Raw genomic sequence first — 197,523 nt, forward strand, 5'->3', positions numbered from 1 at the left:
ACCTGGGTGGTGGAGAGGCCGTAGCCCATGTGCGAGGAGGTCAGGATGACCGTGGTGGCGGCGGTCTCGGCGGCGAAGCCCTGCGGCGCCTGGATGTCGGTCAGGCCCTTGCCCATCGAGCGGATGATCCGCCAGCCGCCCATGTAGGTGCCGATCGCGATGGCCGCACCGGCCGAGACGATGACCCAGGTGGGGGGCAGCGCGCCCTTGGGCAGCGCGCCGGCGGAGACCAGGGTCAGGGTGATGATGCCCATGGTCTTCTGCGCGTCGTTGGTGCCGTGGGCCAGCGAGACCAGCGAGGCGGAGGCGATCTGGCCGGCCTTGAAGCCCTTCTCGGTGCTCTTGGCCTTGCCGTTGCGGGTGATCCGGTACGCCAGCTTGGTGGCGCCCCAGGCGGCCAGGCCGGCCACGATCGGGGAGGCCACGGCCGGGATCAGGATCTTGGAGACCACGGTGCCGAAGTTGACGCCGTTCAGGCCGACCCCGACCACGGTGGCGCCGATCAGGCCGCCGTACAGCGCGTGCGAGGAGCTGGACGGCAGGCCCTTGAGCCAGGTCAGCAGGTTCCACAGGATCGCGCCCACCAGGGCGGCGAAGATGATCGAAGGCTGGATGCCGGCCTTCTCGTTGACGATGCCGCCCGAGATGGTGGTGGCGACCTTCACCGAGAGGAACGCCCCGGCGAAGTTCAGGACGGCCGCGATGGTGACGGCGACCTTCGGGCGGAGGGCTCCCGTGGCGATGGAGGTGGCCATCGCGTTGGCGGTGTCGTGGAAGCCGTTGGTGAAGTCGAAGGCGAGCGCCGTGATGATCACAACGGCCACCAGGAACGTGATGTGTTCCATAACCCAAACAATCGTCGTAGTTGTCGTACTGACGCTGGTGTCACGGGCGACCGTAGGGACGGATGGTGAACGGAAGGTGAACTGAGCACGGAGTCGTGGTTCCGAAGGTGGCCGGTGGGTTGCGGTCGCGCCGTGGAAGGGTGGAGATCAGGTCGCTGAGCAGTGATTCTGTCCCGGTTGGTCCGGTTCGGTCAGGGTTTGTTGAGAGGTGTCTCACATCCCGCGTGAGATCACGCTGAGAATTCACCGAACCGACCGGTAACCCTCTGTCTCGCGCAGGGGGGCGCGTGGCAGGATCGGGGGCGAATTGCCAGGGCTGAGCGGCCCGGCCGGGCGGCCGGGACCACGGGGGAGGGCGGGCAGATGCACGCTGGGGTGCGGACCACGGACAACGGCGTGCGGCCGTGGGTGCGCGCCGCCCTGCGCTGCGGAGCGCTGCTGGCGGTCGCCGCCCTCGCGCTGACCCCGGCCGGAGCGGCCTTCGCGGCTCCCGCCCCCACGCCCTCCGCCTCCGCCCCCGCCGGCTCCCCCGAGCAGCAGCTGGACGCCGCCAAGGCGGCGCTCGGTCCGATGCTGGACCGACTGCACGAGCTCTACCGGGAGGCCGAGGCCGCCACCGAGCAGTACAACGGCGCGGTCGCCAGGCTGGCCGACCAGCAGGCCGCGGTGGCCGACCTGAAGACCCGTCAGGACGCCCAGCAGGCGGCCGTGGAGGCCGGTGGCGACCTGGCCTCGCTGCTCGCCGCCGCCCAGTACCGCAACGGCAACGCCTCCGAGTTCGCCGAGCTGATGCTCGCCAAGGACCCGCACGAGGCCGTGGTGCTGGCCGAGCTGCTCGCCGCGGCCGGCCGCTCGCAGAGCGAGTTCCTGGACAAGCTGAAGGCCGACCGGGCCTCGCTGACCGTGCTCCAGCAGCTGGCCGAGGCTTCGCTGGCCCAGGCCCAGTCGCTGCTGGCCCAGCAGGAGACCGCCAAGGCCGACGTGGCCCGGCGGCTCGCCGAGGTCGAGCAGACGGTCAGCTCCCTGACGGGTGCCCAGCGCGCCGAGCTGGAGCAGCTGGAGAAGACCAGGGCGGACGAGGCGCAGCTGACCTTCCTGGCCTCCGGCGTACTCGGCAAGGGCGAGCGCACCCCCTCCCAGGCCGGGCGCAAGGCGGTCGCCTTCGCGCTGGCCCAGCTGGGCAAGGACTACCTCTGGGGCGGCACCGGCCCGGACAAGTTCGACTGCTCCGGCCTGACCTCGCAGGCCTGGCTGGCCGCCGGCGTGCGGATCCCCCGGGTCAGCCAGGACCAGTGGTCCCAGCTGGCCAAGGTGCCGCTCGACCAGATGCGCCCCGGCGACCTGGTGGTCTACTACGCCGGTGCGACCCACATCGGGATGTACATCGGCGGCGGTCTGATCGTGCAGGCCCCGCGCACCGGTGCGGTGATCAAGGTCTCGCCGGTCGGTGCGATGCCGGTGCTGGGGGCCGTCCGGCCCGACCCGGAGTCCGTCTCGGACGAGCAGGGCGGCGCCTGGAAGGTGCCCGACCTCCCCAAGGGCGCGGACGCGGTGACCCCGATCCAGCCCACCAAGCAGGAGAACCTCCCGCCGCTGCCGCCCGTCCCGCAGCCCGGTACCGGTACCGGCAGCACCCCGCAGCCCGGCACCGGTACGCCGTCGGGCTCCGGCACCCCGTCGGGCGGCGGCACGCCGTCCGGCTCGGGTACCCCGTCCGGTGGCGGCACCCCGTCGGAGGGCGGCACCCCCTCGGGCACGCCGTCCGGCTCGGGCTCGCCCTCGGCCACGCCGTCCGACTCGCCCACGGGGACGCCGTCGGGGAGCGGCACGCCGTCCGGCTCGGGCACCCCGTCCGGCAGCGGCTCGGCCAGCCCCTCGGCGGACGGCTCGGCCTCCGCCTCGGCCGGTGCCTCGGAGTCGGCGAGCCGGTCCGCCTCGGCCTCGGCCTCCGGTTCGGGAGCCTCCGCTACGCCGTGACCGGCTCCGACGCGTCTTCCGGGAGCTGCATCTCGGGGCGGCCGGTGACGATCAGCCAGGCCGGCAGGGCGGCCACGCAGAGCATCGGCAGCAGGGTGGTGTCCGGCACCAGCACCGCTGCCGTGAACAGGCTCATCCAGCCCTGCCGGGTGATCGCCATCAGCACCCCGAGGACCGCGCAGGTCACCGAGAGCGCGGGCGGCACCGAGTCGAAGAGCGCGCTGAAGGCGAAGCCGAGCGCCACGGCGGCGAACACGGCCGGGAAGATCCGGCCGCCCCGGAAGCCGCAGGAGGCGGCGATCACCAGCGCGACCAGCTTGACCACGGCCATCCCCAGCAGCGCGCCGAAGCCGTAGTCGGCGTACTCCAGGGCCAGCTCCTTGGCCTCGTCCAGGCCCTTGAAGAGGGTGAGGTGGCCGCCGAGCGCGCCCAGTGCACCGAGCACCAGGCCACCCACCGTCAGCATGGCCACCGGGTGCGGGATCTGACGGAAGGTCCGGTGCACCAGCGGGAAGGCGTAGACGGCGGCCAGCCCGAAGGCCGCGCCGAGCGCGCCCAGCACCAGGGACCAGCCGACGTCGGCCAGCCGGGCGCCGGGGTAGCCGGGGATCTTGACCGAGAACTCCTGGCCGACGATCAGCAGGGTGGTCATCGAGCCGGTGACGGCGGCGATCAGCGGGGCGAACAGCCGGTCCCAGAGCGCGCCCGGGCCGGGCAGCTCGGAGAGGATCAGGGCCGCCGCCAGCGGGGTGCCGAACAGCGCGCCGATGGTCCCGGCGGCGGCCAGGGCGACCCAGAGCGCGGCGCCGGTGGCGGGCAGGAAGCGGCGGCCGATCCAGTAGGCGAGCGCGATGTTGATCATCGTGATCGGGTTCTCCGGCCCGAGGCTCACCCCGCCCGCCAGGGCCAGGATGGTGGCCACCGTCAGGCCGGGCAGGATCAGCGGGGAGACCGGCGGGTCGACCAGGCCGGTGGTGGCCGGGTCGGGCCCGGCGTGGCCCGGAGCCTTCCAGACCACCAGGCCGACCGCGAGGCCGGTGACGGTGAGCACCACGATCACCCACCACGGGGTGAAGTCGCCGATCCCGAGACCACCGGGGATGACGTCCCAGAGCAGGGTGTCCAGCCGTTCGGCCACCGCGCTGATGGCCAGCAGGGTGAGCGAGGAGCCGATGCCGGTGAGGATCGCCGGGACGATCAGCGGGATCAGCTTGGCGGCCGGGGTGGCCGGCCGCTCGGTCAGCTCCCGGCCGACCGGCTCGACCGGCTCGGACTGGGGGGCGGTGTCGGACACGGCGGACCTCCGGATCAGGTGACCTGGTGTCAGATTAGGTGCGAATCCGACAAATCGGCCCACCTGGCCGGAGGTGTCGCCCCGTCAGGTCCGGACGGCTCAGGGTCCGGACGGCTCAGGGTCCGGGCGGCTCAGGCTCCGTGGGCCCGGAGCCCGGACCGCTCGGCGCCCGTCGGCTCAGAGTCCGCTGTCCGGCTCGAAGCGGATCACCACGGCCTTGGAGGTCGGCGTGTTGCTGATCTCGGCGGTGGAGTCCAGCGGCACCAGCACGTTGGTCTCCGGGTAGTACGCCGCCGCACCGCCCCGGGCCACCGGGTAGTGCACCACCTGGAAGTGCGGGGCTCGCCGCTCGGAGCCGTCCCGCCACTCGCTCACCAGGTCGGTGTACGCGCCCTCGGCCAGGCCCAGCTCGGCCGCGTCCGCCGGGTTCACCAGGACCACCCGGCGGCCGCCGGAGATCCCCCGGTAGCGGTCGTCCAGGCCGTAGATCGTGGTGTTGTACTGGTCGTGCGAGCGCAGGGTCTGGAGCAGCAGCCGGCCCTCGGGGACCTCGGGGGCGGTCAGCGGGTTGACCGTGAAGTTGGCCTTGCCGGTGTGGGTGGGGAAGGTGCGGCTGTCCCGGGGGCCGTGCGGCAGGGCGAAGCCGCCGGGGCGGCGGACCTTGGCGTTGTAGTCGTCGAAGCCGGGGACGACCCGGGAGATCCGGTCCCGGACGGTGTCGTAGTCCTCGGCGAAGTCCTCCCAGGGCAGCTCGTCCCCGTCGCCGAACACCGCCCGGGCCAGCCGGGCGACGATGGCCGGCTCCGAGAGCAGGGTGTCGGACGGCGGGCGCAGGCCGCCGCGCGAGGAGTGCACCATGCCCATCGAGTCCTCGACGCTGACGAACTGGGCACCGGCCGTCGTCCAGTCCCGGTCGGTGCGGCCCAGGGTGGGCAGGATCAGGGCCCGGGAGCCGGTCACCACGTGCGAGCGGTTGAGCTTGGTGGAGACGTGCACGGTGAGCGCGCAGCGGCGCATCGCGGCCTCGGTGACCTCGGTGTCGGGGGTGGCCGCGACGAAGTTGCCGCCCATCGCGAAGAAGACCTTCACCTTCCCGTCCCGCATGCCCCGGATGGTGTCCACCGAGTCCAGGCCGTGCTCGCGCGGCGGGGCGAAGCCGAACTCCTTCTCCAGCGCGTCCAGGAAGGCCGGGGCGGGGCGCTCGAAGATGCCCATGGTGCGGTCGCCCTGCACGTTGCTGTGCCCGCGCACCGGGCAGACGCCGGCCCCGGGGCGGCCGACGTTGCCGCGCAGCAGCAGGTAGTTGACGACCTCTCGGATGGTCGGCACCGCGTGCCGGTGCTGGGTCAGGCCCATCGCCCAGCAGACGATCACCTTCCGGGAGGACAGCGTCAGCTCGGCCAGCTGCTCGATCTGCTCCCAGGGCAGCCCGGTGGCGGCCAGCACCTCCTCCCGGGTGGTCGCGGCGGCCTCGGCGGCGAACTCCTCGAAGCCGTGGCAGTGCTCCTCGACGAAGGCGCGGTCCACGCCGTCCGGGGCGGCCAGGAGCAGCTGGTTCAGCGCCCGGAAGAGTGCCAGGTCGCCACCGAGCCGGATCTGCAGGAAGAGGTCGGTCAGCTTGGTGCCGCTGCCCGCCAGGCCGCGCGCGTTCTGCGGGTTCTTGAACCGCTCCAGGCCCGCCTCGGGCAGCGGGTTGACGCTGACGATCTTCGCGCCGGCCCGCTTGGCCCGCTCCAGGGCGGAGAGCATCCGGGGGTGGTTGGTGCCCGGGTTCTGCCCGGCCACGATGATCAGGTCGGCCTGGTACAGGTCCTTCAGGCTGACGCTGCCCTTGCCGACCCCGAGGGTCTCCACCAAGGCCGAGCCGGAGGACTCGTGGCACATGTTGGAGCAGTCGGGCAGGTTGTTGGTGCCGAGCCGGCGGGCGAACAGCTGGTAGAGGAAGGCGGCCTCGTTGCTGGTCCGGCCGGAGGTGTAGAACGCGGCCTCGTCCGGGGAGGCGAGCTGCTCCAACTCCTCGGCGACGATGGCGAAGGCGCGCTCCCAGGAGACCGGGGTGTAGTGGGTGGCACCGGCCTCCAGCAGCATCGGCTCGGTCAGCCGGCCCTGTTGGCCGAGCCAGTAGCCGGAGCGCTCGGCCAGCTCGGTGACGGAGTGCCCGGCGAAGAACGCGGCGGTGATCCGGCGTTCGGTGGCCTCCTCGGCCACCGCCTTCGCGCCGTTCTCGCAGAACTCGGCGGTGTGGGTCTTGCCGGGCTCGGGCCAGGCGCAGCCGGGACAGTCGAAGCCGTCGGGCTGGTTCACCTTGGTGAGGGTGGCCAGGACGCGGCGGGGGCTCATCTGCTCGGCCGCCATCCGCAGGCTGTGGCCGACCGCGGGCAGACCGGCGGCGGCGTGCTGGGGAGCGGTGATCTCCGCCCGGTCCTGCGCGGGGTCGACCTGCGGCGGCTGCTTCGCCATGACGTCCTACTTCCTCGTACGGACCAGTGCTTCCATCGTAGGTGGGGGCATCGGCACGGGGTGAGGCCAGGGGCGCGACGGTCGCAGGGGGACGGAGGGGGACGGAGGGGCACTGCCCGGGGGCGCGGCGAACGTGCGACGCCCGGCCCGGCAGGCGCTCAGGGGCGCGGGGAACCGCGCGCGTCGGAAGGCGGCTCACCGGCAACCGGCTCACCGTCAGCCAGTTGCACGTGCTGCCGTCCCCCCGCGCGCAGTTCCCCGCGCCCCTGGCGCGCTGCCACGGAACGTCGCGTGCGGAGGTGCTGCCTCGCTCGGGTCAGAGCCGCACCCCCAGGTCGGCTGCCCTTAGGGCGGTCAGCAGGCCCCGCACGACCGCGTCGTTCTGGCGGAAGCCCGGGGCGTTGGTGCGGGGCCGGGCGAAGGCGGTGTGGGTGCGGGAGGTGGTGTAGGGGCCGAGGGCGGTGCGGCGCGGGTGCGGTGCGCCGTCGGGGGAGAGGACCCGGCCGTCGGCCGGGTCGACCAGCAGCAGGCCGGTGGCGGGTTGGGCGAGGGCGGCTCCGGTGTCGAAGAGGGCGCGCAGGACCGGGTCGGTGGAGCGTTCCAGGGTGTGTTCGGGGAGGTAGCACTCGACCAGGGCGGTGCCGTGCACCAGGTGGCCGGGCACCTGGGGGCTGGCGGCGGTGAAGGTGCCGCGCCGCTCGTCGGTGCCGATCCGCAGCTCGCCGCCGAGGAAGCGGACCACCCCGGCCTCGGCCAGCGCGATCAGCTCCCGCAGCCGGAAGCCGGGCGGGCCGGAGGCCAGGAAGCTGAAGAAGCCGAACCACCAGCCGTCCAGCTCCTCGGCCACCGAACGGTCCGTCAGCTTCCCGGCCGCGCCCAGCCGGGGCAGCTGGCCGAAGAGCGAGAGCAGGGCCAGGAAGGCGCCGAGGTCGGCGCTGTGCGCCGGGTCGGCCCGGCGGTCGGCGTCCGCCTCGACGTACCCCAGCAGGTGGGCCTGGAACTCCTCGGGGGTGAACTCCCGCCCGGCCAGCGGCCGGTCCAGCCGCTCGAAGTCCAGCCGGTCGGCCGGGTCCGGCACGGCCTTCGCCACCAGCTCCGTCAACTCCTCGTCGTACCAGCCCAGTCGGTCGTACCCGGCGAGGAACTCCGGCCACCCCAGGGCCACCCGCCCGGGGTGGGCGTGGAACAGCTCGTGGTAGTGCCCGAAGCCGATCTCCTTGGCCATCAGGGGCCAGACGTCCCGGCGGAGTTCGAGCTCCCCGGGGAGGGCGAGCAGGCCGTCCACCGCCACCTGGTCGAAGTACCGGGGGAGCGGGGCGGGCGGGCCCTGGAGCCGGTAGCCGGTCTTGGAGTGGTACGGCACGCCCCGGCGCGAGCCGACGTGCAGCACCGGCTCGGCGCCGGACGGCAGGTAGCGCAGCCGGCCGTCCGGGCCCTCCTCGTACCGGCCGCCCCGGCCCTCGGTGAGCAGTACCAGCAGGTCGACGAAGGCCAGGCCGAAGCCCCGGACCAGGACCTGCTCGCCGGGGGCCAGGCCGCTGAGGTCGGCGTCGGCGGTGAAGGCGGGCGGTAGGTGGCGCAGGCCGTGGCGCTCGGCGAAGGCGGCGAAGCGGTCGTGCCGGGCGTCGGGTGCGGCGGCCAGGTGGCCGAGGGTGAGCACCACCTGGTCGGCGGTCAGCACCCGGTCGGAGAGCTCGACCAGCTGCGGGCCGTCGGCCGGGCCGCTGACGGAGAGCACGGTGTCCCGGTGCACGGTGACGGTGACCTGCGGCGGCAGCTCGGCCAGCGCCCGGCGGAACACCCAGTCCAGGTAGGCGCTCTGGGCCCGCCGGGTGGGGAAGTCGGTCGGGGCCAGGGTGCGCAGCTCGGCCGCCACGGCCGCCGAGCCCACCGGGGCGTACGGGGCGAACTCCTCCGGCCGGGCGGCCCATTCGGCCAGCGAGGGGCCGGGGCGGACCGGGCCGTCGATCACCGAGCGCTCGTCGGTGAACATCGTGACGTCCTCGGCCATCGAGTTCATCCGCAGCAGCGCGGACTGCTCGTGCCGCCAGATCCGGCCGGGTCCGGCCGGGTGCGGGTCGATCAGGTGGATCTCCAACGGGTGGTCCGCGGGCAGGAGTTCGGTTGCGTTGGCGGCGATCCGCTCCAGCAGGCCGGTGGCCCGGGGGCCGGCTCCGACGATCACCAGGGTGCTCATGCCCGGGCCCCCGTCCCGGCCGAGGTCCCGGCCGAGGTGCCGGCCGACGAGGCGCGGGCGGCCAGCGCCCGGAGCCGCTGCCAGGGAGTGGGTGGCAGCCCGCCCCGGGTGGAGCCGCGCGCGTAGTACCGCTCCAGGTAGTACTGGCCGATCGAGAGCACGCTGGTCACCGCGACGTACCAGAGGGTGGCGACCAGCAGCAGCGGGATCACCTGGTAGGTCTGGTTGTAGATCAACTGGGCCGAGTAGAGCAGGTCCTGGACCGCCAGGACGGAGACGATGCTGGTGCCCTTGAGGGTGCCGATCAGCATGTTGCCCGCCGTCGGCACGATCGAGCGCATGGCCTGCGGGACGACGATCCGGCGCAGCACTCGGGTCCGGCGCAGGCCGAGCGCCTGGGCGGCCTCCAACTGGCCGTGGTCGACCGAGAGGATGCCGCCGCGCACCACCTCGGCGGCGTAGGCGGCCTCGTGCAGGGTCAGGCCGATCACGGCGGTCAGGGTCGGGCCGAACAGGTTCACCGTCTTCACGGTGAACAGCTCCGGGCCGAACGGGATGCCCAGGCCGAGCGTCGGGTAGAGCGCGCCGATGTTGAACCAGAACAGCAGCTGGACCAGCAGCGGGGTGGACCGGAAGATCCAGACGAAGCCCCAACTCAGGCTCCGCAGGAGTGGGTTGTCGGTCAGCCGGAGCACCGCCAGCAGGGTGCCGAGGGCGAAGCCGAGCACCATCACGGCGGCGGTCAGCCAGAGCGTGAGCAGCAGGCCCCGGACGATCGCGGTGGTGGAGAAGTACTGCGCCACCACGTCCCACTGGAAGGCGGGGTTGCGCAGCACCGAGTTCAGCACCAGGGCGAGCACCAGCAGGGCGAGGGCCGAGGCGGCCCAGCGGCCCGGGCGGCGCCGGGGCACGATCGGCGGGTCGTCGGGCAGCGGGGTGGCGGTATCGGGCGGAGGGGAGAGGACAACGGCCATGGGGCGGCTCCGGATCGGCGGGCCACCGCGCCCGGGCGCGCCCCTCAACGCGGCCGGTTCCCGATCGTAGGCAGCCGACCCGCGCCGCTGTCAAGGCCGCCCCGGGCGGCCCGACGTTGCCTGCTGTGACCCGACTGATAACAGAACATGAAGGAATCCCAGGGCAGTTGACGCCCCGTGAGGCCCGCTGTTCCACTCGAATCACCGGAGCCGCCCGGAGCGGCCCGAAGCCTCCACCTCCCGCCGCCGCGCGCACCCCCTCCCCTCGCACCGCCATGTCCGCACGTCCGAAAGGCCCGCCATGCCCGTCGAGTTCCTCGGTATCGCCGCCACCAACGACGGCTCGGAGACCACCTCCCGCAGCGGCGGCGCCTTCGACCGCGACTACACCCTGCGGCTGGCCCGGGCCCACGAGGACCACGGCTGGGACCGGGTGCTGTTCGCCTACGGCTCCGGCTCGCCGGACCCGGCCCCGGCGGCGGCGTACATCGCCTCGAAGCTGGACACCCTGCAGATCCTGCTGGCGCACCGGCCGAACGTGTCCTACCCGACCTACGCCGCCAAGACCTTCGCCACCCTGGACCGGATCAGCGACGGCCGGCTGACGGTGCACTTCATCACCGGCGGCTCCACCCAGGACCAGCAGCGCGAGGGCGACTACGTCACCAAGGACCAGCGGTACGACCGCACCCGGGAGTACATCGCCCTGGTGAAGAAGATCTGGACCACCACCGAGCGCTTCGACCACCACGGCGAGTACTACCGCTTCGAGGACTTCGTCGCCGACGTCTTCCCGGTGCAGCAGCCGCGCCCGCAGGTCTCGTTCGGCGGCTCCTCGGATGCCGCCTACGCGGCCGGCGGGGCCGAGGCGGACATCTACTGCCTCTGGGGCGAGCCGCTGGCCCGGACCGCCGAGCAGATCGAGCGGGTGAAGCAGGCGGCCAAGGAGGCCGGGCGCACCGACACCCCGAGGATCCAGGTCGCGTTCCGCCCGATCATCGCGCCGACCGAGGAGCTGGCCTGGGAGAAGGCGCACCGCACGGTGGACCGGATCCGGGCCAGGGCCGGGGAGGGCAGCCTGGTGGCCCGCCCCAAGGGCGCCGGCGGCGAGTGGGCCCCGGAGAACGCCGGCTCCCAGCGGCTGCTGGAGATCGCGGCCGGCGGCGAGCGCTACGACCGCGCGCTGTGGACCCCGACCGCCGCCGCGACCGGCGGCGCGGGCAACTCCAACGCTCTGGTCGGCACCCCGGAGACGGTCGCCCAGGCGCTGCTGGACTACTACGACCTGGGCGTGGACATCCTGTCCGCCCGGGGCTACGACCTGCTCGGCGACGCGATCGACTTCGGCCGCCACGTGATCCCGATCGTCCGCGAGGAGGTCGCCAAGCGCGACGCGGCCAAGGCGGCGCGGGCCGCCGCCGAGCCCGTGACGGTGTGACCGGCCTGCTGGAGGTCCGCCGGGTCCGCCTGGACGACCCGCTGACCGAACCGCTGGTGCGCGAGCTCACCCACGAGTACGTCACCCGCTACGGCCCGTCGGGCGCGGACGAGATGACCCGCTTCCCGGCCGCCGAGTTCGCCCCGCCGGACGGCACCCTGCTGCTCCTGCTGACGGACGGGCAGCCGCTGGCCGGCGGTGCCTACCGCCGGCACGGGCCCGGCACCGCCGAGGTCAAGCGGATGTGGACGCACTCGGCGCACCGCCGCCGGGGCCTGGCCCGCCGGGTGCTGGCCGAGCTGGAGGCCGAGGCGGCCCGCACCGGCTACCGGCGGATGTACCTGACCACCGGCCCTCGCCAGCCCGAGGCCGCCGCGCTCTACCTGGCGTCCGGCTGGACCCCGCTGTTCGACCCCGCGGCCGTGCCCACGGCCGGCCCGCTCCCGTTCGAGAAGCACCTGCCCGCGCCGGACCACCTGCCCGCCCCCGACCACCCGCTCGCCCCCGACCACCCGCTCGCACTCGACCACTCGCCCGCATCGGACCACCACCTGCCCGGAAAGGCCCACACCCCGTGAGACGCACCGCCGCCCTGACCGTCGCCGCCCTGCTGCCGCTGGCGCTGGCCACCGCCTGCGGCTCCGGCCCGGCCAACACGCCTTCGGCGGCAGGGAGTTCGGCCCTAGCGGCGGCGGCCCAGGACGTGGTCTCGGCGGTCCCCAAGTCGGACGCGGTGGCGGCCCTGCTGCCCGAGGAGGTCCGCAAGGCCGGCACGCTCCGGCTGGGCGGCTCCTCCGGCACCCCGCCGAGCGCGTTCTACCCGGACCCGGCGGTGAAGAAGGCGGCCGGCCTCGACGTGGACTTCACCGACGCGGTGGCCAAGGTGCTGGGCATCCGGATCGAGCGCGAGGAGGCGGCCTTCGAGACCATCCTGCCCGCCCTCGACAGCGGCAAGTACGACCTGGGCACCGGCAACTTCGGGGTCACCACCGCCCGGCTGAAGACCATCGACTTCGTCACCTACATCAACGATGGCCAGGGCTTCGCGGTGAAGAAGGACGACACCGCCCGGCAGCCGGTCAAGGAGATCGCCGACCTCTGCGGCCTGACCATCGGCACCGGGGTCGGCACCACCTTCGAGACCACCCTGAACGCCAAGAAGAACGTCTGCACCGACGCCGGGAAGAAGGCGTACGAGGTGCGCGCCTACTCCGACTCGGGCGCCACCCTGACCAGCCTCCAGCAGGGCAAGGTCGACCTGGTGATGTCCACCATCAACGGGCTGCGCCACCAGGCGGCCAACCCGGCCTCCGGCACCCGCTTCCTCAGCGAGTTCCGCCGCCTCGACGTCGGCTTCGCCTTCAAGAAGGGCTCCCCGCTCACCCCGGCCTTCCAGGGCGCGGTCAACCAGCTGATCCAGGACGGCACCTACGCCAAGATCCTGGCCAAGTGGGGCACCACCGAGTCGGCCGTGCCGAAGTCCGAGATCAGCCCGCCCGAGAGGCCGTGACCATGACCGCGACCGTCACCGAGCGGCCTGCCGCGGCCGAGGACGACCTGTCCGCCCTGCCGGTGGTGCCGGCCCGGCACCCCTGGCGGGTGGCCGCCGGGGTGGTGGCCCTGGTGCTGGTGGCCCAGTTCCTGCACGGGCTGGTCACCAACCCGGGCTGGGACTGGCCCACCTTCCGGTCCTTCGTCACCGCCGAGACCATCCTGCGGTCCGTCGGGGTGACCCTCCAACTCACGCTCTACGGCACGGTGCTGGGCTTCGCGCTGGGCGCGGTGGTGGCGCTGCTGCGGCTCTCCCCGAGCCGCATCCTGCAGACCATCGCCTGGGCCTACGTCTGGGCCTTCCGGTCCATTCCGCTGATCGTCCAGCTGGTCTTCTGGTTCAACCTCTCGTACCTGTACCAGGAGTTCGGCGTCGGCATCCCGTTCGGCCCGACCTTCGCCAGCTTCCGGACCATGGACCTGCTCGGCGCGCTCGGCGCCGCCGTGCTCGGCCTGGCGCTCCACCAGGCCGCCTACGCCGCCGAGATCATCCGGGCCGGGGTGATCTCGGTGGAGGCGGGGCAGCTGGAGGCGGCTGCCGCGCTGGGCATCCCGAGGCTGCGCCAGCTGCGCCGGATCGTCCTGCCGCAGGCCATGCGGGCCATCCTGCCGAACGCCGGCAACGAGGTGATCTCGCTCTTCAAGGGCTCCTCGATCGTCTACGTGATGGCGATCGGCGAACTCTTCTACCAGGTGCAGGTGGTCTACGGCCGGACCGGCCGGGTGGTGCCGCTGCTGATGGTGGCCACCGTCTGGTACGTGGTGCTGACCACCCTGCTGTCGATCGGCCAGTACTACCTGGAACGCCACTACGCCCGGGGCGCCGACCGCACCCCGCCGCCCACCCCGTGGCAGCGGCTGCGCTCGAAGCTCCGTCAGATCCCCGTCGCCGCAGGAGGCCGGACATGACCAGTACCGCGATGGTGGACGTCCGGGGCGTCCGCAAGTCCTTCGGCCGGCTGGAGGTGCTGCGCGGCGTCGACCTCCAGGTGGCGGCCGGCTCGGTGACGGTGGTGCTGGGGCCGTCCGGCTCCGGCAAGTCCACCCTGCTGCGGGCCATCAACCACCTGGAGAAGCTCGACCGCGGCCACGTCACCATCGACGGCGAGCTGATCGGCTACCGGCGCTCGGGCGGCAAGCTGTACGAGCTGAAGGAGCGTGAGGTGCTGCGCCAGCGCACCCACATCGGCTTCGTCTTCCAGAACTTCAACCTCTTCCCGCACCTCACCGTGCTGGAGAACGTCACCGAGGCCCCGGTCGGCGCGCTCGGCCGCCCCAAGGCGCAGGCCCGCGAGCAGGCGCTCGCCCTGCTGACCCGGGTCGGTCTGGCCGACAAGGCGGACGCCTACCCGCGCCAGCTCTCCGGCGGCCAGCAGCAGCGGGTGGCGATCGCCCGGGCGCTGGCCCTGGACCCCAAGGTGCTGCTCTTCGACGAGCCCACCTCGGCGCTCGACCCCGAGCTGGTCGGCGAGGTGCTCGACGTGATCAAGGACCTGGCCGCCACCGGCACCACGATGATCGTCGTCACCCACGAGATCGGCTTCGCCCGCGAGGTCGCCGACACGGTGGTCTTCATGGACGGCGGCGTGGTGGTCGAACAGGGCCCGCCCGCCGAGGTGCTGGACCGTCCGCAGCACACCAGAACCCGCAGTTTCCTCGCCAAGGTCCTCTGACCTCCCGATCCTGGAGCACAGACACATGCCCGCGCCCCGCCGCTCGCTGCTCGCCCTGCCCGCCGTCGCCCTGCTGCTCGCCGCCTGCGGCGGCCCCGCTCCGGCGGAGACCAAGGGCAACACCGCACCGGACGGCACCAAGGTCAATCTGACGGCCGACCAGAAGCGCGTCACCACCGCCAAGGTGGACGCCATCGCGGCCCTGGTGCCGGAGGAGATCCGCAAGCGCGGCACGCTCAAGGTGGTCGACTCGCTGGGCACCGTCCCGCCGCTGGACTTCTACGCGGACGACAACAAGACCATCATCGGCGTGGAGCCGGACATCGCCTCGCTGCTCGCCGACGTGCTGGGCCTCAAGGTCGAGTTCAACCCGGTCTCCTGGGAGAACATCTTCGTCGGCCTGGACTCCGGCAAGTACGACGTGGGCCTGTCCAACATCACGGTGACCGAGGCCCGCAAGGAGAAGTACGACTTCGCCACCTACCGGCTCGACATCCTCGGCTTCGAGGCCAAGAAGGGCTCCGGCTGGAAGGTGGCCGGCCCCAAGGACGTGGCGGGCAGGACCATCTCGGTCGCCTCCGGCACCAACCAGGAGAAGCTGCTGGTCGCCTGGAACGAGGAGAACGTCAAGGCGGGCCTGAAGCCCGTCGACATCAAGTACTTCCAGAACTCCTCGGACTACTACCTGGCGCTCTCCTCCGGCCGGATCGACGCCCACCTCGGCCCCAACCCGGTGGCCGCCTTCCACGGCGCCCAGACCGGCGAGACCGAGATCGTCGGCACCTACTCGGGCGCCGGCGCCCAGGTGCTCGGCAAGATCGGTGCCACCACCAAGAAGGACAACGGGCTGGTGAACGCGCTGCACCAGGCGCTGGACACCGTGATCAAGAACGGCACCTACGGCCAGGTGCTCAAGCGCTGGGGTCTGGAGAACGAGGCGGTGCAGTCCTCCGAGCTCAACCCGCCCGGCCTGCCGAAGACCAACCAGTAGCCGGGAGTTCGCCCACCCGTCGCCCTCGTGTGGTGGACTCGCCTCCACACGAGGGCGACGGGGGAGCAGAGGATGCAGGCCGGGGACGTACTGGACGGCAAGTACCGCCTGGTGGCCGAGCTGGGCCGGGGCGGCTTCGGGGTGGTCTGGCGGGCCGAGGACACCCGGCTGGGCCGGGAGATCGCGATCAAGGTGATCTCCGAGGCGGCCTACCGGAGCCCGGCCGACCTGGAGCGGTTCACCGACGAGGCCCGCGCGGTCGCCTCGCTGAACCACCCGTACATCGTCACCCTGCACGACATCGGGGAGAGCGAGGGGCTCAGCTACCTGGTGATGGAGCTGGTCCGGGGCCGCCCGCTGTCCGCGCTCGCCCGTCAGGTGAAGCTCGAACTCCCGCAGGTGCTGGGCTGGTTGGGCCAGGTCTGCGAGGCGCTGGCGGCGGCCCACCGGGCCGGGGTGGTGCACCGCGACATCAAGCCCGAGAACATCATGATCGCCGACTCCGGCACCGCCAAGGTGTTGGACTTCGGCATCGCCCGGCTGGCCGGCCGGCCCGGCGGCGGCCTGACCACCGTCGGCACGGTGATCGGCAGCCCGCCCTACATGGCCCCCGAGCGCTGGCGCGGCGATCCGGTGGACGGCCGCACCGACCTCTACTCGGTCGGCTGCCTGCTCTACGAACTCTGCGTGGGCACACCGCCGTTCGGGATCGAGGAGGTCTTCGTGCTGATGCACCGGCACGTCGCCGACCCGCCGCCCAGACCGCGCGAGCGGGTGCCCGGACTGCCGGCCGAGCTGGAGGAGCTGATCCTCGACCTGCTCGCCAAGGACCCGGAGCAGCGGCCGGCGGACGGGCTGACGGTGGCCCGGCGGCTGGCCGCCGTCCCGCTGACCACCCCGGCCGAGCTGCGCCGCCGGGCGGACGAGAGCTGGGCGGTGGCCACCGCCGGGGCCCCGGGTGAGGCGGCCCGCCGGCTCTGGGCGCTGGTCGGCGAGTTCGCCCGGGTCTGCGGTCCGGACGACCCGCGCACCCTGCGGGCCTGCCACGACCTGGCGCTCTGCTTCGCCGCCGACGGCCGGCCGGCCGCCGCGGCCGGTCTGCTGGCCGACGTGCTGGCCACCGGGGTCACCGGCCTGGTGGCCGAGGACGCCGCCCGCGACCTGGCCCGGTTCACCGCCCGGCTGACGCCCGGGGTGGGGTCGGTGGCCGGTCAACTCGCCCTGCTGGTGGGCCGGCCGGCCGGCTGAGCGGCGGGCCGGTCGGCGCGCCGAGCCGTCCGGGGACGCGCTCCAGCACCCCGGCGCCGAACACCTCGTAGAGCGGCAGCGTCTCCAGGTGGACGTACCCGATGTGGCAGTCGCAGACCGGCAGCGGGCAGGGCCGCTCGGCCAGCGCGGCCCGGTAGGAGCCGTCGTACAGGTTGCCCAGCGGGGCCCGGACGAAGTGGCAGCGCTGCACTGAGCCGTCGCCGAGGACCGAGACCACCGAGGAGCCGGTCCGGCAGGGCCGGCCCTCGCTGGGGTGCGGATCGCGGCTGTAGCCGAACAGCGGGTCGAGCTCCTGCCAGCGGGCCGCCTCGGCGTCGGTGTAGCGCAGGCCATCGGCCGCGTTCACCCAGAGGTAGACCCCGTCGGCCAGCGCCGCCCGCAACTCCCGCGCAGGTAGCAGGTGTTCGGGCTGCCCGACGATCCCGACGCTGTACCGGACGCCGAGCGCGTCCAACTCCCGGCACTTGGCCAGGAAGCGGCTCGGGGTGACCTGCCCCGGGTGGTACGTCACCCAGAGGGCGAGGGTGTCGAGGTCGGCCTCGGCCAGCCAGCCGGTGCGGCAGCTCAGGTTGGTCTGGATGGCCACCCGCCGGACGTTCGGCAGCCGGCTGAGCTCCACCATGGCCCGGCGGTACCAGGAGCGCACCAGCCCCTCGCCCCACGGGGTGAAGAGCACCGACAGGCCGGGCTGGGTCGGGGCCCAGGCGAGGAAGCGCTCCAGCGCGGCCCGGTCGGCCCGCAGCGTCCCGGGGCTGTCCCGCCGCTTGGCGAACGGGCAGTACGGGCAGTCGTAGTCGCAGGAGGACAGCGGACCCCGGTAGAGGACCGTCAACTCCTGTGGTGCGGGCGCCGGTTGCCCGGGAGGGCCGGCCGGGCCGGGCAGGCCGAGGAAGGTGGTCATCGCAGCTCGTACTCCGCCATCGCGGCCGCCACGGCGGGGGAGAACAGCGCGGGGCCGACCGCGTCCGAGTACGCCAGCCCCTCGGCGGTCAGCGCCAGTCGGCCGCCGGCCTCCACCAGCCAGCCGCGCTCGGCGAAGCCGGCCAGCTCGGCCGGGAAGTCCTCCCCCGGGGAGGAGCCGAACCGCCGCCGGTAGCCGTCGAGTTCGAGCCCCTCGGCCTGGAGCAGGGACTGCAGCAGGTGGCGGCGGCGGGCTTCGTCGCCGGTCACCGCCCGGCCGACCTCGGCGTGCCCGAAGTCCTCGGTGGCCACGTAGGCGTCGATGATGCTCCGTACCTCCTTCGGGTCCACCGCGTAGTCGAAGGAGTAGTGCAGCCGAGAAGTGTAGGAGCGGGCGCCGCAGCCCAGCCCGACCATGCCGTCGGTCTGGCAGCTGTACTCGCCCGCCACCTCGGCGGGCGCGTCGGCCCGGCGGAACATCCGCATCGAGACCTGCCGGTACCCCTGGGCCAGCAGGTGGTCCCGCCCGGCCCGGTAGAGGTCCAGCCGCTGCCGGTCCCAGTCGGCCGGGGTCTCCCGGCGGGCCAGGCCGGTCAACGGCCGGACGTAGAGCGGGTAGAGGTAGAGCTCCTCCGGCCGCCAGGCCAGCGCGGCGTCCAGCGAGCGCAGCCAGCCGGCCTCGGTCTGGCCGTCGATGCCGTAGATCAGGTCGACGTTCAGCACCGGAATGCCGGCCGCCCGGATCCGCCCGAGCGCCGCCTCCACCTCGGCCCGCTTCTGCGGGCGGACGGCCGCCCTGGCCTCCTGGTCGTCGAAGGACTGCACCCCCAGGCTGAGCCGGGTGGTGCCGCGCTCGGCCAGCACCGCCAGCCGGTCGGCGGTGGCGGTGGCCGGGGAGGCCTCCACCGAGAGCGGCACGGCCCGCAGGTCGACGCCGGTGTGGCGCTCCGTCAGGTCGCAGAGCCGCTCCAGCTCGGCTGCCGTCAGGTAGGTCGGGGTGCCGCCGCCGAAGGCCGCCAGGGCGAAGTGCGCACCCTCGTCCAGGGCGGACCGGACCGCCACCGCCTGCCGCTCCAGGGCGTCCAGGTAGGCGGTGGTCAGGCCGTCGGGGCTGCCGATCCGGGTGAAGAGGTTGCAGAAGCCGCAGCGCACCTCGCAGAACGGCACGTGCACGTAGAGCGAGAGCGCCCGCTGCGGCTCGCCCGCCCAGAGCCCGGCGAGGTCCGGACGCGGGTCGAGCGGGCGGTAGGCGGTCTTGTGCGGGTAGGCGTAGACGTAGGACTGATAGGGCCTCATGGGCGGTGCTCCTCCAGGAAGAAGTGGGCGTACGGCACCGTCCAGACCACCTCGTGGCCGATCCGGTGTCCGGTGTACCCGTCCTCGCCGTAGGCGGTGCCGTGGTCCGAGCAGACGATCGCGAAGCACGGCCGGCGGGCGGTCATCGCGGCGAACAGCCGGCCCAGGTGGGCGTCCACGTACTCCAGCGCGGCGGCGTGGCTGGCCCGGGTGTCGCCGTCGGCCCGGGTGGCACCGGGCAGGTGGAACCAGTTGGGCTGGTGCAGCGCGGAGACGTTCAGCAGCAGGAACAGCGGCTGCTCCGGCGGCTGTTCGGCCGCCACCCGCTCGGCGCGGGCCACCTGGGCCTCGAAGGAGGTGGGGGAGGGCACGCCGAACTCCGGCTCCCAGTGGCTCTCCTGGAACATCCCGGGCAGCACCGAGCCGAGCGGGCCCTGCTTGTTGAAGAAGCCCACCCCGCCGATGCAGACCGTCCGGTACCCGGCCCCCGCCAGCGCGGTGGGCAGGTCGGGGGCGTCGAACACCCAGGTGCGGTCGGCGGTGGTCTCGGAGCCGCCGAACCGGGCGGCGAACAGCCGCGGGTGCGGGCCGTCCGGCGAGGCCGGGGTGGGCAGGAAGCCGGCCAGGATCGCCTGGTGGGAGGCGTAGGTGAAGCTGCCGGGGGAGTGCCTCCGCTCCCAACGGCCGCCCGGGAGCACCTGGGTGAGGTTGGGCAGCCGGCCGGCGGCGGCCAGCTCCTCGGCCACGTCGAAGCGCAGGGTGTCCAGGGTGACCAGCAGCAGGTCGTGGCTGCCCACCACCGCGTTCATGTCGGGCGGGGCGTCGGTGCCCGGGGTGTCGTTCACGTGGTTCCTTCGAGCAGCGCCGCCAGTTGGGCGCCGTAGGTGTCCAGGCCCGGGGCGGGGCCCTCGGGCAGTCCGGGAAGGTTCGGCAGCAGGTCGCCGAAGGCGTTCACCTCGCCGACGTACCAGCGCCGCCAGCCGGCGGCCGGCAGCACGTCCACGCCCACCATCGGCAGGCCGGGGAAGCCGGCCGCGACCCGCTCTCCCAGCTCCGGCAGCTCCGCCCAGCGCGGCCCGGCGGCGGCCCGCAGCTCCGTCAGGTCGCCCCGGCTGCCGCCGAGGTGGAGGTTGGTCAGCGGCCCGGCGGCGGTCCTGGCCACCACGTGGGTGACCCGGCCCCGCACCACGACCACCCGCAGGTCGGCCGAGCGCCCGCCGAGCGCGGCCTTGGGCACCCAGCGCTCGACGTGCAGGGCGTCCGGGGCCAGCCGGTCCACGATCGCGGCGATCTCCGCCTCCTCGGTGTAGCGGCGGACCCGGAGCGAGTTGTGCAGCCCGTCGGGGGCGAGCTCGACCGAGGTGGTGGCCTGCACCCGGCCGCGCGGGCCGAACTCCAGGGCCAGTACCCCGGCCGCCGAGGAGCCGTGCGCGGGCTTCACGAACACCCGCCGCATCCCGGCCGCCGCCAGCCGCCCGCGCAGCCCGTCCCACCCCTCGACCGGGCCGCCGCCGAGCGCGCGGGGCACCGGGACGCCGCGCGCGGCCAGCAGCGCGTGGGTGGCCCGCTTGTCGCAGGCGGTGGCGATCCCGGCCGGATCGGCGAGCAGCCGGGCCCCGGGAGCCCGGCCGACCGCGCCGGCCAGCAGCCCCAGGCCGCGCAGCAGCCCGGCGTACCAGGCCGCCCCGCCCTCCACCCGGGTCGGCGCGTACCCGGGGCCGCGCAGCAGCGCGTCCACCTCCGGGTCCTCGCCGGGGGAGTCCACCCGCACCACCGCCCCCTCGGGGACCCGGGCTTCGCCGCGCAGCACCTCCCGCCAGGGCAGCAGCACCGGTGCGGGCAGCCCGGCCGCCCGCACCGCCGCCGCGAACAGCTCCACCCGGCGGTGCCCCGGGTGGCCGACCACCGCGTGACGGATCGTCATCCGGTCATTCGCCGTTCGCCACGTACCGCCACTTGTCCTCCGGGTCCCCGGCCTCCGAGAGGTCCAGCTCGACCCCGGGCAGCGCGGCGCGCAGGCGCTGCTGCATCTCCTCGGTGAGGAAGTGGTGGCGCAGGTCGAGCCGGCTGAGGTGGGTGAGCCCGAGCAGCGCCTCGGCGCCCCGGTCGCTCAGCGTGCCCAGGGCCAGGCTGAGCCCGTCGAGCCGGGCGGCCAGCGGGGCGGCGGCCACCAGCTCGGCGATCCGGTCCTGGCGCTGGTCGTTCTCCAGGCCCAGGTGGCGCAGGGCGGGGAAGAGCGCGCCGCTCAGCAGCGGGGCGAGGTCCTCGTCGGTGGTGGAGGCCCCGTAGTCGGAGGTGCCGAGCCAGAGCTCCAGCCGCTCCAGTGCGGGCAGTTCGGAGGCCAGCACGGCCCGCACCACCTCGCCCGGCAGGCCGCCGGACTCGAACCGCAGGGCCCGCAGCCGCTCGTGCCGCACCGGGCTCAGGCCCAGCCCGCCGTTGCCGTCCCAGTCCTCGGCGGCCCCCCGGACCACCAGCTCCTCCAACGAGGGGAAGGCCGTCAGCAGCGGGGTGACGTCGTCCATCTGGAGCCAGGAGATCTCGCACTCCTCGAAGGTCACCTCCCCGAGGAAGATCGCCCGCAGCTGGGGGAAGCGCGCCGCGTCGGCGGTCAGCGCGGTGACCACCGGGGTCACCAGCTCGTACTCGTCCTCCCACCACGGCCCGACCACCAGCGCCCGCACCCGGGTGGTGTCCACCGCCCCGGTGAACCGCGCCCAGACGGCCGCGAAGTCCTCGCCGCCCTCGTACTCGACCTGGACCCGCCAGGCCACCGACTCCGGCTCGGGCAGGCCCTCGGTGCCGGTGAACTCGTGGATCGGGAGCCCGTGGAACTCCTCGACATGCTTGCTGATCGCCATGGGGACCTGTCTACCAGTCGGCTCCGACGGCGTACCGGTGGCCCGCTGTCAAGCGTGCTGGGCACTGATTCCGGCCGTCGGTGGCTTGGATGAATTGATAGGAACTCGCCCATTGGACACCTCTGGATCGCAGGCACGGCCCGTTGATATACCTCGGATGCATACGACGGGAGAGGTGTGCGGCCTCCTCCATGGCTTGCGACGAACCAGGTGGTGATGGGCAGTGAAGCTCCTCCGAGTCGGCCCCCAGGGCGCCGAGCGCCCCGTGGTGCTCGGTCAGGGCGGCACCGCGTACGACCTCTCCGGGCTGACCGGTGACATCGACGGGGCCTTCCTGGCCTCACTCGACCCGGCCGAGCTGGCCCGGGCCGTCGCGGCCGGCGAACTGCCGGTCACCGAGGTCGACGGCGAGCGGACGGGCGCCCCGGTCGCCCGGCCGGGCAAGGTGGTCGGGATCGGCCTCAACTACCGCGACCACGCGGCCGAGGCGGGCGCGGCGATACCGGCCGAGCCGGTGGTCTTCCTCAAGCCGTCCAACACGGTGGTCGGGCCCCACGACGAGGTCCTGGTGCCGCGCGGCAGCACCAAGACCGACTACGAGGTCGAGCTGGCCGTGGTGATCGGCCGCACCGCGCGCTACCTGGACGACCACGAGGCCGCCGCCGCCGTGATCGCCGGGTACGCGGCGGTCAACGACGTGACCGAGCGGGCCTTCCAGTTCGACCGGGGCGGCCAGTGGGACAAGGGCAAGTCCGCCGAGACCTTCACCCCGCTCGGGCCCTGGCTGGTCACCCCGGACGAGGTCGGCGACCCGCAGTCCCTGGGCCTGCGGCTCTGGGTCAACGGCGAGCTCCGGCAGGACGGCTCCACCGCCGAGATGATCTTCCCGGTGCTCGAACTGGTCCGCTACCTCAGCCACTTCATGGTCCTGGAGCCCGGCGACGTGATCGTCACCGGCACCCCGGCCGGCGTCACCCTGGGCCGCCCCGGCACCCCCTTCCTCCAGCCCGCCGACGTGGTGGAGCTGGAGGTCGACCGCCTCGGCCGCCAGCGCCAGGTCCTCGGCAAGGCGTAACCGCCTCCGGCGGGGCTTCCCGGCGACGCGAGGTCCAGGTCGGGGCTCGCCGACAGTGCGAGGTCCAGGTGCGCTGGCCCAGGGGCATGATGTCCAGTTGCGCTAACCCAAGGGCGCTAGGTCCGGTTGCGCTGACCCAGGAGCGCGAGGTCCAGTTGCAGCGACCCAGGGGCGCGAGGAACTGCGCGAATCGGAAGGCGGCTCACCGGCAACTGACCTGCCGTCAGCCAGTTGCCGGTGCTGCCGCGCCCCTGGGCCCGCGCCCTGCCGGGGGTTGCGGGGTCCGGCTTCAGTGAGCTTGCGACGCGAGGTCGCGTTGCGTTGACCCAGGGGCGCGAGGTCCAGGTGCGCTAACCCAAGGGCGCTAGGTTCAGTTGCAGCGACCCAGGGGCGCGAGGAACTGCGCGAATCGGAAGGCGGCTCACCGGCAACTGACCCGCCGTCAGCCAGTTGCCGGTGCTGCCTTGCCACCCCGCGCAGTTCCTCGCGCCCCTGGGTCGCTGCAACCCGACGTCGCGCGAGAGCTGCTGCCCATGGGACGTCGCGAGAGAGGTGCTGTCCATTGGGCGTCGCGTGGTAGCTGCTGCCCATGGGACGTCGCGCGAGGGCTGCTGCGCCCCGGCTCAGCTGCCCAGGCGGCGGAGCAGGGCGACCGCCCGGGGGTCCAGCTCCAGGAGGGCGGCCAGCACGCCTGCGGTCTGCGGGTCGTGCGCGGCGGTGGCGGCGGTCATCACCACGAACTGGTCGATCAGCCAGTCCCGCAGCGCGGTCGGCTCGATCTGCCCGCCCTCGTCCAGCCAGCTCAGTGCGGAGGCCTCGACCACCGAGATCCAGGAGCGGACCAGCAGGGTGAGCCGGGGCCCGGCCTCGCCACGGACCCCGAGGTGACGGACCGTCCGCCGCAGCGCGACCCGCCGCACCTCGTCGACGATCGCCCCGGTCCGGGCCGTCTCGACCACCGAACCGCCGCGCAGCAGCGCCCCGTAGCCGGTGTGGTGCTCGGCCACGAAGGCGAAGTAGCTGTCCAGTACCGAGGCGAGCTGCTCGGTCGGCGTCCCGTCCGGCGGCACGGTGAACCGGCCGGCCAGCTCCTCCGCCGCGCTGCGCAGTGCGGCCTCGTAGAGCTGCTGCTTGCCGGCGAAGTAGCGGTAGACCAGCGGGCGGGAGGCGCCGGCCGCCTCGGCCACGTCGTCCAGGCTGACCTCCTCCGGCGGGCGGGAGGCGAACAGCTCCAGCGCCACCGCGATCAGCTGCTCGCGGCGCTGCTGCACCGGGAGCCGGCGGTAACCGGGCCGCCGGGCCGCGCCGGGCGCGTCCGGGGCGGCGGGCTCCGCTGCCGGGGTCGGCCGCTCCGCCGAAGTGGGGGTCGTCGCAGTCATGGCGGCCAGGGTAGCCGCCCGGCCGGGCTCGGCCCTCCCCCGTTCTGCCCCGGTTCCGGCGGGTCCGTCCGGCGAACGGGACATAACGGACCATCATGTGACCGTCAGCCGCTCGTCGGCCATGCGTCGGCCATGCGTCGGCCGCGAGTCGGCCGCCCGCCGGCGGCCCGTCGTCGGCTCGCCGGCCGCACCAGCAGGGAGTCGGGTTGCAGGACAGCGCACAGGACCCACCCGCACGCCGGGGCACTGCCACCCGCGCCTCCTGGGCCTCCCGCGCCGTCCGGGCGGTCGGACGGTACGTCAGGGCCGCCCCGGGGACGTACTGCTGGCTGCTGCTGCTCGCCTGCACCAGCTTCGTGGTGGCCCGGATGGATCCGGCCAACCTGGACTGGTTCCTGGGCAAGCGGTCCACCAACATCGAGCAGCTGCGCAGCCACCCGGTGCATGCCCTGCTGGCCAGCGCGATCTGGACCGAGTCGGCGTCCTTCCCGTTCTACTTCGTGCTCTACAACCTCTTCCACGTCCCCGCCGAGCGCTGGCTCGGCACCCTGCGCTGGCTGACCGTCGCCCTCACCGCGCACGTGCTGGCCACCTTCGTCAGCGAGGGCATCGTGGCCTGGGGCGTGGACGCCGGACGGCTGCCGGAGAACATGTCCACCACCGTCGACGTGGGGGTCTCCTACGCGCTGGCCGGGGTCGAGGGGGTGCTGACCTACCGCTTCGCCGGCCGCTGGCGCTGGGTCTACGGCGGTGCGCTGCTGTTCTTCTACCTGCTGCCGCTGATCACCTCGCACACCTTCACCGACCTCGGCCACTTCTGCTCGGTGCTGATCGGCCTGAGCTTCTACCGGTTCGCCCGGGGCCGCCCGGTCTGGGACCCGGTGGCCGCGGCCCGCGCGCTGCGGCACCGGACGGCCCGTTGACGGGGACCGGCACCGGCAGTTTCTGACCGTGGATCGGCAACCCCCTCCGGGGGGCTTGCAAACCGGCCCGCCTGCGCGAGGATGGCCGGATGGTTGAAGCACTGATCAACTCCGACGGCACCTCCGACGGCGCCGGCACCACCCCGCGCCGGATCGCCGATGCGTACGTCCACGCCCTGGCCGAGCTCGATCCGCTGACCGCGGTCTACCTCGGGATCGGTCCGCAGGACGACGACCGGCTCCCCGACCTCTCCCCGGCCGGCCAGGCCGCCGTCGCCGGGCTGGCCCGTCGCACGCTGGCCGAGTTGGACGCGGCGGAGGCGGCCGGAGCCGCGTCCGCCGAGGCCGAGCGGGGCTGCGCCCGGCTGCTCCGCGAGCGGCTGACGGCGGAGCTCGCCGTGCACGAGGCGGGCGAGGACTTCCGGGCCGTCCGCAACCTCTCCTCCCCGATGCACGGCATCCGCGAGGTCTTCGACCTGCTGCCCACCGAGACCCCGGAGCAGTGGGAGCTGATCGGCCGTCGGCTGGCCCGGGTGCCGGCCGCACTGGCCGGCTACCGGGAGCTGCTGGCCGAGGGCGTCGAGCGCGGCCTGCTCTCCGGCCCGCGCCAGGTGGCCACCGTGATCGGTCAGGTGGGGGAGTGGCTGGAGGGCGGCCCGGGCGGTTGGTTCGGCGATTTCGTCGCCCCCGCCCCGGCCGCTCAGCAGGAGGCCCTGACGGCCGCCGCCGTCGCCGCCGCCGGGGCCTTCGGCGAGCTGCGCGACTGGCTGCGGGACGTCTACGGCCCGGCCGCCGCCGGGCAGCCGGACACCGTCGGCCGCGAGCGGTACGCCCGCTGGGTCCGCTACTGGACCGGTGCCGACCTCGACCTGGACGAGGCGTACGCCTGGGCCTGGGAGCAGTTCCACGAGCTGGACGCCCAGATGCGGGCGGAGGCCGGCAAGGTGCTGCCCGGTGGCACCCCGATGGAGGCGATGGCCTGGCTGGAGCAGGACGGCCCGGCGATCCGCGGCGAGGAGGCCGTCCGGGAGTACCTGCAGGGCCTGATGGACCAGGCGATCAGCGACCTCCAGGGCGTGCACTTCGACCTGGCCGAGCCGCTGCTCAAGGTGGAGTCCCGGATCGCCCCGCCCGGCAGCGCCGCCGCCCCGTACTACACCGGCCCCTCGCTGGACTTCTCCCGCCCGGGCCGGACCTGGCTGCCGCTGCTCGGCCGGGAGAGCTTCCCGGTCTGGGACCTGGTCTCCACCTGGTACCACGAGGGCGTGCCCGGCCACCACCTCCAGCTGGCCCAATGGACCTACTGCGCCGACGAGTTGTCGACCTATCAGGTCACCCTCGGCGGGGTGAGCGCCAACATGGAGGGCTGGGCGCTGTACGCCGAGCGACTGATGGACGAGCTCGGCTACCTGACCGACCCCGGCCACCGGCTCGGCTACCTGAACGCGCAGATGATGCGCGCGCTGCGGGTGATCGTGGACATCGGCATGCACGTCGGCCTGGACTTCCCGGCCGACTCCCCGTTCAAGCCGGGCGAGGCGATGCTGCCGGACGACGCCCGGGAGTTCTTCGGCCGCTACTGCGGGCTGTCCGCCGAGTTCCTGGACAGCGAGCTGATCCGCTACCTGGGCCTGCCCGGCCAGGCGATCGGCTACAAGCTCGGCGAGCGCGCCTGGCTGCGCGGCCGGGAGGCGGCCCGGGCGGCGGCCTCGGCCCGGGGCGAGGAGTTCGACCAGAAGGCGTGGCACATGGCCGCGCTCTCCCAGGGCTCGCTGGGCCTGGACGACCTGGCCGAGGTGCTGGCCGGGCTGTAGCGGGTGCCACGGCGATCCGGCCGTCCGGGCCCGGCCCGGACGGCCGAATTGCCGCTCACCCGTCCGGGGGATCTCCTGGATGGAGCAGCTCGGAGAGAGCGCGCTCTCTCCGGTGTCTCCCGGAAGGCGGCCCCACGGTGTCCCATCTGCACGCTCCCGAAGACCGCACGGCCGCGTCCCGCCGCTGGTGGGCGCTGGCCGTGATCGCCATCGCGCAGCTGATGATCGTGCTGGACGCGACCATCGTGAACATCGCACTGCCATCGGCCCAGAAGGACCTGGGCATCTCGGACGCCAACCGCCAGTGGGTGATCACCGCCTACACGCTGGCCTTCGGCGGCCTGCTGCTGCTCGGCGGGCGGATCGGCGACCTGTTCGGCCGCAAGCGCACCTTCACCATCGGCCTGCTGGGCTTCGCGGTGGCCTCCGCGATCGGCGGGCTGGCCACCGAGGGCTGGATGCTGTTCGCCGCCCGCGCCCTGCAGGGCGCCTTCGGCGCGGTGCTCGCGCCGTCCGCGCTGTCTCTGCTCTCCACCACCTTCACCGACCCGAAGGAACGCTCCACCGCCTTCGGCGTGTTCGGCGCGATCGCGGGCTGCGGCGCCGCCATCGGCCTGATCTCCGGCGGTCTGCTCACCGAGTACCTGGACTGGCGCTGGTGCCTGTTCGTCAACATCCCGATCGCCCTCGGCGCCGCGATCGGCGCCTTCTACCTGCTCGAACGCGACCACGTGGAGAAGCAGCACCGGACCAGGCTCGACCTGCCCGGCGCGCTGCTCGGCTGCGGCGGCCTGCTGGCCATCGTCTACGGCACCTCGGAGGCCACCGGGCGCGGCTGGGGCGACTGGCTGGTGATCGGCTGCCTGGTGCTGGGCGTGCTGCTGCTGGCCGCGCTGGTGATGGTCGAGAAGCGCACCACCCACCCGCTGCTGCCGCTGCACATCATCGGCGACCGGAACCGGGGCGGGGCGGCGCTGGCGGTCGGCATGGCGATGATCGGGATGTTCGGCCTGTTCCTCTTCCTCACCTACTACCTCCAGGTGATCAAGGGCTACTCGCCGGTGATGGCCGGCGTCTCCTTCCTGCCGATGACCGCCGCGATCATCATCGCCTCCACCGGCTTCGCGGCCCGGATGATGACCCGGGTGCCGTCCCGGAACCTGGTGGTGCCCGGCCTGCTGCTGGCGGCGGCCGGCATGGCCTGGCTGATCAACCTCAAGGTGGACAGCTCCTACCTGACCATGGTGCTGCCCAGCGAGCTGCTGCTCGGCTTCGGCATGGGCCTGATCTTCATGCCGACCATGAGCCTGGCCACCCTCGGGGTCGCGCCGAACGAGACCGGTGCCGCCTCCGCCGTCATCAACACCGCGCAGCAGGTGGGCGGTTCGATCGGCACCGCGCTGCTGAACACCATCGCGGCCAGCGTCACCACCACCTACCTGGTCAGCCGGAACGCGGGTGATCCGCTGGTGCAGGCCCAGGGCGCCGTGCACGGCTACTCGGTGGCCACCGTGGTGGCCATGGGCATCCTGCTCGCGGCGGCCGTGATCGCCTTCCTGATGATCGACCACAAGCCGGTCCCGGGGGAGGCGGAGGCCGAGCAGCCCGTCCATGCGGCGATCTGACCGTCCGTCAACTCCCGGCAATCCCTTGCGGAAACATTCCGCAAGGGATTGCCGCCGAGTGGGCGGCCCTGCTTGACTCCGGGCATGACCGAGAACGACCTGCTGGTGGCCGGCGGAGCCGGCGTCGACACCATCGTCCGGGTGGAGCACCTCCGACTGCCGGACGCCGACTCGCAGTCCGTCCCCCCGGTGCGGGACCACGCCGCGCACACCGGTACCGGGGTCGCGCTCGGCACCCACCGGCTGGGGCTGCGCACCACCTTCGTGGACTACCTGGGCGACGACCCGCAGGCCGAGCTGCTGCTGGCCGAATTCCGGCGCCACGGGCTGCCGTTCGACCACCTGGTCTCCCCGGCCGGCACCCCGCGCTCGGTGAACCTGGTGGACCGGGCCGGCCGCCGGTTCTCCTTCTACGACGGCCGCCACCCGGCCGGGCTCCGCCTGCCCCGCGCCTTCTACCTGCCGCACCTGGAGCGCAGCCGGCACGTCCACCTCTCGATCACCGGCGTCAACCGCGACATGATCGAGGACGTCCGGCGGCTCGACCGCACCAGCTCCACCGACCTGCACGACTGGGACGGCGAGAACCCCCACCACCTGCCCTACGCGCTCGGCGCCGACCTGGTCTTCCTCTCCGCGGCCGGCAGCCGGGGCCGGACGGAGCAGCTGATGCACCGGATCCTGGCCGAGGGCCGGGCCCGGCTGGTCTGCGCCACCGACGGCGCGGCCGGCAGCCGGCTGCTGCTCCGGGAGGACCCCGGCGTCCTCCACCACGTCCCCGCCGTCGACCCGGGCCGCCCGGTGGTCGACACCAACGGCGCGGGCGACGCCTACGTCAGCGGCTTCCTGCACGCCTGGCTGGCCGGGCGCCCGCCGCTGGACTGCGCCCGCTCCGGTGCGGTAGCCGGTGCGTACGCCTGCACGGCCGCGGGCACCCACACCGCCCTGATCGACCCCGAGACCCTGGCCGCCGCACTGGCCTGACGGGGTGTCACTCGTGGTGGTCGGGGTGGATGCGGATGTGGTCGGCGGCCAGATCGGTGGCGACCCGGTGCTCCATGCCGAGGGCTGCGAGGAACTTGGCGGGGAGCTGGACGCGACCGGTGCGGTCGAGCATGACGTACTCGCGTTCGGTGGTGGTCTCCTGACCGTCGGCGTCGGTGGTGGTGCGGCGCAGGACCTCGCTGCTGGTGCGGCCGTCGCGGATGGCGACGGTCCGCCGCACCTCGGCGGCGACCATGGGGTCGTGGGTGACGACGACGGTGGTGACGCCGAGTTCGCGGTTGACGGTGCGGAGGGCTTCGAAGACGCCGGCGGCGGTCTCCGAGTCGAGCTCGCCGGTGGGCTCGTCGGCGAGCAGCACGGCAGGGGCGTTGGCCATGCCGACCGCGATGGCGACGCGCTGCTGCTGGCCGCCGGAGAGCTGGGAGGGCAGGCGGTGGGCGAGTTCGCCGATGTCGAGGGCTTCGAGGAGCTCGGTGGCGCGGGCGCCGTGCCGGCGGGTGGTCCGGCCGCCGCGGGCGCTCAGCTGCATGGGCAGGGTGATGTTCTGGGCGGCGGTGAGGAACGGCAGGAGGTTGCGGGCGGTCTGCTGGAAGACGAAGCCGACGGTGTGGCGGCGGTAGTGGAGGAGGTCCTTGCCGGTGAGGGTGAGGAGGTCGGCGCCGTCGACGGCGGCGGTGCCGGCGGTGGGGGTGTCGAGGCCGGCCAGGATGTTGAGCAGGGTGGACTTGCCGCTGCCGGAGGCGCCGACCAGGGCGATCAGGTCGCCGCGCCGGACGGTGAGGTCGAGTCCCTGGAGGGCTTGGACCTCGACCTTGTCGGTGGTGAAGATGCGGACCAGGCGTTCGCAGGTGATCGCGGTGTCGTGGTCGCGGGTGGTGGGCGCGGCGGCGGCGAGGGCCCTGCTGCGCAGGTCGTCGAGGGTGGGCTGGGTCCGGTTGGTCACTGGTCGCCTGCTCTCAGTTCGGTGGTGATCTGGCGTCGGGCGGTGAGGGCGGCTTCGGCGAGGACGGCGGTGGTGGCGAGGGCGGCGAGGCCGAGGGCTTGGGTGAGGACGGGGCCGGGGCGGAGGGTGAGGCCGGGGGTGACGGTGGCGCCGACGAGGGGGGTGAGGTCGATGGCGGGGCCGAGGAGCAGGATGGCGGCGGTGGCGGTGGTGGCGCCGCCGGTGGCGGCGAGGAGGACGGGTGGGAGGGATTCGGCGAGGACGAGGGTGAGTCCCTGACGGGGTTTCAGGCCCATGGTGCGCAGGCGGGCGAGGAGGGCGGCGCGTTCGGGGGTGGCGCGGACGAGGGTGAGCAGGACGGCGAGGACGGCGTAGAGGGCGGTGGCGGTGACGGCGGTCCAGAAGGTCCGCTCGGACGCCGCCTGCAAGGGGTTGTCGCCCAGCGCGCGCTCCGTGCCGGCGCTGGTGCGCAGCCAGTAGCCGGGTGCCCGGGTGCCGGGGTGGTCGGCGGCCTCGACGGTCGGGAAGCTCCGGTCGGCCAGCTCGCGCAGGGCGGCCTCGTCCACCGGGCCGGCGGCCAGCAGGGTGTTCGCCGGGCCGGCCGTCTCCACCGGGGGGATCTGCACGATCGGGACGGCGGAGCCGACCACGGCAGGGCTGCGCCCCACCGTGCCGACGGTGCGGATCCGTACCGTGCCGTTGTTCAGGTAGAGCCGGAACTCGCCCTGCGGCAGGCTCGGGCTGACCAGTGCGGGCACCAGGCCGTCCGGCAGCGGTTGCAGCAGGGCGGGGTCGAAGGTGCCGCGCCCGGCGACCTCGGCCATCCGGGCGTAGGGCTCCGGGTCGGCGGCCACCAGATTGACCTGGAGGTTCTCGCTGCCGTCGGTGACCAGGGTCACGTCGTCCTCGGTGTGCACGGCTGTGGTGAGCCGGACGCCGGGGAGCCGGGAGGCCGCCTCGGCGAAGCCGTCCGGCAGGGGGACGGGCCCCCGGGGGCGGACGGCGGCGTCCCCGCCGACCTGGAAGCGGGCCGCGGCGGCGCGGTCGGTGACCACGCTGGTCAGGGTGGTGGCGCCGAAGGCGGCGCAGCCGACGGCGATCAGCAGGGCGAGCAGGGGGAGGGCGGAGGGGCGTCCGCCGGGGCCGCTGCGGGCGGCTCGGGTGAGGCCGAGGAAGGTGATGGCGCCGGTGCGGCGGGCGGACCAGCGGGCGGGCAGGCCGATCAGCAGGGGTTGCAGGCGGGCGAGCAGGACCGCGCCGGTGAGGGCGATCAGCAGGGGGCCGCCGATCAGCAGCGGGTCGATCTCCTCGCCGAGCGGGGTCACGCCCCGGCGGCGGGCCTGCGTGACGGCGGCCACCGTGAGGGCCAGCAGCAGGAGTTCGGCGATCAGCCGGCGACGGTGGCGGTGCTTGCCGGGTGGCCGCAGGGCGAGCAGGGCGCGGAGCGGGAAGGCGAGCAGGGCGAGCAGGGTGACGGAGGCTCCGGCGGTGAGGGCGGTGGTGTGACGGTACGTCGGGAGGGCCAGCAGGGCTGCGGTGGTGCCGAGGGCGGCGGCTGGCAGGACGGTGACGGCGCTCTCGCCGAGCAGTCGCAGGGCCAGGCCGGTGCGGCCGGCGCCGCGGGCCCGGAGCAGGCGTAGTTCGTCGAGGCGGCGGTCGGTGGTCAGGGCGGCGGCCAGGCAGAGCACCACCACGATTACGCCCGCCGCCCCGACCGGACCGACCGAGGTCAGCGTGGTGGCGGCGTTCTGCTGCTCGGCAGCCGAGTCGATCAGGGCCCGGAGCCCGGTCTCCACCCGGAGCCGGGGGAGGCCGCTCGCGGTGGTCAGGGTGGCTGCGAGCGGGCCGGTGGTGATGCCGGCCATGGTGGCGGCGGTGGCCGGCAGTTGGTCGGCCCGCAGCTTCGCGGTGTCGACGGGGAGCCGCCAGAAGGACGTGCTGTGGCCGTTCCAGGCGGCCACCTCCTCGTACCCGGCGTCCCCGACCAGGGCGGTGGTCGTCCAGTACGGCTGCGGCGGCTGGTCCGTGGTCATGTCCTCGCACGCGTACAGCGCGCAGGTGCTCCCGCTCCAGTACGGGTCCTCCCGGTCGGCGGTGTAGAGGCCGGTGACCCGGACCCGCCCGCCGGACTGGCCGTCGAGGACGTCGCCGAGGCGGATGTTCATGACCTTGGCGGCGGCGTCGGAGAGTGCCACCTGGGTGGTCTCGCCCGGTGCGGAGCGGTCGGCCGGCCACTGACCGGCCGTCAGCTCCAGGTGCGACGGGGCGTCGTGCAGGTACAGCAGGGCGAGCCGGGGCCGGGCCTCCTCGATCACGGTCAGGCCGGGGTTCAGCAGTGGCGTCTCCCGGCCCACGGTGCCGTACACCGCGCCCTTCCCGTGCAGCGGCAGCACGGCGCCGATCCGCTCGTCGAGCATGGCGGCGACCTGGTCGAGCTGCTGCCGACCGGGCACGGCGGCGGCGTCGGCCCGCATGCTGGTGCCGTCGACCCCGGCGGCGGCCAGGTAGCCGCGCAGGGCGCGGTCGGCGCTGCGGTCGGCGTCGAGGGGGAGGGCGGTGGCGAGGAAGGCGGTGGTGAGGGCGAGGAGTGCGGTGAGGAGGGTGGCGAGGGGCATGGCCCGGAGGCGGGTGCGGATCCAGGGGGTGTGGGTGGTGGGTCGGTCGTCGTGCGGGGGGTGGGGTGCGTTTTCGGGGTCCACGGCGATGGTGAGCTGGGCGGTCATGATTCCTCCGGGCGGCGCAGGGCGGCGGCCGGGCCGTTGCGGCGGGCGGTGCCGAGGACGGCGGTGAGCAGGGGGAGGCCGGCGGTGGCGGCGGTGAGGGCGAGGGTGGGCCAGAGCGGGAGGGCGATCAGGACGGCGGGCAGGGGCGGTCGGGCGGTGGGGGTGAGGACCAGGAGGGGGACGGTGAGGTGGACCAGGACGGTGCCGAGGGCGAGGCCGGTGGTGGTGCCGAGGGTGATCAGGACGGCCTGTTCGGCGGTGACGGCGCGGGTGAGCAGTCGGCGGGGGGTGCCGAGGGCGAGCAGGACGGCGGATTCGCCGGCGCGTTCGGTGGCGGCGGCGGAGGCTGCGGCGGCGAAGCCGATGGCGGCGAGCAGGGCGGCGACCACGGCGAGGGCGGTCAGGGCGCCCTGGGGTGCGGCGCTGACCGGGTCGTGGAGCAGCTTGGTGGCCCGTTCGCCGTTCAACTCCAGCTGTTGGAATCCTGGTTGGGAGCGCAGTGCGGCGGCGGCGGTGGCCGGGGTGCGGTCGTCGGGGCCGGCGGCGGGCAGCCACCACTCCGGCACGGTGCTCGTCAGCAGGCCACGGACGGCCAGCCGTCCGCTCAGGGCGGGGAGGTCGAGGGCGATCGCGGTGGCGCCGGCCACCGGCAGGACGGGCACCTCGGAGGTGATCCGCACCGGGAGCTTGCTGCCGCCGACCAGCACCTGGACGGTGTCGCCGGTCTTCGCGCCGATCGCGGCCAGGTAGTCCCGGGTGGCCACGGCGGGCAGCGGCCCGTCGTCCGGACGGCCGTCGATCCGGGGGCCGGCCGGGATCAGGGTGGCGGAGGTCATGCCGCCGGTCCGGGGCGACTCGTAGCTCAGCCGCTGGCCGCCCTCGGGTGCGGGCAGCAGCTTGAGCCAGGTCTTCGGCGTCTTCGAGAACATCCCGGGCTGCGCGTCCTGGACGACCGACCAGGCGCCGGGGGAGGGCAGCGGCACGGGGGTGGCCGGGCCGCCGGCCGTGTCCGCCACCGCGAGCCGGTGCACCGTCAGCTCGGCGCCGGGCTGCCCGGTGTCCTTGGAGTAGTTGACCACCACGGCGGCCAGGGTCAGCGGGGCGGCGACCGAGCCGACCGGGGGCCCGGCCAGGGCGGTCAGGTCGACGGACACCGTCCGCCGGCCGCCCTCTCCCAGCGGCGGGACGACCGCGCGGTGGACCAGCCCGTAGCGGTCCCGGAGCATCAGCCAGAGCGTGGGGCTCTGGTAGGCCACCGGGAAGGCGTCCTCCGCCGGGACGCCCGGCCGCAGTTCGATGCCGAGGTCGATCCGGGCGGGGCGGCCGGGCAGCGGCAGGCCGCCGAGCGCGCCCGGGGTCAGCGGGCCGAGCACGTCGCCGATCGGCCGGCCGGCGAACAGGTCCGGGCGGACCGGGAGCCGGGCGACGGACCCGGTGGTGTCGAGCATCAGGAGCCGGCCGGTGCGGTCCCCGGGCAGGCTCTGGTCCACCAGTGCGGCCGGGATCAGCCGCTCGCCGCCGGGGAGCGCACCGTACTGGCCGCCCTGGCCGAGGGCGTTGGTGGTGGAGCCCGAGATCCGCAGGCCGCCGGCCGTGGTGAAGTCGGCCTGGTCCCGCTGGGACCGGTCCCAGGCGGTGTGCTGACCGAGCGCCAGCACACCGGTGGCCATCGCCAGCACCAGCAGCAGCACGGGTCCGTTCGCCCGGCCCGGACGGCGGGCCAGCTGCCAGCCGGCCAGCGCCGGCCCGAGCGCCCGGCCACGCGCCGCGGTACGCGCACCCCAACGGGCGGCGAACGGCAGCAGCCGCAGCACCAGCAACGTCCCCGCGCACAGCGCCACGGTCGGCGCCGCCACCAGCACCGGATCGATCCCCTGCGTCCCGTCCGCCGCCGTGGACAACCCACCGCTCTGCCGGGTGAGTTGACGGTACGCCAGCGCCGCCAGCGCCAGCAGCGCCAGATCCGCACCCGAGCGGGCAGCCGTACTCACCACCGCCTGCCGCCGCGAACGCACCCGCCGCGCACCAGGACGCGGCAGCGACGTCAACACCACCCCCACCACCGCACACACCAACGCCACCGGCCAGCGCTGCGCCCAGCCCGTGGTGTCCAGCGGCAGCCCGGCCAGCGCCTCCTGACGGCCCAGCAGGCGCAGCACCGGCCCGGCCAGCACGGGAGCGAGCAGCGCGGCGGGCAGGGCGAGCAGCACCGACTCGATCGCGGTGCAGGCCGCGAGCCGGGCCCGGCTCGCGCCGCGCGCGGTGAGCAGCGCGTTCTCGCCCGCCCGGCGGTCGGTCACCAGGTGCACCACCAGCAGCAGCGCCGCCACCGCCAGCGCCACCAGCTGCAGGCCCCCGATCAGTAGCGTCGAACGGGCCATCAGCGCGGCCGACCGCAACTCCTCGACCAACTCGGCCAGCCCCGTGTCGACCTGGAGTCCGTTGCCCCGCAGGAACTCGACGCGCAGCTCGGGCAGCCGCTGCCCGAGGTCCGCCATCCGCTCGGCCGTGGTGGTGGAGAAGTCGGCGGTCACCAGCCAGCTGCGTCCGCCCTGGGTGACCCGGCCCGAGCTGAGGGCGGCATCGTCCACCAGCATCGGCCCGTAGGTGGTGAAGCCCTTGACCTGCGTCTCCCGGCCGCCCAGCGGGTCCAGCCGCCAGTACTCCGCAGCCCGGTCGGCGGCCCGGTAGACCCCGGTGACCGACACCTCCATCGGCACGTCGGTGAACCGGTCGACGATGGTCACCGTGGCGGGCAGCGCCCCGGCGGTCAGGCCCAGGCGGTCCAGGGTGCTCGACGGGGCCGCCACCTCGACCGGACCGCCGGCCTGCGGCGCCTGCGGCAGCCGGCCGGCCAGCACCTCGACCCGGTCCGGCGCCAGTGCGGCCAGCACCGTCAGGTCCGGCTGCGCGTCGGCCGCTCGGCCGCCGTCCGGTCGGGCCGGGAGACCGTACGACTTGCTCCGGGCGACGCTGAGGGTGGTGGTCGGCAGCTCGCCGTACACCTCCCGGGCGAAGCCGGCCACCGCCGCGTCGTCCTTCGCCCTCGGCGTCTCCCGGTCGGTGCCCAGCAGCAGCGAGCCACGCGGCTCGCCGGTCAGCGCGTGCCGCAGGCCGGCCTCACCGACGGTGCGGTCGAAGGCGGCCAGCGCCGTCAGCACGGTGGTCGTGGTGAGCACCGTCAACAGCACCGCGGCGGCCAGCGGCAGCCGTCCACGCAGGCGCCGCAGTACGAATCCGAACATTTCCCGTGTACCCCCGTCCCGGACAGCGGCCGACTCTGTCAGAGAAAGTTCGTCGCGGGAAGGGTCTTGCGCGCATCATCGGGTTGATGGGCAGAATTCATTCGGCACACTGCCCGAGGGGGATGCGAATATGACGGAGAACCAGAAGGAACCGATGGTCCAGGTCACTGACCTGCGGCGAAGCTTCGGAAACGGGCCCAATGAGGTCCATGCCCTAAGAGGCGTTTCGTTTATGGCCGGAAGGGGGGAGCTCACTGCCCTAAAGGGCAGGTCCGGCTCCGGTAAGACCACTCTGCTCAATCTCGTCGGCGGTCTCGACCAGGCCTCCGGCGGAAGCATCGTGATCGACGGCACCGATCTCGCCTCGCTCGACGAGAACGGCCGGCTCGCCCTGCGTCGCGACCGGATCGGCTTCGTCTTCCAGTCCTTCGGCCTGCTGCCCGTGCTCACCGCGGCCGAGAACGTCGGCGTCCCGATGCGGCTGCGGCGGATGGCCGCCGCCGAGCGCGAGGAGCGCGTGCACACCCTGCTCGCCCTGGTCGGCCTGGCCGGCCACGCCGACCAGCTCCCGTCCGAGCTCTCCGGCGGCCAGCAGCAGCGGGTCGCCATCGCGCGCGCCCTCGCCAACGACCCCGCCCTGATCATCGCCGACGAGCCCACCGGCCAACTCGACTCCGAGACCGGCCTCGCCGTCATGGACCTGCTCCGCGCGGTGGTCCGCTCCCAGGGCGTCACCGCCCTGGTCGCCACCCACGACCCCGCCCTGATGTCGCAGGCCGACCGCATCCTCGAACTCCACGACGGCCGCATCGTCGAACCGGCGGCGGTCGCCGACTGAACGACCGGCGCTCCCAGGAAGCGTCCGGGGGATTCCCAGGGACTTCCCGGTGGTGGATCATCCGATCCTCAGAACCACCGGCCAGGCTGGGGACCCCCGGACCCCTCTGCGCAGGAGCACCGCCTTGACGATCTGGCACCGCCTCGGCCTGGCCGCCCTGTTGAGCCTGCTGTTCGCGGTCACGCCGGCCGCTGCCCGCAACGCGACCCCGGTGGAGACCGCCCAGGCGGCGGCCGCCGCGCCGGCCGAGCTGCCGGCCGCCGTCCCGGCCGCGGCGCCTGTCGAGGCCCCGGCGGCGGACCCGGACGCGGTGGCGCAGCCGGAGCCGTCGCCTGCCGCCTCGCCCGCGCCCGCCCCCTCGCCGTCGCCTGCCGCCTCGCCCTCCGCCGTGCCCGCCGAGGTGTCGCTCGGCACCACCGGCACGGCCCCGCCCGGCCCCGAGGCCGACCGGGTCGGCGTGCTCGGCTCCGGCGGTCAGCACTTCTGCACCGCCTCCGTCATCGACAGCCCGGGTGGCAGTCTGGCCGTCACCGCCGCCCACTGCGTCTCCTCGGCGGACGGCCTCACCTTCACCCCGGCCTACCGCAACGGCGAAGCCCCGTACGGCACTTGGCGGGTCACCGCGATCCACGCCACCGACGGCTGGCAGGACTCCGGCGACCCCGACCAGGACTACGCCCTGCTCGACATCGCCCCCGACCCGGCCACCGGCCGCACCATCCAGTCCGTCCTCGGTGGCACCCCCGTCGACTTCGCGGCCCCCCTCGCCACCACCGCCCGCCTCTACGGCTACCCCGCCCGTACCGACACCCCGCTGCTCTGCACCAACGCCACCACCGCTCAGTCCCCGACCCAGCGCCGCATCGACTGCCCCGGCTACCCGGGCGGCACCAGCGGCGGCCCCTTCGTCGACACCGCCACCGGCCACCTGATCGGCGTCATCGGCGGCCACCAGGAGGGCGGCGACACCGAGGACACCTCCTACGGCGCCGTGTTCGGCCCGGCCTTCCGGGCCCTCTACCAGGACGCCACCGGCTGACCACCCGGCGTGCACCAGCCGTAAATCAGGCCGCCCGTGCGGCAGTTGTGGTGCAGAGTGCCGCTGTGGCGCCGACCCCCGGCGCCCTCGCGGAAGGCCGGAGCAGATGCCCGACGACTGGACCGAGCTGCCCATGGAGCACTACTCGGCATGGCGCGCCGTCCTCAACGGCATGGCCGAGGCGCATGAGCTCACCCGCCCCGCCGCCTGCCCGCTCTGCGGCACCGGCACCCTCCACCTGGCCTTCGGCCTCTGGGGCCCGGGCACCCCGCGCACCGTCGGCGGCGAGCCCTACCTGGGCGCCGGCCGGCACTGGGAGTGGTGCGACAACTGCCTTGCCCACGACTACTCCTGCAACGACCTCGTACCGGCCTGGGCGGGCCCGTCCCTGATCCCGCCCACCGTCGGCACCCGTGACCCGTCCGAAGTGATCCCGCACCTTGCCGCACCCGGAGCATGACGAAGGCCCAGACTGACCGATGGTCAATCTGGGCCTCTGCAGCACTTCTTGCGAAGTGCCCCCGGCAGGATTCGAACCTGCGCACCCGCCTCCGGAGGGCGGTGCTCTATCCCCTGAGCTACGGGGGCCTGCTTGGTGTCTCCTTGCGGCGACGGAGAGAACGTTACCAGGTCGCGAGCGTGCTCCGTGCACGGGTTTCCGACCGGGTGGCGGAAGGTGTGACGGAGTGTGGGAAAGGGCGGACGGGCAGGTGGGTGCGCGGCTACCCTCGGTGAGGTGTCGGGAGCCTCCGGGCGGGTCCTCGTGGTGGACGACAGCGAGGTGATCCGCCAGCTGATCAGAGTCAACCTGGAGCTTGAGGGCTTCGAGGTGGTGACGGCCGCCGATGGCGCGGAGTGCCTGGAGGTGGTCCGGCGGGTGGCACCGGACGTGGTGACGCTGGACGTGATGATGCCGAGGTTGGACGGCCTGCGGACGGCGGCCCGGCTGCGGGCGGCGCCGGCCACCGCGCGGTTGCCGATCGCGATCGTCAGCGCCTGCGCCCCGGCGGAGCTGCGACAGGGCCGGTCGGTCGGCGTGGACGGTTACCTCGGCAAGCCCTTCGACCCGGCGGACCTGGTGGCGCTGGTGCGCCGGCTGATGGCGATGAAGGTGAGCGACCCGGAGCGGCGACAGCGGTTCGCCCCCGGCCCCGGGCAGTAGGGCCGGGGCCCCGGAGCGGATGTCGATGCTGTTCGCCGAGAGCGAACGGCATCGCGGCGCGAACGTCTCGACGGGCAAACCGGGTACGGCCCAGGGCCGGGCCTCGCCTAGGCTGGGGCCCGTGACACCCGCAGATCTCTCCCAGGCAGTCCAGGCCGCAGTGAGCGCCGCCATCGAGGCGGGCGAGCTGACCGTCGCCGTGCCCGAGCACGTGACGATCGAACGGCCCAAGAACAGGGACCACGGCGACTACGCCACCAACGTGGCCCTCCAGCTCGCGAAGCCGGCCGGCAAGCCGCCGCGAGCCGTCGCCGAGGTGCTGGCCGGACGCCTCCGAGGGATCGCCGGTGTGTCGAAGGTGGACATCGCCGGCCCGGGCTTCCTGAACATCACGCTGGACGCCGCGACCCAGGGCGACCTGGCCCGCGCCATCGTCGAGGCCGGTCCGGAGTACGGCCGGAACGAGGCGCTCAAGGGCCTCAAGATCAACCTGGAGTTCGTCTCCGCCAACCCGACCGGCCCGATCCACATCGGCGGCGTCCGGTGGGCGGCCGTCGGCGACTCGCTGGCCCGGGTGCTCAAGGCGACCGGCGCCGAGGTGACCACCGAGTACTACCTCAACGACGCCGGCGTGCAGATCGGCAAGTTCGCCGCCTCGCTGCAGGCCGCCGCGAACGGCCGGCCCGCTCCCGAGGACGGCTACGTCGGCGAGTACATCGTCGACATCGCCAAGACCCTGGTGGCGAACGTCCCCGGCGTGCTCGACCTCCCCGAGGACGAGCAGGTGCAGGTGTTCCGCACCGAGGGCCTCAAGCTGATGGTCGCCGAGATCAAGCGCTCGATGGACGAGTTCGGCACCCACTTCGACGTCTGGTTCTCCGAGAAGAGCCTGCACGACTCGGGTGCGGTGGAGAAGGCGATGGAGCGGCTGCGCGAGCAGGGCCACGTCTTCGACCAGGAGGGTGCGATCTGGCTGCGCACCACCGACTTCGGCGACGACAAGGACCGCGTCCTGATCAAGGCCGACGGCGAGACCACCTACTTCGCCGCCGACGCCGCCTACTACCTGAGCAAGCGGGACCGGGGCAGCGAGGTCTCGGTCTACATGCTCGGCGCCGACCACCACGGCTACGTCAACCGCCTCAAGGCCATCGCGGCCTGTGCGGGCGACGACATGGACAAGAACATCGAGGTGATGATCGGTCAGTTCGTGAAGATGGTCCGGGACGGCCAGGAAGTCCGGATGTCCAAGCGGGCGGGCAACATCATCACGATCGACGACGTGATCGAGTGGATCGGCGTGGACGCCGCCCGCTACTCGCTGGTGCGCTACCCCACCGACTCCACCATCACGCTCGACATCAACGTGCTGACCAGCCAGACCAACGAGAACCCGGTCTTCTACGTCCAGTACGCGCACGCCCGGATGTGCTCGGTGCAGCGCAACGCGGAGCAGAAGGGCATCTCCAAGGGCTCGGCCGAGGACTTCAGGCCGGAGCTGCTCAGCACGGAGTGGGAGTCCACCCTGCTCGGCCAGCTCGGCGAGTTCCCGCGCGTGCTGGCCAAGGCCGGCGAGCACCGTGAGCCGCACCACGTCGCGCGCTACCTCGAAGAGGTGGCCCGGGACTACCACCGGTTCTACGACAACTGCCAGATCCTGCCCAAGGGCGACGAGGAGGTCACCGACCTCACGCACGCCCGGCTCTGGCTGGCCGACGCCACGCGCACGGTCATCGCCAACGGCCTCACGCTGCTGGGCGTCTCGACGCCCGAGCGGATGTAGTCGCACCAACCCCCGCGATTCCAGGGGGCGGTGACGGTCCGTCAGGACGCGTCACCGCCCCTCCTCGTAAGGTCGCAAGACTCGCTAAGGAAGACGCAGATGAGCCGCTCCGCCCACCCCGCCGGTCCCCGTCACGGCGACGTGCTGCCCGAGGGCCACTACCTGGCGCCCCCGGCCGATCTGAACGCGCTCGACCCGAAGGTCTGGTCGGCCACCGTCACCCGCGACGCCGAGGGCGTCGCCACCGTCGGCGGGCTGGACGTGAAGGCGATCGCGGAGGAGCACGGCACCCCGGCCTACGTGATGGACGAGGCCGACTTCCGGGCCCGGGCCCGGGCCTGGCGGGACGCCTTCGGGGCCGACGCGGACGTCTACTACGCGGGCAAGGCGTTCCTCTCCAAGGCGGTGGTGCGCTGGCTGCACGAGGAGGGGCTGAACCTCGACGTGTGCAGCCCGGGCGAGCTGGCGGTGGCGCTGGCCGCCGGGATGCCGGGGGAGCGGATCGCGCTGCACGGCAACAACAAGACCACCGAGGAGCTGGAGCAGGCGCTCAAGGCCGGGATCGGCCACGTGGTGCTGGACTCCTTCCAGGAGATCGAGCGGCTCGCCGCGGTGGCCGAGCGGCAGGGCGTCCGCCAGCCGGTGCTGATCCGGGTCACCGTCGGCGTGGAGGCGCACACCCACGAGTTCATCGCCACCGCGCACGAGGACCAGAAGTTCGGCCTCTCGCTGAGCGGCGGCCGGGCGGCCGAGGCGGTCCGCCGCACGCTGGCCCACCCGAGCCTGGAGCTGCGCGGCATCCACTCGCACATCGGCTCGCAGATCTTCGACACGGCCGGCTTCGAGGTGGCCGCCCGCCGGGTGGTCGGCCTGCTGGCCGAGGTCCGGGACGAGCACGGGGTGGAGCTGCCGGAGATCGACCTCGGCGGCGGCCTCGGGATCGCCTACACCAGCGAGGACGACCCGCGTACGCCGGCCGAGATCGCCGCCGCGCTGGCCGACATCGTCCGCCGGGAGTGCGCGGCGGCCGGGCTGACCGCGCCGCGCCTGAGCGTGGAGCCGGGCCGGGCGATCGTCGGGCCGACCGCGTTCACGCTGTACCGGGTCGGTACCATCAAGCCCCTCGACGGCCTGCGCACCTACGTCAGCGTCGACGGCGGCATGTCGGACAACATCCGCACCGCCCTGTACGACGCCGAGTACTCGGTCGCCCTGGTCTCGCGCACCAGCGAGGCGGCGCCGATGCTGGTGCGGGTGGTCGGCAAGCACTGCGAATCCGGCGACATCGTGGTCCGGGACGCCTTCCTGCCCGCCGACCTGACGGAGGGTGACCTGATCGCGGTGCCCGCGACCGGGGCCTACTGCCGCTCGATGGCGAGCAACTACAACCACGCCCTCAAGCCTCCGGTGCTGGCCGTCAGGGACGGCGCGGCCCGGGTGATCGTCCGGCGCGAGACGGAGGAGGATCTCCTGCGTCTCGATATCGGATAGAGAAATCCTCGTCTCAGATCTTGGAACGGCCGTAGATTCGTACGGCCGGTCCCGGAGACTGGTACGGACCGAATACCCTGCGGGCAACGGCTACCGCCGACCATGGAGCCCGCCGGAATCCCCGAGAAAGCAGAGCGGAGTCGGATGATGCGTACGCGCCCGCTGAAGGTGGCGTTGCTGGGCTGTGGTGTGGTGGGCTCCGAGGTGGCGCGCATCATGACGACGCACAGCGCCGACCTCGCCGCGCGGATCGGCGCTCCGGTCGAGCTCGCCGGGATCGCCGTCCGCCGGGCCGGCCGGGCCCGGGCCGGGGTGCCCGAGGAACTGCTCACCACCGACGCCGAGGCCCTCGTCGGCCGCGGCGACATCGACGTGGTGATCGAGGTGGTCGGCGGGATCGAGCCGTCCAAGAGCCTGATCCTGAAGGCGTTCGAGAACGGTGCCTCGGTGGTCTCGGCCAACAAGGCGCTGCTCGCCAAGGACGGCTCCGAGCTGCACGCCGCCGCCGCCAAGGCCGGCGTGGACCTCTACTACGAGGCCGCCGTGGCCGGTGCCATCCCGCTGATCCGCCCGCTGCGCGAGTCGCTGGCCGGCGACAAGGTGAACCGGGTGCTCGGCATCGTCAACGGCACCACCAACTTCATCATGGACAAGATGGACTCCACCGGCGCCGGGTACTCCGAGGCGCTGGAGGAGGCCACCGCGCTCGGCTACGCCGAGGCCGACCCGACCGCCGACGTGGAGGGCTTCGACGCCGCTGCCAAGGCCGCGATCCTGGCCGGCATCGCCTTCCACACCAAGGTCACCGCCGCGGACGTCTACCGCGAGGGCATCACCGAGGTGACCGCCGCCGACATCGCCTCCGCCAAGGAGATGGGCTGCGTGGTCAAGCTGCTGGCGATCTGCGAGCGGGCCGCCGACGGCGAGTCGGTCACCGCCCGGGTGCACCCGGCGATGATCCCGCTCAGCCACCCGCTGGCCTCCGTCCGCGAGGCGTACAACGCGGTCTTCGTGGAGGCCGAGGCGGCCGGTCGGCTGATGTTCTACGGCCCCGGGGCCGGCGGCGCGCCGACCGCCTCGGCGGTGCTCGGCGACCTGGTCGCGGTCTGCCGCAACAAGCTCAACGGCGCCACCGGTCCGGGCGACTCGGTCTACAGCCAACTGCCGGCCAAGCCGATGGACCAGGTGATCACCCGGTACCACGTCAGCCTGGACGTGGACGACCGGGCGGGCGTGCTGGCCCAGGTCGCCACCGTCTTCGCCGACCACGGGGTCTCGATCGACACCGTCCGCCAGCAGGGCCGCGAGGGCGACGCGTCGCTCGTCGTGGTCACCCACCGCGCCACCGACGCCGCGCTGTCGGCGACGGTCGACAAGCTCCGCGCACTCGACAGCGTGCGCGGCGTGGCCAGCATCATGCGGGTTGAAGGGGAGTAGGAAGCACCATGAACGCCGTAGTCCAGAGCGGTCACACCCACCAGTGGCGCGGGCTCATCGAGGAGTACCGCGACCGTCTGCCGGTCACCGCCGACACCCCCGTCGTCACCCTGCTGGAGGGCGGCACGCCGCTCGTCCCGGCCCAGGTGCTCTCCGAGCGCACCGGCTGCGAGGTCTACCTCAAGGTCGAGGGCGCCAACCCGACCGGCTCCTTCAAGGACCGCGGGATGACCATGGCCATCTCCAAGGCCAAGGAGGACGGCGCCCAGGCCGTCATCTGCGCCTCCACCGGCAACACCTCGGCCTCCGCCGCCGCGTACGCGGTGCGGGCCGGCATGGTCTCCGCCGTGCTGGTGCCGCAGGGCAAGATCGCGCTCGGCAAGATGGGCCAGGCCCTGGTGCACGGCGCGAAGATCCTCCAGGTGGACGGCAACTTCGACGACTGCCTCACCCTGGCGCGTGAACTCTCCGAGAAGTACCCGGTCGCCCTGGTCAACTCGGTGAACCCGGTGCGCATCGAGGGCCAGAAGACCGCCGCCTTCGAGATCGTCGACATGCTCGGCGACGCCCCCGACATCCACGTCCTGCCGGTCGGCAACGCGGGCAACATCACCGCCTACTGGAAGGGCTACACCGAGTACGCCAAGGACGGCCTGGCCGCCCGCACCCCGCGGATGTGGGGCTTCCAGGCGTCCGGCTCGGCCCCGATCGTGGACGGCGCCCCGGTGCTCAAGCCGCAGACCATCGCCACCGCGATCCGGATCGGCAACCCGGCCTCCTGGGACTACGCGCTGGCCGCCCGGGACGACTCCGGCGGTCTGATCGACAAGGTGACGGACCGTCAGATCCTGTCCGCCTACCGCCTGTTGGCCTCCCAGGAGGGCGTCTTCGTGGAGCCCGCCTCGGCCGCCTCGGTGGCCGGCCTGCTGGCCAAGGCGGAGGCCGGTCTGGTCGACCCGGGCCAGCGGATCGTCTGCACCGTGACCGGCAACGGCCTCAAGGACCCGGACTGGGCGGTGGCCGGCGCCCCGCAGCCGCAGGTCGTCCCGATCGACCCGGAGGCCGCCGCCCGCCGCCTGGGGCTGCTGGACTGACGACGCGTCAACGGACGGGCCGACCCTTTCGGGGGGCGGCCCGTCCGTGCCGCCGCCCGGCCGGGTGACCTGATCGAGTGCAGTCGATCACGGCACGCTTTCCGGCCAGATCCGGCAACACGGCAGATCGGAGGGGTGCGGGGTGTACCGCTGTGGAACCTCTCTTCGATAGTCTGGATCCAGCGGGCCGTGCCGCGCGCGGACGGGCCGTCCGCCGGGGGCGCCGATCGCAGGCCCCGCACACGTACCACCGCAGGCCCGCCCCCCAACCGGGCCGTCATTCCTCAGGAGAGTCCCACCACCATGGCTGGTCCCGCGTTCCGTGCTGCCGCCGTCCGGGTCCGGGTCCCCGCGACCAGTGCCAACCTCGGCCCCGGTTTCGACGCCTTCGGACTCGCCCTCGGCCTGTACGACGACGTGGTGGTCCGGGTCGCCGACAGCGGCCTCTCGGTGGACATCGCCGGTGAGGGTGCGGACTCCCTGCCGCGCGACGAACGGCATCTGATGGTCCGTTCGATGCGCGCCGCCTTCGACCGCCTCGGCGGCCAGCCGCGCGGCATCGAGGTGGTCTGCGCCAACCGGATACCGCACGGCCGGGGCCTCGGCTCCTCCTCCGCCGCCATCTGCGCCGGCATCGTCGCCGCCCGCGCCGTCACCATCGGCGGCCCGACCGCGCTGGACGACGACGCCCTGCTGGCCCTCGCCTCCGAGCTGGAGGGCCACCCCGACAACGTCGCGGCCTGCCTGCGCGGCGGCTTCACCATCGCCTGGACGGACGAGGAGTCCGCCAAGGCGGTCCGGCTGGAGCCCTCCGCCGAGGTGGTGCCGGTGGTCTTCATCCCCTCCACCGAGGTGCTCACCGAGACCGCCCGCGGCCTGCTGCCCCGGACCGTCCCGCTCGGCGACGCCGCGGTCAACGCGGGCCGCGCGGCCCTGCTGGTCGAGGCCCTGACGAACCGTCCGGAGCTCCTGCTGGCCGCCACCGAGGACCGCCTGCACCAGGACTACCGGGCCGCCGCGATGCCCGGCAGCGCCGCCCTGGTCGGCGCCCTGCGCGCCGAGGGCGTGCCGGCCGTGATCTCCGGCGCCGGCCCCACCGTGCTCGCCCTGGCCGACGAGGCCGGGGCCGAGAAGCTGCTCTCCTTCGCCGGGCCGGACTTCGCCGCGCACCGGCTCGGCCTGGACGCCCGGGGGGCCCAGGTACTGCCGCTGGACGGCTGAGCCATTCGGGTGGGCGGGCACGATTGACGGGAACGGGGCCGGGGAATGTGTCAGGGGGTCGGTAGTGTTAACCTCATTGCTGCACCAGATGCCCTCCGGGGTGCGGTGCGCCGCGTCCCGATCCCGCCCTCCCACAGTTGCGGCCAGTCCGCACGAGTGGGGCCTTGGCCGAACGGGACCACGATCCTCCGGGAGTCCTCCGCAGCGCGTACGCAGCCTGCCTGCGCGGATGCGGCCACATCCCGAAGCCGTGACGGCACCTGACTCCCTCCCACGGCCTCCCACGTAGCGCCGCGCCCGGATGGGGCCCGGTCGCCGGACCGCGACGGGGGCCCGGGAACCGCGGGCAGTGGGGTCGGCAGGTGCCCACCCGCGCCACTTCGCACCACGTGCACATCACAGCTCTTCCCCGACTGGCAGTAGCGCCATTCGGGGGATCACCGCCTCGGACCGGCGCATTCGCGCGTTGGTCAGGACAGCACAACCGGTCGCCGAGCCAGACAGGCCGACGTCCGCTCCAGGGAAGGACCCTTAGTGAGCGACTCCACCGATCTGATGGGCGCGCGCCCGGACGCCGAAGCGTCGGACGCCGCCACCGCCCCCGCGGCTCCGGCGCGGCGCCGCCGCACCGCCGCCGCGGGCCTGGACGGCCTGGTCCTGGCCGAGCTGCAGAAGCTCGCCTCGACCCTCGGGATCAGCGGTACCGGACGCCTTCGCAAGAGCCAGCTGATCGAGGCCATCAAGGAGAAGAGCGGCGGTGACCCGCTGCTCGCCGGTGCCGCCGCGCCGGCCGCAGCCCCGGCCGCCAAGCGTGCCACCAAGGCCGCTGCCGCCGCCGAGGCGCCCGCCGCCGAGGCCGCTCCGGCCGCCGATCAGGGGCAGGAGGCGGCTCCGCCGCGGGCTGCCCGCCGCACGGCCAAGGCCGCCGCTGCCGCTCCGGCCGCCGAGCCGCAGATCGACATCCCGGTGCAGGCCGCCGCCGAGGCCGCCCCGGCCCGGACCGAGCGCACCCGCCGCCGGGCCACCTCGGCCGCCGGCGCCCCGGTCGCCGAGGCTCCCGAGGCCGGCACCGTGGTCGCCGAGGCGCGCGAGACCCGCGCCGCCGAGGCCCGCCCCGCCGACGCCGAGGCCCGGACCGAGACCCGCCGGGACCGCCGGGACCGGCGCGACCGTCGCGAGGGCGGCGAGCGCACCGAGGCCGCCGAGGGCCAGGCCCAGGACGGCGACGGCCGCGAGTCCCGCCGCGAGCGTCGCAACCGCCGGGACCGCGCGGACCGCCCCGAGCGGACCGAGCGCGGTGACCGCCAGCAGGGCGGCCAAGGCCAGCAGCAGGACGGCGGCCAGCAGAGCCGTCAGCCGGCCGTCCAGCAGCAGCCGCAGGCTGCCCAGGGCGGTTACGACGACGACGAGTTCGGCGACGGCCGCCGTGGCCGCCGCGGCCGCTACCGCGACCGCCGGGGCCGCAGCGGCAGCCGCCGCGACGGCTTCGAGGCCGGTCCGGCCGAGCCGCAGGTCAACGACGACGACGTGCTGATCCCGGTCGCGGGCATCCTCGACATCCTCGACAACTACGCCTTCGTCCGGACCTCCGGCTACCTGCCGGGCTCCAACGACGTCTACGTCTCGCTCGCTCAGGTCCGCAAGAACGGCCTGCGCAAGGGTGACGCCATCACCGGTGCGGTGCGCCAGCCCAAGGACGGCGAGCGCCGCGAGAAGTTCAACGCCATGGTGCGGCTGGACTCCGTCAACGGCACCGACCCGGACCAGGCGCGCAACCGCCCGGAGTTCGGCAAGCTCACCCCGCTGTACCCGCAGGAGCGCCTGCGCCTGGAGACCGACCCGGGCATCCTGACCACCCGGATCATCGACCTGGTCTCGCCCATCGGCAAGGGTCAGCGCGGTCTGATCGTCGCCCCGCCGAAGACCGGCAAGACGATGATCATGCAGGCGATCGCCAACGCGATCACCACCAACAACCCCGAGTGCCACCTGATGGTCGTCCTGGTCGACGAGCGTCCGGAAGAGGTCACCGACATGCAGCGGTCGGTCAAGGGCGAGGTCATCTCCTCGACCTTCGACCGCCCGGCCGAGGACCACACGGTCGTCGCCGAGCTGGCCATCGAGCGCGCCAAGCGCCTGGTCGAGCTGGGCCACGACGTGGTCATCCTGCTGGACTCGATCACCCGCCTGGGCCGCGCCTACAACCTGGCGGCGCCGGCCTCCGGCCGCATCCTGTCCGGTGGTGTCGACTCGACCGCGCTCTACCCGCCGAAGAAGTTCTTCGGCGCCGCGCGCAACATCGAGAACGGCGGCTCGCTGACCATCCTCGCCACCGCCCTGGTGGAGACCGGCTCGCGCGCCGACGAGGTGGTCTTCGAGGAGTTCAAGGGCACCGGCAACATGGAGCTCCGGCTCGACCGCAAGCTCTCGGACAAGCGCATCTTCCCGGCCGTGGACGTGGACGCCTCCAGCACCCGCAAGGACGAGATCCTGCTGGGCAGCGAGGAGCTGGCCATCACCTGGAAGCTCCGCCGGGTGCTGCACGCGCTCGACTCGCAGCAGGCCATGGAGCTGCTGCTGGACAAGCTCAAGCAGACCAAGAGCAACGCCGAGTTCCTGATGCAGATCGCGAAGAGCACTCCGGGCTCCGACTGATCATCCGTACACCGAGAACCCCGGACCGCAACCGCGGCCCGGGGTTCTCGCGTCTTCCGGGGCGGTTCCGCATACGGGACTTATGGGTATCGGGTTCGCTTATGCTCGGAATGAGGTCATACCGACCAGGGCCCCCGGAGAGTGAGGACACGAGGCGTATGGCCGAGCACCGACGCAGGGTCGTCACCCGCAAGGTCCGACTACGGCGGACCGTGGTGTGCTCCGTCGCGGGGCTGCTGGTGCTGGGCGGCGGCGCCGCCGGGTACGCGTACTGGAAGCTGAACGGGAACATCAAGGGCGTCGACATCAACGCCCAGCTGGGCACCGCCCGGCCGCCCGCCGCGACCGACGGCTCGTTCAACGTCCTGGTGCTGGGCTCCGACTCCCGGGGCGGCGCCAACGGGAACCTGGCGGGCGGGAACACCGACGGCACCGCCCGGTCCGACACCGCCATGGTGGTGCACGTCAACCAGGACCACAGCCGGGGCGAGGTGGTCTCGATACCCCGGGACACCCTGGTCGCCCGCCCGGCCTGCACCTCCACGGCCGGCAAGCCGGTGGCCGCCGCGAAGAACGCGATGTTCAACTCGGCCTTCGAGGCCGGCGGCCCGGCCTGCGCGGTGAAGACCACCGAGCAGCTCACCGGGCTGCGGATGGACCACTACGTGGAGATCGACTTCGCCGGGTTCGCCGGGCTGATCGACGCCATCGGCGGGGTCGACGTGACCACCACGGTGCCGATCTCCGACAAGGACAGCGGGCTGCAGCTGGCGGCCGGCGCGCACCACCTGGGCGGCGAGCAGGCGCTGGCCTTCGTCCGCACCCGGCACGGGGTCGGCGACGGCAGCGACCTGGGCCGGATCGAGCTGCAGAAGCAGATGGTCAAGGCGGTCATGGCGCAGACCAAGAGCCTGGGGCTGACCAGCAACCCGGCCAAGCTGTTCTCGGTCGCCGACAAGCTGACCAGGTCGGTCACCACCGACTCCGACCTGGCCTCGGTGAACGCCCTGATGGGCCTGGCCGAGAGCCTCAAGGGCATCGGCCCGGACGAGCTCGGCATGGTCACCCTGCCGGTCGTCACGGCCCCCAGCGACCCGAACCGGGTGGTCCCGGCCGAGCCCCGGGCGAGCCAGCTCTGGTCGGCGCTGAAGGCCGACCAGCCGGTGCCCGCCTCGGTGCTGGCCGAGCAGCCCGCCAACCCGGCCCAGGCCACCCCCTCGGCCAGTCCGAAGGCGTCCCGGGCCAAGCGCTGAGCCGACCGGTACCGGATCGGAATATCCGGGGGCGGCACCCGGTTTGGGAAGATGCGCCCAGTCCTGGCAGACTGGTCCGTCGGTCCCGGTTCACGTGCGGCTGTCAGCCGCCGACCCGGTGCCCTCCCGAACTCTAGGAGATCCCCTTGAAGCCCAACGTTCACCCCGAGTACGTGGTCACCCACGTCACCTGCACCTGCGGCAACGAGTTCACCACTCGTTCCACCGAGACCACCGGCGTCATTCGCGCCGAGGTCTGCTCCGCCTGCCACCCGTTCTACACCGGCAAGCAGAAGATCCTGGACACCGGTGGCCGCGTCGCCCGCTTCGAGGCCCGCTTCGGCAAGAAGCTCTCGGTCAAGCAGGACGACTAGCGTCCGTACGGCGCCGGTCCCGGTCGTGCCCCCGCGTGGGGTGCGACCGGACCGGCGCCGTTCGCGTCCCTCCACCCCCGTCCCGCACACCCCACACCCCGGAAGTAGGCCCACCCGATGTTCGAGGCAGTCGAAGAGCTCCTCATCGAGCACGCCGGCCTCGAGGCGAGGCTGGCCGACCCGTCCGTCCACGCCGACCAGGCCAACGCCCGCAAGCTGGCGAAGCGGTACGCCGAGCTGACCCCGATCACCCGGACCTACCTGGCCTGGCGGCAGGCCGGCGAGGACATCGTGGCGGCCCGTGAACTGGCCGCCGAGGACTCGGACTTCATCGCCGAGGTGCGGGACTCCGAGGCCCGGCAGGCGGAGCTGACCGAGGAGCTGCGGCTGCTGCTGGTGCCGCGCGACCCCAATGACGACAAGGACGTCATCCTGGAGGTCAAGGCCGGCGAGGGCGGCGAGGAGTCCGCGCTGTTCGCCGGGGACCTGCTCCGGATGTACCTGCGGTTCGCCGAGCGGGTGGGCTGGAAGACCGAGATCATCGACGCCAACGAGTCCGACCTCGGCGGCTACAAGGACGTCTCGGTCGCCGTGAAGACCAAGGGGAACGCGGAGCCCGGCCAGGGCGTCTGGGCCCGGCTCAAGTACGAGGGCGGCGTGCACCGGGTGCAGCGCGTCCCGGCCACCGAGTCGCAGGGCCGGATCCACACCTCGGCGGCCGGCGTGCTGGTCACCCCGGAGGCCGAGGAGGTCGAGGTGGAGGTCCACGCCAACGACCTGCGGATCGACGTCTACCGGTCCTCCGGCCCGGGCGGGCAGTCCGTCAACACCACCGACTCGGCGGTCCGGATCACCCACCTGCCGACCGGTATCGTGGCGTCCTGCCAGAACGAGAAGAGCCAGCTGCAGAACAAGGAGCAGGCCATGCGCATCCTGCGGTCGCGGCTGCTCGCCGCCGCGCAGGAGGCGGCCGACCAGGAGGCCTCGGACGCCCGGCGCAGCCAGGTCCGCACGGTGGACCGCTCGGAGCGGATCCGGACGTACAACTTCCCGGAGAACCGCATCTCGGACCACCGCACCGGCTTCAAGTCGTACAACCTGGACCAGGTGCTGGACGGCGAGCTCAACGCACTGATCCAGTCCTGCGTGGACGCCGACGCGGCGGCCAAGCTGGCCGCCGCCCAGGAGAACTGACCCGGACAAGGGGTGTAGACGGATGAACCTGCTGCTCGCCGAGGTGGCCCAGGCCACCCAGCGGTTGGCCGCGGCCGGGGTGCCGTCGCCGCGCTTCGACGCGGAGGAACTCGCCGCCCACGTCCACAACGTCAAGCGCAGCCAGCTGCACACGGTGAAGGACGGCGACTTCGACGCCCGCTACTGGGAGGCGATCTCCCGCCGCGAGGCGCGCGAGCCGCTCCAGCACATCACCGGGCGGGCGTTCTTCCGCTACCTGGAGCTGGAGGTCGGCCCCGGGGTCTTCGTGCCCCGGCCGGAGACCGAGACCGTGGTCGAGTGGGCCATAGACGCCGTCCGCGAGATGGACGTGGCCGAGCCGCTGGTGGTCGACCTGTGCACCGGCTCCGGCGCGATCGCGCTGGCCCTGGCCCAGGAGCTGCCGCGCTCCACCGTGCACGCCTTCGAGCTGGACGAGGGCGCGCTCGCCTACACCCGGCGCAACGTCGAGGCCAGCTCCGACCGGGCCCGGGTGGTGCTGCACTCCGGTGACGCCACCCGCGCCTTCGAGGACGACCGCTCCTGGGACGGCCGCTTCGACCTGGTGATCTCCAACCCGCCGTACATCCCGCTCACCGAGTGGGAGTACGTCGCGCCCGAGGCCCGCGACCACGACCCGCAGATGGCGCTGTTCTCCGGCGAGGACGGCCTGGACACCATCCGGGGCATCGAGCGGGTCGCCGCGCGGCTGCTGCGGCCCGGGGGAGTGGTGGTCATCGAGCACGCCGACACCCAGGGCGGCCAGGTGCCGTGGGTGTTCCGCGAGGAGAGCGGCTGGACCGACGCCGCCGACCACCGGGACCTGAACAACCGACCGCGCTTCACCACGGCCCGCAGGGCCTCGCTGTGAAGCGCCACGTGACGACCTGTCAGCTTTCCGAGAGGGGACCGCACCGATGAGCCGCCGCTACGACTGCGCCGACGCAGCCGACCGCGAGACCGGGCTGCGCGAGGCCGCTTCGGCGATCCGCCGGGGCGAGCTGGTGGTGCTGCCGACCGACACGCTCTACGGCATCGGCGCGGACGCCTTCAGCCCGGAGGCCGTCTCGCACCTGCTGGACGCCAAGGGACGCGGCCGGAACATGCCCTCCCCGGTGCTGGTCGGCTCGCCGACCACCCTGCACGGGCTGGTCACCGACTTCTCCGAGCAGGCCTGGGAGCTGGTCGACGCGTTCTGGCCGGGCGGGCTCACCCTGGTCGCCAAGCACCAGCCCTCGCTGCGCTGGGACCTGGGCGACACCCGGGGCACCGTGGCGGTCCGGATGCCGCTGCACCCCGTCGCCCTGGAGCTGCTGAACGAGGTCGGCCCGATGGCCGTCTCCAGCGCCAACAAGACCGGCGGGCCGAACCCGTCCACCTGCGACGACGCCTTCAACCAGCTCGGTGACTCGGTCGCGGTCTACCTGGACGGCGGCAACGCCGACTTCGGCAAGCCGTCCAGCATCGTCGACGTCACGGGCAAGGTCCCGGTCCTGCTGCGGGCCGGCGCGATCAGCGCCGAGCAGCTGAGGGAGGTCGTCCCGGACCTGGAGGCCGGCAGTTGACAGCGGCCTCGCTGTACGGGGTCGACGCCGCCATACCCGGCGGTGCGCTGCCCGGGCCCGGGTACGTCACGGTGGCGCCCCGGCCGCTGGACAGCTTCCGCATCCTGTTCGTCTGCACCGGCAACGTCTGCCGCTCGCCGATAGCCGAGCGGCTCACCCGGCACGAGCTGGACGCCCGGCTGGCCGGGGTGGCCGCCGGGCGGTTCGTGGTGGAGAGCGCCGGGACCTGGGGCCACGAGGGCGCCCCGATGGAGGCGCACGCCGCCACCGTGCTCGGTGAGTACGGCGTCGCGGCGGACAACTTCGCCGGGCGCGAGCTGCTCGACGAGCACGTGATCGACGCCGACCTGGTGCTCACCGCGACCCTGGACCACCGGGCCCAGGTGATCTCGATGGGCCACGCGGCGGGCCTGCGCACTTTCACCATCAAGGAGTTCACCCGGCTGGTGCGGCGGATCGACCCGTCCACCCTGCCGGACCCGCGCGGCGGGGCCCAGGCCACCGACCGGGCCCGGGCGCTGGTGCGCACGGCCGCCGCGCTGCGCGGCTGGCTGCTGGCCTCCACCCCGGAGTCGGACGAGGTGGACGACCCGTACGGCGCGCCGATCGGGATGTTCCGCAACTGCGGCGAGGAGATATTCGACGCGCTCGACCCGGTGGTGACCGCGCTCACCGGCGTCTCCCGCTGACGGCGGGCCGGCGCACCGCGCCGCCCGGTCGGGTGCGTTGACGGGCCGTCGGGTACCGGCCGTCCTACGCTGGGGGTGCCGCCCCATCGCGCCGCCGCCCGGGAGCACGCCATGACCGTCACCTCCGATGTGCAGCTCTCCTGGGAGGCCCCCGCCGCCCTGCGGACGGCCGACCCCGAACTGGCCGACCTGCTCGCCGCCGAGGCCGGCCGCCGGGCCGAGGGCCTCCAGCTGCTGGCGGGGGAGAACCTGACCGACCCGGCCGTGCTGGCGGCCCTGGCCGGGCCGCTGGTGGACAAGTACGCCGAGGGCTACCCGGGCCGCCGGCACCACGCCGGCTGCACCCTGGCGGACGCCGCCGAGCTGCTGGCGGTGGACCGGGCCAAGCGGCTGTTCGCCGCCGAGCACGCCAACGTCCAGCCCCGATCCGGGACTTCGGCCATGCTGGCGGCGTACGCGGCACTGCTGCGGCCGGGTGACGTGGTGCTGGCGATGTCCCTGGAGCACGGCGGGCACCTGAGCTGCGGCTCCCGGGCCAACTTCTCCGGCCGCTGGTTCGACTTCGTCGGCTACGGCGTCCAGGAGCGGAGCGGGCTGGTGGACCACCGGCAGGTCCGCGAGCTGGCCCGGCTGCACCGGCCGAAGGCGATCATCGCGGGCGGCATCTCCTACCCCAGGCACCTGGACTGGCGGGTGTTCCGGGAGATCGCCGACGAGGTGGACGCCTACCTGATCGCCAACGTCTCCCAGGTGACCGGGCTGGTGGCGGCCGGGCTGGCGCCCTCGCCGGTGCCGTACGCGGACGTCACGGTGGCGGCCACCCACAAGCTGCTGCGCGGGCCGCGCGGCGGGCTGCTGCTGTGCGGGGCGGAGCTGGCCGAGCGGGTGGACCGGGCGGTCTTCCCGTTCAGCCAGGGCGGGGCGGCGATGAACGAGGTGGCCGGCAAGGCGGTGGCCTTCGCCCGGGCGGGCACGCCGGAGTTCGGCGCGTACCTGCGGCGCGCGGTGGACGGCGCACGCTCCCTGGCCGAGGAGCTCGGCCGGGCCGGGGCCGCTCCGCTGACCGGTGGCACCGACACCCACCTGGTGACCGCCGACGTCGGCGGCCTCGGCCTGACCGGCCTGGAGGCCGAGCGCCGCTGTGCGAGCGCCGGACTGGTGCTCGGCAAGTGCGCACTCCCGTACGACCCGGAGCCGGCCGCCGTCGGCTCCGGCATCCGGCTCGGCACCGGCGCGGTGGCCGCCCGGGGGATGGCCGTGGACACCATGGCCGAGCTGGGCGGACTCATCGGGCGGGTGCTGGCCTCCGGGCCCGATCCGGCGATCGGCGCCCGGGTCCGGGCCATCGCCGGGGCGCTGGAGCGGAGCTGACGGAGCGGAGAATCCGCGATCCGGCACCCGGTAAGGCGAACCGCGGTGCACGCGCGGCGCGTCCGACTCAATAAGGTGTGCTCCGTGACGACGACGCACCTCGAATCCCGGGCAGCCACGGGGGTACCTTCGGTATCCGACCGTCAGACCGTCACACCGGAGGCCAGTGGTGCGTGAGTATCTGCTGGTGCTGTTCGTCACCGCGGCCGTCACCTACCTGCTGACCGGCCCGGTGCGGAAGTTCGCCATCCTGGCCGGCGCCATGCCGCCGGTCCGGGCCCGCGACGTGCACCGCGAACCGACCCCCCGCCTCGGCGGCATCGCGATGTTCGGCGGGCTCTGCGCGGGCCTGCTGGTGGCCTCCCAACTCACCAAGCTGAGTGGGCTGTTCATCCAGGCGGCGGACATCCGGGCACTGCTCGCCGGGGCCGGCATCATGTGGCTGCTCGGCGTGCTGGACGACAAGTGGGGCGTGGACGCGCTGGTGAAGCTCGGCGGTCAGATGATCGCCGCCGGCGTCATGGTCTGGCAGGGCGTCACGGTGATCTCGATCCCGGTGCCGGGCGTCGGCCCGGTCGCGGTCACCCCCACCATGGGCATGATCATCTCGGTCACCCTGGTGGTGGTCATGGTGAACGCGGTGAACTTCATCGACGGCCTGGACGGCCTGGCCGGCGGGATGGTCTGCATCGCCGCGATGGCGTTCTTCCTCTACTCGTACCGGCTCTGGTACGGCTACGGGATCAACGACGCGGCCCCCGCCGTGCTGTTCAGCGCGCTGCTGATCGGGATGTGCCTGGGCTTCCTGCCGCACAACCTGCACCCGGCCCGGATCTTCATGGGCGACTCCGGCTCGATGATGCTCGGCCTGATGCTGGCGGTCGCCGCCATCTCCATCACCGGCCGCGTCGACCCCGACCTGATCACCGCGCAGACCGGCTCGCAGACCGCCACCGTGCACGAGCTGGTGCCGATCTACATCCCGCTGCTGCTGCCGCTGACGGTGATCGCGCTGCCGCTGGCCGACCTGCTGCTCGCGGTGGTGCGCCGCACCTGGGCGGGCAAGTCGCCGTTCGCGGCGGACAAGCAGCACCTGCACCACCGGCTGCTCCAGGTCGGGCACTCGCACAGCCGGGCGGTGCTGATCATGTACTTCTGGGCCGCGCTGATCGCCTTCGGCACCGTGGCCTTCTCGGTCCCCGGCCGGGGCCGCGCCCTGGTGCTCGGGATGGCCGGGCTCTGCCTGCTCGGCATCGTGGTGCTGCTGATGCCGCGGTTCCGCCCGCGCGCCCCGCACGCGGTCCAGGCCTTCGTGCCGCCCCGGTACCGCAAGGCGGCTCCGCCGCAGGTCGCCGAGGTTTCGGTCGAGGCCGAGCTGTCCGTGGAGGACGAGGAGCTGCTCGGCCGGCTCGGCACCGGTGCCACAGCGGTCGGCGGGGCCCAGCGGGGCCCGCGGGGCTGACCGGGCGTCGCCTGACGGGCCGTCAACTGCCGTCACCCGTACGGCGGCACGATTGCTCCCTTGGTGTGACAGGTGCCACACCTGCATGGTAAAGCTCTAATCAAATAGTTTGTGATACCGTTCACGAGTACCGAGTACACGCCGAAAGACCTGACAGGTGGAGGACTTCCGTCCCTGGTCAGGCTTCCTCGACGGGCTCGCCGTCGGGCGGCCGGGTCAGCGGCAGGGGTCCTCGGTGCGGTCCCACATCGCGTCCCAAGCGCCGTCCCCCGTTCTCGACATGCCGCCGGAGTTGCCGACATGCCGTCCCACGACGCCCGGATCCCCCTCCGCGGCGCCGCAATCTCCACTGCGGTCGCCGGGGCCGTCGCCACTGCCGTCTCCACCGTGGTGGTGGGCAGCAAGGGGTTGATCGGTGCCCTCTTCGCGACCCTGCTGGTGCTGGCGTTCTTCGCCTTCGGCCAGGTCGCGCTGGAGCGACTGACCAGGAACAACCCGCAGATGATGATGGCCGCCGCGCTGCTGGTGTACACCACGCAGGTCCTGCTGGTCGGCATCGTGCTCGCGGTGTTCAGGGACACGACGCTCTTCGACACCAAGGTGTTCGCCTTCACGTTGCTCGGCTGCGTTCTGATCTGGACCGGTTTCCAGGTCCGCGCCGGCATGAAGGCCAAGCTCTACTACGTCGAGACCGCTTCCTCACCGAAGAAGGACAGCAAGCCGTGAGCCGGCCTGCCTGTCCCTCGGTCGAGGGGGGCGGTGTTTATGCCGTCCTGACGGACTGCTATCGTCCGTCGCGACGAACGAGTACGGGAAGCGGCCAGGTCCCTCCGCCCAGCGGACGGATCGCCCCCCGGACTCAGACAGTCTTCAACGATCCCGCGGTTCCGTGCGAGTCCGCGCTGGGTTGGCGAGAGACCCACCAAGTTCCAGTGCCGCACCGTGGCCCCAGGCCGCGCCGACACACCGAGGTTGCCGTAACCATGCGTCATGACGAAGGAGTCCGTGGTGAGTGCTGAACTCACGTTGCTCGCCTCTGGGGGCAGCTGCCACTTTGATGACCTTGGCTGCGGATTCCCCGCTCCGGGCCTGAACGAGTTCCAGTTCAAGCCGATCTTCACGATCGGGAGCATCGAGTTCAACAAGCCGATGCTGCTGGCCTTCTTCTGCGCCTTCCTGGTCATCGCCTTCTTCTGGGCAGCCTTCGCCAAGCCGAAGCTCCTCCCGGGCAAGATGCAGCTGGTCGGCGAGATCGGCTACGACTTCGTCAAGCGGTCCATCGTGCTGGAGACGATCGGCAAGAAGGGCGAGAAGTTCGTCCCGATGCTGGTCTCGATGTTCTTCTTCATCTGGATCATGAACATCATGTCGATCATCCCCTTCGCACAGTTCCCTGTGATGGCGGCGATTGCGTTCCCGGCCGGCCTTGCCGCCGTGGTCTGGTTCACCTACATGTTCCTGACCTTCAAGCAGCACGGCTTCGTCGGTGGCATGAAGAACCTCTGCTGGCCGTCGGGCATCCCGGGCTGGGTCATGTTCATCCTGGTGCCGATCGAGTTCTTCTCGAACATCTTCGTGCGCCCCTTCACGCTCGCGGTCCGAGCCTTCGCGAACATGTTCGCGGGCCACCTGCTGATCGTGATGTTCTCCATCGCTTCCTGGTACCTGCTCAGCCCGAGCCTCGGCGCGCTGTACGGGTCGGTCTCCTTCGTGGTGACCATCGCCCTGACCGCCTTCGAGCTGCTGGTCCAGTTCCTGCAGGCGTACATCTTCGTGATGCTCGCCAGCAGCTACATCGCCGGTGCGCTCGAAGAGGCGCACTGAGTCCGCTGTAGCACCCAGCCCGACCCCCCCAGTACTGCCGGTGGCCAACCACCGCCGGTTCACACCCCGAAAAGGACAGCTGAAATGGCACAGCTCGCTGAGCTCACCGGTTCCATCGCCTCCGTCGGTTACGGCCTCGCCGCGATCGGCCCCGGCATCGGCGTTGGTCTGATCTTCGGCAACGGTGTCCAGGCCATGGCCCGTCAGCCCGAGGCTGCCGGCCTGATCCGTTCCAACATGTTCATCGGCTTCGCGCTGACCGAGGCGCTCGCCCTCATCGGCATCGTCATGCCGTTCGTCTTCGGCACCGGCAGCTAATTCCTCGCGGATACTGTCTAGCCCTTTTCGACGAAAGGTTCAGATATGAGCGCCTCCGTGGCACTCCTCCTCGCGGAGGAGGGGGAGAAGATGAACCCCCTGCTTCCCGCGTGGCCCGAGGTCGTCATCGGCCTGCTCTGCTTCTTCATCGTCTTCGGCATCCTCGGCAAGAAGCTCCTCCCCAGCATCGAGAAGGTGCTGGCGGACCGCCGGGACGCGATCGAGGGCGGCATGGAGCGCGCGGACGCTGCTCAGGCCGAGGCCCAGGCCCTGCTTGAGCAGTACCGTGCCGAGCTCTCCGAGGCGCGTCACGAGGCGGCTCGCATCACCGAGCAGGCTCGTGAGCAGGGCGCTGCCCTGATCGCCGAGATGCGCGAGGAGGGCCAGCGTCAGCGCGAGGCCATCGTCGCCGCCGGTCACGCGCAGATCGACGCCGACAAGAAGCAGGCCACCGCGGTCCTGCGGCAGGACGTCGGCTCGCTCGCCGCGCAGCTCGCCTCCCGCATCGTCGGCGAGTCCCTCGAGGACTCCGCCCGGCAGAGCGGCGTGATCGACCGCTTCCTGGACGACCTGGAGGCCAAGGCCTCTGCGGCCCAGGGTGCGTCCAAGTGATCGGCGCCAGCCGTGAGGCCCTGGCCGCCGGCCGGAAGAACCTCGAGAGCCTGACCGACGCCACCTCGGTGGACGCCGGCAAGCTCGCCGAGGAGCTCACCGCCGTGACGGCGCTGCTGGACCGCGAGGTCTCGCTGCGCCGGGTGCTGACCGACCCCGCGCGGGACGGTCAGGACAAGGCCCAGTTCGTCACCACGCTGCTCGGCGGCCAGGTCTCCGGCGAGACCGTGGACCTGCTGTCCGGCCTGGTCCGGTCCCGCTGGTCCGGTGGCCGTGACCTGGTGGACGCGGTCGAGGAGCTCGGCGCCTACGCCGAGGTCATCGCCGCCGACAAGGCCGGTCAGCTGGACGACGTCGAGGACGAGCTGTTCCGCTTCGGCCGGATCGTCAGCGGCTCGCACGAGCTGCGCGGCGCCCTGACCGAGCCGAAGGCCGGCACCGCCGCCAAGGCGGAGCTGATCAAGAAGCTGCTCGGCGGCCGGGCCAACGCGGGCACCGCCCGTCTGGTCACCGCCCTGGTCACCAACCCGCGTGGACGTAGCCTGGAGCAGGGCCTGGAGTCCTACTCCAAGCTCGCCGCCGCCCGGCGGGACCGCGTGGTGGCCCTGGTCACCACCGCCGTTCCGCTGTCGGACGGTCAGAAGGACCGCCTGGCGACTTCGCTGGGCCGGCTCTACGGCCGCCAGGTGCACCTGAACATCGACGTGGACCCCACGGTCCAGGGCGGTGTCCGGGTGCAGATCGGTGACGAGATCATCGACGGCACCGTGTCGAGCCGCCTCGAAGGCGCTCGCCAGGCCCTCGAAGGCTGACGCACCAGCACCATCCGACCCTCGGTCGGGAACCGGTTCCGCAGGAGCCGGCAAAACGTACGGCCGGTTCGCACGACCCGGCCGAGAGTCGAATACTTGCGGCCCTCAATGGCGGGCCGAGGATCGCAAACTAGGAGAGCAGGGAAGCCTGATGGCGGAGCTTACGATCCGTCCGGAGGAGATCCGGGACGCGCTGGCCGGCTTTGTCCAGTCGTACCAGCCGGACGCGGCCTCGCGTGAAGAGGTCGGCACGGTCACCGAGGCCATGGACGGTATTGCCAAGGTCGAGGGTCTGCCCTCGGTCATGGCCAACGAGCTGCTGAAGTTCGAGGACGGCACCCTCGGCCTCGCGCTGAACCTCGAGGCGCGCGAGATCGGTGTCGTCGTCCTCGGCGAGTTCAGCGGCATCGAGGAGGGCCAGACGGTGCACCGCACCGGCGAGGTCCTCTCCGTCCCGGTCGGCGACGGTTACCTCGGTCGCGTCGTGGACCCGCTGGGCAACCCGATCGACGGTCTGGGCGACGTCGCCTCCACCGGCCGTCGTGCCCTGGAGCTGCAGGCCCCCGGCGTCATGGTCCGCAAGTCGGTGCACGAGCCGATGCAGACCGGCATCAAGGCCATCGACGCGATGACCCCGATCGGCCGCGGCCAGCGCCAGCTGATCATCGGCGACCGCCAGACCGGCAAGACCGCGGTGGCGATCGACACGATCATCAACCAGCGCGACAACTGGAAGTCGGGCGACCCGAAGAAGCAGGTCCGCTGCATCTACGTCGCCGTCGGCCAGAAGGGCTCGACCATCGCGTCGGTCCGCGGCGCCCTGGAGGAGGCCGGCGCGCTGGAGTACACCACCATCGTGGCTGCTCCCGCCTCCGACCCGGCCGGCTTCAAGTACCTCGCCCCGTACACCGGTTCGGCCATCGGCCAGGAGTGGATGTACGACGGCAAGCACGTCCTCATCATCTTCGACGACCTGTCGAAGCAGGCCGAGGCGTACCGCTCGGTGTCGCTGCTGCTCCGTCGTCCGCCGGGCCGCGAGGCCTACCCGGGTGACGTCTTCTACCTGCACTCCCGCCTGCTGGAGCGCTGCGCCAAGCTCTCCGACGAGCTGGGCGCCGGCTCGATGACCGGTCTGCCGATCATCGAGACCAAGGCCAACGACGTCTCGGCGTACATCCCGACCAACGTCATCTCCATCACCGACGGCCAGTGCTTCCTGGAGTCCGACCTGTTCAATGCCGGCATCCGCCCGGCCGTGAACGTCGGCATCTCGGTCTCCCGCGTCGGTGGCTCCGCCCAGATCAAGGCCATGAAGTCGGTCGCCGGCCGCCTCCGCCTGGACCTGGCCCAGTACCGCGAGCTGGAGGCGTTCGCCGCCTTCGGTTCCGACCTGGACCCGGCCTCCAAGGCGCAGCTGGAGCGCGGTGCCCGCATGGTCGAGCTGCTGAAGCAGGGTCAGTACCAGCCGTTCCCGGTGGAGGAGCAGGTCGTCTCGATCTGGGCCGGCACCACGGGCAAGCTGGACGACGTCCCGGTCGCCGACATCCGCCGCTTCGAGCGCGAGTTCCTCGACTTCCTGCGCACCTCCAAGAAGGAGCTGCTGGCGGGCATCGTCGAGACCTCGAAGCTCGAGGACGGCACCATCGACGCGCTGACCGAGTCGATCGCCTCCTTCAAGCAGGGCTTCACCACCGCCGACGGCAAGCTGCTCGGCGAGCAGGCCTGAGTCCGGTAGCGAGGGAAAGGACGTAACGACCCATGGGAGCACAGCTTCGGGTCTACAAGCGCCGGATCCGCTCTGTCACCGCGACGAAGAAGATCACCAAGGCGATGGAGATGATCTCCGCGTCGCGCATCGTCAAGGCGCAGCGCGCGGTGGCCGCCTCCACTCCGTACGCCGACGAGCTCACCCGGGCGGTGACGGCGGTGGCCACCCGGTCCAACGCCAAGCACCCGCTGACCACCGAGAAGGCCGGCGCCACCCGCGCCGCCGTCCTGGTGATCACCGCGGACCGCGGTCTGGCCGGTGGCTACTCGACCAACGCCATCAAGGCGGCGGTCGCGCTCACCGCGCGGCTGAAGGCCGAGGGCAAGGACGTCGCGACGTACATCGTCGGCCGCAAGGGCGTCTCGTACTACAACTTCCGCAGCCTCGAGGTCGCGGGATCGTGGACGGGATTCTCCGACAAGCCGACCTACGGTGACGCCAAGGCGGTCTCCAGCGACCTGATCGAGGCCTTCACGGCCGAGACCGGTGGCGTGGACGAGCTGCACCTGGTGTCGACCAAGTTCGAGTCGATGCTGACGCAGACCGCGCAGGACGCGCGTCTGCTGCCGCTGAAGCTCGACGAGGTCAAGCTCAGCACGGAGAAGTCGGCCAAGGCCGAGATCTTCCCGCTGTACGACTTCGAGCCGTCGGCCGAGGGCGTCCTCGACGCCCTGCTGCCGCGGTACGTCGAGAGCCGGATCTACAACGCGCTGCTGCAGTCGGCCGCTTCGGAGCACGCCGCCCGCCGGCGCGCGATGAAGTCCGCGACCGACAACGCGGGAGAGCTCATCAAGTCGCTCACGCGGCTTGCCAACTCGGCCCGTCAGGCCGAGATCACCCAGGAAATCAGCGAGATCGTCGGCGGTGCCAACGCCCTCGCCGACGCTAGCCGCGGGAGCGAATGAGAATGACCACCACTGTTGAGCCGACCACGGCGACGGGCCGCGTCGCGCGGGTCATCGGCCCGGTCGTCGACGTGGAGTTCCCCGTCGACGCGATTCCGGACATGTACAACGCCCTCAAGGTCGAGGTGGACAACCCCGACGGCTCGGGCAAGAAGGTGCTGACCCTCGAGGTCGCGCAGCACCTCGGCGACGGCCTGATCCGCGGCATCTCGATGCAGCCGACCGACGGTCTGGTCCGTGGCGCGCAGGTCTCCGACACCGGTTCGGCGATCTCCGTCCCGGTCGGCCAGATCACCAAGGGCAAGGTCTTCAACGCCCTCGGCGAGGTGCTGAACGTCGACGCGGCCGAGTTCGAGGCCCAGGTCGAGGTCAAGTGGCCGATCCACCGCAAGGCGCCGAACTTCGCGGACCTCGAGTCGAAGACCGAGATGTTCGAGACCGGCATCAAGGTCATCGACCTGCTCACCCCGTACGTCCAGGGTGGCAAGATCGGTCTGTTCGGTGGTGCCGGTGTCGGCAAGACCGTTCTGATCCAGGAGATGATCTACCGCGTCGCCGAGAACTTCGGTGGTGTGTCGGTGTTCGCCGGTGTCGGCGAGCGCACCCGTGAGGGCAACGACCTCATCCACGAGATGGTCGACTCGGGCGTTCTGGACAAGACCGCGCTGGTCTTCGGCCAGATGGACGAGCCGCCGGGCACCCGTCTGCGGGTCGCGCTCTCCGCGCTGACCATGGCGGAGTACTTCCGTGACGTCGAGCAGCAGGACGTGCTCCTGTTCATCGACAACATCTTCCGGTTCACCCAGGCCGGTTCCGAGGTGTCGACCCTGCTCGGCCGCATGCCCTCCGCGGTGGGCTACCAGCCGAACCTGGCCGACGAGATGGGCCTCCTGCAGGAGCGCATCACCTCGACCCGCGGTCACTCGATCACCTCGATGCAGGCGATCTACGTCCCCGCGGACGACCTGACCGACCCGGCCCCGGCCACCACCTTCGCCCACCTCGACGCGACGACGGTTCTGTCCCGTCCGATCTCGGAGAAGGGCATCTACCCCGCCGTCGACCCGCTGGACTCCACGTCTCGCATCCTGGACCCGCGCTACATCGCGCAGGACCACTACGACACGGCGATCCGCATCAAGGGGATCCTGCAGAAGTACAAGGACCTCCAGGACATCATCGCGATCCTCGGCATCGACGAGCTGTCCGAGGACGACAAGATCACCGTGCACCGCGCACGTCGGATCGAGCGCTTCCTCTCGCAGAACACCTACGTGGCGAAGCAGTTCACCGGTGTCGAGGGTTCGACCGTCCCGCTGGCCGAGACCATCGAGGCGTTCAACCGCATCGCGGACGGCAAGTACGACTCCGTCCCGGAGCAGGCCTTCTTCATGTGCGGTGGCATCGAGGACCTCGAGCGCAACGCCGCCGAGCTGGCCAAGAAGTAGCCGGCCCGGCCTGATGGCTGACTGACCGTGAGGGGTGGTCCCCGTCCCTGGGGGCCACCCCTCACGGCTCAGAGCGGCCGTGCGACCGGACGTCCGCTGTGATCCCGGTCATCTCCGTGTCCTTGGTTTCCTGCCGGGGCCGCGGGCCCGTTATTCTTACCGCAATCACCGGGTCATCCGGTGGTTGCAAGAGCCTAGGAGCCCACGTTGGCTGAGCTGCACGTCGAGCTGGTCGCAGCCGACCGCAAGGTGTGGTCCGGTGCGGCCACCATCGTCGTCGCCCGTACGGCCTCCGGTGACACCGGCATCATGCCGGGGCACACCCCGGTGCTGAGCGTGCTGGAGAGTGGCCCGGTCACCATCCGCACCACCGATGGCGGCACCGTGATCGCGGCCGTGCACGGCGGCTTCATCTCCTTCGCCGACAACAAGCTGTCGCTGTTGGCGGAGATCGCCGAGCTGGCGGACGAGATCGATGTCGCCCGCGCCGAGCGCGCGCTGGAGACCGCGAAGAGCGAGCTCGACGCGCACGCCGAGCGTCGCGCCGAGGTCCGCCTGGTGGCGGCCGGCCGCCGCAAGGCCGCCTGAGTTTCAGCAGTACGCACGACCGACGGTCCCGGGGACGCGAGAGCGTGACCCCGGGACTGTCGTATCAGTTGGTAGGTCAGTGCCGGGTCGTTGATACGACCGGCAAACGGGGATGTGGGTAGCGAGGAGGTCGGTGAGCATGGTCCTCGCCCTTCTGGTGTGCGCCGCGGTGGTGGCGCTCTCTGTACTCGGCCTGGTCGCCTTCGCGGTCCGCCGCCGGGTGATCCAGCGAGTAGGCGGAACGTTCGACTGCAGTTACCGCCTCAAAATGCCCGCCGACGCCTCGACGCAGCCGGATCTCGACGAGAACGGCCAACCCACCTCAGCCCCGGTCCCGGTGACCGACGGCAAGGGGTGGGTTTTTGGTATCGGCCGCTACAGCGGTGACTCGATCGAGTGGTTCCGGGTGTTCTCCTACGCGCCGCGCCCGCGCCGGGTGCTGCCGCGCCGGGAGATCGAGGTGCTGGGCCGGCGCTACCCGGAGGGCCAGGAGGAGCTCGCCCTGCTCTCCGGCTCGGTGGTGCTGCGCTGCCTGCACAACGGCGCCCCGCTGGAGCTGGCGATGAGCGACGACGCGCTCACCGGCTTCCTGGCCTGGCTGGAGGCGGCCCCGCCCGGCCAGCGCGTCAACGTCGCCTGAGCGGCCCACACTGGGTGGAGGGGAGCTCTTCGGGAAGGGAGCCGACCATGTTGACCCAGGGGAACGTCTCCACCACCCTCCCGGTGGTGGACCTGGACCGCGCCAAGGGCTGGTACCGGGAGAAGCTGGGGATGACCCCGGCGAAGGAGATGGAGGGCGGTGCCCTCTACGAGGTGGCCGGGAGCACCATCCTGCTGTTCCCGACCTCGATCGCCGACCGGGGCGGGCACACCCAGGTCGCCTTCGAGGTGCCGGACCTGCGCGCCGAGATGGCCGAACTCCGCGCCCGGGGCGTGGTGTTCGAGGAGTATGACCTGCCGGACTACACGTCCGTGGACGGCGTGATCGAGTGGCCCGGCGGTGCCTCGGCGTACTGCAAGGACAGCGAGGGCAACCTGATCTGCGTCAACGAGATGCGGGGCTGATCTCCGCCCCCGTGGGCGTTAGAGTGCGGCGCATGGTCAACCTCACGCGCATCTACACCCGGACCGGTGACGACGGCACCACCGCGCTCGGCGACATGAGCCGCACCACCAAGACCGACCCCCGGCTGGTCGCCTACGCGGACGCCAACGAGGCCAACGCCACCATCGGGGTGGCGCTGGCCGTCGGGCAGCTGCCGGAGGACGTGGCGGCCGTCCTGACCCGGGTCCAGAACGACCTCTTCGACGTCGGTGCGGACCTGGCCACCCCGGTGGTGGAGGACCCGAAGTACCCGCCGCTGCGGGTGCTCCAGTCCTACATCGACCGGCTGGAGGGGGACTGCGACCACTACCTGGAGCAGCTGGAGAAGCTGCGCAGCTTCATCCTCCCCGGCGGCACCGTCGGCGCCGCCCACCTGCACCTGGCCTGCACCGTGGTCCGCCGGGCCGAGCGGGCCACCTGGGCGGCGATCGAGGAGCACGGCGGCTCGGTGAACCCGCTCACCGCCAAGTACCTGAACCGGCTCTCCGACCTGCTCTTCATCCTGGCCCGGGTGGCCAACCAGGAGCGCGGCGACGTGCTCTGGGTGCCGGGCGAGAACCGCTGACGGCGGGTCAGAGCAGGCTCTCCGACTTCCGCTTCTCCTGCTTGGGCCAGATCGTGTAGCTGCCGGCGATCACCAGGTTGATCGCGGTGATCGTGCCCATCCGCTGGTACCAGGCGTTCAGCGCCGCGGTCCGCTCCGGGTCGCCGACGAACCAGGTGACCCCGGCGATCAGGCCGACGGTGATGACGGCGGCGAGCGCGGTGCGGGCGAAGATCCTCCACTCGTACGCGGCCCGGGCCGCGCCGTACTTCGGCGCCTTCGGGGGCCTCGGGCCGCCGGCGAAGCGGTGCTGGAAGTGGCCGTCGGCCCAGGTCACCAGCGAGTGGCCGAAGGCGACCGAGAAGCCGACGTAGCTCGCGGCCAGCCCGTGCGTCCAGCTCGCCGTGGTGCCGCCGCGCAGGTCGAGGACGGTGAGCACCAGGATCACCAGGTCGATCAGCGGTAGGCCGAGCAGCAGCGCGGTGCTGACGGTCCGCCACCTCAGCAGGTAGCGGACGGCCAGGGCGAGGGCGAGCAGGACCCAGAACCCGACCTCGCCGGCGACGATCAGTGTGACGATCACGGTGTACCTCCCTGGCTCCCAGCATCCCGGGGGAGCGGGGCACCGGTCATCGTCGCCGGTGGCGAGAGGGCCGTGCGCCTTTCGATGTACACCGCTCCTCCGTACGGCGGGTCGGGGCGGGCCGGAGCGGGATGGTGAGATGGGGGCGTGCTCAACCTCGACCTCACCCCGCGGCAGGAGGACCGGGCGATCGCGCTCGGCGGTCTGCTCGGCGGCCTGGTGCTGATCGCCTTCGGCGCGTACGACCGCTCGGCCACCGTGCCGCTCTGGGCGGTGCTGGTGCCGATGGCGGCGCTGGCGGTGCTGGAGCTGTTCCGCCGGAGCCACCCGATCTGGACGGTCACCCTGGGCGGGCTGCTGATCGGCCCGGTGGTCTGGGCCGGCTCGCTGGCCGCCTCGCTGGTGATGTACACCGACCTGCTGTACGCGGCGGTGCTGTACGGCTCGCCGCGGATGTCCAAGGTGCTGCACCTGACCGGGATGGGCACCACGGTGGTGCTGGGCTCCTGGGCCGGGCTGTACACCACCTCGGTGGCGCAGGCGCTGCTCGCGGTGGTGGTCTGCGTGCTGGTCTTCCTCGGGCCGGTGTGGACCGCCGACCTGGTGCGCAAGCACCGGGACCGGGCCGAGACCGAGCGGCTGCGGGCCGAGCAGACGGCGCTGCTGGCCGAGCTGGACCGGCGCGAGGCGGTGGTCTCGGAGCGCGCCAGGATGGCCCGGGAGCTGCACGACGTGGTGGCCAACCACCTCTCCGCCATCGCGATCCACGCCACCGGCGCGCAGGCCCTGGCACGCCGTCAGGGGCGGGACGCGGCGGACCCGTTGCTGGCCTCGATGGCGGTGATCCGGGAGAGCAGCGTGCAGGGCCTGACCGAGATGCGGCGGATGATCGGCCTGCTGCGGGCCGGGGACGCCGAGGAGGAGCACGCGGCGCCCCGGCTGGAGGCGCTGGACAGCCTGGTCGGCAAGGCCGCCGAGAGCGGCCGGGCGGCCGGGCTGGGCTTCCGGCTGACCGAGCTGGGCGAGCGCGGCGAGCTGCCCGCGCCGGTGGAGCTGGCCGCCTACCGGATCGTCCAGGAGGCGCTGACCAACGCGCTCAAGCACGCCGCCCCGGGCGCGGTGGAGGTCCGGTTGTCGTACCGGGACGAGGAGTTGGAGATCCTGGTGGAGAGCCCGCACCGGGCCGGGGCCGGCCGTGAGCTGCCCGGGGCCGGGGCGGGGCTGGTCGGGATGGGCGAGCGGGCCGGGCTGCTGGGCGGTGGCTTCACCGCCGGGCCGGTGGCGGAGTGCTGGGTGGTGCGTGCGGTGCTGCCGCGCGAGCCGAAGAGCGAGGGACGGGCGTGACGGACGTGATCCGGGTGCTGGTGGCCGAGGACCAGGCGGCGGTGCGGGCCGCGCTGGTGCTGATCCTGGGGGCCGAGCCGGGGATCGAGGTGGTCGGCGAGGCGGCGGACGGCGAGGCGGCCGTCCGGATGGCGCTGGAGCTGCGGCCGGACGTGGTGCTGATGGACGTGCAGATGCCGCGGCTGGACGGCGTGGCGGCCACCCGGCAGGTGGTGGCGGCGGACGCCGGGCGGGTGCTGGTGCTCACCACCTTCGACCTGGACGAGTACGTCTACGGCGCGCTGCGGGCCGGGGCGGCGGGCTTCCTGCTGAAGGACCTGGAGGCGGACGCGCTGATCGAGGGCGTCCGGACGGTGGCCGCCGGGGACGGCATGCTGGCCCCCTCGGTGACGCGCCGTCTGATCGCCACCTTCGCCCGGCCGGAGCGGCCGGACCAGCCGAAGGCCCGGGAGGCGGTGGCGGCGCTCACCCCGCGCGAGCGGGAGGTGCTGGCCTGTCTCGGTGCCGGGCTGTCCAACGGTGAGATCGCGCAGCGGCTGGCGATGGCCGAGGCGACCACCAAGACGCACGTCAGCCGGATCCTGGCCAAGCTGGAGCTGCGCAGCCGGGTGCAGGCCGCCATCCTGGCGCAGGACTTGGGGCTGGTCCCGGAGTAGCGCGGACCAGCGTGGGCACGTCAGCAGCATCACACGGCGCAATCGCACCATCCTGGCCCCGTGGGCACTAGAGTCCGGCGCGTGAGCGGCGCGGCTCCGGTGGGTGATCCCTGCGACGAGCCGCCTTCAGGAGCTTAGGGGTAGCCATGGGCAACGTAGCGGACCAGCGGATCGCCGTCATCGGCGCGGGTCTGATGGGCGCGGGCATCGCGCAGGTCTCGGCGCAGGCCGGCCACGCGGTGGTGCTGCGCGACGTCACCGCCGCCGCGCTCCAGCGCGGACTGGACGGCATCCGGGCCTCGTACGAGAAGTTCGTCTCCAAGGGCAAGCTGACCGCCGACGAGGCGGAGGCCGCGCTCGGCCGGATCACCACCACCACCGACCTCGGCGCGGTCGCCGAGGCGGACATCGTGGTCGAGGCGGTGTTCGAGCAACTGGACGTCAAGGAGGGCGTGTTCCGCGAGCTGGACAAGCTCGCCAAGGACGGCGCCGTGCTGGCCTCCAACACCTCCGCCATCCCGATCACCCGGATCGCCGCCGCCACCTCGCGGCCGGAGTCCGTGGTCGGGGTGCACTTCTTCTCGCCGGTGCCGCTGATGAAGCTGGTCGAGCTGGTGCGCGGCTACAAGACCAGCGACGAGACGCTGGCCCGGGCCCGGGCCTTCGCGGAGGGCGTCGGCAAGGAGGTCGTGGTGGTCAACCGCGACGTGGCCGGCTTCGTGACGACCCGTCTGATCACCGCCCTGGTGGTCGAGGCGGCCAAGCTGTACGAGTCGGGCGTGGCCAGCGCCGAGGACATCGACACCGCCTGCCGGCTCGGCTTCGGCCACCCGATGGGCCCGCTGCAGACCGCCGACCTGACCGGCGTGGACATCCTGCTGCACGCGGCGCGCAACATCTACGCCGAGACCCAGGACGAGAAGTTCGCCGCGCCGGAGATCATGGCCCGGATGGTCACCGCCGGGGACCTCGGCCGCAAGAGCGGTCAGGGCTTCTACGGCTACCAGAAGTGAGCCCGCGGCGGCGGGGCGTGGGTGAGCTTGCTCACGACCCCGCCGCACACGGGTGATTTGGGCGGGAATCGAGCGTGGGTGTGGGCCTCGACTGCGTATATTCCCTCTATTCCATCGCACGGGTGAACTTGGTCCGCAACCGGCGCGGACCAGCAACCTGAGCGGCTGATCCGCCGTCAGATGGGTGAGGGGGAGACGGCATTCCGACTGTCCTGGCCGTTCCGGCCGTGGTGACCCGGACCCGTGCGGGCCGCCACCACGGGGGCCACCACGACCACCAGCAGGCGCGACCGATCGCGGAGGAGGAGAGCGTGCACATCACCGGTGACCACCGGCGCCTGGCGATCCACGGCCGCCTCGACGTCCGCAGCGCCGCCGACGCGCGCGCCCGGCTGCACCAGGCGGTGGACGCCGGCCAGGGCGATCTGGTGCTCGATCTCACCGGGCTGGAGTTCTGGGACGCCACCGGGCTGGGCGTCATCATGGGCACCCACCGCCGGGCCGGCCGGATCGGCCGCCGCCTGGTGCTGCGCGCCGTCCCGGCCCAGTTGCAGCGTCTGCTGGTGGCCACCCGGCTGCACCGCATCCTCGCCGTCGAGGGCGCCGTCCCCGACGCCTACGGCAGCACGCTGCCGGTCGTCCTCTGAGGACCCGGCCGGCGGCGCCCCGGGTGCCCGGCTGAGCTGCCCCGATCCACCTCCGCCGTCCCGGGCCGCAGGTCCGCGCCACGCAGCGGCGCACTGGCCGGGCCCCGCGCCCCCGGCGCGCTTCGGGCGCCAGCCGCGGCCCCGGGTAGTGTCCCCGGACACAGGTGTGCGAGAGTCACCGGTCAGACAGACGGCCTAGACGGGGCGGAGCGAGATCGTGAACCAGCCATCCGGTGACGTCCGGCAGGAGACGCCCCGCCAGCGGAGTGGTGAGTTGGTCACCGGGGACTGGCTGCTGGTGGTGGGCGGGGCCGACGGCTCCGAGTTCCGCCCGTGCCCGCCCGAGTGGCGTCCGCAGCCGCGCCGGGTGGTGGCGGACAGCGCCCGTCCGACCGCAGCCGCCGTCGGGCCGCTGGCGCTGGGCGGGGCCGCCGCCGATCAGCCGCTGCTGGACCGCGAGGCCGATGTCGCCCAGCTGCTGGGCCTGTTGGCGGAGGGCCGCTCGGTGCGGCTGGTGGGGCAGGGCGGCTCCGGCCGGACCGCACTGCTCGGCGCGGTGGCGGACGCGGCCGGCGAGCTGGCACCGGACGGGGTGGTGCGGCTGACCGGGCACCGGCGGACCTCGGCCGATCTGCTCCAGGACCTCTACGCGGCCACCCACCGGTCCGCTCCGTTCCGCCCCGATCGGGACCAACTGCGGGATCTGCTCGCCCCGTTGGGCGCCGTGGTGGTGATCGACGACGTCGAGCCGAGCGGCCCCGAGCTGGAGGAGCTGGTGTCCGCCGCTCCGGACTGCGCGTTCCTGATCTCGGTCGCCCCCGGCAGTCCCCAACTTCCGCCCGGCTCCCGGCTGCTGGATCACCTGGTGGGTGGTCTGTCCCGGCCGGCCTGCCTCGGGCTGATCGCCCGGCTGGCCGGCCGTCCGCTGGACGAGCACGAGCGGGCCTGGGCGATCGACCTCTGGTTCGAGTCCGAGGGCCTGCCGCTGCGCTTCGTGCAGGCCGCCGCGCTGCTGCGGCAGCGGGACGCCGAGGTGGACACCCTGGTGGCCGAACACGAGGACCGGGGGCGGGTGTTCGGCCTGGTCAAGGAGATCCCCGCGCCGGAGGACCCGGCCGAGCTGGAGGGTGAGCTGCGCCGCGCGGTGCCGCTGCCCTCGGTGGCCGAGTCGGCCGCGCCCACGCTGCGGCTGGCGGCCGGGCTGAGCGAGGCCGCCCGGTCGGTGCTGCTGCTGGCGGTGGCGCTCGGCGGGGAGTGCCCGACCGCCCCGCACCTGCCGGCCCTGATCGACGTGGGCCTGGGGGAGAGCGCGCTGCAGGAGCTCACCGAGTGCGGGCTGGCGGTCTCGATCGGCGGTCACCACCGGCTCACCGACGGGGTGTTGGAGACCCTGGCGGAGGCCTGGGAGCCCGGCGAGGTGGCCTTCGGTGCGGCCCGCCACTTCTCCTGGTGGGTCGGCCACAGCTCGGTCAGCCCGGCCCAACTCGCCGCCGAGGCCGAGGTGGTGATCGGCGCGCTGCTCGCCGACCAGGAGGCCGGCCGGCCGCAGGAGGTGCTGGCCCTGGCCCGGGCCGCCGCCCCGGCCTTCGCGCTGTCGCTGCGCTGGGGCGCCTGGGAGCAGGTGCTGGAGATCGGCCTGGAGGCGGCCCGCGCTCTCGGCTCCACCGGTGAAGAGGCTTGGTTCCACCAGGAGTTGGGCGTGCTGGCGGCCTGCACCGGGGTGACCGGCCCGGCCGTCGGCGAGCTGGAGGCGGCGCTCTCGCTGCGGGCCGCGATGGCGGAGACCCGGGGCACCGCCGCCGGGCGCCGGATGCTGGCGCTGCTGCGGGCCGGGAGCGGCCGGGCGGTCGAGGGCCCGGACCGGCCGGGTGGCGGCCGACGGCCCGTCATACGGGCGATCGCCGCCCAGGTGCCGCTGCGCTTCCGCAGCATCCCCAAGGGCGGCCGCCGCCGGACGGCCGTGCTGGCCGGGGCGGCGGTGCTCGCGGTCGGGGTGCTCGGCACGGCGGTCGGGCTGAGCCTGGCCCGGACGGACGAGCCCGGCCGCGGCGGCGGCAACGGGGTGGTGGACGAGGGCGTCTACACCGGTGACGTCAAGATCGCCCCGAGCGGGAGCCCGTCGGCCCCGGCGAGCCCGGGCCCGACCCCGAGTGCCTCGGAGCCCGAGCCCTCGCCGAGCCCGTCGGCGAGCACGTCCACATCCCCGAGCCCGTCCAAGAGCGGTACCCGCAAGCCGAGTTCGACCCCGAGCGCGAGCAGGTCCACCAGCGCGCCGACCAGCCAGCAGCCCAACCCGCCGCAGCCGTCCTCCTCGCGCCCCACGGCGCCGAGCACGCCGCCGCCGTCCAACCCGGGCCCGTCGAGCACACCGACACCGACCCCGAGTGCGACCCCGACCCCGACCCCGACGCCGCCCAGCCCGACGCCGACCGACACCGGCACGGCGCCGGGATCACCGCCCGCCGGCTAGAACAGCTTGAGCTTGTCGTCGTCGATGCCGCGCAGCTCGTCGTAGTCCAGCACCACGCAGCCGATGCCCCGGTCGGTGGCGAGCACCCGGGCCTGCGGCTTGATCTCCTGCGCGGCGAAGACGCCCCTGACCGGGGCCAGCAGCGGGTCGCGGTTGAGCAGCTCCAGGTAGCGGGTGAGCTGCTCGACGCCGTCGATCTCGCCGCGCCGCTTGATCTCGATCGCGACGGTGGCGCCGTCGGCGTCCCGGCCGAGCAGGTCCACCGGGCCGATCGCGGTGGGGTACTCGCGGCGGACCAGGGTCCAGCCGGCGCCGAGCACCTCCATCCGGTCGGCCAGCAGCTCCTGGAGGTGCGCCTCGACACCGTCCTTCACCAGACCGGGGTCGACCCCGAGCTCGTGCGAGGAGTCGTGCTGCACCTCCTCCAGCGTGATGATCAGCTTCTCGCCGGCCTTGTTGGTCACCGTCCAGACGTCACCGTCCTGCTTCAGCGAGCACGGGGGCGACATCCAGTTGAGGGGCTTGTAGGCCCGGTCGTCGGCGTGGATGCTGACACTCCCGTCCGCCTTGACCAGGATCAGGCGGGTCGCGGAGGGCAGGTGGGCGGAGAGCCGACCGGCATAGTCGACGGAGCAGCGGGCAATGACGAGACGCATGGTTGACCACGCTAGCCCAGCGGGGCCAGTTGAAGCGAAACCGCGACGGACGGGTGATGAACCCGCGTGAACGGCGAACCATGGAGTCCTGCACCCCGCCCCGCGCCCTGGCTCCACGGGTTGTCCGGCGGGTGTGGGTCACTCAACGGGGACGGAGCACTTCCATGAACAGTCCGACGGGATTCGGCCAATCTGACGGGGCACCAGGCGATCGGGGCTCGAATCGGGGGATTCACCGGCCGTACTGACGACCGGATGTCACTCTGTGGTGAGCAGTCGTCGCTCCCCACTGCGGCACAACGGCACCGACGTACGACCACCCCGGCGGTCCGCCCGGGGTGGACCGCGAGAGGAGAACCCATGTCGCTCGACGTCTCACCGGCCCTGCTGGAGAAGGCCGAGAGAGGAGAGGTCGACGAGAGGGAGTTCGTCGACTGCGTCCGAACCTCCCTGCCGTACGCCTGGGACCTGATCAGCTCACTGGTCGCCCAGGTGCAGGTGGACGGCACCGATTTCGCCGACAACCAGGTACCGCCGCCCAGCGAGCAGGCCCGCGGCCAGCTGCTGCGGGCGATGGCCAGCGACGCCATCCGGGGTGCCCTGCAGCGGCACTTCGGGGTCCGGCTGGCGTTCCAGAACTGCCACCGGGTGGCGGTCTTCGCACCCTCCGGCGAGAGCGACGAGCGGTACCACCGCTTCACCTCGGTCCGGGCCCAACTGCTCAACCAGTCCGACGAGTTGCGGGACTGCTGAGCTCCGCGCGGGACACCTCCGGGAGGCCGGGCCGTCTGCACCTCGGCCCGGCCTCCCGGCGTTCGCGGCCGGATCAGTCCAGCTGCGGCAGCACCTCGGTGCCCAGCCGGGCGATGTTCTCCATCGTCGCGGCGTGCTCGCCGGAGCCCTCGGCCAGCAGGGCGAAGCGGCGGATGCCGGTGCGCTCGGCGGTGGCCAGCAGCCGGTCGGCGGCCTGCCGGGGCGTGCCCACCGCGTGCAGGTCGCAGAGCAGTTCGGTGTACTCGCGCGGATCGCGCATCCGGCGCTCCCGGCCGTCCACCGTGCGGTGCGCGCCGAGCCCGTGCTCGAACCAGCCGGGCATCGCGGCCAGCAGCCGGGCCCGGGCGGTGACCCGCCGGTCCTCGATCTGCACCACCCCGGCCGCCATGTGCTCGCGCTCCACCCGGGCCAGCTGCTCCTCGCCCCGGCCGCAGGCCCGCCAGGCGGTCCGGTAGGCCTCCAGCATCAGCGACTTGTCCTCGTCGCCGGAGTGCATCCCGAGCAGCATCGGCAGCCCGCGCTCGGCGGCGGCCCGGACCCCGGCCGGCGAGGTGCAGGCGGCGATCACCGGCGGCCCGCCGGCCGCCGGGTCGGCACCCGGCAGCGGGGCGCCGCCGGGCCGCTGCCGGGGGAAGCGGGTCAGCGGGCCCGAGCGGCCCTCCAGCCAGCCCGCCAGGTCGGCGGCCGGCCCGGCGGGGCGCGCCGCGCCGGCCCGGGGCACCACGTCCACCTCCGGGAAGCTGAACTGCGGCCCGTCCGCGCCCACCCGGGAGCCGCGCAGCCAGCGCAGCAGCAGGTCCAGCCGCTCGCCGAACCCGTCCTCGTAGGCGGCGGCGCCGGTGCCGAAGACCGCCAGGTCGATCCACGGGCCGCCCCGGCCGACGCCCAGGGTGAAGCGGCCCTCCGAGGTCAGGTGCAGCATCGCGGCCCGCTCGCCGAGCGCCACCGGGTGGGTGGTGGAGAGCACGCTGACCGCCGTGCCGACGCCGATCCGGCGGGTCCGGCCGAGCAGCAGCGCGGCCAGCGCGGCGGCGTCCGGGCAGACGCCGTAGGGCACGAAGTGGTGCTCGGCCAGCCAGACCGAGTCCAGGCCGGACCGCTCGGCGGTCTCGGCGGCGGCCACGGTGCGGCGCAGCACCTCGCCGTGGCCCTGGCCCGGGAACTGGGCCGACAGCAGGAACGCGCCGACCCGGATCGAGTCGGTGCCCGCCGCGCCGCCCAGCACCGGGGCCGGGGGCAGGTCGAGCTGAGGGGTGGTCAGTTGGTCGGTGTCGGTCATCCGGTCGCCTCCTCGGGTGCCGCCGGGTCTGCGAGCCCCGTCGTGTCACTGTCGTTGAGTAACCGATGTCATGTGCCAATGGCACTCGGAACGCCCCAATTCGCGGAAGATCGGGTGTCTTTCGCCGGAAAGGCCGAGCCGCTCCCGGTCCGCGTGGTAGGGCTGCGGAGCGGGGCGGTGCGCCCCGTACCCTGGAACCGGAGAGCCCGTCCGCCCGCCCCGTCCGAGAGGTGCCAGCCGTGTCCCCCCGCCGCAAGCCGCCCCGCAGCAGCCAGGCAGCCCCCGACGAGCCGTCAGGCGTGCCGTTCGGTGGCACGCTGCGGAGAGTGGAGGAGTACGACGGCGAGGACTGGGTGGTGCAGACGATCCCCGGCACCTCCGGCCGGTACTACCGCTGCCCCGGCTGCGACCAGGAGATCCCGCCCGGCGTCGGCCACGTGGTCGCCTGGCCCGCGTACGGGGCCGGGGTGGACGACCGCCGGCACTGGCACCGGGCCTGCTGGGGCGCCCGGGAGCGCCGCACCACCAACGTCCAGCGCGGCCGGAACGCCCCCCGCCACTGAGGGCGGAGGGCGTTCCGTGGAGCGCGCGGTGAGGGGCCGTCAGGCGTCGCGCTTCTTCAGCACCAGGATGCCGCCGGCGATGGCGGCCACCGTCCAGGCCAGGCAGATGAAGAACCCCGCCCACGGGCCGTAGGGCTGGCCGGACTGCTCGTAGACGGTGAGCATCCGGGAGCCGGCGTAGTCGGGGAAGTACCGCGCCACGTTCTTGGCGTACGGCACCGCCGAGAGGATCGGCGAGAGCAGGAAGAAGAACGGCACCAGCACGCCGAGCGCCAGCGTCTGGTTGTGCAGCATGGCCGTCACGCCCGCCGCGAACAGGCAGAGCATGGTCAGGTAGAGCGCGGCCCCGATCACCGCCCGGAGCACGTTGTCCGAGCCGATGGTGGTGGAGTGGCTGCCGAGGATCGCCTGCCCGGTGAAGAAGGTGATGAAGGCGGTGGCCAGCGACACGGCCAGGGCCAGCGCGCCGAGCACGGCGGCCTTGCCGAGCAGCAGCGTCGCGCGCTGCGGGACCGCGGCCAGGCTGACCCGGATCATGCCGCTGCTGTACTCGTTGCCCACCGCCAGGACGCCGAACACGATGATGGCCAACTCGCCCAGCAGGATGCCGGAGAAGGCCGTCCCGGTGGCGTCGAACGGGGTGCTGGAGCCCTCGGTGAACTCCTCGAAGTTCAGCTTGGTGACCAGCGAGAGCAGCCCGCCGACCACCAGGGTGATCAGGAAGGTCAGGGCCAGCGTCCAGATGGTGGAGCGGACGCTGCGGATCTTGGTCCACTCGGACTGCAGGACGGCGGGGAACGACGCCATCAGCTCTTCTCCTTCCAGCCGGCGCCCCAGGCGGCGGGCTGCGCGGGCGCCGGTCCGGGGGTCTGTCCGTGGGCCTGCCCGGGAGCGGTGCGGCCGGGGGCCGCGCCGCCGGCCTGGTACTGCACCGAATCGGCGGTCATCTGCATGAACGCCTCCTCCAGGGAGGCCTGCTGCGGGCTCAGTTCGTGCAGGGTGACGCCGTGCGAGGCGGCCAGTTCGCCGATGTGGGTGAGGTCGCCGTCCTCGACCTCGTACGAGCCGGCCGGGCCGGGCACGGCGTTCAGCCCCGCGCCGTGCAGGACGGCGAGCAGCTGCTCGACGTGCGGGGTGCGGACCCGGACCGCCGAGCGGGAGTTCTGCTTGATGAACTCGGCCATCGAGAGGTTGGCCAGCAGCCGGCCCCGCCCGATCACCACCAGGTGGTCGGCGGTCAGTGCCATCTCGCTCATCAGGTGCGAGGAGACGAACACCGTGCGGCCCTCGGCGGCCAGACCCTTCATCAGGTTCCGGATCCACAGGATGCCCTCCGGGTCCAGCCCGTTCACCGGCTCGTCGAACATCACGATCTCCGGGTCGCCGAGCAGCGCCGAGGCGATGCCGAGCCGCTGGCCCATGCCGAGCGAGAAGCCGCGCGAGCGCCGCTTGGCGACCGCGGTCAGCCCGACCAGGTCGAGCACCTCGGCCACCCGGGAGGTGGGGATGCGGTTGCTCTGGGCCAGCCAGAGGAGGTGGTCGTAGGCGGTCCGGCCCGGGTGCACGGCCTTCGCCTCCAGCAGCGCCCCGATGTACTTGAGCGGCTCGCTGAGCTGTCCGTACCGCCGTCCGTCGATGGTGACCTGACCGCTCGTCGGACGGTCCAGGTCGAGGATCATCCGCATCGTGGTGGACTTGCCCGCGCCGTTCGGCCCGAGGAATCCGGTGACCACGCCCTGCGGGACCTGGAAGCTCAACCGGTCCACGGCGACGGTGTCGCCGTAACGTTTCGTCAGCTCGTGCAATTCGATCATGTGCGCTCCCTCACTCTCCGTCAGGCTATGACAAATCGGACAGTGGAGCGCGCTGCTGCGGCCGGTCGGTGCGCCGCCATACGGTGGGCACCATGACTCTCCCCGCCCACGGCACCCACGGCGTCGGCACGCCACTGGTGCTGCTGCACGCCTTCCCGCTCTCCGCCCGGATGTGGCACGCCCAGCTCGCCCCGCTCGCCGACGTCGCCACCCTGATCACGCCCGACCAGCGGGGCTTCGGCGCCACCCCGCTCGGCGACGCCCCGCCCTCGCTCGACACCGTGGCCGACGACCTGGTGGAACTGCTGGACGAACTGGGCCTGGAACAGGCGGTGTTCGGCGGCCTCTCGATGGGCGGCTACGTCGCCATGGCGCTCGCCCGGCGCCACCCCGAACGGATCGCCGGCCTGCTGCTGGCCGACACCAAGGCCACCGTGGACACCCCGGCCGCCAAGGCCAACCGGGAGCGGATCGCGGCGGCGGTGCTCTCCCGCGACAGCGTCGCACTGCTCGCCGAGGAGAAGATCGAGGACGGGCTGCTCGGGCCCGGGACGGACCCCGAACTCACCGCCCAGGTCCGGGAGATGATCGCGGAGGCGACACCGGGCGGAGTGGCCTGGGCGCAGCGTGCGATGGCCGGCCGGCCGGAGTCGCTGGCGGCGCTGCGGGTCCTGGACGTGCCGGCGGCGGTGGTGGTGGGCGAGCACGACGCCCTCACTCCGCTGGGGGAGGCGCGGCTGATCGCGGAGGCGCTCGCCGACGCCGAGCTCACCGTCATCCCCGGCGTGGGCCACCTGAGCTCCCTGGAGGCCCCGGAGAGCTTCAACGCCGCCGCCCGGGCCCTCCTCCGCCGCGTCTGACCCGACGGGCCGTCAGGGGGCCTTCTGCGGCCCCGTGGCTGACGCCCGGCCCCGGACGTGCCGTCGGCCTGCGCACGGCAGGGCAGGGCAGGTGCTCCGGGGTGCGGGGAGCTGCGCCGTAGGTGGCCGGCCGACGTGGGTCCGCCTCCGCTGCGTGCCTGGGCGGCGGGGGCGGGCTTCGGCGTGATCCGGTGGCGCGTGCGGCTGCTCGCCTGCCCCGATCTGGCCGTGGTGGTCTTCCGCACTCGCGCAGTTCCTCGCGCCCCTGGGGCCTTCGTCGGCCTGCGCACGGCAGGGCGGGGCAGGTGCTCCGGGGTGCGGGGAGCTGCGCCGTAGGTGGTCGGCCGACGTGGGTCCGCCTTCGTTGCGTGCCTGGGCGGCGGGGGCGGGCTTCGGCACGATCCGGTGGCGCGTGCAGCTGCTCGCCTGCCCCGATCTGGCCGGTGGTGGTCTTCCGCACTCGCGCAGTTCCTCGCGCCCCTGGGGCCTTCGGCCCCGGCGGGTGCTCGCGGTGCTCCTGGGGCCTCCGGCCCCGGCGTGCGGGGTGCTGCGCCGTAGGTGGCCGGCCGACGTGGGTCCGCCTCCGCTGCGTGCCCGGGCGGCGGGGGCGGGCTTCGGCACGATCCGGTGGCGCGTGCAGCTGCTCGTCTGCCCCGATCTGGCCGTGGTGGTCTTCCGCACTCGCGCAGTTCCTCGCGCCCCTGGGGCCTTCGGCCCCGGCGGGTGCTCGCGGTGCTCCTGGGGCCTTCGGCCCCGGCGTGCGTGCGGGGGGCTTCGGCGGCTGCGGGCGTTCGCGGTGCTCTTGGTCCGGGGTGGGAATGCCTCAGGGCCCGTGCTCCGCCCCGGAGGGGGAGGGGCACGGGCCCTGAGGGTGGGTCAGCGGGACTGCTGGGCCGGGACGCCGAGGGCGTCGTCGGTCGGCAGGGACGCCGCGGCGACGGCCGCACCGGTGAGGGTGGCGAGCATCTCGCGGACGTTGGTGAGCTGGGCGTTGATCGAGTCGCGGCGGTTGGTGAGGGCCGCGAGCTCGCGCTCGGATTCGCTGCGGATCCGGTCGGCCTTGGCGTTGGCGTCCGCGACGATGTCCTCGGACTGGCGCTGGGCCGTCTCGACCGTCTGGCGGGCACGGCGCTCGGCGTCGGTGCGGAGCTTCTCGGCCTCCAGGCGGAGCTGCTCGGCCCGGTGCTCGATCTCGGCCAGGCGCTTCTCGGCCTTGGCCTGACGGGCCGCCAGGTCGCGCTCGGACTGCTCGCGGCGCTTGGCCAGGTTGGTCTCGAACTCCAGCGCGGCCTGGGCGGCCTTGGTGCGGGTCTCCTCGAAGAGGGCGTCCGCCTCCTCGCGCTTGTTCTGCGCGTCCTTGTTGGCCTCGGCCCGCAGCTGGGCGCTGTCGCTCTTGGCCTTGTCGACGATCCGCAGACCCTCGTCCTCGGCCTTGGCCTTGCGGTCCTTGGCGTAGTTCTCCGCCTCGGTGCGGACCTGCTGCGCGGCGGCCTCGGCCAGCTCACGGTGCTGCTCGGCGGCGCGGTGCGCCTCGTCGCGCAGGTCCTTGGCCTCCTCCTCGGCGAGCCGGAGGATCTTCTCGACCCGGGCACCCAGGCCGGCGTACGAGGGCTCCTGCTCGGAGACCGCGGCCTGCGCGCTCTGGGTCTCCAGGTGGAGCTCCTCGATGCGCTTCTCCAGCGCGCCGATCCTGGTCAGGGCGGAGTCGCGGTCGGCCACCAGCTTGGTGATCCGCTCGTCGACCTGGGCACGCTCGTACCCACGGCGCACCAGGTCGAAGCCGTGAGGGGAGTGACTGTCGCTCATGGGGTTCTGGGCTTCCTGTCGTTAACCGCTGAGGTGGTTGAGGGAATCCTGACACGTTATCGGAGTGTCTACGGCGAAACGCCGTCGCTCCACGGACAATGTCCGCTCAATCGGGTGGTGCGCTGCCGGTGCGATTGCCCCCCGAACGGGGAGAGCCGACACCGGCACCGGCCTTCGCCGCCCCGTCCTTCTTGCCACTGCTTCCCCCGTTGGCCTGGGCGACCGGTGACGGCGCCTCGAAAGCCTCCAACGCGGACAGGACATCCTGGACCCGAGAGATCTCGGTGTTGATGTCCTTGCGCCGGCGGACCAGTTCGTCCAACTCCCGGCGGCCCTCGTCGGTCACGCGCTTGGCCTCGGCCTTCGCCTCGGCCAGCAGCCGCTCGGCCTCCTCGGTGGCCAGCGCGAGCTGCTCGTCGGCCGCGTCGGCGGCCCGCTTGAGCCGCTTCTCGGCCTGGTCGGAAGCGGCCTCCAGCTGCTGCTCGGCCTCCTCCTGAGCGGCCGTCAGCTGCTGCTCCGCCTCCTGCTCGGCGGCGGCCAGCGCGGCCTCCGCCTCGGCGCGCAGCGTGTCGGCCCGCTCGGTGGAGGCGGCGAGCTTCTGCTCGGCCTCCTTGAGCAGGCCCTCCGCCTTGCGGACGGCGGAGATCCGCACCTTGCCGGCCTCGGCGGAGGCCTCCGAGGTGAGCTCGGCGGCCTTCTCCTCGGCGTCCGCGACCAGCTTCGCCGCCTTCTCCTCGGCCTCGGCGACGGCCGTGACGGCCTGCTCCTCGGCCTCGGTGAGCTGCTCCTGAGCCGCCGTCACCAGCGCGTCCACCCGCTCGCCGGCCGACTTCATGGCCTGCGCGTTCTCCTTGCGGGCCCGCTCGTGCAGGGCCTCGATCTCGGAGTCGGTGCGCTCGCGCAGCTCCTCGGCGCGCTCGCGGATCGCGGTGGCGTCCCGGCGGGCCTCGGAGAGCAGCGCGTCCGCGTCGGCGCGGGAGCGCTCGACCTCGGCCTGCCCGGCGGCCTCGCCCGCGGCGGTCAGCCGCTCGGCCTCCTTGCGGGCGGCGGCGACCATCGCGTCGGCCTGCTCCTCGGCGGCGGCGGTGGTCGCCAGCGCGGTGGCCTGGGCGTCCTCGCCGAGCGCCTCGGCGTCCGCGAAGGCCTTCTCCAGCACCGACTTGGCCTGCTCCCGGGTGGCCCGGTCGAACTGCTCGGCCGCCTCCCGGGTCTCGGCGTCGTAGGCGTCGGCCCGGCTGCGGGTGGCGGCCTCGTAGTCCTCCGCCAGGGTGCGGGTGGCGAGCGCGTACTCCTCGGCCTCGGCGCGCAGCGCGGCGCCGAAGTCCTCGGCCTCGGCGGCCGTCCGGGCGGCCTGCTCCTCGGCCTCCGCCACGGTGCGGCGGGCGACCTCCTCGGAGTCCGCCCGGGTCTGCCCGGCGTATTCCAGTGCGTCCTGCCGTTCGGTGACGGCCTCGGCCCGCAGTTGCTCGTCGTAGGCCTTGGCCTCGGCCCGGTCCCGGGCGATCACGGTGGCGGCCCGCTCGCGGTCCTCGGCCAGCTCGGCGGCGATCCGCTCGCGCAGCGCGGAGGTCTCCTGCTCGGCGTCGGCCCGCAGCCCGGCCACTTCGGCGTCCACGGCGGCGCGCAGCGCCTCCGTCTCGGCGGCGGCCAGCTCGCGCAGCTCGGTGGTCTCCAGCTCGGCGAGCTCGCGGGTCTCGGCGGCCTCCCGCTCGGCGGTGGCGCGGAGTTCGGCGATCTGGGTGGAGGCGGCCTCGTGCAGCCCGGCCACCGACTGGCGGATCTCGGCGGCCTCGTCCTCGGCGGTGGAGACCAGTGCGGCGGCCTCCTTCTCGGCACCGGCCCGGAGCTCGGCCAGCTCGGTGGTGGCCAGGGCCCGCAGCACGCCGACCTCGGTGACGGCGGCGGCGGCCTCCTCCTGAGCCTGCGTCAGCTCCCGGGCACCCTCGGCCCGCAGCCGCTCGGCCTCCCGCTCCGCGTCGGCCAGCTGCTCGGCCACCTCGGCGGCGGTGCGCTCGCGCAGCTCGGTGGTCTCCGCCTCGGCGGTGGCGCGCAGCTCCTGGGCCTCGGCGGCCGTCCGGGCGGTCAGCTCCTCGGCCTCGGTGGCGGTCAGCTCGCGCAGCGCGGCCGTCTCGGTCGCGGTGGTGGCGCGGAGTTCGGCCGTCTCGGTCTCGGCGGCGGTCCGCAGGGCGGTGGTCTCCGCCTCGGCGGTGGCACGGAGTTCGGCGGCCTCGGTCTCGGCGGCGGCGCGCAGGGCGTCGGTCTCCGCCGTGGTGCGGGCGGTCAGCTCGGCGGCCTCCCGGGCGGTGCGCTCGCGCAGCTCGGTGGTCTCCGCCTCGGTGGTGGCGCGGAGTTCGGCCGTCTCGGTCTCGGCGGCGGTCCGCAGGGCGGTGGTCTCCGCCTCGGCGGCGGCGCGGAGTTCGGCGGCCTCGGTCTCGGCGGCGGCGCGCAGGGCGTCGGTCTCCGCCGTGGTGCGGGCGGTCAGCTCGTCCGCCTCGGCGGCGGCGACCTCGCGGTCGGCCCGGGCGGCGGCCAGCAGCTCGGCGGTCTCGGCCTGCTCGTGGTCCAGCGAGGTCTGCGCGGCGGCCCGCTCCCGGCGGCTCTCCTCGCGCAGGGCCTCGGCCTCGGCCTCCGCCTCGGCCCGGCGGCGGGCGGCGAAGCCCTCCGCCTCGGCCCGGTGGCCGTCGGCCCACTCGGCCGCCTCGGTGCGGGCGGCCTCGGCGGCGGCCCGGCTCTCGGCGGCCAGCGCCTCCGCCCCGGCCTGTGCCTCGGCGCGCACCCGCTGCTCGAACTCGACGGCCTCGCGCCGGAGTTCGGCCGTCTCCCGCTCGGCGGCGGAGCGGTTCTCGGCGGCAGCCGCCTTGGCGGCGGCCAGCGCGTCCTGGCCGCGCTGCTCGGCGGCGGCGGTGACCTTGCGGGCCTCCTCGCGGGCCCGGGTGAGGGTCTGCTCGGCCCGGCCCTGGGTCTCGGCGGCCCGCTCCTCGGCCTCGGCGCGCAGCCGCTCCGTCTCGGCGGCGGCGCCGGCCCGGAGCTCGTCCGCGTCGGCCTTGGCCTTGGTGAGCAGCTCCTCGGCGGTCTTCGCCGCCTCCTCGATCCGCAGCACCGCCTGGCGCCGGGCCTCGCTCTCCACCCGCTCGGCCTCGGTGGTGGTCCGGGCGTGCAGCTCCTCGGCCTCGGCGCGCAGCCGCTCGGCCTCCTGGTGGGCCTGGGTGAGCTGCTCGCGCAGCGCGGTGGCGTCCTCGTGGGCGGCCTGCTGCACCTGCTCGACGGTGGTCTGAGCCTCCGTCAGCAGCCGGTCGGCCTCCTCGACCGCCTCGGCGCGCAGCCGCTCCGCCTCGGCGGTGCCGGCCGCGACGGTCTCGCCGGCCTCCCGGGTGGCCCGGGCGACGGCCTCCTCGGCCTGCTTGGCGGCCTTGGCCAGGTGGAGGGCCGCGTCCTTGGCGCCCTCGGCCCGGCCGGCCTCCCGGGCCTCCTCGTGCAGCCGGGCGACGGCCGACTCGGCCTCGGCGCGCAGCTCGGCGACGGCCCGTTCGGCCTCCGCCCGCTGCTCGGCGATGGCCGCTTCGGCCTCCGCGCGGAGCTCGTTCGCGACCGACTCGGCGGAGCCGCGCAGCCGCTCGCTCTCCTCGGTGGCGGCGGCCTTGGCAGCCTCGGCCTCGGCCTTGGCGGTGGCGGCCTCGGCCTTGATCCGGTCGGTCTCCTTGGTGGCGGTGGCCACCATCCGGGCGATCTCGGCCTTGGCGGTCTGCGAGCGCTGGTCGGAGGCGGCCTCGCCGTCGGCGACCAGCCGCTGTACGGCGGCCTCGGCCTCGGCGAGCTGCTGCTCGGCGGCGGCCTCGGCCCGGGCCCGCAGCTCGGCGGCCTCCTGGCGGGCCCGCTCGGCCTCGGCCAGCGCCTCGGCCCGCAGCCGCTCTATCTCGGCCTGGGCGGCGCCGAGCGCCTCGGTGGCGCGCTGCTGGTCCTCGGCGGCCTGGAGCTTGAGCTGGCTGATCTCGGCCTGCGCCTCGGCCAGCCCGCGCTCGGCGGCGGCCTGCGCCTCGGTGATCCGCTGCTCGGCCTCGGCCCGGGCCTCGGCGAGTCCGCGCTCGGCGGCGGCCTGGGCGCCGGCCAGCTGCTGCTGGGCCTCGCCGGTCACCGCCTCGGCCTGGGCGTTGGCCTGCTGGGCCTGCTCGGAGGCGGCCCGGAGCAGCCGCTCAGCGTCGTTCTGGGCGCGCAGCAGGGCGGCCTCGGCGGCGGCCTGGGCCTCGCCCCGGGCGGCGTCCACGTCGGCGGCGGTCTGCGCGCGGGCCTGGTCGGCCAGTGCCTCGGCCTCGGCCCGGGCGGCGGCGACCAGCCGGTCGCACTCGGCGCGGGCCTCCTGGAGCAGGCGCTGGGCCTCCTGCTCGGTGCCGGAGCGGGTCTGCTCGGCCCAGGCGACGTTCTCGTTGACGTGCCGTTCGGCGCTGTGCCGGAGCTCGCTGAGCTCCTCCTCCAGCTGCCGGCGACGGGCCGCGTACTCGGCCTCGATCCGGGCGGTGCGCTCGGCGGCCTCGGCCATCAGCCGCTGGGTGGCCTGCTGGGACTCGTGCAGCTGGCGCTCGGCCTCGGCCCGGAGCTGCTGGGCCTGCATCTCGGCGGTCCGGAGCATCTGCTCGGCCTGGCCGGAGACGGAGTCGAAGGCGCGCGGCTGGGCGAGCTGCCGACGGGATTCGTGCAGCTTGGCCCGGAGCACCTCGACCTGGTAGGCGAGGTCCTCGGCATGCTGGACGGTCTTGTCCCGCTCCTTCCGAGCCCGGTCCAACTCGGCCTCGAACTGGGAGAGGTGATCGTCAGCCTCGTAGCGGTCGTAGCCCCGCACTCCGCGGTCCCATCCATCTCCTGGTCGCGTCCTCGACCCGGCCCTCACGTCCCCCTGGCGGGGCCGGTCCGGCTGGTCCTTGCAGCCGTGGCGGGTGCCACGGTCGGAGCCCGGGGGGCGTTCGGCGCACGGTCGTCCCGCGCTCCGCCGTCCGGGTGGACTCCTGAGCGAACTCTTGCCTGTGGAGAATGGTGACAGATCCGAACTGCGACCGTGTCGTCGCGCCCGGTTGGTGGACTCCCCTTGAGCCGGAGTCAGCGCCTGCTGCCCCCGTCATCGGCCGTGCCCGCCGGCCCGGTCCTCCCCGGAGCATTGCGCACCCGGTGCATTGTAGTGGGACGGCTTGCGGAGGGAATGGCCCCGGTGGGCTTTTCCGAGGTTACTGACGGGTCGCCAGGTGTGGAGCGGGCGGGGCCGACCGGGCGCGGCCCCGCCGGAGCGTCAGTGCGCGTCGCCCTGGGCGGAGGTGACCAGCTCGGTCAGCACGCCACCGCAGTCCTTGGGGTGCAGGAAGGTGATCCGCGAGCCCATCGAGCCGATCCGGGGCTCCTCGTAGAGCACCCGGACGCCCTTGGCCTTGATGTCGGCCGCGTCGCCGTCCACGTCGGCGGTGCCGAAGGCGATGTGGTGCACGCCCTCGCCGTTCTTCGCCAGCCACTTGGCGACCGTGGAGTCCTCCCGGGTGGGCTCCAGCAGCTGGAGGTAGGAGGCGCCGCCGTCCGAGGTCTCGTTGATCCTGAGCATGGCCTCGCGGACGCCCTGCTCCTCGTTCACCTCGCTGTGGAAGACCTCGAAGCCGTAGGTGGCGCGGTAGAACTCGACCGTCTTGTCCAGGTCGAAGCAGGCGATCCCGATGTGGTCGATGCGGGTCAGCACGGCTGGCCTCCGGAAGGGAGTGGCGGGTTTGGAAGGTGGGTACCAGTGCAGCGCACCGAGTTGACGCAGCGCCAGCACGTCACGTGCGAGCCTGCTCACAATTCACCGGGACGTGCTGACACGCTGTTGACCGGCGGGTGACACGTGCCGCTGATCACACCTCGGCTCCGGTGACGCACGGGTTACGGCTCAGTACATTGAGGCCGCATCCCCCACCCTCATGCCTGACGCGCGAAGGGGCTCGTCTCATGCCTACCACCTCAGTGATCGTCGCCGGAGCCCGCACCCCCATGGGGCGTCTGCTCGGCTCGCTCAAGGGATTCTCCGGCGCCGAGCTCGGCGGCTTCGCGATCAAGGCCGCGGTCGAGCGGGCCGGCCTGACGCCCGACCAGGTGCAGTACGTGATCATGGGTCAGGTGCTCCAGGCCGGCGCCGGCCAGATCCCGGCCCGGCAGGCCGCCGTCAAGGCCGGCATCCCGATGAACGTCCCGGCGCTGACCATCAACAAGGTCTGCCTCTCCGGCCTGGACGCCATCGCGCTGGCCGACCAGCTGATCCGCGCGGGCGAGTTCGACGTGGTGGTGGCGGGCGGCCAGGAGTCGATGACCAACGCCCCGCACCTGCTGCCGAAGTCCCGCGAGGGCTTCAAGTACGGCGCGATCGAGATGCTCGACTCGATGGCCCACGACGGCCTCACCGACGCCTACGAGTCCATCCCGATGGGCGAGTCCACCGAGAAGCACAACACCCGCCTGGGCATCGGCCGCGAGGTGCAGGACCGGCTCTCCGCGCAGTCCCACCAGCGTGCCGCCGCCGCCCAGAAGAACGGCGTCTTCGAGGCCGAGATCGTCCCGGTGGCGATCCCGCAGCGCAAGGGCGAGCCGGTGCTCTTCTCGCAGGACGAGGGCATCCGGGCGGACACCACCGCCGAGGGCCTGGCCAAGCTCCGCCCGGCCTTCACCAAGGACGGCACCATCACGGCCGGCTCCGCCTCGCAGATCTCCGACGGCGCCGCCGCGGTGATCGTGATGAGCCGGGCCAAGGCCGAGGAGCTCGGCCTGAGCTGGATCGCCGAGATCGGCGCCCACGGCAACGTCGCGGGCCCGGACAACTCGCTGCAGTCCCAGCCGTCCAACGCGATCAAGCACGCGCTGGCGAAGGAGGGCATCGGCGTCGAGGACCTCGACCTGATCGAGATCAACGAGGCGTTCGCCGCCGTCTCCCACCAGTCGATGCTGGACCTCGGCGTCTCCGAGGAGAAGGTCAACGTCAACGGCGGGGCCATCGCGCTCGGTCACCCGATCGGGATGTCCGGCGCCCGCCTGGTGCTGCACCTGGCGCTGGAGCTCCAGCGGCGCGGCGGCGGCACCGGTGCGGCGGCGCTCTGCGGCGGCGGCGGCCAGGGCGACGCCCTGATCGTCCGGGTGCCGCGCGGCTAGGGTCCCGACGGGAATCGGTCATGCCGGGGGCGCGGGGACCTGCGCGCGGTGGGAAGGCGGCACGTGCAACCGGCTGAGGGCGGGTCGGTTGCGGGTGGGCAGCCCTCCGGAGCGCGCAGTTCCCCGCGCCCCCGAGGCGTAGCCACTATCGAGGAGCACGAATGATCGACGTCCCGGCACTGGTCGAGCAGGCCCGGGAGGGCAGGCCCCGGGCGGTGGCGCGGCTGATCTCCCTGGTGGAGAACGCCGCGCCGCAGCTGCGCGAGGCGATGGCCGCGCTGGCCCCGTACACCGGGCAGGCGTACACCGTCGGGCTGACCGGCTCGCCCGGGGTCGGGAAGTCGACCTCCACCTCGGCGCTGGTGTCGGCGTACCGGCGGCTCGGCAAGCGGGTCGGGGTGCTGGCGGTGGACCCGTCCTCGCCGTTCTCCGGCGGGGCGCTGCTGGGGGACCGGGTGCGGATGCAGGACCACGCCACCGACCCGGACGTGTTCATCCGGTCGATGGCCACCCGGGGCCACCTGGGCGGGCTCTCCTGGGCCGCTCCGCAGGCGCTGCGGGTGCTGGACGGGGCGGGCTGCGAGGTGATCCTGGTGGAGACCGTCGGGGTCGGGCAGTCCGAGGTGGAGATCGCCGCGCAGGCGGACACCTCGGTGGTGCTGCTGGCGCCCGGCATGGGCGACGGCATCCAGGCGGCCAAGGCCGGGATCCTGGAGATCGGCGACGTGTTCGTGGTGAACAAGGCGGACCGGGACGGCGCGGACGCCACCGCCCGGGAGCTGAACCACATGCTGGGCCTCGGCGAGGCCCGGGGGGCGGGTGCCTGGCGACCGCCGATCGTGAAGACCGTGGCGGCCCGGGGCGAGGGCATCGACGAGGTGGTCGAGGCGCTGGAGAAGCACCGGGCCTGGCTGGCCGAGACCGGGGAGCTGACGGTCCGTCGGCGCCGCCGGGCGTCGGACGAGGTGGAGGCGATCGCGCTCTCCGCGCTGCGGGCCAGGATCGGGGACCTGCGCGGGGACCGGCGGCTCTCCGCGCTGGCGGAGCGGGTGGCGGCCGGCGAGCTGGACCCGTACGGGGCGGCCGACGAGCTGGTGGCCGGGCTCACCGAGGGCTGAGGCGCGGCGGCCGGACTCGTCCACGAGTCCGGCCGACGGTGCGTCAGGCGCCGGTCAGCTGCGGCCCTTGAGGCCGCGCAGGTGCTCCGCGACGGGGGCCAGGGCCGCGTACAGCGCGTCGATCTGCTCCGGGGTGAAGCGGTCGATGAAGTGGTGCCGGACCGAGCGGACGTGGTCCGGGGCGACCTTGCGCAGGATGTCCCAGCCGTGGTCGGTGAGGTGGGCGAACAGTCCGCGCCGGTCGCCCGGGCACTCCTGACGGAGCACCAGGCCGGCCGACTCCATCCGGGTGATCTGGTGGGAGAGCCGGCTCTTGGACTGGAGGGTGGCGGTGGCCAGGTCGGTCATCCGCATCCGCCGGTCGGGCGACTCGGAGAGCACGACCAGGATCTCGTAGTCGTTGTTGGCCAGGCCGTGCGGCTGGAGCTCCCGCCCGAGCTGGTACTCGAGCAGCTGGCTGACCTCCAGGTGGGCGCGCCAGAACTGCTGCTCCTTGGCGGTGAGCCACGGGGTCTCCTCCTCCGCCACCGGCGGGGAGGAGACCTCTGCGGGGGTGTCGGAAGAGGTGTCCATACACCACAGCATAGCGAGATTGTTCAAAGTTCTACAATCATACGGCGGGCCCTAGAGTCCGAAACGCCGTCCCAGGTCGCCCAGGTTCCCCAGCCCCGGCACGTTCACGTTGGGCAGCTGCTGCCCGCCGTGACCCTGGCCCGGCACACCGTACCCGCCGCCGGGCACGCCCGCCTCCGCGTGCACCACGCCGACCGAGCGCTCGGCCATCAGCACCTCGCTGGACTGGATCAGCACCGTGCCGGCCCCGATGAACTCGAACTGGTGCTCCTCGCCGGAGGCGCCGCCGATGCCGGTCAGCTGGCGCAGCCCGCCGAGCAGGCCGCTCATGTAGCCGTGGTCGTAGTGGTGACACGGAGCCGGGCAGTCGGCCCAGCCGACCAGTGCCTGCGGGTCGACCTTGATCGGCGGCTCGACGAAGTGCACCGGGCCGTTGGAGGCGGCGACGAACTTGCCGGTGCCGATCAGGGTGAGGAAGCCCGGGATGATCGACTGCTTGAGCTGGAGGGTCGGCTCGAAGGCCAGCAGGTTCCCCGAACGGACCGTCAGGTTCCCGTCCTCCAGGTCGTAGGAGTTGAGGTCGAAGGCGCGGTCGGCGAGCAGCAGCTTGCCCCGGCCCTCGGCCACCACCCAGTCGGAGGCGTGCAGCGGGGAGTTGAAGTTCCGGCCGAGCGCGCGGTCGATCGAGCCGTGGCCGATGCCCGAGAAGCGGACGTCGCCGTAGTAGGCGATCATCTTCCCCTTCTGCAGGTAGTACGGGCCGTTCAGCTCGACCGAGAAGCAGTACGGGTTGACGTTGTCGTTCACCGGCAGGCTGTGCACGTCGTGCACCGGCGGCGGCTCCGGCATGCCCTGGCCGGGCGCCGGCATGTGCTGGGTGGGCGCCTGGGCCGGGTAGCCCTGCGGGGGCGGCGGCGGGTAGCCGGGCTGCTGCTGGGGGTACCCGGGCTGCTGGCCGTACGGCTGCTGCTGCGGGTAGCCCGGCTGCTGGCCGTAGGGCTGCTGCGGGGGGTACGGCTGCTGCGGCGGGTAGGACATCAGAGCTTCTCCTCGCTCGCCTGGACGTACACCACGCCGTGGCCGGACAGCTCCAGCTGGAACGCCTCGCCGGAGCCCCGGCCCACCATGTCGCGCCACCCCAGCGAGGTGGACAGCTTGTTCTGCACCTGGCCCCGGTGCGCGACGTAGGCCTGCGGGTCCACGTGCACCGGCTGGCCCGGCTGGATCGGCAGCTCGACGAAGCCGCCGTGCGCCATCACCGCGACCGAACCCTGGCCGCTGAGCTGGGTGGTGAACAGGCCCTGGCCGGACACCTGGCCGCGCACCATGCCCATCACGCCGCCCTGCGAGCCGAGGAAGACGGTGGACTGCTGGAGCGAGCCGTCGAAGGCGAGCAGCCGGTCGGCCTCCACCAGCAGGGTGTCACCAGTGAGTTCGATGATCTGGATGTGGTGCCCGCCGTGGCCGAAGAGCACGCTGCCCTGGCCCTCGACGTTCATCAGCGGGGTGTCCTCGTTGGCCACCCGGCGCCCGATCATGCCCATCACGCCGCCCTGACCGCCCATCACGTTGGGCGTGAAGGAGACCTCGCCGGTGTAGGCGATCATCGAGCCGCGCTGGCTCAGGATGCGCTGGCCGGGGAGGAGCTTGGCCTCGATCAGCTTGGAGTTGACCTTGGTGAACGGCATCAGACGTCGCCCCCCACGGTGAGCCGCTCGGAGGGCTGGACGTAGACCAGGCCCTCGCCGTTGAACTCGACCTGCACGGCCTCGCCGCCGCCCTCGCCGATCAGGTTGGCGGTCCAGCCGCCACCGGACTTGAGCGCCCGGTTGAGGTTCCCGGTGTGCGCGACGTACGCGCCCGGGTCGACCCGCAGCGGCAGGCCCTGGGAGACCCGCAGGATGACGGCCGGTCCCTTGGAGGTGAGCGCCGCCCAGCCGTGGCCCTCCACCTTGGTGGTGAACAGGCCGGTCCCGGAGGCCATCCCGTTCAGCCCGGTGAAGCTGGTGCCGGTGCTCAGCGAGGCCTCGGTGCAGAGCAGGTTGTCGGCCTCCACGTAGAGGGTCTCGCCGTTCAGCCGGACGAGGTTCACCTCGGTGGCCCGGTCGGCGAAGTAGCAGGTGCCCTGCCCCTTCACCTCCATGACCTGCATCTGCTCGCCCGTCAGCCGGCGGGTGACCATGCCGCGCAGGCCGTCCCCACCACCACTGAGCTTCTTGAAGTTCATCTGCCCGGTGTACGCGACCATGCAACCGTTGCGGGCCTTGACCGAATCGCCCGCCAGGTCGACGGCGAGCACCTTGGAGCCCTGAAGTCGAAACTGTGCCACGCGCTGAAGATAGCGGTCCGGTTCGCGCCGGGGGAGGGCCGTCACCCCACTGGTACGAATCCGGTACACGGGGACCCCGCCGTCCGGCCCCGGGCAAAGGGCGGGTAATAATGTCAGAGCCCCCGCTTGTGCTCCGCTTCACAAGCGTGCCGACTCCCCGTTGTGAGGTACCCACCGTGAAGAGCAGCGCCGTCCACCGCCTGCGCCTGGTCTCGGCCCCCGAGGGGCTGTCCTTCATCCTGCTGCTGATCTGCTCGGTGCTGAAGCGCACCACCGACTTCAACGCGGTGCCCTTCATGGGCGCGGTGCACGGCGCGCTGTTCGTGCTCTACGTGGTCTTCCTGGCGTTGGCCTGGCAGAAGCAGCGCTGGGACGCCAAGCGCGGCATCGTGCTCTTCGTGCTCTCGGTGCTGCCCTTCGGCGGCTTCGCGGCCGAGCGGATGCTGGCCAAGGAGGAGCGCGGCGAGTACCCGGCCGGCGGGCAGCCCGCCGCCGCCTGACGGCCGTCCGCAGCGCCGCGAAGGCCCGGTCCTCCCCTCCGGAGGGACCGGGCCTTCGCGCGTCGGCGGGATTCAGCCGTGGTGACGGGACGTCAGTTGACGTTCACCCCGGACCAGGCGGCGGCCACGGCCTTGTACTCGGCGCTGGTCGCGCCGTACAGGTCCTTGGCCGCGTTCAGGGTGCCGGTGCGGGCGCCCTTGTAGTTGGTGGTGGAGGTCCAGTACACGGTCAGCGCGCGGTACCAGATGGCCGCCGCCTTGTCCCGGCCGATGCCGGTCAGGGTGGAGCCGTTGGAGGTCGGGCTGTTGTAGCTGACGCCGTTGACGGTCTTGGCGCCGCTGCCCTCGGCCAGCAGGTAGAAGAAGTGGTTGGCCGGGCCCGAGGAGTAGTGCACGTCCACGTTGCCGATGGTCGAGGACCAGTAGTCCTTGGAGGCGCCGTCCTTGGAGGGCTTGTCCATGTAGCGGAGCGGCGTGCCGTTCCCGTTGATGTTGATCAGCTCGCCGATCAGGTAGTCGCCCTTGTCGGACGCCAGGTTGGCGGAGAACTCGACCATGGTGCCGAAGATGTCCGAAGTGGCCTCGTTCAGACCGCCGGACTCGCCCTCGTAGTTGAGGCCCGCGGTGTTGGAGGTGACGCCGTGGGTCATCTCGTGGCCGGCCACGTCCAGCTCGGTGAGCGGGTGGGTGTTGGAGGCGCCGTCGCCGTACGTCATGCAGAAGCAGTCGTCGCTCCAGAACGCGTTGACGTAGTTCTTGCCGTAGTGCACCCGGCTGTACGCGCCGACGCCGTCGTTGCGGATGCCGCTGCGACCGAAGGCGTTCTTGTAGTAGTCCCAGGTGGCCGCGGCGCCGTACTGGGCGTCCACGGCGGCGGACTGCGCGTTGGAGGCCAGGCCGGTGCCCCAGGCGTTGTCCGCGTCGGTCAGCAGGGTGCCGTTGCCCGAGGTCTTGCCCGCGAGCGTGGTGGTGTACATGTTGCCCCGGCTCGGGTCCTTCAACTGGTAGGTCGAGCCGGAGGAGTTGGTGGTCAGCTTGACCGAGCCGACGAAGACGCCCTTGCCGGTGCCGCTGGCGGCGGCGGCCAGGTACTGCTCGTGGGTCGAGAGCACCTCGCCGGTGGCGGCGTCGGTGACCAGCTTCTGGGCGGACGGGATGTCGCCCTCGCGGACGCCCTGCACCACGGTCTCGTAGGCCAGCCGCGGGGTGCCCGAGGTCGCCCAGACCACCAGCTTCGGCGCGGAGGAGCCGGTGACCTCCTTGATCGGGGCCTCGTCCTTGTCCACGGTCAGGCCGACGGTGGACTGCACCGCACCCTTGGCCTGCCGGGCGGCGCTGTCGGCCGGCACGGACGGGGTGGTGCTGGGCAGCGCGATGGCGGCGTCGGTGGCCTTGTCGACCGAGACGACCCTGCCCCGGGCGTCGAGGTGGGCGACCAGGTCGCCACCGAGCACGGCGAGGCCGGCGAAGGTGCGCTCGAAGCGCAGGTGCCGGGCGCCGCCGGCGTCCACCACGGCGTCCTTGGCGACCAGGGCCTCGTCCTTGCCCAGGCCGAGCGCGGCGGCCACGGCCGGGGCGGACGCCTGGGCGAGGGACTTGAGCTCGGCGCGCTGGAGCGCGGCGGAGCCCTTGCTGCTCGCCGGGACGGGGGCGGCCTGCGCGACGGCGCTGACCTGGATGGCACTGGCGAGGATCACCGTGGCCGAGAGGGCTGCTCCGACAGTCAGCGTGCGCTTCATGTGCGGGTTCCTTCCGAAGTTCCAACCGCGTGTGCGCGGTCGCACCTCGCTCCGGGGCGCCGGGGTTGGCGGCCTGTGGGGCGGAGTGGGTGCTGACGTGCTGCTCCGTGCGGTCACGCGGCACGGCCGGTGTTGGTGGGGCGGCCGTGCCGTACGGGGCTGGCGAGAAGCATGACTAATGCAGGTGGTGAAATGACAGGTCTCGGTCGAGAGTTGGCCAGCTCCCGCCATCTCCGTACGCTCCGTGACGGCCGGATCGACGCCCCGATATGACGGACATGTCGGTCAATTCGGGTCAGTGGAGCGGAGTTTCGATCCGAACGGCGGCTGAACGGCAGTGGAAAACCGTCAACTGTCCAGACCAATCGGCCTGTTGCCGGAGTGTTGCGGGTAGTCGGAGCGCTGGTCCGTACCAGGATTTCCGGTGGCGGGACTCCGCCAGCCCGGCGCCTTGTCGCTTGTCCGTGTACCTGCTAAAAGTCGGAAGGCCGGCTCCCCGAGGGGGAGCCGGCCTTCCGCTGAGGGGGTGTCAGTTGACGCCCACCGCCGACCAGGCGGCGGCGACGGTCTTGTACTCGGTGCTGGCGGTGCCGCCGTAGAGCGAGGAGGCCGCGTTCAGCGTCGCGGTCCGGGCGGCCTTGTAGTTGGTGGTGGAGGTCATGTAGGCGGTCAGCGCCTTGTACCAGATCGCGGCGGCCTTGGTCCGGCCGATGCCGACGATGGTGGAGCCGTTGGAGGTCGGGCTGTTGTAGCTGACGCCGTTGATCACCTTGGCGCCGCTGCCCTCGGCCAGCAGGAAGAAGAAGTGGTTGGCGACGCCGGAGGAGTAGTGGACGTCGACGTTGCCGACGCCCGAGTACCAGGTGTCCTTGGAGGCGCCGTCCTTGGAGGGCTTGTCCATGTAGCGGAGCGGCGTGCCGTTCCCGTTGATGTTGATCTTCTCGCCGATCAGGTAGTCACCCGGGTCGGCGGGGAGGTTGGCGCTCCACTCGACCATGGTGCCGAAGATGTCCGAGGTGGCCTCGTTGAGGCCGCCGGACTCGCCGGAGTAGATCAGGCCGGCCGTGTTGGCGGTGACGCCGTGGGTCATCTCGTGGCCGGAGACGTCGATCGCGGTCAGCGGCTTGTTGTTGCCCTGGCCGTCGCCGTAGGTCATGCAGAAGCAGCTGTCGCTCCAGAACGCGTTGACGTAGTTGGCGCCGTAGTGCACCCGGCTGACCGCGCCGACGTTGTCGTTGCGGATGCCGAGGCGGTTGAAGGAGTTCTTGTAGTAGTCCCAGGTGGCCACCGCGCCGTACTGGGCGTCCACGCCGGCGGACTGGACGTTGGAGGCCAGGCCGTTGCCCCAGACGTTGTCCGCGTCGGTCATCAGGGTGCCGTTGCCCGAGGTGCCGCCGGCCAGGGTCACGGTCCGGGTGTTGCCCCGGGTGGTGTCCCGCAGCTCGTACAGCGAGCCGGTGTAGTTGGTGGTCAGGGTGACGCTGCCGACGTGCACGCCCTTGCCCGAGCCGGTGGCGACCGAGGCCTGGTACTGCTCGTGGGTGGAGAGCACCTCGCCGCTGGCGGCGTCGGTGACCAGCAGCTGGGCGGACGGGACGCCGCCCTCGCGGACGCCCTCGACCACGGTCTCGTAGGCCAGCCGCGGGGTGCCGGAGACGGCCCAGACGACCAGCTTCGCGGCGGAGGCACCGGTGATCTGCTGGAGCGGGGCCTCGTCCTTGTCGATGGTCTGGCCGACGGTGGCCTGGACGGCGCCCTTGGCCTGCTTGGCGGCGCTGTCGGCGGCCACGGCCGGGGTCAGGCTGGGCAGGGTGATGGCGGCCTCGGCCGCCTTGTCCACCGAGACGACCTTGCCCCGGGCGTCCAGGTGGGCGACCAGGTCGCCGCCGTGCACCTTGAGGCCGCCGTAGGTCCGGTCGAACCGCAGGTGCTTGGAGCCGTCGCGCTCCAGCACCGCGTCCTTGGCGACCAGTGCCTCGGAGGAACCGAGGCCGAGTGCCTTGGCCACGACGGGGGCGTACGACTGGGCCACCGCCTTGAGCTCGGCGGACTGGAGGGTGCCCGCCTTGCTGCTCACCGCGGCCGGCGCGGCCTGGGCGACGGCACTGACCTGGATGGCGCTGGCGAGGATCGCGGTGGCGGAGAGAGCGGCGCCGACCGTCAGCATTCGCTTCACGTACGGGTTCCTTCCGTGGGGGCCGACCGCGGGTCGCGGTCGCAGGTGGCGCCGGCCGAGAGGGTGGGGTGGCCGGGCCGAGCGGGATGGCCAGAAGCATGACAATCCATCAGGTGAAATGACAGGTCTTCGCCGAGGGTTGGCCGGGTCCCGCCAAGTGGCTCCCGCGGTCCGGTGGCCTGATCCCGGCGCGGGACGGAGCGGACATCGGCGGACGGATCGGTCGCACTGCCGGGCAGAGCCGCGACGTGATCCGTCGGCGAACCATCGGAATCGGCAACTCCCTTACCGTATGGGGCAGTTGCACAGCGTGCCGGATCAGTCCACGCTCGGTGGCGGCTCCGGCTCGCCGCTGGCGGGGTCCCGCCAGGGCGGCCCCCTTGTCCACCATCGTGGACACCCGCTACCCGTGAAAGGACGCCCGGGTACGGTGGTGCGGTGCCCAAGCCGCTAGCTCTCGACTTCGATCCGATCGCCCGCGCCGACGCGCACTGGACCGACCGCTGGGGCAGTGCGCCCGCGATGCCGGCCATCACCTCGGTGATGCGCGCCCACCAGATCCTGCTCGGCCGGGTGGACGCGGTGGTCAAGCCGTACGGGCTGACCTTCGCCCGCTACGAGGCGCTGGTGCTGCTCACCTTCAGCCGGACCGGCGAGCTCTCGCTCTCCAAGATCGGTGAGCGGCTGATGGTCCACCCGACCAGCGTGACCAACACCGTGGACCGGCTGGAGCGGGCCGGGCTGGTGGCCCGCCGTCCCAATCCGCTGGACGGGCGCGGTGTGCTGGCCTCGATCACCGACCGGGGCCGCGAGGTGGTCGAGCAGGCCACCCGGGAGCTGATGGCGATGGACTTCGGCCTGGAGGGCTACAGCGAGGAGCAGTGCCGGCGGATCTTCGAGGTGCTGCTGCCGCTGCGGGTGGCGGCCGGCGACTTCCACGAGTAGGGGCCGCCGCCGGACCTCGGGCCGGGCGGGTCCGTAAGGGCGGTTACCCTCGTTGCCATGAAGCAGAGTGTGCTGACCCGCTACCGGGCGCTGGCCTACGTCACCGGTGTCCTCCTGATCCTGCTGACCTTCGGCATGATCGGGAAGTACGCGCTGGACATCGACGGCGCGGCCTCGTTCACCAAGGTGGTCAGCCTCGCCCACGGGTGGCTCTACGTGGTCTACCTGGTGTTCGCCTTCGACCTGGGCTCCAAGGCCAAGTGGCCGATGGGCAAGCTGGCCTGGGTGCTGGTGGCCGGCACCATCCCCACCGCGGCGTTCTTCGTCGAGCGCAAGGTCTCCCGCGAGCTCGCCCCGCTGGTCGCGGACGCCGAGCCCGCCCGCGCCTGACGCCCCGTCGGGGCGACCCGACACACCCCGACCCCGCTCACCGGCACCCATCGACATTTACTAGGACGTCCGAGTAAATTGACGGGACAAGCCGAAGCTGTGCCGTGCCCCACAAAGGCGGCGGCCGTGAGTTGAGTGGAGTCCGGACGTGGACGCCGAGGACATCGAGGCAGGCCGGCAGCGCTGGCAGCAGCGCTACGACAAGGCCCGCAAGCGGGACGCGGACTTCACCACCCTGAGCGGTGACCAGGTCGAGCCGGTCTACGGCCCGGCCCCCGGCCAGCCCGTCGAGGGCTTCGAGCGGATCGGCTGGCCGGGCGAGTACCCCTACACCCGGGGCCTGCACGCCACCGGCTACCGGGGCCGGACCTGGACGATCCGTCAGTTCGCCGGCTTCGGGAACGCGCAGCAGACCAACGAGCGCTACCGGATGATCCTGGACTCCGGCGGCGGCGGCCTCTCGGTCGCCTTCGACATGCCGACCCTGATGGGCTACGACTCCGACGACGCCAAGTCGCTCGGCGAGGTCGGCCACTGCGGCGTGGCGATCGACTCGGCGGCCGACATGGAGGTGCTGTTCGACTCCATCCCGCTCGGTGACGTCACCACCTCGATGACCATCAGCGGCCCGGCCGTCCCGGTCTTCTGCATGTACCTGGTGGCCGCCGAGCGGCAGGGCGTCGACCCCTCGGTGCTCAACGGCACCCTGCAGACCGACATCTTCAAGGAGTACATCGCCCAGAAGGAGTGGCTCTTCGCCCCCGAGCCGCACCTGCGCCTGATCGGCGACCTGATGGAGTACTGCGCGGCCGGGATCCCCGCGTACAAGCCGCTCTCGGTCTCCGGGTACCACATCCGCGAGGCCGGGGCGACGGCCGCCCAGGAGCTCGCCTACACCCTGGCCGACGGCTTCGGCTACGTCGAGCTCGGCCTCTCCCGGGGCCTGGACGTGGACGTCTTCGCCCCCGGCCTGTCGTTCTTCTTCGACGCGCACCTGGACTTCTTCGAGGAGATCGCCAAGTTCCGCGCCGCGCGCCGGATCTGGGCCCGCTGGATGCGCGAGCGCTACGGCGCCAGGACCGAGAAGGCGCAGTGGCTGCGCTTCCACACCCAGACCGCGGGCGTCTCGCTGACCGCCCAGCAGCCCTACAACAACGTGGTGCGCACCGCCGTCGAGGCGCTCTCCGCCGTGCTCGGCGGCACCCAGTCGCTGCACACCAACGCGCTGGACGAGACGCTGGCGCTGCCCAGCGAGCAGGCCGCCGAGATCGCGCTGCGCACCCAGCAGGTGCTGATGGAGGAGACCGGCGTCGCCAACGTGGCGGACCCGCTGGGCGGTTCCTGGTACGTGGAGGCGCTGACCGACCGGATCGAGGCGCAGGCGGAGGAGATCTTCCAGCGCATCCTGGACAAGGGCCGGGAGGACCACCCGATCGGGCCGATCACCTCCGGCATCCTGCGCGGCATCGAGGACGGCTGGTTCACCGGCGAGATCGCCGAGGCCGCCTTCCAGTACCAGCAGTCGCTGGAGAAGGGCGACAAGCGCGTGGTGGGCGTCAACTGCCACCCGCGCAGCGTCACCCCCGAGCTGGAGATCCTCCGGGTCAGCCACGAGGTCGAGCGCGAGCAGGTCCGGGTGCTCGGCGCCCGGAAGGCCGCCCGCGACGAGGCCGCCGTCCGGGCCGGGCTGGACGCCATGCTGGCCGCCGCCCGCTCCGGCGAGAACATGATCCCGCCGATGCTCGACGCCGTCCGGGCCGAGGCCACCCTCGGCGAGATCTGCAACGCGCTGCGCGGCGAGTGGGGCGTCTACCAGGAGACCGCCCGCTTCTGACGGATCGTCGGACGGGCCCCCGGAGCACCTCCGGGGGCCCGTCCGTGCTGTCCGTCCTGTTCGTGCTGTCCGTCCTGTTCGTGCCGTCCGTGCCGTCCGTGCCGCCCGGTCACGGCAGGTCGCTGTCGCCGCCGAGGTTGTCGATGATCCGGCGCAGCACGTTCAGCGCCGCGGCGTACTCGGCCGGTTCGATGCCGGCGTGCATCCGCCGGGTGGTGGCGGCCATCCGTTCCCGGGTGCGCAGCCGCTGCGCCTCACCCGCCCCGGTCAGGCCGAGGGCGCCGTCCGGCTCGGTCAGCCACCCCCGGGCGGCGAGGTCGTCGAAGACCGGTCCGAAGTCGGTGCCGGGGTCCGCGAAGCGGGCCAGCCGCTCCGCGACGCCCGTCCTGGTCCACTGACCGGGCGCGGCGGCCAGCTGGTTGAGCACCCACCAGTGCGGCTGGGTGAGCCGGTCCTCCGCCAGCGTGGCGCGGAGCGCCGCCAGCAACCAGCCGGCTGGTCTCGGTGCTCCACCAGCCGATCGGCTGCGCGGCCAACGCCTGCTCGTCGTACTCCTTGACGCCCACGGGGCCTCTCCCTCCGGGGAACTGATCACCTGTCAGGAAGGCTAGGAGTTGAAGCCGACTTGAGGTCAAGGGTCGGATCCCCCGTCATCCGGGGCCCCGCGCGCGGCACCCGGCCCGCCCCGCTCGCCGTCGCCCGAGCCTCCCGCCCTGCCCGGCTACGCGGTGCCGAGGGCGGCCGACAGGCCCGGGAGGGGGTTGAGCAGCAGGGTGGTGAAGCGGTGGATCCAGTCCGGGGTGACGGGCTCGCCGCTGACCAGCATGCGGTGCTCGACGGTGCCCGCGATGGTGTCGAAGATGATGGCGATCTCCTCGCAGGCGGTGGCCTCGTCCAGGTCCGGGCCGAGCTCGCCGCGGCGCTGGGCGTTGAGCCGGCCCTGCTGGACGAGGTGCTTCTGCGGGTCGACGATCCGCTCGCGGATCCGCCGCCGCAGCAGCGGGTCCCGGGTGCCCTCGGCGAACAGGGCGAGCAGGGCGGCCTGGGTCTCCGGGCGGGCGAGCAGCTCGGCGAAGCGGAACACCACGGCCTCGATGTCGGCCCGCAGGCTGCCGAGGTCGGCCACCTCCAGGTCGTCGAAGAGGCTGGCGACGGCGTCGACCACCAGTTCGTTCTTGGACGGCCAGCGGCGGTAGAGGGTGGTCTTGGCGACGCCGGCCCGGGCCGCGACGTGGCCCATGGTGAGCCCGCCCCAGCCGAGCTCGGCCAGGGCGGCCCGGGTCGCGTCCAGGATGGCGGTGTCGGCGGCGGCGCTGCGTGGCCGCCCCTTGCCGCGCGGGTGGGCGGCGTCCGGCTCGGGGGCGGATTGCCGGGTGGTGGGGGCCACCGAGCCTCCTACGATTTACCTGCAAGTAACTTGGCCTGCACACGGTAGCGACAGACGGCGGGCAGCGGCAGCCGGGGACCACCGGAAAGTGGGGCAGCTCACGTCCCCACCGGCCCGGTGGGGCTTGCGGCACCGGCCCTCGGAGCAGATACGCTACGACTCGTAGCGAATAGGGCGACAACCACGCGTCCGGCCCAGGGATCGGGCGGACGCGGGGCGCGGGTGGGGATCCGCGCCGGCCTCCTTCGACTACGTCGGGAGGCGACTCCCGCCGACGCCGGGGGGACCGCCCGGCCGGAGCCGGGTGACCGGTGGTCGCAGCGGGCTTTTCCCGGCGGTTGGCACACGTCAGGGGTGCGGACGGGGGAGGATGGTGCCATGCAGCCACGGAATTCGCGTCTCAACAGCTCCTCCTTGCGCGGTGCGGTCGACCTCGCCGCAGTGAAGGCGGCCGGTGAGGCCGCGCAGAAGGCCGAGCAGGCCAGGGCCGAGCGGGCCCGTCAGGCGGCCGATGGTGGTGCGGACGCCACCGCCACCGCCGCCTACCCGCTGGTGATCGACGTCAGCGAGGACACCTTCGAGGCCGAGGTGGTGCAGCGCTCCGCCGAGGTCCCGGTCGTGGTGGACTTCTGGGCCGAGTGGTGCGGGCCCTGCAAGCAGCTCAGCCCGATCCTGGAGCGGCTGGCCGAGGAGTACGCCGGCCGGATCGTGCTCGCCAAGATCGACGTCGATGCCAACCAGCTGATCGCCCAGCAGTTCGGCATCCAGGGCATCCCGGCCGTGATGGCCGTGGTGGCCGGCCAGCTCGTCCCGCTCTTCCAGGGCGCGGAGAACGAGGCCAACGTCCGCAAGGTGCTGGACCAGCTGATCGCCGTCGCCGAGCAGCGCTTCGGCATCGTCGGCGGTGCGGTCACCACCGAGGGCGGCGCTCCCGTCGCGCCGGCCCGTCCGGAGGACCCGGCGCTGACCGCCGCGCACGACGCGCTGGACCGGGGCGACCTGGGCGGTGCGATCCAGGCGTACAAGAACGTGCTGACCGACCAGCCGGGGAACACCGAGGCCAAGCTCGGCCTGGCTCAGGCCGAACTCCTGCACCGGGTCGAGAAGTTGGACCCGCAGGCGGTCCGCTCGGCCGCCGCCGCCGGCCCCAAGGACGTGGCGGCCCAGCTGGACGCGGCCGATCTGGACCTGGTCGGCGGACACGTCGAGGACGCCTTCGGCCGACTGGTGGACACCGTGGGCCGCACCTTCGGCGAGGACCGGGACGCCGCCCGGCTCCGGCTGCTGGAGCTGTTCGAGGTGATCGGCGCCGAGGACGAGCGGGTCGTCAAGGCGCGGACCGCGCTGGCCCGGGTGCTCTTCTGAGCACGACCCTGGCACGGCGTGTGACCTGCGGTGCCGTCGGAGATTTGGCGACATTGCGCAGGAATCCGCAGGCGTTTATCAAATCTTGACCACACCCCCCACTCGTCACCCCAGGTGACGGTGGGGGGTGTTTCGTCCGCGTTTCCGCTGTGTATCGACCCGGCTCGCGCGTCCGATGGTGACTCTCGGTGATGGCGCCTTGGATTCCATGATCAACGGGCTCCGATGTTGGATTACCCGTCAGTAACGCACCTCTTGTACTTCGCCGGGGATTCAAGCACGATCGGCGACGCCCGGTCCTCTCTCCAGAGGTCCCCGCCGGGCCGCCGCCGGCCCCACCGGCGGTCGGAGGGCAGGGGGGTATCCGCAGATCCCAACCGCGGTTCCTGTCCTTCTTCGGCCGTACATCCGTGCGGTCGTTGGTTGTCGCCGCTACCGAGGACGCAGTTCTCTCCCATCCCAGGTCGGCACCGGGCCCGCGTGATCCGGTGCGAGGACCAGGAGATGTGCGTCCCAGAAGGAGGACACGCATGTCCCAGACTTTCGGCAAGACCCGCTGGAAGCGCTTCGCGCTCGTGATGGTCCCCAGCATCGCCGCCACCGCCGCGATCGGCGTGGGCATCGCGAACAGCGCCCTGGCCGCCTCTTTCGCGGTCTCCGGCCAGCGCTTCAAGGTCACCGTTGAGCAGCTGACGGGTGAGAAGTTCGCCCAGTTCGGTTCGTTCGACGCCGAGGTCAACGGCCAGATCCACCCGGTCGCCATCTCGGCCTTCGACACGGCCACCCTCAAGGGCATGTGCCAGTCGGTCGTCACCACCCCCAGCCTGCTCGGTCTCAAGCTGCCGGAGGTGACCATGCGTCTGGAGGCGGGCAAGAGCGACGACCCGAAGAAGCAGGTCACCGCCGAGAACCTGCTGATCGACCTGGACAGCCTGCGTGGTGACGCGGAGTTCAAGAGCATCAACATCGGCCAGGACGCCTCGACCCTCGACGGCAAGGCGACCGACGGCTGGAAGAGCGCTCTCGGCACCGGCAAGCCCAGCGGGGCCATCGGCTTCTCGCAGGCGGCCAAGAGCGCGACGCTGACCGACGTCAAGCAGACCGCCTACGCCACCTCGGCGGGCACCTTCAACCTCCGCGGCCTGTCGCTGGACCTGTACCTGGGCAGCAACGGCAAGGGCAAGGAGTGCTTCTACGAGGAGCCGAAGGCCGGTTCCGTGCTCGACCCGAACGCTGCCAAGCAGTAGTCGGACCGGTCGGACCCGCACCGTCGTGGTCCCTCTGGCCGGGGCCGGCCTCGGCCGGCCCCGGCCGCACCATCTCGCTCCGCCCACCTCGTAGATCCCGTCGAGGAGTTGCATCGTGTCCAGCGCAACTGCCCAGTCCTGGCCCGAGGCCGGGAGCCCGTTCAACCGTGCACGGACCGGGTTCCGCAACTGGCGCCGCTCCAGGCCCTTCTGGGGCGGCCTGCTGGCCATGCTCGCCGGTGTGCCGATCCTCTACCTGCCGTACCACAGCCTCAACCTCAGCGGCATGACCGTGCAGATGGCCACCACGGCCGGCGCCGGTTCGATGATCATCGGTCTGCTGATGATCCTGCTCGGCCTCACCGGATGGTTCCAGCCGGTGGTCCGGGTGTTCGCCGGGGTCGCCACCACCATCCTGGCCCTGCTGTCGATCCCGATCTCCAACCTGGGCGGCTTCGGACTCGGCCTGATCACCGGCCTGATCGCCGGTGGCCTGCTCGTCTCCTGGGCGCCGCTGCCGGTCGAACCGCCGCTCGCCGGGGCCGAGTTCACCGAGCAGCAGGCCGCAGCCGGGCAGGCCGCCGCAGGGCAGCCCGTCGCCGAGCAGACGGCCGCGCCGACCGAGGCGCTCCCCGCGCAGCGCACCGCCGAGGAGCAGGCCGCGCCGACCGAGCAGGGGGAGCAGCGGTGACCGACGGAGTCGAGCAGCGGCCCGGCCCGCGACACGCCGCGCCGCGCCGCGCCGGACGGCTGCGCGGGCGGGCGTTCGCGCTGGCCGCCGTGCCGACCGCACTGCTGATGGGGGCGATCCCGACCCTCGCGCAGGCCGAGCCGAAGACCTGTGGCGCGGCCACCGCGCCGGACACCATCCTGGAGGAGATCCCGGTCCCGAAGAGCGAGTTGACCCCGCTCCCCGGTCCGGGCCTGCCCGGCACGGTGCCGTCCGCCACCCCGTCGGCGCCCGCCGGCGAGCCGTCCGCCTCCGCGCCGTCCACGTCCGCGCCGTCCACCCCGTCGGCCTCGCCGACCGCCGCGAGCCTGACCGGCGCCGGACGGACCGTCAGCAATGCGGTGGCGCTCGGCAGCGGACCGGCGAGGGTCTCCCCGGCCGGCCTGATCGACGACCTGGTGGGCGTCTTCGTACCGCCGAAGCCCGGTGCGTCGGCCACGCCGGCGCAGCCGCCGAAGCCCGCCCTGGTGACGCCGACCCCGGCGGCCACCCCGGGCGAGCCGACGCCGGCCGCGCCGAGCAGCCCGGCCGCGCCGAAGCCGCGCACCGCCGAGAGCCCGAGTGCCGCCCCGACGGGCGCCGCTCCGCAGAGCCCGAGCGCGGCGCAGCCGTCCGCGAAGGCCGGGACGGGCGAGGCCGCCAAGCCCTCGGCGAGCCCGTCGGCCAAGGCCGAGCAGGGCAAGCCGAGCGGCAAGCCGACCCCGGTGCCCGGCTCGTCCGGCGACCCGAACTGCCAGCTCGACACCCGCTCGATGAAGGCCGCCGCCGCCGGCCCGGGCCACGTGGTGCCGGAGCAGAACTGGACCCTGCGGTCCACCCTGCTGGCGCTGCACGGCTCGGTCTTCAACGGCGTCTACGACGTCCGGACCCCGACCACCACCAAGCGGGTGCTGAAGTTCACCACCGCGAGCGTGGACATCGAGAACCTCGACATGTCGACGATCCAGGTGCCGGGCTACACCTTCCACGTGAAGGGCGGCCCGGGGACCACCTCGACCATGCGTCAGGGCCCGGTCACCATGTACGTGGAGAGCCTGTCCGGCCACCTCACCGAGGTGATCGGCCTGCCGATCCCGATCGACCTGGGCGAGATCACCCTCACCCCGGACACCCTGCCGCGCTGGCTCTGGGACATGCTGAGCACCGTCCCGATCCCGCTGGACCTCAAGCTGAAGGACGCCAAGGCCGTGCAGGCCGGGCAGTTCGGCGGCACCCTGAAGATCCCCGGCATGCGGCTCTACAACGACCAGACGCCGTACTAGACCGGACGCCGTACCGGGCGCCGCACGCGAGGACGGGCCGTCACCTCCGAGGGAGGTGACGGCCCGTCCGCGTTCCGCGCGAGGGTCAGGCGCGGGTGCCCAGGTGGTGCACCTGGACCATGTTGGTGTTGCCGGGGATGCCGGGCGGGGAGCCGGCGGTGACGATGACGGTGTCGCCCTCGTTCAGTCGGCTGAGGGCCAGCAGCTCCTGGTCGACCTGGGCCACCATCGCGTCGGTGGTCTCCACCTGCTCGGTGACGTACGCCTCGACGCCCCAGCTCAGCGAGAGCTGGGCGCGGGTGGCGGCGTCCGGAGTGAAGGCGATCACCGGGATCGGCGAGCGGTAGCGGGACAGCCGGCGCGCGGTGTCACCGGACTTGGTGAACGCGACCAGCGCCTTGGCGTTCAGGAAGTCGCCGAGCTCGCAGGCGGCGCGGGCGATCGAGCCGCCCTGGGTGCGCGGCTTGCGGCCCGGGTTGAGCGGCTGGAGGCCCTGCGCGAGCAACTCCTCCTCGGCCGTCTCGGCGATCCGGCTCATGGTCTTGACCGTCTCGACCGGGTACTTGCCGACGCTGGACTCGGCGGAGAGCATGATCGCGTCCGCGCCGTCCAGGATGGCGTTGGCGACGTCCGAGACCTCGGCGCGGGTGGGCCGCGAGGCGTGGATCATCGACTCCATCATCTGGGTGGCGACGATGACCGGCTTGGCGTTGCGGCGGGCCAGGGTGATCAGCTGCTTCTGGACCAGCGGCACCTTCTCCAGCGGGTACTCGACCGCCAGGTCGCCGCGGGCCACCATGATGGCGTCGAAGGCGAGGACGATCTCCTCCATCGCCTCGACCGCCTGCGGCTTCTCGATCTTGGCGATGACCGGCACACGAATGCCGACCTCGTCCATGACCTTGTGCACGTCGTCGATGTCGGCCGCGTTCCGCACGAAGGACAGCGCGACCATGTCGACGCCGAGCTCCAAGGCGAAGCGCAGGTCGTCCTTGTCCTTCTCGGACAGGGCCGGCACGTTGACCGCCGCACCGGGGAGGTTGATGCCCTTGTTGTTCGAGAGCACGCCGCCCTCGACGACCACGGTCTTCACGCGGGGGCCGTCGACGCTGACGACCTCCAGGGCGATGACGCCGTCGTTGATCAGGACCGGGTCGCCGGGCTTCACGTCGCCGGGCAGGCCCTTGTAGGTGGTGCCGCAGATGTGCTGGTCGCCCGGCACGTCCTCGGTGGTGATGGTGAACTCGTCACCGTTGTCGACCGTGACCGGGCCGTTGGCGAAGGTCGCCAGACGGATCTTCGGGCCCTGGAGGTCGGCGAGGATGCCGATGGTGCGGCCGGTGTCCTGGGACACCTGGCGGACCTTGCGGTACCGCTCCTCGTGCTCGGCGTGGGAGCCGTGGCTCATGTTCAGTCGGGCGACGTTCATGCCCGCTTCGACGATGGCCTTCAGCTGTTCGTAGGAGTCCGTGGCCGGACCCAGGGTGCAGACAATTTTCGCTCGGCGCATATCGGTCAGTCTATCCGTTCGTGTTATCGGTGCGTTCGGCCCGAAAGCTGAGGAATCGTCAACGAACTGTCCCGAGGGGTGGGACGCTGATGGTCCGTCAGGTTTGGTGTACCAGAGCGAAGGACTGGCGCGCGATCTCCAGCTCCTCGTCGGTCGGCACCACCGCCACCGTGACCCGGGAGTACTCGGGCGAGATCACCCGGGCCTCGCCGGAGCGGACCGCGTTCAGCTCCGGGTCCACCGCGATGCCCAGCTCCTCCAGCCCGGCGCAGGCGGCGGCCCGGACGGGGGCCGCGTTCTCGCCCACCCCGGCGGTGAAGGCCACGGCGTCCACCCGGCCCAGCACCGCGTAGTAGCCGCCCAGGTACTTGCGCAGCCGGTGCACGTAGGCGTCGAAGGCCAGCTTCGCCTCGGCGTCGCCGGCCTCGGCCCGGCGCATCACCTCGCGCATGTCGTTGTCGCCGCACAGGCCGAGCAGGCCGGAGCGGCGGTTGAGCAGCTCGTCGATCTGATCGATGCTCAGGCCGCCGACCCGGTGCAGGTGGAAGACCACGCCGGGGTCGATGTCACCCGAACGAGTGCCCATCACCAGCCCTTCCAGCGGAGTGAGGCCCATCGAGGTGTCCACGCAGACCCCGCCGGCCACGGCCGAGACCGAGCCGCCGTTGCCCAGGTGCAGCACGATCACGTTCACCTCGGCCGGGTCCTTGCCGAGCAGCCGGGCGGTGGCCCGGGAGACGTACTGGTGCGAGGTGCCGTGGAAGCCGTAGCGGCGCACCCGGTGCTCGTCGGCGGTCTTCCGGTCGATCGCGTAGCGGGCCGCGTACTCCGGCATGGTGGCGTGGAAGGCGGTGTCGAAGACCGCGACCTGCGGCAGGTCGGGGCGCAGGGCCCGGGCCACCTCGATGCCGGTGATGTTGGCCGGGTTGTGCAGCGGGGCGACCGGGATCAGCCGGCGGATCTCGGTCAGCACCTCCTCGGTGACCAGGGTCGGCGCGGTGAACCTCAGCCCGCCGTGCACCACCCGGTGGCCGATCGCGGCCAGCTCGGGGGAGTCCAGGCCCAGGCCGTCGGCGGTCAGCTCCTCGGCCACCGCCTTGAGCGCGGCGGCGTGGTCGGCGAACAGCGCGGAGGTCTCGCGCTTCTCCCTGCCCTGCGGGGAGTGCACCAGCCGGCCGCCGCTCTCGCCGATCCGCTCGACCAGGCCGGAGGCCAGCCGGGAGCCGTCCACCATGTCGATCAGCTGGTACTTGACCGAGGAGGACCCGGCGTTGAGGACGAGTACCCGGGTGGCTCCGGTCACGAGGCGGCTCCTTGGCTCTGCGCCTGGATGGCGGTGATGGCGACGGTGTTCACGATGTCCTGGACCAGCGCCCCCCGGGACAGGTCGTTGACGGGCTTGCGCAGGCCCTGGAGCACCGGGCCGACGGCCACGGCGCCGGCCGAGCGCTGCACGGCCTTGTAGGTGTTGTTGCCGGTGTTGAGGTCGGGGAAGACCAGCACGGTGGCCCGGCCGGCCACCTCCGAGCCGGGCAGCTTGGTCGCCGCCACGTTCGGGTCCACCGCCGCGTCGTACTGGATCGGGCCCTCGACCAGGATGTCCGGACGCAGCGCGCGGACCAGCTCGGTGGCCTTGCGGACCTTGTCCACGTCCACGCCGGAGCCGGAGGTGCCGGTGGAGTAGGAGAGCATCGCGACCCGGGGCTCGACGCCGAACTGGGCGGCCGTGGCGGCCGACTGGATGGCGATGTCGGCCAGCTGCTGGGCGTCCGGGTCGGGGTTGACCGCGCAGTCGCCGTAGACCAGCACCTTGTCGGCCAGGCACATGAAGAAGACCGAGGAGACGATCGCGGCGCCGGGCGAGGTCTTGATCACCTCGAAGGCCGGGCGGATGGTGGCGGCGGTGGAGTGCACCGCGCCGGAGACCATGCCGTCGGCGATGCCCTCCTGGACCATCAGGGTGCCGAAGTAGGAGACGTCGGTGACCACGTCCAGGGCCAGCTCGACGGTCATCCCCTTGTGCGCGCGCAGCTTGGCGTACAGCTCGGCGAACTGCTGGCGCAGCGGGGAGGTGGCCGGGTCGACGATCCGCAGCCGGGCGCCGTCCCGGTCCAGGTCGTCGGCGGGCACCACGATGCCGAGCGCGGCGGCCTTGCGGCGCACCTCGTCCGGCGGACCGAGCAGGGTGAGGTCGCAGATGTTGCGGCGCAGCAGCACCTCGGCGGCGCGCAGCACCCGGTCCTCGGTGCCCTCCGGCAGCACCACGTGCCGGCGGTCCGAACGGGCCCGCTCCAGCAGCGCGTGCTCGAACATCATCGGGGTCACCCGCTCGGACTTGCCGAGCTCGATCCGGTTGGTCAACTCGGCGGTGTCCACGTGGAGTTCGAAGAGGCCGAGGGCGATCTCGGCCTTCCTCGGGCTGGCCGGGCCGATCCGGCCCTCCAGGTGGGTGAGGGCGGCGGCGGTCAGCCAGCTGCCCTCCGGGACGACCGCCACCGGGGTGCCCGGGGCCAGCCGGCCGGCCAGCGCCATCACGTTCGGGCCGGGGTGCTGACCGAGCGTCAGCAGCACGCCGGCGATCGGCGGGGCACCGGCCGCGTGGGCGGCCAGCGAGCCGATCACCAGATCGGCCCGGTCCCCGGGCGTGACCACCAGGGCCCCGTCGGTCAGCGCGTCCAGGAAGGTCGGCAGCATCGCACCGCCGAAGACGAAGCCGCGGACGTCCCGGGCCAGCCCGGCGGCGTCGCCGAGCAGCACCTCGGCGCCGGTCGCCTCGACCAGCTGGGCCACCGTCGGGGCGGCCAGCGCGGGCTCCTCGGGGAGCACGTACGAGGGGATGGAGAGCTTCTCCGCCAGTACCCGCTGGATCTGCTGCTTGGCGCCGGGGGCGACCCGGTTGGCGATCATCGCCAGCACCGAGCAGCCCAGGTCGCGGTAGGCCCGGTGGGCGTTGCGCACCTCGGCGATCACGGCCAGCGGGTCCTCGTCGTGGCCGCCGACCACGGGCAGCACCCAGGCGCCGAACTCGTTGGCGAGCCGGGCGTTGAAGGCCAGCTCGTCCGGGATGTTGGTGTCCGCGAAGTCGGTGCCCAGCACCAGGACCGCCTGGCAGCGGCGCTCCAGCGCGTGGAAGCGCTCGACCAGGGTGGAGACCAGCTCGTCCTGCCCCTGGGCGGCCTGCAGCGCGGCGGCCTCCTCGTAGGTCAGGCCGTACATCTCGGCGGTCGGCAGGTCCAGCCGGTACCGGTCGCGCAGCAGCTCGACCACGTGGTCGGCGCCGGGCTCGCCCGGGGCGTTCGGGTGGACCAGCGGGCGGAAGATCCCGACCCGGTCCACCTGACGGGTGAGCAGTTCCATGACCCCGAGTTCGACCGCCTGGCGGCCGTCCCCCCGGTCGATCCCGGTCACGTACACGCTGCGCGCCACCTGGTGGCTCCTGTTCAGGTCGGCTTGGGTCCGGTCATATTGACCATACATTCGCACCACAGACGGGCGTCCGCATGCGCGGACGCCCGTCGGAGGCAAGGGACGAAGGTCATCGGACCGGGGGCCGCACGGCCCTGACGTGCGGTCAGCCGAAGCCGTCGGAGCCTGCCAGCTCCACCAGGACGGTGTCCTCCTTCGGGGTCAGGTGGATCGTGACCGGTCGGTCGTCGATCAGCCAGCCGTTGGGCCGGGTCCAGCCGCCGTGGCCGTCGGAGCGCCAGCCGTCGGCGCGCAGCTCCCGGCCGATCAGCTCGGCGGTCTCGTGGCCCGGCCGGCCGGCCGGGCCACGGACCGTCAGGTCCCGGAGGCAGGCGTGCAGGGCACAGCTCCCGCCGGGGCCGGAGTCCCGGGTGACGTGCACCCCGGCGGGCAGCGGAAGCATCCCGGGGTGGGCGGAGAAGGGCTGCGAGAGCCGGAACGCCACGACTGCGGGGACGGCGAACAGGCCGAACAGCACCAGGTAGCCGCCCAGCGTCGCGCGTGCCGCCCCCGCCCGGCCGAACGCCTCCTTCGGGCGCGCACCGAGCCGCCGCCGCTCGATCCACTCCCCGCCGAACACCAGCAGCGCGCCGACCGGGGCGTACGCGACGTAGACCTCCGCCTCGGCCCGCAGGTGGATCAGGTCCAGCAGCAGCGCACCCGCCACCCCGGCCCAGGCCAGCAGCACCACGGCGACCGGCACCCCGGTCCGCCAGGACCGGGCCAGTGCGGCCCAGGCGGCCAACGGGGCTGCCAGGTACGTCACTTGAAGGGCCGTGAACACGGCGGTCCTCCTCTCTCGTCGGACGGTCGCGGGCGGGTCAGGAGAAGGTGCAGGTCAGGATCCCGGTGCCGCACACCATGTCCTTGGAACGGCCCCAGAACTGGGTCTCCCAGTCGTTGAGGGTGCCGCTCACCTGGGTGCCGAAGCGCCCGTAGTGGTTGTCCGGGCTGACGTTGTCGTAGAACGCCCGGTACGACTCGCTCTTGGCGTCGATGCCCCCGTTGTAGAAGCCGTAGACCAGTTGGTAGGGCGAGTAGTACTGCCGGCTCTCGGCCGGGACCTTCGGCAGCTCCACCGTCTGCAGGTACTTCACGTAGTAGGCGGTGGCCTCCATCGCCAGGTCGGTGTGCGAGGCCAGGTCCCCCCAGCCGTCCGCCCGGAACTTGCCGGGGTACGCCTTGACCAGCACGTCCCAGGTCGAGGGCTTGATGTTGGTGATGCCCAGGCTGCAGGTGCCGTCGCTGCCGTGGCCGGGGCACTGGCCCCGGGCGGAGGCCGAGGCGACCCCGATCTCGTACAGCAGGTAGCCCTCGACCCCGTACGCGGTGACGTACTCCTGCTCCTTGCGGCTCTCCATCAGGGCGATCGAGAGCACCATCCTCGGGTCGACGCCGGCCTTGGCCGCCGCGATCACCGCGGACTGCAGGAACATGGCGGGCTGGCAGGCCACGTTGCCGAAGCCGGCGGTCCGGCAGTCGCCCAACTGCTCCTTGGGGAAGGCCCGGTAGAACGCCTGCACCCAGTCGGCATTGATGCTCACCGTGAAGTCGCAGTTGTACTGCTCCCGGTCCGTGGTGCAGGGGCGCGAGCCGGGGGTGCCGACCCCGGTCCCGGTGTTGGTGGAGTCGGCGCAGACCGTGGTGGAGCCGGTGGCGCACCAGCCCTTGGCCCCGGCCTGCTCGTAGCCGGCCCGGTCGGCGGCAGCCCGGGCGTCGGAGGCCGCCTGCTGGGTCCGCGTCACGGACTGCTCGGCCGAGGTGGCCGAGGCGTCGGCCGCCGCCGCTGCCCGGTCGGCCTCGGTGGCCGCCGCGTCGGCCGTGGCGGCCGCCCGCCGGGCACCGGCCGCGTCGGTCTCCGCCGAGGTCGCGGAGCTGTTCGCCGCCGCCGCGTCCGTCGCGGCGTCCTGGGCCGAGCGGCCTGCGGCGGCCCGGTCGGCCAGAGCCTGCCGGTACAGCTCGTCGCTGTGCGCCGACGCCTGCACCGCAGCTGCCGTGTCGGTGGCCGCCGCAGCGGCCGACGCCATCGCGTCCGCTGCCGAACGGGCGGCCTTGGACGCCGACTTGGCCGCATCGGCGGCCGCCACGGCAGCGAGCTTGGCCTCGCCGGTGGCGCGGTCGGCCGCCGCCTGGGCGGTCTGGGCGGCAGTCGCCGCCTCGGTGGCCCGGGCAGCCGCCACGGCGGCCTGCTGCTGCGCCGTGGTCTTCGCGGCCTGGGAGGCCAGGGTCGCCAGACCGGCGGCCGCGTCCTTCTTGGCGTACGGCGCCGCGAGGTCGATCGCGGCGTCGGCCGGAGCCGCCACGGTGGCGGCGGCGGAAGCGGCCTCCTGGGCCGCCTCGTTGGTGGCCCAGGCCGAGCCGGCCGCGGCCGCGCTCTCGGCGACCGCGCCCTGTGCCTCGGTCCGGGCGGCAGCCGCCCGGTCCTTGGCGGAGGTGGCGGCGGTGGCCGCCTGATCGGCCGTCAGCTGGGCCGTCCGGGCGTCGGTGGCCGCCTGGTCGGAGGCGTCGATCGCGTCCGCCGCCGCCGCGTGGGCGGCCAGAGCCGCCGAGCGGGTGGCGGCAGTGTCGGCGTCCGCCCGGTCGGCTGCGGCCTTGGCCCGGCCCGCCGCCGCGCCGGCCTCGGTGGCGGCCTTGCGGGACTTGCCGGCCGCGACGCCGGCCCGGCCGGCTTCGGTGTCGGCCGCGTCCGAGGCCCGGCCGGCCGCGGCCGCGTCGGCCCGCGCCCGGTCCGCCGCCGCACGTGCCGCTGCCGCGTTGGCGGTACCGACCGCCTTGGCCGCCTCCGCCTCGGCCGCGTCGGCCCGGGCCGAGGCCGCGTCGTGGTCCCGGGCGGCGGCGACCGCCCGGTCGCGTGCCGCCGTGGCGACGCCCTCGGCCTGCAGGGCATCGGAGTTGCGGGCGGCTGCCGTGGACTCCGAGGCCCGGGCACCGTCGCGCAACGACACCGCCGTGGCGGCGAACTGCTGGGCCTTGGCCTCGGCCTGCTCGGCCTTGGCCCGCTCGGCGTCCGCCTTGGCCCGGGCGGTGCCCGCGCGGGCCCGCTCCTGAGCAGCCGTCAGGGCACTCTGGTGAGCTGCCGCTGCCGAGGTGCCGGCGTCCTTCTCGGCCTGCTGCGCACGGCCCTTGGCCGCAGCCGCACGCTGTGCGGCGGCAGCGGCGGAGTCGGCCCGCTGCTGGGCGGAGGCCGCCAGCTCGGCGGCCAGCCGGGCGTCGCCCTGGGCCAGCTCCCGAAGGAACTGGGCGCGCGCCGCGTGGGCCTGGGCCCGGGCGGTCGCGAACAGCGTGGCGCTGTCGGCGGCCGTCGCGTTGGTGGCCGCGACGGCGGTCTGGATCGCGTTGGAGACCGCGACCGCCGCCGAGGCGGTGGCCTTGGTGACCTGGGCCGACTGCAGCGCGTACGTCAGACCCCGGCCCTGCGGGGTGCCGTTCGTCCTGGCCGTCACCGTGGCGGCGTCCTGAGCGGTCTGCACCTGGGCGGCGGCGTCCTGGGCCTGGCCGGCGGCGACCTTGGCCGCCTCGGCGAGCCCGGTGACCCGGGCCTTGATGAGGCCCATGTCGCCGGGGATCCGGGCCACGTCGGCGTTCCAGCCGTTGGCGCGGTACTGCTGCGCCCAGAGCAGCCGGTCGGCGTACCAGGCGTAGCTGAGCACGTCGTTCATCGCCTCCGAACCGGTCTTCAGCGCCTCCAGCGCCCGGGTCTCGGCGGTGAGGATCGCGGCGCGCTGGGGCGCCTGGGAGTTGAGCTCGGTCTGGTACTCGGCCCAGGCGGCTTCCTCGACGTCCAGCCAGATCAGCTGCGGGTCGAACGGGTTGGTCGGATCACCGCCCGCCCAGCGGGCCTTGAGCGCCTCGACCTCGATCCGGAACTCCGGGGTGCCCTTCTCCGGTGCGGTGGTCGGGTAGCCGTTGAACTGGATGAAGCGACGGACGTCGTCCGCCGACCCCCGGTTGGCCTGGTCGGCGTACGTGTCCCAGACCGAACCCCACTGGGGGTCCTTGGCCTTGTGCTCCAGGGCGATCGCGGTGACCCGGTCCTTCTCCGCCTGGGCGGCCCTCGGGACGGAGAAGTCGAACGCGACGGCGTCCACCGCCCGCCAGAAGGTCGAGCCCGAGGACATGTAGCCGATCACCTCGCCGTCGAAGCTCGGCTCGTTCTCGTACATCGAGAAACCGTCGAGGAAGTGCTCCCTGCCCTCCGACCGCTGGCCGCGGGCCTGGTCGGCGATCTTCGCCGCGGCCACGTCCACCGACAGGGCGCTGGTCGGGTCGCTCGACCAGGAGGCACCGTTCCAGACGTTCCAGGTCGCCGTCAGGTCGGCGTCGTTCGAGGCGAGCGCGGCGCCGGCCTCGGTCCGCATCCGGAAGCCGCCCCCGCGCAGGGCGACGGCCATCCGGGCCCGTGCGTCACGCTTGGTCTGCGCGTCCTTCATGGCCTCGGTGCGGCGGAAGAGCTCACCGGTGCCGGCCGGGTAGACCACCGGGGGCGCGACCACCGGGCCGGTGAACGTGCGCCCGGGGTACTTCGGTGCGTTCCAGACCTGGGCCGCGGTGTTGTTGCAGGTCCAGATCTGCAGGATCGCACCGTCGGCGGTCGAGGAGGAGGGGATGTCCAGGCAGCGGCCCGACTCGGGGTTGAGCAGGGTGGTGCGGTTCTCGCCGTCGAGCCGGACCACCCACTGCTGGTTCAGCCCGCCGGTGCACGGCTGGAGGTCGACCTGGCTGCCGCTGCCGGTGCCACCGCCGACGTTGAGGCAGCGCGGCCCGTGCGAGACGCTGCCGTCCTGGTCCAGCTTCCAGACCTGGTCCGGGGAGCCGGTGCAGCGCGAGCTCTGCACCTTGGTGCCGGGGGTGAGGTTGCCGCCCGGATCGTCGACGCACTTGGCGAGCGAGGGGTTGCCGATCGGTCCGGTGGGGACGGGAGGGGCGCCGGGCGGGGCGAACCACTGGGCCCGGCTGCCGTTGCAGGTCCAGACCTGGAGCACCAGGCCGTTGTCGGTGGAGCCGCCGTTGACGTCGACGCAGCGCCAGTAGTCGGCGTTGTAGATCCGGGTGCTGCCGTTACTGGCGTACTGGACGATCCACTGCTGGTTCTTCCGGCCGTTGCAGTCCCAGAGTTCCAGCTTGGTGCCGTTGGTGATGGTCGACCCGTCCTGGGTCGGGTCCGGGATGTCCAGGCACTTGCCGGGTGCGTTGTCCAGCGAGATGGTGCCGTGGAAGCCGAGGTCACCGCTGTAGCCCCAGCGGTCCATCGGGGTGAAGGTCCAGTTCTGGTTGGTCTTCCCGTTGCAGTCGTAGCTGACGACCGGAGCCCCGTTGGCGGTCTGGAAGGCGTAGTCGTCCATGCACTTGCCCAGGCCGGTGTTGCGCACCGGGCCGCTGGACTGGCCGTTCATGTTGTACGCGTTGGCCAGCGCGGTGTTGCCGAGGTTCCAGGCGGGTACGGCTGCCGCCGCCGTACCCGCCGTGCCGAAGGTCAGGAACAGGATGATCAGTGTGGCGAGCACCCGTCTCGGGGACGGATGTCTTCTTGCCGGCTGCACGGAGCCCCCCGACTCGTGGTCACGAGGATCTGACGACCGCCTTGCTGACGGTTCGTCTCAGATCCGGGGGCGCAGTCTACGCAGCAGTGATCGAAGCCGTTCTCGATTTTCGAGAGCGCCTGCTCAGGCCGGGCGGAGCCAGACGGTGGCCAGTGGCGGCAGCACCAGTTCGGCGCTGCGCGGCTGCCCGTTCCACGGCGTGGCCTCGGACTTGACGGGGTGGGAGTTGGCCACGCCGCTGCCGCCGTAGCGCTCGGCGTCGGTGTTGAGGGCCTCCTCCCAGAGCTGCTCGCGGCCGGGGAGCTGCGGCAGGCCGACCCGGTGGCCGTGGCGGACCACGGGGGAGAAGTTGCAGACCGCCACCAGCGGGGTGCCGTCGGCGGCGTGCCGGACGAAGGAGAGCAGGTTGTCCTCGGCCGCGCCGCCGTCCAGCCAACGGAAGCCGTCGGGAGAGGTGTCCTGCTCCCAGAGCGCCGGGGAGGCCAGGTAGGTGTGGTTGAGATCGGCCACCAGACGGCGCACGCCCCGGTGGTCCTCGGCGGCCGGCCAGCCGTCGCCGAGCACCCACCACTGCGGGCCGTCCTCGTGGTTCCACTCCGCTCCCTGGGCGAACTCCTGCCCCATGAAGAGGAGTTGCTTGCCCGGGTGGGCCCACATGAAGCCCAGGTAGGCCCGGTGGTTGGCCCGCTGCTGCCACCAGTCGCCGGGCATCTTGGAGACCAGCGCGTGCTTGCCGTGCACCACCTCGTCGTGCGAGATCGGCAGCACGTAGTTCTCCGACCAGGCGTACACCAGGGAGAAGGTGATGTCGTCGTGGTGGTGCTTGCGGTGCACCGGCTCCTTGGCCATGTAGACCAGCGAGTCGTGCATCCAGCCCATGTTCCACTTCAAGCCGAAGCCCAGGCCGCCGGTGTCGGTGGGCCGGGTGACACCGTCCCAGGCGGTGGACTCCTCGGCGATGGTGACCACGCCGGGGCAGCGCCGGTAGACGGTGGCGTTCATCTCCTGGAGGAAGGCGACGGCGTCCAGGTTCTCCCGGCCGCCGTACTGGTTCGGGGTCCAGGCGCCGCCCTCGCGGGAGTAGTCGAGGTAGAGCATCGAGGCCACCGCGTCCACCCGCAGGCCGTCGACGTGGAACTCCTCGCACCAGTAGACCGCGTTCGCCACCAGGAAGTTGCGCACCTCGGTGCGGGCGTAGTCGAACTCCAGGGTGCCCCAGTCCGGGTGCTCGGCGCGCAGCGGGTCGGCCGGCTCGTAGAGCGGCTCGCCGTCGAAGCGGGCCAGTGCGAAGGCGTCCTTGGGGAAGTGCGCGGGCACCCAGTCGACGATCACGCCGATGCCGTGCCGGTGCAGGGTGTCCACCAGGAAGCGGAAGTCGTCCGGGGAGCCCAGCCGGGAGGTCGGCGCGTAGAAGCCGGTCACCTGGTAGCCCCAGGAGCCGCCGAAGGGGTGCTCCATCACCGGCATGAACTCCACGTGGGTGAAGCCCAGGTTCTCCAGGTAGCCCGGGAGTTCGGCGGCCAGCTCCCGGTAGCTGGTCAACTCCGGCCGCCAGGAGGCGAGGTGCAGCTCGTAGACCGACATCGGGGCCCGGTGGTGCACCGTGCGCTCCCGCCGGGCCATCCACTCGTCGTCCTGCCAGGCGTACGCCGAGCTGGTCACCACCGAGGCGGTGGCCGGCGGCACCTGGGTGGCCCGGGCCATCGGGTCGGCCTTCTCCAGCTTCCGGCCGTCCCGGGTGTGGATCTCGTACTTGTAGGTGGCGCCCTCCGCCAGGCCGGGGACGAACAGCTCCCAGACCCCGGAGGAGCCCAGCGAGCGCAGCGGGTGGCCGGTGCCGTCCCAGTGGTTGAAGTCGCCGATCAGCCGGACACCGGTGGCGTTCGGCGCCCAGACCGCGAACGAGGTGCCGGCGATCCCGGCCACCGTGCGGACCTGGCTGCCGAGCACCTGCCAGAGCTGCTCGTGCCGGCCCTCCTGGATCAGGTGGAGGTCCAGCTCGCCCAGGGTGGGCGGCAGCCGGTAGCCGTCCTGCTGCTCCAGCGGCTCGGCGCCCGGGTAGCCGACCCGGAGGGTGTAGGCCGGGATCTCCTGAAGGCCGGTCAGCAGGCCGGTGAAGAGGCCGCGCTGGAGGTGGGTCAGCTCCACCGGCCCCTGGCCGGTGACCACCACTACCCGCTCGGCGAACGGGCGGAGCACCCGGATCGTCACGCCCTCGGCGGTGAGGTGCGCGCCGAGCAGGGCGTGCGGGTCGTGGTGTTCGCCGGAGAGCAGCCGGTCGATCTCGCCGGGGGGCAGCGGGGCCTCGGGGAGGCGGAGGGCGGTCTCGGGCCGGCGAACGGCGGCGGGCCGGGCGGGCTCGGTGGAGGCGACCGGTGCGGTGGGTGCGGCAGGTGCGGCAGGTGCGGTGGGCTCGGGGGAGGCGACCGGTGCGGCGGGGGCGGGCTCGGTCGCGGCGGTCAGGGCCGGGCGGGGTGGGGCCGGCGGGTGGGTGCGCCCCGGGCGGGGCTTGCGGCGGTGGGCCGGATCGCCGGGCCGCTCGGGCAGGAAGGTGGCGGGCACGGGTGTGCTGCGGTCGCGCTTCTGGCCGGGCGGGGTCACGGCGGGGTCCTCCTGCGGGGGGTCGGGCGGATCGTCGGAACGGGAGAGCGGTGGGCGGGAAGCGGTGGGCACGGGCGCGGCGGTGCTTCGGTGCCGGGGGCGGGGAAGTGCCGGGGCGGGGAAGTGTCGAGGGTGACGTGCGGTCAGACGGACAGGGCCAGGCGGTTGATGGCGGCCAGCGGGATGGGGAGCCAGCCCGGCCGGTGCCGGGCCTCGTAGACCACCTCGTAGACCGCCTTGTCGATCTCCAGCGCGCGCATCAGCTCGGGCGCGGTGCCCGGGTCCATGCCGCCGCCGGCCGTGTAGCCGGCGCAGTACGCGGTGCGGTTGCGGCCGGCCCAGGCGGCGGCCAGGTGGGCCAGCTCCGGATCGGCCGGGGTGCCGGCCAGCAGGTGGGCGGCGGCGTAGTCGAAGGAGCGGAGCATGGCGGCCACGTCCCGGAGCGCGGGCTGCGGCAGCCGCCGCTCGGTCAGCGGTTTGGCCGGCTCGCCCTCGAAGTCCAGCAGCACCCAGCCGTGCGGGGTGCGCATCGCCTGGCCCAGGTGCAGGTCACCGTGGATCCGCTGGACCGGCAGGCCGTCCAGGTGATCCGCCGTCAGGGACCGGAAGGCGGCCCGCAGGGCGGTCCGGTAGCGGGCCAGCCCGGGGACGGCGGTGACCGCCCGGTCGAGGCGGTCGGCCATCTGGGCCGCCAGCAGGCTGGTCTGGGCCCGGTCCAGCCGGGCGGTCGGCATCGAGCGGGCCAGCACCCGGTGCACCTCGGCGGTGGCCCGGCCCAGCCGGTGCGCCTCGATCGCGAAGTTGCCGGGGGAGGGGTCGCCCTTGAGCCGGCCGACCTGGTCCAGGGCCAGCTCCCAGCCGTCCTCGGCCTCCGACAGGTAGCGCTGGAGCAGTCCGAGGGTGGCCGGTTCGGCCCCCTCCATCCGGCTCTCGAACCAGGCCGCCACCCGGGGGATCCGGGTGGACCCGGCCCGGGACAGCGCCAGCGAGAGCTCCAGGTCCGGGTTGGTGCCCGGACTGATCCGGCGGAACAGCTTCAGGATGAACTCGGTGCCGTAGATCACCGAGCTGTTGGACTGCTCGGCGGTGGAGGCCCGGCCGGGCAGGTGCGTGGGCAGCCCGGGGCCCGGGGTGCGCCGGAAGGAGAGCGCGCCGAACCGGTCGCCGGTGGCCAGGTGCTCCAGCAGCCGGCCGGTCAGCTCCGGGTCGTGCACCGCGTCGTAGAGTGCCGCGCCGTCGTGCTGGCCGCCGCTGAGCCGCCCGAGCAGGGCGGACGGCGGCAGGCCGGCCGACTGCTGGGAGCGGATGCCGAGCATCAACTGGTAGATCTCGCCCGGGGATTCGTCGCCCTCGTACTCCACCCGCAGCAGCAGGTGGAGCAGGGCCGGGTCGCCGACCTGGAGCGGGGTGCCGACCAGTGGCGTCAGCCCGCTGATCGCGCGCCCCTTGCCCGCGTACCAGCGCTGGCCGGGCAGCCAGGCCGCGATCAGCGGCAGGGCCGACTGGACCAGCTCGCTGACCCCGACAGCGGTTCTCCGGACCCCGGTGCTCCGCGTCCCGACCGGGGCGGTGGCCGCTCCGGTCGGATCTTGGTGCAGGTGGGCCTGAGAACGGGAGGTTTCGGACATGACTCCCTTTCCCCGGAAGCGGGCCGACTGCCCGACGGGTCTGGCCGGGTCCGTCAGTCTTCCGGATTTCGGCGGCGCGGCGGCGACGGCACGCGAGGGGGGCTCGGGTGTCACGCCATAGTGTGGGTGGCCGTTGGGCTGTTCTCCGTACGCGGTGGTGCAGAGAGCGCCCAGGGGGCGCGAAAAACGTGCTCGCGCCCCCTGGACAGGTGAACTGACTGATCGTTACTTCACCGCTTCGTTCACTGCTTGCGAGGGTTGCGCAGCTGGAACCAGTAGAAGCCGTGCCCGGCCAGGGTGAGCAGGTAGGGCCACTCGCCGATGGACGGGAAGCGCACGCCGCCGATCAGCTCCACCGGGTAGCGCCCCCCGAACCGCCGCAGGTCCAACTCGGTCGGCTGCGCGAACCGCGAGAAGTTGTTCACGCACATGACCAGGTCGCCCTCGTACTCGCGCACGAAGGCCAGCACCGCGGGGTTGCTGGAGGGCAGCTCGGTGTAGCTGCCGAGGCCGAACGCCGGATTGAGCTTGCGGATTTCGATCATGCGACGCGTCCAGTGCAGCAGCGAGCTCGAACTGCTCTGCTGCGCTTCGACGTTGGTCACCTGATAGCCGTACACCGGGTCCATGATGGGCGGCAGACTGAGCCTGCCCGGGTCGGCCGAGGAGAAACCCGCGTTGCGGTCCGGGGTCCACTGCATCGGCGTGCGGACGCCGTCCCGGTCGCCCAGCCAGATGTTGTCGCCCATGCCGATCTCGTCCCCGTAGTAGAGGACCGGCGAGCCGGGCAGCGAGAGCAGCAGGGCGGTGAACAGCTCGACCTGGTTCCGGTCGTTCTCCAGCAGCGGGGAGAGCCGGCGGCGGATGCCGACGTTGGCCCGCATCCGCGGGTCCTTGGCGTACTCCGCGTACATGTAGTCGCGCTCCTCGTCGGTGACCATCTCCAGGGTCAGCTCGTCGTGGTTGCGCAGGAAGATCCCCCACTGGCAGTTGCCGGGGATGGTCGGCGTCTTGGCCAGGATCTCCGAGACCGGGTAGCGGGACTCCCGGCGGACCGCCATGAAGATCCGGGGCATCACCGGGAAGTGGAACGCCATGTGGCACTCGTCGCCGCCGGAGCCGAAGTCGCCGAAGTAGTCGACCACGTCCTCCGGCCACTGGTTGGCCTCGGCCAGCAGCACGGTGTCCGGGTAGTCCGCGTCGATCTCCTTGCGGACCCGCCGGAGGAACTCGTGGGTCTCCGGCAGGTTCTCGCAGTTGGTGCCCTCCCGGGCGAACAGGTACGGCACCGCGTCCAGCCGGAAGCCGTCGATCCCGAGGTCCAGCCAGAACCGCAGGCCGGCGATCATCTCCTCCTGGACCCGGGGGTTGTCGTAGTTCAGGTCCGGCTGGTGGGAGAAGAACCGGTGCCAGAAGTACTGCTTGCGGACCGGGTCGTAGGTCCAGTTCGAGGTCTCGGTGTCGACGAAGATGATCCGGGCGTCCGGGTACTGCTTGTCGTCGTCGGCCCACATGTAGAAGTCGCCGTACGGCCCGTCCGGGTCGCGCCGGGACTCCTGGAACCACGGGTGCTGGTCGCTGGTGTGGTTCATCACGAAGTCGATGATCACCCGCATGCCGCGCAGGTGCGCCGCGTCCACGAACTCCACGAAGTCGGCCAGGTCGCCGAACTCCGGCAGCACCGACTTGTAGTCGGCCACGTCGTACCCGCCGTCCCGCAGCGGCGAGGCGAAGAACGGCGGCAGCCAGAGGCAGTCCACGCCCAGCCACTGGAGGTAGTCCAGCTTCGAGGTGAGGCCCTTGAGGTCACCCACCCCGTCCCCGTTGCTGTCCTGGAACGAGCGCACCAGGACCTCGTAGAACACCGCCCGCTTGAACCACTCCGGGTCGCGGTCCGCCGGCGAGGACTCGGCGAAGGTGTCGGGCACGGGATCGTTCACTGTCACTGAGGGTTCCTCCGAACCGTGAGGAGGTGGGCCGGCCCGGTGGTGGGGTCGAGCCGGACGTAGTTGTGGCGGTGCCAGGTCCAGGAGGCTCCGGTGAGTTCGTCGTGCACGGCGAGGGGGCCGTCCCAGGGGAGGGTGACGGTGGCTTCCTGGGGGTGGTGCGGGTCGAGGTTGACCACGGTGAGGACGTGGTCGGTGAGGCCGTCCTCGGTGGTGGCGGTCTTCGAGTAGGCGATCAGGTGGTCGTTGTCGGTGGGGTGGAAGGTGAGGTCGCGCAGCTGCTGGAGCGCGGGGTGACGGCGCCTCAGCCGGTTGAGGGTGGTGAGCAGCGGGGCCAGGGTGTCGGTGCGGGACCAGTCGCGCGGGCGCAGCTCGTACTTCTCGGAGCTCGCGTACTCCTCGGAGCCGGGCTTGGCGGGCTGGTTCTCGTAGTGCTCGTAGCCCGCGTAGACGCCCCAGCTGGGGGCCAGGGTGGCGGCCAGCACGGCGCGCAGGGCGAAGGCGGCGGGGCCGCCGTCCTGGAGGTGGCCGGGGAGGATGTCGGGGGTGTTGGCGAAGAAGTTGGGGCGCATGTAGGAGGCGGCCTCGCCGCTGAGCTCGGTGAGGTACTCGGTGAGCTCGTCCTTGGTCTCGCGCCAGGTGAAGTAGGTGTAGGACTGGTGGAAGCCGATCTTTCCCAGGGTGTGCATCATCGCGGGGCGGGTGAACGCCTCGGCCAGGAAGACCACGTCCGGGTCGGTGCGGGCGATGTCGCCGAGCACCTTCTCCCAGAACAGCACCGGCTTGGTGTGCGGGTTGTCGACCCGGAAGATCCGCACGCCGTGCGCCATCCAGTGCCGCAGGACCCGCAGGGTCTCCTTGACCAGGCCGTCGAAGTCCTGGTCGAAGGCGATGGGGTAGATGTCCTGGTACTTCTTCGGCGGGTTCTCCGCGTAGGCGATGGTGCCGTCGGCGCGGTGGCTGAACCACTCGGGGTGCTTGTTCACCCAGGGGTGGTCCGGGGAGCACTGGAGGGCGAAGTCCAGCGCGATCTCGATGCCGAGCGCGGTGGCCTCGGCGACGAAGGCGTCGAAGTCCTCGATGGTGCCGAGGTCGGGGTGGATCGCGTCGTGGCCGCCCTCGGGCGAGCCGATCGCCCAGGGCGAGCCGACGTCGTGCCGACCCGCCGTCAGGGTGTTGTCCGGGCCCTTGCGGTAGGCCCGGCCGATCGGGTGGATCGGTGGCAGGTAGAGCACGTCGAAGCCCATCGCGGCCACCGCCGGGAGGCGTTCGGCGGCGGTGCGGAAGGTGCCGGAGACCGGCGGGCGGTTGCCGTCCGGGTCGATCAGGGCGCCCTCGGAGCGCGGGAAGAACTCGTACCAGGAGCCGTAGAGCGCCCGCGGCCGGTCCACCTGGAGCGGCAACGGCCGGGTGGAGCTGATGAGTTCGCGCAGCGGGTAGCGCTCCAGCAGGGCGGTCACCTCGGGGGCGAGGGCGGCGGCCAGTCGGGAGAGCGGGGGGAGCTCCGGGTCGCGCAGCGCGTCGGCGGCGGCCAGCACGTGGGCCCGGCCCTCCTTCTTGGGCACCCCGGCGGCGGCCCGCTCGAACAGCGCGGCGCCCTCCTCCAGGACCAGCGCGGTGTCGATCCCGGCGGGCAGCTTGATCCCGGCGGTCTTCCGCCAGCCGGCCAGCGGGTCGCCCCAGGCCTCGACCAGGTAGGACCAGCGGCCGGGGGCGGTCGGGGTGACGTGCGCGCCCCAGCGGTCGGTGCCCGGGGCGAGTTCGCGCATCGGGGTCCACGGGGCGCTGCGACCGCGCGGGTCGCGGAGCACCAGGTTGGCGTTGACCGCCTCGTGGCCCTCGCGGAAGACGGTGGCGGTGACCGGGAACCGTTCGCCGACCACCGCCTTGGCCGGGCGGCGCCCGGCGTCGATCTGGGGGGAGACGTCCAGGACGGGGATGCGGCCGATCACGGTGGTGCTCTCTGTCGTCTTGCGGGCGGTGGTCTTCCGGGCGGTGGTCTTGGCGGGTGCCTTGGTGGTGGTCTTGGTGGGCGCCTTCGCGGCGCTCTTGGCGGTGCTCCTGGTGGTGGTCCGGGCTGCTGCGGTCTTGGTGGCGCTGCTCTTCCGGGCCGCCCGTGGGGCGGGGAGCTCCGGCGGCGGCTCGGAGGCCGTCGCGCCGTGCGTCGGTTGGTCCCGCGTGTCACCGTGCATGCCTGAACTCCTGCCCGAGGGGGACTGCTGGGTGAGAGGAGGACCTGCGTCCGGTGAACCTGCCCGCGTGCGTCCCGGCGCGCGCCACATCGGGCGCGCTCCCGTGCGACCCAACCCACCGGATGAACGACGGGCAGGTGTACGAGGACACGCCTGATGACCGGCACACAGACCGAATGGGCTAAGGAAATTGAGGGATCGTCGGCGGGAAGGAGGTTTCCGGACGCGAAGTCGGCGGAGGAGGCGCCACCCGGATCGCACTCCCCGTCGCAGCTCCGACTTTTGTCCATCCTCGCACCGGCGGCAAGACCTACGACACGGTAAGCGGGTGATTTCGGACGGTATGCAGGGGTGAATCGGCCAGCGGAAACGCGCGCTTAGCGGAGTGTTCACGTGCCCCCGGGGCGGGCGCTGATTCGAATGCGCCCCCGCGCGCCCCTATGCCGCCGAATGCGCCCGTTGCGATCTCATCAATGGTCCATCCGGGTGCCGAATACGTCAGTTGACGGACCTTCAACTCTGCCGCCGGGTCTAGGCTGCACGCCGTGAAGGCAATCCGCAGATTCACCGTGCGCACCGTCCTGCCCGAACAACTCCAGCCGCTGCACGAGCTCGCGCTCAACCTCCGCTGGTCCTGGCACCCGGAGACGAGGGAGCTGTTCCGCTCCGTCGATCCGGAGGTCTGGGCGGCGGTGGGCGAGGATCCCGTGCGCCTGCTCGGCGAGGTACCGGCCGACCGGCTGGCCTCGCTGGCCGCCGACCGTCGCTTCCTACGCCGGCTGAACGACCTCTCCGACGAACTCCGCGACTACCTGACCGGGCCGCGCTGGTACCAGTCCGCGCTCGCGCCGGCCGCCGAGGGCGCCGGAGACGGCACCGGCCCGCTGCCCGCCGCGATCGCCTACTTCTCGCCGGAGTACGGCATCGCCGCCGCGCTCCCGCAGTACTCCGGCGGCCTCGGCATCCTGGCCGGCGACCACCTGAAGGCCGCCAGCGACCTGGGCGTCCCGGTGGTCGGGGTCGGCCTGTTCTACCGGCACGGCTACTTCCGCCAGTCGCTCTCCCGCGAGGGCTGGCAGCAGGAGCGCTACCCGCTGCTGGACCCGGACGAGCTGGCCGTCAGCCTGCTCCGCGAGCCCGACGGCACCCCCTGCCGGGTGGAGCTGGCGCTGCCGGCCGGCCGCAGCCTGACCGCGCAGATCTGGAAGGCCCAGGTCGGCCGGGTGCCGCTGCTGCTGCTCGACTCCGACATCGAGTGCAACACCCCCGCCGAGCGCGAGGTCACCGACCGCCTCTACGGCGGCGGCAGCGAGCACCGGCTGCTCCAGGAGATGCTGCTGGGCATCGGCGGCGTCCGGGCGGTCCGCACCTACTGTCGGCTCACCGGCCACCCGGCGCCCGAGGTGTTCCACACCAACGAGGGCCACGCCGGCTTCCTCGGCGTCGAGCGGATCAGCGAACTGGTCAACGGCCCCGAGCAGTTGGGCTTCAGTGCCGCCCTGGAGGCGGTCCGGGCCGGCACCCTGTTCACCACCCACACCCCCGTCCCGGCCGGGATCGACCGCTTCGACCGGGAGTTGGTGGCCCGGCACTTCAGCGGCGACGCCGCGCTCCCCGGCGTCCCGGTGGACCAGGTGCTGGCACTCGGCGTGGAGAGCTGGCTGGGCGGTGACCCCAAGCTGTTCAACATGGCCGCGATGGGCCTGCGGCTGGCCCAGCGGGCGAACGGCGTGTCCACCCTGCACGGCGAGGTCAGCCGGGGCATGTTCAACGGACTCTGGCCGGGATTCGACGCCACCGAGGTACCGATCACCTCGGTCACCAACGGGGTGCACGCGCCCACCTGGATCGACCCGGCCGTGGTCCGGCTCGGGGCCGGCGAGCTCGGCCAGGAGCGGATCGAGGAGGCGATGGCCACCGGCGAGGCCCGCCGCTGGACCGGCCTGGAGCGGATCGGCAACACCGAGGTCTGGGAGCTGCGCCGCACCCTGCGCAGCCAGCTGGTCGAGGAGGCCCGGCTCCGGCTGCGCGCCTCCTGGCGCCAGCGCGGCGCCGGGGACAGCGAGTTGGCCTGGGTCGACGGTGTGCTCGACCCCGACGTGCTGACCATCGGCTTCGCCCGCCGGGTGCCCTCGTACAAGCGGCTCACCCTGATGCTGCGGGACCCGGAGCGGCTGCGCGCCCTGCTGCTGCACCCGACCGCCCCGGTGCAGATCGTGGTGGCGGGCAAGGCCCACCCGGCCGACGACGGCGGCAAGCGGCTGATCCAGCAGCTGGTGGCCTTCGCCGACGACCCGCAGGTGCGGCACCGGATCGTCTTCCTGCCGGACTACGACATGGCGATGGCCCGGCACCTCTACCCGGGCTGCGACGTCTGGCTGAACAACCCGCTCCGCCCGCTGGAGGCCTGCGGCACCTCCGGGATGAAGGCCGCCCTGAACGGCTGCCTCAACCTCTCCATCCTGGACGGCTGGTGGGACGAGTGGTACGACGGCGAGAACGGCTGGGCGATCCCCACCGCCGACGGCGCCGCGGCCACCCTCGACCCGGAGAGCCCGGAGGCCGAGCGGCGGGACGACCTGGAGTCGGCCGCCCTCTACGACCTGATCGAGCACCAGGTCGCGGCCCGGTTCTACGACCGGGGCACGGACGGGCTGCCGCACCGCTGGATCGCCATGGTCCGGCACACCCTGGTCACCCTCGGGCCCAAGGTGCTGGCCGGCCGGATGGTCCGGGAGTACGTCGAGCGGCTGTACGCCCCGGCCGCCCTGGCCCAGCGCGAGCTGGCGGCCGGCGGTCACCTCGGAGCCCGGGAGCTGGCCGACTGGAAGGCCCGGGTCCGGGAGGGCTGGCCCGCCGTGCGGGTCGAGCACGTGGAGGCCGAAGGGCTGGCCGAGGCACAGGAGTTGGGCTCCACCCTGACCCTGCGGGTGCAGGTGGCGCTCGGCGTCCTGGAGGTCACCGACGTGGAGGTCCAGGTGGTCTCCGGCCGGGTGGACGAGGCCGACGGCATCTCCGACGCCGTCACCCTCGCCCTCAAGCCGACCGGTGGCCCCGACCTGGACGGACGGCACCGCTACGAGGGCACCCTGGAGCTCTCCCGCACCGGCCCGTTCGGCTACACCGTCCGGGTGCTCCCGGCCCACCAGCTGCTCGCCTCCCCGGCCGAGCTCGGCCTGGTCGCGCTGCCCGCCGAGACGGTGGGGATGGACGCGGGCGTGCTGCGGTAGCCGAATTGGCTTGCACGGACGACCCCTCCCGCTCATCGCTGCTCGGGAGGGGTCGTCGTCGTGTCCTGGACCGAGGCGCTCGGATTCGTCACCGGGGCCGTCCGCGTCCGGCTCACCGTCAGGGCGAAGGCGGGGAACGGACTGCTCGCGGCCGGCTGGGGCCTGGCCGACCCCCTGGGCTGAGGCCGGCCGCAGGGTTCGGAAGGGCAGGTGCCCGGGGGTGTGGGAACTGCGCGAACCGGAAGGCGGTCCACCGGCAACTGAACCACCGTCAGCCGGTAGCAGGTGGTGCCTTCCCAGCCCGCGCAGTTCCTCGCGCCCCTGGGCGCTTGCCCTGTCGGACGTGGCGTGTCGCCTGTGCCCGGGGGCGCGTGCTGCCTAGACCAGGCTGTCGCGCCAGGCCTGGTGGAGGTCGGCGAAGCGGCCCTGGCCGGAGATGAGGGCGGCGGGGGTGCCGTCCTCGACGATGCGGCCGTGGTCGAGGACCAGGACGCGGTCGGCGATCTCCACGGTGGAGAGGCGGTGCGCGATGATCACGGCCGTCCGTCCGGCCAGGACGGTCCGCATGGCCTGCTGGACCGCCTGTTCGCCAGGCACGTCCAGCGAGGAGGTGGCCTCGTCCAGGATCAGCACGGCCGGGTCGGCCAGCAGGGCCCGGGCGAACGCCACCAGTTGGCGCTGGCCGGCCGAGATGCGACCACCGCGCTTGCGGACGTCGGTGTCGTAGCCGTCGGGCAGCGCCGCGATGAAGTCGTGGGCCCCGATCTCCCGGGCGGCCTGCTCGACCTCGGCGCGGCTCGCGCCCGGACGGCCGATGGCGATGTTCTCGGCGACGGTGCCGGAGAACAGGAAGGACTCCTGGGTGACCATCACCACGCCCCGCCGCAGCTCCTCGGTGGCCAGGGCGCGCAGGTCCACACCGTCGAGCAGGACGCTGCCCTCGGTGGGGTCGTAGAACCGGGCCAGCAGCTTGGCCAGGGTGGACTTGCCGGCACCGGTGGCGCCGACCACGGCGGTGGTGCGGCCGGCCGGGAGGGTCAGGTCGAAGCGGGGGAGCACCTCGGTGCCGTTGGGGTAGGCGAAGCGGACCTCGCGGAAGCTGACCTCGCGGCCCTTGCCGTCGGCGGTGGCGGGCAGCGCGGTGGGCTCGGCCGGTTCGGCCACGGTGGGGTCGTGGGCCAGCAGGCCGGCGATCTTCTCCAGGGCCGCGGCGGCGGACTGGTAGCTGTTCAGGAACATCGCCAGCTGGTCCAGCGGGTCGTACAGGCGGCGCAGGTAGAGCACGAAGGCGGTGAGCACGCCGAGCTCCAGGCTGCCGTCGGTGGCCAGCACCGCGCCGAGCAGCACCACGCCGGTGATCCAGGTGTTGGCGGTGGCCCGGGAGATGGTGACGTAGCGGGCCATCTCCAGCAGGCCGTCGGCGGTGGCGTGGGCGGACTGGCGGTTCACCGCGTCGAAGGCGCGCTGGTTGGCCGCCTCGCGGCGGAACGCCTGGACCGGGCGGATGCCGTTCATGGTCTCGGTGAACCGGACGATCACCGAGGCGACCGCCGTCCGGGAGCGCCGGTAGACCTTGAGCGCCCGGCGCTGGAACGAGCGGACGGTGAGGTACATCGGCAGGAAGGAGAGCAGCGCGGCCAGGCCGAGCCGCCAGTCCATCACCATCAGCACGCCGGAGATGTAGACCACCGAGAGGCCGACGGTGAGCAGCTCCTGGAGGCCCTCGGCCAGCAGCTCGCGCAGCGCGTCCACGTCGCTGGTGGCCCGGGAGATGATCCGGCCGGAGGTGTAGCGCTCGTGGAAGTCCAGGCTGAGACGCTGGGCGTGCCGGAAGATCCGGCCGCGCAGGGTGAGCAGGATGGTGTTGTTGATCCGGCCGCTGAGCCGGATGAAGGCGCGCTGCAGCACGGTGGAGAGCGCGGCGCAGCCGAGGTAGGCGGCGATCACCGCGACCAGCGGGCCGGCGTCGTGGTCGCGCAGGGCCGGGACGCCCCGGTCGATGGCGACCGCGATCAGCAGCGGGCCGGACTGCAGGGCGGCCTGCTGGAGCAGGATGACCAGCATGGCGACGGTGATCCGGCGCCGGTGCGGGCCGAGCAGTTCGCGGAGCAGTCTGCGGGGGGCCCCGGGCGGGACCGGGATGTCCTGGTCGTCCTCGGTGGCGGAGGTCGGCAGCTCCTCCTCCTCGGCCGCCACGGGCGGGCCCTGCACGGTGGTGGTCATCGGGCGAGGCTCCGTTCGGGGGCGGCCCGGCCGGTGTCGGCGGCCTGACCGGTCATCAGTTCTCGGTAGGCGGGCGAGCGGTGCAGCAGCTCCTGGTGGGTGCCGACGTCGGCGATCCGGCCGTCGGCCAGCACCGCCACCCGGTCGGCCAGCAGGACGGTGCTCGGCCGGTGGGCCACCACCAGGGCGGTGGTGCCGGCCAGCACCTGGCGGAGCGCCTGCTCGACCAGCGCCTCGGTGTGCACGTCGAGCGCGGAGAGCGGATCGTCCAGCACCAGGAAGTCGGGGTTGCCGACCACCGCGCGGGCCAGGGCCAGGCGTTGGCGCTGGCCGCCGGAGAGGCTGAGGCCCTGCTCGCCGACCTCGGTGGCGGTGCCGTGGGGAAGCCGCTCGACGAAGCCGGCCTGGGCGGTGGCCAGGGCGGTGGCGAGCTCCTGCTCGGTGGCGTCCGGACGGCCCATCAGGACGTTCTCCCGGACCGAGGCGGAGAACAGCGTGGGCTCCTCGAAGGCGACGCTGACCAGCTCGCGCAGGGTCGGCAGCGGGATCGAGCGGACGTCCCGGCCGTCCAGCGTGAGGGTGCCGCCGGTGGCTTCGTAGAGCCGGGGGAGCAGTGCGGTCAGGGTGGTCTTGCCGGAGCCGGTGGCGCCGACCAGGGCCATCGTCTCGCCCCGGCGCACGTGCAGGTCGATGCCGTCCAGCAGGTCGGGCGAGTCGGCCGGGGCGTCGGGGTAGCGGAACCGGACGCCGGTGAACCGGATGCCCCGGTCCTCGGGGGAGTCCGAGGCGGCGCTGGCCGGCCCGGGCTCGGCCACCGGCTCGTCCTCAGGCTCGTCCTCAGGCTCGTCCATCACCTCGAAGTAGCGGTCGGTGGCGGTGGCCGCCTCGTTGGCGTAGGCGAGCAGCCAGCCGAGCGACTCGACCGGCCAGCGCAGTGCCAGCGCGACGGAGAGGAAGGCCACCAGGGCGCCCACCGTCAACTGGTCGTCGGCGACCAGGACGGCGCCGACCGCCAGCGCGATGCCGAGCGCGACCTCGGGCAGGCCGACGATGACCGCCCAGAGGTTGGCCAGCATGTCGGCCTTGCGGATCTCGGTGGAGCGCAGCTCCTCGGTCTGCCGCTTGAAGCGCTCCGTCATGGTGCGGTGCCGGCCGAACGCCTTGAGGATGCGGATGCCGAGCACCGACTCCTCGATCACGGTGGCCAGGTCGCCGGCCTGGTCCTGGGCCTGCCGGGCGGCGGCGGCGTACTTGCCCTCGAAGTGGCTGGTCAGCAGCACCAGCGGGACCACCGGCAGCAGCATGATCAGCCCGAGCCGCCAGTCCAGCAGGAACATCATCACCGTGCCGGTCAGGAAGACCAGCGAGTTGACGATCAGGAAGACCAGCGGGAAGGCCAGGAACAGCCGCATGGTGAACATGTCGGAGGTGGCCCGGGAGAGCAACTGCCCCGAGGGCCAACGGTCGTGGAAGGAGACCGGCAGCCGCTGGAGCTTGGCGTAGAGGTCGCTGCGCAGCCTGCTCTCCACCTCGGCCAGCGGCCGGGCCACGATCACCCGCCGGACGCCGAACAGCGCGGCCTCGGCGAAACCGAGCAGCAGCAGCAGACCGGCCAGCGGCCAGAGCGCGTCGAGGTCGTCGTGGGCGATCGGTCCGTCGACGATCCGCTGGAGCACCAGCGGGACCATCAGCACGCTGCCGGAGGCGAGCAGGGCGGCGGTCACCGATCCGGCCAGCCGCCAGCGGGCGGTGCGCGCGTAGGGCCACAGGCGTATCAGCGAGCGCACCGTGGACCGTCTCGGTGGGGCCGCGGCGGCGGGTGGTGACGGTGTGTCGGCTGTACTGAGCTGCTGTTTCTCGGCCACGGCCGAGAGGGTAAGCCGATCCGCTGACATTTCTCACCAGGTTTTACGTTCCTGTCGGCGAGAACCGGCCACCGGGCGGCCGGGAGCGCTGGAGGCGCTGCCCGGAGTGAGGACGAGGCCGGGCGCCGTCGGGCCCCGGTGCGCACGCCGGGCGTGATCCGGGGTGTCCGGCGTAGCGCGGACGGTCCACGCGGACGGCCCACGACGGCCGCCTCTTGTGGGCGCCCCCGGCCGGTGCGATTCGATCACCTCGGAGCGTAACGCTTCAGTGAGAGAGAGGCAGGACCAGGCGATGACGGTCGAGACCGAGCCGACTCACGAGTCGGCGGCCGTTCAGGCGCAGCCCCAGCTCAGCCTGAGCACGGCGGCGGCGCGCAACCTCGCCACCACGACCAAGACCGAACCGCAGAACCAGGACGTCAGCTCACGCTGGCTGTCCCGGCTGCTCCCCTGGGTGGAGGTGCAGGGCGGCACCTACCGGGTGAACCGACGCCTCAACTACGCCGTCGGCCGGGGCCGGGTGGCCTTCGAGCAGACCGGCGTCGAGGTCCGGGTGGTGCCGCCCTCGCTCGCCGAGGTCCCGCCGCTGCGCGGCTACACCGACCGGGCGGTGCTGGCCGAGCTGGCCGGGCTGTTCGTCTCCCGGCCGGTCAGCCCCGGCCAGGCCCTGGTGGAGCAGGGCGCCCCGGTGGCCGAGCTGTTCCTGATCGCGCACGGCAAGCTGGAGCGCACCGGCACCGGCAAGTACGGGGAGCGCACCGAGCTCGGCCAGTTGGCCGACGGCGACCACCTCGGGGAGGAGGCGGTCGCGCAGGCCGCCCCGCGCTGGGAGTACACCGTCCGGGCGCTCACCGCCGGGACGGTGCTGGCGCTGCCCTTCTCCGCCTTCCAGCAGCTGATGGACCGCGCGCCCGGCCTGCGGGCCCAGCTGGACGGCTACCTGGCCGGCACCCGGCGGGCCCAGAACGAGCTCGGCGAGGCGGCGATCGAGGTGGCCGCCGGCCACACCGGCGAGCCGCTGCTGCACACCACCTTCGTGGACTACGAGCCCAAGCCCCGCGAGTACGAGCTGGCGGTCGCCCAGACGGTGCTGCGGGTGCACACCCGGGTCGCCGACCTCTACAACCACCCGATGAACCAGACCGAGCAGCAGCTCCGGCTGACCGTCGACGCCCTGAAGGAGCGTCAGGAGCACGAGCTGGTCAACAACCCGGACTTCGGCCTGCTCCACAACGCCGCCTTCGACCAGCGGATCTCCACCCACTCCGGGCCGCCCACCCCCGACGACCTGGACGAGCTGCTCTCCATGCGCCGGGAGACGGACTACCTGTTCGCCCACCCCAAGGCGATCGCGGCCTTCGGTCGGGAGTGCAACCGGCGCGGCCTCTACTTCGGCGGGGCGGAGGTCGGCGGCCACCACCTGCCGGCCTGGCGCGGGGTGCCGATCCTGCCCTGCGGCAAGATCCCGGTGACCCGCGGGCACACCTCGTCCATCCTGGCGATGCGGGTCGGCGAGCAGGGCCAGGGCGTGGTCGGGCTGCGGCAGACCGGCATCCCGGACGAGCTGGAGCCGGGGCTGAACGTGCGCTTCATGGGGATCGACGAGAAGGCGATCGTCTCCTACCTGGTCAGCATCTACCACTCCGCCGCCGTGCTGGTGCCGGACGCGCTGGGCATCCTGGAGAACGTCCAGGTCAACGGCGCCCGGAGCTGAGGAGAGCCGTCGTGGTGTCTCCGCTCGCCCGGCTGCTCGGCGGGGCCCGGGTCGGGGAGTTGGCGGTGCTGGCCGCCGCCGAGATCCTGGCCCGTCCCGCTCCCCGGCCGGCCACCTCGCTGCTGTCCCCCCTGTCGCTGCTCTCCCCGGCCAGGCCGGCCGCTCCGCCGGGAGCCCTGCCGACCGCCCCGCCCGTGCTGCCGACCACCCTGCCGGGCACTCTGCCGGGTGCCGGGGGACTGCTCCGGTCCCCCCTCAACGGCCCGACCGGGCTGGGCACTTCCTCGCTCTCACCGGTCAGGCCGCCGTGGGCACCGCCGTCACCGCCGGAGCCGCAGCCGCCGCCCGAACCGGGCCGGGACCGGCCGGGCCTCCCACTGCACTGCCCGCCCCCCGTCCGGGACGATCCGGCGCTCGGCGAGGCGGTGAACGAACGGCTGGTGGCCTGGGCCGCCGAGTGCGGCATCTACACCGACCGGCTGGAGCAACTGCGGGCCGCCGGCTTCGGGCGGCTGCTGATGCTCACCCACCCCGACACCGACGACCCGGACCGGCTGCTGGCCGCCGCCAAGTGCGCGCTGGCCGAGTGGGCGGTGGACGACTACTACTGCGACGAGGAGTCCGACGGCGCCGACCCCCGACTGGCCGGTGCCCGGCTGCTGCTGGCCAACGCGGCGGTCGATCCGGTGCACCTCCCGCTGCGCTACGCGCCCCAACTGGAGCGCGGCATGCGGGAGGACCCGGTGCTGGTGGCGCTGCGCACTGCGCTGGAGCACCTGGCACGCTACGGCACCCCCTCGCAGGTGGCCCGGCTGAAGCACGAACTGGCCGCCATCTTCGTGGCCTTCGGGGCCGAGGCGGCCTGGCGGATGGCCGGAGGGCTCCCTCCGGTCTGGCAGTACCTGGTGAACCGTCAGCCGAACAGCTTCCTGCCGTGCATCGCCCTGATCGACCCGGTCGGCGGCTACGAGCTGCCGGCCGCCGAGTACGCCGACCCCCGGATCCGCCGGGCGGTCACCACCGCCTCGCTGGCCAGCGTGCTGGTCAACGACCTCTACTCGATGGCGAAGGAGAGCCGCTCCGGCACGCTCGACTTCAACCTCCCCACCCTGATCGCGGCGGAGGAGGGCTGCTCGCTCTCGGAGGCGGTGCGGCGCAGCATCGAGATCCACGACGAGCTGGTGCTCACCTTCGAGGCGGAGGCCGCCGTGCTGGTGCCGACCGGCTCGCCGGCCCTCCAGCGGTACCTGGCCGGTGTGTACGCCTGGCTGGGCGGGAACCACGAGTGGCACCGCACCAGCCCGAAGTACCAGGAGGGTTGATCACCCCGCCTGGTGTCCGGCCGGCGCCCGGAGCAGTTGCAGCGAGCGTCCGGCCAGTGTGACCACACCGCCCCGCCCCGGGTCCTGCGGCCCGGGGCGGGCGGTGTCCACCACCGTTTCGTACCGGCAGGGCCAGGGCTCGCCGGGCAGTGTGAAGGGGACGTCGACCGAGCCGCCGTTGAGCAGCAGCAGGAAGCTGTCGTCGGTCAACTCGCAGCCGTGCTCGTCCCGTTCGGACATCGCCGAGCCGGAGAGCAGCATCCCGAGCACCCCGTCGGGGGCGTACCAGTCGCCCTCGGTCATCTCCTTGCCGCGCGCGTTGAACCAGACCAGGTCGCGCTGCCCGCCGGGCTCGGCCGCCCGGCCGGAGAAGAAGGCGCGCTGCCGGAGCACCGGGTGGCGCCGCCGCAGCCGGATCAACGTGCCGGTGAGTGCGGTGAGTTCGCGCCACTGCGGGTCGGCCAGCAGGGTCCAGTCCAGCCAACTGGTCTCGTTGTCCTGGCAGTAGGCGTTGTTGTTGCCGCCCTGGGTGCGGCCCAGCTCGTCCCCGGCGGTGAGCATCGGCACGCCGGTGGAGAGCAGCAGGGTGCTCATCAGGTTCCGGAGCTGGCGCACCCGCAGGCCGCGCACCTCCGGGTCCTCGGTCTCGCCCTCCACCCCGCAGTTCCAGGACCGGTTGTCGTCGGTGCCGTCCCGGTTCTGCTCGCCGTTGGCCTCGTTGTGCTTGCGGTCGTAGGAGACCAGGTCGCGCAGGGTGAAGCCGTCGTGCGCGGTGACGAAGTTGACCGAGGCGTACGGGCGGCGGCCGCCGCGCTGGTAGAGGTCCGAGGAGCCGGACAGCCGGTAGCCGAGCTCGCGGACGTCGAGGCGGGCGCCGCGCCAGAAGTCCCGCACCGCGTCCCGGTACTTGTCGTTCCACTCGGCCCAGAGCGGGGGGAAGCCGCCGACCTGGTAGCCGCCCGGGCCGACGTCCCAGGGCTCGGCGATCAGCTTCACCCGGCTGAGCAGCGGGTCCTGGGAGACGGCGCCCAGGAAGGGGTGGTGCATCTCCACGCCGTCGGAGCCCCGGGCCAGCGCGGCGGCCAGGTCGAAGCGGAAGCCGTCCACCCCCATCTCGGTGACCCAGTAGCGCAGCGAGTCGGTGATCAGCCGGACGGCGTGCGGCTGGCGGGTGTCCAGGGTGTTGCCGCAGCCGGTGTAGTCGGCGTAGCCCCGGCGGCTGCGGTCCAGCCGGTAGTACCCGGCGTTGTCGATGCCGCGCAGCGAGAGCGAGGGGCCCATCACCCCGCTCTCGGCGGTGTGGTTGTAGACCACGTCGAGGATCACCTCGATGCCGGCCGCGTGCAGCGCCCGCACCATCCGCTTGAACTCGCCGACCTGCTGGCCCCGGCTGCCGGAGGCGGCGTAGCCGGCGTGCGGGGCGAAGAAGCCCAGGGTGTTGTAGCCCCAGTAGTTGGTCAGCCCGCGCTGCTGGAGGTGGTCCTCGTCGGCGTACTGGTGCACCGGCAGCAGTTCGACGGCGGTGACCCCGAGGTCCACCAGGTGGCCGATGGCCGCCGGGTGCGCCAATCCGGCGTAGGTGCCCCGGAGTTCACGCGGCACCCCGGGGTGGCGCATGGTGAAGCCGCGCACGTGCAGCTCGTAGAGGACGGTCTCGGCCCACGGGGTCTTCGGGCGCTGGTCGTCGTACCAGTCGTCGTCGTCGTGCACCACCACCGCCTTGGGCACGTACGGTGCGGAGTCCCGGTTGTCCCGGACGGTGTCGGCGACGTCCTGCTCGGGCCAGCCCCGGACGGCGGCGCAGGTGGCGTCGTGGGCGGTGTAACTCCCGTCCACCGCGCGGGCGTACGGGTCGAGGAGGAGTTTGGCCGGATTCCACCGGGCGCCGGTCCACGGGTCCCAGCGGCCGTGCACCCGGTAGCCGTAGCGGGTGCCGGGCAGGACCCCGGGCAGGTAGCCGTGCCAGGTCTGGAAGGTCCGCTCGGTGAGCGGGTGCCTGGTCTCGCCGCCGTCCTCGGCGAACAGGCAGAGCTCGACCGCCTCGGCGTCCGGCGCCCAGAGCGCGAAGTTGGTGCCGGGGCGGCCGTCCTGGTCGGTGCGGAACCGTGCGCCGAGCGGCTGCCAGCTGCCCGGCCAGGGCACCGCGGGGTCGGGTCGGCCCTCGTGCGCTGTCCGTTGCTGCCTAGCCGTCATCGGCCGCACCCTCCCAGCTCTCCGCAGGGGCCGTCCCGGGCCCTGTCCAGTCCTTGTTCCCTGATCAGGTGTCACTGTCACGCGCCGGGCGCGGCTGTGACGGACTGTGAACGATTCTGTCCCGGAAAGCGGCGTCCGGGCGTCCACCGGGCGAATCCCGTGTCACGTGTCCGGGCGGTCGCCCGCTCGTTGAACCGGACGGTTGTCGGCACCGCAGTCCGTGGCGCCGAACGGAAAGGACGTGGCATGCGCCCCCGGGTCGGAGTCTGGACACGGCGGTTGGCGGTGGCCGGGCTCTGCCTGCTGACCGCCTGCACCAGCGAGCGGACGGCCGCGCCGAGCTCCGACGCCGCCGCCTCGGCGAGCCCGGCGGTCTCCCGGGCGGTGATCACCAGCACCCCGGCGGACGGCGCCCAGGAGGTGCCGGCCGAGGGGCCGGTGAAGGTGACGGTGGCCCAGGGGCGGCTGGTCTCGGTCCGGCTGGCCGACCAGAAGGGCACCGAGGTGCCGGGGAAGGTCGGCCCGGACGGCGTCTGGGTGCCGGACGCCCGGCTGGCGATGTCCACCGCGTACACCCTGGACACCGTGGCCGAGGACCAGGCCGGGCTGAAGGCGGCCCAGCACGTGGCCTTCGCCACGCTCGCCCCCGACCACACCTTCGCCGCCTTCTTCACGCCCGAGGACGGCTCCACGGTCGGGGTCGGGATGCCCGTCTCGCTCCGCTTCAGCCGCCCGATCACGGACCGGGCGGCGGTGGAGAAGGCCATCTCGGTGACCGCCGACCCGCCGGTGCCGGTGGCCGCGCACTGGTTCTCCAGCCGGCGGCTCGACCTGCGCCCGGAGAAGTACTGGGCGGCCGGCACCAAGGTCACGCTGGCGCTCCGGCTGAAGGACGTGCAGGGCGCCCCGGGGGACTACGGCACCCAGTCCAAGGACGTGCACTTCACGGTCGGCCGCTCGGTGGTCTCCACGGTGGACCTGGAGGCGCACACCATGACGGTCCGTCAGGACAGCAGGGTGCTGCGCACCCTGAAGGTGTCCGGCGGCAGCCCGGAGTTCTCCACCTACCTGGGCACCATGGTGATCTCGGAGAAGTTCGCCGTCACCCGGATGAACTCGCAGACCGTCGGGCTGGGCGACGAGTACGACATCAAGGACGTGCCGCACGCGATGCGGCTGACCGCCTCGGGCACCTTCGTGCACGGCAACTACTGGGCCGCCCGGGACGTCTTCGGCACCGCCAACACCAGCCACGGCTGCCTGGGCCTGGCCGACGTGAAGGGCGGGTCGGACAGCTCCCCGGCGGGCTGGTTCTTCGAGCAGTCCACCGTCGGCGACGTGATCGAGGTGCACGGGAGGAGCGGGGACCGGGTGCCGCCGGAGAACGGCCTGAACGGCTGGAACCTCACCTGGGACCAGTGGCGCAAGGGCAGTGCGCTCGGGGGGCGATAGGCGCTCAACTGTTCGACGATGAAAGGAGTTTGGGACCTTTCGCCGCTCTGCTGTACGAGTGGGGGGAGCGGTGCGCCTGTCATATGCCAGTCGAATAGTGATCGTTTACTCATTGTCAGTACGCGGGCGCTCGCAGTCCGCAATGATGGGCGCATGGCGGGATGGGGCGAAGCAGAGTGGGCATCACTTCCGGCAGCCGGAGCGCCTGCTGACGGCCCGTCGGACATCGCGGAAGGTGGGGTGCTCGCCCTGGAGACTCTGGAACGACTCAGCCCGCAGGAGGTCGAGCGCGTGCACTTCGGCCGACTCTGCGCCCAGGTCGCCGCCGAGGAGGAGGTGTTCCTGCCCTCCCGTCCCGAACTCGTCGGCCTGGCCCGGCGCGTGGTCCTCACCGTCCTGCAGGGCTGGCGGCTCCACCAGTTACTGGAGGTCGGCGAACTCCTCACCGGCGAGCTGATGGCCAACGCCGTCCGGCACACCGGGGGCCGCACCATCGGCCTGCGCCTCACCCGCCGCCCCGGCTGGCTCCGGGTCGAGGTCCGCGACTCCTCCCGTGCCCTGCCCTGTCTGGTGCTGGCGGAGCCGGGCAGCGAGACCGGCCACGGCATGCTCCTGGTCAACACGCTCGCCGAGCGCTGGGGGGCCGATCTGCTCCCGCGCGGCAAGGGCGTCTGGTTCGAGCTGAAGATCCGCGAGCGGGCGGCCCAGGGCTGACCGCCCCGGAGAACAGTGCGGGGCCCCCGGGCGGCCGTGGTGCGGCGTGGGGGCCCCTGCAGATGTCACCGCGCCGGCCAAGGGGGTGCGTGCCGCGCGGGTGTCGATGGCTCGACTATCGCACGGTCTCAGCATGTGGGCAAAATCCAACGAAAGGTTTGTAAGCTACTTCACCTTCACTAATCGTATGGATTCGCCCTCCGTCCTTTGATTATTCAGTCGACAGCGCGCCCCGGTTCCGTCATGATGCGGCGCGATGACTCGTACCGACATGCCCCAGACCCTGGATGAGCGCACCACGCTGCTCACCTTCCTCGACTACGCCCGGGCCACCGCACTGGCCAAGGTCGACGCGCTGAGCCCGGAGGACGCCGCGAAGGCGCCGCTGCCCGGCTCGCCGCTGATGACCCTCGGCGGGCTGATCAGCCACCTGCGCTGGGTGGAGCACTGGTGGTTGGACGTGGTGCTGCTCGGCGCCGAGTGCGTGGCGCCGTGGACCGACGCGGACCCGGACGGGGAGATGCGGATCGGGGCGCAGATCCCGATCGCCACCCTGACCGCCGACTACCTGGCGCAGATCGAGCGCCACCGCGAGCTGGTGGCCGGCCTCGACCTCGACACCTGGGCGGTCGGCACGGTCCGCAGCGGCACCCGGATCAACCTCCGCTGGATCCTCTTCCACCTGGTGGAGGAGATCTCCCGGCACAACGGCCACCTCGACGTGCTGCGCGAGCTGGCCGACGGCACCACCGGGGACTGACCGGCCGTCACCCGAGCCGCTGTCAGGTGCTCAGCGCTCCACCGGGATCCACAGCTGGGCCGTGGTGTCCGAGCCGTCCGGGAACGAGCCGAGGGCGAGCAGCTCCGGCCCCGGGCGGCTGCGGTAGGCGCTGGACGGGAACCACTGGGTGAAGACGTCCCGCCAGAGCTCCTGGAGCGCCTGCGGGAACGGTCCCGAGGTCTCGAAGACCCCCCACTCGCCGGCCGCCACCAGCAGGGTGTCCAGCCCCTCCGGCACCGGGTCGGGCGCCACCACGGCCTGGTAGTAGTCGAGTTCGGTGCCCTCGGCCCGGCTCGGGTCCAGCCCGTCGGAGACCGAGAGCATCCCGGCCGGCTCGGCACCGGGGGCGGACAGCCCGGCGATCCGCTCCAGCTCCGCCCGGCCGACGCCGCGCAGGAACTCCACGATGTGCGGGTTCTCCCCCCGGTGCACCAGCGGCACCCGGGCCCTCCGCCCGACCAGGGTGAACTCCGGCTTCCGTACGACCCGGTAGCGCATGCTGCTGTTCCCTTCCACGACGAGGCGGAAGGAGAGCCGGGGCTGCGCGGTCAACTCGGCACCGTCGCGCCGGGCTTCGCCCGGTCCGATCCCGTGCACCGCCCGGAACGCCCGGGCGAACGCCTCGCCCGAGCCGTACCCGTACCGGACCGCCACCTCCAGCAGCGTCCGCTCCCCGGCCAGCACCTCGGCCCCGGCCAGCGTCAGCCGCCGGCGCCGTACGTACTCCGACAGCGGCATCCCCGCCAGCGCCGAGAACAGCCGCCGGAAGTGGTACTCCGAGGTCAGCGCGATCCGCGCCAACTCCGGCACGTCGAGCGGCAGTTCGAGCCGCTCTTCGAGGTGGTCCAGTGCGCGGTTCAGCCCGTCCAGCACCCGGCTCTCCTTCCCTGATGCCCCCACCGTAGAAAAGCGGAGCGGGCCCGGACCCGACCGTCCGTGCCCGCTCCGGTCGGGTCAGCGCCTCAGCACTCGATGACGTTGACGGCGAGGCCGCCGCGCGAGGTCTCCTTGTACTTGATCTTCATGTCGGCGCCGGTCTCCTTCATGGTCTTGATCGCCTTGTCGAGGGAGACGTGGTGGCGGCCGTCGCCGCGCAGCGCCATCCGGGCGGCGGTGACGGCCTTCACGGAGGCCATGCCGTTGCGCTCGATGCAGGGGATCTGGACCAGGCCGCCGACCGGGTCGCAGGTGAGACCGAGGTTGTGCTCGATGCCGATCTCGGCCGCGTTCTCGACCTGCTCGGGGGAGCCGCCGAGCACCTCGGCCAGGCCGCCGGCCGCCATCGAGCAGGCCGAGCCGACCTCGCCCTGGCAGCCGACCTCGGCGCCGGAGATGGAGGCGTTCTCCTTGAACAGCATGCCGATCGCCCCGGCGGCCAGCAGGAAGCGGACGATGCCGTCGTCGTCGGCGCCGGGGATGAAGTTGAGGTAGTAGTGCAGGACGGCCGGGATGATGCCGGCGGCGCCGTTGGTCGGCGCGGTGACCACCCGCCGGCCGGAGGCGTTCTCCTCGTTGACCGCCATCGCGTAGAGGGTGACCCACTCCATCGCGTTGGCCGGGCCGATGCCCTCGGCGCGCAGCGCACGGGCGCCGGAGGCGGCCCGGCGACGGACCTTGAGGCCGCCCGGCAGGATGCCCTCGCGGTTCATGCCGGCCGAGACGCACTCCTGCATCACCCGCCAGATCTCCAGCAGCCCGGCCCGGATCTCGGCCTCGGAGCGCCAGGCCTTCTCGTTCTCCAGCATCAGGCCGGAGATCGACAGGCCGGTCTCCCGGGTGAGCCGGAGCAGTTCCTCGCCGGTGCGGAAGGGGTAGCGCAGCGCGGTGTCGTCCGGGACGACCCGGTCGGCGCCGATCGCGTCCTCGTCCACCACGAAGCCGCCGCCGACCGAGTAGTAGGTCTTCTCCAGCAGGGTGGCGCCGTCGGCGTCGAAGGCCCAGAGCGTCATGCCGTTGGCGTGGTAGGGCAGGGCCTTGCGGCGGTGCAGCACCAGCTGGGTGTCCGGGTCGAAGGCGATGTCCTGCACGCCGAGCAGGTGCAGGCGCTTCTCGGCCTTGATCCGGTCCACGTCCTCGTCGGCCCGGTCGACGTCGACCGTCCGGGGCGAGTGGCCCTCCAGGCCGAGCAGGACGGCCTTCGGGGTGCCGTGGCCGTGGCCGGTGGCGCCGAGCGAGCCGAACAGCTCGGCCCGGACGGAGACGGTCTGCGCGAGCAGGCTCTCGGACTTGAGGCGGCGGGCGAACATCCGGGCCGCGCGCATCGGTCCGACGGTGTGCGAGCTGGAGGGGCCGATACCGATGGAGAAGAGGTCGAAGACGCTGATGGCCACGGAGGTGACGTCCTTGTCTGGTCTCGTGGGTGAAGCCGGGGCAGGCATGGCACGGGGCACCGCGCGCCACGGTTACCAGTGTGCGCGGTGCCCCGGAAGAGCAAGGTGGCCGTAGGGCCACCGGGGGACTACAGCTCCGGGTAGAGCGGGTACTTCACGGCCAGCGCGGTGACCCGGGCCTTCAGCGACTCGGCCTTGGCCTCGTCGAAGCCGGGCAGCAGGGTCTCGGCGATGACGTCCGCGACCTCGCGGAAGTCCTCGGCCCGGAAGCCGCGGGTGGCCAGGGCCGGGGTGCCGATCCGCAGACCCGAGGTGACCATCGGCGGGCGGGGGTCGTTCGGGACCGCGTTGCGGTTCACCGTGATGCCGACCTCGTGCAGGCGGTCCTCGGCCTGCTGGCCGTCGAGCTCGCTGTTGCGCAGGTCGACCAGGACCAGGTGCACGTCGGTGCCGCCGGACAGCACCGAGACGCCGGCCGCCTTGGTGTCGTCCTGGAGCAGCCGCTCGGCCAGCGCCTTGGCGCCCTCCAGGGTGCGCTGCTGGCGCTCCTTGAAGTCGTCCGAGGCGGCGACCTTGAAGGAGACCGCCTTGGCCGCGATCACGTGCTCCAGCGGGCCGCCCTGGAAGCCGGGGAAGACCGAGGAGTTGAGCTTCTTGGCGAACTCCTGCTTGGCCAGGATGATGCCGCCGCGCGGACCGCCGAGGGTCTTGTGGGTGGTCGAGGTGACCACGTCGGCGTACGGCACCGGGTTCGGGTGCAGACCGGCGGCGACCAGGCCGGCGAAGTGGGCCATGTCGACCCACAGGTACGCCTCGACCTCGTCGGCGATCCGGCGGAACTCGGCGAAGTCCAGCTGGCGCGGGTAGGCGGACCAGCCCGCGATGATCACCTTCGGGCGGTGCTCCTTGGCGAGGCGCTCGACCTCGGCCATGTCGACCAGGCCGGCCTCGTCCACGTGGTACGCGACCACGTTGAACTGCTTGCCGGAGAAGTTCAGCCGCATGCCGTGGGTCAGGTGACCGCCGTGCGCCAGGTTCAGGCCCAGGATGGTGTCGCCGGGCTGGGCGATGGCGAACAGCGCGGCCTGGTTGGCCGAGGCGCCCGAGTGCGGCTGGACGTTGGCGTACTCGGCCCCGAACAGCTCCTTCACCCGGTCGATGGCGATCTGCTCGGCCACGTCGACGTGCTCGCAGCCGCCGTAGTAGCGACGGCCGGGGTAGCCCTCGGCGTACTTGTTGGTGAGGACCGAGCCCTGGGCCTCCATCACCGCGACGGGCGCGAAGTTCTCGGAGGCGATCATCTCGAGGGTGGTCTGCTGACGGTGCAGCTCGGCGTCGACCGCGGCGGCGATCTCCGGGTCGAGCGCGTGCAGGGACTGGTTCAGGACAGTCATGTTGGGTCTTCCCGTGGGGCGGTGCGGGCAGGGGACCGGGGAGGGGACGGCCGCCGCGCTGCGGCCGTCACCCGTCTACCAAGGGGTCAGGCGCCGATGAAGGCGTCGTACTCCGCGGAGGTCAGCAGCTTGCCGGCCTCGGTGATCTTCACCTTGAACAGCCAGGCGTCGCCGAACGGGTCGCTGTTGACCGAGGCCGGGTCGTCGATGACGGCCTGGTTGATCTCGGTCACCTCGCCGGTGACCGGCGAGAACAGGTCGCTGACCGACTTGGTGGACTCGAGCTCGCCACAGGACTCGCCGGCCGTGATGGTGTCGCCGACCTCGGGGAGCTGGACGTAGACGATGTCACCGAGGGCGTCGGCGGCGTGGGCGGTGATGCCGACCGTCGAGACACCGTCCTCGGCGGCCGTCAGCCACTCGTGCTCCTCGGTGTACTGCAGGTGCGTGGGGTTGCTCATGACGTCATTCTCCAGGATCGCAAGAGGGTAGGGCGAAGCCGTCCGCTGAGCGGACCGCAGCTCGGAACATGTGAGGAAGGGTCAGCGGGCGCGCTTGTAGAAGGGCAGCGCCACGACCTCGACCGGCTCGTGCTTGCCGCGCACGTCGACCGCGACCGCGCTGCCGGGGGCGGCGTGCGCCGCGTCCACGTAGGCGATGGCGATCGGCTTGCCCAGGGTGGGGGAGGGGGCACCCGAGGTGATCCGCCCGATCGGGGTGCCGTCCGTGCTGACGACCGCGTACTCGGCGCGCGGCACCCGCTTGCCGTCGGAGACCAGGCCGACCAGCTTGCGCGGCGGGTTGGACTCGGCCTGCACGGCCGCCGCCTCCAGGGCCTTGCGGCCGACGAAGTCGCCCTCCTTCTCGAACTTGACGACCCGTCCGAGGCCGGCGTCGAAGGGGGTCAGCTCGGTGGACAGCTCGTGCCCGTACAGCGGCATGCCGGCCTCCAGGCGCAGCGTGTCGCGGCAGGACAGGCCGCAGGGCACCAGGCCGGCGTCGGCGCCGGCCGCGGTCAGCGCGGTCCACAGGTGCTCGGCGTCGGCCGGGGCGCAGAAGACCTCGAAGCCGTCCTCGCCGGTGTAGCCGGTGCGGGCCAGCCAGACGTCCTTGCCGGCCACGGTGGCCGGGAGCAGGGCGTAGTACTTGAGGCCGGGCAGGTCGGCGTCGGTGACGGAGCCGAGGATGCCGTTCGCCTCCGGGCCCTGGACCGCGAGCAGCGCGTAGGCGTCCCGGTCGTCGCGGACCTCGGCGTCGAAGCCGGCCGCGCGCTCGGTCAGCGCGTCCAGCACCACCTGGGCGTTGGAGGCGTTGGCGACCACCATGTACTCGGACTCGGCGGTCCGGTAGACGATCAGGTCGTCCAGGATGCCGCCGTCCTCCTGGCAGATCATCGTGTAGCGGGCGCGCAGCATGCCGAGCGCGGAGATGTGGCCGACCAGCGCGAAGTCCAGCAGCTCGCCGGCCTGCGGGCCGGTCACGGTGATCTCGCCCATGTGCGAGAGGTCGAACAGGCCGGCCTTGGTGCGGACCGCCAGGTGCTCCTCGCGCTCGCTGCCGTAGCGCAGCGGCATGTCCCAGCCGGCGAAGTCGGTCATGGTGGCACCGAGCGAGCGGTGCAGGGCGTCGAGCGCGGTCAGACGAGGGGACATGGCGACGGAACTCCTTGGCCGGAAACGGGCATGCGGGGGTGGAGTCTCCCCGTCTGTCGTCGCAACCTGAGAGCTTCACCGCCATCCAAGGATGGCGGCTTGCACCGTGGGTGGGCGCACGGCGCGGCCGTGTCCACTTTCCAGATCTGCCTCGCCCGTGCGGTAGGGGTGCCTGAGAGATTCCGGGGAGGACTTGCTCCTTCGGCGCCGGCTGTGCGCGCGGGGCGCACTCCGGACTCTCCCGCGCGGGTTCGAGCGGCCGTTGTGAAGTTGTCGGGCGGGGTCATCATGGCACGAGACCGGGCCGGGACGGGAGAGGGGTCCGCCCAGCAGGTCAGGTCTGCCCGACACCCCGTCACCACTGCCCCCTCAGGGCCTAGGCTGAGCCCCGCACGGCTACAGAGGGGCGCGACCGATGGACCACGCGGGCGGGACCGGGGCACAGGGCGGGGCACAGGGCTGGGCGGAGCCCGGGACCGCACCGGCCGGGGGGAGCTGGCCGGTCAACGAGTTGGAGCAGGTGCTGACGGCGGCGCTGGGCGATCCGGGGGCCACGCCCCGGGTGATCGAGGTGCTGGCGCGCAGTCAGGTCTGGATCCCGCTGCCGTCCGGGGCCGACCCGCAGGGGCAGGGGCTCGACCTGCCGACCATCGAGCTGGCCGGCTCGCCGTACGTGCCGGTGTTCTCCTCGCAGGAGCTCTTCCTGCAGATCGCCCCCGGCGTGCCGTTCGCCATCGCGCCGGCCTGGGAGTTCGCCCGGGGGCTGCCGGTCGGGGTCGGCATCGCGGTCAACCCGGAGGCGCCGGTGGGCATCCCGGTGCCGCCGGAGGGGGTCGGCGAGCTCCGCCGGGGGCCGGCCTCGGAGCGCTGGGAGCAGCAGCCGGAGGGCGGTGCCCGGGTGGCCCTGCGGGAGCCGGAGCCGGCCGAGGAGCCGTACGCCTTCCTGGGGGCCGCGATCACCGAACTCGCCGAGCTGCCGGGGGTCCTGACGGCCCGTCGGGCGCTGGCCGGGGTCGAGCTGGACGCCCCGGTGCTGTTCGTCGGGGTGCAGCTGGACCCGGCCTGGCCGGCCGATCCGGGGCAGGTCAACGAGGCGCTCGGCCGGGCCCTCGGGGCCATGCCGCCGCGCTGGGGGGTGCACCTGGTGCTGCTGGACCTGGTGGCCGACCCGGTGGTGGAGTGGATGCTCACCCGGGTCCGTCCGTTCTACGTCCGGTCCGGGGCTTCGGCGGGCTGAGGCGGGGGCCGGGGCGGGACTGACCCCCGAACCGTTACGCGCCGGTACGGGGCGGCGGTATGACGGGTGTCGGGCGGGGCCAATAGGCTGCCCTGGGCAACCATGACCGGCCGGAGCCGGCCGAGGACGAGACGGGACGGCGGGCGGAGCACGGCATGAGCGCGGGAGCGGCGGCAGACGGCGCGATCGAGCGCGCCCTCGGCGAGGTCGCGCCGGAGCGCTTCGACGCCTATGAACGGCTGCTGCACGCGCTGGCCGGCGGCCGGGTCTGGATGCTGCTCTGGCACGGCCACCCCGGCAGCCCGGACGCCCAGTACGGGAACATGGAGATCGGCGGGCACGGCTACGCCCCCGCCGTCACCTCGCCCGAGCAACTGGTCCGGTGCGGCTGGGCCAGGAGCCACGAGGTGATCTCCGGGGTGGAGATCGCCAACGCGCTGTACCGCACCCGCTGGGGCCTGTGGCTCAATCCGCACGTCCCGGGTGGCGGGGTCGGGGTGCCCTGGGCCGACCTGCGGCGGATCGCCGGCGGCCTGGACCGGCTGCCGGCCGGACCGCTCCAGTTGGCCGAGCCGGCCGTGCAGGCCCCGCAGTTCTACGCCCAGCTCCAGCGCGAGGCCGCCGCCGTACGCCCGCTGCGGGCGCTGCGCCAGGCCTGGGTGCGCCCGGCGGTCGGGGAGGCGTACCTGGCCGTCGGCCTCGACCTCTACGACACCTCGCCGCCCTCGGTCGAGGCGGCCCGGGCGCTGGTGCACCGCGCGGTGGCGCACGCCCCGGCCGGCCTGGCGGTCTCCACCGTGCTGCTGGCCGACGAGCTCGACCCGGTGGCGATGTGGCTGCGCGCCTTCGCCCGTCCGTTCTTCGACCGGGAGTCGGCCAACCACCCGCCCCAGGGGTACTGGCCCCAGCAGCAGCCCTGGCGCTGAGCCCGCCCCGGCCGGAGCGGCCGTCCGTGCCTGCCCGAAAGGGCAGTTGACGGGGTGTTCGGACAATCATTCGCACGCATCTTGACAGTTGAGTAACCACTGTGTGAAGAGGCTTATTCGCCAGGACACGGGCGTGCATGCGGACAGATCACAGTTGGGCATCCTTCGCTTGTCAGGTCTGGCGTAAGCCCTCCCCGATGCCAGAGAGTCTGCCCAGTGCAGTACGGGGTTCACCTGAGCTGCCCGGCAACTCCCTTGCTTCTCAGCACCTTTCGCAATCGCGATTCCGGACCGTATCCAGGATCGGGCCCTACCCGGGCCCGCTGCTCGGTGTACGTACGGCACCGTGGCCGGCCACCGTCGGCGAGGGGAAACGAAAGACACCATGAGCACTTCCACCAAGAGCACCAACGCACCGGACGCCGCCGAGGCCCCGGTCAAGCGGATCGAGGGCCGGTCGCCCGGCCGGATCGCCTGGGACCGCCTCAAGCGCGACAAGGTCGCGCTCACCGGTGGTGTCGTGGTGCTGCTGCTGATCCTGGCCGCGATCTTCGCGCCGGTGCTCACCGCGCTGTTCGGCCACCCGGTCGACGAGCCCCACCCGGACCAGATCAACCCCGAACTCGGCCTCCCCAAGGGGGCGTTCGGCGGCATCAGCAGCGACTTCCTGCTCGGCGTCGACCCGACCTTCGGCCGCGACGTGTTCAGCCGGATCGTCTACGGCGCCCGGATCTCGCTCACCGTGGCCTTCCTGGCCGCAGGCGTGTCGGTGGTCATCGGCGTCCTCGCGGGCATCGCGGCCGGCTACTTCGGCGGCTGGGTGGACGCGGCGATCAGCCGGGTGATGGACGTGCTGCTGGCCTTCCCGCAGCTGCTGTTCTCCATCGCGCTGGTCTCGGTGATGCCCAACTCCGTGCTGGGGCTGGAGGGCAGTGCCGTCCGGATGGCGATCCTGGTGCTGGTGATCGGCTTCTTCGGCTGGCCCTACATCGGCCGCATCGTCCGCGGCCAGGCCCTGTCGCTGCGCGAACGCGAGTTCGTCGACGCGGCCCGCAGCCTGGGCGCCGGTTGGCCGCACATCCTGCTGCGCGAGCTGCTGCCCAACCTGGTCGCCCCGATCCTGGTCTACGCGACCCTGATCATCCCGACCAACATCCTCAGCGAGGCCGCCCTCAGCTTCCTCGGTGCGGGCGTGAAGCCGCCGACCCCGTCCTGGGGCCAGATGCTCTCCGAGGCCACCCGGATCTACCAGGTCAGCCCCACCTACATGGTGGTGCCCGGTCTGGCCATCTTCGTCACGGTGCTGGCCTTCAACCTGTTCGGTGACGGGCTGCGCGACGCGCTGGACCCCAAGGGCAACTGAGCCCGGGCCGGTGCACCCCCACGGGCCGGCCCCTGTGCCGACGGCCCGTCAGAACAGGACATCCCGAGACTGTTCCACCCCAGTACGACCATCAGGAGGAAAGTACCCATGACGCGAAACCGGACGCTCGCCGCCGCCGCCCTGGTGGCCACGCTGGCCCTCACCGCGACTGCCTGCGGTGGCAGCAAGGACAAGGGCGGATCCGACGGCGCGAGCAAGTCGGCCTCGGCCGGTGGCTTCAACGCCGCCGTCGACAAGGTCCTCAACCCGTCCGACAAGAAGGGCGGCACGCTCAACCTCTGGAGCAGCACCGACGCCGACTCCTGGGACCCGGGCCGCGCGTACTACGCGTCGATCTGGAACATGCAGCGCTTCTACGCCCGTACCCTGCTGGCCTTCGACGCCAAGCCGGGCAAGGGCGGCCTGGAGCTGGTGCCGGACCTCGCCTCCGCGAAGCCCGAGGTCTCCGCCGACGGCAAGACCTACACCTTCAAGCTCAAGAGCGGCATCAAGTTCGAGGACGGCTCGCCGATCACCTCGAAGGACATCAAGTACGGCATCGAGCGCGTCTTCGCCCAGGACGTCATCTCCGGCGGTCCGACCTACCTGGTCAACGTCCTCGACCAGGGCCAGGGTTACAAGGGTCCCTACACGGACACCACCCCGGACAAGATGGGTCTGAAGACCGTCGAGACCCCGGACGACACCACCATCGTCTTCAAGCTGGAGAAGCCCGACTCGGCCTTCCCCTACCTGCTCGCGATGGGCACCGCCTCGCCGATCCCGGCCAAGTCCGACACCGGCTCCAAGTACGGTGAGAAGCCGGTCTCCTCCGGCCCGTACAAGTTCAAGTCGATCGACCCGGGCAAGTCGGTGGAGTTCGTCCGCAACGAGAACTGGGACCCGGCCACCGACCCGTTCCGCAAGGCGCTCCCGGACGCGGTCAAGCTGACCATCACCTCGAACGCCGACGACATGGACAAGCGCCTGCTCGACGGCTCGATCGACCTCGACTTCGCGCAGACCGGCCTGTCCCAGGCCGCGCAGGCCCAGGTGCTGACCAACGACAAGCTCAAGGCCAACACCGACGACCCGTACAACGGCTTCATCCGGTACATCGCGCTGGTCCCGAAGATCGCCCCGTTCGACAACGAGCACTGCCGCAAGGCCGTCCTGTACGCGGCCGATCCGACCGCGCTGCAGACCGCGCGCGGCGGTTCGGTGGCCGGCTCGCCGTACGGCTCGATGCTGCCCCCGAACATCCTGGGCTCGGACAACCACGACCCGTTCGGCCTGGTCGACGGCAAGCCCGACCTGGCGAAGGCCAAGGAGGAGCTGGCGGCCTGTGGCAAGCCGGACGGCTTCAAGGCCACCATCGCGGTCCGCGGCAACAAGGACAAGGAGATCAAGTCCGCCGTCGCCCTGCAGACCGCGCTGAAGGCGATCAACGTCGACCTCACCATCGACCAGTTCGACGGCAAGCTGCTCGCCTCGGTGGCCGGCTCGCCGGAGGTCGTGAAGAGCAAGAACTACGGCCTGATCGTGATGGGTTGGGGTGCCGACTACCCGACCGGTGCCGGCTACATGCAGCCGCTGATGGACGGTCGCTTCATCACCGCCAACGGCAACAGCAACTACCCGGAGACCAACGACCCGGAGATCAACGGCCTGTTCGACAAGGCCGCGGCCGAGTCCGACCCGGCCAAGGCCGCCGAGATCTACAAGCAGATCAACCACAAGGTGACCGACTCGGCCGTCTACCTGCCGGTGGTCGCGGACCGCGCGCTCAACTACCGCAACCCGCGCCTGACCAACGTGTTCATCAACGACGCGTTCGGCATGGTCGACTTCCAGGCCCTCGGTACCTCCGACGGCAAGTGACCTGCCCAGTCCCGTAGTTCGCACAGCTAGTCCGAAGGGCAGGTGAAGGCTCCGCCCCGGCCGGGCGCCCCACGAGGGCGCCCGGCCGGGGGCGGGGTCGACCGCAGTGCTCGTGTACATCATCCGACGGCTCGTCAATGTCGTCGCCATGCTGGTGGTGGTTGCGGCCGTCACCTTCGGCATCTTCTTCATGGTGCCGAAACTGGCCGGGAGCGACCCCGCGCTGCTCTACGTCGGCAAGATCGCCGACCCGGCGGCCATCGAGGGCATCCGTCACAAGATGGGCCTCGACAAGTCCGTCATCGAGCAGTTCTGGCTGTTCCTCAAGGGCCTGGTCCTCGGACGCGACTACAGCACCGGTGTGGACGTCACCCACTGCAACGCACCGTGCTTCGGCTACTCCTTCAAGACCGAGCGCGAGGTCTGGCCGGTGCTGCTGGACCGGCTGGGCGTCACCGCCTCGCTGGCGCTCGGCGCCTCGATCATCTGGGTCGTGTTCGGCACCATGACCGGCATGATCTCCGCGCTCAAGCGCGGCTCGCTGCTGGACCGCTTCACCATGACCACCGCGCTGGCCGGCGTCTCGCTGCCGATCTACTTCACCGGCATGCTGGCGAGCACGATCTTCGTGTACCAGCTGGGCATCTTCCCGCACGACTACGTGGAGTTCGCCGAGGACCCGGTCGCCTGGTTCCAGAACCTGGTGCTGCCCTGGGTCACCCTGGCCTTCCTCTACGCGGCCAACTACGCCCGGCTCACCCGCGCCACCCTGCTGGAGGTGCTCGGCGAGGACTACGTCCGCACCGCCCGGGCCAAGGGCCTCGGCGAGGGCACGGTCATCCGCAAGCACGCCATGCGCTCCACCCTCACCCCGATCCTGACCGTCTTCGGCCTGGACCTCGGCGGCCTGATCGGTGGCGCGGTGCTCACCGAGACCACCTTCAACTTCCGTGGCCTCGGCTACGAGGCGGTCACCTCGATCGCCGCCAGCGACCTGCCCGTGATCATGGGCGTGACGCTCTTCGCCGGGTTCTTCATCATCCTGGCCAACCTGCTGGTTGACATCCTGTACGCCGCTGTCGACCCCCGCGTGAGGCTGGCATGACCGACATCCAGATCGACAAGTCCGCCGCCCGGCAGCCGGGTTCGGCCTACCTGGAGGTCCGGGACCTCCGGGTGCACTTCCCCACCGACGACGGTGTGGTCAAGTCGGTGGACGGGCTCAGCTTCTCGGTGGAGAAGGGCAAGACCCTCGGCATCGTCGGCGAGTCCGGCTCCGGGAAGTCCGTCACCTCGCTCTCCGTCATGGGCCTGCACCGGATGGGCAAGCGGGGATCGCCGAAGATCACCGGTGAGGTCTGGCTGGACGGCGAGGACCTGATCGCGGCCGGCCCGGACCGGGTCCGCGAGCTGCGCGGCCAGAAGATGGCGATGATCTTCCAGGACCCGCTGACCGCGATGCACCCGTACTACACGGTCGGCAAGCAGATCATCGAGGGCTACCGGGCCCACCACCCGGGCGCCTCCAAGAAGGAGGCCCGCACCCGGGCCATCGAGATGCTCGACCGGGTCGGCATCCCGCAGCCGGACAAGCGGGTGGACGCCTACCCGCACGAGTTCTCCGGCGGCATGCGCCAGCGCGCGATGATCGCCATGGCGCTGGTCAACGACCCCTCGCTGCTGATCGCCGACGAGCCGACCACCGCCCTGGACGTCACCGTCCAGGCGCAGATCCTGGACCTGATCCGGGACCTGCAGAAGGAGTTCGGCTCGGCGGTCATCATCATCACCCACGACCTCGGCGTGGTGGCCGAGCTGGCCGACGACATCCTGGTGATGTACGGCGGCAAGTGCGTGGAGCGCGGCCGGGCCGCGACCCTCTTCGAGTCTCCCGAACACCCCTACACCTGGGGCCTGCTGGGCTCGATGCCGCGGCTGGACCGGCCGCTCCAGGACCGCCTGGTGCCGGTCAAGGGCACCCCGCCCAGCCTGATCAACGTGCCCTCCGGCTGCGCCTTCCACCCGCGCTGCCCGTACGCCGACCGCACCGGCGGGCGCTCCACCTCGGAGCTGCCGAAGCTGGCCGAGGCCGCCCCCGGGCACCACGCCGCCTGCCACCTGCCGATCGCCGAGCGGCACCGCATCTTCGCCGAAGAGATCGCGCCCCGGCTGTGAGCGTCGTCCGTACCACCCCTCAGGAGAAGACCCCATGACGGACTCATCGACGACGGCGGCGACCGTGCCCGCTCCCGCGCCGGCCTCCGACCGTGAGCCGCTGCTCCGGGTGTCCGGCCTGACCCGGCACTTCCCGATCACCAAGGGACTGCTGCGCCGTCAGGTCGGCGCGGTCCGCGCGGTGGACGGGATCGACTTCGAGGTCCGGGCCGGCGAGACCCTCGGCGTGGTCGGCGAGTCCGGCTGCGGCAAGTCCACCATGGGCCGGCTGGTCACCCGGCTGGACGAGCCGACCGGCGGGAAGATCGAGTTCGAGGGCCAGGACATCACCCACCTGGGCGTCTCGGCGATGCGCCCGCTCCGCCGCGACATCCAGATGATCTTCCAGGACCCGTACTCCTCGCTGAACCCCCGGCACACCGTGGGCACCATCGTCGGGGCGCCGTTCCGGCTCCAGAAGGTCTCCACCGAGCACGGCGTGAAGCGCGCGGTGCAGGACCTGCTGGAGCTCTGCGGCCTCAGCCCGGAGCACTACAACCGCTACCCGCACGAGTTCTCCGGCGGCCAGCGCCAGCGCATCGGGATCGCCCGGGCGCTCGCCCTGAAGCCGAAGATGATCGTGGCGGACGAGCCGGTCTCGGCGCTGGACGTCTCCATCCAGGCCCAGGTGGTCAACCTGCTGGACGACCTGCAGAACGAGCTCGGCCTGACCTACCTGATCATCGCGCACGACCTCTCGGTGGTCCGCCACGTCTCGGACCGGGTCGCGGTGATGTACCTCGGCAAGGTGGTGGAGATCGCCGAGCGGGATTCGCTCTACTCGGCGCCCAAGCACCCCTACACCAAGGCGCTGATGTCCGCCGTCCCGGTGCCGGACACCCGGCGCAAGGACCAGCGCGAGCGGATCCGGCTGACCGGTGACGTCCCGTCACCGATCAACCCGCCGAGCGGCTGCCGCTTCCGCACCCGCTGCTGGAAGGCCCAGGACGTCTGCGCCACCGAGGAGCCCCGGCTGGTCGCGGCCAAGGCCGGGCACCAGGTGGCCTGCCACTTCCCCGAGGGGGACGAGGCGTAGGACCCACCGCCTAGACTGCCCGTCGGCACGGCCGGGTCACTCCGGTCACAGATGGGCTGTCAGCACGTGGTGGATTTCGAGGAGTTCGAGCGCGCGGGTTGGTCCCGGCGCAGCGGTGGGTACGACGGCGGCTTCGGCGCGATGACGGCAGGGCTGCATGCCCGGCTGCTCGCCGAGGCCGCCGTCGGCGTCGGTACGCGGGTGCTGGAGGCGGGCTGCGGCACCGGTCGGCTGGGGGTGGCGGCGGCAGCGCTCGGGGCCCGGGTGGTGGCCACCGACGCGGCTCCGGAGATGGTGGCCGAAGCGGCCCGGGTGCTGCCGGTGGCGGTGGTCGCCGGGCTGCCCGGACTGCCGTTCGCGGACCGGGAGTTCGACGCGGCGGTGGGCGCCTTCGTGATCAACCACGTGCCCGACCCGCCGGCCGCCGTCCGCGACCTGGCCCGGGTGGTGGCCCCGGGCGGGCGGGTGGTGCTCTCCTGCTGGGACACCCTGGCGGCGAACCGGGCCCAGGGCCTGTTCTTCGACGCCTTCGCCGAGGCCGGGGCCACCCGGCCGACCGGTCTGCCGGCCGGCGCCCCGTTCGCCCCGTACGCGGCGCCGGAGCCTTTCGCGGAGCTGTTCCGCTCGGCCGGGCTGACCGGGGTGGCGGTGCACCGGGTCGGCTGGACCCACCGGGTGGAGCCGGGGCGGTGGTGGAAGGACGTGCTGGAGGGCACCGTGCTCACCTCCTCGCTGATCGAGGGTCAGCCCCCGGCGGTGGCCGCCCGGATCGAGCGGGCGTACCTGCGGCTGGCCGCCCGCCACGCGGCCGGTGACGGCACGGTGGAGCTCCCGGTGGCAGCCCTGCTGGCCGTCGGCCGGGTGGCAGCGGGCTGAGCCACCGGGGCGGCTCGTCCCCGTTCGGGTGACGGCGGGGTAAGAATTGACGGTGACTTCGCAGCTCTTCGACCCCGACGTGCAGCAGACCCTGGACCTGATCGGCATCTTCGTCTTCGCCCTGTCCGGGGGCCTGCTGGCCGTCCGCAAGAACATGGACATCTTCGGCATCTGCGTGCTGGCGGAGGCCACCGCGCTGGGCGGCGGTGTGATGCGCGACCTGGTGATCGGCGCCACCCCCGTGGTGGCCTTCACCAATCTGGGCTACTTCGTCACGCCGCTGCTGGCCGGTCTGGTGGTCTTCTTCCTGCACCCCGAGGTGGAGCGGATCAACCGCAGCGTGCAGACCCTGGACGCGCTCGGCCTCGGCCTGTTCTGTGTGACCGGCACCGCCAAGGCGCACGACTACGGCCTGGGCTCGGTCTCCTCGGTCGCGCTCGGCATGCTGACCGCGGCCGGCGGCGGGGTGATCCGGGACGTGCTGGCGCACGAGACGCCCTCGCTGCTGCGCTGGGACCGGGAGATCTACGCGGTGCCCGCCCTGGTCGGTTCGGCCATGGTGGCGGTGCTGATCGCGATCGGGCAGCTGAGCACCGCGACCGGCACCACGGCCGCGCTGACCGCCTTCACGCTGCGGATGTTCGCGCTCAGGTTCGGGTGGCGCGCTCCGCGTGCTTGGCACCGCAACGGTTCTCGCACCAGCGAGGAGTAGGGGAGCCGCCGTAGGCCAGCGAGATCGCCTCGGCGGTGCAGAGCAGCTCCGGCACCAGCTTGCTGAGCTCGGCGATCGGCGCGGTGTCGACGGTGGCGGAGATCGAGCAGGCGGCGATCGCGGTGCCCTCGATGCCGACGATCGGGGCGGCGATGCAGTTCACCGACTCCTGGTACTCGGCCTGGTCCACCGCCCAGCCGAGCCGCCGCACCGAGGCCAGCTCGGTGCGCAACTCCCCGGGGGTGCGCAGCGAACGGCTGGTCCGGGCGGTGAACTCCTGCCCGTCCAGGAAGGCCGTCAGCTGATCCTCCGGCAGGTCCGCCAGCAGCACCTTGCCCACGGCGGTGGCCACCGCCGGCACCCGGCGGCCGATCCGCACCGAGGGGTCGCACCAGGAGCCGGGCCGGTCCGGCGGGCGGCTCTCCACCTTGTCCAGGTAGAGCACCTCGCCCTCGTCCAGCACCGCGAGCTGCACGGTGTGCCCGTACCGCTCGTTCAGCGCGGCCAGGTACGGGGCGGCCACCTGGCGCACGTCGATGCCGTCCAGCGCCTGCTGGGCCAGCGAGAACAGCCGTCCGCCGAGCCGGTAGCGCTGGTCGGACTGGCGGTGCACGAAGCCGTGCTCCTGGAGGGTGCGCAGCAGCCGCAGCGCGGTCGACTTGTGCACCCCGATCCGGGCGGCGGCCTGCTCCAGCGAGGCCGGCCCCTGGCCGAGCGAGGCCAGGATGGTCAGCGCCCGGTCCACCGTCTGCGACATGGTGGCCCCTCCCTGAGCGGGCTGGCGGATTGCCCGGATGCGGCAGGAGGCTAACGGCGCGTTGCACGGGGTGCAATGGCCAAATCGTGATACTGGAAGGCCGATCGGCGGGACGGCCGCCGCCCGGCCCCTACACTTGGTCCGCTATGCCATACCTGGATCACGCGGCCACCACTCCGATGCTGCCCGAGGCGATCGCCGCCATGAGCGCGCACCTCGGGGTGGTCGGCAATGCCTCCTCGCTGCACGCGGCCGGACGCCGGGCCCGCCGGGTGGTGGAGGAGTCCCGAGAGTCCCTGGCCGCCTCGCTCGGCGCCCGCCCCAGCGAGATCGTGCTGACCGGCGGCGGTACCGAGTCCGACAACCTCGCGGTCAAGGGCCTCTACTGGGCCCGCCGGGACGCCGACCCGGCCCGCCGCCGGGTGCTGTGCAGCCCGGTCGAGCACCACGCGGTGCTGGACGCGGTGCACTGGCTCTCCGAGCACGAGGACGCCGAGGTGGAGTACCTCCCGGTGGACACCTACGGCCGGGTGCACCCGCAGGCGCTGCGGGAGGCGATCGAGCGCGACCCGGGCTCGGTGGCACTGGTCACCGTGATGTGGGCCAACAACGAGGTCGGCACTCTCCAGCCGATTCACGAACTCGTGGCCGTCGCCCGGGAGTTCGGCATCCCGATGCACGCCGACGCGGTGCAGGCGCTCGGCCAGGTGCCGGTCTCCTTCGCCGACTCCGGCCTGGACGCGCTGACCGTCACCGGGCACAAGATCGGCGGCCCGTACGGGGTCGGCGCACTGCTGCTCGGCCGCGGGGTCGGCCCGGTCCCGCTGCTGCACGGCGGCGGACAGGAGCGGGACGTCCGCTCTGGCACGCTGGACGTACCGGCCGCGGCCGGCTTCGCGGCGGCGGCCTCGCTCGCGGTGGAGCGGCGGGCCGGGTACGCGGCGGAGGTCGGAGCGCTGCGGGACTCGCTGGTCGCGGCGGTGCTCGCGGAGGTGCCCGACGCGGTCCTCAACGGCGATCCGTCGGCGGCCGGTCGGCTGCCCGCCAACGCGCACTTCTCCTTCCCGGGCTGCGAGGGCGACGCCCTGCTGATGCTGCTCGACGCCCAGGGCATCGAGTGCTCCACCGGCTCCGCCTGCTCGGCCGGCGTCCCCCAGCCCAGCCACGTCCTGCTCGCCCTCGGCGCCGACCCACTGCTGGCCCGCGCCTCGCTGCGGTTCTCCCTCGGCCACACCTCCACCCCCGCCGACGTCGCCGCCCTGGCCGCCGCCATCGCCCCGGCGGTGCACCGCTCCCGCAGCGCGGGGCTGGCCGCCGCCGCCCGCCGCTAGCCGCGCCGCTGCGGCAGGTGCCCAGGTGCCTAGGTGTCCAGGGGCGCGGGGAACTGCGCGGGTGCGGAAGGCGGCCCGGCGTGAGGTCGGGGCAGGTGAGTCAGTGTCACGTGCTGCCGTTGCTCCGCCGGGAAGGGCTGGGTGAGCGCGAGAGCCGGACCTTCCCGCCGCCCGTCGTTGGCTGCGCTGCTGCGGCAGGTGTCCAGGGGCGCGGGGAACTGCGCGGGTGCGGAAGGCGGCGGGGGTCAGGTCGGGGCAAGTGAGTCGGTGTCACGTGCTGCCGTTGCTCCGCCGGGGGAGGGCTGCGTGAGCGCGGGAGCCGGACCTTCCCACCGCTCGTCGTTGGCCGCGTTGCTGCGGCAGGTGTCCAGGGGCGCGGGGAACTGCGCGAGGCGGAAGGCGGCCCACCGCTGGATCGGGGCAGGCGGGCCAGTTGCACGTGGCCCCGGCGCGCGCCTCGGCCTGACGTACACCTGGCCGACCTGCCCCGACCTCACGCCGGGCGGCCTTCCGCCTCGCGCAGTTCCCCGCACCCCAGGGGCGCTGCACCTGGGCGCCAGTCGGGTGCGTCCCCTCGCGTACGCTGGACGGCATCATGACTGACTTCCCTGGTGCCCCGTCCTCGCCCGGCAGCGGCCGGCTGCGCGTGCTCGCCGCGATGTCCGGCGGCGTCGACTCGGCCGTCGCGGCCGCCCGCGCGGCGGAGGCCGGCCACGAGGTGACGGGCGTTCACCTGGCACTGTCCTCGAACCCGCAGTCCTTCCGGACCGGTGCCCGGGGCTGCTGCACCATCGAGGACTCCCGGGACGCCCGCCGGGCCGCCGACGTGATCGGCATCCCGTTCTACGTCTGGGACCTGGCCGAGCGGTTCCGCGAGGACGTGATCGACGACTTCGTCGCCGAGTACGCGGCCGGCCGCACCCCGAACCCATGCCTGCGCTGCAACGAGAAGATCAAGTTCGCCGCGCTGCTGGACAAGGCGATCGCCCTCGGCTTCGACGCGGTCTGCACCGGCCACTACGCCCGGATCGTCGACCTCCCCACCGGGGAGCGGCAGTTGCACCGCGCGGTGGATGCCGCCAAGGACCAGTCCTACGTGCTCGGGGTGCTGGACGCCGACCAGCTCGCGCACTCGCTCTTCCCGCTCGGCGACACCACCAAGGACGTCATCCGCGAGGAGGCCGAGCGCCGGGGCCTGGCCGTCGCCAAGAAGCCGGACAGCCACGACATCTGCTTCATCGCCGACGGCGACACCCAGGGCTTCCTGGCCAAGCACCTCGGCACCGCCACCGGCGACATCCTGGACACCGACGGCACTAAGCTCGGTGAGCACGACGGCGCCTACGGCTTCACCATCGGCCAGCGCAAGGGCCTGCGGATCGGCCGTCCGGCCGCCGACGGCAAGCCGCGCTACGTGTTGGACATCTCACCGGTGAACAACACCGTCACGGTCGGCCCGGTCGAGGGACTGGACGTCACCGGCCTGACCGCCATCCGCCCGCGCTGGTGCGGCGAGCCCCCGGCCGGCCCGGGCGAGTACACCGCCCAGCTGCGCGCCCACGGCGAGGAGGTGCCCGTGACCGCCGAACTGACCGACGGTCAGCTCACCGTGCGGCTCGCCGCCCCGGCCCGCGGCATCGCGCCCGGCCAGGCGGTCGTCCTCTACGACGGCACCCGGGTGGTTGGCTCGGCCACCATCGCGAGCACCGAGCGGCCCGAGATCACGGTCTGATCGACGGACCTGTCGGCCGGCGCGGAGCCCGGGCATTCTGGGGCTCGTGGACGAACTGACCTACCGTTCGAACGCTCGTGCCGCCCTCGTGTGCGCCCTTCTGGGGGCCGCGCTGGTGGCGGCCGGCCCGGTCTGGTGGTTCGGCGTGGGGAAGGGCATCGGCCCGTGGGTCGCGGCGCTGCCGCTGACCGGGCTCGGACTGCTCCTCGCCGCGTACCTGGGAGCGGGCTGGACCAGCGCGGACGCCGGGGCGCTCCGGCTGCACGGCCCGTTCCGGGTCCGGGTGATCCACTGGGACGGGATCGCCGACGTCCGGCTGGTGCGGATCGACTCGCTCAAGGGCTCCCCGCCCGACCGGGCGGCCGTGGTGCTGAGCGGTGGCAAGGTGGTCCAGCTGCCCGCGCTCCCCGGTCCGTGGGGCGCGGGCCTGGGGGAGCAGGTCCAGGAGGTCCGCGACCCATGGCGCCGGCAGAACGCCGCCGCCCGCTCCGCACCGGCCGAAGCCCCCGAGGTCCGGCGGTTCTTCGGCTCCGGCACCACCCGGCTCTACCTGGCCCAGAGCCTGGGCTGCGCCGTCTTCCTGGGGCTGTTCGGCCGGCTGGCCTCGGTGCAGGACGACCGGAGGTGGCGGCCCGGGGGTCGGTGGCCGTCGCGCTGATCGCCCTCCTCACCTGCTACCCCGTCGTCCAGCTGGTGCTCTGCCTGCGGCACCGTCAGCTGCCGCTCGACCGCCGGCGGCCCTCCGCCTGGCCGTTCGTGCTGACCCTCGCGGTGACCGCGCTCTGGCTGCTGCCGGTGCTGGGGACGCGCACCTCCCAGCCGCTCCCGCTGGCCGGCGGAACGCTGCTGACGCTGGGTCTGCTGGGCTGGGCCTGGCGGGTCACCGGCCCGGCAGCCCGGCGCCCGTTGGTGTGGCCGACCGAGTACTAGACGTCCGACGGGTGGCCCCCGACCGTCGGCCCCGGCTGACCTGATAGACCTGTGACCACTATGAACATCACCGTCTTCTGCTCCGCGTACTCGCTCGACGAGAAGTACACCGCCCCCGCCGCCGAGTTCGCCCGCCTGCTCGGCGAGCGCGGTCACACCCTGGTCTGGGGCGGCTCGCACGCCGGCCTGATGGGCCTGCTGGCCGACGAGGTGAAGCAGGCCGGCGGCCGGCTGGTCGGGATCTCGGTCGACTTCCTCGCGCACAAGGCGTACGAGGGCGCCGACGAGCTGGTCAGCACCCCCGACCTGGCCACCCGCAAGGCCCAGCTGCTGGAGCAGGGCGACGCGCTCGCGGTGCTGGTCGGCGGCCTCGGCACGCTGGACGAGATCACCGAGGTGCTGGAGCTCAAGAAGCACGCCCGGCACGACAAGCCGGTGGTGGTGCTGGACACCGAGGGCTTCTACAGCGGGCTGCGCACCCAGCTGGAGCGGATGGACGCCGAGGGCTTCCTGCCCCGCCCGCTGGCCGAGCTGGTGCACTTCGCCGCCACCCCGGCCGAGGCGATCGCACTCCTGGAGGGAACGAACTGATGGGTGCTCACCTGATCACCGGCGCCGGCTCCGGCATCGGCGAGGCCGTCGCGCAGCGGCTGTCCGAGCGCGGCGAGCAGCTCTGGCTGCTGGCCCGGGACGCCAAGCGGGCGGCCCAGCTGCGCGAGCGCTTCCCCGGCGCCCGCACCCTGGTCGGCGACCTGGCCGACCCGGCCAAGCTGTCCTGGGCCTTCGGCCACCAGGAGCTGCCGGTGGAGCTGGACTCGCTGCTGCACGTGGCCGGCGTGGTGCAGCTCGGCGAGATCGGTGACCTGCCGGTCAAGGCCTGGCAGGAGCAGCTGAACGTCAACCTGGTCGCCCCGGCCGAGCTGACCCGGCTGCTGCTGCCCTCGATCCGGCTGGTCCGGGGGCACGTGGTCTTCGTCAACTCCGGTGCGGGCCTGCGGGCCGACGCCACCTGGGGCGGCTACGCGGCCAGCAAGTTCGGCCTGCGCGCGCTGGCCGACTCGCTCCGGCTGGAGGAGCAGCCGCACGGCGTCCGGGTCACCACCGTCTACCCGGGCCGCACCGCCACCCCGATGCAGGTGAAGGTGCACCAGCAGGAGGGCAAGGAGTACGACCCCGCCCGCTGGATCGCCCCGGAGTCGGTGGCCACCGCGATCGTCACCGCGCTCGACCTCCCCCGGGACGCCGCGCTCACCGAGATCACGGTACGTCCGGGCGGCTGACGAGGGGCACTAGGCTCGTGGCGTGACTGGACACGTGTTTCCCGAACTGACCGGTGCCGCCACCGGGGTCGGCTCGCTCCCCGGGACGGATGCCCGGGAGGCGGCGAAGACCTCGGTGGGGGCGCTGGAGTTCCTCCCGCACCTGCCCGAGCTGCCGGCCCGGGGGCCGGGCGCCGACATGATCGGGCGCTCGGCCGGGATGCTGGTGGAGCTGTTCGCCCAGACCGAGCCGAGCGGCTGGCGGTTCGCCGACCGCCCGGGCCGGGACACCCGGCGGGCGCACTCCTGGCTGGGGGAGGACCTGGACGCCCTGGAGGAGTTCACCCAGGGGTACACCGGCGCGCTCAAGGTGCAGGCGGTCGGGCCGTGGACGCTGGCGGCGAACATCGAACTCCGGCACGGCGAGAAGGCGCTGGCCGACCTCGGCGCCTGCCGGGACCTGGCCGAGTCGCTCACCGAGGGCCTGCGCCGCCACCTGGCCGAGGTCCGCAAGCGGATCCCCGGCGCCGAGGTGGTGCTCCAGCTCGACGAACCGTCACTGTCGGCCGTGCTGGCCGGCACGGTGAAGACCGCCAGCGGCTTCCAGCGGCTGCGCTCGGTGGACCGCCAGCACGCCGAGGAGACCCTGCGTCAGGTGATCCGAGGTCTGGACGCGCCGGTGGTGGTGCACAGCTGCGCCCCCGGTGTGCCGCTGGCGCTGCTGCGCCGGGCCGGGGTGGCCGGGATCTCGCTGGACTTCGCCCTGCTGACGGAGCGTGAGGACGAGGAGATCGGCGAGGCGGTCGAGGCGGGCACCGTGTTCCTCGCCGGTGTGGTGCCCTCCACCGACGGGGGAATGACGGACCCGGCCGGTAGTGTCCAGGGTGTCAGGACGTTGTGGCGCAGGTTGGGGCTGTCCCCGGAGCTGCTCGGACGCCGCGTGCTGGTGACTCCGACCTGTGGTCTGGCGGGTGCTTCGCCCGCGTACGCCCGCACGGCGCTGTCACTCAGCGCGAGGGCCGCGCAGAGCCTGGTGGACAACCCGGAGTAGTGGACTGGGAGGTCGCGGTGGCGGTCGAGGGCTGGGCGGACGTACCGGCGGAGGTGCGTGAGCGGCACGCCGAGCTGGCGGCGGAGATCGTCGGCCACCGGGTGCGCTACTACGAGCAGGACGCCCCGATCGTCACCGACGCCGAATTCGACCGCCTGCTCCGCGAGTTGGAGGCGATCGAGGCCGACCACCCGGTGCTGGTCACCCCCGACTCGCCGACCCAGAACGTCGGCGGTGCGCCGATCGGGCTGTTCGCGGCGGTGGAGCACCGGGAGCGGTTGCTCAGCCTGGACAACGCGATGGACGACGAGGAGCTGGCCGCCTGGGCCGAGCGGGTCGCCCGCGAGCTGGACGGCATCGAGTACCACTACCTGTGCGAGCTCAAGGTGGACGGCCTGGCCGTCAACCTCACCTACGAGAACGGGCAGTTGACCCAGGCCGCGACCCGGGGCGACGGCCGGGTGGGCGAGGACATCACGCCCAACGTCCGCACCATCAAGGAGATCCCGCACCGGCTCAAGGGCGAGAACGTGCCCGCCCTGGTGGAGATCCGGGGCGAGGTCTACCTCCCCACCGAGGCCTTCGCCGAGCTGAACGCCTCGCTGGCCGCCGAGAACGAGCGCCGCACCGAGGTCAACGAGGAGCGGGCCAAGGAGGGCAAGCGCCCCGGTGCCCTGGTCAAGCTGTTCGCCAACCCCCGGAACGCGGCGGCCGGTTCGCTCCGGCAGAAGGACTGGCAGGTCACCGCCTCCCGCCCGCTGCACATGGTGGTGCACGGCATCGGTGCCCGCGAGGGCTTCGACATCGACTGCCAGTCGCACGCCTACCAGCTGCTGCACGACTGGGGCCTGCCCACGGCCAGGCACAACCGGGTGGTCGGGACCCTCGACGAGGTGCGGGCCTTCATCCAGCAGTACGGGGAGCAGCGCCACTCGGTCGAGCACGAGATCGACGGCGTGGTGGTCAAGGTGGACGAGATCCCGCTCCAGGGCCGGCTCGGTGCCACCTCCAAGTCGCCGCGCTGGGCGATCGCCTGGAAGTACCCGCCGGAGGAGGTGAACGGCAAGCTCGCCGACATCAGGATCGGCATCGGCCGGACCGGCCGGGCCACCCCGTACGCGGTGCTGGAGCAGCCGGTGAAGGTGGCCGGCTCGATGGTGCAGTACGCCACCCTGCACAACCAGGACGTGGTGAAGGCCAAGGGCGTGCTGATCGGCGACACCATCGTGCTGCGCAAGGCCGGTGACGTGATCCCGGAGATCCTCGGCCCGGTCGAGGAGCTGCGCCCGGACGACGCCCGGCCGTTCGAGATGCCGACGGAGTGCCCGGAGTGCGGCAGCGGGCTGCGCCCGATGAGCGAGGGCGACATCGACCTGCGCTGCCCGAACGCCCAGTACTGCCCGGCCCAGATCCGCGAGCGGATCGCCTACCTGGGCGGCCGGTCCTCGCTGGACGTCGAGGGCCTCGGCTACGTGGCCGCCACCGCGCTGACCCAGCCGCTGGAGCCCGCCGAGCCGCCGGTCGGGAACGAGGGCGACATCTTCGCCCTGACCATCGAGCAGCTGCTGCCGATCAAGGCCAGGGTGCTGGACCCGAAGACCGGCATGCCGAAGCCGGACGAGAGGACCGGCAAGGAGAAGGTGGTCACCTTCTTCGCCAACCTCAAGGGCGAGCCGAAGAAGTCGGCCACCCTGCTGCTGGAGAACCTCGACAAGGCCAAGGACCGGCCGCTCTGGCGCTACCTCAACGGCCTGTCGATCCGTCACGTCGGCCCGGTCTCCGCCCAGGCGCTGGCCCGCGAGTTCCGCGACCTGGACCGGATCTTCGCCGCCACCGAGGAGGAGCTGGCCGCCACCGAGGGCGTCGGCCCGATCATCGCCAAGGCGGTGAAGGAGTGGTACGCCGAGGAGTGGCACCGGGAGGTCCTGGAGAAGTGGCGCGCCGCCGGCGTCCGCTTCACCGAGGAGGCCGCCGAGGAGACCGGCCCCCGTCCGCTGGAGGGCCTGACCCTGGTGGTCACCGGCACGCTGGCCGGCCACACCCGGGACGGCGCGAAGGAGGCGCTCACCTCGCGCGGGGCCAAGGTGACCGGCTCGGTCTCCAAGAAGACCGACTTCGTGGTGGCCGGCGACAATCCCGGCTCCAAGTACGACAAGGCCGTCCAGCTCGGCCTGCCGGTGCTGGACGACGCCGGCTTCGCCGTGCTGCTGGAGCAGGGGCCGGAGGCGGCCCGGGCCCACCTCGGGATCGCGCCGAGTGAGGAGGCGGCCGGGGAGGGCGCGGCCGCCCCGGCCGAGCCGACCGACGAAGGCTGAGACTCCGTTACCTTCCTGATGCCTCGTCAGCGGGGTCTGTCCGAAAGAAACCGGGCATTCTGTCACTGGGCGGCACTCCGACAGGATGTTCCGCCGGTGCGTCGTCCGAGGTTGTCCGAAAGTCCGCCTCACGGGTCGGACCCGGGCATACGCTTGCCTCGACACCGCGTCAGCAAGGGTGGCGGCCCCGGGAACACCAGCCGGGACCGTCGGGGAAGCCCGCACGCTGGCCTCCACCGCACCGGGGGTGTCGTACCGAAAGGCGGCCTGAACGGGGCGGGCCCGACGGAGGACAGGGCTTATGGATCGTACGACCGGCGGCGCGCCCACACGCCCGCCGCAGGGGGTGGCGGGTGCGGTCCTGCTGCTCGGCGTGCTGTTGGCCGGGGCAGCGCCGCTCATCCCGCTCGCCGTCCTGGTCTACCGGCACGAGCCGGAGCTGCTGCCGCTGTTCGCCGTGCCCGTGGCGGTCCTGGTGGCCGCCTGGCGGATCGCCCGGGACCGGGCCCGTGACCAGCTCACGGACCCGCTGACCGACCTGCCGAACCGTCACGCCCTGCTGCTGGCCGCCCAGGAGGCGATCGCCGAGGGCGAGGGCGAGGAGGAGTGGAACGTCGGGCTGATCCTGCTCGACCTGGACCGGTTCCGGTCACTCAACGACGCGCTCGGCCACACCGCCGGGGACCGGCTGCTGGTGCACATCGCCCGCCGGCTGCACCGGGCGCTGCGCTCCGGCACGCACAACCCGGAGCGGGACGATCCGGACGACGTCTTCTCCTCCCTCCCGGTCGCCATCCAGGACAGCTGCCGCCCGGTGGTGGCCCGGATGGGCGGCGACGAGTTCGCCGTGCTGCTCCCCGGGGTCGGCCGGCCGGACACCCTGGAGCGGATGGCCAAGGCGCTGATCGCCGAACTCGCCGCGCCCATCCGGCTGGACGGGCTGCTGCTGGTGCTGGAGGCCAGTGCCGGGGTCTGCGTCTACCCGGCGCACGCCCAGGACGCCGAGGCGCTGCTGCGCCGGGCCGACGTGGCGATGGGCCACGCCCAGCGCCGGCGCAGCGGGGTCGAGCAGTACGACGAGACCCGCGACCTGGACACCCCGTACCGGATCGGTCTGCTCGGCGACCTGCGACGGGCGCTGGAGACCCGCGAGGTGGAGCTGCACTACCAGCCGAAGGTGGCCTTCGACGGCCGGGTGGTCGGGCTGGAGGCGCTGCTGCGCTGGGAGCGGCCGGGCCAGGGCCGGGTGCCCCCGGACGAGTTCATCGGGCTGGCCGAGTCCAGCGGGCTGATGCCCCGGCTGACCGACTACGTGCTGGAGGCCGCCGTCGGCCAGCTGGCGCTCTGGCGGGCCCAGGGCCTGGAGGTGCAGGTCGCGGTCAACGTCTCGCCCCGGGACGTGCTCAACCCGGGCTTCGCCGACCGGGTGGCCGGGCACCTGACCAGGCACCAGGTGCCGGCCGGGGCGCTCCAGTTGGAGATCACCGAGCGGCTGCTGCTGGACGACTCCCGGCTGGCCGCCGACACCCTGGCCGAGCTGCGCCGCTACGGGGTCGGGATGTCGCTGGACGACTTCGGCACCGGGCACTCCTCGCTGGTGCGGCTGCGCTCGCTGCCGGTCGGCGAGTTGAAGATCGACCGGTCCTTCGTCTCCCGGATGGTGGCCGACGACCACGACGCGGCGGTGGTCCGCTGCTCGGTGGAGCTGGCCCACTCGCTCGGGCTGACCGTGGTCGCCGAGGGCGTCGAGGACGACGAGACCTGGGAGCGGCTGCACTCCCTCGGGGTGGACGCGGTGCAGGGCTGGCTGGTCTCCGCCGCCCTCCCCGCCGACCAGGCGACCGCCTGGCTGATGGTGCACCGCACCGGTGCCCCCGAGGTCGAACTCCTCTGACGGGCCCGGGCGCCCGGGCCCACTGCGGCTCGGGCGCCCGGTGCTGCCCATAGGATGGGCCTGGAAAGATGGGCTGCCACACATCTGCGTGGTGGTCCGACCAGAACTCACCCTTGAGGATCGCTGCATGCCTGGCATCACGCGCGAGGAGGTCGCCCACCTCGCCCGGCTGTCGCGTCTGGAGCTGCGGGCCGAAGAGTTGGACCACTTCGCCGAGCAGCTCGACGTGATCATCGGCGCGGTCGCCCGCGTTTCCGAGGTGGCCGGACAGGACGTCCCGCCGACCTCCCACCCGCTCCCGCTGACCAACGTCATGCGGGCGGACGAGGTGCGCCCGTCGCTCACTCCGGAGCAGGCCCTGTCGGGTGCCCCGGCCGCCGAGGAGCAGCGTTTCCGCGTCCCCCAGATCCTCGGGGAGGACTGAACCCATGACCGAGCTGATCAAGCAGACCGCAGCCGAGACCGCCGCCGCCATCGCGGCCGGGCAGGTCTCCGCCGTCGAGGTCGCGCAGGCCCACCTGGACCGGATCGCGGCCACCGACGAGAAGGTCAACGCCTTCCTGCACGTGGACACCGAGGGCGCCCTCGCGGCCGCCCGCCGGGTGGACGCCAAGCGCGCGGCCGGCGAGCAGCTGAGCCCGCTGGCCGGCGTGCCGCTGGCGCTCAAGGACGTCTTCACCACCGAGGGCATCCCGACCACCTGCGGGTCGAAGATCCTCGAAGGCTGGGTGCCGCCGTACGACGCCACCCTGACGGCCCGTCTGAAGAACGCCGACGTGGTCATCCTCGGCAAGACCAACATGGACGAGTTCGCGATGGGCTCCTCCACCGAGAACTCCGCCTACGGCGTGACCGGGAACCCGTGGGACCTGTCCCGCATCCCCGGCGGCTCCGGCGGCGGCTCGGCCGCCGCGCTCGCGGCCTACCAGGCCCCGCTGGCCATCGGCACCGACACCGGCGGCTCGATCCGCCAGCCCGGCGCCGTCACCGGCACGGTCGGCGTGAAGCCGACCTACGGCTCGGTCTCCCGCTACGGCCTGGTCGCGTTCTCCTCCTCGCTGGACCAGGGCGGCCCGTGCGCCCGCACCGTCCTCGACGCGGCCCTGCTGCACGAGGCGATCGCCGGCTACGACCCGCTGGACTCCACCTCCATCAACGCCCCGGTCCCGGCCGTGGTCGAGGCCGCCAAGCGGCGCGACGTCCGCGGCATGCGGATCGGCGTGGTCAAGGAGTTCGCCGGCGAGGGCTACCAGGCCGGCGTGATGCAGCGCTTCGACGAGTCGGTGGAGCTGCTCCGCGAGCTCGGCGCCGAGGTGGTCGAGGTCTCCTGCCCGTCCTTCACCCTCGCGCTGCCCGCCTACTACTTGATCGCCCCGAGCGAGGCCTCCTCCAACCTGGCCCGCTTCGACGCGATGCGGTACGGCCTGCGGGTCGGCGACGACGGCACCCGCTCGGCCGAGGAGGTCACCGCCCTCACCCGCGAGGCCGGCTTCGGCCCCGAGGTGAAGCGCCGCATCATCCTCGGCACCTACGCCCTCTCCTCGGGCTACTACGACGCCTACTACGGCTCGGCCCAGAAGGTCCGCACCCTGATCTCGCGCGACTTCGACGCGGCCTTCGCCGGCGTCGACGTGCTGATCTCGCCGACCACCCCCACCACCGCCTTCCCGATCGGCGAGCGCGCCGACGACCCGATGGCGATGTACCTGGCCGACCTCTGCACCATCCCGTCCAACCTCGCCGGCAACGCGGCCATGTCGCTGCCCTGCGGCCTCGCCCCGGAGGACAATCTCCCGGTCGGCCTGCAGATCATCGCTCCCGCGATGGCGGACGACCGCCTGTACCGCGTGGGCGGCGCCGTCGAGGCCGCGCTCAACGACAAGTGGGGACACCCCCTGCTCGAGGAGGCACCGGTTCTGTGAGCAGCATCGCGAAGGCCAAGGGATTCAAGAAGTCGAAGCCGGGGCTCTGGCTGTCCATCGGGACGAGCGCGTTCGGCGTGATCTCGATCTCCAAGGACATCCGCAAGGCCCGGTCGGAGAGCGACAACCTGCTGCTCCTCAACGCCCTGGTCGGCGCCGCCGCGCTGATCACCGGCACCGCGCTCCTCGTCCGTGAGCTCAAGCGGCTCGGGGACGACGACGTGCTGCTGGGCTGACACACCGGCAGGCCGGGGCCGATCCGTCGGCCCCGGCCACGCCACCACGACACGGGAGCAGGAGATGATCACCCAGATCCGCATCGACGGGTTCAAGTCGTTCGTCGGCTTCGAACTCGATGTGCATCCGGTCACCGTGCTCCTGGGCGTGAACGGCGCGGGCAAGTCGAACCTGTTCGACGCGCTGCGCCTGGTGGCGGGGACGCTTCGTCAGGGACTGGGCGAGACGCTGGCAGGCGACCGCCGGTTGGCGGCCCGCGACCTCTTCCACCGGGGCGGCCAGGGGCCGCTGCGGGACGAACTGACCATCACCGTGGGCGCCCTGCTGGAGACTCCGGTCGGCCCGGTTCCGGCCCGGGCCCGGTTGGTCCTCGATCGAGGTAGCGGCCATCGTCAGCCGGGGTTGGATCGGGACAGCCGAATCTGGGTCAGCAACCTGGAGCGGACCGACTGGATGGACCGGCTCGGCCTCACCACCGAGCAGCGCCGGTCGGTCGCGGATGCCCGGACGGCCTTCCTGGCCACCGGTGAATCCGCCGAGGTCCCGATGGATCCCCGGCACGAGCGGAGCAGGGCCTCGGAGCTGCACCACCTGTTCGCCCTCGATGCCGTCTCCTGGGCGCCGTACGCCCTGGAGCCGGGCGCCCTGAGGGAGTTGGGCCGCCCCGAGGACGACGGCGCGCTCCGCCCGAACGGCCGCAACCTCGCGGTCGTGCTGGACCGGATCCGCGCTGAGGCTCCCGAGCGCTTCACCCGGCTGGTCGCCGACTTGGCGGCCATCGTGCCGGGGGTCCGGGACATCCGGACCGAAGTCATCCGCACCCGTGGGGAGTTCGACTTCGAGGTCGAGTTCCAGCACACCGGCTGGGTCTCACCCGCCTCGCTGTCGGACGGCACGCTACGGGCGCTCGCCCTGCTGGCCACCTCCTGGGACGTGGGTGGTGGTGGCACCCTGCTGGTCGAGGAGGTGGAGAACGGCATGCACCTGGCTCAGGTCGCGGACCTGGTCCGCCGGCTCGGGCAGGATGCTGGGCTGACCACCGGTGAACCCCTGCGGCGGACCCGGCAGTTGATCGTCACCACGCACTCCCCGGCACTGCTCGGGGCACTGCGGCACGACCTCTCCGGCAGCCTGGTCTTCCTGGAGCAGGCCAACCTGGTCGATCCGGAGCGCAGTGCGGTCTCCCGGGTGACCAGGGCTCGGCCGCTCCGTCCCCGAGGTACGTCCGCCGAACCGGGTGACACGGTCTCGCCGCAGGCAGTGGCCCGGCTGCTGCGCAGCCTCGGACAGGAGGTCAGGTGAAGGGCCCGCGGCCGCTCCAGCCCGGCCTGGTGGCCGAGGGAGTGAGCGACGAGCCGTTCCTCTGCGCACTGATCCAGCGTCAGCTGGACGAGCTGCTGCTCGCCAAGTCGCAGCAGTCCGTTGCCGTGAACCCGTGTGATCGCTCCGAACGCCGGATCACCGGGGCGGGCAAGGCCGAAGCGGTGATCGAGGCGGCCTGGGACCTGGCGCAGGACTGCGACCTGATCTTCGTGCACAGCGACGAGAAGGAGCACGCAAAGGCCGAGAAGCTGACGGCCGAGCTCCGGGCACGCGCGACCGGCGGTAAGGCCGCCGAGCCGGTGTGCCTCGTCCCGGTCCGGATGACGGAGTCCTGGATGCTCGCCGACAAGGCGGCCATCGCCCGGACGATCGGCGGCGCGGACCTGGGCCAGTACCCCTACGGCACACCGTCCGAGGTGGAGAAGGCGCACAACAGTCCGGACCACCCCGCCTACGCGAAGCGGGTGTGGCAGGCCATCGTCGGCAAGGGCCATGGCGGTGCGCTGGACGACAGCATGGAAGTACTGGCCCTCCACATCGACCTCGGACTACTCGCGCAGCTGCCGTCGTACCAGCAGTGGCTTGCGGACACCGAAGAAGCATTGAAAGCGAAGGGATTTCTGTGAGCACGATCAGCCTGGTGTCCTACGAAGACGCACTGGCCTCGTACGACCCGGTGATGGGCCTTGAGGTCCATGTCGAGCTGGGTACCAAGACCAAGATGTTCTGCGGCTGCTCGACCGAGCTGGGCGCGGAGCCGAACACCCAGACCTGCCCGACCTGCCTCGGCCTGCCCGGCTCGCTGCCGGTGGTCAACGCGATCGGCGTGGAGTCGGCGGTCAAGATCGGCCTCGCGCTGAACTGCGAGATCGCCGAGTGGTGCCGGTTCGCCCGGAAGAACTACTTCTACCCGGACATGCCGAAGAACTTCCAGACCTCGCAGTACGACGAGCCGATCGCCTTCAACGGCTACCTCGACGTGCAGCTGGAGGACGGCTCGACCTTCCGGGTGGAGATCGAGCGCGCCCACATGGAGGAGGACACCGGCAAGTCCAGCCACGTCGGTGGCGCGACCGGCCGGATCCACGGCGCGACCCACTCGCTGCTGGACTACAACCGGGCCGGCATCCCGCTGATCGAGATCGTCACCAAGCCGATCGAGGGCGCCGGCGAGCGCGCGCCCGAGGTGGCCAAGGCGTACGTGGCCGAGCTGCGCGAGCTGATCCGGGCGCTGGGCGTCTCCGAGGCCCGGATGGACAAGGGCCAGATGCGCTGCGACGTGAACCTGTCGCTGCGCCCGAACGGCACCTCGACGTTCGGCACCCGCTCGGAGACCAAGAACGTCAACTCCCTGCGCAGCGTGGAGCGGGCCGCCCGGTTCGAGATCCAGCGGCACGCCACGGTGCTCACCGACGGCGGGACGATCGTCCAGGAGACCCGGCACTTCCACGAGGACAACGGCACCACCACCTCGGGCCGGATCAAGGACAACGCCGAGGACTACCGGTACTTCCCGGAGCCCGACCTGATCCCGATCGCGCCGAGCCGGGAGTGGGTCGAGGAGCTGCGGGCCGGGCTGCCGGAGCTGCCCCGGGTCCGCCGGGCCCGGCTGCAGGCCGAGTGGGGCGTGTCCGACCAGGACATGCAGTCCATCCTCAACGCCGGTGCGGTGGAGCCGATCCTGGAGACCATCGCGGCCGGCGCGCCGGCCGACCAGGCCCGCAAGTGGTGGCTGGGCGAGCTGGCCCGCCGGGCCAACGAGACCGGCACCGAGCTGGCCGACCAGCCGATCACCCCGGCCCAGGTGGCCCGGGTCTGCGCGCTGGTGGCCGAGGGCAAGCTGAACGACAAGCTGGCCCGTCAGGTGATCGAGGCCGTGCTGGCCGGCGAGGGCGAGCCGGACGCCGTGGTCGAGGCCCGCGGCCTCGCCGTGGTCTCCGACGACTCCGCGCTCGGTGCGGCGATCGACGAGGCCATCGCGGGCAACGCCGGAGTGGCCGACAAGATCCGGGCCGGCAAGGTGGCCGCCGTCGGCGCCCTGGTCGGCGCGGTCATGAAGGCCACCCGGGGTCAGGCCGACGCCGCGAAGGTCAAGGACATGATCTTCGAGAAGCTCGGCGTCACCCCCGAGTAGGCAGCACCCGCAACACCCGTAAGGCAGTACCTAGGCACACCCGGACCGCCCGCTCCGTCCCTACGGAGCGGGCGGTCCGCGTCTAAGGACCCGGCCCCCCGCGAGATCCGGCATGCTCCCGATGTGGCCACCCCCCTTACCGGAGGAAGCTCTTACCCAGGACGACGGGCAGGGAGCCCGTAGGACAAGGGGAGAGACACCATGTTGGAGTACGAGCTCATCCAGGCCCGCTCGCAGGAGCTGCAGGCTGCTGCCCGTCACGACGCGCTGGTCCGGGAGGCGCTGGAGTCCGGCCGCTCGGAGGTGCCGGGTGCGCGCCTCGGCCTGCTGAGGGGGCTGCGACAGCGCCGGGTACGAGCGCTGAGTCCGCGTCCGCAGCTCAAGCACGGCTGACGGACCGGCAAATGCCGACAGACCGTCACAGGCCGCCGGAGGCCGGTCCGCACCGCGAGATACTCGCTCGGACCGGGTCGGTGGCCTGTGGCATGCTCGCCCTCATGGAGCAGACATCGGTGAGCCCGGTCTTCGTCGGTCGCGGCCCCGAGGTCGGCGCCCTGGAGGCCGCGCTGCGCCGGGCCGACGCCGGGCAGCCGCAGGCCGTGCTGGTCGGCGGCGAGGCCGGGGTCGGCAAGACCCGGCTGATCGAGGAGTTCCTCGGCACCGCGTGCCGGGGCGGCGCGGTGACCACCATGGGCGGCTGTCTGGAGGTCGGCGCCGAGGGTCTGCCGTTCGCCCCGCTGGCCACCGCGCTGCGCCGGCTGCACCGCGGGCTGGGGGCCGAACTCGAACGGGCCGCCGAGGGGATGGAGGGCCACCTCACCCGGCTGCTCCCGGACTTCGGGGCCACCGACGCCGAGCCGAACGACGAGTTCGGCCGGGCCCGGCTGTTCGAGCACACCGCCCGGCTGTTCGAGCGGCTGTCCGCCGAGCAGACCATCGTGCTGGCGGTCGAGGACCTGCACTGGTCCGACCGCTCCACCCGCGAGCTGCTCGCCTACCTGATCCGCACCCTGCACCGGGCCCGGGTGCTGATCGTCGCCACCTACCGCACCGACGACCTGCACCGCCGCCACCCGCTGCGCCCCTTCCTGGCCGAGCTGGACCGGCTGCGCACCGTGCAGCGGCTGGAGCTGGCCCGGTTCGAACGCGCCGAGGTGGCCGCCCAACTCGCCGGCATCCTGGGCACCGAGGCGCCCGGCCGGGAGCTGGTGGACCGCATCCACGACCGCTCCGAGGGGAACCCGTTCTTCGTCGAGGAGCTGGCCACCGCCCACCAGGAGGGCTGTCACACCGGCCTGACCGAGTCGCTGCGCGATCTGCTGCTGGTCCGGGTCGAGGCCCTGCCGGACGAGACCCAGCGGGTGCTGCGGATCGCCGCCGAGGGCGGCAGCTACGTCGAACACGCCCTGCTGGAGGCGGTGTTGGGCGAGGGCGAGGAGTCGCTCACCGAGGCGCTGCGGACGGCGGTGGGGGCCAACGTGCTGCGCCCGGACACCGACGGCGAGGGGTACCGGTTCCGGCACGCGCTGGTCCGCGAGGCGGTCTCCGACGACCTGCTGCCGGGCGAGCGGTACCGGATCAACCGCCGCTACGCCACCGTGCTGGAGCAGCGGGGCGAGCTGGTCTGCGGGAACGGGCTGGACGCCCGGCTGGCCAACTACTGGTACCAGGCGCACGAGCCGGCCAAGGCCCTGCCGACCGCGCTGGAGGCGGCCCGGGCGGCCCGCTGCCGCAATGCCTTCGCCGAGCAACTGCGGATGCTGGAGCGCGCGTTGGAGCTCTGGGAGGAGGTGCCCGAGGAGACCAGGGACACCACCGTCCGGCCGCACGACTGGGCCGGCACCTTCCCGGCCTGCGGCTGCGTCAGCGAGCTCTGCGGCGGGCTGCACCTGATCGACGTGCTGGCCGAGGCGGTCACCGCCGCCCGGCGCAGCGGGGACCGGGACCGCGGCCTGAGCCTGGCCAAGCGGGCGCTGCACCTGCTGGACGAGCAGGCCGAGCCGGAGCGCGCCGCCTGGTTCCGGATCCAGCGGGCGCAGATGTTCGGTCACCTGCGGCGCGGGGGAGCGCAGGAGGAGATCGACCGGGCCCAGCGGCTGGTGGCCGGGCTGGGGCCCTCCCCGGTGCAGGCCGAGGTGCTGGCGCTGGCGGTCGGCCACGTGATGCTGCTGGACCCGTCGGCCGGGGACATGGCGATGGCCGAGCGGGCCGTCGAGATGGCCCGCGCGGTGGACACCCCGATGGTCGAGCTGCACGCGCTGACCACCCTGGGCACCCTGCGGGCCAACCTGGGCGATCCGGAGGCCGGCCTGGCCCTGCTGGACGAGGCGGTCGACCGGGCCCGGTCGGCCGGGGTGGTGGACGTGCTCTGCCGGGCCCTCAACAACCTCTCCAGCATGGCGCTCAGCCTCGGCCGGGCCGAGCAGGCCGAGGCGCTGGCCCGGGAGGGCCTGGCGGTGGCCCGGGGGAACGGACTGCTGGCCAACACCGGCGCGATCCTGGCGGGGAACCTGGTGGAGGCGCTGCTGGTGCTCGGCCGCCGGCAGGAGGCCGAGGAACTGCTGGCCGAGTGGGACGACTCCCGGGCCGGCAGCTTCCACGCCTTCCTGGACCGGCTGCGCAGCGAACTCGCCCTGGACCGGGGCGACCTGGCCGGGGCCGAGGAGCACTTCCGGCGGGCCCGGGAGGCCGGCAAGGTGGTCCAGCAGCCGCAGCACGACCTGCCGGTGGCCCGGTTGGCGATCCGGATCGCCATGCGGGCCGGCCGCCCGCTCGACGCCCGGGCCGAACTGCTGGCCGTGCTGGACGGGCTGGACGCCCGCCCGGCCGGGGCCGGCTTCTCCGACGGCTGTGTGAACGGGCTGCTGCCGGTGCTGGTCGAGGGTGCGGCGGCGGAGGCGGACGCCCGCGGGGTGCCCAGCGCCGACCTGGGCCGCCCGGTGGTGCTGCGGCGGATCGCCGAGGTGGCCGCCGGGCTGCGGCCCGGCACCGAGCTGCACCGGGCCTGGGCCGGACTGCTGGCGGCCGAACTCGCCCGCGCCGAGGGCGCCGACAGCCCCGGCCAGTGGGCCGCCGCGGTCGATGCGCTGCGCACCCTCGGGCTCGGCTGCCCGCTCGGCCAGGCGCTCTACCGGCAGGCCGAGGCGCTGCTGGCGGCCGGCCGCCGGGAGGAGGCGGCCGGGCTGCTCCGCGAGGTGGACGAGCTGGTCACCTCCGGCCGCTACCTGCGGCAGGACGCCGCGCTGCTCACCGCCCGGGCCGGGCTGGCCGCCGCCCGCCCCGTGGTCGTACACCCGGCCGAACCGGCGGACCCGGCCGAGGAGTTCGGCCTGACCCCGCGCGAGCGCGACGTGCTGGACCGGCTGGCGCTGGGCCGGACGAACCGTCAGATCGCCGAGGAGCTCTTCATCTCGCCGAAGACCGCCAGCGTGCACGTCTCGAACATCCTGGCCAAGCTCTCGGTGGGCAGTCGGGGAGAGGCCGCGGCGCTCGCGCACCGGCTGCAACTGCTCGGCCAGGGCGCCTGATCCGGACGTCCGGCCGGATGCCCGACCGCGCGCTGGTCCCTACGCCTGACCGTTCGCCCTGACCGGGGCTTGACGGCCCGTCGGGCGCACGGGGGCGCGGCCGGGGCGCACCGGCCGACGGGGCCGCTCCGGAGGTCAACCCCCAGGTGAGCCCGGGTGATCCGGGCCGACGGAGCTCCGTGCGCCCCTCGTGCGCTGCCGCCAACCGGGGCGATCCGGACCTGAACGGGGCGCGTCGCTGCCCGGCCGCCATTACTCTAAGTGGAGTGTGCGTGTCATTGAGTGACGGAATTGGTGTAGGGTCCGGACCGGGAACACCGGTACGGCGTGGGGGAGAGGTCGAGTGAAACTCCGCGCGGTCAGTCCCGCCGGCGCCCTGCTGACGGTGCTCTGCCTCGGGTACGCGGTGGGTGCCGCGCTCGGCTGGGGATCCCCCCGACTCGCCCTGTTCATGGGGGACTTCGGCCTCGCCGGGGCCGCGCTGGTGGCCGCGCTCTCCTGCGTGCTGCACGCCTGCACCACGGCCGGCCCGGCCCGGCCGGCCTGGCTGCTGTTCGGCCTCTCCTCCTCGACGGTCGCGTTCGGGAACGGCACCTGGGGCTGGTACGAGGTGGTCATCGACACCGAACTGCCGCCCGGTTCACTGGCCCAGTACGCCTTCCTGCTCTTCGCCCCGCTGGCCACCACCGGTCTGCTGGTGCTGGCCCAGCGCCCGCGCACGGCGGCCGGCTGGCTCTGCCTGCTGCTGGACGGCTGGCTGGTGGCGGGCTCGCTGTTCACCCTCAGCTGGAGCCTGGCGCTCGGCCGGGTGGCGGCCGGCGAGGGCGACGACCCGCTCCAACTCGCGCTCGGCCTGGCCTATCCGGTGCTGGACATCCTGCTGGTCAGTCTGGTGGTCGGACTGCGCTTCCGGCGCCGGGACGGCAACCGCGCGGCCGTGCACACCGCGATGGTCGGCCTGGCCGTCACGGTGGTCTGCGACGCCCTCTTCACCTCGCCCGAGCTGCGCAGCAGTTACCACTCCGGCGGTCTGCTGGACGCCGGCTGGTTCGCCGGCAGCGTGCTGCTGGCCCGGGCCCCGTGGGCGCCCCGGCCGGCCGGCGGGCCGAGCCGCGAGCACCCCTCGGTCGGCGGCGCCCCGCGCCGCCGGGTCTCCACCACCTTCAGCGCGCTCACCCCGTACGTGGCGGCGGCGGTCTGCACGGCCGGCATCCTCTACAACGCGCTCGGCGGCCACGCCCTGGACCGGGTGGTGGTGGCGGCGGCCTGCACCGTCGGCCTGGCGCTGATCCTCCGTCAGGCGGTCACCCTGCTGGACAACCTCTCGCTGGCCCAGGAGCTGGCCCAGAAGGAGGCGCACTTCCGCTCCCTGGTGCAGGGCTCCAGCGACGTCATCATGATCTCCGGCGGCACCGGGGTGCTCTCCTACGTCTCCCCGGCCGCGCTCGGCGTCTACGGCCGGGACCCGGAGGACCTGGTCGGCGGGAACCTGCTCAACCTGGTCCACCCGGAGGACGTGGACCGGGTGCTGGCCGAGGTCAAGCGGCTGATGAAGGGCCTGCCGGAGAGCGGCTCCGAGCCCTCGGCCCGGGTCGAGTGCCGGGTCCGCTCCGGCGGCGGCGAGTGGCTGCACGTGGAGTCCACCGTCAACCGCTACCGGGACGGGCTGATTCTGAACAGCCGGGACGTCACCGAACGGGTCATGCTGCAGGCCCAGTTGCAGCACAACGCGTTCCACGACCCGCTCACCGACCTGCCGAACCGGGCACTGTTCACCGAGCGGCTCGGGGCGGCGCTGGCCGACGGCCGGGCCGGCGAGACGGTCGCGGTGCTCTTCCTGGACCTGGACGGCTTCAAGGCGGTCAACGACTCGGCCGGGCACCAGGTCGGTGACGAGCTGCTGGTGCAGGCCGCCCGGCGGCTCCAGGGTGCGGTCCGGGCCGGCGACACGGTGGCCCGGTTCGGCGGCGACGAGTTCGCCGCCCTGGTCTCCGGCCGGCTCGGCCGGGTCCAGGTGCAGGAGCTGGCCGAGCGGCTGCGCTCCGCGCTCTCCGAGCCGTACTGGATCGGCGGCGCCGAGCTCGGGGTGGCCGCCAGCATCGGCATCGCCTTCGCCCCGTCCGCCCGGCGGTCCGGGCCGCCCGGACCGCAGCCCGTCCGGATGCCCGTGCAGCAGCCGGCCCGGGCCGCCGCCCGGACGGCGGCCCCGGACGGGCAGGAGCCGCCGGCCGAGGCCGACGAGCTGATGCGGGACGCCGATCTGGCGATGTACCGGGCCAAGTCCGAGGGCAAGGGCCGGGTGGTGCTCTACCACCCCGCCATGCGGGCCGAGTTGGACCGCCGCACCGAGCTGGAGGACCGCCTGCGGGTGGCCGTCCGGGAGGGCACCTTCACCCTGCTGCACCAGCCGGTGGTGGACCTGGCCACCGGCGCCGTCACCGGGGTCGAGGCGCAGGCCAGGTGGCGCTCGGCCCAGGGCCTGCTGCTCACCCCCGCCGAGTTCCTCCGCACCGCCGAGCAGGGCGACGCGGCCACCCGCTTCGCCCGCTGGATGCTGCACGAGACGGTCACCGCGGCGGCCCGCCGGGGCGGCCCGCGGATGGTCGCGGTGCCGGTCTCCGTCCGGCTCTCGGCCGAACGGCTGTGCGCCCCGGGCATGTACGAGGCGGTGGTCGCGGTGCTCCGCGAAACCGGCCTGCCCGCCCAGCAGTTGGTGATCGAGCTGGCCCGCACCGGTCCGGACGCGCAGGCCGACGAGCTGGGCCGGCGGCTGGACGCGCTGCGCCGGCACGGCGTCTCCACGGCGGTGGCCGGCTTCGGGGCCGGCGGCGGCTCGCTCGGCGCCCTGGCCCGGCTGCCGTTCGACGCGCTGAAGCTGGACCGCTCGCTGGTCCAGGACGTGGCCGACTCCACCCTCACCCGGGCGCTGGCCGGCCACGCGCTGCGGCTCGGCCGGGACCTCGGGCTGGTCACCTCCGCCGAGGGGGTGGACCACCCGCGCCAGGTGGCGGTGCTCCAGGAGCTCGGCTGCCGTCAGGGCCAGGGGCTGGCCTTCGCCCAGCCGCTGGACGAGCACCGGCTGCGCCGGGCGCTGCTGCGCCGGGTGTACCCGCTGCCCAAGCCGCTCGGACCGCTCACCGCACGCCGTGCCCACCTGGCCGCAGACGCCCGTTCGGGTGGCCACCCGGAGCAGGCCGGGAGCCGGCCCGCGCACCACCAGAACGTCTCCGACCTGCCCGGACGCCTTCCACTGCCGGGTCCGTGGGCCCGTCCGCATGATGAGACCTCCGTCCCACCTGCTTGACACTTCACCCCGCCGAGGAGAAAGGTGGACGCCATGCGCACCCGAATTCTCGTACTTGGCGGGCGCGTCGGCTAGAGCGGGCAGCACACGCCCCGCTCGGGAGAGACCGACGCGCCACCCCTCGCATGCCCTCGGGCACGAGGGGTTTTTTGTTGCACTGGAACTGTTCGACAAGGCAATACCCCGGCCGATTCGGCCACTTGAGCGCCCCTCAGCGGGGCCGGGTGGACGATGGAGGCAGGACCGGCCGCCGCCCCCGGGTCCCTCACCCGCCGGACGGCAGAACCCGAGAAGAGACAGGCAGATGACCGAGCACGCCGCCCCCCGTCACAGGGACACCCCGGCCGCCCATGCTCCCGCGCCCAGCGTGGTCGAGACCATGACGGGTGCGCAGTCCCTCATCCGCTCGCTCGAAGCCGTGGGCGCGGACACCGTCTTCGGCATCCCGGGTGGCGCCATCCTCCCCGCCTACGACCCGCTGATGGACTCGCAGAAGGTCCGTCACATCCTGGTCCGGCACGAGCAGGGCGCGGGCCACGCGGCCACCGGATACGCCCAGGCCACCGGCAAGGTGGGCGTCTGCATGGCGACCTCCGGCCCGGGCGCGACCAACCTGGTCACCCCGATCGCCGACGCCTACATGGACTCCGTCCCGATGGTGGCGATCACCGGCCAGGTCGCCTCCAAGGCGATCGGCACCGACGCCTTCCAGGAGGCGGACATCTGCGGCATCACGATGCCGATCACCAAGCACAACTTCCTGGTCACCGACCCGTCCGAGATCCCCCGGGTGATCGCCGAGGCGTTCCACATCGCCGCCACCGGCCGCCCCGGCCCGGTCCTGGTCGACATCGCCAAGGACGCGCTGCAGGCCACCACCACCTTCCGCTGGCCGGTGGAGACCTCGCTGCCCGGGTACCGTCCGGTCACCAAGCCGCACGCCAAGCAGATCCGCGAGGCCGCCAAGCTGCTGGTCAACTCCAAGCGCCCGGTGCTCTACGTCGGCGGCGGCGTGCTCAAGGCGCACGCCAGCGCCGAGCTGCGCATCCTGGCCGAGCTGACCGGCGCCCCGGTGGTCACCACCCTGATGGCGCTCGGCGTCTTCCCGGACAGCCACCCGCAGCACCTGGGCATGCCCGGCATGCACGGCTCCGTCCCGGCCGTCACCGCGCTGCAGAAGTCGGACCTGCTCTTCACCCTCGGCGCCCGCTTCGACGACCGGGTGACCGGCAAGCTGGACAGCTTCGCGCCGTACGCCAAGGTCGTGCACGCCGACATCGACCCGGCCGAGATCGGCAAGAACCGTCCGGCCGACGTGCCGATCGTCGGTGACGCCCGCGAGGTGCTGGCCGATCTGATCGTCGCCGTCCAGGCCGAGTTCGACGCCGGCCACAAGGGCGACTACACCGCCTGGTGGGAGAAGCTCAACGAGTGGAAGACCACCTTCCCGCTGGGCTACGAGGCCGCCCCCGAGGGCGGGCTCTCGCCGCAGCAGGTGATCGAGCGGATCGGCCAGCTGGTCGGCCCCGACGCGATCTACGCGGCGGGCGTGGGCCAGCACCAGATGTGGGCCTCGCAGTTCATCCAGTTCGAGAAGCCGGCCACCTGGCTGAACTCGGGCGGCGCGGGCACCATGGGCTACGCCGTGCCGGCCGCGATGGGCGCCAAGGCGGGCATGCCGGACACCACGGTCTGGGCGATCGACGGCGACGGCTGCTTCCAGATGACCAACCAGGAGCTGGTCACCTGCGCGCTGAACAACATCCCGATCAAGGTCGCGGTCATCAACAACGGCTCGCTGGGCATGGTCCGCCAGTGGCAGACGCTCTTCTACAACCAGCGCTACTCCAACACCGTGCTGCACTCCGGCCCGGAGCACGACGGCATCGCGGCGCCCGCCCAGGGCACCCGGATCCCGGACTTCGTGATGCTCTCCGAGGCGATGGGCTGCGTCGGCCTGCGCTGCGAGCGCCCGGAGGACCTGGACAAGGTGATCGAGCAGGCGATGGCGATCAACGACCGCCCGGTGGTGATCGACTTCATCGTCCACCAGGACGCCATGGTCTGGCCGATGGTGGCCGCCGGTACCAGCAACGACGAGATCCTCGCCGCCCGGGACGTGCGCCCGGACTTCGGCGACGACCTCGACTAAGGCTTTCGACCAACCGATAGAGAGTCCATGACCATGTCCAAGCACACCCTCTCCGTCCTGGTCGAGAACAAGCCCGGCGTGCTCGCCCGCATCGCCGCCCTGTTCTCCCGTCGGGGCTTCAACATCGACTCGCTCGCGGTCGGCCCGACCGAGCACCCGGACATCTCCCGGATGACCATCGTGGTCAACGTGGAGGACCTCCCGCTGGAGCAGGTCACCAAGCAGCTGAACAAGCTGGTCAACGTGATAAAGATCGTCGAGCTGGACCAGTCCGCCGCCATCCAGCGGGAGTTGGTCCTGGTGAAGGTCCGCGCCGACGCCGAGTCGCGCTCGCAGATCGTCGAGATCGTCCAGCTGTTCCGGGCCAAGACGGTCGACGTCTCGCCGGACGCGGTCACCATCGAGGCCACCGGCAGCTCGGACAAGCTGGAGGCCATGCTGCGGATGCTGGAGCCGTACGGCATCAAGGAACTGGTGCAGTCCGGCCTGGTCGCGATCGGCCGGGGCGCCCGCTCCATCACCGACCGCTCGCTCCGCGCGCTGGACCGCAGCGCCTGACGCCCCGTCGTCTCACACCCTGAAGCACCGTCCCACACCTCGACCGGGTCCACGTACGGTAGGACCTGTTGGACCCGGCACCACCACCACGCAAGGAGATGTGCCCCCGTGGCCGAGCTGTTCTACGAAGACGACGCCGACCTCTCGATCATCCAGGGCCGCAAGGTCGCCATCATCGGCTACGGCAGCCAGGGTCACGCCCACGCGCTGTCGCTGCGCGACTCCGGCGTCGACGTCCGGGTCGGCCTCAAGGAGGGCTCGTCCTCCAAGGCGAAGGCGGAGGAGGAGGGCCTGCGCGTGGTCACCGCCGCCGAGGCCGCCGCCGAGGCCGACGTCATCATGATCCTGGTGCCGGACCCGATCCAGGCCGACGTCTACGAGGCGGACATCGCCCCGAACCTGAAGGCCGGCGACGCGCTGTTCTTCGGCCACGGCCTGAACATCCGCTTCGGCTTCATCAAGCCCCCGGCCGACGTCGACGTCTGCATGGTCGCCCCGAAGGGCCCGGGCCACCTGGTGCGCCGCCAGTACCAGGAGGGCCGCGGCGTCCCCGCCATCGTGGCCGTCGAGCAGGACGCCACCGGCAAGGGCTTCGACCTGGCGCTCTCCTACGCCAAGGGCATCGGCGCCACCAAGGCCGGCGTCATCAAGACCACCTTCACCGAGGAGACCGAGACCGACCTGTTCGGTGAGCAGGCCGTCCTCTGCGGTGGCACCGCCGCCCTGGTCAAGGCCGGTTTCGAGACCCTGGTCGAGGCCGGCTACCAGCCGGAGATCGCCTACTTCGAGTGCCTCCACGAGCTGAAGCTCATCGTCGACCTGATGTACGAGGGCGGCCTGGAGAAGATGCGCTGGTCCATCTCGGAGACCGCCGAGTGGGGCGACTACGTCACCGGCCCGCGCATCATCACCGCCGACACCAAGGCCGAGATGAAGAAGGTCCTCGCGGAGATCCAGGACGGCACCTTCGCCAACACCTGGATCGCCGAGTACAAGGCGGGCCTGCCGAAGTACAACGAGTACAAGAACGCCGACTCCGAGCACCTGCTGGAGACCACCGGCAAGAAGCTCCGCAAGCTGATGAGCTGGGTCGACGAGAACGCGTAACCCGCACAACCCGCTTGTACACAACGGCTGTTCCCGTCCGGGTGATTTCGCCGGACGGGAGCAGCCGGGGCGCTTCACCGTCGATACACTTCCGAGTGCGCGTCAGGCCCACAGCGTCGTGCGTCTATCTACGCGGCATGCCACCTTCTCCCGCCCTGCCACGCCACCCTCGTGAGGGCCTCCGGAGAACCGGACAGTTAAGGACACTGTCGTGAGCAAATCCGTAGTCTTGATCGCCGAAGAGCTGTCCCCCGCCACCGTCGACGCCCTGGGCCCGGACTTCGAGATCCGCCAGTGCAACGGCGCGGACCGCACCGAGCTGCTGACCGCCATCGCGGACGTGGACGCCATCCTGATCCGGTCCGCCACCAAGGTGGACGCCGAGGCGCTGGCCGCCGCGAAGAAGCTCAAGGTCGTGGCCCGCGCGGGCGTCGGCCTGGACAACGTCGACGTCTCCGCCGCCACCAAGGCCGGCGTGATGGTCGTGAACGCCCCGACCTCCAACATCGTCACCGCCGCCGAGCTGGCCTGCGGCCTGCTGATCTCGGTCGCCCGCAACATCGCGCCCGCCAACGCCGCCCTCAAGCAGGGCGAGTGGAAGCGGAACAAGTACACCGGCGTCGAGCTCAGCGAGAAGACCCTCGGCGTGGTCGGCCTCGGCCGGATCGGCGTGCTGGTCGCCCAGCGGATGTCCGCCTTCGGCATGAAGATCGTCGCCTACGACCCCTACATCCAGGCCGCCCGCGCGGCCCAGATGGGCGTCAAGCTGCTCTCGCTCGAAGAGCTGCTGGAGGTCTCCGACTTCATCACCGTGCACCTCCCGAAGACCCCCGAGACGATCGGCCTGATCGGCGACGAGGCGCTGCACAAGGTCAAGCCGACCGTGCGGATCGTCAACGCCGCCCGCGGCGGCATCGTGGACGAGGCCGCGCTGGCCTCCGCGCTGCGCGACGGCCGGGTGGCCGGCGCCGGCCTGGACGTCTACGCCAAGGAGCCGTGCACCGACTCCCCGCTGTTCGCCTTCGACAACGTGGTGGCCACCCCGCACCTGGGCGCCTCCACCGACGAGGCGCAGGAGAAGGCCGGCATCGCGGTCGCCAAGTCGGTCCGCCTCGCCCTCGCGGGCGAGCTGGTGCCGGACGCGGTCAACGTCCAGGGCGGCGTGATCGCCGAGGACGTCCGCCCGGGCCTGCCGCTGGCCGAGAAGCTCGGCCGGATCTTCACCGCGCTGGCCGGCGAGGTGGCCGTCCGGCTCGACGTCGAGGTGCGCGGCGAGATCACCCAGCACGACGTGAAGGTGCTCGAACTCTCGGCCCTCAAGGGCGTGTTCGAGGACGTGGTGGCGGAGACGGTGTCCTACGTCAACGCCCCGCTGTTCGCCCAGGAGCGCGGCGTCGAGGTCCGCCTCACCACCTCCAGCGAGTCCCCCGAGCACCGGAACGTGATCACCGTCCGGGGCACCCTGGCGGACGGCTCGGAGGTCGCCATCTCCGGCACCCTGTCCGGCCCGAAGCAGAGCCAGAAGATCGTCGGCGTGGACGCCTTCGAGGTGGACGTGGCGCTCACCGACCACATGGCCTTCTTCAAGTACGAGGACCGCCCCGGTGTGGTCGGCACCCTCGGCCGGATCCTCGGCGACGCCGGCATCAACATCGCGGGCATGCAGGTGGCCCGGGACGGCTCCGAGGCGCTCGCCTCGATCACCGTGGACAGCGAGGTCTCCCAGGAGGTCCTCAACGAGATCACCCAGGCGATCGGCGCGCAGTTCTCCCGCGCCGTGAACCTCGGCTGACGACCGCTCAGAAGGCCCGGTCCGCCCCGGCGGACCGGGCCTTCGTGCGTCGTCGGGGTGGTTCTCGTCTCAGATACTAGGAAATCCAACTATCCGTGCAGACAGGACCCTTCCGGCGTCGTACCGTGAAGGAGTCGTACGGTGTGCCACCCCTCCAACGAGGGTGCGTGGCCCGTGCGACCGTACGCACCATGGCAGGCGACCCCTGACCGGCGTACCCGGAATCCCTCACCCCACGTGTACGCCCCCAAGGAGTTCGGTATGCCCGCCACCGCAGACCGCCACGCCCCCGCCGCCGACCGGACCGCCGCCCCGCGCCGCCGCCGGGCCCAGGCCGACCCCCGGACCGCCGCCGCCCTCCAGCGCGCCCTGGACCGCCGCGACAACGGCGGCTCGACCGGCCACTGAGCCGTTCGAGCCGGGCGCAGCGCCCGGTGGCGCGGCAGGTCACGGGCGCTGCGCCGAACGCCTGACGATCCGTCACCCACAGGAGTGCAACCACGACTCCACGGAGGGACGGTGCTCGCCGGGACCGGCGCGATGATCCTAATTTGGTGCCTCCGGAAGGGTGATCGAGGTCCGCACGGCGCGGGCAGCCCGCAACCCCTGCCGGGGGAGACAGGCCCGTGCGCACCACCACCGTCATCCGGCTCGGCACCCTGCTGCTGACCGGTTCGCTCGCCCTCGCCGCCGTACCGCTCTCCGGTGCGGCGGCCGAGCGCGCCTCCACCGACCCCGAGCCGGCCGGCCGCCGCAGCGTCCTGCTGGAGCTCGACACCGAGGCCGCTGCCGGCGCCTGGCAGCAGGCCACCACCCAGGCCCGGCGCGAGCGCCGCAGCCCCGAGGCGGTCCGCCGGGCCGGGGCGGAGGCCGGCGCCGAGCGGCGCCGTGCCGTCGAACGGGCGGCCGTCCGCACCGCCGCCGACGTCCGGCGTTCGGTGCCCACCGCCCAGGAGCTCTACCGCACCCACACGCTGATCTCCGGCGTCGCGGTCAGCGTGCCCGCCGCCGCCGTGCCCGGGCTGGCCCGGCTGCCCGGGGTGCGCGCGGTGCACCCGATCGCGCTCAAGGAGCGGGTGAACTCCCACTCGGTGCCGCTGACCGGCGCCCCCGCCGTCTGGGCGGGCGCCGGCGGCTCCACCGGACGGGGCGTCAGCATCGGCATCATCGACTCCGGCCTGGACTACACCCACGCCGACTTCGGCGGGCCCGGCACCGAGGCCGCGTTCAAGGCCGTCGACGGGGCGAAGCCGGCGCCGAAGGAGCTGTTCCCGACCGAGAAGGTGTTCGGCGGCCGGGACCTGGTCGGCGACGACTACGACCCCTCCGACGAGGAGCACGCCCGCCCGGTCCCGGACGACAACCCGCTGGACTGCGCGGCCAACGGCCACGGCACCCACGTGGCCGGCACCGCCGCCGGCTTCGGCGTCACCTCCTCCGGGGCCACCTACCGGGGCCCCTACCGGCCCGGCCTGGACCCGGCCGGCTTCCGGGTCGGCCCCGGCGCCGCCCCGGAGGCCCGGCTCTACCCGATCCGGGTGTTCGGCTGCGACGGCTCCACCGACCAGCTCACCGAGGCCCTCGACCTGGCCGCCGACCCGGACCAGGACGGTGACCTGACGGACCGTCTGGACGTGGTCAACCTCTCGCTCGGCAGCCCGTTCGGCGGGCCCGACGACGCCGACGCGCTCACCGCCGACCGGCTGGCCGCGCTCGGCACCGTGGTGGTCGCGGCGGCCGGGAACGAGGGCGACGTGTACGCCATCGGCGGCAGCCCCGGCACCGCGCCCCGGGTGCTCACGGTGGCGGCCTCGGTCGATCCGCACGGCGACGCCGACGGCCTGCGGGTGCTCGCCCCCGAGCCGCTGGCCGGGCTCGTCCCGGCGCACTGGAGCGCCAAGTACCGGCACTGGGACGACCGCGAGGTGCAGGGCCGGCTCGCCCTGCCGGTCGACCAGTCGGACGGCTGCACCCCCTTCTCGACCGCCGACGCGGCCCGGCTCAAGGACCGGATCGCGCTGCTCGCCTGGAGCACCCGGGAGCCCGACCGGGCCTGCGGCTCGGCGGCCCGGGCCACCAACGCGGCCGACGCGGGGGCGCTCGGCGCGGTCTTCGCCGCCGACGGCGACCACCTCGGCGAGATCGCAGGGAACGACCGGATCCCCGCCGCCATCCTGGCGAAGGCCGACGGCGAGCGGCTGCGCAGGGCCGCCGAGGGCGGCCCGGTCACCGTCCAACTGGCCACCCCCGGCAACCCGTTGCACGGTGCGGTGGCCCAGGACCAGCCGCAGCGCACCGACACCCTGACCTCCTTCACCTCGCGCGGCATCGGCCTGCCCGGCCTGGTCAAGCCCGACCTGGCCGCCCCCGGCGAGACCATCTGGTCCGCCAAGGTCGGCTCCGGGGCCGGCGGGATGCGCGAGGACGGCACCTCGATGGCCTCCCCGCACGTGGCCGGCCTGGCCGCGCTGGTCCGGGGCGCCCACCCCGACTGGACGGTGGCCGAGGTCAAGGCCGCCCTGATGAACACCGCCGGGGACACCTGGCTCGGTGACGACCGCTCAGGCCCGGTCTACGGCCCCGAGCGCACCGGCGCCGGCCGGGCCCGGGTCGACCAGGCCGTCCTCACCCCCGTGGTCGCCTACGCGGCGGGGGAGGCGGCGGACGGCGTGGTCGGCCTCTCGTTCGGCCCGGTGCCGGTCGGCGGCCCCCTCGCGCTGTCCCGGGAGGTGGAGCTGCGGAGCTTCGCCGACCGCTCGCTGGAGTACGGCGTCGACTACGCCACCGCCACCGAACTGCCGGGCGCCTCGTTCGAGTTCACGCCGAAGCGGGTGACCGTCCCGGCCGGCGGGACGGCCCGGGTCAAGGTCACCCTCCGGGTGCCCGGCCAACTGGAGCGCCGACCGGACCCGACCCTGGACCTGGTGCAGGGCGGCAAGGCCCGCAGCTACCGGGGCGAGCTCTCCGGCCGGCTGCTGCTCACGCCCCCGGAGACCGCACTGCCCCAGCTCCGGGTGCCGCTGTTCGCCGCACCGCGCGCCGCCTCCGAGCTGACGGCCGGTCAGCAGACCCGGCTCGGCCGCACCGGCACCCTGCTCACCGTCACCGGGACGGCGGCACCGACCGCCGGGGGCGGCCTGCTCTCCGCCTTCACCCTCGGCGGCGAGGCGGCCCGCTGGGCGGACTGCCCGGCGGAGGCGGCCGCCTCCGCTCCCGCCGAGCAGGGGGAGAAGGAGAAGGAGGCCGCGATCTGCGTCTCCCGGCCGGCCGACCGGGCCGCCAACCTGCGGGCCGTCGGCGCCGCCAGCGACGCCCCGGCGGTGGGCGGCGAACCCCTGGAGAACGGCACCCTCTACCTGGCCGCCTCGCTCTGGGCCCCCGCCGCCACCCCCGTCGGCCAGTTCGCCGTCCGGGCCTCGCTGGACACCGACGGCGACCAGCAGACCGACGTGGTGGTGGCCGCCGACCGGCTGAAGGGCAGCGACGTGCTGATCGCCCGGACGCTGGACGCCAGGACCGGTGAGGAGCTGGACTCCCAACCGCTGAACGCCCGTTGGGGCGACACCGACACCGACCTGCTGGACTCCGACACCCTGGTCCTCCCGGTCCGCCTGGCCAAGCTCCCCGGCCTGCGGCAGTCCACCTCCCGCATCCGCTACGCGCTGTGGACCGGCTTCTCCCTCCCCGGCCTCCCCGACCCGGCCGGTGCCCTCTCCTCGATCGGCCTCAAGGACGGCCGCCCCACCCTCCAGTTCGACGTCCTCGCCCCGGCCCTGGACATCCGCTCCGGCGCGGCCGGCCCCGCCGCCCTCGCCACCCCGGAAGGCCCCGGCACCACCCTGGAGATCCGCCGCCGCAACCCCGCAGCGGCGGACCGCCTCCTGCTGGTCCACCACCTCAACCCCGACGGCCGCCGCAGCGAGGTCGTCCGCCTCCGCTGACCCCCGCCCCTCCGGGGCGCGCTCGGACCGCCCGGAGGGCGGTCAGGGGCGCGGGGAACTGCGCGAGTCGGAAGGACGAGACCCGTGTGCCGGGTACGGAGATTCACCTGCAAGTGAGCATCCGTACCCGGCACATGGGTTGTTGTGTTCCCCTGCGCGCAGTTCCTCGCGCCCCTGGGTCGCTGCCCTGCCGCTTCCTTGGCTCATCGGGTCTGTTTCTGCGGGCGGCGTCGGGCCAGGGCCAGCAGGGCGACCGCGCACAGGACGGCGAGGGCGGCGGCGCTGATGGCCAGGCCGTCGGTCAGGCCCGGTGGGCGGTACTCGCAGGCGACCGTGGTGGCGCCGTCGCCGAGCGGGACGGCGATCAGGCCGAGGAGTGAGCCGGGCACCCGGGCCGGCCCGGCGTTCACCCGGCAGGTCCAGCCGTCCACCGCCGGGGCGGCGATCACCGCGGTGCCCAGCGAGCCGGCCGGCAGGGTGGCCGTCAGGGTGTGGCCGCCTGCGGTCACCCGCTCCGCCGGGGTGAGCCCGGCCAGGGCCCGGTCCAGCGCGCCGGGTGCCAGGCACCCCACCGGAGCGGCCGGGATCTGTGCCGCCGCCGGGGCCCGCAGCCGCAGCGCGACCTTCCCGTCCGCCGGTACGGTGCCGAGCGGCCGGACGGGCTCCGACACCGTCGGCTGCTGTCCGGCGCTCACGGACGAACCGCCCAGGGCCTCCACCGTCCCGGCGTACCAGGGTCCGTGGAAGTAGGCGGTGGAGCCGGGGGAGCAGTGGAGCTCGAAGCCGGTGCCCGCCCCGCCCGCCGGGGTGGCCGGCACCGACCAGCCGCTGCTGCCGTGCAGGGTGGGGGCGGGCCCCTCCACCGGGGTCAACGCCGGTACCTCGTACAGGCCCCGCACGCCGAGCGCCGACCCCTGCCGGGTCCACACCGAGGAGCGGTCCACCACCGGCACCCCGGTCCGCACCGTGACCAGCGGGGCCGCCGCCGCGTGCCCCACCAGGAAGCCGTCCCCGCCGCCCGTACGGTCCGTCAGATACGTCCGCACCCCGAACACCGCCCGCCCCACCGGGTCTGCCGGACTCAGCGTCTGCCGCCCGCCGAGCCGCCAACCGGCCCCCAGGTCGTGCAGCAACTCCGCCGTCACGCGCGGCAGTTGACCGGAGCGGTAGCCGCCCCCCTGGCCGTCCAGCAGCAGCGGGTCGTTGTCGGTGAACGCGTGCGGCCCGGGGTCGGCCCGCCCGGTCGGCCAGTCGCGGTCCGCCCGGAGCGTCCGGGCCGCCTCGCGGGCCTGCGCCGCGTCGACCCCGGGGCCGGTCGCGGGGGCACTCGCGAAGGCCGCGTACGCCGTGCCGGCCAGCACCGTCAGGGTGAGCCCGGTCGCCACGGCCCGCCGCCCGCCGTCCCGTCCGAGCAGCCACAGCCCGCCCGCCACCACCGGGCCGCCCGCCGCCACCAGCAGCCAGGAGGCCCCGGTCAGTCCGCCGCCCCACAGTTGAGCCACCGTCACCACCAAGGCCAGCAGGGCCGCCCCGCCCGCCAGTGCGGCCGGGTCGGGCAGACGGGAGAGCGAGACCCAGGCCGCCATCACCAGCAGGCCGGCGAGCACGAAGGCCCCCCGGTACGGCGAGCCGCCGGTCAGCCCGGGGTCGTGCCAGAGCACCACCTCCGGCCGCCAGACCAGACCGGCCCCGGTCACCAGCAGCAGGACCGGCCAGCCGATCCGTTCCCGTACGCCGACCCGCCGGTTGAACGGCAGGGTGGCCGCCAGCAGCAGCCCGAGGACGCCGACCGCGACGTCCGGCAGCGGTAGCCCGGGCTGCCCGCCGGGCAGCAGCTGTCCCAGGTAGGCGGCCGGCCCGGGGGTCCCCTGGTAGCCGGTGAGCGGGCCCGGTTGGGCGGCCCGGGCGGCCTTCAGGCCCACCGTCAGCACCGGTGCGGCCAGCAGGGCGCCGAGCAGCGCGGCCGACCCGGCCCGCCAGAGCGCGCCCAGCCGGGCCCGGACCGGGCGGTCCGTCAGGAGCAGCCGCAGCAGCAGCACCGAGCCCGCGCCGACCGTGGCGGCCACCCCGGTCGGCAGGTTCCCGGCCCAGGCGGCGGTGACGGCCAGGATGCCGACCAGCCGGTGCCGGCCGCGCAGGCACCAGTCCCCGGCCAGGCAGAGCAGCGGCAGCGAGACGGTGCCCCAGAGCCAGGCGGGGGTGGCCGCGCCGTCCTGCACCGCCCAGGCGCAGAGCCCGTACCCGGCGCCGAGCAGGGCCCGCTGCCAGCCGGGGCCGGGGTGCAGGCGGCCGAGGAAGCGGGTCATCAGCGCGGCGGCCAGGCCGAGGCTGAGCAGTGGCACCAGGAAGCCGGCCAGGGCCGGCTGGTCCCGGGGGAGCAGGGCGGCGACCGGCCAGGAGCAGGGGTTGGCCAGGTAGGCGGCGAAGTCGGGCAGGAAGGGGGCGCCGTAGCCGCTGTTCCAGTTGAACAGCCAGTCGCCGGTGGTGGTTCCGTGCAGCAGGTCCCCCAGGTGCGCGTGGTACGGCACCGACTCGGCCCCGGCCACCGCCGCAGGGCCGAACGGGTACTCCCGTCGCGCGGCCACCGCCAGTCCGTACGCCAGTACGGCCAGGCCCGCCGATCCCAGCTCCGTCCGGCGCCCGCGCGCCCCTGTCCAGCCGCTCACCGACCAGGCACTCCTGACGTTCCGTCACCATTTGTCCGGATCCGAGCATAGGGCGGCACCGGGCCGCCGGGGCCGCCAAGCGCCGTCCGAATGGTGGACGCCGGATGTCACCGCTTGGGACGCGGAGTACTGTCGGCCGCATGTCTCGCAGCCTTCGTCTCGCAGTGATCCCCGGTGACGGCATCGGCCAGGAAGTCGTGGCCGAGGGCCTCAAGGTGCTCGCCGCCGCCCTCCCCGCCGACGTCAAGGTGGAGACCACCGAGTACGACCTCGGTGCCCGTCTCTACCACCGCACCGGTGAGACCCTCCCGGATGCCGTGCTGGAGGAGCTCAAGGGCGCCGACGCGATCCTGCTCGGCGCCATCGGCGACCCGAGCGTGCCGTCCGGCGTGCTGGAGCGCGGTCTGCTGCTGAAGCTCCGCTTCGCCTTCGACCACCACATCAACCTCCGCCCGGGCAAGCTCTTCCCTGGTGTCCAGGGCCCGCTGGCCGGCGCCCCGGAGATCGATTTCGTGGTGGTCCGCGAGGGCACCGAGGGCCCGTACGTCGGCAACGGCGGCACCCTGCGCACCGGCACCGAGCACGAGGTGGCCACCGAGGTCAGCCTGAACACCGCGTTCGGCATCGAGCGCGTGGTCCGCGACGCCTACAAGCGCGCCGCCGCCCGCCCGCGCAAGAAGCTCACCCTGGTGCACAAGAACAACGTGCTGGTGCACGCCGGCCACCTCTGGTCGCGGATCTTCGCCGAGGTCGGCGCCGAGTACCCCGAGGTCACCACCGACTACCTGCACGTGGACGCGGCGACGATCTTCTTCGTCACCCAGCCCGAGCGCTTCGACGTGATCGTCACCGACAACCTGTTCGGCGACATCCTCACCGACCTCGCCGCAGCCGTCACCGGCGGCATCGGCCTGGCCGCCTCCGGCAACATCAACCCGACCGGCGCCTTCCCGTCGATGTTCGAGCCGGTGCACGGCTCCGCCCCGGACATCGCCGGCCAGGGCAAGGCCGACCCGACCGCCACCGTGCTGTCGGTCGCCATGCTGCTGGACCACCTCGGCTTCGCCGAGGAGGCCGCCAAGGTCGAGGCCGCCGTCGCCGCCGACCTGATCGAGCGCTCCGGCGCCCGTTCCACCACCGAGGTCGGCGACGCGCTCGCCGCCCGAGTAGCCGGCTGACGGGCCGCTACCAGCACGAGCTGGGCCGGCCCGGGGGGCCGGAACCAGACGAACCACAGCCCGACCGGCTGTTCGGCACGGCCCTCTGGATGCGAGTATCGACAGTGGGCCGTGCCTTCGTGCGTTCATTCACAGGGGGGCACCGGCCCGGACCAACCCCACGGTGAAGGACAGACAGTCATGAGTACGCCCACCCAGGCGCCCGTCACGTTCGACCTCAAGCCCTCCGCGCACCCGCTCTCCGACGGCGAGCGCGCGGCCCGGCTGACCAACCCCGGTTTCGGACGGGTCTTCACCGACCACATGGTCACCATCCGGTGGACCGAGGGCCGGGGTTGGCACGACGCCCAGCTCACCCCGTACGCGCCGCTGGAGATCGACCCGGCGAACATGACCCTGCACTACGGTCAGGCGATCTTCGAGGGCATGAAGGCCTACCGCCAGCCCGACGGCTCGATCGCCTCGTTCCGCCCGACCGCCAACGCCGAGCGCTTCGCGGCCTCCGCCCGCCGGCTGGCCATGCCCGAGCTGCCGGTCGAGACCTTCGTCGAGGCCGTCGACCTGCTGGTCCGCCAGGACCAGGCCTGGGTGCCCCAGGAGGCGGAGCAGAGCCTCTACCTGCGGCCCTTCATGTTCGCCACCGAGGTCGGCCTCGGCGTCCGCCCGGCGAACGAGTACCTCTTCATGGTCATCGCCTCCCCGGCCGGCGCCTACTTCCCCGGCGGCGTGAAGCCGGTCTCGGTCTGGCTCTCCGAGGAGTACGTCCGGGCCGCGCCCGGCGGCACCGGCGCCGCCAAGTGCGCGGGCAACTACGCCGCCTCGCTGGTCGCCCAGGCCCAGGCCGCCGAGAAGGGCTGCGACCAGGTCGTCTGGCTCGACGCCGCCGAGCACCGGTGGATCGAGGAGATGGGCGGGATGAACCTGTACTTCGTCTTCGGCGAGGGCAAGGACGCGAAGATCGTCACCCCCGAGCTCTCCGGCGCCCTGCTCCCCGGCATCACCCGCGCCTCGCTGCTCACCCTCGCGAGTGACCTCGGCTACGCGGTCGAGGAGCGCAAGATCTCCACCGACGAGTGGCGCGAGGCCAACGCCGACGGCAGCCTCACCGAGGTCTTCGCCTGCGGCACCGCCGCCGTCATCACCCCCGTCGGCTCGGTCAAGTCCGCCCGCGCCGACTGGACCGTCGGCAAGGGCGAGCCCGGCCCGGTCACCATGGAGCTCCGCAAGACCCTGCTCGCCCTCCAGGGCGGTCAGACCCCGGACACCCACGGCTGGCTGCACAAGATCCTCTGACCCACCCTCAGGGCGCCCCCGCCCGGGGCGCCCTGGGCCCGGTGACCTCGAACCTCCCCCGCTCGTTGAGCCGTTCGGCACGGAAGGAGGGGCCATGACCGCTGCGATGCACGACCACGTCCCGGACAACGACCTCCTCGAAGCCTTCCTGGCCCTGGACACCCCCGAGGGCTTCAAGGCCGAGCTCATCGAGGGGGAGATCATCGTGACCCCACCGCCGGACGGTGACCACGAGGGGGCGATCGGCCGGATCGTGACGCAGGTCATCCGCAGGTACCCCGGCGACATCACCGTCGCGGGCAACAAGGGCCTGATCGTGCCGGGGGACCGGTACATCCCCGGCGTCACCTTCGCGGAGGAGGGTGCCTTCGACGGTCAGGACTCGTGGATGCTCCCCGAAGGCGTGCTCATGGTCGTCGAGGTGACCTCGCGCAAGCCCGGACGGGACCGCGAGGCCAAGCGCCGGGGGTACGCGGCGGCCGGCATCCCGCTCTACCTGCTGGTGGACCGCGGCAAGAACGAGGTGGTCCTGCACAGTGACCCCTGGCGCGGCGACTACCACGGCGTCAAGGGCGTCCCCACCGGTCAACCGCTCCCGCTGCCCGCGCCGTTCGGCTTCGATCTGTCGACCGACCGGCTGACCTGACACGTCCCGGATGGCGAGACGCGGCGGCCGGATCGCGGATGGTGTGCCAGACTGCGAGCGTGTCCTCGCTTTCGCTGATTATTAGCAGCAGGCGCGCCGGTCCGCAGTGACCGCTCCCGTACCACCGATACGCGGAGCGACCACCAGCGTCCAGACCCGCGCGCAGACCTCTCGCATCCGCGAGGGGTCTTTTGTTTTGGCCCGGACCGGCCACCGGCCCCTCACGAGGGGGCTCGGGGACACCGGGCGGCGCGCGGGATGCTGGACAGTGGAGCCGGATCTCGTATCCCGGCAAGACAAGAGCAGTGAACTCCCGAACGGAGAGACCAGGGTCATGACCGAGGCCAGCAGCCGACCCCACGACAGCTTCCACGTCTTCGACACCACGCTGCGCGACGGCGCCCAGCGCGAGGGCATCAACCTCAGCGTGGCCGACAAGCTGACGATCGCCCGGCACCTGGACGACTTCGGCGTCGGCTTCATCGAGGGCGGCTGGCCGGGGGCCAACCCCCGGGACACCGAGTTCTTCGCCCGGGCCGCCGCCGAGCTGGACCTCAAGCACGCCCAGCTGGTCGCCTTCGGCGCGACCCGCCGGGCCGGCGGCAAGGCCGCCGACGATCCGCAGCTGGCGGCGCTGGTGAACAGCGGCGCCCCGGTGATCACCCTGGTGGCCAAGTCGCACGACCGGCACGTCGAGCTGGCCCTGCGCACCACGCTGGACGAGAACCTGGAGATGGTCCGGGACAGCGTCGAGCACCTCAAGGCGCAGGGCCGCCGGGTGTTCATCGACTGCGAGCACTTCTTCGACGGCTTCAAGGCCGACCGGGAGTACGCGCTCGCGGTGGTCCGCACCGCGCACGAGGCCGGCGCCGACGTGGTGGTGCTCTGCGACACCAACGGCGGGATGCTGCCCGGCGGGGTGCGGGAGATCGTCGCCGAGGTGCTCGCCGAGACCGGCGCCCGGCTCGGCATCCACGCCCAGGACGACACCGGCTGCGCGGTGGCCAACACGCTGGCCGCCGTGGACGCCGGGGCCACCCACGTCCAGTGCACCGCCAACGGCTACGGCGAGCGGGTGGGCAACGCCAACCTGTTCCCGGTGGTCGGCGCGCTGGAACTGAAGTACGACCGCCGGGTGCTGCCCGCCGGCAAGCTCCCCGAGATGACCCGGATCTCGCACGCCATCGCCGAGGTGGTCAACCTCGCGCCCTCCACCCACCAGCCGTACGTGGGCTTCTCCGCCTTCGCGCACAAGGCGGGGCTGCACGCCTCCGCGATCAAGGTGGACCCGGACCTCTACCAGCACATCGACCCGGAGCTGGTCGGCAACACCATGCGGATGCTGGTCTCCGACATGGCCGGCCGGGCCTCGATCGAGCTCAAGGGCAAGGAGCTCGGCTACGACCTCTCCGCCGACCGCGACCTGGTCGGCCGGGTGGTGGCCAGGGTCAAGGAGCAGGAGAACCTCGGCTTCACCTACGAGGCGGCCGACGCCTCGTTCGAGCTGCTGCTGCGCGACGAGGTGCGCGGGAGCAAGGCGCGGTTCTTCACCCTGGAGTCCTGGCGGACCATCAGCGAGCAGCTGGCGGACGGGACCCCGGGCAACGAGGCCACCGTGAAGCTCTGGGCGCAGGGCGAGCGCCGGATCGCCACCGGTGAGGGGAACGGACCGGTGCACGCGCTGGACCAGGCGCTGCGCACGGCGCTGGAGCACATCTACCCGCCGCTGGCCAAGATGGAGCTGGTGGACTACAAGGTCCGCATCATGGAGGGCGCGCACGGCACCAGCTCACGCACCCGGGTGCTGATCGAGTCCACCGACGGGGTGGCCACCTGGTCCACCGTGGGCGTGGCGGACAACGTGATCGGCGCCTCCTGGCTGGCCCTGGAGGACGCCTACACCTACGGCCTGATCCGGGCCGGTCTGGACCCGGAGGCCTGAGCGCACCGGATCCCTGGGCGCACCGGGGCCGGAGCACACCGGATCCCTGGGCGCACCGGGGGCCGGAGCGCACCGGAAGCCGACGGTCAGTCAGAAAGGGCCCGCCACGGACGTGGTGGGCCCTTTTCCGTGCCGCTCGTCACCGGAGTCGGGCGAGGAGGGCGTGTTCGACGAGGGTGATGAGGGCGCTCTTGGCGCTGTCCCGGCGGCGGGCGTCGAGGGTGATGATGGGGGTGTCGGGGCCGAGTTGGAGTGCTTCTCGGACTTCGTCGGGGGTGTGGGCCTGGTGTCCGTCGAA

Annotated in this window: 153 protein-coding genes, 1 tRNA gene, 2 pseudogenes and 1 riboswitch (1 of these 157 cut by a window edge); of the genes and pseudogenes, 105 read left to right on the forward strand and 51 right to left on the reverse strand. The window is 72.8% G+C overall.

The genetic code is table 11. The features are described 5' to 3' along the window. Positions 1–845, reverse strand: the 5' portion of a protein-coding gene (locus tag ACIRBX_RS21440; RefSeq protein WP_402298643.1) for an anion permease. The gene continues 328 nt to the left of window position 1, outside the view; only the first 845 of its 1,173 coding nucleotides appear in the window; the start codon lies at positions 843–845; its stop codon lies beyond the left edge, outside the window. Between the two features lie 363 nt (positions 846–1,208). Between ACIRBX_RS21440 and ACIRBX_RS21445 the strand changes: the two genes are divergently transcribed. Beyond that, entirely contained in the window at positions 1,209–2,822 is a 1,614-nt protein-coding gene (locus ACIRBX_RS21445; RefSeq protein ID WP_402298644.1) for an NlpC/P60 family protein, read from the forward strand. On the opposite strand, the gene ACIRBX_RS21450 is transcribed toward ACIRBX_RS21445, so the two are convergent. The 4 genes from ACIRBX_RS21450 to ACIRBX_RS21465 form a co-directional block, all read right to left on the reverse strand. After that, a complete protein-coding gene (locus ACIRBX_RS21450) occupies positions 2,812–4,116 on the reverse strand; it encodes an ion channel protein (RefSeq protein ID WP_402298645.1) in 1,305 nt (434 codons plus the stop codon). The genes ACIRBX_RS21445 and ACIRBX_RS21450 overlap by 11 nt on opposite strands. Positions 4,117–4,293: 177 nt before the next feature. Beyond that, a complete protein-coding gene (locus ACIRBX_RS21455) occupies positions 4,294–6,576 on the reverse strand; it encodes an FdhF/YdeP family oxidoreductase (protein WP_402298646.1) in 2,283 nt (760 codons plus the stop codon). Positions 6,577–6,892: 316 nt separating this feature from the next. Next, positions 6,893–8,773 carry an FAD/NAD(P)-binding protein gene (locus ACIRBX_RS21460; protein ID WP_402298647.1) on the reverse strand — a complete coding sequence of 627 codons (1,881 nt, stop codon included), beginning with the start codon at positions 8,771–8,773 and terminating at the stop codon, positions 6,893–6,895. After that, complete coding sequence (locus ACIRBX_RS21465; RefSeq protein WP_402298648.1) at positions 8,770–9,747, reverse strand: amino acid ABC transporter permease; 978 nt, start codon at positions 9,745–9,747, stop codon at positions 8,770–8,772. The genes ACIRBX_RS21460 and ACIRBX_RS21465 overlap by 4 nt, the downstream gene beginning before the upstream one ends. A 301-nt stretch (positions 9,748–10,048) precedes the next feature. Between ACIRBX_RS21465 and ACIRBX_RS21470 the strand changes: the two genes are divergently transcribed. From ACIRBX_RS21470 to ACIRBX_RS21500, 7 genes are all read left to right on the forward strand, one after another. Next, a complete protein-coding gene (locus ACIRBX_RS21470) occupies positions 10,049–11,185 on the forward strand; it encodes an LLM class flavin-dependent oxidoreductase (protein ID WP_402298649.1) in 1,137 nt (378 codons plus the stop codon). After that, positions 11,182–11,763: a GNAT family N-acetyltransferase gene (locus tag ACIRBX_RS21475; RefSeq protein WP_402298650.1), complete on the forward strand. Its 582-nt coding sequence runs from the start codon at positions 11,182–11,184 to the stop codon at positions 11,761–11,763. Before ACIRBX_RS21470 ends, ACIRBX_RS21475 begins: the two co-directional genes overlap by 4 nt. After that, positions 11,760–12,695, forward strand: a complete 936-nt coding sequence (locus ACIRBX_RS21480) for an ABC transporter substrate-binding protein (RefSeq protein ID WP_402298651.1) — start codon at positions 11,760–11,762, stop codon at positions 12,693–12,695. The genes ACIRBX_RS21475 and ACIRBX_RS21480 overlap by 4 nt, the downstream gene beginning before the upstream one ends. 2 nt (positions 12,696–12,697) lie before the next feature. After that, positions 12,698–13,645 carry an amino acid ABC transporter permease gene (locus ACIRBX_RS21485; protein WP_402298652.1) on the forward strand — a complete coding sequence of 316 codons (948 nt, stop codon included), beginning with the start codon at positions 12,698–12,700 and terminating at the stop codon, positions 13,643–13,645. Further along, entirely contained in the window at positions 13,642–14,409 is a 768-nt protein-coding gene (locus tag ACIRBX_RS21490) for an amino acid ABC transporter ATP-binding protein (RefSeq protein WP_402298653.1), read from the forward strand. The genes ACIRBX_RS21485 and ACIRBX_RS21490 overlap by 4 nt, the downstream gene beginning before the upstream one ends. Before the next feature lie 25 nt (positions 14,410–14,434). Beyond that, positions 14,435–15,400 (forward strand): ABC transporter substrate-binding protein, encoded by a 966-nt coding sequence (locus ACIRBX_RS21495; protein WP_402298654.1) that lies wholly within the window; start codon positions 14,435–14,437, stop codon positions 15,398–15,400. A 72-nt stretch (positions 15,401–15,472) separates the two neighbouring features. Further along, entirely contained in the window at positions 15,473–16,648 is a 1,176-nt protein-coding gene (locus tag ACIRBX_RS21500; RefSeq protein WP_402298655.1) for a serine/threonine-protein kinase, read from the forward strand. Here ACIRBX_RS21500 and ACIRBX_RS21505 read toward each other — a convergent pair. The 5 genes from ACIRBX_RS21505 to ACIRBX_RS21525 are packed head-to-tail and all read right to left on the reverse strand — an operon-like array spanning position 16,572 to position 21,726. Further along, positions 16,572–17,570 carry an STM4011 family radical SAM protein gene (locus ACIRBX_RS21505; RefSeq protein WP_402298656.1) on the reverse strand — a complete coding sequence of 333 codons (999 nt, stop codon included), beginning with the start codon at positions 17,568–17,570 and terminating at the stop codon, positions 16,572–16,574. The two genes, ACIRBX_RS21500 and ACIRBX_RS21505, sit on opposite strands and share 77 nt — an antisense overlap. After that, positions 17,567–18,865 carry an STM4012 family radical SAM protein gene (locus ACIRBX_RS21510; protein ID WP_402298657.1) on the reverse strand — a complete coding sequence of 433 codons (1,299 nt, stop codon included), beginning with the start codon at positions 18,863–18,865 and terminating at the stop codon, positions 17,567–17,569. Before ACIRBX_RS21510 ends, ACIRBX_RS21505 begins: the two co-directional genes overlap by 4 nt. Next, positions 18,862–19,674, reverse strand: coding sequence for an STM4013/SEN3800 family hydrolase (locus ACIRBX_RS21515; protein WP_402298798.1), 813 nt, complete (start codon positions 19,672–19,674; stop codon positions 18,862–18,864). The genes ACIRBX_RS21510 and ACIRBX_RS21515 overlap by 4 nt, the downstream gene beginning before the upstream one ends. A 32-nt stretch (positions 19,675–19,706) precedes the next feature. Next, positions 19,707–20,789: an STM4014 family protein gene (locus ACIRBX_RS21520; protein ID WP_402298658.1), complete on the reverse strand. Its 1,083-nt coding sequence runs from the start codon at positions 20,787–20,789 to the stop codon at positions 19,707–19,709. A gap of 4 nt (positions 20,790–20,793) precedes the next feature. Continuing rightward, complete coding sequence (locus ACIRBX_RS21525; protein WP_402298659.1) at positions 20,794–21,726, reverse strand: STM4015 family protein; 933 nt, start codon at positions 21,724–21,726, stop codon at positions 20,794–20,796. Between the two features lie 223 nt (positions 21,727–21,949). Between ACIRBX_RS21525 and ACIRBX_RS21530 the strand changes: the two genes are divergently transcribed. Beyond that, complete coding sequence (locus ACIRBX_RS21530; RefSeq protein ID WP_402298660.1) at positions 21,950–22,801, forward strand: fumarylacetoacetate hydrolase family protein; 852 nt, start codon at positions 21,950–21,952, stop codon at positions 22,799–22,801. 623 nt (positions 22,802–23,424) lie between these two features. On the opposite strand, the gene ACIRBX_RS21535 is transcribed toward ACIRBX_RS21530, so the two are convergent. Beyond that, entirely contained in the window at positions 23,425–24,180 is a 756-nt protein-coding gene (locus ACIRBX_RS21535; protein WP_402298661.1) for a TetR/AcrR family transcriptional regulator, read from the reverse strand. A 206-nt stretch (positions 24,181–24,386) separates the two neighbouring features. Between ACIRBX_RS21535 and ACIRBX_RS21540 the strand changes: the two genes are divergently transcribed. The 4 genes from ACIRBX_RS21540 to ACIRBX_RS21555 all read left to right on the forward strand — a co-directional run bounded on the left by ACIRBX_RS21540 (position 24,387) and on the right by ACIRBX_RS21555 (position 29,526). Further along, the gene (locus ACIRBX_RS21540; RefSeq protein WP_402298662.1) at positions 24,387–25,103 is read left to right on the forward strand and encodes a rhomboid-like protein; all 717 of its coding nucleotides are present in this window, start codon (positions 24,387–24,389) and stop codon (positions 25,101–25,103) included. Positions 25,104–25,192: 89 nt separating this feature from the next. Next, a complete protein-coding gene (locus ACIRBX_RS21545; protein ID WP_402298663.1) occupies positions 25,193–26,917 on the forward strand; it encodes a DUF885 domain-containing protein in 1,725 nt (574 codons plus the stop codon). A gap of 137 nt (positions 26,918–27,054) precedes the next feature. After that, on the forward strand, positions 27,055–28,542 hold the full coding sequence (locus ACIRBX_RS21550) for an MFS transporter (RefSeq protein WP_402298664.1): 1,488 nt from the start codon (positions 27,055–27,057) through the stop codon (positions 28,540–28,542). An 84-nt stretch (positions 28,543–28,626) separates the two neighbouring features. After that, a complete protein-coding gene (locus ACIRBX_RS21555; RefSeq protein WP_402298665.1) occupies positions 28,627–29,526 on the forward strand; it encodes a carbohydrate kinase family protein in 900 nt (299 codons plus the stop codon). A gap of 7 nt (positions 29,527–29,533) precedes the next feature. Here the strand turns inward: ACIRBX_RS21555 and ACIRBX_RS21560 are convergent, their stop codons facing one another. The 3 genes from ACIRBX_RS21560 to ACIRBX_RS21570 are packed head-to-tail and all read right to left on the reverse strand — an operon-like array spanning position 29,534 to position 36,458. Further along, a complete protein-coding gene (locus ACIRBX_RS21560; RefSeq protein WP_402298666.1) occupies positions 29,534–30,490 on the reverse strand; it encodes an ABC transporter ATP-binding protein in 957 nt (318 codons plus the stop codon). Then, positions 30,487–33,213, reverse strand: a complete 2,727-nt coding sequence (locus ACIRBX_RS21565; protein ID WP_402298667.1) for a hypothetical protein — start codon at positions 33,211–33,213, stop codon at positions 30,487–30,489. Before ACIRBX_RS21565 ends, ACIRBX_RS21560 begins: the two co-directional genes overlap by 4 nt. Then, on the reverse strand, positions 33,210–36,458 hold the full coding sequence (locus tag ACIRBX_RS21570) for an FtsX-like permease family protein (RefSeq protein ID WP_402298668.1): 3,249 nt from the start codon (positions 36,456–36,458) through the stop codon (positions 33,210–33,212). The genes ACIRBX_RS21565 and ACIRBX_RS21570 overlap by 4 nt, the downstream gene beginning before the upstream one ends. 130 nt (positions 36,459–36,588) lie before the next feature. On the opposite strand from ACIRBX_RS21570, the gene ACIRBX_RS21575 reads away from it, so the two are divergent. The 3 genes from ACIRBX_RS21575 to ACIRBX_RS21585 all read left to right on the forward strand — a co-directional run bounded on the left by ACIRBX_RS21575 (position 36,589) and on the right by ACIRBX_RS21585 (position 38,795). After that, positions 36,589–37,296 (forward strand): ABC transporter ATP-binding protein, encoded by a 708-nt coding sequence (locus ACIRBX_RS21575; RefSeq protein WP_402298669.1) that lies wholly within the window; start codon positions 36,589–36,591, stop codon positions 37,294–37,296. 124 nt (positions 37,297–37,420) lie between these two features. Then, positions 37,421–38,335 (forward strand): trypsin-like serine peptidase, encoded by a 915-nt coding sequence (locus ACIRBX_RS21580; RefSeq protein WP_402298670.1) that lies wholly within the window; start codon positions 37,421–37,423, stop codon positions 38,333–38,335. 106 nt (positions 38,336–38,441) lie between these two features. Continuing rightward, positions 38,442–38,795, forward strand: coding sequence for a hypothetical protein (locus tag ACIRBX_RS21585; RefSeq protein WP_402298671.1), 354 nt, complete (start codon positions 38,442–38,444; stop codon positions 38,793–38,795). Between the two features lie 56 nt (positions 38,796–38,851). Here the strand turns inward: ACIRBX_RS21585 and ACIRBX_RS21590 are convergent. Next, positions 38,852–38,923 (reverse strand) — tRNA-Arg (locus ACIRBX_RS21590). Between the two features lie 148 nt (positions 38,924–39,071). Here ACIRBX_RS21590 and ACIRBX_RS21595 point away from each other — a divergent pair. From ACIRBX_RS21595 to ACIRBX_RS21725, 27 genes are all read left to right on the forward strand, one after another. Beyond that, positions 39,072–39,497, forward strand: a complete 426-nt coding sequence (locus ACIRBX_RS21595) for a response regulator (protein ID WP_402298672.1) — start codon at positions 39,072–39,074, stop codon at positions 39,495–39,497. 121 nt (positions 39,498–39,618) lie between these two features. Then, complete coding sequence (gene argS, locus ACIRBX_RS21600; protein WP_402298673.1) at positions 39,619–41,280, forward strand: arginine--tRNA ligase; 1,662 nt, start codon at positions 39,619–39,621, stop codon at positions 41,278–41,280. 99 nt (positions 41,281–41,379) lie between these two features. Beyond that, on the forward strand, positions 41,380–42,771 hold the full coding sequence (lysA, locus tag ACIRBX_RS21605) for a diaminopimelate decarboxylase (protein ID WP_402298674.1): 1,392 nt from the start codon (positions 41,380–41,382) through the stop codon (positions 42,769–42,771). 144 nt (positions 42,772–42,915) lie between these two features. Further along, positions 42,916–44,208 (forward strand): homoserine dehydrogenase, encoded by a 1,293-nt coding sequence (locus tag ACIRBX_RS21610; protein WP_402298675.1) that lies wholly within the window; start codon positions 42,916–42,918, stop codon positions 44,206–44,208. A gap of 8 nt (positions 44,209–44,216) precedes the next feature. Continuing rightward, positions 44,217–45,302 (forward strand): threonine synthase, encoded by a 1,086-nt coding sequence (thrC, locus tag ACIRBX_RS21615; RefSeq protein ID WP_402298676.1) that lies wholly within the window; start codon positions 44,217–44,219, stop codon positions 45,300–45,302. Between the two features lie 303 nt (positions 45,303–45,605). After that, positions 45,606–46,523 (forward strand): homoserine kinase, encoded by a 918-nt coding sequence (thrB, locus tag ACIRBX_RS21620; protein ID WP_402298677.1) that lies wholly within the window; start codon positions 45,606–45,608, stop codon positions 46,521–46,523. Between the two features lie 534 nt (positions 46,524–47,057). Then, a complete protein-coding gene (gene rho / locus ACIRBX_RS21625; RefSeq protein WP_402298678.1) occupies positions 47,058–49,178 on the forward strand; it encodes a transcription termination factor Rho in 2,121 nt (706 codons plus the stop codon). A 158-nt stretch (positions 49,179–49,336) separates the two neighbouring features. Beyond that, positions 49,337–50,431: an LCP family protein gene (locus tag ACIRBX_RS21630; protein ID WP_402298679.1), complete on the forward strand. Its 1,095-nt coding sequence runs from the start codon at positions 49,337–49,339 to the stop codon at positions 50,429–50,431. Between the two features lie 146 nt (positions 50,432–50,577). Continuing rightward, positions 50,578–50,805, forward strand: a complete 228-nt coding sequence (rpmE, locus tag ACIRBX_RS21635) for a 50S ribosomal protein L31 (RefSeq protein ID WP_402298680.1) — start codon at positions 50,578–50,580, stop codon at positions 50,803–50,805. A 117-nt stretch (positions 50,806–50,922) separates the two neighbouring features. Then, complete coding sequence (prfA, locus tag ACIRBX_RS21640) at positions 50,923–51,999, forward strand: peptide chain release factor 1 (RefSeq protein ID WP_402298681.1); 1,077 nt, start codon at positions 50,923–50,925, stop codon at positions 51,997–51,999. 22 nt (positions 52,000–52,021) lie between these two features. Beyond that, positions 52,022–52,888, forward strand: coding sequence for a peptide chain release factor N(5)-glutamine methyltransferase (gene prmC / locus ACIRBX_RS21645; RefSeq protein ID WP_402298682.1), 867 nt, complete (start codon positions 52,022–52,024; stop codon positions 52,886–52,888). Positions 52,889–52,934: 46 nt separating this feature from the next. After that, a complete protein-coding gene (locus ACIRBX_RS21650; RefSeq protein ID WP_402298683.1) occupies positions 52,935–53,582 on the forward strand; it encodes an L-threonylcarbamoyladenylate synthase in 648 nt (215 codons plus the stop codon). A gap of 47 nt (positions 53,583–53,629) precedes the next feature. Further along, a complete protein-coding gene (locus ACIRBX_RS21655) occupies positions 53,630–54,271 on the forward strand; it encodes a protein-tyrosine-phosphatase (protein ID WP_402298799.1) in 642 nt (213 codons plus the stop codon). Positions 54,272–54,382: 111 nt separating this feature from the next. After that, the gene (gene glyA / locus ACIRBX_RS21660; protein WP_402298684.1) at positions 54,383–55,642 is read left to right on the forward strand and encodes a serine hydroxymethyltransferase; all 1,260 of its coding nucleotides are present in this window, start codon (positions 54,383–54,385) and stop codon (positions 55,640–55,642) included. A gap of 169 nt (positions 55,643–55,811) precedes the next feature. Beyond that, positions 55,812–57,104, forward strand: coding sequence for an MraY family glycosyltransferase (locus tag ACIRBX_RS21665; protein WP_402298685.1), 1,293 nt, complete (start codon positions 55,812–55,814; stop codon positions 57,102–57,104). A 300-nt stretch (positions 57,105–57,404) separates the two neighbouring features. After that, the gene (locus ACIRBX_RS21670) at positions 57,405–57,830 is read left to right on the forward strand and encodes a hypothetical protein (protein ID WP_402298686.1); all 426 of its coding nucleotides are present in this window, start codon (positions 57,405–57,407) and stop codon (positions 57,828–57,830) included. Positions 57,831–58,094: 264 nt separating this feature from the next. Further along, complete coding sequence (gene atpB, locus ACIRBX_RS21675) at positions 58,095–58,928, forward strand: F0F1 ATP synthase subunit A (protein WP_402298687.1); 834 nt, start codon at positions 58,095–58,097, stop codon at positions 58,926–58,928. An 84-nt stretch (positions 58,929–59,012) separates the two neighbouring features. Beyond that, positions 59,013–59,246 carry an ATP synthase F0 subunit C gene (gene atpE / locus ACIRBX_RS21680; protein WP_057226856.1) on the forward strand — a complete coding sequence of 78 codons (234 nt, stop codon included), beginning with the start codon at positions 59,013–59,015 and terminating at the stop codon, positions 59,244–59,246. 45 nt (positions 59,247–59,291) lie between these two features. Continuing rightward, positions 59,292–59,858, forward strand: a complete 567-nt coding sequence (locus ACIRBX_RS21685; protein ID WP_402298688.1) for a F0F1 ATP synthase subunit B — start codon at positions 59,292–59,294, stop codon at positions 59,856–59,858. Further along, positions 59,855–60,670: a F0F1 ATP synthase subunit delta gene (locus ACIRBX_RS21690; RefSeq protein ID WP_402298689.1), complete on the forward strand. Its 816-nt coding sequence runs from the start codon at positions 59,855–59,857 to the stop codon at positions 60,668–60,670. Before ACIRBX_RS21685 ends, ACIRBX_RS21690 begins: the two co-directional genes overlap by 4 nt. Before the next feature lie 151 nt (positions 60,671–60,821). Continuing rightward, positions 60,822–62,396 (forward strand): F0F1 ATP synthase subunit alpha, encoded by a 1,575-nt coding sequence (gene atpA, locus ACIRBX_RS21695; RefSeq protein ID WP_402298690.1) that lies wholly within the window; start codon positions 60,822–60,824, stop codon positions 62,394–62,396. A 32-nt stretch (positions 62,397–62,428) separates the two neighbouring features. Then, the gene (locus tag ACIRBX_RS21700; protein ID WP_402298691.1) at positions 62,429–63,343 is read left to right on the forward strand and encodes a F0F1 ATP synthase subunit gamma; all 915 of its coding nucleotides are present in this window, start codon (positions 62,429–62,431) and stop codon (positions 63,341–63,343) included. A gap of 2 nt (positions 63,344–63,345) precedes the next feature. Next, positions 63,346–64,791: a F0F1 ATP synthase subunit beta gene (atpD, locus tag ACIRBX_RS21705; RefSeq protein ID WP_402298692.1), complete on the forward strand. Its 1,446-nt coding sequence runs from the start codon at positions 63,346–63,348 to the stop codon at positions 64,789–64,791. A gap of 207 nt (positions 64,792–64,998) precedes the next feature. Further along, positions 64,999–65,379, forward strand: coding sequence for a F0F1 ATP synthase subunit epsilon (locus tag ACIRBX_RS21710; protein WP_104818316.1), 381 nt, complete (start codon positions 64,999–65,001; stop codon positions 65,377–65,379). 139 nt (positions 65,380–65,518) lie between these two features. Then, positions 65,519–66,019: a DUF2550 domain-containing protein gene (locus ACIRBX_RS21715; RefSeq protein ID WP_402298693.1), complete on the forward strand. Its 501-nt coding sequence runs from the start codon at positions 65,519–65,521 to the stop codon at positions 66,017–66,019. Positions 66,020–66,066: 47 nt separating this feature from the next. Next, on the forward strand, positions 66,067–66,444 hold the full coding sequence (locus tag ACIRBX_RS21720) for a VOC family protein (RefSeq protein ID WP_402298694.1): 378 nt from the start codon (positions 66,067–66,069) through the stop codon (positions 66,442–66,444). Positions 66,445–66,476: 32 nt separating this feature from the next. Beyond that, positions 66,477–67,049: a cob(I)yrinic acid a,c-diamide adenosyltransferase gene (locus ACIRBX_RS21725; RefSeq protein WP_402298695.1), complete on the forward strand. Its 573-nt coding sequence runs from the start codon at positions 66,477–66,479 to the stop codon at positions 67,047–67,049. Positions 67,050–67,056: 7 nt separating this feature from the next. On the opposite strand, the gene ACIRBX_RS21730 is transcribed toward ACIRBX_RS21725, so the two are convergent. Then, positions 67,057–67,611: a hypothetical protein gene (locus ACIRBX_RS21730; protein ID WP_402298696.1), complete on the reverse strand. Its 555-nt coding sequence runs from the start codon at positions 67,609–67,611 to the stop codon at positions 67,057–67,059. A 147-nt stretch (positions 67,612–67,758) separates the two neighbouring features. On the opposite strand from ACIRBX_RS21730, the gene ACIRBX_RS21735 reads away from it, so the two are divergent. The 5 genes from ACIRBX_RS21735 (at position 67,759) to ACIRBX_RS21755 (ending at position 73,741) form a co-directional block, all read left to right on the forward strand. After that, positions 67,759–68,955, forward strand: coding sequence for a sensor histidine kinase (locus ACIRBX_RS21735; protein ID WP_402298697.1), 1,197 nt, complete (start codon positions 67,759–67,761; stop codon positions 68,953–68,955). A 5-nt stretch (positions 68,956–68,960) separates the two neighbouring features. Then, complete coding sequence (locus ACIRBX_RS21740) at positions 68,961–69,611, forward strand: response regulator (protein WP_402298800.1); 651 nt, start codon at positions 68,961–68,963, stop codon at positions 69,609–69,611. A gap of 146 nt (positions 69,612–69,757) precedes the next feature. Continuing rightward, the gene (locus tag ACIRBX_RS21745) at positions 69,758–70,624 is read left to right on the forward strand and encodes a 3-hydroxyacyl-CoA dehydrogenase family protein (RefSeq protein WP_402298698.1); all 867 of its coding nucleotides are present in this window, start codon (positions 69,758–69,760) and stop codon (positions 70,622–70,624) included. Between the two features lie 311 nt (positions 70,625–70,935). Then, positions 70,936–71,271, forward strand: a complete 336-nt coding sequence (locus tag ACIRBX_RS21750) for an STAS domain-containing protein (RefSeq protein ID WP_402298699.1) — start codon at positions 70,936–70,938, stop codon at positions 71,269–71,271. Between the two features lie 217 nt (positions 71,272–71,488). Beyond that, positions 71,489–73,741 carry an ATP-binding protein gene (locus ACIRBX_RS21755; protein WP_402298700.1) on the forward strand — a complete coding sequence of 751 codons (2,253 nt, stop codon included), beginning with the start codon at positions 71,489–71,491 and terminating at the stop codon, positions 73,739–73,741. Here the strand turns inward: ACIRBX_RS21755 and nucS are convergent. Beyond that, the gene (gene nucS / locus ACIRBX_RS21760; RefSeq protein ID WP_402298701.1) at positions 73,738–74,397 is read right to left on the reverse strand and encodes an endonuclease NucS; all 660 of its coding nucleotides are present in this window, start codon (positions 74,395–74,397) and stop codon (positions 73,738–73,740) included. The genes ACIRBX_RS21755 and nucS overlap by 4 nt on opposite strands. Positions 74,398–74,757: 360 nt before the next feature. Here nucS and ACIRBX_RS21765 point away from each other — a divergent pair, with 360 nt between their 5' ends. After that, a complete protein-coding gene (locus ACIRBX_RS21765; protein WP_402298702.1) occupies positions 74,758–75,150 on the forward strand; it encodes an SCO5389 family protein in 393 nt (130 codons plus the stop codon). Between the two features lie 73 nt (positions 75,151–75,223). Here the strand turns inward: ACIRBX_RS21765 and ACIRBX_RS21770 are convergent, their stop codons facing one another. Then, a complete protein-coding gene (locus ACIRBX_RS21770) occupies positions 75,224–76,366 on the reverse strand; it encodes an LLM class flavin-dependent oxidoreductase (RefSeq protein ID WP_402298801.1) in 1,143 nt (380 codons plus the stop codon). Between the two features lie 323 nt (positions 76,367–76,689). Here ACIRBX_RS21770 and ACIRBX_RS21775 point away from each other — a divergent pair, with 323 nt between their 5' ends. Then, entirely contained in the window at positions 76,690–77,013 is a 324-nt protein-coding gene (locus ACIRBX_RS21775) for an ATP/GTP-binding protein (RefSeq protein ID WP_402298703.1), read from the forward strand. Positions 77,014–77,052: 39 nt separating this feature from the next. Here ACIRBX_RS21775 and ACIRBX_RS21780 read toward each other — a convergent pair whose 3' ends face one another. Both ACIRBX_RS21780 and ACIRBX_RS21785 read right to left on the reverse strand, forming a co-directional pair. Continuing rightward, the gene (locus ACIRBX_RS21780) at positions 77,053–77,820 is read right to left on the reverse strand and encodes an ABC transporter permease subunit (RefSeq protein ID WP_402298704.1); all 768 of its coding nucleotides are present in this window, start codon (positions 77,818–77,820) and stop codon (positions 77,053–77,055) included. After that, positions 77,820–78,827, reverse strand: a complete 1,008-nt coding sequence (locus tag ACIRBX_RS21785) for an ABC transporter ATP-binding protein (protein ID WP_402298705.1) — start codon at positions 78,825–78,827, stop codon at positions 77,820–77,822. The genes ACIRBX_RS21780 and ACIRBX_RS21785 overlap by 1 nt, the downstream gene beginning before the upstream one ends. Positions 78,828–78,919: 92 nt before the next feature. Between ACIRBX_RS21785 and ACIRBX_RS21790 the strand changes: the two genes are divergently transcribed. Next, entirely contained in the window at positions 78,920–79,687 is a 768-nt protein-coding gene (locus tag ACIRBX_RS21790; protein ID WP_402298706.1) for an alpha/beta fold hydrolase, read from the forward strand. Positions 79,688–80,563: 876 nt separating this feature from the next. Here the strand turns inward: ACIRBX_RS21790 and ACIRBX_RS21795 are convergent. From ACIRBX_RS21795 to mce, 3 genes are all read right to left on the reverse strand, one after another. After that, positions 80,564–81,493: a cellulose-binding protein gene (locus tag ACIRBX_RS21795; RefSeq protein WP_402298707.1), complete on the reverse strand. Its 930-nt coding sequence runs from the start codon at positions 81,491–81,493 to the stop codon at positions 80,564–80,566. Between the two features lie 106 nt (positions 81,494–81,599). Further along, positions 81,600–86,327, reverse strand: a complete 4,728-nt coding sequence (locus ACIRBX_RS21800; protein WP_402298708.1) for a hypothetical protein — start codon at positions 86,325–86,327, stop codon at positions 81,600–81,602. Positions 86,328–86,768: 441 nt separating this feature from the next. Then, entirely contained in the window at positions 86,769–87,203 is a 435-nt protein-coding gene (mce, locus tag ACIRBX_RS21805) for a methylmalonyl-CoA epimerase (RefSeq protein WP_402298709.1), read from the reverse strand. Between the two features lie 248 nt (positions 87,204–87,451). Between mce and ACIRBX_RS21810 the strand changes: the two genes are divergently transcribed. Both ACIRBX_RS21810 and meaB read left to right on the forward strand, forming a co-directional pair. Then, positions 87,452–88,642, forward strand: coding sequence for an acetyl-CoA C-acetyltransferase (locus ACIRBX_RS21810; RefSeq protein ID WP_402298710.1), 1,191 nt, complete (start codon positions 87,452–87,454; stop codon positions 88,640–88,642). 161 nt (positions 88,643–88,803) lie between these two features. Next, a complete protein-coding gene (gene meaB, locus ACIRBX_RS21815) occupies positions 88,804–89,760 on the forward strand; it encodes a methylmalonyl Co-A mutase-associated GTPase MeaB (RefSeq protein ID WP_402298711.1) in 957 nt (318 codons plus the stop codon). Between the two features lie 54 nt (positions 89,761–89,814). Here the strand turns inward: meaB and ACIRBX_RS21820 are convergent, their stop codons facing one another. The 4 genes from ACIRBX_RS21820 to ACIRBX_RS21835 all read right to left on the reverse strand — a co-directional run bounded on the left by ACIRBX_RS21820 (position 89,815) and on the right by ACIRBX_RS21835 (position 92,662). Beyond that, the gene (locus tag ACIRBX_RS21820) at positions 89,815–90,333 is read right to left on the reverse strand and encodes a MarR family winged helix-turn-helix transcriptional regulator (RefSeq protein ID WP_402298712.1); all 519 of its coding nucleotides are present in this window, start codon (positions 90,331–90,333) and stop codon (positions 89,815–89,817) included. Between the two features lie 51 nt (positions 90,334–90,384). Further along, positions 90,385–91,182, reverse strand: coding sequence for an AIM24 family protein (locus tag ACIRBX_RS21825; RefSeq protein ID WP_402298802.1), 798 nt, complete (start codon positions 91,180–91,182; stop codon positions 90,385–90,387). A 188-nt stretch (positions 91,183–91,370) separates the two neighbouring features. Then, on the reverse strand, positions 91,371–92,021 hold the full coding sequence (locus ACIRBX_RS21830; protein WP_402298713.1) for an AIM24 family protein: 651 nt from the start codon (positions 92,019–92,021) through the stop codon (positions 91,371–91,373). Continuing rightward, entirely contained in the window at positions 92,021–92,662 is a 642-nt protein-coding gene (locus tag ACIRBX_RS21835) for an AIM24 family protein (RefSeq protein ID WP_402298714.1), read from the reverse strand. The genes ACIRBX_RS21830 and ACIRBX_RS21835 overlap by 1 nt, the downstream gene beginning before the upstream one ends. Positions 92,663–92,838: 176 nt before the next feature. Between ACIRBX_RS21835 and ACIRBX_RS21840 the strand changes: the two genes are divergently transcribed. Next, a complete protein-coding gene (locus tag ACIRBX_RS21840) occupies positions 92,839–93,162 on the forward strand; it encodes a DUF3817 domain-containing protein (protein ID WP_402298715.1) in 324 nt (107 codons plus the stop codon). A 92-nt stretch (positions 93,163–93,254) separates the two neighbouring features. On the opposite strand, the gene ACIRBX_RS21845 is transcribed toward ACIRBX_RS21840, so the two are convergent. Together ACIRBX_RS21845 and ACIRBX_RS21850 are read right to left on the reverse strand one after the other, a co-directional pair. Further along, entirely contained in the window at positions 93,255–94,901 is a 1,647-nt protein-coding gene (locus ACIRBX_RS21845; protein WP_402298716.1) for a M4 family metallopeptidase, read from the reverse strand. A 529-nt stretch (positions 94,902–95,430) separates the two neighbouring features. After that, positions 95,431–97,068 (reverse strand): M4 family metallopeptidase, encoded by a 1,638-nt coding sequence (locus ACIRBX_RS21850; protein WP_402298803.1) that lies wholly within the window; start codon positions 97,066–97,068, stop codon positions 95,431–95,433. A gap of 447 nt (positions 97,069–97,515) precedes the next feature. Here ACIRBX_RS21850 and ACIRBX_RS21855 point away from each other — a divergent pair, with 447 nt between their 5' ends. The 3 genes from ACIRBX_RS21855 to ACIRBX_RS21865 all read left to right on the forward strand — a co-directional run bounded on the left by ACIRBX_RS21855 (position 97,516) and on the right by ACIRBX_RS21865 (position 100,246). Beyond that, the gene (locus ACIRBX_RS21855) at positions 97,516–98,022 is read left to right on the forward strand and encodes a MarR family transcriptional regulator (protein WP_402298717.1); all 507 of its coding nucleotides are present in this window, start codon (positions 97,516–97,518) and stop codon (positions 98,020–98,022) included. A 57-nt stretch (positions 98,023–98,079) separates the two neighbouring features. After that, complete coding sequence (locus ACIRBX_RS21860; protein ID WP_402298718.1) at positions 98,080–98,412, forward strand: DUF3817 domain-containing protein; 333 nt, start codon at positions 98,080–98,082, stop codon at positions 98,410–98,412. A 148-nt stretch (positions 98,413–98,560) separates the two neighbouring features. After that, complete coding sequence (locus ACIRBX_RS21865) at positions 98,561–100,246, forward strand: methylmalonyl-CoA mutase (protein ID WP_402298719.1); 1,686 nt, start codon at positions 98,561–98,563, stop codon at positions 100,244–100,246. 109 nt (positions 100,247–100,355) lie between these two features. On the opposite strand, the gene ACIRBX_RS21870 is transcribed toward ACIRBX_RS21865, so the two are convergent. Continuing rightward, the gene (locus ACIRBX_RS21870; RefSeq protein ID WP_402298720.1) at positions 100,356–100,733 is read right to left on the reverse strand and encodes a MarR family transcriptional regulator; all 378 of its coding nucleotides are present in this window, start codon (positions 100,731–100,733) and stop codon (positions 100,356–100,358) included. Between the two features lie 234 nt (positions 100,734–100,967). Further along, a complete protein-coding gene (locus ACIRBX_RS21875) occupies positions 100,968–101,633 on the reverse strand; it encodes a TetR/AcrR family transcriptional regulator (protein WP_402298721.1) in 666 nt (221 codons plus the stop codon). A 378-nt stretch (positions 101,634–102,011) separates the two neighbouring features. On the opposite strand from ACIRBX_RS21875, the gene trxA reads away from it, so the two are divergent. From trxA to ACIRBX_RS21895, 4 genes are all read left to right on the forward strand, one after another. Then, positions 102,012–102,998, forward strand: coding sequence for a thioredoxin (trxA, locus tag ACIRBX_RS21880; protein WP_402298722.1), 987 nt, complete (start codon positions 102,012–102,014; stop codon positions 102,996–102,998). A gap of 530 nt (positions 102,999–103,528) precedes the next feature. After that, entirely contained in the window at positions 103,529–104,245 is a 717-nt protein-coding gene (locus ACIRBX_RS21885; RefSeq protein WP_402298723.1) for a DUF6230 family protein, read from the forward strand. 115 nt (positions 104,246–104,360) lie between these two features. Next, positions 104,361–104,936: a DUF6114 domain-containing protein gene (locus ACIRBX_RS21890; RefSeq protein WP_402298724.1), complete on the forward strand. Its 576-nt coding sequence runs from the start codon at positions 104,361–104,363 to the stop codon at positions 104,934–104,936. Beyond that, entirely contained in the window at positions 104,933–106,237 is a 1,305-nt protein-coding gene (locus tag ACIRBX_RS21895; protein WP_402298725.1) for a hypothetical protein, read from the forward strand. Before ACIRBX_RS21890 ends, ACIRBX_RS21895 begins: the two co-directional genes overlap by 4 nt. An 85-nt stretch (positions 106,238–106,322) precedes the next feature. Here the strand turns inward: ACIRBX_RS21895 and pyk are convergent, their stop codons facing one another. The 9 genes from pyk to ACIRBX_RS21940 all read right to left on the reverse strand — a co-directional run bounded on the left by pyk (position 106,323) and on the right by ACIRBX_RS21940 (position 124,879). Next, positions 106,323–107,747, reverse strand: a complete 1,425-nt coding sequence (gene pyk / locus ACIRBX_RS21900) for a pyruvate kinase (RefSeq protein ID WP_402298726.1) — start codon at positions 107,745–107,747, stop codon at positions 106,323–106,325. 97 nt (positions 107,748–107,844) lie between these two features. After that, complete coding sequence (locus ACIRBX_RS21905) at positions 107,845–109,050, reverse strand: acetate kinase (protein ID WP_402298727.1); 1,206 nt, start codon at positions 109,048–109,050, stop codon at positions 107,845–107,847. Further along, positions 109,047–111,173, reverse strand: coding sequence for a phosphate acetyltransferase (gene pta / locus ACIRBX_RS21910; RefSeq protein WP_402298728.1), 2,127 nt, complete (start codon positions 111,171–111,173; stop codon positions 109,047–109,049). The genes ACIRBX_RS21905 and pta overlap by 4 nt, the downstream gene beginning before the upstream one ends. Before the next feature lie 145 nt (positions 111,174–111,318). Next, positions 111,319–111,996, reverse strand: coding sequence for a hypothetical protein (locus tag ACIRBX_RS21915; RefSeq protein WP_402298729.1), 678 nt, complete (start codon positions 111,994–111,996; stop codon positions 111,319–111,321). Between the two features lie 37 nt (positions 111,997–112,033). Further along, positions 112,034–116,716 carry an RICIN domain-containing protein gene (locus tag ACIRBX_RS21920; RefSeq protein ID WP_402298730.1) on the reverse strand — a complete coding sequence of 1,561 codons (4,683 nt, stop codon included), beginning with the start codon at positions 116,714–116,716 and terminating at the stop codon, positions 112,034–112,036. A gap of 159 nt (positions 116,717–116,875) precedes the next feature. After that, a complete protein-coding gene (glgB, locus tag ACIRBX_RS21925; RefSeq protein WP_402298731.1) occupies positions 116,876–119,353 on the reverse strand; it encodes a 1,4-alpha-glucan branching protein GlgB in 2,478 nt (825 codons plus the stop codon). Between the two features lie 143 nt (positions 119,354–119,496). Then, the gene (locus tag ACIRBX_RS21930; RefSeq protein ID WP_402298732.1) at positions 119,497–120,981 is read right to left on the reverse strand and encodes a maltokinase; all 1,485 of its coding nucleotides are present in this window, start codon (positions 120,979–120,981) and stop codon (positions 119,497–119,499) included. 242 nt (positions 120,982–121,223) lie between these two features. Further along, positions 121,224–122,927: a maltose alpha-D-glucosyltransferase gene (gene treS, locus ACIRBX_RS21935; protein WP_402298733.1), complete on the reverse strand. Its 1,704-nt coding sequence runs from the start codon at positions 122,925–122,927 to the stop codon at positions 121,224–121,226. Continuing rightward, positions 122,924–124,879: an alpha-1,4-glucan--maltose-1-phosphate maltosyltransferase gene (locus ACIRBX_RS21940; protein WP_402298804.1), complete on the reverse strand. Its 1,956-nt coding sequence runs from the start codon at positions 124,877–124,879 to the stop codon at positions 122,924–122,926. The genes treS and ACIRBX_RS21940 overlap by 4 nt, the downstream gene beginning before the upstream one ends. Positions 124,880–125,664: 785 nt before the next feature. Here ACIRBX_RS21940 and glgP point away from each other — a divergent pair. After that, a complete protein-coding gene (gene glgP, locus ACIRBX_RS21945) occupies positions 125,665–128,349 on the forward strand; it encodes an alpha-glucan family phosphorylase (RefSeq protein ID WP_402298734.1) in 2,685 nt (894 codons plus the stop codon). A gap of 60 nt (positions 128,350–128,409) precedes the next feature. Beyond that, positions 128,410–128,532, forward strand: coding sequence for a hypothetical protein (locus ACIRBX_RS21950; protein ID WP_402298735.1), 123 nt, complete (start codon positions 128,410–128,412; stop codon positions 128,530–128,532). A gap of 195 nt (positions 128,533–128,727) precedes the next feature. Here the strand turns inward: ACIRBX_RS21950 and ACIRBX_RS21955 are convergent, their stop codons facing one another. Further along, entirely contained in the window at positions 128,728–130,572 is a 1,845-nt protein-coding gene (locus ACIRBX_RS21955; protein WP_402298736.1) for an ABC transporter ATP-binding protein, read from the reverse strand. After that, complete coding sequence (locus ACIRBX_RS21960; RefSeq protein WP_402298737.1) at positions 130,569–132,467, reverse strand: ABC transporter ATP-binding protein; 1,899 nt, start codon at positions 132,465–132,467, stop codon at positions 130,569–130,571. The genes ACIRBX_RS21955 and ACIRBX_RS21960 overlap by 4 nt, the downstream gene beginning before the upstream one ends. Before the next feature lie 262 nt (positions 132,468–132,729). Here ACIRBX_RS21960 and ACIRBX_RS21965 point away from each other — a divergent pair, with 262 nt between their 5' ends. Further along, positions 132,730–134,151, forward strand: a complete 1,422-nt coding sequence (locus ACIRBX_RS21965; protein ID WP_402298738.1) for a family 2B encapsulin nanocompartment shell protein — start codon at positions 132,730–132,732, stop codon at positions 134,149–134,151. A gap of 11 nt (positions 134,152–134,162) precedes the next feature. After that, positions 134,163–135,473 carry a family 2 encapsulin nanocompartment cargo protein terpene cyclase gene (locus tag ACIRBX_RS21970; RefSeq protein WP_402298739.1) on the forward strand — a complete coding sequence of 437 codons (1,311 nt, stop codon included), beginning with the start codon at positions 134,163–134,165 and terminating at the stop codon, positions 135,471–135,473. Here the strand turns inward: ACIRBX_RS21970 and glgX are convergent, their stop codons facing one another. Further along, positions 135,474–137,666, reverse strand: a complete 2,193-nt coding sequence (glgX, locus tag ACIRBX_RS21975; protein WP_402298740.1) for a glycogen debranching protein GlgX — start codon at positions 137,664–137,666, stop codon at positions 135,474–135,476. A 246-nt stretch (positions 137,667–137,912) separates the two neighbouring features. On the opposite strand from glgX, the gene ACIRBX_RS21980 reads away from it, so the two are divergent. The 3 genes from ACIRBX_RS21980 to ACIRBX_RS21990 all read left to right on the forward strand — a co-directional run bounded on the left by ACIRBX_RS21980 (position 137,913) and on the right by ACIRBX_RS21990 (position 140,592). Then, positions 137,913–139,118 carry an Ig-like domain-containing protein gene (locus ACIRBX_RS21980; protein WP_402298741.1) on the forward strand — a complete coding sequence of 402 codons (1,206 nt, stop codon included), beginning with the start codon at positions 137,913–137,915 and terminating at the stop codon, positions 139,116–139,118. A gap of 291 nt (positions 139,119–139,409) precedes the next feature. Then, positions 139,410–139,832 carry an ATP-binding protein gene (locus ACIRBX_RS21985; RefSeq protein WP_402298742.1) on the forward strand — a complete coding sequence of 141 codons (423 nt, stop codon included), beginning with the start codon at positions 139,410–139,412 and terminating at the stop codon, positions 139,830–139,832. A 256-nt stretch (positions 139,833–140,088) separates the two neighbouring features. Next, entirely contained in the window at positions 140,089–140,592 is a 504-nt protein-coding gene (locus ACIRBX_RS21990) for a DinB family protein (RefSeq protein WP_402298743.1), read from the forward strand. A gap of 30 nt (positions 140,593–140,622) precedes the next feature. On the opposite strand, the gene ACIRBX_RS21995 is transcribed toward ACIRBX_RS21990, so the two are convergent. From ACIRBX_RS21995 to gcvT, 5 genes are all read right to left on the reverse strand, one after another. Next, the gene (locus ACIRBX_RS21995) at positions 140,623–141,486 is read right to left on the reverse strand and encodes a helix-turn-helix domain-containing protein (protein WP_402298744.1); all 864 of its coding nucleotides are present in this window, start codon (positions 141,484–141,486) and stop codon (positions 140,623–140,625) included. A gap of 89 nt (positions 141,487–141,575) precedes the next feature. Continuing rightward, positions 141,576–142,943 carry an L-serine ammonia-lyase gene (locus tag ACIRBX_RS22000; RefSeq protein ID WP_402298745.1) on the reverse strand — a complete coding sequence of 456 codons (1,368 nt, stop codon included), beginning with the start codon at positions 142,941–142,943 and terminating at the stop codon, positions 141,576–141,578. Between the two features lie 128 nt (positions 142,944–143,071). Then, positions 143,072–144,337 (reverse strand): serine hydroxymethyltransferase, encoded by a 1,266-nt coding sequence (glyA, locus tag ACIRBX_RS22005; protein WP_402298746.1) that lies wholly within the window; start codon positions 144,335–144,337, stop codon positions 143,072–143,074. Positions 144,338–144,423: 86 nt separating this feature from the next. Beyond that, positions 144,424–144,798, reverse strand: a complete 375-nt coding sequence (gcvH, locus tag ACIRBX_RS22010; RefSeq protein WP_402298747.1) for a glycine cleavage system protein GcvH — start codon at positions 144,796–144,798, stop codon at positions 144,424–144,426. An 81-nt stretch (positions 144,799–144,879) separates the two neighbouring features. Continuing rightward, positions 144,880–145,989, reverse strand: a complete 1,110-nt coding sequence (gene gcvT / locus ACIRBX_RS22015) for a glycine cleavage system aminomethyltransferase GcvT (protein WP_402298748.1) — start codon at positions 145,987–145,989, stop codon at positions 144,880–144,882. 150 nt (positions 145,990–146,139) lie between these two features. Next, a riboswitch (glycine riboswitch) is annotated at positions 146,140–146,243 on the reverse strand. Between the two features lie 161 nt (positions 146,244–146,404). Here gcvT and ACIRBX_RS22020 point away from each other — a divergent pair. The 9 genes from ACIRBX_RS22020 (at position 146,405) to ACIRBX_RS22060 (ending at position 156,234) form a co-directional block, all read left to right on the forward strand. Continuing rightward, the gene (locus tag ACIRBX_RS22020) at positions 146,405–147,226 is read left to right on the forward strand and encodes an enhanced serine sensitivity protein SseB (protein ID WP_402298749.1); all 822 of its coding nucleotides are present in this window, start codon (positions 146,405–146,407) and stop codon (positions 147,224–147,226) included. A gap of 155 nt (positions 147,227–147,381) precedes the next feature. Then, complete coding sequence (locus ACIRBX_RS22025) at positions 147,382–148,152, forward strand: enhanced serine sensitivity protein SseB C-terminal domain-containing protein (protein ID WP_402298750.1); 771 nt, start codon at positions 147,382–147,384, stop codon at positions 148,150–148,152. 385 nt (positions 148,153–148,537) lie between these two features. Beyond that, positions 148,538–149,515 (forward strand): ABC transporter permease, encoded by a 978-nt coding sequence (locus ACIRBX_RS22030; protein ID WP_402298751.1) that lies wholly within the window; start codon positions 148,538–148,540, stop codon positions 149,513–149,515. A gap of 108 nt (positions 149,516–149,623) precedes the next feature. Beyond that, positions 149,624–151,396, forward strand: coding sequence for an ABC transporter substrate-binding protein (locus ACIRBX_RS22035; RefSeq protein WP_402298752.1), 1,773 nt, complete (start codon positions 149,624–149,626; stop codon positions 151,394–151,396). Between the two features lie 106 nt (positions 151,397–151,502). Then, positions 151,503–152,501, forward strand: coding sequence for an ABC transporter permease (locus ACIRBX_RS22040; protein ID WP_402298753.1), 999 nt, complete (start codon positions 151,503–151,505; stop codon positions 152,499–152,501). After that, the gene (locus ACIRBX_RS22045) at positions 152,498–153,571 is read left to right on the forward strand and encodes an ABC transporter ATP-binding protein (protein WP_402298754.1); all 1,074 of its coding nucleotides are present in this window, start codon (positions 152,498–152,500) and stop codon (positions 153,569–153,571) included. Before ACIRBX_RS22040 ends, ACIRBX_RS22045 begins: the two co-directional genes overlap by 4 nt. Before the next feature lie 34 nt (positions 153,572–153,605). After that, positions 153,606–154,646: an ABC transporter ATP-binding protein gene (locus ACIRBX_RS22050; protein ID WP_402298755.1), complete on the forward strand. Its 1,041-nt coding sequence runs from the start codon at positions 153,606–153,608 to the stop codon at positions 154,644–154,646. A 51-nt stretch (positions 154,647–154,697) separates the two neighbouring features. Next, the gene (locus ACIRBX_RS22055; protein ID WP_402298756.1) at positions 154,698–155,522 is read left to right on the forward strand and encodes a class I SAM-dependent methyltransferase; all 825 of its coding nucleotides are present in this window, start codon (positions 154,698–154,700) and stop codon (positions 155,520–155,522) included. 52 nt (positions 155,523–155,574) lie between these two features. Then, positions 155,575–156,234: a trimeric intracellular cation channel family protein gene (locus tag ACIRBX_RS22060; RefSeq protein WP_402298757.1), complete on the forward strand. Its 660-nt coding sequence runs from the start codon at positions 155,575–155,577 to the stop codon at positions 156,232–156,234. On the opposite strand, the gene ACIRBX_RS22065 is transcribed toward ACIRBX_RS22060, so the two are convergent. After that, positions 156,170–156,991 carry an IclR family transcriptional regulator gene (locus ACIRBX_RS22065; RefSeq protein ID WP_402298758.1) on the reverse strand — a complete coding sequence of 274 codons (822 nt, stop codon included), beginning with the start codon at positions 156,989–156,991 and terminating at the stop codon, positions 156,170–156,172. The genes ACIRBX_RS22060 and ACIRBX_RS22065 overlap by 65 nt on opposite strands. 146 nt (positions 156,992–157,137) lie before the next feature. Between ACIRBX_RS22065 and ACIRBX_RS22070 the strand changes: the two genes are divergently transcribed. The 24 genes and pseudogenes from ACIRBX_RS22070 (at position 157,138) to ACIRBX_RS22185 (ending at position 189,500) form a co-directional block, all read left to right on the forward strand. Then, the gene (locus tag ACIRBX_RS22070; protein WP_402298759.1) at positions 157,138–158,322 is read left to right on the forward strand and encodes a cysteine desulfurase family protein; all 1,185 of its coding nucleotides are present in this window, start codon (positions 157,138–157,140) and stop codon (positions 158,320–158,322) included. 595 nt (positions 158,323–158,917) lie between these two features. Then, the gene (gene mnmA, locus ACIRBX_RS22075) at positions 158,918–160,054 is read left to right on the forward strand and encodes a tRNA 2-thiouridine(34) synthase MnmA (RefSeq protein WP_402298760.1); all 1,137 of its coding nucleotides are present in this window, start codon (positions 158,918–158,920) and stop codon (positions 160,052–160,054) included. A gap of 46 nt (positions 160,055–160,100) precedes the next feature. Further along, the gene (locus tag ACIRBX_RS22080) at positions 160,101–160,712 is read left to right on the forward strand and encodes a hypothetical protein (protein ID WP_402298761.1); all 612 of its coding nucleotides are present in this window, start codon (positions 160,101–160,103) and stop codon (positions 160,710–160,712) included. After that, positions 160,679–160,984: a hypothetical protein gene (locus ACIRBX_RS22085; protein WP_402298762.1), complete on the forward strand. Its 306-nt coding sequence runs from the start codon at positions 160,679–160,681 to the stop codon at positions 160,982–160,984. Before ACIRBX_RS22080 ends, ACIRBX_RS22085 begins: the two co-directional genes overlap by 34 nt. A gap of 60 nt (positions 160,985–161,044) precedes the next feature. Further along, on the forward strand, positions 161,045–161,575 hold the full coding sequence (locus ACIRBX_RS22090; protein WP_402298763.1) for a TIGR00730 family Rossman fold protein: 531 nt from the start codon (positions 161,045–161,047) through the stop codon (positions 161,573–161,575). Next, on the forward strand, positions 161,575–162,264 hold the full coding sequence (locus ACIRBX_RS22095; RefSeq protein ID WP_402298764.1) for an SDR family oxidoreductase: 690 nt from the start codon (positions 161,575–161,577) through the stop codon (positions 162,262–162,264). Before ACIRBX_RS22090 ends, ACIRBX_RS22095 begins: the two co-directional genes overlap by 1 nt. Positions 162,265–162,286: 22 nt before the next feature. Then, complete coding sequence (locus tag ACIRBX_RS22100; protein ID WP_402298765.1) at positions 162,287–163,294, forward strand: methionine synthase; 1,008 nt, start codon at positions 162,287–162,289, stop codon at positions 163,292–163,294. Then, entirely contained in the window at positions 163,294–165,609 is a 2,316-nt protein-coding gene (gene ligA / locus ACIRBX_RS22105) for an NAD-dependent DNA ligase LigA (protein WP_402298766.1), read from the forward strand. Before ACIRBX_RS22100 ends, ligA begins: the two co-directional genes overlap by 1 nt. A 364-nt stretch (positions 165,610–165,973) precedes the next feature. Then, a pseudogene (locus ACIRBX_RS22110) lies at positions 165,974–167,461 on the forward strand (putative bifunctional diguanylate cyclase/phosphodiesterase); the annotation flags it as partial. A gap of 169 nt (positions 167,462–167,630) precedes the next feature. After that, entirely contained in the window at positions 167,631–167,927 is a 297-nt protein-coding gene (gene gatC, locus ACIRBX_RS22115; protein ID WP_402298767.1) for an Asp-tRNA(Asn)/Glu-tRNA(Gln) amidotransferase subunit GatC, read from the forward strand. A gap of 4 nt (positions 167,928–167,931) precedes the next feature. Next, a complete protein-coding gene (gene gatA, locus ACIRBX_RS22120; protein WP_402298768.1) occupies positions 167,932–169,425 on the forward strand; it encodes an Asp-tRNA(Asn)/Glu-tRNA(Gln) amidotransferase subunit GatA in 1,494 nt (497 codons plus the stop codon). Next, complete coding sequence (locus ACIRBX_RS22125; RefSeq protein WP_402298769.1) at positions 169,422–169,661, forward strand: hypothetical protein; 240 nt, start codon at positions 169,422–169,424, stop codon at positions 169,659–169,661. The genes gatA and ACIRBX_RS22125 overlap by 4 nt, the downstream gene beginning before the upstream one ends. A gap of 64 nt (positions 169,662–169,725) precedes the next feature. Beyond that, complete coding sequence (locus tag ACIRBX_RS22130; RefSeq protein WP_402298770.1) at positions 169,726–170,964, forward strand: AAA family ATPase; 1,239 nt, start codon at positions 169,726–169,728, stop codon at positions 170,962–170,964. After that, positions 170,961–171,611, forward strand: a complete 651-nt coding sequence (locus ACIRBX_RS22135; RefSeq protein ID WP_402298771.1) for a hypothetical protein — start codon at positions 170,961–170,963, stop codon at positions 171,609–171,611. The genes ACIRBX_RS22130 and ACIRBX_RS22135 overlap by 4 nt, the downstream gene beginning before the upstream one ends. Then, the gene (gatB, locus tag ACIRBX_RS22140) at positions 171,608–173,119 is read left to right on the forward strand and encodes an Asp-tRNA(Asn)/Glu-tRNA(Gln) amidotransferase subunit GatB (protein WP_402298772.1); all 1,512 of its coding nucleotides are present in this window, start codon (positions 171,608–171,610) and stop codon (positions 173,117–173,119) included. Before ACIRBX_RS22135 ends, gatB begins: the two co-directional genes overlap by 4 nt. A 201-nt stretch (positions 173,120–173,320) precedes the next feature. Beyond that, a complete protein-coding gene (locus ACIRBX_RS22145) occupies positions 173,321–173,512 on the forward strand; it encodes a hypothetical protein (protein WP_402298773.1) in 192 nt (63 codons plus the stop codon). 104 nt (positions 173,513–173,616) lie between these two features. Continuing rightward, the gene (locus ACIRBX_RS22150) at positions 173,617–176,646 is read left to right on the forward strand and encodes an AAA family ATPase (RefSeq protein WP_402298774.1); all 3,030 of its coding nucleotides are present in this window, start codon (positions 173,617–173,619) and stop codon (positions 176,644–176,646) included. 343 nt (positions 176,647–176,989) lie between these two features. Further along, positions 176,990–179,950, forward strand: a complete 2,961-nt coding sequence (locus ACIRBX_RS22155; RefSeq protein ID WP_402298775.1) for a putative bifunctional diguanylate cyclase/phosphodiesterase — start codon at positions 176,990–176,992, stop codon at positions 179,948–179,950. A gap of 304 nt (positions 179,951–180,254) precedes the next feature. After that, positions 180,255–182,102, forward strand: coding sequence for an acetolactate synthase large subunit (locus ACIRBX_RS22160; protein ID WP_402298776.1), 1,848 nt, complete (start codon positions 180,255–180,257; stop codon positions 182,100–182,102). Between the two features lie 33 nt (positions 182,103–182,135). Beyond that, positions 182,136–182,660 carry an acetolactate synthase small subunit gene (gene ilvN / locus ACIRBX_RS22165; protein ID WP_350664846.1) on the forward strand — a complete coding sequence of 175 codons (525 nt, stop codon included), beginning with the start codon at positions 182,136–182,138 and terminating at the stop codon, positions 182,658–182,660. A gap of 108 nt (positions 182,661–182,768) precedes the next feature. After that, the gene (gene ilvC, locus ACIRBX_RS22170; protein ID WP_402298777.1) at positions 182,769–183,767 is read left to right on the forward strand and encodes a ketol-acid reductoisomerase; all 999 of its coding nucleotides are present in this window, start codon (positions 182,769–182,771) and stop codon (positions 183,765–183,767) included. 211 nt (positions 183,768–183,978) lie between these two features. Beyond that, entirely contained in the window at positions 183,979–185,559 is a 1,581-nt protein-coding gene (serA, locus tag ACIRBX_RS22175) for a phosphoglycerate dehydrogenase (RefSeq protein ID WP_402298778.1), read from the forward strand. 261 nt (positions 185,560–185,820) lie between these two features. After that, a complete protein-coding gene (locus ACIRBX_RS22180; RefSeq protein WP_402298779.1) occupies positions 185,821–185,967 on the forward strand; it encodes a hypothetical protein in 147 nt (48 codons plus the stop codon). A gap of 218 nt (positions 185,968–186,185) precedes the next feature. Continuing rightward, a complete protein-coding gene (locus ACIRBX_RS22185) occupies positions 186,186–189,500 on the forward strand; it encodes a S8 family serine peptidase (protein ID WP_402298780.1) in 3,315 nt (1,104 codons plus the stop codon). Positions 189,501–189,703: 203 nt separating this feature from the next. Here ACIRBX_RS22185 and ACIRBX_RS22190 read toward each other — a convergent pair whose 3' ends face one another. After that, positions 189,704–192,166, reverse strand: coding sequence for a YfhO family protein (locus tag ACIRBX_RS22190; RefSeq protein WP_402298781.1), 2,463 nt, complete (start codon positions 192,164–192,166; stop codon positions 189,704–189,706). A gap of 140 nt (positions 192,167–192,306) precedes the next feature. Between ACIRBX_RS22190 and ACIRBX_RS22195 the strand changes: the two genes are divergently transcribed. From ACIRBX_RS22195 to cimA, 4 genes are all read left to right on the forward strand, one after another. Continuing rightward, positions 192,307–193,344 (forward strand): 3-isopropylmalate dehydrogenase, encoded by a 1,038-nt coding sequence (locus ACIRBX_RS22195; RefSeq protein ID WP_402298782.1) that lies wholly within the window; start codon positions 192,307–192,309, stop codon positions 193,342–193,344. A gap of 180 nt (positions 193,345–193,524) precedes the next feature. After that, a complete protein-coding gene (locus ACIRBX_RS22200; RefSeq protein ID WP_402298783.1) occupies positions 193,525–194,637 on the forward strand; it encodes a branched-chain amino acid aminotransferase in 1,113 nt (370 codons plus the stop codon). A gap of 94 nt (positions 194,638–194,731) precedes the next feature. Continuing rightward, positions 194,732–195,283 carry a Uma2 family endonuclease gene (locus tag ACIRBX_RS22205; RefSeq protein WP_402298784.1) on the forward strand — a complete coding sequence of 184 codons (552 nt, stop codon included), beginning with the start codon at positions 194,732–194,734 and terminating at the stop codon, positions 195,281–195,283. 334 nt (positions 195,284–195,617) lie between these two features. After that, a complete protein-coding gene (gene cimA / locus ACIRBX_RS22210; RefSeq protein ID WP_402298785.1) occupies positions 195,618–197,225 on the forward strand; it encodes a citramalate synthase in 1,608 nt (535 codons plus the stop codon). A gap of 139 nt (positions 197,226–197,364) precedes the next feature. Here the strand turns inward: cimA and ACIRBX_RS22215 are convergent. Further along, positions 197,365–197,523 (reverse strand): annotated as a pseudogene (locus ACIRBX_RS22215) (ATP-binding protein); the annotation flags it as partial.

Origin of the sequence: Kitasatospora sp. NPDC096147 (genome assembly GCF_044763225.1) — a bacterium.
Classification (GTDB): Bacteria; Actinomycetota; Actinomycetes; order Streptomycetales; family Streptomycetaceae; genus Kitasatospora.

Coding starts and splice junctions, on each gene's coding strand:
- ACIRBX_RS21445 (WP_402298644.1), top strand. CDS start 1,209: ATGCACGCTGGGGTGCGGACCACGGACAACGGCGTGCGGCCGTGGGTG.
- ACIRBX_RS21455 (WP_402298646.1), bottom strand. CDS start 6,576: ATGGCGAAGCAGCCGCCGCAGGTCGACCCCGCGCAGGACCGGGCGGAG.
- ACIRBX_RS21460 (WP_402298647.1), bottom strand. CDS start 8,773: ATGAGCACCCTGGTGATCGTCGGAGCCGGCCCCCGGGCCACCGGCCTG.
- ACIRBX_RS21465 (WP_402298648.1), bottom strand. CDS start 9,747: ATGGCCGTTGTCCTCTCCCCTCCGCCCGATACCGCCACCCCGCTGCCC.
- ACIRBX_RS21470 (WP_402298649.1), top strand. CDS start 10,049: ATGCCCGTCGAGTTCCTCGGTATCGCCGCCACCAACGACGGCTCGGAG.
- ACIRBX_RS21485 (WP_402298652.1), top strand. CDS start 12,698: ATGACCGCGACCGTCACCGAGCGGCCTGCCGCGGCCGAGGACGACCTG.
- ACIRBX_RS21490 (WP_402298653.1), top strand. CDS start 13,642: ATGACCAGTACCGCGATGGTGGACGTCCGGGGCGTCCGCAAGTCCTTC.
- ACIRBX_RS21495 (WP_402298654.1), top strand. CDS start 14,435: ATGCCCGCGCCCCGCCGCTCGCTGCTCGCCCTGCCCGCCGTCGCCCTG.
- ACIRBX_RS21500 (WP_402298655.1), top strand. CDS start 15,473: ATGCAGGCCGGGGACGTACTGGACGGCAAGTACCGCCTGGTGGCCGAG.
- ACIRBX_RS21505 (WP_402298656.1), bottom strand. CDS start 17,570: ATGACCACCTTCCTCGGCCTGCCCGGCCCGGCCGGCCCTCCCGGGCAA.
- ACIRBX_RS21510 (WP_402298657.1), bottom strand. CDS start 18,865: ATGAGGCCCTATCAGTCCTACGTCTACGCCTACCCGCACAAGACCGCC.
- ACIRBX_RS21515 (WP_402298798.1), bottom strand. CDS start 19,674: ATGAACGCGGTGGTGGGCAGCCACGACCTGCTGCTGGTCACCCTGGAC.
- ACIRBX_RS21520 (WP_402298658.1), bottom strand. CDS start 20,789: ATGACGATCCGTCACGCGGTGGTCGGCCACCCGGGGCACCGCCGGGTG.
- ACIRBX_RS21525 (WP_402298659.1), bottom strand. CDS start 21,726: ATGGCGATCAGCAAGCATGTCGAGGAGTTCCACGGGCTCCCGATCCAC.
- ACIRBX_RS21535 (WP_402298661.1), bottom strand. CDS start 24,180: ATGACTGCGACGACCCCCACTTCGGCGGAGCGGCCGACCCCGGCAGCG.
- ACIRBX_RS21545 (WP_402298663.1), top strand. CDS start 25,193: ATGGTTGAAGCACTGATCAACTCCGACGGCACCTCCGACGGCGCCGGC.
- ACIRBX_RS21555 (WP_402298665.1), top strand. CDS start 28,627: ATGACCGAGAACGACCTGCTGGTGGCCGGCGGAGCCGGCGTCGACACC.
- ACIRBX_RS21565 (WP_402298667.1), bottom strand. CDS start 33,213: ATGACCGCCCAGCTCACCATCGCCGTGGACCCCGAAAACGCACCCCAC.
- ACIRBX_RS21570 (WP_402298668.1), bottom strand. CDS start 36,458: ATGTTCGGATTCGTACTGCGGCGCCTGCGTGGACGGCTGCCGCTGGCC.
- ACIRBX_RS21575 (WP_402298669.1), top strand. CDS start 36,589: ATGACGGAGAACCAGAAGGAACCGATGGTCCAGGTCACTGACCTGCGG.
- ACIRBX_RS21585 (WP_402298671.1), top strand. CDS start 38,442: ATGCCCGACGACTGGACCGAGCTGCCCATGGAGCACTACTCGGCATGG.
- lysA (WP_402298674.1), top strand. CDS start 41,380: ATGAGCCGCTCCGCCCACCCCGCCGGTCCCCGTCACGGCGACGTGCTG.
- ACIRBX_RS21610 (WP_402298675.1), top strand. CDS start 42,916: ATGATGCGTACGCGCCCGCTGAAGGTGGCGTTGCTGGGCTGTGGTGTG.
- thrC (WP_402298676.1), top strand. CDS start 44,217: ATGAACGCCGTAGTCCAGAGCGGTCACACCCACCAGTGGCGCGGGCTC.
- thrB (WP_402298677.1), top strand. CDS start 45,606: ATGGCTGGTCCCGCGTTCCGTGCTGCCGCCGTCCGGGTCCGGGTCCCC.
- ACIRBX_RS21630 (WP_402298679.1), top strand. CDS start 49,337: ATGGCCGAGCACCGACGCAGGGTCGTCACCCGCAAGGTCCGACTACGG.
- prfA (WP_402298681.1), top strand. CDS start 50,923: ATGTTCGAGGCAGTCGAAGAGCTCCTCATCGAGCACGCCGGCCTCGAG.
- prmC (WP_402298682.1), top strand. CDS start 52,022: ATGAACCTGCTGCTCGCCGAGGTGGCCCAGGCCACCCAGCGGTTGGCC.
- ACIRBX_RS21650 (WP_402298683.1), top strand. CDS start 52,935: ATGAGCCGCCGCTACGACTGCGCCGACGCAGCCGACCGCGAGACCGGG.
- glyA (WP_402298684.1), top strand. CDS start 54,383: ATGACCGTCACCTCCGATGTGCAGCTCTCCTGGGAGGCCCCCGCCGCC.
- ACIRBX_RS21670 (WP_402298686.1), top strand. CDS start 57,405: ATGCCGTCCCACGACGCCCGGATCCCCCTCCGCGGCGCCGCAATCTCC.
- atpB (WP_402298687.1), top strand. CDS start 58,095: ATGACGAAGGAGTCCGTGGTGAGTGCTGAACTCACGTTGCTCGCCTCT.
- atpE (WP_057226856.1), top strand. CDS start 59,013: ATGGCACAGCTCGCTGAGCTCACCGGTTCCATCGCCTCCGTCGGTTAC.
- ACIRBX_RS21685 (WP_402298688.1), top strand. CDS start 59,292: ATGAGCGCCTCCGTGGCACTCCTCCTCGCGGAGGAGGGGGAGAAGATG.
- atpA (WP_402298690.1), top strand. CDS start 60,822: ATGGCGGAGCTTACGATCCGTCCGGAGGAGATCCGGGACGCGCTGGCC.
- ACIRBX_RS21700 (WP_402298691.1), top strand. CDS start 62,429: ATGGGAGCACAGCTTCGGGTCTACAAGCGCCGGATCCGCTCTGTCACC.
- atpD (WP_402298692.1), top strand. CDS start 63,346: ATGACCACCACTGTTGAGCCGACCACGGCGACGGGCCGCGTCGCGCGG.
- ACIRBX_RS21715 (WP_402298693.1), top strand. CDS start 65,519: ATGGTCCTCGCCCTTCTGGTGTGCGCCGCGGTGGTGGCGCTCTCTGTA.
- ACIRBX_RS21720 (WP_402298694.1), top strand. CDS start 66,067: ATGTTGACCCAGGGGAACGTCTCCACCACCCTCCCGGTGGTGGACCTG.
- ACIRBX_RS21725 (WP_402298695.1), top strand. CDS start 66,477: ATGGTCAACCTCACGCGCATCTACACCCGGACCGGTGACGACGGCACC.
- ACIRBX_RS21745 (WP_402298698.1), top strand. CDS start 69,758: ATGGGCAACGTAGCGGACCAGCGGATCGCCGTCATCGGCGCGGGTCTG.
- nucS (WP_402298701.1), bottom strand. CDS start 74,397: ATGCGTCTCGTCATTGCCCGCTGCTCCGTCGACTATGCCGGTCGGCTC.
- ACIRBX_RS21765 (WP_402298702.1), top strand. CDS start 74,758: ATGTCGCTCGACGTCTCACCGGCCCTGCTGGAGAAGGCCGAGAGAGGA.
- ACIRBX_RS21780 (WP_402298704.1), bottom strand. CDS start 77,820: ATGGCGTCGTTCCCCGCCGTCCTGCAGTCCGAGTGGACCAAGATCCGC.
- ACIRBX_RS21785 (WP_402298705.1), bottom strand. CDS start 78,827: ATGATCGAATTGCACGAGCTGACGAAACGTTACGGCGACACCGTCGCC.
- ACIRBX_RS21790 (WP_402298706.1), top strand. CDS start 78,920: ATGACTCTCCCCGCCCACGGCACCCACGGCGTCGGCACGCCACTGGTG.
- ACIRBX_RS21795 (WP_402298707.1), bottom strand. CDS start 81,493: ATGAGCGACAGTCACTCCCCTCACGGCTTCGACCTGGTGCGCCGTGGG.
- ACIRBX_RS21810 (WP_402298710.1), top strand. CDS start 87,452: ATGCCTACCACCTCAGTGATCGTCGCCGGAGCCCGCACCCCCATGGGG.
- meaB (WP_402298711.1), top strand. CDS start 88,804: ATGATCGACGTCCCGGCACTGGTCGAGCAGGCCCGGGAGGGCAGGCCC.
- ACIRBX_RS21820 (WP_402298712.1), bottom strand. CDS start 90,333: ATGGACACCTCTTCCGACACCCCCGCAGAGGTCTCCTCCCCGCCGGTG.
- ACIRBX_RS21825 (WP_402298802.1), bottom strand. CDS start 91,182: ATGCCGGAGCCGCCGCCGGTGCACGACGTGCACAGCCTGCCGGTGAAC.
- ACIRBX_RS21830 (WP_402298713.1), bottom strand. CDS start 92,021: ATGCCGTTCACCAAGGTCAACTCCAAGCTGATCGAGGCCAAGCTCCTC.
- ACIRBX_RS21845 (WP_402298716.1), bottom strand. CDS start 94,901: ATGAAGCGCACGCTGACTGTCGGAGCAGCCCTCTCGGCCACGGTGATC.
- ACIRBX_RS21850 (WP_402298803.1), bottom strand. CDS start 97,068: ATGCTGACGGTCGGCGCCGCTCTCTCCGCCACCGCGATCCTCGCCAGC.
- ACIRBX_RS21860 (WP_402298718.1), top strand. CDS start 98,080: ATGAAGCAGAGTGTGCTGACCCGCTACCGGGCGCTGGCCTACGTCACC.
- trxA (WP_402298722.1), top strand. CDS start 102,012: ATGCAGCCACGGAATTCGCGTCTCAACAGCTCCTCCTTGCGCGGTGCG.
- ACIRBX_RS21885 (WP_402298723.1), top strand. CDS start 103,529: ATGTCCCAGACTTTCGGCAAGACCCGCTGGAAGCGCTTCGCGCTCGTG.
- pyk (WP_402298726.1), bottom strand. CDS start 107,747: ATGCGCCGAGCGAAAATTGTCTGCACCCTGGGTCCGGCCACGGACTCC.
- ACIRBX_RS21930 (WP_402298732.1), bottom strand. CDS start 120,981: ATGTCCGAAACCTCCCGTTCTCAGGCCCACCTGCACCAAGATCCGACC.
- ACIRBX_RS21955 (WP_402298736.1), bottom strand. CDS start 130,572: ATGACCACCACCGTGCAGGGCCCGCCCGTGGCGGCCGAGGAGGAGGAG.
- ACIRBX_RS21960 (WP_402298737.1), bottom strand. CDS start 132,467: ATGTCAGCGGATCGGCTTACCCTCTCGGCCGTGGCCGAGAAACAGCAG.
- ACIRBX_RS21965 (WP_402298738.1), top strand. CDS start 132,730: ATGACGGTCGAGACCGAGCCGACTCACGAGTCGGCGGCCGTTCAGGCG.
- glgX (WP_402298740.1), bottom strand. CDS start 137,666: ATGACGGCTAGGCAGCAACGGACAGCGCACGAGGGCCGACCCGACCCC.
- ACIRBX_RS21980 (WP_402298741.1), top strand. CDS start 137,913: ATGCGCCCCCGGGTCGGAGTCTGGACACGGCGGTTGGCGGTGGCCGGG.
- ACIRBX_RS21990 (WP_402298743.1), top strand. CDS start 140,089: ATGACTCGTACCGACATGCCCCAGACCCTGGATGAGCGCACCACGCTG.
- glyA (WP_402298746.1), bottom strand. CDS start 144,337: ATGACTGTCCTGAACCAGTCCCTGCACGCGCTCGACCCGGAGATCGCC.
- gcvH (WP_402298747.1), bottom strand. CDS start 144,798: ATGAGCAACCCCACGCACCTGCAGTACACCGAGGAGCACGAGTGGCTG.
- gcvT (WP_402298748.1), bottom strand. CDS start 145,989: ATGTCCCCTCGTCTGACCGCGCTCGACGCCCTGCACCGCTCGCTCGGT.
- ACIRBX_RS22020 (WP_402298749.1), top strand. CDS start 146,405: ATGGACCACGCGGGCGGGACCGGGGCACAGGGCGGGGCACAGGGCTGG.
- ACIRBX_RS22025 (WP_402298750.1), top strand. CDS start 147,382: ATGAGCGCGGGAGCGGCGGCAGACGGCGCGATCGAGCGCGCCCTCGGC.
- ACIRBX_RS22030 (WP_402298751.1), top strand. CDS start 148,538: ATGAGCACTTCCACCAAGAGCACCAACGCACCGGACGCCGCCGAGGCC.
- ACIRBX_RS22035 (WP_402298752.1), top strand. CDS start 149,624: ATGACGCGAAACCGGACGCTCGCCGCCGCCGCCCTGGTGGCCACGCTG.
- ACIRBX_RS22045 (WP_402298754.1), top strand. CDS start 152,498: ATGACCGACATCCAGATCGACAAGTCCGCCGCCCGGCAGCCGGGTTCG.
- ACIRBX_RS22050 (WP_402298755.1), top strand. CDS start 153,606: ATGACGGACTCATCGACGACGGCGGCGACCGTGCCCGCTCCCGCGCCG.
- ACIRBX_RS22055 (WP_402298756.1), top strand. CDS start 154,698: ATGGGCTGTCAGCACGTGGTGGATTTCGAGGAGTTCGAGCGCGCGGGT.
- ACIRBX_RS22065 (WP_402298758.1), bottom strand. CDS start 156,991: ATGTCGCAGACGGTGGACCGGGCGCTGACCATCCTGGCCTCGCTCGGC.
- ACIRBX_RS22070 (WP_402298759.1), top strand. CDS start 157,138: ATGCCATACCTGGATCACGCGGCCACCACTCCGATGCTGCCCGAGGCG.
- mnmA (WP_402298760.1), top strand. CDS start 158,918: ATGACTGACTTCCCTGGTGCCCCGTCCTCGCCCGGCAGCGGCCGGCTG.
- ACIRBX_RS22090 (WP_402298763.1), top strand. CDS start 161,045: ATGAACATCACCGTCTTCTGCTCCGCGTACTCGCTCGACGAGAAGTAC.
- ACIRBX_RS22095 (WP_402298764.1), top strand. CDS start 161,575: ATGGGTGCTCACCTGATCACCGGCGCCGGCTCCGGCATCGGCGAGGCC.
- gatC (WP_402298767.1), top strand. CDS start 167,631: ATGCCTGGCATCACGCGCGAGGAGGTCGCCCACCTCGCCCGGCTGTCG.
- gatA (WP_402298768.1), top strand. CDS start 167,932: ATGACCGAGCTGATCAAGCAGACCGCAGCCGAGACCGCCGCCGCCATC.
- ACIRBX_RS22130 (WP_402298770.1), top strand. CDS start 169,726: ATGATCACCCAGATCCGCATCGACGGGTTCAAGTCGTTCGTCGGCTTC.
- ACIRBX_RS22145 (WP_402298773.1), top strand. CDS start 173,321: ATGTTGGAGTACGAGCTCATCCAGGCCCGCTCGCAGGAGCTGCAGGCT.
- ACIRBX_RS22150 (WP_402298774.1), top strand. CDS start 173,617: ATGGAGCAGACATCGGTGAGCCCGGTCTTCGTCGGTCGCGGCCCCGAG.
- ACIRBX_RS22160 (WP_402298776.1), top strand. CDS start 180,255: ATGACCGAGCACGCCGCCCCCCGTCACAGGGACACCCCGGCCGCCCAT.
- ilvN (WP_350664846.1), top strand. CDS start 182,136: ATGTCCAAGCACACCCTCTCCGTCCTGGTCGAGAACAAGCCCGGCGTG.
- ACIRBX_RS22180 (WP_402298779.1), top strand. CDS start 185,821: ATGCCCGCCACCGCAGACCGCCACGCCCCCGCCGCCGACCGGACCGCC.
- ACIRBX_RS22195 (WP_402298782.1), top strand. CDS start 192,307: ATGTCTCGCAGCCTTCGTCTCGCAGTGATCCCCGGTGACGGCATCGGC.
- ACIRBX_RS22200 (WP_402298783.1), top strand. CDS start 193,525: ATGAGTACGCCCACCCAGGCGCCCGTCACGTTCGACCTCAAGCCCTCC.
- ACIRBX_RS22205 (WP_402298784.1), top strand. CDS start 194,732: ATGACCGCTGCGATGCACGACCACGTCCCGGACAACGACCTCCTCGAA.
- cimA (WP_402298785.1), top strand. CDS start 195,618: ATGACCGAGGCCAGCAGCCGACCCCACGACAGCTTCCACGTCTTCGAC.